Annotated in this window: 205 protein-coding genes, 7 tRNA genes, 1 other RNA gene and 1 riboswitch (2 of these 214 only partly in view); of the genes, 97 read left to right on the top strand and 116 right to left on the bottom strand. The window is 54.2% G+C overall.

Going from position 1 to position 230,686, the window contains the following annotated elements; genetic code table 11:
- From serS to lrp, 5 genes are all read right to left on the bottom strand, one after another.
- On the bottom strand, nucleotides 1–511 hold the start of the coding sequence (gene serS / locus ABOC97_RS05300; protein ID WP_349594862.1) for a serine--tRNA ligase. Its footprint begins 782 nt before the window's first position; the window shows 511 of its 1,293 coding nt (coding positions 1–511); its start codon is at nucleotides 509–511; its stop codon lies beyond the left edge, outside the window.
- Between the two features lie 92 nt (nucleotides 512–603).
- Nucleotides 604–1,947: a replication-associated recombination protein RarA gene (gene rarA, locus ABOC97_RS05295; protein WP_349594860.1), complete on the bottom strand. Its 1,344-nt coding sequence runs from the start codon at nucleotides 1,945–1,947 to the stop codon at nucleotides 604–606.
- A 9-nt stretch (nucleotides 1,948–1,956) separates the two neighbouring features.
- Nucleotides 1,957–2,568 carry an outer membrane lipoprotein chaperone LolA gene (gene lolA / locus ABOC97_RS05290; RefSeq protein WP_234508314.1) on the bottom strand — a complete coding sequence of 204 codons (612 nt, stop codon included), beginning with the start codon at nucleotides 2,566–2,568 and terminating at the stop codon, nucleotides 1,957–1,959.
- Nucleotides 2,569–2,690: 122 nt separating this feature from the next.
- Entirely contained in the window at nucleotides 2,691–6,725 is a 4,035-nt protein-coding gene (locus tag ABOC97_RS05285; protein ID WP_349594856.1) for a DNA translocase FtsK 4TM domain-containing protein, read from the bottom strand.
- A gap of 121 nt (nucleotides 6,726–6,846) precedes the next feature.
- Nucleotides 6,847–7,341 (bottom strand): leucine-responsive transcriptional regulator Lrp, encoded by a 495-nt coding sequence (gene lrp / locus ABOC97_RS05280; protein ID WP_000228473.1) that lies wholly within the window; start codon nucleotides 7,339–7,341, stop codon nucleotides 6,847–6,849.
- 551 nt (nucleotides 7,342–7,892) lie between these two features.
- Between lrp and trxB the strand changes: the two genes are divergently transcribed.
- The 5 genes from trxB to infA all read left to right on the top strand — a co-directional run bounded on the left by trxB (nucleotide 7,893) and on the right by infA (nucleotide 13,714).
- Entirely contained in the window at nucleotides 7,893–8,861 is a 969-nt protein-coding gene (trxB, locus tag ABOC97_RS05275) for a thioredoxin-disulfide reductase (RefSeq protein ID WP_349594853.1), read from the top strand.
- Between the two features lie 116 nt (nucleotides 8,862–8,977).
- The gene (cydD, locus tag ABOC97_RS05270; RefSeq protein ID WP_349594850.1) at nucleotides 8,978–10,744 is read left to right on the top strand and encodes a heme ABC transporter permease/ATP-binding protein CydD; all 1,767 of its coding nucleotides are present in this window, start codon (nucleotides 8,978–8,980) and stop codon (nucleotides 10,742–10,744) included.
- Complete coding sequence (gene cydC / locus ABOC97_RS05265; RefSeq protein WP_349594848.1) at nucleotides 10,745–12,466, top strand: heme ABC transporter ATP-binding protein/permease CydC; 1,722 nt, start codon at nucleotides 10,745–10,747, stop codon at nucleotides 12,464–12,466.
- A 40-nt stretch (nucleotides 12,467–12,506) separates the two neighbouring features.
- On the top strand, nucleotides 12,507–13,211 hold the full coding sequence (gene aat, locus ABOC97_RS05260; protein ID WP_349594844.1) for a leucyl/phenylalanyl-tRNA--protein transferase: 705 nt from the start codon (nucleotides 12,507–12,509) through the stop codon (nucleotides 13,209–13,211).
- Nucleotides 13,212–13,495: 284 nt separating this feature from the next.
- Entirely contained in the window at nucleotides 13,496–13,714 is a 219-nt protein-coding gene (infA, locus tag ABOC97_RS05255) for a translation initiation factor IF-1 (RefSeq protein ID WP_002211347.1), read from the top strand.
- Nucleotides 13,715–13,873: 159 nt separating this feature from the next.
- On the opposite strand, the gene clpA is transcribed toward infA, so the two are convergent.
- The gene (gene clpA, locus ABOC97_RS05250) at nucleotides 13,874–16,150 is read right to left on the bottom strand and encodes an ATP-dependent Clp protease ATP-binding subunit ClpA (protein ID WP_234503735.1); all 2,277 of its coding nucleotides are present in this window, start codon (nucleotides 16,148–16,150) and stop codon (nucleotides 13,874–13,876) included.
- 29 nt (nucleotides 16,151–16,179) lie between these two features.
- Nucleotides 16,180–16,500, bottom strand: a complete 321-nt coding sequence (clpS, locus tag ABOC97_RS05245; RefSeq protein ID WP_052284335.1) for an ATP-dependent Clp protease adapter ClpS — start codon at nucleotides 16,498–16,500, stop codon at nucleotides 16,180–16,182.
- 396 nt (nucleotides 16,501–16,896) lie between these two features.
- Here clpS and cspD point away from each other — a divergent pair, with 396 nt between their 5' ends.
- Nucleotides 16,897–17,124, top strand: coding sequence for a cold shock-like protein CspD (cspD, locus tag ABOC97_RS05240; RefSeq protein ID WP_052284334.1), 228 nt, complete (start codon nucleotides 16,897–16,899; stop codon nucleotides 17,122–17,124).
- A 79-nt stretch (nucleotides 17,125–17,203) separates the two neighbouring features.
- Here the strand turns inward: cspD and macB are convergent, their stop codons facing one another.
- A complete protein-coding gene (gene macB, locus ABOC97_RS05235) occupies nucleotides 17,204–19,144 on the bottom strand; it encodes a macrolide ABC transporter ATP-binding protein/permease MacB (RefSeq protein ID WP_349594831.1) in 1,941 nt (646 codons plus the stop codon).
- Complete coding sequence (gene macA, locus ABOC97_RS05230) at nucleotides 19,141–20,256, bottom strand: macrolide transporter subunit MacA (RefSeq protein WP_349594828.1); 1,116 nt, start codon at nucleotides 20,254–20,256, stop codon at nucleotides 19,141–19,143. The genes macB and macA overlap by 4 nt, the downstream gene beginning before the upstream one ends.
- A gap of 161 nt (nucleotides 20,257–20,417) precedes the next feature.
- Here macA and ABOC97_RS05225 point away from each other — a divergent pair, with 161 nt between their 5' ends.
- Nucleotides 20,418–21,371: a VirK/YbjX family protein gene (locus tag ABOC97_RS05225; RefSeq protein ID WP_349594825.1), complete on the top strand. Its 954-nt coding sequence runs from the start codon at nucleotides 20,418–20,420 to the stop codon at nucleotides 21,369–21,371.
- Between the two features lie 185 nt (nucleotides 21,372–21,556).
- Nucleotides 21,557–22,513, top strand: a complete 957-nt coding sequence (locus ABOC97_RS05220) for a VirK/YbjX family protein (protein WP_349594822.1) — start codon at nucleotides 21,557–21,559, stop codon at nucleotides 22,511–22,513.
- On the opposite strand, the gene ABOC97_RS05215 is transcribed toward ABOC97_RS05220, so the two are convergent.
- Nucleotides 22,510–24,168, bottom strand: coding sequence for an ATP-dependent endonuclease (locus ABOC97_RS05215; protein ID WP_349594819.1), 1,659 nt, complete (start codon nucleotides 24,166–24,168; stop codon nucleotides 22,510–22,512). The genes ABOC97_RS05220 and ABOC97_RS05215 overlap by 4 nt on opposite strands.
- Nucleotides 24,169–24,541: 373 nt before the next feature.
- Between ABOC97_RS05215 and aqpZ the strand changes: the two genes are divergently transcribed.
- The 4 genes from aqpZ (at nucleotide 24,542) to hcr (ending at nucleotide 29,082) form a co-directional block, all read left to right on the top strand.
- Nucleotides 24,542–25,234, top strand: a complete 693-nt coding sequence (gene aqpZ, locus ABOC97_RS05210; RefSeq protein ID WP_234503727.1) for an aquaporin Z — start codon at nucleotides 24,542–24,544, stop codon at nucleotides 25,232–25,234.
- Between the two features lie 170 nt (nucleotides 25,235–25,404).
- Nucleotides 25,405–26,304, top strand: coding sequence for a LysO family transporter (locus tag ABOC97_RS05205; RefSeq protein ID WP_349594816.1), 900 nt, complete (start codon nucleotides 25,405–25,407; stop codon nucleotides 26,302–26,304).
- Nucleotides 26,305–26,450: 146 nt separating this feature from the next.
- Nucleotides 26,451–28,103, top strand: coding sequence for a hydroxylamine reductase (gene hcp / locus ABOC97_RS05200; protein WP_234503722.1), 1,653 nt, complete (start codon nucleotides 26,451–26,453; stop codon nucleotides 28,101–28,103).
- A 10-nt stretch (nucleotides 28,104–28,113) separates the two neighbouring features.
- The gene (hcr, locus tag ABOC97_RS05195) at nucleotides 28,114–29,082 is read left to right on the top strand and encodes an NADH oxidoreductase (RefSeq protein ID WP_349594813.1); all 969 of its coding nucleotides are present in this window, start codon (nucleotides 28,114–28,116) and stop codon (nucleotides 29,080–29,082) included.
- 111 nt (nucleotides 29,083–29,193) lie between these two features.
- On the opposite strand, the gene ABOC97_RS05190 is transcribed toward hcr, so the two are convergent.
- On the bottom strand, nucleotides 29,194–30,081 hold the full coding sequence (locus ABOC97_RS05190) for a LysR family transcriptional regulator (RefSeq protein WP_349594810.1): 888 nt from the start codon (nucleotides 30,079–30,081) through the stop codon (nucleotides 29,194–29,196).
- Nucleotides 30,082–30,180: 99 nt separating this feature from the next.
- On the opposite strand from ABOC97_RS05190, the gene ABOC97_RS05185 reads away from it, so the two are divergent.
- Entirely contained in the window at nucleotides 30,181–31,161 is a 981-nt protein-coding gene (locus ABOC97_RS05185) for a saccharopine dehydrogenase family protein (RefSeq protein WP_349594807.1), read from the top strand.
- Between the two features lie 47 nt (nucleotides 31,162–31,208).
- Here ABOC97_RS05185 and ABOC97_RS05180 read toward each other — a convergent pair whose 3' ends face one another.
- On the bottom strand, nucleotides 31,209–32,123 hold the full coding sequence (locus ABOC97_RS05180) for a DMT family transporter (RefSeq protein WP_349594957.1): 915 nt from the start codon (nucleotides 32,121–32,123) through the stop codon (nucleotides 31,209–31,211).
- A 102-nt stretch (nucleotides 32,124–32,225) separates the two neighbouring features.
- Here ABOC97_RS05180 and ABOC97_RS05175 point away from each other — a divergent pair, with 102 nt between their 5' ends.
- A complete protein-coding gene (locus tag ABOC97_RS05175) occupies nucleotides 32,226–33,140 on the top strand; it encodes a LysR family transcriptional regulator (RefSeq protein ID WP_349594805.1) in 915 nt (304 codons plus the stop codon).
- Between the two features lie 60 nt (nucleotides 33,141–33,200).
- Here the strand turns inward: ABOC97_RS05175 and ABOC97_RS05170 are convergent, their stop codons facing one another.
- The gene (locus tag ABOC97_RS05170) at nucleotides 33,201–34,052 is read right to left on the bottom strand and encodes a Vmh family MBL fold metallo-hydrolase (RefSeq protein ID WP_349594803.1); all 852 of its coding nucleotides are present in this window, start codon (nucleotides 34,050–34,052) and stop codon (nucleotides 33,201–33,203) included.
- An 8-nt stretch (nucleotides 34,053–34,060) separates the two neighbouring features.
- On the bottom strand, nucleotides 34,061–34,711 hold the full coding sequence (locus ABOC97_RS05165; protein ID WP_349594800.1) for a DsbA family protein: 651 nt from the start codon (nucleotides 34,709–34,711) through the stop codon (nucleotides 34,061–34,063).
- Nucleotides 34,712–34,821: 110 nt separating this feature from the next.
- On the opposite strand from ABOC97_RS05165, the gene ABOC97_RS05160 reads away from it, so the two are divergent.
- Together ABOC97_RS05160 and ABOC97_RS05155 are read left to right on the top strand one after the other, a co-directional pair.
- The gene (locus ABOC97_RS05160; protein ID WP_349594798.1) at nucleotides 34,822–35,703 is read left to right on the top strand and encodes a LysR family transcriptional regulator; all 882 of its coding nucleotides are present in this window, start codon (nucleotides 34,822–34,824) and stop codon (nucleotides 35,701–35,703) included.
- A 115-nt stretch (nucleotides 35,704–35,818) separates the two neighbouring features.
- Entirely contained in the window at nucleotides 35,819–36,361 is a 543-nt protein-coding gene (locus tag ABOC97_RS05155; RefSeq protein ID WP_349594795.1) for a hypothetical protein, read from the top strand.
- Between the two features lie 81 nt (nucleotides 36,362–36,442).
- Here ABOC97_RS05155 and ABOC97_RS05150 read toward each other — a convergent pair whose 3' ends face one another.
- Nucleotides 36,443–36,877, bottom strand: a complete 435-nt coding sequence (locus ABOC97_RS05150; protein ID WP_349594793.1) for a DoxX family protein — start codon at nucleotides 36,875–36,877, stop codon at nucleotides 36,443–36,445.
- A 152-nt stretch (nucleotides 36,878–37,029) separates the two neighbouring features.
- Between ABOC97_RS05150 and poxB the strand changes: the two genes are divergently transcribed.
- The 4 genes from poxB to ABOC97_RS05130 all read left to right on the top strand — a co-directional run bounded on the left by poxB (nucleotide 37,030) and on the right by ABOC97_RS05130 (nucleotide 42,342).
- Nucleotides 37,030–38,748 (top strand): ubiquinone-dependent pyruvate dehydrogenase, encoded by a 1,719-nt coding sequence (gene poxB / locus ABOC97_RS05145; RefSeq protein WP_349594791.1) that lies wholly within the window; start codon nucleotides 37,030–37,032, stop codon nucleotides 38,746–38,748.
- Nucleotides 38,749–38,786: 38 nt separating this feature from the next.
- Nucleotides 38,787–39,788, top strand: a complete 1,002-nt coding sequence (ltaE, locus tag ABOC97_RS05140; protein ID WP_349594788.1) for a low-specificity L-threonine aldolase — start codon at nucleotides 38,787–38,789, stop codon at nucleotides 39,786–39,788.
- A gap of 10 nt (nucleotides 39,789–39,798) precedes the next feature.
- Nucleotides 39,799–41,241 carry an SDR family oxidoreductase gene (locus ABOC97_RS05135; protein ID WP_349594785.1) on the top strand — a complete coding sequence of 481 codons (1,443 nt, stop codon included), beginning with the start codon at nucleotides 39,799–39,801 and terminating at the stop codon, nucleotides 41,239–41,241.
- 87 nt (nucleotides 41,242–41,328) lie between these two features.
- On the top strand, nucleotides 41,329–42,342 hold the full coding sequence (locus ABOC97_RS05130) for an NAD-dependent epimerase/dehydratase family protein (RefSeq protein WP_349594783.1): 1,014 nt from the start codon (nucleotides 41,329–41,331) through the stop codon (nucleotides 42,340–42,342).
- Nucleotides 42,343–42,344: 2 nt separating this feature from the next.
- Here the strand turns inward: ABOC97_RS05130 and ABOC97_RS05125 are convergent, their stop codons facing one another.
- Together ABOC97_RS05125 and ABOC97_RS05120 are read right to left on the bottom strand one after the other, a co-directional pair.
- The gene (locus tag ABOC97_RS05125) at nucleotides 42,345–43,184 is read right to left on the bottom strand and encodes an N-acetylmuramoyl-L-alanine amidase (RefSeq protein ID WP_349594781.1); all 840 of its coding nucleotides are present in this window, start codon (nucleotides 43,182–43,184) and stop codon (nucleotides 42,345–42,347) included.
- Nucleotides 43,184–43,504, bottom strand: coding sequence for a heavy metal-binding domain-containing protein (locus ABOC97_RS05120; RefSeq protein WP_234508439.1), 321 nt, complete (start codon nucleotides 43,502–43,504; stop codon nucleotides 43,184–43,186). Before ABOC97_RS05120 ends, ABOC97_RS05125 begins: the two co-directional genes overlap by 1 nt.
- 170 nt (nucleotides 43,505–43,674) lie before the next feature.
- Between ABOC97_RS05120 and ABOC97_RS05115 the strand changes: the two genes are divergently transcribed.
- From ABOC97_RS05115 to artJ, 6 genes are all read left to right on the top strand, one after another.
- Nucleotides 43,675–44,190, top strand: coding sequence for a lipoprotein (locus tag ABOC97_RS05115; protein ID WP_349594778.1), 516 nt, complete (start codon nucleotides 43,675–43,677; stop codon nucleotides 44,188–44,190).
- A gap of 310 nt (nucleotides 44,191–44,500) precedes the next feature.
- A complete protein-coding gene (gene artP / locus ABOC97_RS05110) occupies nucleotides 44,501–45,229 on the top strand; it encodes an arginine ABC transporter ATP-binding protein ArtP (protein ID WP_234508435.1) in 729 nt (242 codons plus the stop codon).
- A 17-nt stretch (nucleotides 45,230–45,246) separates the two neighbouring features.
- Nucleotides 45,247–45,978 carry an arginine ABC transporter substrate-binding protein ArtI gene (gene artI / locus ABOC97_RS05105; RefSeq protein WP_349594775.1) on the top strand — a complete coding sequence of 244 codons (732 nt, stop codon included), beginning with the start codon at nucleotides 45,247–45,249 and terminating at the stop codon, nucleotides 45,976–45,978.
- Nucleotides 45,979–45,984: 6 nt separating this feature from the next.
- Nucleotides 45,985–46,701, top strand: coding sequence for an arginine ABC transporter permease ArtQ (gene artQ, locus ABOC97_RS05100; protein ID WP_349594774.1), 717 nt, complete (start codon nucleotides 45,985–45,987; stop codon nucleotides 46,699–46,701).
- Nucleotides 46,701–47,369: an arginine ABC transporter permease ArtM gene (artM, locus tag ABOC97_RS05095; RefSeq protein WP_349594772.1), complete on the top strand. Its 669-nt coding sequence runs from the start codon at nucleotides 46,701–46,703 to the stop codon at nucleotides 47,367–47,369. The genes artQ and artM overlap by 1 nt, the downstream gene beginning before the upstream one ends.
- A 174-nt stretch (nucleotides 47,370–47,543) precedes the next feature.
- Nucleotides 47,544–48,275 carry an arginine ABC transporter substrate-binding protein ArtJ gene (gene artJ / locus ABOC97_RS05090; RefSeq protein ID WP_349594770.1) on the top strand — a complete coding sequence of 244 codons (732 nt, stop codon included), beginning with the start codon at nucleotides 47,544–47,546 and terminating at the stop codon, nucleotides 48,273–48,275.
- A gap of 55 nt (nucleotides 48,276–48,330) precedes the next feature.
- Here artJ and ABOC97_RS05085 read toward each other — a convergent pair whose 3' ends face one another.
- A complete protein-coding gene (locus ABOC97_RS05085) occupies nucleotides 48,331–49,803 on the bottom strand; it encodes a sensor histidine kinase (RefSeq protein WP_349594768.1) in 1,473 nt (490 codons plus the stop codon).
- A complete protein-coding gene (locus ABOC97_RS05080) occupies nucleotides 49,800–50,522 on the bottom strand; it encodes a response regulator transcription factor (RefSeq protein ID WP_349594765.1) in 723 nt (240 codons plus the stop codon). The genes ABOC97_RS05085 and ABOC97_RS05080 overlap by 4 nt, the downstream gene beginning before the upstream one ends.
- A gap of 138 nt (nucleotides 50,523–50,660) precedes the next feature.
- Between ABOC97_RS05080 and ABOC97_RS05075 the strand changes: the two genes are divergently transcribed.
- Genes ABOC97_RS05075 through ABOC97_RS05065 form a run of 3 tightly spaced genes read left to right on the top strand, consistent with a single transcriptional unit; the run spans nucleotide 50,661 to nucleotide 52,364 of the window.
- Nucleotides 50,661–51,260: a cytochrome b/b6 domain-containing protein gene (locus ABOC97_RS05075; RefSeq protein ID WP_349594762.1), complete on the top strand. Its 600-nt coding sequence runs from the start codon at nucleotides 50,661–50,663 to the stop codon at nucleotides 51,258–51,260.
- A 10-nt stretch (nucleotides 51,261–51,270) separates the two neighbouring features.
- On the top strand, nucleotides 51,271–52,041 hold the full coding sequence (locus ABOC97_RS05070) for a molybdopterin-dependent oxidoreductase (RefSeq protein WP_349594759.1): 771 nt from the start codon (nucleotides 51,271–51,273) through the stop codon (nucleotides 52,039–52,041).
- A gap of 29 nt (nucleotides 52,042–52,070) precedes the next feature.
- Nucleotides 52,071–52,364 (top strand): hypothetical protein, encoded by a 294-nt coding sequence (locus tag ABOC97_RS05065; RefSeq protein ID WP_349594756.1) that lies wholly within the window; start codon nucleotides 52,071–52,073, stop codon nucleotides 52,362–52,364.
- Nucleotides 52,365–52,417: 53 nt separating this feature from the next.
- Here the strand turns inward: ABOC97_RS05065 and rlmC are convergent, their stop codons facing one another.
- The 10 genes from rlmC to ABOC97_RS05015 all read right to left on the bottom strand — a co-directional run bounded on the left by rlmC (nucleotide 52,418) and on the right by ABOC97_RS05015 (nucleotide 61,345).
- Entirely contained in the window at nucleotides 52,418–53,545 is a 1,128-nt protein-coding gene (gene rlmC, locus ABOC97_RS05060; RefSeq protein WP_349594754.1) for a 23S rRNA (uracil(747)-C(5))-methyltransferase RlmC, read from the bottom strand.
- A 42-nt stretch (nucleotides 53,546–53,587) separates the two neighbouring features.
- Nucleotides 53,588–54,076 (bottom strand): YbjO family protein, encoded by a 489-nt coding sequence (locus tag ABOC97_RS05055; protein WP_234504813.1) that lies wholly within the window; start codon nucleotides 54,074–54,076, stop codon nucleotides 53,588–53,590.
- 60 nt (nucleotides 54,077–54,136) lie between these two features.
- Nucleotides 54,137–54,982, bottom strand: a complete 846-nt coding sequence (gene potI / locus ABOC97_RS05050; RefSeq protein WP_349594750.1) for a putrescine ABC transporter permease PotI — start codon at nucleotides 54,980–54,982, stop codon at nucleotides 54,137–54,139.
- Complete coding sequence (potH, locus tag ABOC97_RS05045) at nucleotides 54,979–55,932, bottom strand: putrescine ABC transporter permease PotH (RefSeq protein WP_234504817.1); 954 nt, start codon at nucleotides 55,930–55,932, stop codon at nucleotides 54,979–54,981. Before potH ends, potI begins: the two co-directional genes overlap by 4 nt.
- A gap of 9 nt (nucleotides 55,933–55,941) precedes the next feature.
- Nucleotides 55,942–57,075 carry a putrescine ABC transporter ATP-binding subunit PotG gene (potG, locus tag ABOC97_RS05040; RefSeq protein WP_234504819.1) on the bottom strand — a complete coding sequence of 378 codons (1,134 nt, stop codon included), beginning with the start codon at nucleotides 57,073–57,075 and terminating at the stop codon, nucleotides 55,942–55,944.
- A 141-nt stretch (nucleotides 57,076–57,216) separates the two neighbouring features.
- Complete coding sequence (gene potF, locus ABOC97_RS05035) at nucleotides 57,217–58,329, bottom strand: spermidine/putrescine ABC transporter substrate-binding protein PotF (RefSeq protein WP_052284296.1); 1,113 nt, start codon at nucleotides 58,327–58,329, stop codon at nucleotides 57,217–57,219.
- A gap of 405 nt (nucleotides 58,330–58,734) precedes the next feature.
- The gene (locus ABOC97_RS05030) at nucleotides 58,735–59,214 is read right to left on the bottom strand and encodes a type III secretion system chaperone family protein (RefSeq protein ID WP_234504823.1); all 480 of its coding nucleotides are present in this window, start codon (nucleotides 59,212–59,214) and stop codon (nucleotides 58,735–58,737) included.
- 127 nt (nucleotides 59,215–59,341) lie between these two features.
- A complete protein-coding gene (gene rimK, locus ABOC97_RS05025; protein WP_349594745.1) occupies nucleotides 59,342–60,244 on the bottom strand; it encodes a 30S ribosomal protein S6--L-glutamate ligase in 903 nt (300 codons plus the stop codon).
- A gap of 116 nt (nucleotides 60,245–60,360) precedes the next feature.
- Nucleotides 60,361–61,083, bottom strand: coding sequence for an oxygen-insensitive NADPH nitroreductase (gene nfsA / locus ABOC97_RS05020; RefSeq protein ID WP_349594742.1), 723 nt, complete (start codon nucleotides 61,081–61,083; stop codon nucleotides 60,361–60,363).
- The gene (locus ABOC97_RS05015) at nucleotides 61,067–61,345 is read right to left on the bottom strand and encodes a YbjC family protein (protein WP_349594739.1); all 279 of its coding nucleotides are present in this window, start codon (nucleotides 61,343–61,345) and stop codon (nucleotides 61,067–61,069) included. Before ABOC97_RS05015 ends, nfsA begins: the two co-directional genes overlap by 17 nt.
- A gap of 323 nt (nucleotides 61,346–61,668) precedes the next feature.
- Between ABOC97_RS05015 and ABOC97_RS05010 the strand changes: the two genes are divergently transcribed.
- On the top strand, nucleotides 61,669–61,932 hold the full coding sequence (locus ABOC97_RS05010) for a GrxA family glutaredoxin (protein WP_052284291.1): 264 nt from the start codon (nucleotides 61,669–61,671) through the stop codon (nucleotides 61,930–61,932).
- 21 nt (nucleotides 61,933–61,953) lie between these two features.
- On the opposite strand, the gene ABOC97_RS05005 is transcribed toward ABOC97_RS05010, so the two are convergent.
- Nucleotides 61,954–62,340 (bottom strand): inner membrane protein YbjM, encoded by a 387-nt coding sequence (locus ABOC97_RS05005; protein ID WP_234504828.1) that lies wholly within the window; start codon nucleotides 62,338–62,340, stop codon nucleotides 61,954–61,956.
- A 275-nt stretch (nucleotides 62,341–62,615) separates the two neighbouring features.
- On the opposite strand from ABOC97_RS05005, the gene ABOC97_RS05000 reads away from it, so the two are divergent.
- A complete protein-coding gene (locus ABOC97_RS05000) occupies nucleotides 62,616–64,304 on the top strand; it encodes an aspartate:alanine antiporter (RefSeq protein ID WP_234504829.1) in 1,689 nt (562 codons plus the stop codon).
- A gap of 195 nt (nucleotides 64,305–64,499) precedes the next feature.
- Here ABOC97_RS05000 and ABOC97_RS04995 read toward each other — a convergent pair whose 3' ends face one another.
- Complete coding sequence (locus ABOC97_RS04995; RefSeq protein WP_349594735.1) at nucleotides 64,500–64,886, bottom strand: GFA family protein; 387 nt, start codon at nucleotides 64,884–64,886, stop codon at nucleotides 64,500–64,502.
- 42 nt (nucleotides 64,887–64,928) lie between these two features.
- Nucleotides 64,929–65,477 carry a TetR/AcrR family transcriptional regulator gene (locus ABOC97_RS04990; protein WP_349594732.1) on the bottom strand — a complete coding sequence of 183 codons (549 nt, stop codon included), beginning with the start codon at nucleotides 65,475–65,477 and terminating at the stop codon, nucleotides 64,929–64,931.
- Nucleotides 65,478–65,558: 81 nt separating this feature from the next.
- On the opposite strand from ABOC97_RS04990, the gene ABOC97_RS04985 reads away from it, so the two are divergent.
- Both ABOC97_RS04985 and ABOC97_RS04980 read left to right on the top strand, forming a co-directional pair.
- Nucleotides 65,559–66,761 (top strand): MFS transporter, encoded by a 1,203-nt coding sequence (locus ABOC97_RS04985; RefSeq protein ID WP_349594729.1) that lies wholly within the window; start codon nucleotides 65,559–65,561, stop codon nucleotides 66,759–66,761.
- Complete coding sequence (locus ABOC97_RS04980; RefSeq protein WP_349594727.1) at nucleotides 66,761–67,573, top strand: Cof-type HAD-IIB family hydrolase; 813 nt, start codon at nucleotides 66,761–66,763, stop codon at nucleotides 67,571–67,573. The genes ABOC97_RS04985 and ABOC97_RS04980 overlap by 1 nt, the downstream gene beginning before the upstream one ends.
- Nucleotides 67,574–67,627: 54 nt before the next feature.
- On the opposite strand, the gene ABOC97_RS04975 is transcribed toward ABOC97_RS04980, so the two are convergent.
- Entirely contained in the window at nucleotides 67,628–68,863 is a 1,236-nt protein-coding gene (locus ABOC97_RS04975; RefSeq protein WP_349594725.1) for an MFS transporter, read from the bottom strand.
- 273 nt (nucleotides 68,864–69,136) lie between these two features.
- Between ABOC97_RS04975 and ybjG the strand changes: the two genes are divergently transcribed.
- Together ybjG and deoR are read left to right on the top strand one after the other, a co-directional pair.
- On the top strand, nucleotides 69,137–69,745 hold the full coding sequence (ybjG, locus tag ABOC97_RS04970) for an undecaprenyl-diphosphate phosphatase (RefSeq protein WP_349594723.1): 609 nt from the start codon (nucleotides 69,137–69,139) through the stop codon (nucleotides 69,743–69,745).
- Nucleotides 69,746–69,815: 70 nt separating this feature from the next.
- Nucleotides 69,816–70,574, top strand: coding sequence for a DNA-binding transcriptional repressor DeoR (gene deoR / locus ABOC97_RS04965; protein ID WP_234504841.1), 759 nt, complete (start codon nucleotides 69,816–69,818; stop codon nucleotides 70,572–70,574).
- A 7-nt stretch (nucleotides 70,575–70,581) separates the two neighbouring features.
- Here the strand turns inward: deoR and dacC are convergent, their stop codons facing one another.
- The gene (gene dacC / locus ABOC97_RS04960) at nucleotides 70,582–71,784 is read right to left on the bottom strand and encodes a serine-type D-Ala-D-Ala carboxypeptidase (protein ID WP_349594721.1); all 1,203 of its coding nucleotides are present in this window, start codon (nucleotides 71,782–71,784) and stop codon (nucleotides 70,582–70,584) included.
- Nucleotides 71,785–72,017: 233 nt separating this feature from the next.
- Between dacC and ABOC97_RS04955 the strand changes: the two genes are divergently transcribed.
- The gene (locus ABOC97_RS04955; protein ID WP_349594719.1) at nucleotides 72,018–72,638 is read left to right on the top strand and encodes a glutathione S-transferase family protein; all 621 of its coding nucleotides are present in this window, start codon (nucleotides 72,018–72,020) and stop codon (nucleotides 72,636–72,638) included.
- 5 nt (nucleotides 72,639–72,643) lie between these two features.
- On the opposite strand, the gene ABOC97_RS04950 is transcribed toward ABOC97_RS04955, so the two are convergent.
- On the bottom strand, nucleotides 72,644–73,654 hold the full coding sequence (locus tag ABOC97_RS04950) for a LacI family DNA-binding transcriptional regulator (RefSeq protein ID WP_349594717.1): 1,011 nt from the start codon (nucleotides 73,652–73,654) through the stop codon (nucleotides 72,644–72,646).
- Between the two features lie 143 nt (nucleotides 73,655–73,797).
- Here ABOC97_RS04950 and ABOC97_RS04945 point away from each other — a divergent pair, with 143 nt between their 5' ends.
- Together ABOC97_RS04945 and ABOC97_RS04940 are read left to right on the top strand one after the other, a co-directional pair.
- Nucleotides 73,798–74,877 carry a cellulase family glycosylhydrolase gene (locus ABOC97_RS04945; RefSeq protein WP_349594715.1) on the top strand — a complete coding sequence of 360 codons (1,080 nt, stop codon included), beginning with the start codon at nucleotides 73,798–73,800 and terminating at the stop codon, nucleotides 74,875–74,877.
- 25 nt (nucleotides 74,878–74,902) lie between these two features.
- Nucleotides 74,903–76,189 carry an ABC transporter substrate-binding protein gene (locus ABOC97_RS04940; RefSeq protein ID WP_349594713.1) on the top strand — a complete coding sequence of 429 codons (1,287 nt, stop codon included), beginning with the start codon at nucleotides 74,903–74,905 and terminating at the stop codon, nucleotides 76,187–76,189.
- A gap of 91 nt (nucleotides 76,190–76,280) precedes the next feature.
- Here the strand turns inward: ABOC97_RS04940 and ABOC97_RS04935 are convergent, their stop codons facing one another.
- Complete coding sequence (locus ABOC97_RS04935; protein WP_349594711.1) at nucleotides 76,281–78,329, bottom strand: beta-galactosidase; 2,049 nt, start codon at nucleotides 78,327–78,329, stop codon at nucleotides 76,281–76,283.
- A gap of 232 nt (nucleotides 78,330–78,561) precedes the next feature.
- Between ABOC97_RS04935 and ABOC97_RS04930 the strand changes: the two genes are divergently transcribed.
- Nucleotides 78,562–79,644, top strand: coding sequence for a LacI family DNA-binding transcriptional regulator (locus ABOC97_RS04930; RefSeq protein ID WP_349594709.1), 1,083 nt, complete (start codon nucleotides 78,562–78,564; stop codon nucleotides 79,642–79,644).
- Nucleotides 79,645–79,898: 254 nt separating this feature from the next.
- A complete protein-coding gene (locus tag ABOC97_RS04925; RefSeq protein WP_349594954.1) occupies nucleotides 79,899–81,140 on the top strand; it encodes an oligosaccharide MFS transporter in 1,242 nt (413 codons plus the stop codon).
- 31 nt (nucleotides 81,141–81,171) lie between these two features.
- Here the strand turns inward: ABOC97_RS04925 and ABOC97_RS04920 are convergent, their stop codons facing one another.
- Nucleotides 81,172–81,555, bottom strand: a complete 384-nt coding sequence (locus ABOC97_RS04920) for a biofilm formation regulator BssR (protein ID WP_349594708.1) — start codon at nucleotides 81,553–81,555, stop codon at nucleotides 81,172–81,174.
- A gap of 230 nt (nucleotides 81,556–81,785) precedes the next feature.
- Here ABOC97_RS04920 and rimO point away from each other — a divergent pair, with 230 nt between their 5' ends.
- The gene (gene rimO, locus ABOC97_RS04915) at nucleotides 81,786–83,099 is read left to right on the top strand and encodes a 30S ribosomal protein S12 methylthiotransferase RimO (RefSeq protein ID WP_349594706.1); all 1,314 of its coding nucleotides are present in this window, start codon (nucleotides 81,786–81,788) and stop codon (nucleotides 83,097–83,099) included.
- Nucleotides 83,100–83,182: 83 nt separating this feature from the next.
- On the opposite strand, the gene gsiD is transcribed toward rimO, so the two are convergent.
- The 5 genes from gsiD to iaaA form a co-directional block, all read right to left on the bottom strand.
- Nucleotides 83,183–84,094, bottom strand: coding sequence for a glutathione ABC transporter permease GsiD (gene gsiD / locus ABOC97_RS04910; protein ID WP_349594704.1), 912 nt, complete (start codon nucleotides 84,092–84,094; stop codon nucleotides 83,183–83,185).
- 1 nt (nucleotide 84,095) lies between these two features.
- Nucleotides 84,096–85,016 carry a glutathione ABC transporter permease GsiC gene (gene gsiC / locus ABOC97_RS04905; RefSeq protein WP_349594702.1) on the bottom strand — a complete coding sequence of 307 codons (921 nt, stop codon included), beginning with the start codon at nucleotides 85,014–85,016 and terminating at the stop codon, nucleotides 84,096–84,098.
- A gap of 51 nt (nucleotides 85,017–85,067) precedes the next feature.
- Nucleotides 85,068–86,606 carry a glutathione ABC transporter substrate-binding protein GsiB gene (gene gsiB, locus ABOC97_RS04900; protein WP_349594700.1) on the bottom strand — a complete coding sequence of 513 codons (1,539 nt, stop codon included), beginning with the start codon at nucleotides 86,604–86,606 and terminating at the stop codon, nucleotides 85,068–85,070.
- Between the two features lie 91 nt (nucleotides 86,607–86,697).
- Complete coding sequence (gene gsiA / locus ABOC97_RS04895) at nucleotides 86,698–88,560, bottom strand: glutathione ABC transporter ATP-binding protein GsiA (protein ID WP_349594698.1); 1,863 nt, start codon at nucleotides 88,558–88,560, stop codon at nucleotides 86,698–86,700.
- A gap of 11 nt (nucleotides 88,561–88,571) precedes the next feature.
- Nucleotides 88,572–89,510 (bottom strand): beta-aspartyl-peptidase, encoded by a 939-nt coding sequence (gene iaaA / locus ABOC97_RS04890; RefSeq protein WP_349594696.1) that lies wholly within the window; start codon nucleotides 89,508–89,510, stop codon nucleotides 88,572–88,574.
- 201 nt (nucleotides 89,511–89,711) lie between these two features.
- Between iaaA and moeA the strand changes: the two genes are divergently transcribed.
- Complete coding sequence (gene moeA / locus ABOC97_RS04885) at nucleotides 89,712–90,947, top strand: molybdopterin molybdotransferase MoeA (RefSeq protein WP_349594694.1); 1,236 nt, start codon at nucleotides 89,712–89,714, stop codon at nucleotides 90,945–90,947.
- Nucleotides 90,947–91,696 (top strand): molybdopterin-synthase adenylyltransferase MoeB, encoded by a 750-nt coding sequence (gene moeB, locus ABOC97_RS04880; RefSeq protein ID WP_349594692.1) that lies wholly within the window; start codon nucleotides 90,947–90,949, stop codon nucleotides 91,694–91,696. The genes moeA and moeB overlap by 1 nt, the downstream gene beginning before the upstream one ends.
- A 57-nt stretch (nucleotides 91,697–91,753) precedes the next feature.
- On the opposite strand, the gene fsa is transcribed toward moeB, so the two are convergent.
- Nucleotides 91,754–92,416, bottom strand: coding sequence for a fructose-6-phosphate aldolase (fsa, locus tag ABOC97_RS04875; protein WP_349594690.1), 663 nt, complete (start codon nucleotides 92,414–92,416; stop codon nucleotides 91,754–91,756).
- A gap of 133 nt (nucleotides 92,417–92,549) precedes the next feature.
- Between fsa and ABOC97_RS04870 the strand changes: the two genes are divergently transcribed.
- From ABOC97_RS04870 to ABOC97_RS04860, 3 genes are all read left to right on the top strand, one after another.
- The gene (locus tag ABOC97_RS04870; protein ID WP_349594688.1) at nucleotides 92,550–93,452 is read left to right on the top strand and encodes a glycyl-radical enzyme activating protein; all 903 of its coding nucleotides are present in this window, start codon (nucleotides 92,550–92,552) and stop codon (nucleotides 93,450–93,452) included.
- 5 nt (nucleotides 93,453–93,457) lie between these two features.
- Nucleotides 93,458–95,890: a formate C-acetyltransferase/glycerol dehydratase family glycyl radical enzyme gene (locus tag ABOC97_RS04865; RefSeq protein WP_349594686.1), complete on the top strand. Its 2,433-nt coding sequence runs from the start codon at nucleotides 93,458–93,460 to the stop codon at nucleotides 95,888–95,890.
- Between the two features lie 142 nt (nucleotides 95,891–96,032).
- Nucleotides 96,033–96,842, top strand: coding sequence for a Cof-type HAD-IIB family hydrolase (locus ABOC97_RS04860; RefSeq protein WP_349594684.1), 810 nt, complete (start codon nucleotides 96,033–96,035; stop codon nucleotides 96,840–96,842).
- A gap of 194 nt (nucleotides 96,843–97,036) precedes the next feature.
- Here ABOC97_RS04860 and ABOC97_RS04855 read toward each other — a convergent pair whose 3' ends face one another.
- The gene (locus ABOC97_RS04855; RefSeq protein ID WP_349594682.1) at nucleotides 97,037–97,168 is read right to left on the bottom strand and encodes a hypothetical protein; all 132 of its coding nucleotides are present in this window, start codon (nucleotides 97,166–97,168) and stop codon (nucleotides 97,037–97,039) included.
- Between the two features lie 313 nt (nucleotides 97,169–97,481).
- Here ABOC97_RS04855 and ABOC97_RS04850 point away from each other — a divergent pair, with 313 nt between their 5' ends.
- Nucleotides 97,482–98,747 carry a DUF1479 domain-containing protein gene (locus ABOC97_RS04850; RefSeq protein ID WP_349594680.1) on the top strand — a complete coding sequence of 422 codons (1,266 nt, stop codon included), beginning with the start codon at nucleotides 97,482–97,484 and terminating at the stop codon, nucleotides 98,745–98,747.
- Here ABOC97_RS04850 and ABOC97_RS04845 read toward each other — a convergent pair.
- Nucleotides 98,714–99,817 carry a LacI family DNA-binding transcriptional regulator gene (locus ABOC97_RS04845; protein WP_349594678.1) on the bottom strand — a complete coding sequence of 368 codons (1,104 nt, stop codon included), beginning with the start codon at nucleotides 99,815–99,817 and terminating at the stop codon, nucleotides 98,714–98,716. The two genes, ABOC97_RS04850 and ABOC97_RS04845, sit on opposite strands and share 34 nt — an antisense overlap.
- A gap of 299 nt (nucleotides 99,818–100,116) precedes the next feature.
- Here ABOC97_RS04845 and ABOC97_RS04840 point away from each other — a divergent pair, with 299 nt between their 5' ends.
- Nucleotides 100,117–101,418 (top strand): MFS transporter, encoded by a 1,302-nt coding sequence (locus tag ABOC97_RS04840; RefSeq protein ID WP_349594676.1) that lies wholly within the window; start codon nucleotides 100,117–100,119, stop codon nucleotides 101,416–101,418.
- Between the two features lie 14 nt (nucleotides 101,419–101,432).
- The gene (locus ABOC97_RS04835) at nucleotides 101,433–103,799 is read left to right on the top strand and encodes a glycoside hydrolase family 31 protein (protein WP_349594673.1); all 2,367 of its coding nucleotides are present in this window, start codon (nucleotides 101,433–101,435) and stop codon (nucleotides 103,797–103,799) included.
- A 47-nt stretch (nucleotides 103,800–103,846) separates the two neighbouring features.
- Here ABOC97_RS04835 and ABOC97_RS04830 read toward each other — a convergent pair whose 3' ends face one another.
- On the bottom strand, nucleotides 103,847–105,439 hold the full coding sequence (locus ABOC97_RS04830) for an ABC-F family ATPase (RefSeq protein ID WP_349594670.1): 1,593 nt from the start codon (nucleotides 105,437–105,439) through the stop codon (nucleotides 103,847–103,849).
- A 216-nt stretch (nucleotides 105,440–105,655) separates the two neighbouring features.
- Between ABOC97_RS04830 and ldtB the strand changes: the two genes are divergently transcribed.
- Nucleotides 105,656–106,576, top strand: a complete 921-nt coding sequence (gene ldtB, locus ABOC97_RS04825) for a L,D-transpeptidase (RefSeq protein ID WP_349594667.1) — start codon at nucleotides 105,656–105,658, stop codon at nucleotides 106,574–106,576.
- Between the two features lie 47 nt (nucleotides 106,577–106,623).
- Here the strand turns inward: ldtB and ABOC97_RS04820 are convergent, their stop codons facing one another.
- The 4 genes from ABOC97_RS04820 to mntR form a co-directional block, all read right to left on the bottom strand.
- Nucleotides 106,624–107,340: a GntR family transcriptional regulator gene (locus ABOC97_RS04820; RefSeq protein WP_349594664.1), complete on the bottom strand. Its 717-nt coding sequence runs from the start codon at nucleotides 107,338–107,340 to the stop codon at nucleotides 106,624–106,626.
- Nucleotides 107,341–107,363: 23 nt separating this feature from the next.
- Nucleotides 107,364–108,740 carry a glycoside hydrolase family 1 protein gene (locus ABOC97_RS04815; protein WP_349594661.1) on the bottom strand — a complete coding sequence of 459 codons (1,377 nt, stop codon included), beginning with the start codon at nucleotides 108,738–108,740 and terminating at the stop codon, nucleotides 107,364–107,366.
- Nucleotides 108,741–108,881: 141 nt separating this feature from the next.
- Nucleotides 108,882–109,994, bottom strand: a complete 1,113-nt coding sequence (locus ABOC97_RS04810) for an anion transporter (protein WP_349594658.1) — start codon at nucleotides 109,992–109,994, stop codon at nucleotides 108,882–108,884.
- Complete coding sequence (mntR, locus tag ABOC97_RS04805) at nucleotides 109,991–110,464, bottom strand: manganese-binding transcriptional regulator MntR (RefSeq protein WP_234504913.1); 474 nt, start codon at nucleotides 110,462–110,464, stop codon at nucleotides 109,991–109,993. The genes ABOC97_RS04810 and mntR overlap by 4 nt, the downstream gene beginning before the upstream one ends.
- Before the next feature lie 181 nt (nucleotides 110,465–110,645).
- Here mntR and mntS point away from each other — a divergent pair, with 181 nt between their 5' ends.
- Nucleotides 110,646–110,771, top strand: coding sequence for a manganase accumulation protein MntS (gene mntS / locus ABOC97_RS04800; RefSeq protein ID WP_234504915.1), 126 nt, complete (start codon nucleotides 110,646–110,648; stop codon nucleotides 110,769–110,771).
- 256 nt (nucleotides 110,772–111,027) lie between these two features.
- Nucleotides 111,028–112,608, top strand: coding sequence for a phosphoethanolamine transferase (locus ABOC97_RS04795; protein WP_349594655.1), 1,581 nt, complete (start codon nucleotides 111,028–111,030; stop codon nucleotides 112,606–112,608).
- Between the two features lie 237 nt (nucleotides 112,609–112,845).
- Here ABOC97_RS04795 and ompX read toward each other — a convergent pair whose 3' ends face one another.
- Nucleotides 112,846–113,355 (bottom strand): outer membrane protein OmpX, encoded by a 510-nt coding sequence (ompX, locus tag ABOC97_RS04790; RefSeq protein WP_234504918.1) that lies wholly within the window; start codon nucleotides 113,353–113,355, stop codon nucleotides 112,846–112,848.
- Nucleotides 113,356–113,708: 353 nt separating this feature from the next.
- On the opposite strand from ompX, the gene rhtA reads away from it, so the two are divergent.
- From rhtA to glnQ, 5 genes are all read left to right on the top strand, one after another.
- A complete protein-coding gene (rhtA, locus tag ABOC97_RS04785; protein ID WP_234504930.1) occupies nucleotides 113,709–114,596 on the top strand; it encodes a threonine/homoserine exporter RhtA in 888 nt (295 codons plus the stop codon).
- Nucleotides 114,597–114,887: 291 nt separating this feature from the next.
- Nucleotides 114,888–115,391: a DNA starvation/stationary phase protection protein Dps gene (gene dps, locus ABOC97_RS04780; protein WP_349594651.1), complete on the top strand. Its 504-nt coding sequence runs from the start codon at nucleotides 114,888–114,890 to the stop codon at nucleotides 115,389–115,391.
- A 363-nt stretch (nucleotides 115,392–115,754) separates the two neighbouring features.
- Nucleotides 115,755–116,501: a glutamine ABC transporter substrate-binding protein GlnH gene (glnH, locus tag ABOC97_RS04775; protein ID WP_234504936.1), complete on the top strand. Its 747-nt coding sequence runs from the start codon at nucleotides 115,755–115,757 to the stop codon at nucleotides 116,499–116,501.
- An 85-nt stretch (nucleotides 116,502–116,586) separates the two neighbouring features.
- Nucleotides 116,587–117,246: a glutamine ABC transporter permease GlnP gene (gene glnP / locus ABOC97_RS04770; RefSeq protein WP_349594649.1), complete on the top strand. Its 660-nt coding sequence runs from the start codon at nucleotides 116,587–116,589 to the stop codon at nucleotides 117,244–117,246.
- Entirely contained in the window at nucleotides 117,243–117,965 is a 723-nt protein-coding gene (gene glnQ / locus ABOC97_RS04765) for a glutamine ABC transporter ATP-binding protein GlnQ (protein ID WP_349594646.1), read from the top strand. The genes glnP and glnQ overlap by 4 nt, the downstream gene beginning before the upstream one ends.
- 41 nt (nucleotides 117,966–118,006) lie before the next feature.
- On the opposite strand, the gene rlmF is transcribed toward glnQ, so the two are convergent.
- Nucleotides 118,007–118,933: a 23S rRNA (adenine(1618)-N(6))-methyltransferase RlmF gene (gene rlmF / locus ABOC97_RS04760; protein WP_349594643.1), complete on the bottom strand. Its 927-nt coding sequence runs from the start codon at nucleotides 118,931–118,933 to the stop codon at nucleotides 118,007–118,009.
- Nucleotides 118,934–119,029: 96 nt separating this feature from the next.
- Here rlmF and ABOC97_RS04755 point away from each other — a divergent pair, with 96 nt between their 5' ends.
- The 5 genes from ABOC97_RS04755 to ybiJ all read left to right on the top strand — a co-directional run bounded on the left by ABOC97_RS04755 (nucleotide 119,030) and on the right by ybiJ (nucleotide 124,033).
- Nucleotides 119,030–119,650 (top strand): flavin reductase family protein, encoded by a 621-nt coding sequence (locus tag ABOC97_RS04755; protein WP_349594640.1) that lies wholly within the window; start codon nucleotides 119,030–119,032, stop codon nucleotides 119,648–119,650.
- Nucleotides 119,651–119,745: 95 nt separating this feature from the next.
- On the top strand, nucleotides 119,746–120,006 hold the full coding sequence (locus ABOC97_RS04750; protein WP_349594637.1) for a YdgH/BhsA/McbA-like domain containing protein: 261 nt from the start codon (nucleotides 119,746–119,748) through the stop codon (nucleotides 120,004–120,006).
- Nucleotides 120,007–120,307: 301 nt separating this feature from the next.
- Nucleotides 120,308–122,590, top strand: a complete 2,283-nt coding sequence (locus ABOC97_RS04745; RefSeq protein ID WP_349594635.1) for a catecholate siderophore receptor Fiu — start codon at nucleotides 120,308–120,310, stop codon at nucleotides 122,588–122,590.
- Between the two features lie 48 nt (nucleotides 122,591–122,638).
- Nucleotides 122,639–123,316, top strand: coding sequence for a PKHD-type hydroxylase YbiX (gene ybiX / locus ABOC97_RS04740; RefSeq protein ID WP_234504942.1), 678 nt, complete (start codon nucleotides 122,639–122,641; stop codon nucleotides 123,314–123,316).
- A gap of 456 nt (nucleotides 123,317–123,772) precedes the next feature.
- Entirely contained in the window at nucleotides 123,773–124,033 is a 261-nt protein-coding gene (ybiJ, locus tag ABOC97_RS04735) for a DUF1471 family protein YbiJ (protein ID WP_234504943.1), read from the top strand.
- A gap of 165 nt (nucleotides 124,034–124,198) precedes the next feature.
- Here the strand turns inward: ybiJ and ybiB are convergent, their stop codons facing one another.
- The 3 genes from ybiB to rhlE form a co-directional block, all read right to left on the bottom strand.
- Nucleotides 124,199–125,167: a DNA-binding protein YbiB gene (ybiB, locus tag ABOC97_RS04730; RefSeq protein WP_349594631.1), complete on the bottom strand. Its 969-nt coding sequence runs from the start codon at nucleotides 125,165–125,167 to the stop codon at nucleotides 124,199–124,201.
- A gap of 39 nt (nucleotides 125,168–125,206) precedes the next feature.
- Nucleotides 125,207–127,369, bottom strand: a complete 2,163-nt coding sequence (dinG, locus tag ABOC97_RS04725) for an ATP-dependent DNA helicase DinG (protein WP_349594628.1) — start codon at nucleotides 127,367–127,369, stop codon at nucleotides 125,207–125,209.
- A 96-nt stretch (nucleotides 127,370–127,465) separates the two neighbouring features.
- Nucleotides 127,466–128,833, bottom strand: a complete 1,368-nt coding sequence (rhlE, locus tag ABOC97_RS04720; RefSeq protein WP_349594625.1) for an ATP-dependent RNA helicase RhlE — start codon at nucleotides 128,831–128,833, stop codon at nucleotides 127,466–127,468.
- A gap of 230 nt (nucleotides 128,834–129,063) precedes the next feature.
- Here rhlE and cecR point away from each other — a divergent pair, with 230 nt between their 5' ends.
- The 5 genes from cecR (at nucleotide 129,064) to ABOC97_RS04695 (ending at nucleotide 134,774) form a co-directional block, all read left to right on the top strand.
- Nucleotides 129,064–129,738: a transcriptional regulator CecR gene (gene cecR, locus ABOC97_RS04715; RefSeq protein ID WP_349594623.1), complete on the top strand. Its 675-nt coding sequence runs from the start codon at nucleotides 129,064–129,066 to the stop codon at nucleotides 129,736–129,738.
- Nucleotides 129,738–130,733, top strand: a complete 996-nt coding sequence (gene hlyD, locus ABOC97_RS04710) for a secretion protein HlyD (protein ID WP_349594951.1) — start codon at nucleotides 129,738–129,740, stop codon at nucleotides 130,731–130,733. Before cecR ends, hlyD begins: the two co-directional genes overlap by 1 nt.
- A complete protein-coding gene (locus tag ABOC97_RS04705) occupies nucleotides 130,726–132,465 on the top strand; it encodes an ATP-binding cassette domain-containing protein (RefSeq protein ID WP_349594620.1) in 1,740 nt (579 codons plus the stop codon). The genes hlyD and ABOC97_RS04705 overlap by 8 nt, the downstream gene beginning before the upstream one ends.
- The gene (locus ABOC97_RS04700) at nucleotides 132,455–133,588 is read left to right on the top strand and encodes an ABC transporter permease (RefSeq protein ID WP_234504956.1); all 1,134 of its coding nucleotides are present in this window, start codon (nucleotides 132,455–132,457) and stop codon (nucleotides 133,586–133,588) included. Before ABOC97_RS04705 ends, ABOC97_RS04700 begins: the two co-directional genes overlap by 11 nt.
- Before the next feature lie 79 nt (nucleotides 133,589–133,667).
- The gene (locus ABOC97_RS04695) at nucleotides 133,668–134,774 is read left to right on the top strand and encodes an ABC transporter permease (RefSeq protein WP_234504958.1); all 1,107 of its coding nucleotides are present in this window, start codon (nucleotides 133,668–133,670) and stop codon (nucleotides 134,772–134,774) included.
- Here the strand turns inward: ABOC97_RS04695 and ABOC97_RS04690 are convergent.
- From ABOC97_RS04690 to moaA, 11 genes are all read right to left on the bottom strand, one after another.
- The gene (locus ABOC97_RS04690) at nucleotides 134,736–135,146 is read right to left on the bottom strand and encodes a YbhQ family protein (RefSeq protein WP_349594616.1); all 411 of its coding nucleotides are present in this window, start codon (nucleotides 135,144–135,146) and stop codon (nucleotides 134,736–134,738) included. The two genes, ABOC97_RS04695 and ABOC97_RS04690, sit on opposite strands and share 39 nt — an antisense overlap.
- 544 nt (nucleotides 135,147–135,690) lie before the next feature.
- On the bottom strand, nucleotides 135,691–135,885 hold the full coding sequence (locus ABOC97_RS04685) for a DUF596 domain-containing protein (protein WP_349594613.1): 195 nt from the start codon (nucleotides 135,883–135,885) through the stop codon (nucleotides 135,691–135,693).
- Nucleotides 135,886–136,183: 298 nt separating this feature from the next.
- The gene (locus tag ABOC97_RS04680) at nucleotides 136,184–136,558 is read right to left on the bottom strand and encodes a hypothetical protein (RefSeq protein ID WP_349594611.1); all 375 of its coding nucleotides are present in this window, start codon (nucleotides 136,556–136,558) and stop codon (nucleotides 136,184–136,186) included.
- A 426-nt stretch (nucleotides 136,559–136,984) separates the two neighbouring features.
- A complete protein-coding gene (locus tag ABOC97_RS04675) occupies nucleotides 136,985–142,111 on the bottom strand; it encodes a two-partner secretion domain-containing protein (RefSeq protein WP_349594608.1) in 5,127 nt (1,708 codons plus the stop codon).
- Between the two features lie 57 nt (nucleotides 142,112–142,168).
- Nucleotides 142,169–143,842, bottom strand: a complete 1,674-nt coding sequence (locus ABOC97_RS04670) for a ShlB/FhaC/HecB family hemolysin secretion/activation protein (protein WP_349594606.1) — start codon at nucleotides 143,840–143,842, stop codon at nucleotides 142,169–142,171.
- A 178-nt stretch (nucleotides 143,843–144,020) separates the two neighbouring features.
- Nucleotides 144,021–144,725, bottom strand: a complete 705-nt coding sequence (locus ABOC97_RS04665) for a Bax inhibitor-1/YccA family protein (protein ID WP_234503460.1) — start codon at nucleotides 144,723–144,725, stop codon at nucleotides 144,021–144,023.
- Between the two features lie 98 nt (nucleotides 144,726–144,823).
- Entirely contained in the window at nucleotides 144,824–145,276 is a 453-nt protein-coding gene (gene moaE / locus ABOC97_RS04660; RefSeq protein ID WP_061282707.1) for a molybdopterin synthase catalytic subunit MoaE, read from the bottom strand.
- A gap of 1 nt (nucleotide 145,277) precedes the next feature.
- The gene (gene moaD / locus ABOC97_RS04655; RefSeq protein ID WP_349594602.1) at nucleotides 145,278–145,523 is read right to left on the bottom strand and encodes a molybdopterin synthase sulfur carrier subunit; all 246 of its coding nucleotides are present in this window, start codon (nucleotides 145,521–145,523) and stop codon (nucleotides 145,278–145,280) included.
- Nucleotides 145,516–146,001: a cyclic pyranopterin monophosphate synthase MoaC gene (moaC, locus tag ABOC97_RS04650; protein ID WP_052284730.1), complete on the bottom strand. Its 486-nt coding sequence runs from the start codon at nucleotides 145,999–146,001 to the stop codon at nucleotides 145,516–145,518. Before moaC ends, moaD begins: the two co-directional genes overlap by 8 nt.
- Nucleotides 146,002–146,004: 3 nt before the next feature.
- Nucleotides 146,005–146,517 carry a molybdenum cofactor biosynthesis protein B gene (gene moaB, locus ABOC97_RS04645; RefSeq protein ID WP_349594599.1) on the bottom strand — a complete coding sequence of 171 codons (513 nt, stop codon included), beginning with the start codon at nucleotides 146,515–146,517 and terminating at the stop codon, nucleotides 146,005–146,007.
- 22 nt (nucleotides 146,518–146,539) lie between these two features.
- Entirely contained in the window at nucleotides 146,540–147,529 is a 990-nt protein-coding gene (moaA, locus tag ABOC97_RS04640) for a GTP 3',8-cyclase MoaA (protein WP_349594596.1), read from the bottom strand.
- Nucleotides 147,517–147,654: riboswitch (molybdenum cofactor riboswitch) on the bottom strand. (Overlaps the previous gene by 13 nt.)
- Before the next feature lie 238 nt (nucleotides 147,655–147,892).
- Between moaA and yvcK the strand changes: the two genes are divergently transcribed.
- The 4 genes from yvcK to pmrB all read left to right on the top strand — a co-directional run bounded on the left by yvcK (nucleotide 147,893) and on the right by pmrB (nucleotide 152,272).
- Entirely contained in the window at nucleotides 147,893–148,798 is a 906-nt protein-coding gene (gene yvcK / locus ABOC97_RS04635; protein WP_349594593.1) for a uridine diphosphate-N-acetylglucosamine-binding protein YvcK, read from the top strand.
- 77 nt (nucleotides 148,799–148,875) lie between these two features.
- A complete protein-coding gene (gene eptA, locus ABOC97_RS04630) occupies nucleotides 148,876–150,507 on the top strand; it encodes a phosphoethanolamine transferase EptA (RefSeq protein ID WP_349594590.1) in 1,632 nt (543 codons plus the stop codon).
- A gap of 10 nt (nucleotides 150,508–150,517) precedes the next feature.
- On the top strand, nucleotides 150,518–151,189 hold the full coding sequence (gene pmrA, locus ABOC97_RS04625; protein WP_349594587.1) for a two-component system response regulator PmrA: 672 nt from the start codon (nucleotides 150,518–150,520) through the stop codon (nucleotides 151,187–151,189).
- Nucleotides 151,190–151,192: 3 nt separating this feature from the next.
- Nucleotides 151,193–152,272 (top strand): two-component system sensor histidine kinase PmrB, encoded by a 1,080-nt coding sequence (gene pmrB, locus ABOC97_RS04620; protein ID WP_349594584.1) that lies wholly within the window; start codon nucleotides 151,193–151,195, stop codon nucleotides 152,270–152,272.
- Nucleotides 152,273–152,530: 258 nt separating this feature from the next.
- Here the strand turns inward: pmrB and uvrB are convergent, their stop codons facing one another.
- The 5 genes from uvrB to bioB form a co-directional block, all read right to left on the bottom strand.
- The gene (gene uvrB, locus ABOC97_RS04615; RefSeq protein WP_349594581.1) at nucleotides 152,531–154,555 is read right to left on the bottom strand and encodes an excinuclease ABC subunit UvrB; all 2,025 of its coding nucleotides are present in this window, start codon (nucleotides 154,553–154,555) and stop codon (nucleotides 152,531–152,533) included.
- Between the two features lie 615 nt (nucleotides 154,556–155,170).
- The gene (bioD, locus tag ABOC97_RS04610; protein ID WP_349594578.1) at nucleotides 155,171–155,848 is read right to left on the bottom strand and encodes a dethiobiotin synthase; all 678 of its coding nucleotides are present in this window, start codon (nucleotides 155,846–155,848) and stop codon (nucleotides 155,171–155,173) included.
- Nucleotides 155,841–156,596 carry a malonyl-ACP O-methyltransferase BioC gene (gene bioC, locus ABOC97_RS04605; protein WP_349594575.1) on the bottom strand — a complete coding sequence of 252 codons (756 nt, stop codon included), beginning with the start codon at nucleotides 156,594–156,596 and terminating at the stop codon, nucleotides 155,841–155,843. Before bioC ends, bioD begins: the two co-directional genes overlap by 8 nt.
- Nucleotides 156,580–157,737, bottom strand: coding sequence for an 8-amino-7-oxononanoate synthase (gene bioF / locus ABOC97_RS04600; RefSeq protein WP_349594572.1), 1,158 nt, complete (start codon nucleotides 157,735–157,737; stop codon nucleotides 156,580–156,582). Before bioF ends, bioC begins: the two co-directional genes overlap by 17 nt.
- Nucleotides 157,734–158,774, bottom strand: a complete 1,041-nt coding sequence (bioB, locus tag ABOC97_RS04595; protein WP_349594570.1) for a biotin synthase BioB — start codon at nucleotides 158,772–158,774, stop codon at nucleotides 157,734–157,736. Before bioB ends, bioF begins: the two co-directional genes overlap by 4 nt.
- Before the next feature lie 84 nt (nucleotides 158,775–158,858).
- Between bioB and bioA the strand changes: the two genes are divergently transcribed.
- The 6 genes from bioA (at nucleotide 158,859) to ABOC97_RS04565 (ending at nucleotide 166,561) form a co-directional block, all read left to right on the top strand.
- Nucleotides 158,859–160,148 (top strand): adenosylmethionine--8-amino-7-oxononanoate transaminase, encoded by a 1,290-nt coding sequence (bioA, locus tag ABOC97_RS04590; protein ID WP_349594567.1) that lies wholly within the window; start codon nucleotides 158,859–158,861, stop codon nucleotides 160,146–160,148.
- 69 nt (nucleotides 160,149–160,217) lie between these two features.
- A complete protein-coding gene (locus ABOC97_RS04585) occupies nucleotides 160,218–160,694 on the top strand; it encodes a kinase inhibitor (RefSeq protein ID WP_349594566.1) in 477 nt (158 codons plus the stop codon).
- Nucleotides 160,695–161,149: 455 nt separating this feature from the next.
- The gene (locus ABOC97_RS04580) at nucleotides 161,150–163,126 is read left to right on the top strand and encodes a PTS mannitol transporter subunit IICBA (protein ID WP_349594564.1); all 1,977 of its coding nucleotides are present in this window, start codon (nucleotides 161,150–161,152) and stop codon (nucleotides 163,124–163,126) included.
- Nucleotides 163,127–163,181: 55 nt separating this feature from the next.
- The gene (locus tag ABOC97_RS04575; protein ID WP_349594561.1) at nucleotides 163,182–164,339 is read left to right on the top strand and encodes a mannitol-1-phosphate 5-dehydrogenase; all 1,158 of its coding nucleotides are present in this window, start codon (nucleotides 163,182–163,184) and stop codon (nucleotides 164,337–164,339) included.
- A gap of 163 nt (nucleotides 164,340–164,502) precedes the next feature.
- Nucleotides 164,503–165,060, top strand: coding sequence for an MltR family transcriptional regulator (locus ABOC97_RS04570; RefSeq protein WP_349594949.1), 558 nt, complete (start codon nucleotides 164,503–164,505; stop codon nucleotides 165,058–165,060).
- Between the two features lie 217 nt (nucleotides 165,061–165,277).
- On the top strand, nucleotides 165,278–166,561 hold the full coding sequence (locus ABOC97_RS04565; RefSeq protein ID WP_349594558.1) for a putative acyl-CoA thioester hydrolase: 1,284 nt from the start codon (nucleotides 165,278–165,280) through the stop codon (nucleotides 166,559–166,561).
- Nucleotides 166,562–166,668: 107 nt separating this feature from the next.
- Here the strand turns inward: ABOC97_RS04565 and pgl are convergent, their stop codons facing one another.
- Nucleotides 166,669–167,664 carry a 6-phosphogluconolactonase gene (gene pgl / locus ABOC97_RS04560; protein WP_349594555.1) on the bottom strand — a complete coding sequence of 332 codons (996 nt, stop codon included), beginning with the start codon at nucleotides 167,662–167,664 and terminating at the stop codon, nucleotides 166,669–166,671.
- 130 nt (nucleotides 167,665–167,794) lie between these two features.
- Here pgl and ABOC97_RS04555 point away from each other — a divergent pair, with 130 nt between their 5' ends.
- Complete coding sequence (locus ABOC97_RS04555) at nucleotides 167,795–168,613, top strand: pyridoxal phosphatase (protein WP_349594552.1); 819 nt, start codon at nucleotides 167,795–167,797, stop codon at nucleotides 168,611–168,613.
- On the opposite strand, the gene modC is transcribed toward ABOC97_RS04555, so the two are convergent.
- The 4 genes from modC to ABOC97_RS04535 all read right to left on the bottom strand — a co-directional run bounded on the left by modC (nucleotide 168,614) and on the right by ABOC97_RS04535 (nucleotide 171,464).
- The gene (gene modC, locus ABOC97_RS04550; RefSeq protein WP_349594549.1) at nucleotides 168,614–169,672 is read right to left on the bottom strand and encodes a molybdenum ABC transporter ATP-binding protein ModC; all 1,059 of its coding nucleotides are present in this window, start codon (nucleotides 169,670–169,672) and stop codon (nucleotides 168,614–168,616) included.
- A 3-nt stretch (nucleotides 169,673–169,675) separates the two neighbouring features.
- Nucleotides 169,676–170,365, bottom strand: coding sequence for a molybdate ABC transporter permease subunit (gene modB, locus ABOC97_RS04545; RefSeq protein WP_349594546.1), 690 nt, complete (start codon nucleotides 170,363–170,365; stop codon nucleotides 169,676–169,678).
- Nucleotides 170,365–171,138, bottom strand: a complete 774-nt coding sequence (gene modA / locus ABOC97_RS04540; RefSeq protein WP_234503504.1) for a molybdate ABC transporter substrate-binding protein — start codon at nucleotides 171,136–171,138, stop codon at nucleotides 170,365–170,367. Before modA ends, modB begins: the two co-directional genes overlap by 1 nt.
- Before the next feature lie 176 nt (nucleotides 171,139–171,314).
- Nucleotides 171,315–171,464, bottom strand: a complete 150-nt coding sequence (locus tag ABOC97_RS04535) for an AcrZ family multidrug efflux pump-associated protein (protein WP_234503506.1) — start codon at nucleotides 171,462–171,464, stop codon at nucleotides 171,315–171,317.
- 130 nt (nucleotides 171,465–171,594) lie between these two features.
- Between ABOC97_RS04535 and modE the strand changes: the two genes are divergently transcribed.
- From modE to gpmA, 7 genes are all read left to right on the top strand, one after another.
- The gene (modE, locus tag ABOC97_RS04530; RefSeq protein WP_349594542.1) at nucleotides 171,595–172,383 is read left to right on the top strand and encodes a molybdenum-dependent transcriptional regulator; all 789 of its coding nucleotides are present in this window, start codon (nucleotides 171,595–171,597) and stop codon (nucleotides 172,381–172,383) included.
- 67 nt (nucleotides 172,384–172,450) lie between these two features.
- Nucleotides 172,451–173,920, top strand: a complete 1,470-nt coding sequence (gene modF, locus ABOC97_RS04525) for a molybdate ABC transporter ATP-binding protein ModF (RefSeq protein WP_349594539.1) — start codon at nucleotides 172,451–172,453, stop codon at nucleotides 173,918–173,920.
- 278 nt (nucleotides 173,921–174,198) lie between these two features.
- Complete coding sequence (gene galE, locus ABOC97_RS04520) at nucleotides 174,199–175,215, top strand: UDP-glucose 4-epimerase GalE (RefSeq protein ID WP_349594536.1); 1,017 nt, start codon at nucleotides 174,199–174,201, stop codon at nucleotides 175,213–175,215.
- A 10-nt stretch (nucleotides 175,216–175,225) separates the two neighbouring features.
- Nucleotides 175,226–176,272 carry a galactose-1-phosphate uridylyltransferase gene (galT, locus tag ABOC97_RS04515; RefSeq protein ID WP_349594533.1) on the top strand — a complete coding sequence of 349 codons (1,047 nt, stop codon included), beginning with the start codon at nucleotides 175,226–175,228 and terminating at the stop codon, nucleotides 176,270–176,272.
- Nucleotides 176,273–176,274: 2 nt separating this feature from the next.
- Nucleotides 176,275–177,423, top strand: coding sequence for a galactokinase (galK, locus tag ABOC97_RS04510; protein ID WP_349594532.1), 1,149 nt, complete (start codon nucleotides 176,275–176,277; stop codon nucleotides 177,421–177,423).
- The gene (galM, locus tag ABOC97_RS04505) at nucleotides 177,417–178,457 is read left to right on the top strand and encodes a galactose-1-epimerase (RefSeq protein ID WP_349594529.1); all 1,041 of its coding nucleotides are present in this window, start codon (nucleotides 177,417–177,419) and stop codon (nucleotides 178,455–178,457) included. The genes galK and galM overlap by 7 nt, the downstream gene beginning before the upstream one ends.
- A 298-nt stretch (nucleotides 178,458–178,755) precedes the next feature.
- Entirely contained in the window at nucleotides 178,756–179,508 is a 753-nt protein-coding gene (gene gpmA, locus ABOC97_RS04500) for a 2,3-diphosphoglycerate-dependent phosphoglycerate mutase (RefSeq protein WP_234503519.1), read from the top strand.
- Between the two features lie 99 nt (nucleotides 179,509–179,607).
- Here gpmA and aroG read toward each other — a convergent pair whose 3' ends face one another.
- Nucleotides 179,608–180,660 carry a 3-deoxy-7-phosphoheptulonate synthase AroG gene (aroG, locus tag ABOC97_RS04495; protein ID WP_349594526.1) on the bottom strand — a complete coding sequence of 351 codons (1,053 nt, stop codon included), beginning with the start codon at nucleotides 180,658–180,660 and terminating at the stop codon, nucleotides 179,608–179,610.
- A 333-nt stretch (nucleotides 180,661–180,993) separates the two neighbouring features.
- Here aroG and zitB point away from each other — a divergent pair, with 333 nt between their 5' ends.
- Nucleotides 180,994–181,938, top strand: a complete 945-nt coding sequence (gene zitB / locus ABOC97_RS04490; RefSeq protein ID WP_349594523.1) for a CDF family zinc transporter ZitB — start codon at nucleotides 180,994–180,996, stop codon at nucleotides 181,936–181,938.
- Here the strand turns inward: zitB and pnuC are convergent.
- From pnuC to mngA, 23 genes are all read right to left on the bottom strand, one after another.
- On the bottom strand, nucleotides 181,935–182,654 hold the full coding sequence (pnuC, locus tag ABOC97_RS04485) for a nicotinamide riboside transporter PnuC (protein WP_349594520.1): 720 nt from the start codon (nucleotides 182,652–182,654) through the stop codon (nucleotides 181,935–181,937). The two genes, zitB and pnuC, sit on opposite strands and share 4 nt — an antisense overlap.
- A gap of 23 nt (nucleotides 182,655–182,677) precedes the next feature.
- A complete protein-coding gene (gene nadA, locus ABOC97_RS04480) occupies nucleotides 182,678–183,721 on the bottom strand; it encodes a quinolinate synthase NadA (RefSeq protein ID WP_349594946.1) in 1,044 nt (347 codons plus the stop codon).
- A gap of 257 nt (nucleotides 183,722–183,978) precedes the next feature.
- Nucleotides 183,979–184,103, bottom strand: a non-coding RNA gene (locus tag ABOC97_RS04475) — RtT sRNA.
- Nucleotides 184,104–184,134: 31 nt separating this feature from the next.
- Nucleotides 184,135–184,210, bottom strand: a tRNA-Lys gene (locus tag ABOC97_RS04470).
- Nucleotides 184,211–184,242: 32 nt separating this feature from the next.
- Nucleotides 184,243–184,318: transfer RNA gene (locus ABOC97_RS04465), tRNA-Lys, on the bottom strand.
- A 146-nt stretch (nucleotides 184,319–184,464) separates the two neighbouring features.
- Nucleotides 184,465–184,540: transfer RNA gene (locus ABOC97_RS04460), tRNA-Lys, on the bottom strand.
- 3 nt (nucleotides 184,541–184,543) lie between these two features.
- Nucleotides 184,544–184,619, bottom strand: a tRNA-Val gene (locus ABOC97_RS04455).
- Between the two features lie 52 nt (nucleotides 184,620–184,671).
- A tRNA-Lys gene (locus tag ABOC97_RS04450) sits at nucleotides 184,672–184,747 on the bottom strand.
- A 2-nt stretch (nucleotides 184,748–184,749) separates the two neighbouring features.
- A tRNA-Val gene (locus tag ABOC97_RS04445) sits at nucleotides 184,750–184,825 on the bottom strand.
- A gap of 25 nt (nucleotides 184,826–184,850) precedes the next feature.
- A tRNA-Lys gene (locus ABOC97_RS04440) sits at nucleotides 184,851–184,926 on the bottom strand.
- Nucleotides 184,927–185,091: 165 nt separating this feature from the next.
- Nucleotides 185,092–185,886, bottom strand: coding sequence for a cell division protein CpoB (gene cpoB, locus ABOC97_RS04435; RefSeq protein ID WP_349594518.1), 795 nt, complete (start codon nucleotides 185,884–185,886; stop codon nucleotides 185,092–185,094).
- Between the two features lie 9 nt (nucleotides 185,887–185,895).
- Complete coding sequence (pal, locus tag ABOC97_RS04430) at nucleotides 185,896–186,417, bottom strand: peptidoglycan-associated lipoprotein Pal (RefSeq protein WP_061283404.1); 522 nt, start codon at nucleotides 186,415–186,417, stop codon at nucleotides 185,896–185,898.
- A 38-nt stretch (nucleotides 186,418–186,455) separates the two neighbouring features.
- On the bottom strand, nucleotides 186,456–187,748 hold the full coding sequence (tolB, locus tag ABOC97_RS04425; RefSeq protein WP_234503528.1) for a Tol-Pal system beta propeller repeat protein TolB: 1,293 nt from the start codon (nucleotides 187,746–187,748) through the stop codon (nucleotides 186,456–186,458).
- Between the two features lie 132 nt (nucleotides 187,749–187,880).
- Entirely contained in the window at nucleotides 187,881–189,152 is a 1,272-nt protein-coding gene (gene tolA, locus ABOC97_RS04420) for a cell envelope integrity protein TolA (RefSeq protein WP_349594514.1), read from the bottom strand.
- Nucleotides 189,153–189,245: 93 nt separating this feature from the next.
- Nucleotides 189,246–189,674, bottom strand: a complete 429-nt coding sequence (gene tolR, locus ABOC97_RS04415; protein WP_234503530.1) for a colicin uptake protein TolR — start codon at nucleotides 189,672–189,674, stop codon at nucleotides 189,246–189,248.
- A gap of 3 nt (nucleotides 189,675–189,677) precedes the next feature.
- Nucleotides 189,678–190,370 carry a Tol-Pal system protein TolQ gene (tolQ, locus tag ABOC97_RS04410; protein ID WP_003022976.1) on the bottom strand — a complete coding sequence of 231 codons (693 nt, stop codon included), beginning with the start codon at nucleotides 190,368–190,370 and terminating at the stop codon, nucleotides 189,678–189,680.
- Nucleotides 190,367–190,771: a tol-pal system-associated acyl-CoA thioesterase gene (ybgC, locus tag ABOC97_RS04405; RefSeq protein ID WP_035892730.1), complete on the bottom strand. Its 405-nt coding sequence runs from the start codon at nucleotides 190,769–190,771 to the stop codon at nucleotides 190,367–190,369. The genes tolQ and ybgC overlap by 4 nt, the downstream gene beginning before the upstream one ends.
- A gap of 146 nt (nucleotides 190,772–190,917) precedes the next feature.
- A complete protein-coding gene (gene ybgE, locus ABOC97_RS04400; protein WP_234503532.1) occupies nucleotides 190,918–191,214 on the bottom strand; it encodes a cyd operon protein YbgE in 297 nt (98 codons plus the stop codon).
- Nucleotides 191,214–191,327 carry a cytochrome bd-I oxidase subunit CydX gene (gene cydX / locus ABOC97_RS04395; protein WP_003858598.1) on the bottom strand — a complete coding sequence of 38 codons (114 nt, stop codon included), beginning with the start codon at nucleotides 191,325–191,327 and terminating at the stop codon, nucleotides 191,214–191,216. Before cydX ends, ybgE begins: the two co-directional genes overlap by 1 nt.
- Nucleotides 191,328–191,341: 14 nt before the next feature.
- A complete protein-coding gene (gene cydB / locus ABOC97_RS04390; RefSeq protein WP_349594505.1) occupies nucleotides 191,342–192,481 on the bottom strand; it encodes a cytochrome d ubiquinol oxidase subunit II in 1,140 nt (379 codons plus the stop codon).
- 15 nt (nucleotides 192,482–192,496) lie between these two features.
- Nucleotides 192,497–194,065 carry a cytochrome ubiquinol oxidase subunit I gene (gene cydA, locus ABOC97_RS04385; RefSeq protein ID WP_349594943.1) on the bottom strand — a complete coding sequence of 523 codons (1,569 nt, stop codon included), beginning with the start codon at nucleotides 194,063–194,065 and terminating at the stop codon, nucleotides 192,497–192,499.
- Between the two features lie 799 nt (nucleotides 194,066–194,864).
- Nucleotides 194,865–197,498, bottom strand: a complete 2,634-nt coding sequence (mngB, locus tag ABOC97_RS04380; protein ID WP_349594502.1) for a mannosylglycerate hydrolase — start codon at nucleotides 197,496–197,498, stop codon at nucleotides 194,865–194,867.
- A 24-nt stretch (nucleotides 197,499–197,522) separates the two neighbouring features.
- Nucleotides 197,523–199,439 (bottom strand): PTS 2-O-a-mannosyl-D-glycerate transporter subunit IIABC, encoded by a 1,917-nt coding sequence (gene mngA, locus ABOC97_RS04375; RefSeq protein WP_349594940.1) that lies wholly within the window; start codon nucleotides 199,437–199,439, stop codon nucleotides 197,523–197,525.
- A 183-nt stretch (nucleotides 199,440–199,622) separates the two neighbouring features.
- On the opposite strand from mngA, the gene ABOC97_RS04370 reads away from it, so the two are divergent.
- On the top strand, nucleotides 199,623–200,339 hold the full coding sequence (locus ABOC97_RS04370) for a GntR family transcriptional regulator (RefSeq protein ID WP_349594499.1): 717 nt from the start codon (nucleotides 199,623–199,625) through the stop codon (nucleotides 200,337–200,339).
- Nucleotides 200,340–200,437: 98 nt separating this feature from the next.
- Here the strand turns inward: ABOC97_RS04370 and sucD are convergent, their stop codons facing one another.
- The 8 genes from sucD to sdhC all read right to left on the bottom strand — a co-directional run bounded on the left by sucD (nucleotide 200,438) and on the right by sdhC (nucleotide 210,189).
- Nucleotides 200,438–201,307 carry a succinate--CoA ligase subunit alpha gene (sucD, locus tag ABOC97_RS04365; RefSeq protein ID WP_234503550.1) on the bottom strand — a complete coding sequence of 290 codons (870 nt, stop codon included), beginning with the start codon at nucleotides 201,305–201,307 and terminating at the stop codon, nucleotides 200,438–200,440.
- A complete protein-coding gene (gene sucC, locus ABOC97_RS04360; RefSeq protein ID WP_234503553.1) occupies nucleotides 201,307–202,473 on the bottom strand; it encodes an ADP-forming succinate--CoA ligase subunit beta in 1,167 nt (388 codons plus the stop codon). Before sucC ends, sucD begins: the two co-directional genes overlap by 1 nt.
- Nucleotides 202,474–202,612: 139 nt before the next feature.
- Nucleotides 202,613–203,833, bottom strand: a complete 1,221-nt coding sequence (gene odhB, locus ABOC97_RS04355) for a 2-oxoglutarate dehydrogenase complex dihydrolipoyllysine-residue succinyltransferase (RefSeq protein WP_234503555.1) — start codon at nucleotides 203,831–203,833, stop codon at nucleotides 202,613–202,615.
- Between the two features lie 13 nt (nucleotides 203,834–203,846).
- Nucleotides 203,847–206,648, bottom strand: a complete 2,802-nt coding sequence (sucA, locus tag ABOC97_RS04350; RefSeq protein ID WP_349594495.1) for a 2-oxoglutarate dehydrogenase E1 component — start codon at nucleotides 206,646–206,648, stop codon at nucleotides 203,847–203,849.
- Between the two features lie 297 nt (nucleotides 206,649–206,945).
- On the bottom strand, nucleotides 206,946–207,662 hold the full coding sequence (gene sdhB, locus ABOC97_RS04345) for a succinate dehydrogenase iron-sulfur subunit SdhB (RefSeq protein WP_234503560.1): 717 nt from the start codon (nucleotides 207,660–207,662) through the stop codon (nucleotides 206,946–206,948).
- A gap of 15 nt (nucleotides 207,663–207,677) precedes the next feature.
- Nucleotides 207,678–209,444 (bottom strand): succinate dehydrogenase flavoprotein subunit, encoded by a 1,767-nt coding sequence (gene sdhA / locus ABOC97_RS04340; protein WP_234503561.1) that lies wholly within the window; start codon nucleotides 209,442–209,444, stop codon nucleotides 207,678–207,680.
- A complete protein-coding gene (gene sdhD / locus ABOC97_RS04335; RefSeq protein ID WP_153743392.1) occupies nucleotides 209,444–209,791 on the bottom strand; it encodes a succinate dehydrogenase membrane anchor subunit in 348 nt (115 codons plus the stop codon). Before sdhD ends, sdhA begins: the two co-directional genes overlap by 1 nt.
- A complete protein-coding gene (sdhC, locus tag ABOC97_RS04330) occupies nucleotides 209,785–210,189 on the bottom strand; it encodes a succinate dehydrogenase cytochrome b556 subunit (protein WP_052284856.1) in 405 nt (134 codons plus the stop codon). Before sdhC ends, sdhD begins: the two co-directional genes overlap by 7 nt.
- A 637-nt stretch (nucleotides 210,190–210,826) precedes the next feature.
- Between sdhC and ABOC97_RS04325 the strand changes: the two genes are divergently transcribed.
- Nucleotides 210,827–212,110, top strand: coding sequence for a citrate synthase (locus ABOC97_RS04325; RefSeq protein ID WP_234503564.1), 1,284 nt, complete (start codon nucleotides 210,827–210,829; stop codon nucleotides 212,108–212,110).
- 88 nt (nucleotides 212,111–212,198) lie between these two features.
- Here the strand turns inward: ABOC97_RS04325 and nei are convergent, their stop codons facing one another.
- The 6 genes from nei to ABOC97_RS04295 form a co-directional block, all read right to left on the bottom strand.
- Nucleotides 212,199–212,990, bottom strand: a complete 792-nt coding sequence (nei, locus tag ABOC97_RS04320) for an endonuclease VIII (protein WP_349594488.1) — start codon at nucleotides 212,988–212,990, stop codon at nucleotides 212,199–212,201.
- Between the two features lie 78 nt (nucleotides 212,991–213,068).
- Complete coding sequence (locus ABOC97_RS04315; protein ID WP_349594485.1) at nucleotides 213,069–213,938, bottom strand: DUF1266 domain-containing protein; 870 nt, start codon at nucleotides 213,936–213,938, stop codon at nucleotides 213,069–213,071.
- A gap of 223 nt (nucleotides 213,939–214,161) precedes the next feature.
- A complete protein-coding gene (gene pxpA, locus ABOC97_RS04310; protein ID WP_349594482.1) occupies nucleotides 214,162–214,896 on the bottom strand; it encodes a 5-oxoprolinase subunit PxpA in 735 nt (244 codons plus the stop codon).
- Complete coding sequence (pxpC, locus tag ABOC97_RS04305; RefSeq protein ID WP_349594479.1) at nucleotides 214,886–215,818, bottom strand: 5-oxoprolinase subunit PxpC; 933 nt, start codon at nucleotides 215,816–215,818, stop codon at nucleotides 214,886–214,888. Before pxpC ends, pxpA begins: the two co-directional genes overlap by 11 nt.
- Nucleotides 215,812–216,468 (bottom strand): 5-oxoprolinase subunit PxpB, encoded by a 657-nt coding sequence (gene pxpB, locus ABOC97_RS04300; protein WP_349594476.1) that lies wholly within the window; start codon nucleotides 216,466–216,468, stop codon nucleotides 215,812–215,814. The genes pxpC and pxpB overlap by 7 nt, the downstream gene beginning before the upstream one ends.
- Nucleotides 216,469–216,483: 15 nt before the next feature.
- Nucleotides 216,484–217,227: a type 2 GTP cyclohydrolase I gene (locus ABOC97_RS04295; protein ID WP_052284848.1), complete on the bottom strand. Its 744-nt coding sequence runs from the start codon at nucleotides 217,225–217,227 to the stop codon at nucleotides 216,484–216,486.
- Between the two features lie 281 nt (nucleotides 217,228–217,508).
- Here ABOC97_RS04295 and dtpD point away from each other — a divergent pair, with 281 nt between their 5' ends.
- The gene (gene dtpD, locus ABOC97_RS04290; protein ID WP_349594473.1) at nucleotides 217,509–218,990 is read left to right on the top strand and encodes a dipeptide permease DtpD; all 1,482 of its coding nucleotides are present in this window, start codon (nucleotides 217,509–217,511) and stop codon (nucleotides 218,988–218,990) included.
- 246 nt (nucleotides 218,991–219,236) lie between these two features.
- Here the strand turns inward: dtpD and phrB are convergent, their stop codons facing one another.
- Together phrB and ABOC97_RS04280 are read right to left on the bottom strand one after the other, a co-directional pair.
- A complete protein-coding gene (gene phrB, locus ABOC97_RS04285; RefSeq protein WP_349594471.1) occupies nucleotides 219,237–220,658 on the bottom strand; it encodes a deoxyribodipyrimidine photo-lyase in 1,422 nt (473 codons plus the stop codon).
- Between the two features lie 170 nt (nucleotides 220,659–220,828).
- Nucleotides 220,829–221,035 (bottom strand): YbfA family protein, encoded by a 207-nt coding sequence (locus tag ABOC97_RS04280; RefSeq protein WP_234503584.1) that lies wholly within the window; start codon nucleotides 221,033–221,035, stop codon nucleotides 220,829–220,831.
- A gap of 306 nt (nucleotides 221,036–221,341) precedes the next feature.
- Between ABOC97_RS04280 and kdpF the strand changes: the two genes are divergently transcribed.
- The 8 genes from kdpF to speF form a co-directional block, all read left to right on the top strand.
- Nucleotides 221,342–221,431: a K(+)-transporting ATPase subunit F gene (kdpF, locus tag ABOC97_RS04275; RefSeq protein WP_349594468.1), complete on the top strand. Its 90-nt coding sequence runs from the start codon at nucleotides 221,342–221,344 to the stop codon at nucleotides 221,429–221,431.
- Nucleotides 221,431–223,110, top strand: a complete 1,680-nt coding sequence (gene kdpA / locus ABOC97_RS04270) for a potassium-transporting ATPase subunit KdpA (protein ID WP_349594465.1) — start codon at nucleotides 221,431–221,433, stop codon at nucleotides 223,108–223,110. The genes kdpF and kdpA overlap by 1 nt, the downstream gene beginning before the upstream one ends.
- Nucleotides 223,111–223,130: 20 nt before the next feature.
- Nucleotides 223,131–225,179 (top strand): potassium-transporting ATPase subunit KdpB, encoded by a 2,049-nt coding sequence (gene kdpB, locus ABOC97_RS04265; protein ID WP_349594463.1) that lies wholly within the window; start codon nucleotides 223,131–223,133, stop codon nucleotides 225,177–225,179.
- Between the two features lie 9 nt (nucleotides 225,180–225,188).
- Complete coding sequence (kdpC, locus tag ABOC97_RS04260) at nucleotides 225,189–225,764, top strand: potassium-transporting ATPase subunit KdpC (RefSeq protein WP_349594460.1); 576 nt, start codon at nucleotides 225,189–225,191, stop codon at nucleotides 225,762–225,764.
- Nucleotides 225,765–225,766: 2 nt separating this feature from the next.
- Entirely contained in the window at nucleotides 225,767–228,454 is a 2,688-nt protein-coding gene (kdpD, locus tag ABOC97_RS04255) for a two-component system sensor histidine kinase KdpD (RefSeq protein ID WP_349594936.1), read from the top strand.
- A complete protein-coding gene (kdpE, locus tag ABOC97_RS04250) occupies nucleotides 228,451–229,128 on the top strand; it encodes a two-component system response regulator KdpE (RefSeq protein ID WP_349594457.1) in 678 nt (225 codons plus the stop codon). Before kdpD ends, kdpE begins: the two co-directional genes overlap by 4 nt.
- 278 nt (nucleotides 229,129–229,406) lie before the next feature.
- Nucleotides 229,407–229,511: a leader peptide SpeFL gene (gene speFL / locus ABOC97_RS04245; protein ID WP_006819052.1), complete on the top strand. Its 105-nt coding sequence runs from the start codon at nucleotides 229,407–229,409 to the stop codon at nucleotides 229,509–229,511.
- A 366-nt stretch (nucleotides 229,512–229,877) separates the two neighbouring features.
- Nucleotides 229,878–230,686, top strand: the start of a protein-coding gene (gene speF / locus ABOC97_RS04240) for an ornithine decarboxylase SpeF (RefSeq protein WP_349594453.1). 1,387 nt of this gene lie beyond the right edge of the window; only the first 809 of its 2,196 coding nucleotides appear in the window; the start codon lies at nucleotides 229,878–229,880; its stop codon lies beyond the right edge, outside the window.

Genomic DNA, 230,686 nt, shown 5'->3' with positions numbered 1-230,686 from the left:
GGGCGATTTGGCCTTTCATCACCACAAAGCGTGAACCGGTCAGCTTAACGGCCGCGGCAAAATCCAGACCGCTGTGCATTTCGCCCAGCGTTACGTGGTCGCGAACTTCAAAATCAAACTCACGCGGCGTACCCCAGCGGCTGACTTCAACGTTGTCGTTTTCGTCTCTGCCAACGGGTGCATCGTCATGAGGAACGTTCGGGATCGCCAGGCCGATATCGCGAATCTCTGCCAGCAGAACATCCAGTTCAGTTTTTGCGGCATCAAGTTGTTCGCCAAGCTTGTTCACTTCCAGGCGTAAAGGCTCAATGTCTTCCCCGCGTGCTTTCGCCTGGCCGATGGATTTCGATCGCGAGTTACGCTCTGCCTGCAGATTTTCAGTTTCTACCTGCAGTACTTTACGACGCTCTTCAAGAGCGCGAAGTTTATCTACATCCAGCTTATAGCCCCGGCGTGCCAGTTTTTCTGCGACTGCGTCTGGCTCTGTGCGCAGCAGATTGGGATCGAGCATGCTTATCCTATGCTTATCGAATTGAAAGTGGAGTATGCGACCGCAGCCTGCGGTCGCAGAGGTACATTGACAACATTACCGCAACGACTGCGCTAGCGGTAGCGTTTTGTGCGGCTATTTTGATCCTGTTCAGCAAGCCAGGCGAGCTTTTCGCCAATCTTGCCTTCAAGACCCCGATTCGTTGGACGATAGTAGCGAGTTTGCGCCATTTCGCTGGGGAAATACTCTTCACCCGCTGCATAGGCATTAGGTTCATCATGGGCATAGCGATACTCCTGCCCGTAACCCATCTCTTTCATCAATTTGGTCGGCGCATTGCGAAGATGCTCCGGCACGTCATAATCCGGACGCTCGCGGGCATCGGCCATCGCCGCTTTAAATGCGGTATAGACGGCGTTACTTTTTGGCGCACAGGCCAGATAGACAATCGCCTGGGCTATCGCTCGTTCCCCTTCAGCGGGCCCGACGCGAGTAAAACAATCCCAGGCCGAAAGAGCCACCTGCATCGCACGTGGATCGGCGTTACCCACATCTTCAGAAGCAATGGCCAGGCAGCGTCGCGCTACATACAGAGGGTCGCCACCGGCGCTGATGATGCGGGCATACCAATATAGCGCCGCATCAGGCGCACTGCCGCGTACCGACTTGTGCAGCGCAGAAATCAGGTCGTAAAAACGGTCGCCTTTATTATCAAAACGAGCGCTGCGTTCACCGGCAATTTCCGTCAATAACTGCGGCTGTAGTACACGCTTACCAGAGGCATCGAGCTCGGCCATATCGGCCATCATTTCCAGCGTATTGAGCGCTCGTCTGGCATCACCATTCACCAGTTCAGCAATGGCACGCCGGGTTTCGTCGGGCAGAACGATATCCTGACCGCCGTAACCGCGCGTTTTATCTTCCATCGCCTGAGTAAGGACATGTTCAATATCGTCGGTTGTCAGTGACTTCAGTAGATATACGCGGGCTCGGGAGAGTAAAGCCGAGTTTAGTTCAAACGAAGGATTTTCGGTGGTCGCGCCGATAAAGGTAATGGTGCCGTCTTCAATATGCGGCAGAAAGGCGTCCTGCTGGCTTTTATTGAAACGATGGACTTCGTCGACGAACAAAATGGTACGGCGTCCGGCATTGCGATTTTGCCGCGCCCGTTCAATGGCTTCGCGGATCTCTTTCACCCCGGAGGTCACTGCGGAGATCCGCTCGACGTCGGCGTTGGCGTAGCGGCCAATTACTTCTGCCAGCGTCGTTTTCCCAGTGCCCGGAGGCCCCCACAGAATCATCGAGTGCAGATGCCCGGCCTCGATGGCTCGCGGCAACGGTTTACCGGCAGCCAGCAGATGCTGTTGGCCGATGTACTGCGCTAAATTTTCTGGCCGCATACGCGCGGCCAGAGGTTGAAATGTGTTATCGGAAAAATCGAGCGACAAATTGCCCACGCCTGCCTCTTACTTACGCTGGTCGTCCACCGTCACGCCCTGCGGCGGTGTAAAGGTGAATTTAGATGCATCTACCACGCCGTTCTGCTGGGTTTTCAGCTGATAGCTACTACGCTGATCGTCCTGCTCAATGGCGCTGAACTGATGAATCGTGCCATCACGGCCAACGTTAATGGTGAATTTCTTCAGATTACCGTTATTGCCACGCGGCGTCAGAACAAAGTCATCACCGGTCTGTTGGATGTTGTACTGCTGCCAATCGCTGGCCTGGTTGCGGGCTATCAGCATAAATGGCGTGTTACCGGTCGCGTCTTTAAGCCAGGTGGCGGTCGCCTGTTCAACAAACGGGTTGTAGAACCACAGGGTTTTACCGTCTGATACCAGAACGCTTTCATCCGGCTGAGTCATGTGCCAGTTAAACAGATTTGGGCGTTTAACCCACAAATCGCCCTGGCCATCCTGCACCGCATTACCGCTGCCATCGGTCACTTTCTGGGTAAAACTCGCGTGGAAGCTGCTGACCTTATCCAGACGAGATTTCAGGTCACTGGCGGCGTCAGCCCAGACGCTGCTAACAACAAAGCTGGAAAGTAATGCACAGGTGATCGCGAACTTTTTCATTGTTATTCCTTAAATAGCCTCATGCTCCCGCCTGGAGAGCCTCTGTCACCCACTCTATGATGCCATTTCGTGAGGTGACAGAAGAAAATGCTTAATTTTGACTTATTTACCCATCTTTGCAATTAGTCGAACGGCGGCGGTGCCAGCACCTCTCGGTTGCCGTTATGCCCCTGTTCACTAACAATTCCCTGCGCTTCCATCTGCTCGATGATACGCGCCGCGCGGTTGTAGCCGATACGGAACTGACGCTGAACGCCGGAGATCGACGCTTTGCGCTTCTGAGTCACAAAGTTCACCGCTTGATCGAATAATGGATCCAGCTCTTCGCCGCCGTCGAAGCCACCACCGTTGCCGCCTTCGCTTTCGCTGTCGGAGGTGATGCCATCAACATACTGCGGACGGCCACGTGCCTTCCAGTCCTGAACCACGGCGTGGACTTCCTGGTCGCGGACAAACGCGCCGTGAACACGTACCGGGTTATTGGAGTTCGGAGCGGCATACAGCATATCCCCCATACCGAGTAACGACTCTGCGCCGCCCTGATCGAGGATAGTACGGGAGTCAATTTTACTGGAAACCGTAAAGGCAATACGCGTCGGGATGTTGGCCTTAATAAGACCGGTAATCACATCCACCGACGGACGCTGAGTTGCCAGCACCAGGTGGATCCCCGCAGCACGGGCTTTCTGCGCCAGTCGCGCAATAAGCTCTTCCACTTTTTTGCCGACGGTCATCATTAGGTCGGCAAATTCATCAACCAGCACGACGATATACGGCAGTTTTTCCAGCACCGGATGGGTAACATCCATGCTGTCGCCCGGCTTCCAGTATGGGTCCGGAATCGGACGTCCCATGCGGGCCGCTTCGGCAATTTTTTCGTTATAACCGGCAAGATTTCGCACGCCTAACGCGGACATCAGCTTATAGCGACGTTCCATCTCGTTGACGCTCCAGCGCAGAGCGTTGGCGGCATCCTTCATGTCGGTGACAACTTCAGTCAGCAGATGTGGAATGCCTTCATAGACCGACAGTTCCAGCATTTTCGGGTCAATCATGATGAAACGCACGTCTTCAGGCTGCGCTTTATACAGCATGCTGAGGATCATGGCGTTCACGCCAACCGACTTACCGGAACCGGTAGTACCCGCCACCAGCAGGTGCGGCATCTTCGCCAAATCGGCAACCACCGGCTCACCGGCGATGTCTTTACCCAGCACCACGGTCAGCGGCGATGGGTTATCGCGGAATTTGTCACAATCCAGCACTTCACGCAGATAAACGGTCTGGCGTTTTTTGTTCGGGAGTTCCAGGCCAACGTAAGGTTTGCCAGGGATCACTTCCACCACGCGAACTGCGACAGTTGAAAGCGAACGCGCCAGGTCGCGCGAAAGGTTAGAGATACGCGCAGCCTTCACACCCGGAGCCAGGTTCAGCTCGAAGCGAGTAATAACCGGACCCGGGGAATAGTTCACCACATCGGCCTTGATACGGTAATCGGCCAGGCGCGTTTCAACCAGACGCGCCATTTGCTCCAGCGCGAAGGTATCAACCGGTTCAATTTCCGTCGGCGGTGGCGTCAGGAGATCGAGTGACGGCAGCGGCGTCGTCGGCTTCTGCAGCGGGCGATCGTCACCGTTACGCATCAGCAGCGGGTGAATCAAACTTTCCTGCGGCGGCGTAGCGGGCTGCGGCTGATGGTAGCTTTGAGCATGCTGCGGCGGCTGTTGATATTGTTGCTGAGGCTGCGCGGGTTCCGGCATTACACTCGGCGTAAAGAGCGGCGCTTTCGGCGTATCATCAACCAACGTTTTCATTGGCGAGAATTCATAATCCTCAGCCGAGAATGGACGTGCGCCTTGCGGCTGCTCGCTGGAATAACGGGTCTGCTGTGATGCGGCAAACTGACGTGCAAGTTCGGCTTCTTCTGCGGTATCCGCATCGTCTTCAACGGTATAATCGTTGTCATCTGCGTCAGTTTCGCCGTAACGGCTGTGCTGAGAAGCGGCAAACTGACGTGCCAGCGCATCCTGATGCATAGCCTCAGCTTCATCATCCGTTAAATTCTCGACGCCGTCATGCTGATCGTTCCCGGCTTCACGCGCAGCACGCTCTTCAGCCATGCGCTGCGACGGCAATTTAATGCCATAAGAAGCCAGTTCGCGGCGCGTTGGTACACGGACGCGGTTCGGCGGTGGCAGTTTCGGGCCAATGCCCTCTTTCACCTGCGGACGCGGCCCTTCTGCAGGGCTAAATAACGGTGCAGAAGCCGCTACGGCAGCGGCAGCACCTGCGGCCACTGAGGCGTTACGGACACCAGCAGCAACTGGCGCAACCGCAGCAGTTGGTTCAGGTACCGGAACCGTAGCAGCTGCGGATGGGAATATGCCGTGTTGTTCAACTGGCGCTAAGGGTTCAGGGATAGGCTGATACCATGCTTCCAGCTGTTCACGCTCGCGTGCACGCTTCTCTTCCACTTCTTCAAAATAGTAGAGCGGTGGACGCTGGGTTGGTTTAACTTCTTCTTCCACTACAGGTTCAGGCTCAACCACCGGCGCGATCTGCTCGTGAGCCGCGTACGGCTGCTCATATGCTGGCGGCTCAGGCTGAGCATATTGCGGTTGCTCGTAAACCGGTTGCTGCGGCTGAGCATACTGAGGCTGCTCGTAAACAGGTTGCTGCGGCTGAGCATACTGCGGCTGTTCGTAAGCCGGTTGCTGCGGTTGAGCATATTGCGGCTGTTCGTAAGCCGGTTGCTGCGGTTGAGCATACTGCGGCTGTTCGTAAGCTGGTTGCTGCGGCTGAGCATATTGCGGTTGCTCGTAAGCCGGTTGCTGCGGTTGAGCATACTGCGGCTGCTCGTAAGCCGGTTGCTGCGGTTGAGCATACTGCGGCTGCTCGTAAGCCGGTTGCTGCGGTTGAGCATACTGCGGCTGTTCGTAAGCCGGTTGCTGCGGTTGAGCATATTGCGGCTGTTCGTAAGCCGGTTGCTGCGGTTGAGCATATTGAGGCTGTTCGTAAGCCGGTTGCTGCGGTTGAGCATATTGCGGCTGTTCGTAAGCCAGTTGCTGCTCCAGCGCCCCATTTTCTGCTGTTGGAGATTGTTGCCATGCAACATCAGGGGTATTGCCAGGCTGAACGCCATCGGCCGCCCAGGCGGGTGCTGTGGCGACTGCCGCCGCGGTGGCGATAGTTTCCGTCACCGTGTGGCCACTCAGCAGCGGATCAAATTCATCGTAATCCGCTGCACGCGTCGCGCTGGCGCCGGAGAACAGGACATCATCCGGATCGGCTTTAGCCGCATAGCGCTCGGCTTCTTGCGGATCGTCCATACGTCGACCGGAGAACAATGCCTCATCGGTCATGCGACCCATCGGATTCGCAAATTTTTCGGCGATACGTTTACGACGCGCCAGAGCACCGCGCAGGATACGTGCGCGACGGGACTCATGCGACACTTTCGACTTCGGCGCTGTATCCCCTTCTTCCTCTTCGTACTCGTCTTCTTCGTAGTCGTCTTCTTCAACCCACGAATCATCGCGACGCGTACGGTTGCTGGCAAAGGTCAGAATATTGAGGATCCAACTGCCCATCTTCTCGGCAATGCTGACCCAGGACCAGCCGGTAAACAGCGTCAACCCCGCAGCCCAAATGCACAAAAGCGCAATGGTGCCGCCGCTGCTGTGCAGCATCGGTTGCAGTGCGGTACTCAGTAGGCTGCCTATCACGCCGCCGGATGCAAAATACCAGATATCATCGGCGTTGATCGCCGCCAGACCACAGGAGGTCAGGATGATAGCCAGCACGCCAATTAAACGCAGCGAGACGGCAAAATAATCGATGTAATCTTCGCTTGCCCGGCGTTTCCAGGCAAACCAGCAGGCACCCACGATAATCACCGGAATGGTATAAGCCATTACACCAAAGATGAAAAACAGGGTATCAGCAAGCCATGCGCCCGAGGCGCCACACAAATTATGGATAGGTTCATGCCAGGCCGTTTGTGACCAGCTGGGATCGGAAGGATTGAAGCTCAGTAGTGCTGCCATTAGCCAAACGGCAAAAATGGCGCATAAAAGGAGTAACGCCTCAAGGAGTCGGCGTCCGCTGCTGAGTTTTGTCAGTTTGACTTCTTTGTCTTCTGTATATTCCTGGCTCAAGAAAGGCTCTCCAGGTGCCAAATGCTAAAAACGGACAACAGTGTCAGATTGCCCCGACACTGTTGCTGTATGGATTAACAGGAGTGTAATCAAACTGCGCTGATTTTGCACCTGTTCCGTTTTAGCGGGTCTTAATTACCAGACGATTACTCTGTTTGACTTCTTCCATAACCACATAAGTACGGGTGTCGTTGACGCCCGGCAGGCGCAGCAAAGTCTCGCCGAGAAGCTTACGGTAAGCCGACATATCCGGCACACGCGTTTTCAACAGGTAGTCGAAATCACCAGAAACCAGATGACACTCTTGAATTTCTTCAAGTTTTTGCACAGCGGTGTTAAATTGCTCAAACACGTCCGGTGCACCACGATTCAGAGTAATCTCAACAAATACCAGCAGTGATGCATCCAGGTAATGCGGGTTTAGCAGCGCGGTATAGCCCTGAATAAAACCCTGTCGTTCCAGGCGACGTACGCGCTCGAGGCACGGGGTCGGAGAAAGTCCTACTCTTTTGGAAAGCTCGACGTTCGAAATACGCCCATCTTTTTGCAGCTCATTCAGAATGTTGCGATCGATGCGGTCGAGATCTTTGCCAGGGCGTTTTTTACTATCTACCATTATTATTGTCTCTCTGTATTCCTTCCCTACTCCTGTCTTGACTCTGTGTCACTTCACTGTTCAGAGCCTTATCCCGATTTCAATACGCCGTTGTTGCTGCAACGACGCATATCCCAGGGTATGCGTATGAGAAGCCCCGGCGCCTCGCGGTCACTCTCCGACATCACGTATGGTATCTGTCCACACCATACGTAGATTTCAGTAAACCGGGTAAAAATGGCATTTGCGTGCATGAAAATTCACCACACGCGAAACACTGCTTTTCTTCTTCCTTGAATGTTGTCGCAAAAGCACAGGGGATTGTCAAAGCAAAACATCTTTTTTTAGTACAACATGCCAGATATTCATTAACACCCCGGCTTGATTGACATGTAATCGTCTTATAATTCCGCAGCGTGCAGTAGAAATTGTTATATTTATTGATGTTAAAACAAGCAATCAATCGGCCTGTTCTATTACACATATCGTTAACAAAATCGCGATGCTCTTTTTTTACGTCTACAAATTCCCTACAATCCAGACCAATGACTGCCAACAATTATGGGGATCTCATGGGCACGGCCAAACACAGTAAGCTGCTAATCCTTGGTTCTGGACCTGCGGGATACACCGCTGCGGTCTATGCTGCACGCGCAAACCTGCAACCGGTACTGATTACCGGGCTGGAAAAAGGCGGTCAGTTGACCACCACAACCGAAGTGGAAAACTGGCCTGGCGATCCAAACGACCTGACCGGTCCGCTGCTGATGGAACGTATGCACGAGCATGCAACTAAATTTGAGACCGAAATTATTTTCGATCACATCCACAGCGTCGATCTGCAAAATCGTCCGTTCCGCCTGACCGGCGACAGCGGCGAATACACCTGTGATGCCTTAATCATCGCTACCGGTGCCTCTGCCCGCTACCTGGGTCTGCCGTCCGAAGAAGCCTTTAAAGGTCGCGGCGTTTCTGCCTGCGCAACCTGTGACGGTTTCTTCTATCGCAACCAGAAAGTCGCGGTTATCGGCGGCGGTAACACGGCCGTTGAAGAAGCGCTGTATCTGTCTAACATCGCCTCAGAAGTGCACCTGATTCACCGTCGTGACTCATTCCGTGCGGAAAAAATTCTGATCAAGCGTCTGATGGATAAAGTGGAAAGCGGCAATATCGTGCTGCATACCAACCGTACGCTGGACGAAGTCACCGGCGACCAGATGGGTGTCAGCGGTCTGCGCCTGCGCGATACGCACAATACCGATGCCGTTGAGTCTCTGGATGTGGCGGGTCTGTTTGTGGCTATCGGCCACAGTCCGAATACCGCCATTTTCCAGGGTCAGCTGGAACTGGAAAACGGCTACATCAAAGTGCAGTCCGGTATTCACGGTAATGCGACACAAACCAGCATCCCGGGCGTCTTCGCCGCTGGCGATGTAATGGACCACATTTATCGTCAGGCAATTACCTCTGCGGGCACCGGCTGTATGGCGGCGCTGGATGCAGAACGTTACCTCGACGGTCTGGCCGACGCTTGCAAATAATCTTTACAAGTCAGTAACAAAAGTAAAAAAGGCGACGATAAGTCGCCTTTATTTTTTCTGCGATGTAACATTGCCGCGCCCGTAACTAAAACCATAAGCCACCTGCTAAGCGCCCAATGAATAAAAGTCGCCAACAAGAACTCACACGCTGGCTCAAACAGCAAAGCGTACTTTCACGCCGCTGGTTGATGATCTCCCGACTGCTCGGCTTCGTCAGCGGCGTCCTGATTATCGGTCAGGCCTGGATTCTGGCCCGTATTCTTCAACATATGATTATGGAGAATATCCCACGTGAAGCACTGCTGATGCCGTTTATCCAGCTGGTGCTGGTTTTTATCCTCCGTGCCTGGGTGGTGTGGTTACGCGAGCGCGTGGGCTTTCATGCTGGGCAACAAATCCGCTTTGAAATTCGCCGTCAGGTGCTGGACCGACTTCAGCAGGCGGGCCCGGCCTGGATTCAGGGTAAGCCTGCCGGGAGCTGGGCGACGCTTATCCTCGAACAAATTGACGACATGCACGATTACTACGCCCGCTATCTACCGCAGATGGCGCTGGCAGCATGTGTACCGCTATTAATCGTGGTCGCTATTTTCCCATCAAACTGGGTAGCTGCGCTTATCCTGCTGGCAACTGCGCCGCTGATCCCACTGTTTATGGCACTGGTCGGTATGGGCGCCGCTGATGCCAACCGACGTAACTTCCTCGCACTGGCGCGATTGAGCGGCCATTTCCTTGACCGTCTGCGCGGGATGGATACTCTGCGTATTTTTGGTCGCGGCGAAGCTGAAACAGAAAGCATACGTGAAGCGTCTCAGGATTTCCGTCAGCGGACCATGGAAGTGCTGCGTCTCGCCTTCCTCTCTTCCGGCGTGCTCGAATTCTTTACCTCACTCTCCATTGCGCTAGTCGCGGTTTACTTTGGTTTCTCCTATCTGGGTGAGCTGAATTTCGGCAGCTATGGTATGACGGTAACGCTCTTCTCCGGTTTCCTGGCGCTGATTCTGGCCCCTGAATTCTTCCAGCCGCTGCGTGATTTAGGCACCTTCTATCACGCCAAGGCGCAGGCCGTGGGCGCAGCCGACAGTCTGAAAACCTTCCTCGAAGCGCCGCTGGCGCAGCCGGAGCAAGGTGAACAGATTCTGGATACCAGCGAACCGGTGACGCTGCACGCTAAAGATCTGTTTATCACCTCGCCAGAAGGCAAAATGCTCGTCGGCCCGCTGAACTTTACCCTCAATGCCGGACAACGTGCGGTGCTGGTCGGGCAAAGCGGCTCGGGCAAAAGCTCATTGCTCAACGCGCTGGCCGGCTTTTTGCCCTACAGCGGTTCGTTGCAAGTGAACGGCGTCGAACTTCGCCATCTCCAGCCGGAAGGCTGGCATCGCATGATGAGCTGGGTGGGACAAAACCCGCAGCTTCCGGCCACTACGCTGCGCGAGAACGTGCTGCTGGGGAATCCGGATGCGAGTGAGGATCAACTCTTTAGCGCGTTGGAAAGAGCGTGGGTGAATGAGTTCCTACCACAGCTTCCTGACGGGGTCGACACCGCGGTTGGTGAACAGGCCGCTCGCTTATCCGTCGGCCAGGCACAACGTGTGGCGGTTGCACGTGCGCTGATCGCGCCGTGCCGTTTGCTGTTGCTTGATGAACCCGCCGCCAGTCTTGATGCCCATAGCGAGCAGCGTGTAATGCAGGCGCTGAGCGAAGCGTCCACCCAGCAAACCACGCTGATGGTAACTCACCAGCTTGAAGGGTTAATGGACTGGGACGTTATCTGGGTGATGGAGAACGGCCAGATTATTGAGCAGGGAACGTATCAACAGCTGGTTGATGCCAACGGCGTGTTCACCAGTCTGCTGGCTAATCGTCAGGAGGAGATTTAAATGCGCGCACTGTTACCTTATCTGGCGCTCTACAAACGTCATAAATGGCTGCTAAGCCTCGGCGTGATTCTGGCGATTGTCACCCTGTTAGCAAGCATTGGCTTACTGACGCTCTCCGGCTGGTTCCTGTCAGCCTCGGCGGTTGTTGGGTTTGCGGGTGCTTACAGTTTTAACTATATGCTGCCAGCGGCAGGCGTGCGTGGCGCGGCAATTATTCGTACCGCGGGCCGTTATTTTGAACGTCTGGTGAGTCATGATGCCACTTTCCGGGTGCTCGAGCATCTGCGCGTATTTACCTTCAGCAAACTGCTACCACTCTCCCCGGCCGGGCTCGCCCGTTTCCGTCAGGGCGAGCTGCTTAACCGCATGGTGGCAGACGTCGATACCCTCGATCACCTCTACCTGCGGGTGATTTCGCCGCTGATTGGTGCCCTGGTAGTGATTCTGGTGGTCACCGTCGGGCTGAGCGTACTGGACGTTACGTTAGCCCTCACGCTGGGCGGCATTATGCTGGCAACGTTGCTGATACTGCCGCCGTTGTTTTACCACGCCGGTAAACCGGCCGGTGAGCAACTCACCACGCTCCGCGGGCAATATCGCCAACAGTTAACCGGCTGGTTACAGGGCCAGGCTGAGCTGACGATTTTCAATGCCAGTCAGCGCTATCGTAAACAGCTAGAGCAGACCGAAGTAAACTGGCATGACGCCCAGCGTCGCCAGTCTGAACTCACCGCACTGTCTCAGGCAGTGATGTTGCTTATCGGCGGAGCTGCGGTGGTCGCCATGCTGTGGCTGGCCGCCGGCGGCGTTGGCGATAACATGCAGCCGGGCGCGCTGATTGCCCTGTTTGTCTTCTGTGCGCTAGCGGCCTTTGAGGCACTCGCCCCGGTGACCGGCGCATTCCAGCATTTGGGCCAGGTTATCGCTTCGGCGCTACGCGTTAGCCAGATTACGGAACAGCAGCCGGAAGTGACTTTCCCCACGCAAACAACCGTTCTGTCGCAGCAGGTGGCGCTAACGCTGGATCGGGTGTCATTCACCTATCCTGAACAGTCGCAACCCGCGCTGGATAATCTCTCGCTGAGCATTAACGCGGGCGAACATATTGCAATCCTCGGGCGCACCGGCTGCGGTAAATCGACGCTTTTACAGCTACTGACCCGCGCCTGGGATCCTCAGCAGGGCAGCATTAAGCTCAACGATATGCCGCTAAACAGCATTGACGAGCCAACCCTGCGCCGCACCATGAGCCTGGTCCCCCAGCGTGTACACCTGTTTAGTGCCACGTTGCGCGACAACTTGCTGTTGGCCAAGCCGGATGCCCGCGATGAGGTACTGAACGAAGTGCTGCGCCGCACGGGTCTCGAAAAACTGCTTGATGACGCAGGACTGAATGCCTGGCTGGGTGAAGGCGGTCGTCAGCTATCCGGTGGTGAATTACGCCGTCTGGGTATTGCTCGCGCATTACTGCACGATGCTCCGCTGATGATGCTGGATGAACCTACCGAAGGTTTGGACGCCACAACTGAGAGTCAAATCCTTGAATTATTGGCAGACGTGATGCGTGATAAAACCCTGCTGATGGTGACGCATCGCCTGCGCGGATTGGCGCGATTTAATCAGATTATTGTCATGGACAACGGGCAAATTATTGAGCAAGGTAATCATACAGAACTGCTGGCAAAACAAGGTCGTTACTACCAGTTTAAACAGCGTCTGTAGACTATGATTAGTTAACATTGTTTCGTGAGGTCATCGCGGCATGCGCCTTGTCCAGCTTTCCCGACACTCGATAGCATTTCCCTCCCCGGAGGGCGCATTACGCGAACCAAATGGACTTCTGGCCTTAGGGGGCGATCTCGCGCCTGCGCGCCTGCTGATGGCCTACCAGCGTGGGATTTTTCCGTGGTTTTCTCCGGGCGATCCCATTTTGTGGTGGTCGCCGGATCCGCGCGCCGTATTGTGGCCTGAACAGTTCCATCTCAGCCGCAGCATGAAACGGTTCCATAAAACCTCCCCTTACCGCGTCACGCTTAACTATGCCTTTAGCCAGGTCATTGACGGGTGCGCGCAGGATCGTCACGAAGGCACGTGGATTACCACCAGCATCAGCCAGGCGTACCATCGTTTACATGAACTCGGCCACGCGCACTCTATCGAAGTGTGGCAAGGCGATATCCTCGTAGGCGGCATGTACGGCGTTGCCATGGGCGAGCTGTTTTGCGGTGAGTCGATGTTCAGCCGCGCAGAGAACGCCTCTAAGACTGCGCTGTACGTCTTCTGTGAGGCATTTAGACAAGCTGGCGGTAAATTAATTGATTGCCAGGTGCTTAATAGCCATACCGCATCGCTGGGCGCCGTGGAAATTCCCCGCCGTGACTACCTGGAATACCTGGATAATCTGCGAATCGGGTCGCTTTCTGATAAATTCTGGGTGCCGCGCTGCCTGTTTTCAGCTGAAACGTAAATGTTTTCAGCACAATTTCCATCAGGATGATATAATTGCCGACGAGAGTCGCTTCTGCCTTTTGCCCCGCCGCCGTTTGGGAATCATTCGAGTCAGATAACGCCCACGTTTATCCTGCTGTTTCCGGCCTGGTTTGCGCCCATCACATGAGCATCTTGTGTGGTGAAAGGGTGATGCGCAAAAACGACTTTCGCCGATTAAGACGGACAATTCTTTACTTACTTGATGAACTTCGGCATTATCTTGCCGGTTCAAATTACGGTAGTGATACCCCAGAGGATTAGATGGCCAAAGAAGACAATATTGAAATGCAGGGTACCGTACTTGATACGTTACCTAATACCATGTTCCGCGTAGAACTGGAAAACGGACACGTGGTGACTGCACATATCTCCGGTAAAATGCGCAAAAACTATATCCGCATCCTGACGGGCGACAAAGTGACTGTTGAGCTGACCCCGTACGACCTGAGCAAAGGCCGCATTGTCTTCCGTAGTCGCTAATAACCGCAGATAATGAGCGTCTGGCGCAACGTATGCCGAGCGCTTTTTGCTGAATAATGCCTCGCTCAATGCGGGGCATTTTTTTGCCTGAATTCTAAGAATAAAAAAACCGGGCTTTTATTCGCCCGGTTTTTTATTTACATCACCAACATTGGCCGTTTAATGCGCCGCTTCCGGCTTGTGCTTCTGCGCACTCTGGAAGTCATAGGTCAGCTCGTTTTTCTCTTTATCGAGCGCCACCGTCACCTGGCCGCCGTCAACCAGCGAGCCGAACAGCAGTTCGTTGGCCAGCGGTTTCTTCAGGTTATCCTGAATCACGCGCGCCATTGGACGTGCGCCCATGGCCCGGTCGTAACCTTTCTCGGCCAGCCAATCGCGTGCTTCCTGGCTAACTTCCAGCGACACCCCTTTCTGATCCAGCTGTACCTGCAGCTCAACGATAAATTTATCCACCACCTGATGGATAACGTCGGTCGACAGATGATCGAACCAGATAATGTTGTCCAGACGGTTACGGAACTCTGGCGTGAAGATCTTTTTGATCTCTTCCATCGCGTCAGTGCTGTTGTCCTGATGGATAAGACCAATTGATTTACGCTCGGTTTCGCGCACGCCAGCGTTGGTGGTCATCACCAGCACCACGTTACGGAAATCAGCCTTACGCCCGTTGTTATCGGTCAGCGTGCCGTTGTCCATCACCTGCAGCAGCAGGTTGAAGACGTCCGGGTGCGCTTTCTCGATTTCGTCCAGCAGCAGCACTGCATGCGGATGCTTGATAACCGCATCGGTCAGCAAGCCGCCCTGATCAAAACCAACGTATCCCGGAGGCGCACCAATCAGGCGGCTCACCGTATGACGTTCCATATACTCGGACATATCGAAACGCAGCAGCTCAATGCCCATTGCTTTCGCCAGCTGAACGGTCACTTCCGTTTTACCTACCCCGGTTGGGCCAGCAAACAGGAATGAACCTACTGGACGATGATCATGGCCAAGACCGGCGCGGCTCATTTTGATGGCTTCAGTCAGCGCATCAATAGCTTTATCCTGCCCGAATACCAGCATTTTCAGACGGTTGCCGAGGTTTTTCAGCGTATCACGATCGCTCTGGGAGACGCTTTTCTCCGGAATACGCGCAATACGCGCGACCACGGATTCAATATCCGCCACGTTGATCGTTTTCTTACGCTTGCTCACCGGCATCAGACGCGCACGCGCACCTGCTTCATCGATCACGTCAATCGCTTTATCCGGCAGATGACGATCGTTGATGTATTTCACCGCCAGCTCAACCGCTGCACGCACCGCTTTTGCGGTATAGCGAACGTCATGGTGTGCTTCATACTTCGGTTTCAGGCCGTTCAGGATCTGCACGGTCTCTTCTACCGACGGCTCGGTGATATCAATTTTCTGGAAACGACGCGCCAGCGCCCTGTCCTTCTCAAAGATATTGCTGAATTCCTGATAAGTGGTCGAACCCATAACCCGAATTTTGCCGCTGGAAAGCAGCGGTTTAATCAGGTTAGCCGCATCAACCTGGCCACCGGACGCCGCACCCGCACCGATAATGGTGTGGATCTCGTCGATAAACAGAATACTGTTGGTATCCTGCTCCAGTTGTTTAAGCAGTGCTTTAAAGCGTTTTTCAAAATCACCGCGATATTTGGTTCCCGCCAGCAGCGAGCCAATATCCAGCGAGTAGATGGTGCAATCGGCCATGATCTCCGGCACGTCGCCACGAACGATACGCCATGCCAGACCTTCGGCAATCGCCGTTTTACCGACGCCGGACTCACCGACCAGCAGCGGGTTATTTTTGCGGCGACGGCACAGAACCTGAATAGTGCGCTCCAGCTCTTTGTCGCGGCCAATCAGTGGGTCAATTCCCCCGACGCGAGCAAGCTGATTAAGGTTGGTGGTGAAGTTTTCCATACGATCCTCCCCGCCTGCTTGCTCTTCGTTAGACTGCTGGGTTCCTGAATCGGAAGGCTGACTTGGCTCGTCTTTGCGCGTGCCATGAGAGATAAAGTTCACCACATCAAGGCGGCTCACTTCGTGTTTACGCAGAAGATACGCAGCCTGCGACTCCTGCTCGCTGAAAATCGCCACAAGGACGTTCGCACCGGTCACTTCACTACGCCCGGATGATTGGACGTGGAAGACCGCGCGTTGCAAAACACGCTGGAAGCTGAGCGTTGGCTGTGTTTCACGCTCTTCTTCACTGACCGGCAGTACCGGCGTGGTTTGTTCAATGAAGGCTTCGAGTTCCTGCCGCAGCGCCACCAAATCGACCGAACACGCTTCCAGCGCTTCGCGGGCGGATGGGTTGCTCAGCAGAGCCAGCAACAGATGCTCGACGGTCATAAACTCGTGACGGTGCTCGCGCGCTCTGGCGAAAGCCATGTTTAAACTGAGTTCCAGTTCTTGATTGAGCATTGGCACCTCCCCCAATTTTCATGCCTGTATCAGGCTTGTTCCAGCGTACACAACAATGGATGCTCGTTGTCCTTCGCGTACTGATTCACCATAGCCACTTTGGTCTCGGCGACTTCTGCCGTAAATACACCACAAATCGCTTTACCTTGATAGTGAACCGTTAGCATCAGTTGCGTTGCGCGTTCTACATCATAAGAAAAGAATTTTTGTAACACGTCAATAACAAACTCCATCGGAGTGTAATCATCATTGACCAATATCACTTTATACATCGACGGGGGTTTAAGCCCATCCTGAAGTTTGTCTGCCGTAAGCTGGTCGAAATCCAGCCAGTCTCTGGTCTTACTCATTGTCAGTCATCATCGTCGGTGTCATCTATTGCTGCTGACGAGCCTGATTACACGCTGGGATTGCGGATGATTAGCGGGACTTGTAAAACATTTCCCACCCGCCACGTTGCTCCCCATTACTGCGTATACAGGTCCTGAATTTACTGTAGATCATAGATAGCTATCACCTATAGTTGCCATTCGCGAACTCTGTCACATTCCCGTCAATAGCGTTAACTGCTTCAAATTTTGATGCATTTTCCGCCTATCGCCCCCCTCAAACGCTTGACGCACTGTGCGAAATATCTAAATTGTACAGGCGAGAGTTGGTGAGGTTTTATACAAGTCCTGACTCCACCACCGGTTCATTCCATCTACTTATTAAACGTATAATAGAATTACGAAGGATGTCGAAGTATGGAAATGGGTACTGTTAAGTGGTTCAACAATGCTAAAGGGTTCGGTTTTATTTGCCCGGAAGGCGGTGGCGAGGACATCTTCGCCCATTACTCCACCATCCAGATGGATGGGTACAGAACATTAAAAGCCGGGCAGTCCGTCCACTTTGATGTCCACGAGGGGCCGAAAGGCAATCACGCAAGCGTCATTATTCCCGTGGAAGCACAAGCAGAAACGGTCGCCTAGTTTACTGCCCCATTGTGTACATCCCGCTATCAAAATGCCAGCCCTTCTGACTGGCATTTTTTCATTTCTTTTGATGCGATTACTCTCGCGCCAGCGCATCCACCGGATCAAGCCGCGCCGCGTTCCGCGCCGGCAGCCAACCAAATAACACGCCCGTTAACGTTGAACAAATAAACGCCGTCAACAGTGCCAGCGGCGAGAAACCAATCTCCCAGCCCGGCAGCACCAGTTGCAACAGTAGCGCAATCATTAACGACAGCGTCACGCCTATCGCACCGCCCACCAGACAGACGAGGACAGCCTCGATCAAAAACTGTTGCAGTACATTGCTTGCCCGCGCGCCAACCGCCATGCGGATACCAATTTCTCGCGTCCGCTCGGTGACAGATACCAGCATAATATTCATTACGCCAATTCCGCCAACCACCAACGAGATCACCGCCACCAGCGTTAAGAACAGCTGTAATGTATGTGTGGTGCGTTCCGCCGTTTTCAAGACGCTGTCCATGTTCCAGACAAAGAAATCTTTTTTGCCGTGACGCAGGCTCAGGAGCCGGGTCAGCTGCTGCTCGGCAACGTCGCTGTCGTAGCCCTCTTTGACCCTGACGGTAATTGAGTTCAGCCACGACTGGCCCATCACGCGCCCGGACATGGTGGAGTATGGCAACCAGACGCGAAGCACTTTACTGCTGCCAAACATCGACTGTTTCTCATCCGCCACGCCAATCACGGTCGCTGGCGTATTGCCCACCAGGATGACTTCCCCTATCACGCTGGCTTTGTTGGGGAACAGCTGGCGACGGGTGTTGCTATCAAGCACCACCACCTGCGAGCGTTCCGCCGCCTGCACGTCATTGAAGGTGTTCCCCTCGCTGAAGGTCATGCCGTAGACGTTAAAATATTGCTGACCAATGCCCTGTACGCTGGCAGCGACGTCAATATTGCCCGCGCGTATCCGCAGATTTTTCGATACCGATGGTGTTACCGAACTGACCCATGACTGCTTTTCAATCGCCAGAAGGTCATCATATTTCAGCGACTGCTGATATTGGGGATCGTCATCACCAAAATCTTTGCCGGGATAAACATCAATAGTATTGGTGCCTATAGCGCGAATATCCGCCAGCACCATCTGTTTAGCCGCATCGCCCACCACCACAATCGAGACCACGGAAGCGATACCGATGATAATCCCGAGCATGGTGAGCAGCGTGCGCATCTTGTTTGCCACCATCGCCCGCCAAGCCATCGACAGCGCTTCACGGAAACTGTTACTGAACTGCCGCCAGCCGGACACGTTATGGAACACCGGGGTTCGCGCCGCCACGCGATTTTCCCGCGCTGGGGGATTACGAATAATTTCGCCATCACGAATTTCAATCACCCGCTCAGCCTGAGCGGCCACCAGCGGATCGTGGGTGACGATGATAATGGTATGGCCCTGCTCTTTAAGCTGATGGAGAATTGCCATCACCTCTTCGCCGGAATGGCTGTCCAGCGCACCGGTCGGTTCATCCGCCAGAATCACCTGACCGCCGTTCATCAGCGCACGCGCAATACTGACTCGCTGCTGCTGGCCGCCGGAAAGCTGAGACGGAGCGTAGTCAACTCGGTCCTGCATCCCCAGACGCTGTAACAACTGCTTCGCCCTTTCCAGCCGGGCTTTGCGTTCCATGCCAGCATACACCGCCGGAACTTCAACGTTTTGCGCCGCTGTCAGGTGCGACAGCAGGTGGTAACGCTGGAAGATAAAACCAAAATGCTCGCGCCGCAGTTCAGCCAATGCGTCGCCATCAAGCGTCGCCACATCCGTTCCTGCCACCCGATAGGTGCCACTGGTGGGTTTATCCAGACAGCCCAGGATGTTCATCAGAGTTGATTTTCCCGAACCTGATGCCCCGACAATCGCCACCATCTCCCCGGCGTTTATCTGCAGCGAGATCCCCTTAAGCACCTCTACGCTGCCATCGCCAGAGGGGTAGCTGCGCCGAATATCCGTCAGTTCAAGCAATGCGGTCATTTTGCCGCCCCGGCTTTACCCTCACCGGTAATGACCTCATCGCCCTCTTCCAGCCCTTTGGCGATTTCCACATCGGTATCGTTACGCGCGCCAATGACCACTTCACGCGTCTTCACCTCACCGTTTCGCAACAGCCGCACGTTATAGCGATTGTCGCCAACGCTATCGCCAAGCGCCGACAGCGGGATGGTCAACACATCGCTCACGCCGTTAAGCTGAATATGGACCTGCGCCGTCATCTCCAGTCGCAGTACGCCTTGCGGGTTTGGGACTTCAAAACGTGCATAGTAGAAGATGGCGTCGTTAACTTTCTCCGGCGTCGGCAGAATATCCTTCAGCGTGCCTTCATAGCGGGTTAGCGGATCGCCCAATACGGTAAACCAGGCCTTTTGCCCAGGTTTGAGGAGAATGACATCGGCTTCCGAAACCTGCGCTTTCACCAGCATGGTACTGAGATCCGCAAGGGTCAGAATATTTGGTGCCTGCTGGGCGGCGATAACCGTTTGCCCTTGCAGGGTAGTAATTTGCGTCACTTCGCCACGCATCGGCGCCACAATACGGGTGTAATCGAGGTTGGTTTTAGCCGTATCAAGAGATGCCTGATTGCGCTTTATCTGTGCGTCAATAGTGCCAATCTGCGCCTTTTTAACCGCCATTTCGGTCGCAGCGGTATCCAAATCCTGGCGCGAAACCGCCTGCGTTTTCGCTAACTGCTGCTGACGGGAGTAAGTGACGGTGGCCAATTTCCATTCGGCATCGGCCTGCTGACGCTGCGCGTTCAGCTCCATTAACGTGGCTTCAACTTCTTTAATTTGGTTTTGTGCCTGTTCGGGATCGATAACCCCCAGCAGCTGATCTTTTACGACTTTATCGCCGATATTCACCGACAGCGTTTTGAGCTGGCCGCTCACCTGCGCCCCCACATCGACTTTACGCAATGCATCAAGCTTACCGGTGGCTAGTACGCTCTGTTCAAGGGAGCCTTTGCGCACAATTAACGTCTGATAATTAGGCAACGGCGCATTCAGCGTTTTCCAGAGCGCAATCGCCGCAACAATGAGAACGATAATGGCGACAGCGTACCGTTTTTTAAATTTTCCCTTGAGGTTCATAAAAATCCTAAATTTCTGAGTCACTCGACAGAATGTAAACGCAAACTTCAACGTGAGTTAAACAAACTGCGAAAAGTGGTAGCCAACGGCGGCGTAGTGTTAATTGATTCATTTCGTCAATGCTAAAATCAGCGCCAAAACGTACTTCTGGATAGTAAACCATGTCTCAGCTCAGCGAAAATTCATTCGAATCCTCCCAGCCACCTTCCGCATTTGGCCTCTTTTTTAGCCTGTTTAGCGGCCAATGGCGACCAGGTGAATTCTGGAATCAACGTAGTTTCCGTCGCAAATTTATGCTGCGTTCCTTGCTGATGCCACGTTTAAGCCGTGAGTGGATGGGCGAACTGTCTCAATGGTCAAATTTGAATATTCTGCTGGCACGACAGCCTCGCCTGCCGGTTCGCCTTCATCGCCCGTATCTGGCGGTGAATTTTAACCGTCATCAGGTGCTGGAAGCGCTGCGTTATCACTATACGCTGTTGTCTGAGGTCATGTCCTCAGAAGAGTCGGCGACCTACCTGAATACACAGGCTTTACCGCTAGCGAACGTTGAAGGTAAAAATGGCGACATGTTTACCTTTGAACTGACTATGCAGGTCAATCTGGATAAAGAAGGCGATAGTACGATCCTGATGCGTAATAGCGATGGCGATGTGTTAGCAGAGATGACCTTTAGCATTATTGCCTATGAAAATAAGCGCACGCTGTTTATCGGTGGGCTGCAGGGCGGTAAACGCGACCTGCCGCATGAGGCCATTCAAAACGCCACTAAATCCTGCCACGGCCTATTCCCAAAACGTCTGGTGATGGAAGCCGTATGCCGATTTGCTGAACGTCTACAGGTTGAACAAATTCTCGCCGTCAGCAACGAAGTCCATATTTTCCGCGGTGAACGTTACCAGGATAAGAATAAAAAAATACTGTCTGATTACGATACATTCTGGGCGGCCGTTGGCGGCGAATGCGACAAGCAGGGTTATTTCCATATCCCTATCCAAATCGCGCGTAAGGATGAGTCAGAAATTGCCAGTAAAAAACGCGCCGAGTACCGCCGCCGTTATCTGCTGCTGGATGAAATTCAGACGCAAATGTCGGGTCTGTTCGGGGCGCGATAAATCTGTTTATGCGCCGGGCAATCGGCGCATAAAAAACAGACAAAAAAGTTAATGATAAAACCTAAACCATTCATCAACAAAATAAATTCTCCACACTTTCTCCATAATCTTTGCATTTGTTGAAATATCGTTGAACATTCCGTTGATTAAATAGGCAAAACCTTCATTGTAATGAGATTTTTCCTATGTCTAGCGTTGCCGAGCTTCCACTTTCTTCCTCACCACAACCTGAGTCGAGCTGGCAGCTTTTTAGACTGCTGACAACCGGCGCGTTAACGCCAGGACGGGCCTGGAAGAATCCTGCATATCGCCGCAAGTTCCTGCTGCGTACGCTTGGCGCCCCGCGCATGACCGGCAAACTGCTGGAAAGCCTGACCAAACAGCCGCAGCTGATGCAAATTCTCAATGTTCAGCCCGGTCTACCTTGCCGACTGCACCGCCCATGGCTATCAACGCACATGAGTCCTCAGCAAACTATCGATGCTTTGTGCTGCCACTATCAGCAGATGCTCGACAAGCTTCCAGATAGCATTGCCAGTAGCTATCTGTCAGCCAATGGCGCGCTGCTAACAACTATCGAAGGAAAAGAAGGCCAGCGCTATAGCATTTACTTAGGCGCCGACGCCATGCTGGATAAAGAAGGTGAAGCCACGCTGACGTTCCGCGATGAAGACAATACCGTCCTGGCCGAGCTGACTTTCACGCTGTGCCAGTACAATGGCGTGAGCACTTTCTTTATTGGTGGATTGCAGGGTGCGAAAGCCGATGTTCCCCATCAGTTGATACAGGTAGCAACCAAAGCGTGCCACGGCCTGTTTCCAAAGCGTCTGGTGGTGGATGCGTTGCTTACGCTGGGCACACAGCTTTCGGTGGAACATGTCCGTGCCGTGAGTAACGAAACCCATATCTATCGCAGCCTGCGCTATCGCCGCAAAAAACGCGACAAGCTGCATGCGGATTACAATAGTTTCTGGGAATCGTTGAGTGCGACGGTCGATGCCGAAGGGGATTACGTGCTGCCATTAGCGCTGCCGCGTAAAACAATGGAAGAAATTGCCAGTAAGAAACGCGCGGAGTATCGCCGTCGCTATGAGCTGCTGGATAGCCTCCAGCAGCAGATTGCCTTAACCGTCCAGCGTTAATCCGCCTTCCCGCGTGCCAGCCAGACCACGCGGGAAAACATCTTCTTCAGCAGCGGCGGCACGGCCTCAATACCGCGCCGCCCCGCTTCCATCGCCACTTCAATCGCTAAATCCGGCTTCGATGACCGATGTATCGCTTTGGTGATCACCCGACGCATGTTCATCGGTATATTTTCCGGCAGCTGTGCAACGCGATGATAAACATTTGAAAAACCCTGCTTATACATGAAGTGTTCCATGTCCAGAGCAGGCAGCGTGGTCAAATGATGGCGCTCCAGTTCCCGGTCGTTATTGAGCACCCCGCGTACGGTCGCGGCATATTTTTTCCCCGCTTCATCGCCGTCAACCAGTACGTGCCATTCAATCCCCATACGGCGAGCAAACTTGATAAGCGGCTTCAGGCCTGATTGAGCGAACTCAATAACCTTAATCCCCTCGGCATCAAAATGGTGGCCGCATTGACGAGCCAGTTCGTTGATAACCCAGGTTTCCGTCTCGCCCTCAACCAGCAGCCAGCAGCGGGCAAACAGCGAAGAGGCGCGATTAAAGCGAATATGAAAAGAAATACGTCGACTGTCCTCGGCACTCATCCCTTCCGGACCCAGTCGCCAGGCCGCCACGCGGGATGACTCACGCACCAGGCGGCAGACATTTTGCATCGGCGTCAACGACAGCAGCTCGCCGGAATTGGTGGTGGCAATGCGCTGTAGCGGCATCAGATTGAGCAGGCTCCACGCCACCGACAGCATAATCGGATGCAGACGTGTTTCCGGGTCCTCCACCAGCAGCAGCGGACGGGCATCTTTATCCAGCCTGACCGTCCCTTTCGCCTGCAAAAGCGTCGAGAACATCCCCAACAGGATCACCCGATGAGTGCGAGCTCCGGGTTTATCAATCATGCGATTGATCAGATCCAGATAGCGCCAGCTGCGCTGTTCATCATGCGAGCGACGACGCATTAAACGCTGGATCGCCGGGCCGGAACCTTGTTCGGAAAAGTAGTGTTCCAGCAGTTGTCCCATCGCCGCCAGCCCTTGACGAATTTGCCCGTCGCTGAGATTTTGCGGGCTAGTCACCAATTCACGGGAGAGAAAATCGAGCTGGCGGGCGGTGATTTCAACATCCGGCACATTAGGCACCGTCCCGTTGCGAATTCGCCGCATAAAACGGGCGTCACGCAGGCGCAGCACCGGCATCAGCCGAATCAGCTCCCGCACTTTGGCATCAATATCATCAAGCTCCAGCGCCTGGCCATCGCTATCGATAAAGCTGCGCAGGGTTAGCACGCTGCCGTCGGCGGCTAGCTCGCCTTCGAGACGATAAAAAATGCGTTGATAGCCATCATTGCAAAGCGTCCAGCAGTCAGATAGACCGCGATAGCGACGCCCGCGGTAGCGACCGGGTTCATTTTCACGGAAGGTCAGAATGATATGAAGATGGTGCTCCCGCCCTTCAATATCACCAGGCGGAAACCAGAAATCGGAATGTACAAAATGGTACAGCCCCTCGTGTGGAGAGAGCAGCAGCGTTAACGCGTCCAGCAGGCTTGATTTACCCCATGCGTTCTCGCCGATTAAGACGTTATTCTCTTCCAGCATTAACGATAAACGGTTAATGCCGCGAAACCCGGCAATCTCGGTGCGCTCAAGAAGCATAAATCCTCCGTAACACGATAGCGGTCATCCTGCTTTATCGGCAGTATAGCGGCATGCGCTGTGGTTGACATCCGCCCTCTAGCCCGGATCCGGACCGTATGTTGATTTATTAACCATTAAGTGTAATAAAGTGCGCTCCTTGTCACCCTGACCCGATTATTCCGAAAATATTGCACTACACTCTAATTCGAAGAATAAATTGTTTAAGGAATGACACCGCATTGTTTTGCATCAAAGTTCACGTATTTATTTAACTGGTTAAGGGATGACGTTAGTTTTTAAAATAACGCGGACTATGCCTACCCCCATTTTCGGTAGGTATAATTTCTGTCGTCATCCTTTGTGACGATAATATTTTTGATTCGAGGTGGTTATGTTTAGAAAATTGGCTGCAGAATGCTTCGGCACCTTCTGGCTGGTATTTGGTGGTTGCGGTAGCGCCGTTTTGGCTGCAGCATTCCCGGAATTAGGGATTGGCTTTGCGGGCGTCGCGCTGGCGTTCGGTTTAACCGTTCTCACCATGGCTTATGCTGTGGGACACATTTCTGGCGGTCATTTTAACCCTGCTGTCACTCTGGGCCTGTGGGCCGGCGGTCGTTTCCCGGCTAAAGAAGTCATTGGCTATATTATTGCCCAGGTTGTCGGCGGTATTATTGCAGCGGCTATTTTGTACCTCGTTGCCAGCGGTAAAGCAGGCTTTGACGCGGCGGCTAGCGGTTTTGCGTCTAACGGCTATGGCGAACACTCACCGGGCGGCTTCTCTATGCTTTCCGCTATCGTGATTGAAATCGTCCTGACCTGTGGCTTCCTGATTGTTATTCATGGTGCGACCGATAAAAACGCACCGGCTGGTTTCGCCCCGATTGCTATCGGCCTGGCGCTGACCCTGATTCACCTGATCAGCATTCCAGTCACTAACACCTCCGTTAACCCAGCGCGTAGTACTGCGGTAGCTATCTTCCAGGGCGGTTGGGCACTGGATCAACTTTGGCTGTTCTGGGTCATGCCAATTATCGGCGGTATCCTGGGTGGTCTGATTTATCGCACCCTGCTGGAAAAGAAATAACGAACATCTGATTCATGTCGCCCTGACCTGCCATCGCAAGGCCAGGGCGGACAACACAGACGTTAAAGACTCGGGATTCCCGGGTCTTTCTTTTTTCATGGCTTTACTCATAATGTGGTTTTCGGTAGTGTCTCTGCGCTATTAAAATACTGCAAGGAACAGTCTCAGCCATGTTATCCGGATTGCTCATTATTCTGGTGCCGCTCATTATCGGCTACCTTATCCCTCTTCGCCATCGCGGCGCTCTTCAGCTCATTAATCAACTGCTGAGCTGGATTGTGTACCTTATTCTCTTTTTTATGGGGATAAGTCTGGCATTTCTGGATAATTTGACCGCCAATCTCCTCTCCATTCTTTACTATTCCTCTATTAGTGTTGTGGTTATTCTGGCCTGTAATACCGCAGCCCTGCTATGGCTGGAAAAAGTACGTCCGTGGGGACATCCACACCATCAGGAAAAATTACCTTCCCGTTTAGCCATGGCGCTGGAATCATTAAAGCTGTGCTTTGTGGTTATTGCCGGTTTTGTCGTTGGGCTGAGCGGCCTTGCATTTTTACAGCACGCTACCGATGCTAGCGAATACACGCTTATTTTCCTGCTGTTCCTCGTCGGTATTCAGCTGCGTAATAGCGGTATGACGCTGCGGCAAATTATTCTCAATCGCCGTGGGATGCTAATAGCGCTGGTGGTCGTCGTCAGTTCGATGGTCGCAGGCGTCATTAATGCTTTCCTGCTCGGTCTGCCGATTAAAACCGGTCTGGCAATGGCCTCTGGCTTTGGCTGGTATTCGCTGTCAGGTATTCTGCTGACCGATGCCTATGGCCCGGTTATTGGTAGCGCCACCTTCTTTAATGACCTCGCACGTGAACTGATCGCGATTATGCTGATCCCCGGGCTGGTGCGCCGCAGCCGCTCCACGGCGCTCGGCCTGTGTGGTGCCACGTCGATGGACTTTACCCTGCCCGTTCTGCAACGCTCCGGCGGCGTGGAAATGGTGCCTCCGGCTATCGTCCATGGTTTTATTCTCAGCCTGCTGGTTCCCCTGATGATGGCCTTCTTCAGCGCCTGATACTCCAAAGGCGGTAGCGCCTGCTGCCGCCAAAATTGCGCTAAATCAACCTCCCTTTAAGTTGCACCAAAAATGGCTTTTCAAGGCTGTGGTACAGGCTTACCCTTAAACATGTATATTAAATATAACTTTAAAAAGGTGTGACCATGTTTTGTGTGCAATGTGAACAAACCATCCGTACTCCGGCAGGGAACGGTTGCTCTTACGCACAGGGTATGTGCGGCAAGACCGCTGAAACTTCCGATCTCCAGGATCTGTTGATTGCCTCCCTGCAAGGTCTGTCCGCATGGGCTGTGAAAGCACGTGAATACGGCATCATCAGCCACGATGTTGATAACTTTGCCCCGCGCGCGTTCTTCTCTACCTTGACCAACGTTAACTTCGACTCCCCACGTATTGTCGGTTACGCGCGTGAAGCTATCGCCATGCGTGAAGCGCTGAAAGCACAATGCCTGGCCGTCGATGCCAATGCCTCCGTCAGCAACCCAATGGCCGATTTGCAGCTGGCGAGCGACGATCTGGGTGCCCTGCAGCAGCAGGCCGCCGAATTTACCCCAAACAAAGACAAAGCCACCATCGGCGAGAACATTCTCGGCCTGCGTCTGCTTTGCCTGTACGGTCTGAAAGGCGCGGCGGCTTACATGGAGCACGCCCACGTTCTGGATCAGTACGACAACGAAATTTACGCTCAGTACCACAAAATCATGGCGTGGCTGGGTACCTGGCCTTCCGATATGAACGCTCTGCTGGAGTGCTCGATGGAAATCGGCCAGATGAACTTCAAAGTGATGAGCATTCTGGATGCCGGTGAAACCACCAAATACGGCCACCCAACGCCAACTCAGGTCAACGTCAAAGCGACCGAAGGCAAATGCATTCTGATTTCCGGTCACGACCTTAAAGATCTGTACAACCTGCTGGAACAAACCGAAGGTACCGGCGTTAACGTCTACACTCACGGTGAAATGCTGCCAGCACACGGTTATCCGGAACTGCGCAAGTTCAAACACCTGATCGGTAACTACGGCAGCGGCTGGCAGAACCAGCAGGTTGAGTTCGCCCGCTTCCCTGGCCCAATCGTGATGACCTCCAACTGCATCATCGACCCAACCATTGGTGCTTACGACGACCGTATCTGGACCCGTAGCATCGTCGGCTGGCCGAACGTGAGCCACCTGGAAGGCGACGACTTCGCTCCGGTTATCGCTCAGGCACAGCAGATGGCAGGCTTCCCATACAGCGAAATTCCACACCTGATCACCGTCGGCTTCGGTCGCCAGACTCTGCTGGGTGCGGCTGATTCCCTGATTGATCTGGTGAGCCGCGAAAAACTGCGTCACATCTTCCTCGTCGGCGGCTGCGACGGCGCACGCGGTGAACGTAACTACTTCACCGATTTCGCCACCAGCGTACCGGACGACTGCCTAATTCTGACCCTGGCCTGCGGTAAATACCGTTTCAACAAGCTGGAGTTTGGTGATATCGAAGGCCTGCCGCGTCTTATCGACGCCGGTCAGTGTAACGATGCTTACTCTGCCATTATCCTGGCCGTTACCCTGGCTGAGAAACTGGGCTGTGGCGTGAACGACCTGCCGCTGTCGCTGGTGCTTTCCTGGTTCGAACAAAAAGCGATTGTTATTCTGCTGACCCTGCTATCCCTGGGCGTGAAAAACATCGTCACTGGCCCAACCGCACCAGGCTTCTTCACGCCGGATCTGCTGGCTGTGCTCAACGAGAAATTTGGTCTGCGTTCTGTGACCACCGTTGAAGAAGATATGAAGCAGCTGCTGAGCGCGTAAGGAGTAGAGAATGACAATGCCAACTCATCAGTGCCCATGGCGGATGCAGGTTCATCACATCCACCAGGAAACGCCGGACGTATGGACGATTTCGTTGCTGTGCCACGATGCTTATCCCTATCGTGCCGGGCAGTATGCACTGGTTAGCGTACGTAACTCAGCGGAAACCCTGCGTGCTTACACCATTTCGTCAACGCCGGGCGTCAGCGAGTACATCACGCTAACCGTCCGCCGGATTGACGACGGTGCCGGTTCACAGTGGCTGACCCGTGACGTGAAGCGCGGCGATTACATCTGGCTGTCCGACGCAATGGGTGATTTCACCTGTGATGATAAAGCGGAAGACAAGTTCCTGATGCTGGCCGCAGGCTGTGGCGTTACGCCAATCATGTCGATGCGCCGCTGGTTGGCAAAATACCGCCCGCAGGCCGATGTGCAGGTTATTTTCAACGTCCGTTCGCCGGAAGATGTGATTTTTGCCGACGAATGGCGTCAATATCCGGTGACGCTGGTGGCTGAAAACAATGCGACCCATGGCTTTGTTTCCGGTCGCCTGAGCACCGCGCTGCTGCAAAGCGTGCCGGATTTGGCTTCTCGCACCGTGATGACCTGTGGCCCAGCGCCGTATATGGATCTGGTGGAAAAAGAGGTGAAAGCGCTGGGCGTAACTCGCTTCTTTAAAGAGAAGTTCTTCACTCCTGTTGCCGAAGCCGCAGCCGGTGGGTTGAAGTTCACCAAGCTGCAACCGGCGAAAGAGTTCTACGCGCCTGTTGACACCACCCTGCTCGACGCGCTGGAAAGCAATAAAGTTCCGGTCGTCGCCGCCTGTCGCGCAGGCGTGTGCGGTTGCTGCAAAACCAAAGTAGTTTCCGGCGAGTATACGGTCAACAGCACCATGACGCTGACCGACGCGGAAATTGCTGAAGGCTATGTGCTGGCGTGTTCCTGTCATCCGCAGGGTGATTTAGTGCTGGCCTGATTCAGTGCAAATGATAAAAGGCCACCGGGTTATGCCCGGTGGCCTTTTTTTGACTCATGCAAAACTGAAGCGGCTTGATATCACCTGTAGGCCCGACCGCCAGGAACAAAATTAGCGCTGGGCTTTTATATATTCGACAAAAGCCTGGAATGCTGCGGAAGAATATTTCCGGTTTGAATAATAGAGATAGAGTCCGGGCAGTTCCGGCAGCCACTCGTCAAGTAACGAGATAAGCTCGCCGCCGTGCAAATGAGGCTCGGCCATTTCATAAAGCACATAGCTCACTCCCGCCCCCTCAAGCGCCAGACGCAACGCGATGTCGAGATCGTTTACCTCAAACATCCCCTGCACATTTATCTCGAGGCGTTCCTTATCCCCACCGAATTGCCATTGGTAGCTGCGCCCACCGGGATAACGAAACTGGATGCACGAATGCTCCAGCAGATCCTGTGGCCGCTGAGGTCTGGTGCGCGTTTTAAGATACTCTGGGCTGGCGACCACGGCGTAGCGAATAGGTTTGCCCAACGGAATAGAAATCATATCTTTTTCAATGCGTTCACTGAGCCTGACGCCGGCATCATATTCGCTGCTTACAATATCAACCAGATTATCGTCCTGGATGATTTCGACCCTGACATCCGGATACTGTTGGCTAAACCCGGCGACTAATGGCGCAAGCCGGTAACGCCCCCCCAGCCTGACGGCATTAATCCGCAGGGTACCGATGGGCGTGGTCCGATAATCATTTATCGCTTCAACGGCCTCCCTCGCACTGCTGAATAACGGTGAAAGTGATTCAAATAGCTTATGCCCGGCATCCGTCAGTGAAACGCTGCGGGTGGTGCGATTAAATAAGCGGATCTTTAACCGTTCCTCAAGCTGGCGAATAGAGTGACTCATTGCCGAAGAAGTCACTCCCGCCGCTTCCGCGGCGAGCCGGAAACTGCGAAAGGTTGCAACCGCGATGAAAGGTTCAAAATCGGAAATTTTAGTGTTCATTGCTGATTAAAACTCATTAACCCATCAACTTTAATGAGCTTAATTAAAGCGTATTTATGCTCTAAAGTCTCGCCATCAGCAACGTTTCGATGAGGAAAGATGATGACTATCAAAATGGCACAGCAAATTTTTATCGCCGGCGGCTACGGAATGATTGGCGGCAATCTGGCGACACAACTGCGGGCTCGTTTCCCGGAATCGACGCTAATTCTGGCTGGCCGCACGCCGCAAAAAGGCGAAGCGCTGGCCGCAAAATTAGGTAATGCCCTGACCGTTTCTCTTGATTTGCTCAGCGGGGAGATCCCGCAGCTTGCGGCAACATCCCAGCTAATTATCAGCGCGGTCCCCGACCCTAAACATGCGCTCGGTGAATTCGCTATTCGCCATAATATTGCTTTTATCGATATTACCGTCGGTACCGCCGATGGCTATGCTCCGCTGCTCAATATGGCGATGCAATATCAGGCCACCTCGCCGGTCGTACCATTAGGCTATTACGAAGCCGGAATGTTTTTACCGCTGGTTGATAAGCTTAGCCGCCAGTTTAGTTCCATCGATAGCGTACGCCTGACGGCATTACACGACCCGGAGGATCCTATCGGCGCAGTCACCGAGCAGGAACTGACCCAGGAACTTGCTCCAGCATTTGTTCGGGAAGAGGGAATCTGGCGCTATACCTCTGCGCAGGATGAGATTGACCTTATCAGCGGAGAACGTGCGGAAACGACCCCGTTTGGTATTCTGGATGTCAGCGCGGTTGCCGCCATGACGAGTGCAGAAAATATCAGGCTGGATGTCGCCATGGGAATTTCAGAAGGTCAGCGAAAATCGGCTAAGGCATCAGTAGAACTGTATGTTGATATGCAGGGTATTAATGATTCCGGCATTCCGGAAGCAAAACGGATTATCGCCTCCGATCCCCAAGGGCAGGCGCATTTTACGGCGTTAGGTGTTGTCACCGTGATTGAAGCCATGTTTGAAAGCTCATTCACCGGCTTTGTGTTACCAGAACAGCTACTCAAACCCGAGGTGGCACTCGCGGCGATGCAGCGGGCCGGTGTGGAACTGATTGAAGACTAATCGCTGCCACAAGGAGGCCGCAGTCTTATCTGCGGCCTCCTTGTGGCTTAGGGTTGGCTGGCGCTAAGCGTTTTTTCTGCCCGCTTGCCGGAGCAAAGCGCAATACCGCAAACAATCAGCAACGCGCTGACCAGATGAAACGAATGTAGCGGCACGCTCAGAAACAGCACGCTAAATAACCCGCCACTCAGCGGAATGATATGAGAAAAGACTTCCCCCCGCGTCGCACCGATGGCCTGAATCCCTTTGTTCCATAACAAATACGACAGCCACGAAGGAAAAATAACCAGATACAGCAGACCCATCGTCACGTCGCTATGGCTGAATTCTGCGACCGCTGGAATGCCGTTTCTTGCCATCGAGAAAATCAATATGGGAACAAGGACCCCTGCTCCTATCGTTGCGCTCACCGCCACGAACGCATTTCCTCTGACTTCCTGAGGTTTAATGCGTAAAAAGGCGCAATAAACGGCCCAACTCGCGGCGGACCCCATCGTCCACATATCTCCGCGGTTGAGATTGTTGAGCGTATCCAGATGCAATAAATCCCCCTGCATCACCAGCCATATTACCCCAAGCGAGCTGATAATCACGCCGATAATATTCCGAGCTGATATTTTCTCTTTAAAAACCATCTTATTAATTAATAGTACTAACGCTGGGGTGGTAGATAAATAAATAGCCGCATTGAGTGAAGATGTATATTGCAGCCCGATGTATAAAGTCAGCGGGAAAAATACCTGACCGAATAATGCCAGGAAAGTGATGATGTGGAAGGAGCGCCGCATTGCGGCCCACTGCTCGCCAATCTGCCGATGGTAGAGCGCCACCAGCAGTATCGCGGTCAATATCCAGCGTGCCGAAGATAATAAAATAGGATCGACCTGGCTAACCAACAAATGACCAACAACATAATTCCCGCCCCAAAAACAAGCGGCCAGGGTGAGTAATAAATAAGGTATAATGATTCTGCTTAATAATATGAATTTGTTACTCAGAAGATTACTGCGAAGGGTATAGAGATGCTAATATAAAGTTTTGCTCTGTAGGTATCGTTTTAAACTATGATGTTTACGCTCAGGCAACTTGAATTTTACATTGCATTAGCAGAAACGCTGCAGGTTTCGAAAGCCGCCAGCCGCTGCCACGTTTCGCAATCGTCGATGACCGTTGCGCTACGTAATCTCGAAGAGGCGCTTGATGCCCAGCTATTTCTGCGTCAGCCAAAAGGGATCCAGCTGACTTTAGCCGGTGAGCGCTTTCTGACCCATGCCCGGACCATCATCAACAGCAGCCATATCGCCCTGGACGATTTACATCGTCAACCGGAGACCACGGCTGGTAAAGTGCGAATCGGCATCGCCCAGACGCTCTCAGCGTACCTGTTACCGGAGATGCTCAGCGATATTGCAAACCGTTTTCCATTGCTGGAAATAGACTATTTCGAGGCTACGGCGCCCGATCTGCTGACCGCCCTACGCCAGCAGCAGGTTGATTTTTGTCTGTTGCTTACATCAAACATTCAGCACGATGGCGACCTTGAGGTCGAAACTATTATTCGTTCGCTGCGACAATTGTGGATAGCCCCGGGGCATGCTTTGTTGAGCCAGTCGGTTATTCGGCTGCGGGATATCGAAAAACTGCCCTTTTTGATGCTTGAAACCGATCAATATCCCACGGTAATCACCGATGTCTGGCAACGCGACGGCTATCAGCCCAACATTCACTTCCGCAGTAACTCCTTTGAGGCCGTTCGTAGCCTCGTTGCCCAAGGTAACGGGATAACCATTTTATCGGACCTGGTTTACCGCCCCTGGTCGCTGAACGGTCAGCGCATTATTCGCCGGACAATTGAAGACTGTATCACCTATATGGACGTCGGCGTGGTCACTACCGCTGGGCAGACGTTGTCCGCCCCTGCGCAGCGGCTAAGGGATTTTCTGCGTTCATTGATTGTGAGACTCGAAGGCAAGAACTGACTGGGTGCTACCAAGAAAAAACCACAGGGACAGCTCCCTGTGGTAAGTATCGTTAATTTGTTACCACTTCATCTCGCCGGTATTGACCTTGGCGCTCAGCTCAAGCGAACTCTCATCAGCCAGCCCCGGATACGCCGCTTTCATTGCCTCGATAACGGCTTTTGACCCTTTTTTCTGGCTCAGCGCCTGCTCAAACGTCTGCAGATAACGGTGGGTGAAAGTAATCGCCGCATCATTTGCCGGGCGCTCGCCCAGATAGTGCCCCGGAATCACCTGCTGCGGTTTCAACGACTGCATTTCGCTCAGAACGTTCATCCAGCCCTGACGAATCGCCGGGGTTTGCGTATCGGCGGTCCAGACATGAATACCGGATGCAACCCCAGTTCCGCCCAGAATCGCTTTGTTCGCGGGGATCCAGACATAGGCGGCATAATCCCCAGAGTGTTTTAGCTCAAGCGGCTCGCCATCTACGGTAAATCGTGTGCTGTTGGTCGCCTGCGGTACGATTATTTTTGTCGGCGCGCCATCTTTCATCTGTGGGCCCCAGAAGGCCAGCTTGGCGTCCTTAGTAGCCTTGATATGATCCACCACGGCCTGAGAAGCCACCACTTTCGCCTGCGGGAATGCCTTCACTAGCGGTTCAAGCCCGAAATAGAAATCCGGGTCGCCCGAGGTAATCACAATCTCTTTGAGCGTTTTGCCGCTGGCTTTAATCATTTGCACCAGCTTCTCGCCATCTTTCACGCTGAACTGAGCATCAAACAGCACCGCTTCTTTCGGGCCAGAGACCAGGGTGGACGATACCGGGAAAATACCTTTTTCCTGTGGATTGTAGACATCAAGCTGTAATGGAGCCGCCAACGCTGGTGCGGCGGCCAGTGACAAGACCAGCGACAGAGATTTTATGTTCATGGGGATCCTTAGTTGCTTATTCGGGTGAGTTGAGGTTCAACCAACGCGGAAAATGCATCCGGTTGACCATAATAATTTCCAACAGGCAGCAGCGTACTGTGCCCTTCGCTATCGATAATTGCCGCAGTTGGGAAGCCCTGACCGCCGACCACCGCCATTAACATACGAGCATGCTGAATACTCCCCAGCGCCTCCTGTTCCTGGATTTGCCCGAGCTTGATACCGGGCTCGACGCTCTGCTCCAGTATCCTTTCCACCATCGCCGGCAGGGTGATGTTTTGCCCATCGTGATACCAGGCGCGCTGAATGGCGTTGAGAAAATTCAAACCGGCATCGGGACCGGAAAAACGCTGCGCCGCCAGCAACCCGCGCGTTGCCGGCAGAGAGTCAAGAATCAGCGAGTTGTCCGCCAGCAGTTTCTGCTGATAGTCAGCGCCGAAAGTCATGCCGGTTAGAGCGGCAATACGGGCGTCATGTTGCTTAACATGCGTAAGCCAGTCGGCGTTCAGCTGCCGACGGTTAGCTCCTATAAATAATCCACCGGGCAAAATATGCTGCTGGGGAAAATAGGAAGCGATGTGGTTAATGAGCGGCAGAGCACCATAGCTCCAGCCGCATAGGGGATCGATAATCCAGTAAAGTCCGGCCTGGAATGCCATAACGATGTTCTCCGGTTTTGGGATAAACACCATTCTACGGATTTATACTTCTGCTAGAATTCCTGAAACAATACATGCAGAGTTTCACAAAACGATCAGATGAGGTTGTGATGGACAGGATCATGGCGGCAATTACCTACAACCGCATTTGTGAACTCGGAAGTCTGAGTGCGGCGGCCCGTTCGCTGGGCATCTCCCGTCCGATGGTCAGCCGCTATCTTGATGAGATGGAAAAGTGGGCGGGTGCGCGGCTAATCCACCGTTCAACCCGGCGGCTCACCATCACTCCTGCCGGGGAGAAAACGCTGGAGAAGACCCGTCAGCTAGCCTTGCTATCGCTGGGAATTGAAGGCGACGCGACCCGAATCACGCCGTCTGGGACATTACGTATTGCCTGCGCCCATTTTACGGCCACTCACCTGCTTGGGCCGGTAATCCCCGCTTTCCTGGCTCGCTATCCCGCCTTGCGCATTGAAGTCGATATCAATAACCATCCGGTGAGCCTGGTGGGAGAGCGAATCGATCTGGCGATTCGCATCACCAACGAACCGGAACCGGGGGCAATCGCCCGTCATTTGGGAACATGCCGATCGGTGCTGTGCGCCTCGCCGGGCTACCTTGCTCGTGCGGGCACGCCGACAACGCTGGAAGATCTCACGCAGCATAATTGTCTGCACTACAGCCGTTTTTCCGGGCAATCCTGGTCTTTCCGCGATCAAGACCGAGGGATGATGTCGGTAGCCGTGAGCGGTAACTTCAGCGCGGGGATATCTTCACTGCTATGTGATATGGCCGAAGCCGATGTTGGCCTGGCGATGGTGCCCGAAATCGAAGCGCGTGCCGGTCTGGAAAACGGCAGACTGGTTACGGTATTGCCGCAGTTAGAACCGCAGCCGCTGGGTATTTATGGGCTGTATCAGTCCCGCGACCATCAGCATGCGGCACTGAGTCTGTTCCTTGATACCCTCAAACAGCATTTAGCGGCATCGTGATTTTTCGTTGATGCCCAAAACGTTGTTATCAGCCTGATAGCTCCGGGGTAACAAAAATAGCGTATTGCTGGCATTTGCAGCGTCAAAGCCTGCAACAATACTCATAGGGGTGAACATGGCGATAGTTGAGAATATGAAAATCTATACGGCTGACCAAAATGGTGACTTAGCCTGGCAAAAAGGCGGCAGTATAGTGGTTAAGTTTGAGAGTGGGAAAACGCTTGAGCTGGCCAGTAGCCCCCAGCCATTACCGCCAGGAATCCCTGTAGGTCTGTATATTTGGGGCGGAAGAATGCCCTCACCAACATCAACGGATGTGCTCTCTTCGCCACTGGATATCACGCCTGTAGCAGCAAATGGCATCGTCGTTTCCCCACACGATGAAAAAACGGCCACGACGACGGCAATAACGATGTATATCGCAGATGATGATGGCAGCCTGACACCAATAAAAAATAAAACCGCAGTTCTTGAGTTTTGTAACGGCAAAACCCTCGAAGTTATGGAGGATTACGCCCAAAAAGGTCTGCTCATTTGGGGAGGACGCGAGCCGAACCCAGACCTTCCTTTCGAAGAGATTAAGGCAAGAACCGAGAGCCTTGGCCTGTATCCGGTGGCAGGCAATGTGGTGCATATTTTTCCCTATAAGCTGGGATAGCTGTCGGCCAGATTTTTATGCTCAGGCCCATAAACAAAAACCCAGCCGCTGGCTGGGTTCTGGCTTACGTTGTCAAACAGACTACCGCCAGGCCGAATTGCCGCCCAACGAATACTTCCCAGCGCCGATAAAAGCAATGGACAGCGCTGCGACAAAGAAATAAACCAGGCTCTCAATGGCCCACGCCCCGGTTTTTTCCAGCGCAACGGTTTCACCCAGCCCGACCATCAGCCAGGCCACAACCATTGTAAACGCTAACACCAACGCCGCCGGGCGGGTCAATACGCCGAGAATCAACAAAATTGGCGCAACCACTTCACCCACCAGCACACCGTAAGCAATAAACCCTGGCAGCCCTTTGGCAACCAGCATGGCGCTGATGCCGTCTACGCCGCCAATCAGCTTGTGCAGCCCGTGAAACAGCATCAAACCGCCAACAACCAGACGCAATAGCAGCTTGCCAAAATCCTCATGCGATAGCGTACGATTTACTGCATTTAATAATGTTGTAATCATTTGAATAGTTTCCCAGTTTATCCCTGTAGAACCCCACGTTACTTGTTCTAATAACGTAAATATACCTGCTGAAAATAAGGGGATTCTCCCGGCGAAACGACGAGATTAATCTAAACTTGTAACCGGTATCACATTTAAGGAGACGGAAAACCATGAAACAGACAGTAGCTAACTATATCGCCAAAACTCTGGAACAGGCTGGTGTTAAACGAATCTGGGGCGTGACGGGTGACTCACTCAATGGGCTGAGTGACAGCCTGAACCGGATGGGCACCATTGCGTGGATGCCAACGCGCCACGAAGAGGTTGCCGCATTTGCCGCCGGAGCCGAAGCGCAGCTCACGGGCGAGCTGGCGGTGTGCGCCGGGTCATGTGGGCCAGGGAACCTACATTTGATAAACGGCCTATTTGACTGCAATCGCAACCACGTTCCCGTCCTGGCGATTGCTGCGCATATCCCGTCGAGCGAAATCGGTAGCGGCTATTTTCAGGAGACCCATCCGCAGGAGCTGTTCCGCGAATGCAGCCACTATTGCGAGCTGGTTTCATCCCCGGAGCAGATCCCACAGGTGCTGGCCATCGCCATGCGCAAAGCGGTGCTTAACCGTGGCGTATCGGTAGTGGTGCTACCGGGTGACGTCGCGCTGAAAGCCGCGCCGGAAAGCGCGAGCACAAATTGGTATCCTGCACCACAACCTGTCGTCACGCCCGCGCAGAGCGAGCTGGAAAAACTGGCCGAAAAACTCAAATCATCCAGCAATATCACCCTGATGTGCGGCAGCGGCTGTGCGGGTGCGCACGCGGAGCTCACTGCTTTTGCTGAGAAGTTAAAATCCCCTATCGTTCACGCCCTGCGCGGCAAAGAGCATGTCGAGTACGATAACCCGTACGACGTCGGCATGACCGGGCTTATTGGTTTCTCTTCTGGCTTCCACGCGATGATGAACGCCGACACGCTGATTCTGCTCGGAACCCAGTTCCCCTATCGCCCGTTCTATCCAACGGAAAGTACCATTATTCAAATAGACATTAACCCTGCCAGCATCGGTGCGCACAGTAAGGTCGATATGGCGCTGATTGGCGATGTCAAAGCCACGCTCGCTGCTCTCCTGCCGATGCTGGAAGAGAAAAGCGATCGCCGCTTCCTCGATAAAGCGCTGGAGCACTATCACAGCGCACGCAAAGGGCTGGATGATTTGGCCACCGCCAGCGACAAAGTGATTCACCCGCAGTATCTGGCGCAGCAAATCAGTCGCTTCGCCGCCGATGACGCGATCTTTACCTGCGATGTGGGTACGCCGACGGTGTGGGCCGCGCGCTATTTGCAGATGAACGGCAAACGCCGCCTGCTCGGTTCGTTCAACCACGGCTCGATGGCTAACGCCATGCCGCAGGCGCTGGGCGCTCAGGCCACTCACCCGGATCGCCAGGTGGTAGCAATGTGCGGGGACGGCGGATTCAGTATGCTGATGGGCGATTTTTTGTCGGTAGCGCAGATGAAGCTGCCGGTTAAAATCGTGGTCTTCAACAATAGCGTGCTGGGCTTTGTCGCCATGGAGATGAAAGCCGGCGGTTATCTGACCGATGGTACCGAACTGCACGACACCAACTTTGCCCGTATCGCCGAGGCCTGTGGTATTCCAGGTGTCCGGGTGGAAAAATCGGCCGACGTGGATGAAGCGCTGCAGCGTGCCTTTAGCATCGATGGCCCGGTACTGATCGACGTGGTGGTGGCAAAAGAAGAGTTAGCCATGCCGCCACAGCTCAAGCTGGAGCAGGCCAAGGGTTTCAGCCTCTATATGCTGCGCGCCATTATCAACGGACGCGGTGATGAGGTTATCGAGCTGGCGAAAACCAACTGGCTCAGGTAAAAATGGTGGCATTGTTCTGAGTTTAAAAAGGAAATGCCGTGATTGATTTACGTAGTGATACCGTAACCCGCCCAACGCGCGCCATGCTCGATGAGATGGTTGCCGCGCCGGTCGGCGATGACGTCTATGGCGATGACCCAACCGTTAACGCCCTGCAACAATACGCCGCCGAGCTGGCGGGCAAAGAGGCAGCGTTGTTCCTGCCAACGGGAACCCAGGCCAACCTAGTGGCGCTCTTAAGCCACTGCGAGCGTGGCGAAGAATATATCGTCGGACAAGGCGCGCATAACTACCTGTACGAAGCGGGCGGCGCGGCGGTACTGGGCAGTATTCAGCCGCAGCCGATCGATGCCGCCGCAGATGGCACCCTGCCGCTGGATAAAGTAGCGGCTAAAATCAAAGCTGACGATATCCACTTTGCCCGCACCAAACTGCTGAGCATTGAAAATACCCATAATGGCAAAGTACTGCCGCAGGCCTATCTGAAAGAGGCATGGGAATTCACCCGCGAGCGCGGGCTGGCGCTTCACGTTGACGGCGCTCGTATTTTTAACGCCCTGGTGAGCTACGGCTGTGAGCTAAAAGAGATTGCCCAGTACTGCGACTCTTTCACTATCTGTCTCTCTAAAGGTCTGGGGACGCCGGTCGGCTCTCTGCTGGTTGGCAATCGTGATTACATCAAACGCGCCAACCGCTGGCGTAAAATGACCGGCGGCGGTATGCGTCAGGCAGGATTCCTCGCGGCAGCCGGGCTGTATGCGCTAAAAAATAACGTCGCTCGCCTGCAAGACGATCACGATAACGCCGCCTGGCTTGCCGAACAGCTGCGCGAGATTGGCGCAGATGTGATGCGCCATGATACCAACATGCTGTTTGTTCGCGTCGGTGACGCTGACGCCAGCGCGCTGGGTGCATTTATGCAAGAGCGCGGCGTGCTAATTAACGCCTCGCCAATTGTCCGCCTGGTGACGCATCTGGACGTCAATCGCCAGCAGTTGGCAGAGGTTGTCGGCCACTGGAAAGCATTTTTAGCCCGCTAAGGAGCCTGACGTGTCACAGTCTATTCTGGTTTTTGGTGCCAGCGGCTATATCGGCCAACATCTGGTCACTGAATTAAGTCAGCGCGGGTATACCGTGCGGGCGGTGGCACGTCGTATTGAGCGACTGCAAAAATTACAGCTACCGGGAGTGACCTGCCATGCGGTTGACCTGGAAAAAAACAGCGATTTTTCCGCACTGCTGAGCGGCGTGGATACGGTCTACTATCTGGTTCACGGTATGGGTGAAAGCGCAGATTTTATTGCCCATGAGCGCCGGGTGGCGGAGAACGTGCGCGACGCACTGCGAAAAATTCCGGTGAGTCAGCTGATTTTTCTCAGCTCGCTTCAGGCGCCAGCCCACGAGCAGTCTGCGCATTTACGTGCCCGCCAGCTCACCGCCGATATTCTGCGCGATGCCGGTGTACCTGTGAGCGAGCTACGCGCAGGCATTATCGTCGGCGCCGGTTCTGCGGCGTTTGAGGTGATGCGCGACATGGTTTATAACCTGCCGGTGTTAACCCCCCCGCGCTGGGTTCGCTCGCGCACCACGCCTATTGCGCTGGAAAACCTGCTGGTATATCTGGTTGAATTGCTCAATCACCCGGCATCAGAGCATCGCATTTTTGAAGCGGCCGGGCCGGAAGAGCTAACTTATCAGCAGCAGTTTGAACACTTTATGCGGGTCAGCGGCCGCCATCGTCTGCTGATCCCGATTCCCTTCCCCACCAGTTGGATTTCGGTGTGGTTCCTGAACGTCATTACTTCGGTGCCGCCGACGATCGCCAAGGCGCTGATCCAGGGATTAAAGCACGATCTGCTGGCGGACGATCGCGAGCTACGTGCGCTGATCCCGCAAACCTTGATCCCCTTTGACGAAGCGGTACGCCGCACGCTGGAAGAAGAGAAGAAACTGGCTAACTCCAGCGACTGGGGCTATGACGCGCAGGCCTTTGCCCGCTGGCGTCCGGAGTACGGTTTTTTTGCCAAGCAGGCGGGATTTACCGTCCAGACTCCCGCCAGCCTGGCATCGCTGTGGGAAGTGGTTAACCGCCTCGGCGGCAAAGAGGGTTACTTCTTCGGCAATATGCTGTGGAAGACGCGCGCGGCGATGGATCTGCTGGTCGGCCATCGGCTGGCCAAAGGCCGCCCCGCCCGTGAAATGTTGCAAACCGGCGATATGGTTGATAGCTGGAAGGTGATTATCGTCGAACCGGAAAAAGCACTGACCTTATTGTTCGGCATGAAAGCGCCGGGGCTTGGCCGTCTGAGTTTTACCATGGTCGATAAAGGTAGCCGTCGAGAACTTGACGTTCGCGCCTGGTGGCATCCGCACGGTATGCCAGGATTAATATACTGGCTGTTGATGATCCCGGCGCACCTATTCATTTTTCGCGGGATGGCGCGGCGAATTATTCGCCTCGCAGAAGAAGACACAGGAAAAAACGTGCATTAACCCTTTTTCGTCTTAGTTTCCCATTGCATACGAGTGAAATAAACGGAAGAATGCGCACGAAACTCTTTTTTAACACTGTGGATGATTATGAAGGTACTGGTCACCGGCGCCACCAGCGGTTTAGGCAGAAATGCAGTTGAATATCTGCGCAGCAGGGGCATTAGCGTCAGAGCGAGCGGTCGCAATGAAGCGATGGGCAAACTGCTGGAAAAAATGGGCGCCGAGTTCGTCCATGCTGACCTGACCGAACTGGTCTCTTCTCAGGCTAAAGTGATGCTGGCGGGGGTAGATACTCTGTGGCACTGTTCGAGCTTTACCTCCCCGTGGGGGACGCAGGCCGCTTTTGATTTGGCCAACGTGCGAGCCACCCGTCGTCTGGGTGAATGGGCCGTAGCCTGGGGCGTGCGTAACTTTATCCATATCTCTTCGCCATCCCTGTACTTCGACTATCACCATCATCGGGATATTAAAGAAGACTTTCGTCCACACCGTTTTGCCAACGAATTTGCCCGCAGCAAGGCCGCCAGCGAAGAAGTTATTCAGCTGCTCGCCCAGGCGAACCCCAATACCCGATTCACCATTCTGCGTCCGCAGAGCGTATTTGGTCCGCATGACAAAGTGTTTATCCCGCGCCTGGCGCAGATGATGCACCATTACGGCAGCGTGCTGCTGCCGCGCGGTGGCCATGCGATGGTAGACATGACCTACTACGAGAACGCAGTACATGCGATGTGGCTTGCCAGCCAGCCGCGCTGCGACGATCTACCATCTGGCCGCGCTTACAACATCACCAACGGTGAACCGCGCACGCTGCGCAGCATCGTTGAGCGATTAATTGACGAGTTGAATATTGCCTGCCGGATCCGCTCCGTCCCCTATCCGATGCTGGATATGATTGCTCGCAGCATGGAACGCTTTGGTGATAAAACCGCGAAAGAACCTTCGCTCACCCACTACGGCGTGTCTAAGCTGAACTTCGACTTTACGCTGGATATCAGCCGCGCGCGTGAGGAGCTAGGCTACGAGCCTATCGTATCGCTCGACGACGGTATTATTCGTACCGCCGCCTGGCTTGAAGATCACGGTAAACTGCCGCGCTAGATTTACCCTTGCCCGTATTTTTCCAACAGCGCTTCAGCTATCGCCTGGCTTTGGGCATCGGCAACGCCGTCCCAACGCGCCGGGCGGAAGTGCATCTGGAAGGCGGCAATGACGCGAATCTGCTGCATTCTGGTCATCCCCGGTTTCACCTCGTAGCCGTAGCGCCCCAGTAAGTCGAGCAGATTTGCCGTCGACGCCGGGGCATTTGGTGCCCGTCCATTCAGATAAAATGCCACCCGGTTTTCATCCGGCCAGGCGCCAATACCCTGCTGCGCCAGCGACTGCCACGGGAACAAAGGGCCTGGATCGTCTTTACGCTGCGGCGCGATATCCGAATGCGCCACCACGTTCTGCGGCTCGATGTTGTAGCGTTTGATAATGTCTTTTGCCAGCGGCAGCAACGCCTGGATTTGCGCCGGTTCAAACGGCGTAAAGAAACGAGTACCTTCCGATTTCTTCCAGCCGGCATTTTCCAGCTCAATGCCAATAGAGGTGTCGTTAATTCTCGTCGCACCGCGCCAGAAGCTAATCCCGGCATGCCACGCCAGCTCAGACTCCGGCACCAGTTGCCAGATGCGTGGCTTGCCACGCATCAGCGGCGGTACGGAAGGGATCAGGTAATGGACGCTGACCTGACTGCCGGTAAGCGTGGTCAACGAGCCATCAAAATCATCGGCCGTATAGTGCAATACCAGCACTTTTACACGCGGGTAGGCCGCCGGTGCTGAACGACTCCGGTCGAGAACGTAGCCCGGCTTCTCGACCACCGCTTTTGTCTCTTCTTTACTGGCACACCCTGCCAGCAAAACCGCCAGCATAAAAACCATCAGAAAACGTTTCATCAGCGTGTTTTAACCGCCGTTCCGCTGACGCTCACCATCAGCATGCTGCTGTCTTTACCCACGGTTTCATAATCAATATCAATGCCAACCACCGCGTCGGCACCTAGCGCTTTCGCCTGCTCGCCAAGCTCTTTAAAGGCAATCTCGCGCGCTTTACGCAGCTCCTTCTCATAGGCTCCGGAACGGCCGCCGACGATATCGCGGATACCGGCAAAAAAGTCGCGAAAGATATTCGCCCCTAGGATGGCTTCCCCGGTCACTACGCCGCAGTACTCGACGATTGGTTGCCCTTCAAGGGTGGGGGTCGTTGAAAATTGCATTACCTGCTCCTTCTTTAACGTTCAATACCTTAGCTCTCAGCGCTAAACGCATTATCGAACCGATACGCTATGCTTGAAAAGGGATTACTCCATTATCGTATACATAAATCGCGCCCGCTGCCTGGCGGCGCCGAGGCGATGAATGCCGAGACTGCTAACAAGGAACCACTATGCGTTACACCAATCTTGCCTTTATTCTTCCAGCCGCGCTGCTGCTGAGCGCCTGTACAACCGTAACACCGGCCTATAAAGATATCGGTACCCGCAGCGGGCCCTGCGTGGAAGGCGGCCCGGATACCGTGGCACAGAAATTTTACGACTTCCAGATCCAGCAGCGGACTGCCGATTACACCGCATTGCGCCCGTACCTCAGCGATAACCTGGCAAAACTGCTCAGCGACAGTAGCCAGGACCCAAGCAAGCGTACGCTTCTGCAATCCGGCATGTTCTCCAGCAGCGCAACGCCACCAAATAGCGCCAGCGTCGACAGCGCCTCCACTATCCCGAATACCGACGCACGCAACATTCCGCTGCGCGTCGAGTTAAAACAGGGAAGCCAAAGCTGGAAGGATGAAGTGTTGATGGTTCGTGAAGGTCAATGTTGGGCGGTAGATGATGTGCGCTATCTTGGCAGCAATACCCACGCACCGGCGGGCTCTTTGCGTCAATCTCTTGAAAAACGTTAATAACGTGTTAACAAATTCTGCGTAGCCGCTTATTCCGGCAAAATGTCTGGCATTCTCTCTGGAATGCCGACATTTATTCCCCGCCCCCACCCCGACCGTTATTTTGTGCTAACTTTATAACTAAAGTTGGTTTATATTTAAGTTTTAACGCACAAATATTGCATAACTATTCTGTCAAAGGTACTATTTGCGGCCTCAATTGCTGATAATTCCTCTATGGCTGATACCTTCAGCGGGGATGAGAAATGCGGCAGCAGAGTAAGCACCTGGCGTTTCCAGGGCGAGGACAACAATTTCGTGACGGGTATCAATGAGCATTAAATTAGACGGCATTAACTGCTTTTATGGCGCACATCAGGCGCTGTTCGACATCACGCTTCAGTGCCCAGAGGGCGAAACGCTGGTGCTGCTTGGTCCAAGCGGTGCGGGCAAGAGCTCACTGCTGCGCGTGCTGAATCTGCTGGAGATGCCAAAATCTGGCACCCTGGCGATTGCGGGTAATCATTTCGATTTTGCTAAAGCCCCGTCTGACAAAGCGATTCGCGAACTGCGTCAAAACGTGGGTATGGTCTTCCAGCAGTACAACCTCTGGCCACATCTGACGGTAGTACAGAACCTGATTGAAGCGCCCTGCCGCGTGCTGGGTTTAAGTAAAGATCAGGCGATGGCCCGCGCGGAAAAACTGCTGGAGCGTTTACGCCTCAAACCGTTTAGCGACCGCTTCCCTCTGCATCTTTCCGGTGGTCAACAGCAGCGCGTAGCCATTGCTCGTGCGCTGATGATGGAGCCGCAGGTTCTGCTGTTTGATGAACCTACCGCCGCCCTTGACCCGGAAATCACCGCCCAGATCGTCAGCATTATTCACGAACTGGCGGAAACCAACATTACCCAGGTTATCGTCACCCACGAAGTCGAAGTGGCGCGTAAAACGGCCAGCCGCGTGGTGTACATGGAAAACGGTTATATCGTCGAACAGGGCGATGCAAGCTGCTTTACCAGTCCACAGACGGAAGCCTTTAGAAGTTATCTTTCTCACTGAGATTCAGGACAATGACTATGAAAAAAATACTGATTGCCGCGCTGCTTGCCAGCGTCAGCCTCTCCGCTGCCGCTGCACAAACCATTCGTTTCGCCACGGAAGCCTCCTACCCTCCGTTTGAGTCTATGGATGCCAACAACCAGATCGTCGGCTTTGACGTGGATCTGGCCAACGCCCTGTGTAAAGAGATTGCTGCTACCTGTACTTTCAGCAACCAGTCTTTCGATAGCCTGATCCCAAGCCTGAAATTCCGTCGTATCGACGCGGTGATGGCCGGTATGGATATCACGCCAGAGCGTGAAAAACAGGTTCTGTTCACCACCCCGTACTACGACAATTCTGCGCTGTTTGTCGGTGTGAAAGGTAAATTCACCGGCGTTGACCAGCTGAAAGGCAAAAAAGTCGGCGTGCAGAACGGCACCACGCACCAGAAATTCATCATGGATAAACATCCGGAAATCACCACCGTGCCTTACGACAGCTATCAGAACGCCAAGCTGGATCTGCAAAACGGCCGTATTGACGCCGTATTTGGTGATACCGCTGTCGTCACCGAATGGCTGAAAGCGAACGATAAGCTGGCCGCGGTTGGCGATAAAGTGACCGACAAAGGCTACTTCGGTACCGGCCTGGGCATTGCTATCCGTCAGGGCAACACCGAGCTGCAGCAGAAATTCAATGCTGCGTTGGAAAAAGTGAAGAAAGATGGGACGTACGCCACCATCTACGCTAAATGGTTCCAGAAGTAAGACTTGATGAACGAAATGTTTCCTTTAGCAAGCGCCGCCGGTATGACCGTCGGCCTTGCCGTTTGTGCACTGGTCATCGGGCTGGCGCTGGCGATGTTCTTTGCGGTATGGGAGTCAGTGAAATGGCGTCCGGTCGCATGGGCGGGTTCGGCGCTGGTTACCGTGCTGCGCGGTCTGCCAGAAATTCTGGTGGTGCTGTTTATCTACTTTGGCTCCTCTCAGCTGCTACTGACGCTGTCCGACGGTTTCACGATTAACCTTGGTGTCGTGCAGATCCCGGTGCAGATGCAAATCGAAAACTTCGATGTCAGCCCGTTCCTGTGTGGCGTTATCGCTCTCTCCTTGCTCTACGCAGCCTATGCCTCGCAAACGCTGCGCGGTGCGCTGAAAGCCGTACCGGTAGGTCAGTGGGAATCCGGTCAGGCGCTCGGTCTGTCGAAGAGTGCGATTTTCTTCCGGCTGGTGATGCCGCAGATGTGGCGTCATGCGCTGCCGGGGCTGGGTAATCAGTGGCTGGTTCTGCTCAAGGATACCGCGCTGGTGTCACTGATTAGCGTGAACGATTTGATGCTGCAAACCAAAAGTATCGCCACGCGTACTCAGGAACCGTTTACCTGGTACATCGTCGCAGCGGCCATTTATCTGGTGATCACGTTGTTAAGCCAGTACATCCTCAAACGCATTGACCTGCGTACCACTCGCTTTGAACGGAGACCAGGCTGATGCTCGAGTATTTACCGGAGCTGATGAAAGGGCTGCACACCAGCCTGACGCTGACCGTGGCCTCCATCGTGGTGGCGCTGGCACTGTCGCTGATTTTCACCATCATTCTGACGCTGAAAACGCCGGTGCTGGTGTGGCTGGTTCGCGCCTACATCACCCTGTTCACCGGCACTCCGCTGCTGGTGCAGATCTTCCTCATTTACTACGGCCCGGGCCAGTTCCCGTCACTGCAAAACTACCCGGTAGTGTGGCACCTGCTGTCCGAGCCGTGGCTGTGTGCGCTGATTGCGTTGTCGCTCAATAGCGCGGCGTATACGACGCAACTATTCTTCGGCGCTATCCGGGCGATTCCGGAAGGCCAATGGCAGTCCTGTAGTTCGCTGGGGATGAGCAAGAAAGACACGCTGGCGATTCTGCTGCCGTACGCGCTCAAACGCGCGCTCTCTTCTTACTCCAACGAAGTGGTACTGGTGTTCAAAAGTACCTCACTGGCCTACACCATTACGCTGATGGAAGTCATGGGCCACGGACAGCTGCTTTACGGGCGTACCTACGACGTAATGGTCTTTGGCGCCGCCGGGCTGGTCTATCTGGTGGTCAACGGACTGTTGACGCTGCTGATGCGTTTAATTGAGCGTAAAGCGCTGGCCTTCGAACGCCGCAATTAGTTTTTGCATAAACACAAATAACAAAAACGGATAAGTTACTGGCTTATCCGTTTTTTTTTGCAATATATAAAATATTTAATCAACTATATTGCATATAAATTCACACAATGGCATTGTAACTCCATGCCACACGCAGGGCAGCATCCAACAAGTCAGACAGACAGGAGCACATCCATGAAAAAATTAGTATTGGCCGCCTTACTCGCCACCGTTGCCGCAGGCGCTCATGCCGCAGATAAAATCAGCTTTGGCGTTTCCGCGACCTATCCTCCATTTGAATCAATGGATGCAAACAACCAGATTGTTGGCTTTGATATCGATCTGGCTAACGCGCTGTGCAAACAGATGCAGGCCGAATGTACCTTCACCAACCACGCATTCGACAGCCTGATCCCAGCGCTGAAATTCAAGAAGTATGACGCGGTGATATCCGGTATGGATATCACCCCGGAACGTAGCAAACAGGTCTCCTTTACCGACGCCTACTACGCTAACTCCGCGCTGGTTATCGCCAAAAAAGGCGAGTTCAAAAGCTTTGAAGATCTGAAAGGCAAACGTATCGGGATGGAAAACGGTACTACCCACCAGAAATACCTGATGGACAAGCACCCGGAAGTGAAAACCGTGGCCTACGATAGCTACCAGAACGCGATTATTGACCTGAAAAATGGCCGTATCGATGGCGTGTTTGGCGATACCGCGGTGGTGAACGAGTGGCTGAAAACTAACCCACAGCTGGGTGCAGCCACGCCGAAAGTGACCGATGCGCAGTACTTCGGCACCGGCCTTGGCATTGCGGTTCGCCCGGACAACAAAGCCCTGTTGGAAAAACTCAACGGCGCGCTGAAAGCCATTAAAGCCGATGGCACCTACCAGAAAATCAGCGACCAGTGGTTCCCGCAGTAACAAACAACGCCCCGCTGAGCATCGCGCTCAACGGGGCTTTTTTATAGCGGAACCTTTATAGTGGAACAAAGAAGCGGAAACAGGCCCCCGTGGATGCTTCCATTAACCGAATCCCACCGCCGTGCAGCTCCAGCATTCTTCGTACAATCAGTAAACCCAGGCCACCGCGATTTTCCCGCACGCTCTTCGGATTCAGCGCAGACGGCCGCTGGAATAACTGATCGCGCAGTTCCTGCTCCACGCCCGGCCCACTGTCTGCAACTTCTACCTGTAGCTGTGCCCCTTCCTGCCAGACGCGTAGTGCGATGGTTCCACCAACCGGCGTATGGCGCACGGCATTATCCAATAGGTTGGTGACCACCCGCTCTATCATCGATACATCGGCCAGTACCTGCGGCAAGCCGCGCGGCATGTCCACTTTCAGCTTCAGCTGCCGCGTTTCAATCGCCAGATCGAATTTCTGCGCCACATCCTGAATCAACTCGCCAATGGCGAAGCGCTCCAGCTGCGGCTTGATGCCGCCGTGCTCGAGCTTTGCCAGCTCAAACAGCTGCTGCGACAGGTGCCGTACCTTATGCCCCTGCCGCAGCGCAATCGCCAGGTACTGACGGTTATCGGCCGGCGACAGCGTATCGGCCTTTATCGAGAGCGTTTCCAGATACCCCAGCAGAGAGGTCAGCGGCGTGCGTAAATCATGGGAAATATTGGCGATAAATTCGCGGCGCTGTCGGTCGCTGTCGGAGAGCTGATCCCATTGGTTGGCAATTTTGCGCGCCAGCTCGATAAAGGTATTGCGTAAAATCGCCACTTCATTGGCCGGATGGCTTTCTAGCTCCTGCTGCGCCAGCTGCTTAATGGCGCTGATGCTGTCCTGATCCAGCCCGCGCACATCCGAGGTCAGCTTTTTCACCGGGCGCGTCACCCAATACCAGACGGTCATCCCGGCCAGCAAGCCAAACAGCGCCACCAGCAGTAAAGACCACGAGAGCGTGCTCCACAGCGCGTCACGCCATGCAGTATCGGCGAGAGCATTGAGATCCTCTCCCTGAAGAATAATGTACAGATAGCAGTGCAGCTCGCCGTTCAGGCGCACCGGCGCGACGCTGAAAACTTTTTGCTTATCAACGCTGCGTGGGTCATCGCCGTAGACCGGCCAGACGGCACCCGCGAGAAATTTTTGCAACGGCGCAACGGCGATGGACTGCCGCTTTAAATGCCCCGCCGGTGCGGCATCGGCCAGCAGTTGGCCTTCCGGTGAAACCAGATACAGCTCGACGCTGGGATTGAGCGTCATCAGGCGGTCGAACAGGGTTTTGAGCGTCTGCCGGTTCACATTACCCTGCGCATCCAACAGCGGTTCACTTTTGACAATTTGCTGCGCCAGCCCTGCCGACAGCCGCTGCACCATCGCATTCCCGTACTGGCTGCTGCTGTAAAGCTGCACGCTGCACACCGCCACGGCGCAGAGTAGCAAAATAGTGGTGAACACCAGGGTTAGGCGCTGGCTGAGGCTCAATCGACGGATCATGGCGCAGGCTCCGTTTTTTCCGTGGCGAATTTATAGCCTTTTCCCCAGACGGTCAGAATGATTTCAGGCTCGGCGGGGTCGCGCTCAATCTTAATCCGCAGGCGGTTGATATGGGTGTTCACCGTGTGTTCATAGCCTTCATGCTGATAACCCCACACCCGGTCGAGCAGCGATAAGCGGGAAAAAACCTCGCCGGGATGACGCGCAAACCAGTACAGCAGGTCGAATTCACGCGGCGTCAATTCCACCGGCTCGCCGCGCAGGCGCACTTCGCGCGATAAAGGTTCGATGTCGAGGCCGTGGCAGGATATCGAGCCACTTTCCAGGCGGATGTTTTGCCCCATCGCCTCCTGACGGCGGAACAGCGCTTTAACCCTGGCAATCAGCTCTAGCACGGAAAAGGGTTTCGGCAGATAGTCGTCCGCTCCCATCTCCAGCCCCAGAACCCGATGGGTTTCGCTGGTGCGGGCGCTGATAATAATGACCGGCAGATAGCGCGTCATCTGACGGATACGTCGACAAATCTCCAGCCCATCAACGCCCGGCAGCATCAAATCAAGGATCACCGCGTCCCAACTCTGTTTTTCAAGCTGTATTAGCGCCTGATTGCCATCGGCTTCATGCACTATCTGATAGCCCTCATCCTGCAAGTTAAGCCGCAGTAAGGTGGCGATGTCCTGATCGTCTTCGACCAGCAGTATTTTCTTTGCGCTATTCATGAGTCTTCACCGACAGTCTTTTTTCAAGCTTACCGCAGGCGGGCGCGGCAAGTTATCACATTTTATTTAAACTTCCGTGAGGATCTGGTGATAAGAAACCGCGCATGCTGTGAACATGTCATTCACGGAGAGCCGGCCATGTCCTCATCGCGTCCTGCAAACATTCACCCATTGTGGCTGCGCTGCTGCCACTGGGTTAACGCTATCGCCATCGCCGGTATGCTGTTTAGCGGCTGGCGCATCTACAACGCTTCCCCGCTGTTTGATTTTACGTTTCCGGCCAGCCTCACGCTCGGCGGCTGGCTTGGCGGCGCGCTTCAGTGGCATTTCGCCATGATGTGGGTGCTCGGCATCAATGCCGTGGTGTATTTGACGCTCGGCATTACCACCGGGCGTTTCCGGCGTAAATTCTTACCGCTTTCCCCTCGCGAACTTATCGGTGACCTACGCCAGGCGCTGCGCGGCAAGCTCCAGCATGCCGACCTTAGCCACTACAACGCAGTGCAGAAACTTGCCTATCTGGGCGTCATTTTACTGGGTATCGGTCTGGTGCTGTCGGGCCTGGTGCTGTGGAAATCGGTGCAGTTTCCGCTGCTGCGTGACCTGCTCGGCGGTTATGAAACCGCCCGCTATATCCATTTCTTCTGTATGAGCGCGATGGCCCTGTTCGTCGTCATTCACCTGCTGATGGTGCTATTGGTGCCGAGAACTTTACTCGCCATGCTGCGTGGACGCTAAGGATAACAAGATGAAAAAACCGACCTTCCTTTCCGCCAGCGATAAACAGTATCTGCTCAAGGATGCCGAAAAGTTATTAAGTCCGAGCCGCCGTCGCCTGCTGCGCCAGGGCCTGACGCTCGGCGGCGTCATGATGCTGACCGGGTGCGACATTAGCGATAACGAAAGCGTAGAGACGGCGCTGTCCCGCATGTCCCGCTTTAACGACCGCGTACAGGGATTCCTGTTTAGCGACCGCGATCTGGCACCGGAATACAGCGAGTCACAAATCACGCGGCCCTTCCCGTTTAACGCCTTTTATGGCCCGGAGGATATCCCCAAAGTGGATGGTCGTGATTACCAACTGGAGATTCGCGGCCTGGTACAGACGACAAAAAGCTGGAGCCTAACCGAGCTTTATCACATGCAGCAGGTCAGCCAAATCACCCGCCATATCTGCGTCGAGGGCTGGAGCGCCATCGGCAAATGGGGCGGCGTGCCTTTCCGCCAATTTCTGGGGCTGATTGGCGCCGATAAGCGCGCCAAATATGTCAGCTTCCGCTGCGCGGATGATTACTACACCAGCATCGATATGGCCACCGCGCTTCATCCCCAGACGCTGCTGGCCTTAACCTGGGATAACCGCATTCTGCCCCCCGAGTACGGTTATCCGATGAAAATCCGTATTCCGACCAAGCTCGGATACAAAAACCCGAAGCATGTTTTATCCATTGAAATCACCAATCGTTTCCCAGGCGGTTACTGGGAAGACCAGGGATACAACTGGTTTGGTGGAAGTTAATCCCTAACGCAAAATGATGAGGAAATACCATGAAAAAGATGATGATTGCCGCTGCTGCTCTTTCCGCCCTGTTTATGATGAACGTCCAGGCCGCCGACAGCATGAGCAAAGATGCGATGAAGAAAGACGGTATGGCCATGTCTCATGATGGCATGGCGAAAGACGGCATGGCGAAACCGCACGACAAAATGTGTAAAGACGGCATGTGTAAGGATGGGATGGCAAAAGACGGTATGCACAAAGACAGCATGAAAAAGGACAAGATGGGGAAAATGGATAACATGGCGAAAGATGGCATGAAAAAAGACGCAATGAGTCAGTAAACCCTACGGTGATAACCCGGCGGCCTGCGGCTTGCCGGGCTGTCATCACCGCGTTAGATACGCACTAACAGCGTCAACACTTCATAATGCGCCGTATGCGGGAACATATCGAACAGCTGCACTCGTTCAACACGGTAGCCTGCAAGATGGGCAAAATCCTTCGCCATGGTCTGCGCATTACAGCTGGAGTAAACGATATACTCCGGCGCCATCTCGCTAAGATAATCACACAGCGCTTTGCCAATCCCACGACGCGGTGGGTTAACCAGCACCAACTGCGGGACTTCGCCCTGGGCGGTGGCAAACTGCGTGGAGTCGAGCGCCTGGAAATGCAGCTTATCCAGCCCCAACTGAGCCGCCGATTGTTTAGCGCAGGCAATGGCCTCCGGCGCAATTTCAATCCCGGTAAGGGTCATCTCCGGCGTTGCACAGTGCAAACCAAAACCGCCGACGCCGCAGAACAGATCCCACATATGATTGACCGGCAACACCCTCACCCAATCACGTGCCGTGGCATACAACTCGCTAGCGACCGTTGGATTAGTCTGGAAGAAACTTTGTGGGCGGATCCACAGCGGTACGCCGTTGAAAGTCTCCGCCAGCGCTTGCTGTTCAGTGAAGAAGATCTCCTGCTCGCCTTCCATAATCGCCATATGCACCGGCTGAATATTCGCAGTGATGACTTTTAGCTGTGGCAGTTGCGCCTGCAGCCACGGCAACGCTGCACGCAGTTGCCCCAGCTTGTCCTGCGAGCGCAGCACGAAGCGCAGCATCATGCCGCCATCCTGCTGGCTTTCGGTTAACAGCAGATATTTCAGCTCGCCGCGCTTGCGCGCCACGTTATACGGCGTCAGCCCGGCGCGGGCGATAAACGGCTTCAGGACGGCAAATACCGGCGCGAAGCTGGCGGGATAGAGCGGGCAGTCGGTAAGGTCTTCCGGCGTGCCGTCGCGGTGTAGCATGCCAAGCAGCGGTTTTTCTACGCTACCGCTAACCACCATTTTGGCTTTATTGCGAAAGCCCTGTTCCGGGCCGCAGACGGGTGCGCACCAGTCGCCAACGGCAAAGTCCGCCAGCAGCGTCTGGAGATCGGCCGTTTTGGCCGCAAGTTGCTCGGTTATCGGCCGCTCAATCCACTGACATGAACGACAACGATCGGCATCATAAAGTGCGCACTGCATACAAAGACCTTCACAAAAACGGGGGCGTGGATTGTATCACCGTTATTGTAAGCGGAAAAATCGCCGCGAGGCAGCGGGGACGAAAAGCAGGAGTAAAACGAGCAGATCCGGCATTTTCTGCATTACCAGTGAACGGAAAATCTCTCGTTTAGTCTCTCCGGCAATACTGAACAGCTCCGGATAACCATAGCCGAGCGAGGCGGCCCATAAATAGCTGGCGGCAATCACCTGGGTAAGTAAATAGACCCAGCGCGCCCAATTGCGCCCTTTCACCAGCGAAAATGCGCAGCCAATCTCAACGAAAACCAGCAGCAGACTGCTCAGAAATACCAGCGTCAGCGTCCAGGTTTGTACGCTGCGATGAATAAAATCGCCAATTCCGGCAAGCCCCAGCAGGTTTAAGATCATCAATAGATCGAGGCAGCGGATTAAAATAATCGCGAGCGCGGCCACCTGCACCAAAGCAGGCACATTCAGACGGGCGTGCGACCGACGAGTTCGAGTAAACAATTCCAATGTATCGCCTTCCATGAAAACGATGCCGCGAACGTTCGCGGCATCGACTGCATATCCGTATCGATTTTAAGTGGATTATCCGCGTCTTGCACGTTGGATATCGCGTACCCGCTGTTTTTCTGCGCGAGACATCAGATACCAGGCAATTAATCCGACAATTCCTACTACGCCTAAAATCAGCGATGCCAGGGCGTTGATCTCCGGGTTCACCCCCATACGCACGCTGGAGAAGACCAGCATTGGTAAGGTGGTTGCTCCGGGGCCGGAGACAAAGCTGGCAATCACCAGATCGTCCAGCGACAGGGTAAACGCCAGCAGCCAGCCGGAGATTACCGCCGGCATGATCATCGGCAGCGTGATGATGAAAAAGACCTTCAGCGGCGTCGCGCCCAGATCCATCGCCGCCTCTTCAATCGAATGATCGAGTTCACGCAGCCGCGAGGAGATAACCACTGCGACATAGGCGGTACAGAAAGTCACGTGGGCCAGCCAAATAGTGAGCATACCGCGATCTGCCGGCCAGCCTATCGCATGCGCCAGCGCGACAAACAGCAGCAACAGCGAAAGTCCGGTAATCACATCCGGCATCACCAGCGGCGCAGTAATCATAAAGGCAAACCCGTTCGAGCCACGGAAGCGGCCAAAACGCACCATCACCATCGCCGCGATAGTGCCAAGAATCGCCGCCATCGTTGCCGCCGCAGCGGCAATGGTCAGACTCAGCCCCACCGCGCTCATCATCGCATCATCGCGAAACAGCTCGCCGTACCAACGCGTCGACCAGCCCGCCCATACGGTCACTAGCTTCGAACTGTTAAACGAGTAGATGACCAGCATCAACATTGGGGCATACAGGAAGGTAAACCCAATCACCAGAATCAGGATCCGCCACGGCGAGCGTACGACCGGTAAGTTGTTCATCCGTGATCCCCCATCTGTTTTTGCTGATATTTATGGAACCACATGATCGGCACGATCAGCAGCAACAGCATGACGATCGCCACTGCCGATGCCACCGGCCAGTCGCGGTTATTGAAGAACTCCTGCCACAGTACGCGACCAATCATGATGCTATCCGGGCCACCGAGCAGTTCCGGGATAACAAACTCGCCGACCGCCGGAATAAACACCAGCATCGAACCGGCAATAATTCCGCCTTTAGTGAGCGGCACAATCACACTGAAGAAGGTCTTCAGCGGACGCGCGCCCAGATCCAGCGACGCCTCAACCAGCGAATAATCAATGCGGGTCAGCGCGGTATAGATAGGCAGCACCATAAACGGCAGATAGGCATACACGATACCGATATATACCGCGAGGTTGGTGTGCAGAATAGTCAGCGGCTGGTCGATAACCCCCAGCCACATCAGGAAGTTATTCAGCACGCCGTTATTTTTTAGAATGCCCATCCACGCGTAGACGCGAATCAAAAACGAGGTCCACGACGGCAGGATAACCAGCAGCAGCAGAATATTACGGGTCGATGGTTTACTGTGCGCCACCGCCCACGCCAGCGGATAGCCGAGCAGCAGACAGCAAATCGTTGAGATACCCGCCACCTGAAGCGACTGAAGATAGGCTTCAAAATAGAGCGGATCGTCGGTCAACTGTAGGAAGTTACCGAAGTTCAGCGTCAGACTCAGTTGACCATCCGCCCATTCCATCAAATCGGTATACGGCGGAATGGCGCGCGCCATCTCGGCGAGACTGATTTTAAAGACAATCAGGAACGGCAGTAAAAACAGCAGAATAAGCCAGATATACGGCATCGCAATGACCAGCTTGCGGCCATGTTTCATATTGATGCGCGCCAGCCACAGGGCCAGGCCGCCCGGCTTATGCGGGCGGGCCGGTGGTTCATAAATACTCATCGCCCCTCCTTAAACCGTCAGTACCACACAGCTGTCGGCGTGCCAGCACAGACGCACTTCATCGCCCCAGGTGGGTAACCCTTTCTGGTAGCGATTTTCATTCTGTAACTGGGCGCTGATCATCTGGCCGCTCTGCAGCCGCACGTGGTAGATAGAGAGATCGCCCAGATAGGCGATGTGCACCACTTCGCCGACGGCAAAGTTATAGCCATCGGCAGGCGGTTCGTCACAGAGCATGATTTTTTCCGGGCGTAACGCCACGTACACCGGCACGTTGTCGACCACCGAGGCATCGGGATCCACCTTCAGCGGATGCACCAGCCCCGGAGATTCAATCACCAGGCCGTCTTCCTGGCGCTCTTTTAGCAGCCCTTCAAAGACGTTCACCGAGCCGATAAATTCGGCGCTATAACGGGTGGTTGGGTGTTCATAAATCTCTTCTGGCTCACCAATCTGCACAAATTTGCCACGGTTCATAATGGCAATACGCCCGGCCATAGTCATGGCCTCTTCCTGGTCGTGAGTCACCATGACGCAGGTCACGCCCACTCGCTCCAGAATATCCACCACTTCCAGCTGCATCCGGTCGCGCAGCTTTTTGTCCAGCGCCCCCATGGGTTCATCCAGCAGTAAAAGTTTTGGCCGCTTGGCCAGGCTGCGCGCCAACGCGACGCGCTGACGCTGCCCGCCGGAGAGCTGATGCGGCTTACGTTTGGCGAACTCCTGCATGTGCACCAGCGCCAGCATTTCGCTCACGCGGGCGGTAATTTCCGCTTTCGGCAGTTTGTCCTGCTTGAGGCCAAAGGCAATATTCTGCTCTACGGTCATATGCGGGAAAAGCGCGTACGACTGGAACATCATATTAATCGGACGTAGATAAGGTGGAACCTGCGCCAGGTCGACGCCGTCGAGAACAATTTGCCCGGCAGTCGGCTGCTCGAATCCCGCCAGCATACGCAGCAGGGTCGACTTACCGCAGCCAGATGCGCCCAGCAGGGCAAAGATTTCGCCTTTATAAATCGTGAGGTTAACGTCATCAACCGCATGCTGACCGTCGAAGGATTTGGTCAGGTTACGGATTTCCAGCAGCGGGGTTAGCGCTTTGCGAGTTTTCGCCTGTGGGCGGGGAGTTGCGTCGTTCAATCTGGTGCTCTCCGGCAAAAAACAAATATCGATATGACCCGGTTGTCACATCAACCCCTGGCAACCGGCCGGGCGGCCGGTGTCCAGATTGGGGCAGTTGCACTGCCCCGGTGCATAATCATCACTTTTCAGGTGATTGATTTATTTCCCGCTCTTCACTTTGGTCCATGCGCGCGTTCTGACGCGGTCAATTTTTGGATCCTGGACTTTCAGCGTAAACAGTTTCGCGAACACATCGGCCGGTGGATAAATCGCCGGGTTGTCACGAACTTCGGCACTCACCAGCGGCGTTGAGGCCTTATTCCCGTTAGCGTAGAACACGTGATCGCTGATATGGGCAATCACATCCGGGCGCATCAGGTAATTGAGGAACTGATAGGCTTCATCTTTGTTTTTGGCATCAGCCGGCATCGCGAAGACATCGAAGAACGCCAGCGCGCCCTCTTTTGGAATGAAGTAAGAAACGTTCACGCCGTTCTTCGCCTCTTTCGCGCGGTTAGCCGCCTGCCAGACGTCGCCCGCCCAGCCGATAGCCACGCAGATATCGCCGTTGGCGAGATCGTTAATGTATTGCGAAGAGTGGAAGTAGCGAATATTTGGTCGCAGCTTCAGTAACAGATCGGTCGCCGGGCCGGTGTAATCATCGGCTTTGGTACTATTCGGATCTTTGCCTAAGTAGTTAAGTACGGTGGCGAAAATCTCTTCCGGTGCATCGAGGAATGAGACGCCGCAGCTTTTCAGCTTCTCAAGATTTTCTGGTTTCATCACCAGATCCCAGCTGTTCAGCGGCACGTCTTTGCCCAGCACGGCTTTCACTTTATCGACGTTATAACCAATACCGGTGGTCGCCCACAGATAAGGCAGCGCGTATTTGTTGTCCGGGTCGTGGCGAGCCACCAGCTTTAGCACATCCGGGTCGAGGTTCTTCCAGTTTGGCAGTTTGCTCTTATCCAGCGGCTGGAACACGCCCGCGGTCAGCTGACGCTCAAGGAAACTGGCGGAAGGCACCACTAGATCAAAACCGGTGCTGCCGGCCATCAGTTTGCCTTCCAGCACTTCATTGGAGTCGAATACGTCGTACACGACTTTAATCCCGGTCTCTTTTTCAAAGTTCGCTACGGTGTCCGGCGCGATATAGTCAGACCAGTTATAGACATGCAGCGTTTTTTGTTCTGCAGCGAGCACGCTTGCCGAGGCGGCCATCAGTGCACCCGTCACCAGACCTGTTAACCATTTTTTATTCAAGGCGGCCATATCTCTTATCCTTCTCGTCGCCCGTTAACAAACGGACTGAATATACGCAATATAGAGTATGCAGAAACCATGCATATTATTTCGGACTTAATGAGAGAGAAGAGACCGAGCTCCCCTACAATCATTGCTCGCGATACCGATGCAAAAATCTCGCCAACAATGATTATCGCTAGCAATAGAGAGGGGGGCATCGATATGTCGCAAGAATAACTGTAGCCCGAGTCAGAGGCTATAGGGCAGCCGAAAAAACGCCTTTTATCAATTTTTTATGCAGGATCACTCTATCTGATAAGCCAAAAGCGGCAATCAGGTAGTGAAAGAATCTTTAAAAATAGGTTAAAGATAGAATAAAACAATGTGATACGCAGCCACTATGGCAGTGACTGCGCTATTTCGCGGGCGGGATTAGTGAAGAAAATGGTATTGAATATCTTCCGGCGGCTGTTCGCCCTCTTCCGCCTTATAGAGCAGGTCGTGCGCGGAGGCCTCGAGGATCACCATCGATACCTGCTCCTCACTCTGCTGCACAAACGACGCGAACTGTTCGAACGTGACCCCGACAGCTGCGGATAAAGACTGGCAAACCACCAGCTTTGGCAGATTATCATCCTGCATATCGAGGAACGCTTTCACCGTCAGCGAACTGGCGTTAATCGCCGAAAGATCGGCCCCCAGAGCCAGCAGTGCGGAAGGTTTGACCTCGGCCAACGCGGAGAACAGCACGACGTTATCCATGAGATCAATTTTGGCATCAAAGACGCCGTCAAAATTTTGCATATGCGGTAGGTGCAGCGCCTGACAGGTGTCGCACTCAAAAAAGCTCATGCCCATTTCGTCGAGCCACTGACGTAACGTATCCAGACTCGGGACGACGAGAGAATCCATATTGCCTATGACCTCATGCAGTAAATTAACAACCCAGAAAAACAAACTACCGGGCGCAGGCCCGGTATAAGTACGATTTTAGCGCACAGTCTACGCAAAAACGCCTGCGCATACCACGATAGACGAACTATCCACCAATCTTCAGGCAAAAGCCGGGGTGCGCCTGGCGTTCGATCCATTCGATCATTTTGCCCGCAATATCGATTCCGGTGGTGGTTTCCACTCCTTCAAGCCCGGGCGACGCATTTACTTCCATCACCAGCGGGCCGCGGTTGGCACGCAAAATATCGACACCGGCAACATCAAGACCCAGCGTTTGCGCAGCTTTTAGCGCAATCTCACGCTCGGCGGGGGTGATATCGGCCACCGTGGCGACGCCACCACGGTGCAGATTCGAGCGAAAATCACCCTCTTTCGCCCGCCGCTCAATTGCCGCAACGACTTCATTGCCCACCACCAGGCAACGGATATCGCAGCCTTTGGCTTCCTGGATATATTCCTGCACCAGGATATGCGCATTCAGGCCACGAAAGGCGTCAACGACGCTCTCTGCCGCCTGCCGCGTTTCGGCCAGCACCACACCAATCCCCTGGGTACCTTCTACCAGCTTTACCACCAGCGGCGCGCCGCCAACCATGTCGATGAGATCGCTGGTATCATCCGGCGAATGCGCAATACCGGTGATCGGTAAATCAATGCCCTGGCGCGCCAGCAGCTGTAAAGAACGCAGTTTATCGCGAGCACGGGTGATGGCCACAGACTCGTTTAATGGGTAGCTGCCCAGCATCTCAAACTGGCGCAATGCGGCCAGACCATAGTAGGTAATTGCCGAGCCAATGCGCGGGATCACCGCATCGTAGTGCGGCAACTGCTGGCCTTTATAGTGAACTGACGACTCCGCTGGATTAATGTTCATGTAGCAAGAAAGCGGGTCGAGTACTTCAACAATATGCCCCCGGCGCTTAGCGGCTTCACGCAGACGCTTGCACGAATAGAGCGTTCCATCCCGGGACAAAATGGCAATTTTCACCCTTTACCTCTCCAGAAGACCTCAAAAAAACCGACGTATGATACAGCGCCCACCTGACCAGGGGTATGCGCGCGAACACAGTTTCAGGCTTTAGCCGCCAGGTTATTCGTCATTAATCAGCGTGTTGCCCATCCCTGCTGATGCAGGTAGTCGAGAATAAACGGCCGATTTTCTTTAATCAGCGTCCGGCGGATATGGTCGCTCCAGGTATCGCGGCGCGCGTTGGTACTACGTGACAGATAATACTGCGCCAGCTGTTCATCGTAGCGCTCGAGTTCCACCTTATCGAGAGGCTGATAGTGGTTTTCATGTACCAGCAGCGTGGCAGGCAGGCGCGGTTTGAGATCCGGTTGGCTAGCAGGCCAGCCGAGGCACAGCCCAAACAGCGGCAGCACGTGTTTTGGCAGCCCAAGGAGATCCGTAACCGACTGAATATTGTTACGCAGTCCGCCAATATAAACCCCGCCAAGGCCCAATGACTCGGCGGCAGTTAGGGCGTTTTGGGCCATTAAAGAAGTATCAACCACGCCTAACAACAGCTGTTCGGCCAACCCCAGCTGCGCATCCGGGCAGATAGCCAGGTGGCGGTTAAAATCGGCGCAGAACACCCAGAACTCTGCCGCTTGAGCTACGTGGGCCTGGCCACCTGTTAATTCCACCAGCTGCGCGCGCATGGCAGTATCCGTGATACGAATGATTGAGGTGCACTGCAAAAAGCTCGAGCTTGACGTGGCCTGCGCGCTGGCGATTATCGCGTTGCGCTGCTCGTCGGTGATAGGCTCGCCGGTAAACTGGCGAATAGAGCGGTGGTTAAGCAGAACCTCAATGGTCGGAGTCATCTTTTTTTTCCTTATCTTGCGGCAGGTTGGAATTCATCAACTGCGGGGCGACGGCGCGGGCAATGCCCCAGAAAAGCACCGCCGCTGCGGGCAGCATCAGTGCAATACCGACGAAAATCATCACCACCGCCGCCAGTTGGCTGGCAAAGGGATCGGGCAGCGTGACGTACTGATTCAGCGACAACCATGCCGCCGCCAGCACCACCATGCCAATCGCTTCGAGTATCAACACGCTTTTCGGGAGTGCTCCGAGCGAACGCATACTTCTTCTCCTGTAAACCGGTACCATCTGACACATCCGCACACGGTTGTCGGATGGCGGCTTCGCCTTATCCGACCTACAAAGACAGCCATACCGCGACATACGCCCCGTAGGTCAGATACGCGCAGCGCCATCTGACACATACACGCACGCTATTGACCACGAGTATAACGGCAAGCCCGCAAAAAATATTTAGCCAAACATAGCCTGGATGAATCGTAACAACAGGCAGAACCTTCTTTCCCGTTTATCGATAGCGGGGCATGATAAGCGCCATTCGCCGACAGGCACATTGATTAGTCCGCTCGTTTAAGGAGAGACATATGTTTACCGTAATTTTTGGTCGTCCTGGCTGCCCGTACTGTGTTCGTGCAAAAGAGCTGGCGGAAAAACTGACTCAGGAACGCGACGATTTTAACTACCGCTACGTCGATATTCATGCAGAAGGTATCACCAAAGCCGATCTGGAAAAAACGGTGGGTAAACCGGTTGAGACCGTGCCACAGATTTTTGTCGATCAGCAGCACATCGGCGGGTGTACAGATTTTGAAGCCTGGGCAAAAGAAAACCTCGGCCTGTTTGCTTAATATTGATTTTAACGCCCGCTTCTATAGCGGGCGTTTTCCTTCCCGGCGCTTGTCACCCAGCAACGAGCTAACGAACAAAAAGCACAGCGCACCCAGCGCGCACCAAAAGATAGCGCTGAATAGCCAGGCCAGTTCCTGCCACATTGAACGGTCGCTAACGAAGAAAATACGCGTCAACATAAGACACAGCGGTGCGGCGAGAATCGCCCCCAGCAGCGGACGCAGTACTCGACGGCGCGAAGAGATAAAACTGGAAACCACCCCAGGGATCAGAAAAAACAGCAGACCCAGTTCAGGCGTACCTGACGAGCGAAAAGCGCCCTTCATGTGCAGAACCAGGGAACAAAAGACCACTATAAATAAAATGAAGCAGCAAATTACGCCAACCCAACCGCGTTCAGTTTTCACACGCATCTCCTGAAAAATCTCTCTATCGAAATCCAGACTTCGTCTTTTCAGACGCCCAGTCAGATAAAGTCACTGGCTTTCCATGCCAAAACACTTCTGTGCTAAAAGCGATTGTTGCTAGCCGTAGCTGTCAGGAACGATTAAACTATCGTCCGCTATTTTCTGGTTATTCTTCGGGTACAGGATAGCAGCACATAAGCCATAACCCTTGGTCAACAGTAGACCAAATAGCCATTCCTTTCAACACGTTACTGGTAAACAATAAGTTAGACTCCGTGAATATAAACGTCGCAGATTTGTTAAACGGGAATTACATCCTGTTATTATTCGTGGTATTAGCGCTAGGGCTTTGTCTTGGCAAATTACGTTTGGGCTCAATCCAACTAGGTAATTCCATTGGCGTTTTGGTGGTTTCTCTCTTATTAGGACAGCAACACTTCAGTATTAACACTGAAGCGCTCAACCTGGGCTTTATGCTGTTTATTTTTTGCGTGGGCGTAGAAGCCGGACCAAACTTTTTTTCTATTTTCTTCCGCGACGGCAAGAATTATCTGATGCTCGGTTTGGTGATGGTTGGCAGCGCGCTGCTGATTGCCCTCGGGCTCGGGAAGTTGTTTGGCTGGGACATCGGCCTGACGGCCGGTCTGCTGGCAGGCTCCATGACCTCAACGCCGGTACTGGTTGGCGCTGGCGATACGCTACGCCACTCCGGTATGGAAGCGGGCCTGCTGGCGCAAGCGCAGGATCATCTGAGCCTCGGCTACGCGTTAACCTACCTGATTGGTCTGGTTAGCCTGATTGTTGCCGCTCGCTATATGCCAAAATTCCAGCATCAGGATCTGCAGACCAGCGCCCAGCAAATCGCTCGCGAGCGCGGTCTGGATACCGATACCAATCGTAAAGTCTATCTACCGGTTATCCGCGCCTACCGCGTGGGGCCGGAACTGGTCGCCTGGGCCGACGGTAAAAACCTGCGCGAGCTGGGCATCTATCGCCAGACCGGTTGCTATATCGAACGTATCCGTCGTAACGGCATTCTCGCTAACCCAGACGGCGATGCGGTGCTGCAAATGGGCGATGAGATTTCGCTGGTTGGCTACCCGGACGCTCATGCGCGTCTCGACCCGAGCTTCCGTAACGGTAAAGAAGTCTTCGACCGCGATCTGCTGGATATGCGCATCGTCACCGAAGAGATTGTGGTCAAAAACCACAATGTCGTTGGTCGTCGCCTGGCGCAGCTCAAGCTGACCGACCACGGCTGCTTCCTGAACCGAGTGATCCGCAGCCAGATTGAGATGCCGATTGACGACAATATCGTGCTCAACAAAGGCGATGTACTGCAGGTAAGCGGCGATGCGCGCCGTGTGAAAACCGTCGCCGACCGTATCGGCTTCGTCTCCATTCACAGCCAGGTCACTGACCTGCTGGCCTTCTGTTCCTTCTTTATCGTTGGCCTGATGATCGGCATGATCACCTTCCAGTTCAGCAACTTTAATTTCGGCGTCGGCAACGCAGCGGGCCTGCTGTTCGCCGGTATCATGCTGGGCTTCCTGCGTGCCAACCACCCAACCTTCGGCTACATCCCACAGGGTGCGCTGAATATGGTGAAAGAGTTTGGCCTGATGGTGTTTATGGCTGGCGTCGGCTTAAGCGCCGGTAGCGGAATTGGCAATGGCCTTGGTGTAGTCGGTGGACAGATGCTGGTCGCCGGGCTATTCGTCAGCCTGATCCCGGTTGTCATCTGTTTCCTGTTTGGTGCCTACATCCTGCGCATGAACCGCGCGCTGCTGTTCGGGGCCATTATGGGCGCCCGTACCTGCGCACCAGCCATGGAAATTATCAGCGACACCGCACGCAGTAACATTCCTGCGCTCGGCTACGCGGGTACTTACGCCATCGCTAACGTATTGTTAACGCTCGCAGGTACGCTGATTATCATCATCTGGCCTGGGCTCGGCGGCTAGCCCGAGCCGAAGGGAAACAAAGAAAAGAAAATTATTTTTGCGCAACGCAGAACTTTTTGACCAGGCGCAAGTCTTAATTAGTGCCACTGCTTTTCTTTGATGTCCCCATTTTGTGGAGCCCATCAACCCCGCCATCTTTGGTTCAAGGTTGATGGGTTTTTTGTTGCCTGAAATCCGGTAATACTCGATTAGCCCTCACTCCCCATCCGGCAAAACCTCGCGCCACCACTGCGGTTTCATATCCTCGAAGGCATGAAAATCAGGAGCAAATGCGGCGCTCTGATTTTGGTCAAACACGCCGCTCAGCAACGCGATCACCGGGCCGTCATCAATCGCCCCCAGCGAGCTGCCGCATTGCGGGCAGAAGGCGCGGCTGGAAACGTCAGATGAACGCCAGGTGGCAGGCCGCCCGCCCTCTCCCGTCCACTGGACATCGTCGGCGGCGAACTCGAGCCACACCACGGTCTGGCCGCCGGTATGTTTTTGGCAGATATCGCAAGAGCAGCTGTGGGCGTTGGTGGGATTCATGGCAGTGAAGGTGATGCGGCCGCACAGGCAGCCGCCGGATAATGCTGTCGTCATCGCAAGGCCTCGGCAAAAGAGTTTGCCTAAGCGTATACGCTTTTAGCCACTCTCTCCCGCAATCCGCCCTACCATTTTTCGGATCTCCTCACGCGCGAGCGGCTGGCGGTCGGTGACAAAATGCAGCGTCATCCCCTCGATAAAGGCGTCGAGCGCGCGGGCGGTGGCGGGGTCGAACCACTGTTCCAGCGTCTGCTGGCTGCGGTGCATCCAGTTTTGCATCACTGCTTTCAGCGTTGGCGTGCTGCTGGCGAGCGCATAGAGCTGATACATCAGCGTCATGTTTTTCGGGGTGGTGACCTGGCTACTGAAAATAAGCTCAGCCACCGCATCGCAGGCACTATCAACGGTGGTGACGCCAGCAAAAAATGCCGTGTACTCTTCCGACATGCGCGCGGTAAAGGTGCCGAAAGCTTCGCCTAATAGTGCCTCGATACCCGTAAAATAGTAGGTCATTGAGCCCAGCGGGACATCGGCACAGCTGGCGATTTTTCGGTGCGTCACCGCGCTAATCCCATGGATAGCGATAGTTTCAAGGGTCGCATCAATAATACGTGCGCGGCGCAGTGGGTCATTCGGTCGACGAGCCATAACTCTCCTCACTCAAGTTATGTACAAATGTACACAACCTTGTTAGTGTTGTCTGCACACTTTCCGACCCGACTCGAATGGATGACAACGTTAACCTCCCGTAAAGCCCTGCAACTGCGCATGTGGGCACTCTTTATGTTCTTCTTTTTACCCGGTTTATTAATGGCCTCCTGGGCTACTCGTACCCCGGCTATCCGCGATATTTTGTCGGTCTCCACCGCAGAAATGGGTATCGTGCTGTTTGGCCTGTCGATTGGTTCAATGAGCGGCATCCTCTGTTCGTCCTTCTTAGTGAAACGATTCGGTACCCGCGCCGTCATCCGCACCACCATGTCATGCGCCTTAGTGGGCATGATGATCCTAAGCCTGGCGCTGTACCTAAGCTCCGCGTGGGTCTTTGCCATTGGTCTGGCGATATTCGGCGCTAGCTTCGGCTCAGCGGAAGTCGCGATTAACGTCGAGGGCGCGGCGGTTGAGCGTGAAATGAAAAAAACCGTGCTGCCGATGATGCATGGCTTTTACAGCTTAGGTACGCTGGTCGGCGCGGGCGTCGGCATGGCGGTAACGGCTTTTGGCCTGCCGGCAATGTGGCATATTCTGGTCGCGGCGCTGGTGGGTATTGCCCCCATTGCTATCGCTATCAAAGCCATTCCGGACGGTACCGGGCGCAACGAGGCTGAGAATGCACAGCACCAGGAAAAAGGCCTGCCTTTCTGGCGCGATGGGCAACTGATGCTGATTGGCGTGGTGGTGCTGGCGATGGCCTTTGCCGAAGGCTCCGCTAATGACTGGCTGCCGCTGCTGATGGTCGATGGCCACGGCTTTAGCCCCACCTCCGGCTCACTGATTTATACTGGCTTCACGCTAGGCATGACGGTTGGTCGCTTTACCGGCGGCTGGTTTATTGACCGCTACAGTCGCGTCACCGTGGTCCGCGCCAGTGCGCTGATGGGCGCATTGGGCATTGCCCTGATAATCTTTGTCGACAGCCCCTGGGTTGCGGGGGTGTCGGTAATTCTGTGGGGTCTGGGCGCATCGCTTGGTTTCCCGCTGACCATTTCCGCCGCCAGCGATACCGGCCCGGATGCCCCTACCCGCGTGAGCGTTGTTGCCACCACCGGGTATCTGGCGTTCCTGGTTGGGCCGCCGCTGCTCGGCTTCCTCGGCGAACATTACGGTCTGCGTAGCGCAATGCTGGCCGTACTGGCGCTGGTTCTGATTGCCGCGATAGTCGCGAAAGCGGTGGCTAAACCCGAGCCCCGCGTTGTAATGGAGAGTCAATAATGAGCGTTAAACTGATCGCTGTAGACATGGATGGCACCTTCCTGAACGATAAGAAAACCTACAACCGCGAGCGTTTTCGCCAGCAGTATCAGCAGATGAAAGAGCAGCAGATCCGTTTCGTGGTCGCCAGCGGTAATCAGTATTACCAGCTTGCCTCCTTCTTCCCGGAAATTGTCGAGGAGATTGCCTTCGTGGCCGAAAACGGGGGCTGGGTTCGCGACGAGGGTAAAGATGTCTATAACTGTTCCATGCCGCGCGACCACTTCCAACAGATTGTCGATTTCCTGCTGACCCGCCCGGAGATTGAGATTATTGTCTGCGGTAAAGCCAGCGCCTATACGCTAAAAAGCTATGACCCGGGCTTTCATAATATTGCGGTGCATTACTATCACCGTATTGAGTTGGTGGATAGCTTCGACAATATCGATGACACCATTTTGAAATTCGCCCTGAATATTCCGGATGATAAAGTCCCGCAAATGCAGGCGATGTTGGATGAGAAGCTCGGCCATCTGCTGACGGCGGTGACCACCGGTCACGGCAGTATTGACCTGATTATCCCTGGCGTGCACAAAGCTCACGGCCTGCGTTTACTGCAGGATCGCTGGGGCATTGCCGATGATGAAGTGGTCGCTTTCGGCGACAGCGGAAATGACATTGAAATGGTGAAACAGGCCGGATACGGCTTTGCGATGGCTAACGCCGCCGAGGCGGTAAAAGCGGTCGCCGGTTATCATGCGCCGCACAATAATGAAGAAGGCGTACTCGCGATAATTGACAAGGCGTTGAAGGGCGAAGCGCCATTTGCCTGAATGAACATCGGGCTACATTCTCAGTAGCCCGATTATGCGCAGCGCCTGCCGGAATTACTCCGGCTGTAAGCCGCTGCCCACCGTTTTGTCGCGCAGGAACATCACCACCAGCCCCAGCCACAGCACGCCGCCCGCCAGATTAAACAGGCTGAACATACCAATGCCACCCAGCTGATAGCTGTGCTTGCTCAGCTCAATGCCCACCGTGAAGATAAGCATTTGCAGCATCCCCATCGCCGCCGAGACCGTGCCTTTACTCATGTCGCTCGCAAACAGCGTCAGGCGCACCAGCCCCGCGTTCGCAAGGCCAATCCCAAAAGCGTAGAAACTTAATCCCGCCGTCATCCACAGATAGGCGTGAGAAGAGACTACCGTCGCTGCCGCCGCCAATACCAGACCGAACATAATCGGGTAGCCACCGGCAATAATCAGCGCGCGCACCGTACGGCGTGAGGTCAGCCGCGCCAGTACCAGATTACCGAGGATCAACGCGCCAAAAATCGGCACCTGCAGCAAACCATATTCATAGCTGCTGGCTTTCTCGCCGCTAATAATGATTACCGGCGACTGGGCAATCCACGCCAGCAACGGCAAGCTAACAAAACCCGTCGCCAGCGCACCGGCCACAAAGCGGCCATTTTTCAGCACTTCGCGATAATCGCGGCCCAGCGCTTTTAGCGACAGAGACTCACCCATACGGGTCGCCGTTTCGGGCATCGATTTAAATAGACCGACATAAGAGATGGCTGCCAGCAGGGCAAACAGCACAAACATGCTCTCCCAGCGTGCGAGGTGGATCCACGCGGCTCCCACCAGCGGCCCTAACAGTGGCGCAATCAGCGCAACGTTGGCCATCAGCGCCGTTATCTTGATACAGGTTGCTTCATCAAACGACTCCTGAATCGCCGCGTAGCCTACCGCGCCGATAAAGCACAGGCTCACCCCCTGTAAAAAACGCAGGAAGGTAAACTGTTCGATGTTTTGTACCAGCAGCGTCGCCAGACAGGTGACGATAAACCAGATAACCCCGGTGAGCATCACTGGACGACGACCAATACGGTCCGACAGCGGCCCCAGCAGCCATTGCAGGAACATGCCGCCCGCCAGATACGCGGTCATGGAGGTTGGAACCCACTCGTCGCCCGCGTTAAATTCTTTCACGACCGCCAGCATACCCGGCTGAATCATATCGTTGGCTATATAGGTGGAAAACTCATAGAGCACGAGGCAAAGCGGGAACAGAATCGCCTTACGCCCCAAGCGTTTCCGGGAAGAGGTGGAAGTATCCATTTGACTCGCATCCATAATAAAAACGCGCAAGTTTAATCAATGCACGGTAGGGGTGATAGTTAATTATCACGCAGCTTAACGATTTCGCACAAATTGATGTCGTTAAGAATTGCTTAAGGTTGTGCGCGTTATACTCTACGCCGCTTATTGCGCCGCCTTAATTTCCAGATACTTGTACGCCGGAAGCCGGATTCAGACAATGCCGCTTTACCGTTCAGGATTGGTTTTTTAAGCTGGCTGTCATAAAACCGTCATCTACGAAGCCGGAACGTTATGCTGGAAAATCTTAATAACACGCTGTTTTTAATGATCAACGCCACCCCTGCCTCAGCGCAATGGGAGATTTCGCTGGCGACATTTTTAGCAAAGGACCTGATTCTTATCGTTCCCCTGCTGGCCGCCGCCATGTGGTTATGGGGAGAACGTCGACAGGTTCACGCGCAGCGTCATCTGGTGGTCAAGGTGGCGCTGGCCATTGCCGTCAGCCTGACTCTCTCCTGGACGATGGGCCAGCTGTTCCCGCATGAACGGCCGTTTGTCGCCAATATCGGCTATAACTTCCTGCACCACTCTGCGGATAACTCTTTCCCAAGCGATCACGGCACGGTGATTTTCACCTTCGCACTGGCGTTCTTGTTCTGGCACCGCCTATGGTCCGGCTTGGTATTAATGGCCATCGGGGTTGCGATTGCCTGGTCACGCGTTTATCTCGGTGTGCACTGGCCGATGGATATGCTCGGCGGCTTCCTGTGTGGCGTTGTTGGCTGCATGGTGGCGCAAATCCTGTGGCTGTTCGTGGGTGCCAGCGTCTTCCCACGACTTCAGCAGGCTTATCGTCTAATTTTCTCGCTACCGATTCGTAAAGGCTGGGTGCGTGACTAGCCCTTCACTCGCAGGTAAAATAACGCGTTGACCCCGGAATCCTTGCCGGGGCATTTCCGCTAGAGGATCTATGGAAACACGACGCGACGAACGAATTGGCCAACTGATTCAGGCCCTCAAACGCAGCGATAAGCTGCATTTAAAAGAAGCGGCCGCGCTGCTTGGCGTTTCCGAAATGACGATTCGTCGCGACCTCAACAGCGAAAGTGGCCCGGTTGTGCTGCTTGGCGGCTATGTAGTGCTGGAGCCGCGCAGCGTGCCTCACTATCTGTTAAGCGATCAGAAAACCCGTTTGGTCGATGAAAAGAAGCTGGCCGCTCGTCACGCAGCGAAGCTGCTCAAAGCACATCAGATGGCCTTTTTCGATTGCGGCACCACCACGCCGTGGATTATTGACGCCATTGATAACGACCTGCCGTTTACCGCCGTCTGCTATTCGCTCAATACCTTCCTCGCACTTCAGGACAAACCCAATTGTCGCCCGATTCTGTGCGGCGGCGAGTTTCACGCCAGCAATGCCATATTTAAGCCCATTAGCGAGCAGGATACGCTGTCGCACCTGTGCCCGGATATCGCGTTTTATTCCGCAGCGGGGATCGATATTGAGATGGGGGCAACCTGTTTTAATCTCGAAGAGCTGCCGTTGAAGCATTGGGCGATGCGCCAGGCGCGCTATCATGTGCTGGTGGCGGACCATAGCAAGTTTGGCAAAGTGCGCCCGGCCCGCATGGGCGATTTAACGCGCTTTGATGTGATTGCCAGCGACACCTGCCCGGATGACGAACTGGTGGCACTGGCAAAACAGCAGCAAATCTCGCTGCTGTATTAAGACGTTATCAGGAGAACCAGCCGCCGAACCACTCGTGGAACTTCATCAGCACGAAGTCCATCATGCGGCTAAAGAATCCGCCCTCTTCGACCGCTTCCATGACGATCAGCGGACGCTGTTCGATGGTTTTATCGTTGAGTTTGAAATCGATGGTGCCCACCACCTGCCCTTTGGTCAACGGCGCGGTCAGCTGCGGCTGCGTTAAGGTATAGCTGGCTTTCAGGTTCTTCAGTTGCCCACGAGGGATAGTCACCGACCCGGCTTCCCCGGCACCCAGCTTCGCTTCGCTGGAATCACCGTACCAGACGCGCTGGCTGATAAAGGTGGCATCCGGTTTAATTGGGGTCACGGTTTCATAGAAACGGAAGCCCCAGGTCAGCAGCTTTTCCGACTCGTTAAAACGCACGCGGTCGCTTTTGGTTCCCAGCACCACCGCAATCAGGCGCATATCGCCCTGGGTTGCGGATGACACCAGGTTGTAACCTGCCCCCGCCGTGGTCCCGGTTTTCACGCCGTCAACGTTCAGATTAGAGCTCCACAGCAGACGGTTGCGGTTAGGCTGGCGAATGTTGTTGAAGGTGAACTCTTTCTCTTTGTGTACCGCGTACTCTTCGGGCACATCGTGAATCATCGCTCGCGTCAGCAGCGCCATATCGCGCGCGGTACTGAACTGCCCTGGCGCATCCAGGCCATGAACGGTTTTGAAGGTGGTATTGGTCAGGCCGATTTTTTGCGCGTAGCCATTCATCAGGCTCACGAATGAATCCTGGCTGCCGGCAACGTAGTCGGCAATGGCGATGCTGGCATCGTTGCCCGACTGAATGATCACCCCTTTGTTGAGGTTCTCTACCGAAACCTGCTCGCCCGGCTTCAGGAACATCACCGAAGAACCGCGCAGCGCCGGGTTACCGGTGGCCCAGGCATCACGACCAATCGTGACCATATCCGGGAGCTTAATTTTTCCTGCTTTAAGCGCCTGGCCGACCACATAGCTGGTCATAATTTTCGTCAGACTCGCCGGATCGAGCTTCTCGTCCGCATTGCCCTCGGTCAGCACTTTACCGCTGGCATAATCCATCAAAATAAAGGCACGAGCATCAATCGATGGCGCATCAGGGAGCTGATCCGCCGCCTGCACCGCCGGTGCGACTACCAGTAAAAGCGCAGAGCCTGCCAACAGGCTCCGAAAGGCGTTAGTGTTACACATCATAAAAGCCACCCAAGTATCCATTCCCAAAAACACGCCGCAACAGCAACCGTACTGCATCAGGCGGTGAGTAATAACGTAGAAACTCTCTTAAAGAAACAGTGAGTTGGTAAAGTTTTTTAAGTTTACGCAAGATCCCCGCGTTGTGCTTAAAACCTGACATTTTTTTTGATCGTGATTGCGTAACCGTTAACTTTCGCTCACAGTTAATTTCCGCTAAACAATCAGGAGTGGTTATGGTTACGCTGTGGGGACGCAATAATTCAACGAACGTGAAGAAAGTACGCTGGACGCTGGCCGAGCTGGCAGTGCCGTATGAGCAGATTATGGCAGGTCAGGGATTCGGGGTGAACCACGACGCGGCCTATCTGGCGCTAAACCCAAACGGTCTGGTACCGATGCTCAAAGACGGCGATGACGTGCTGTGGGAATCAAACTCCATCGTCCGCTATCTGGCGGCGCAGTACGGTGCCGAGACGTTATGGCAGGCCGTCCCTATCCAGCGGGCGAAAAGTGAGAAATGGATGGATTGGGCCAATGAAACCCTGTCGCCAGTGCATCGCAAAATTCTGATAGGGCTAGTCAGAACGCCGGTAGAAAAACGTAATATGGCAGAAATTGAAGCGGCCATGGTCGCCTGCGAACCATTGTTCGAAATTCTGGATAATACGCTGGCGACGCAAACCTGGCTTTCCGGCGACAGCTTCGGCGTCGGTGATATTGCCGTGGCACCGTTTGTCTATAACCTGCTGGAAACGGTGAAAACCTGGCAGCCACGGCCGAATCTGGCACGCTGGTATCAGCAGCTTGCCGACCGCCCTGCCTTCCGCGAAGTGGTGATGATCCCAGTTTCTTGATCCCTTCAGGTGCGCAGGCTGCTGCCGCGCACCTGCAGTTTCCCTACCAGCCGAATGTGCGCCGATGTATCGTCGCCATCACATAAATAACTCACCGCCATCCTCCCCAACTCATTATAAGCCAGCTGCACGCTGGTTAGCGCAGGCGTCAACTGATGCGCAATCCGCTGATCATCATAGCCGCACACCAGCACATCGTCGGGAATCGAAATATTCAGCGTAGCCAGCGCCTGATAGCAGCCGAGGGTCATCCAGTCGCTGGCGCAGAAAATGGCCTGCGGTGGCTGCGGTAAACGCATCAGTTCCAGCGTGGCGTTGAAAGTGGCATTCAGCGACCAGTCGGTCTGCTTGATAAGCGTTTCATCGATTTCGATACCGGCCTGCTGGAGCGTTTGTCGATAGCCTTCCAGGCGCAGCACGCTGGCGTCCATCCATTCGTCGCCCATGATATGCGCGATACGAGTGACTCCCTGCGAAAGCAGATGACTAACAATCTGGCAGGCGTTGGCGCGATCGTCCGGGAGGAAGGTCGGCAACAGCGGCCTGTTGGGGTCGTACTGATTGAGCAGCACCACCGGTTTTTTCAACAAAGATTCAAACGGAGAAAAGTCAAACGCGCGGGTTACCGGGCTTGCCAAAATCACCCCTGCGCAGTTGCGGCTATCGAGCTGACGCAGAATTTGCTCGGCCATCTGCATATCGTCGCCGTAGTCGTAGACGGTCAGCAGCATATCCCGCTGCCAGGCGGTGCTGCTGGCTTCGCTGATGGCATCGATAAACGGGTCATAGTTCGGCACGCCACACAGCAGCAGAGCAATTTCCTCCTGCCCGTCCGGGCGATGAGGCACGATAATCTTCTGATATCCCAGCGCCGAGGCGGCGGCGTAGACCCGCTCGCGCGTCGCGTCGCTCAGGCGAATGGCCCGGCTATTATTGAGTACCAGCGAGACCGTGGCCTGAGAAACACCGGCTTCCCTGGCGATATCACTCATCGTTATCTTATTTTTTTTCGGCATGTTTGCTCCTTGTCGCAGCGACTATAGCACAGATATCCGGGGCTTTTTTTGTGAACAACCCGGCATATTGACCGCGTGGTGATTGCGTATTGCTCAATGGATAATAAATATTAGCTAATAATTATTAGCAATGGAGACCCCTTATGCACTCGCAATGGAGCGAATCACAGGCTCAGGCCTGGTACCAACAACACGGCTGGGCTTGCGGTTTTAACTATCTTCCGCGCAGCGCGGTGAACTGGACCGAGATGTGGCAGGCCGACACCTTTGACGTCGCCACCATCGACCAGGAATTGGCGTGGGCGCATGACTACGGCTACAACGCCCTACGCACCAATCTGCCGTTTATCGTCTGGGAGGCCGACCGCGATGGGCTGCTCAGCCGTATTAATACCTTCCTGGCGCTGGCAGAAAAACACCAGATTCAGGTGATGTTGACGCTGATGGACGACTGCGGTTTCTCCGGCGATGAGCCGTACCTGGGGCCGCAAAAACCGCCGCGCGATGGCGTGCATAACAGCCAGGCCGCCGCCAGCCCCGGTCGTGCGATAGTGATGGACACGAGCCAATGGCCACGTATTGAAAGCTACGTTCGTGACGTGCTGACACAGTTCAAAAACGATCCGCGAATTACCATCTGGGATCTCTATAACGAGCCAGGCAACCGCGGGATCAACCTCTCCCCGACGGAATCCATGGAGTATGACGAAGCGCTGGAGATCTTCGCGCTGGAGTTGATGATTGCCACCTTCGGCTGGGCGCGTGACGTCGGCCCGAGTCAGCCGCTGACCGTCGGTGCCTGGCATATCGACCATCAACAATACGGCACGCTGGAGCACCCTATCGATGTCGCAGCGCTCAACCTTTCCGACATTATTAGTTACCACAACTACAACAACGCTGCTCGCCAGCTCGGTGTGCTGGAAAACCTGGCCCAGCGTAATCGTCCGGTACTGTGCACCGAGTGGCTGGCTCGCCATATGGGCTGCGGGTTTAGCGAGCAGCTTCCGTTGTTTTGCGCCTTTGATACCGGCTGCTACCAATGGGGGCTGGTACAGGGCAAAACCCAGACCTGGATCCCGTGGACCAGCGTCAATAAAGACCATCCCTCTCCACAGTCGCTCTGGTTCCATGATGTTCTGACGCCAGAGGGCAAGCCGTGGTGCGAGCAGGAAATGCAGCTGGTGAACAGTCTGACCCACTACCGTCAGCATCACCGCTAGTCGTTGTTACACGGAGGATTCATCCATGAAAAAGTCGATTTTGTTCCTGCTTGCCTGTTGCAGTTTCGGTGCGATGCCTATCGCGCACAGCGCCGATCAGGTGGAACTCCGTTTTGCCTGGTGGGGCGGCAAAGCCCGTAACCAGGCAACCTTAAAGGCGCTGGAAGCCTTTGAAGCCCAATATCCCAACATTAAGGTGAAAGCCGAATACACCGGTTGGGATGGTTTTTACTCGCGCCTGACCACGCAGATCAACAGCAATACCGAAGCCGATGTAATACAAACTAACTGGAACTGGCTCACCCTGCTGTCAAAAACCGGCGACGGCTTTTACGATCTCAATAAGCTCAGCCAGCCGATTGGCCTTGATCAGTACACTCCGGAAGCACTGGCCAGCACGACGGTCAATGGCAAGGTCAACGCCATCCCTATTTCCGCCAACGTAATGCTGTTCTATTACAATGCGGCGACGTGGAAAAAAGCGGGGGTTGAACTGCCGAAAACCTGGGATGAGCTGTTAAAAGCCGGCCCGGTGTTTAAAGAAAAGCTTGGCGATAACTATTTCCCGCTGATCCTCACCGAGCAAGATTCGCTGCTGTTGCTCAACTCCTACATCTATCAGGGCAACCAAAAGCCCATGGTCGATGAGAAAGCCCGTAAGCTTGGCTGGAATCATAGCGATCTGGTTGAAGCATTTACCTTCTACCGCAAGATGGTCGACGCCCACGCGGTACCGGATGCCAGAACCCTGGCGTCATTTGGTAAGGGCGTGGCCTATGAGATGAAGCCGTGGATCAACGGCGAATGGGGCGGCGTGTATAACTGGAACGTGCTGTACACCGCCGAATCGCAGAATCTAGCCCATCCATCGGACCTGGTCATGGGGCCGTATCCAATGCGCGAAGGGGCTAAAGACGCCGGGCAGTTCCACAAAACGGCGCTGATGTACTCAGTGAGCAAAAATACCCGCCATCCGCAGGAAGCCGCCATGTTGATTAATTTCCTGACCAGTGTGCAAGAAGGCGTGGTGCCGGTTGCGCTGGAACGCGGCGTGCCATTGAGCAAATCAGGGGAGAAAATCCTGCGCGACGCGGGCCTGCTGACCGATAGCGATCCGGTTATTTCTGGGCTGCTTCAGTCCGCATCGCTACCGAATAAATCGAAGGCGCAGCCATATCTCGAGGATCCGCAGTTTGGCGCCCTGTTTACCGCCGCGTTGCAGAGTATTGATTACGGTAAGGCAACGATTGATCAGGCCGCTACCGAATTTGAGGAACAGGCCAACCGTATTTTGCGGCGCATTATGCGTTAGCCGGCAGCTTCTCCCGGCGGCGCTTCGCTTGGCCGGGCTACGGTTCGATTGTAGCCCGGCCAAGCGAAGCGCCGCCGGGAATACACCAAACCTACAATGCTCTGACCAACACTTCACATCCCCAAGGTGCCAGCGCCAGCTGTTTCTCTACCTTCTCGCCGGACACCGCATTGTGGAAAATCTCCGCCAGCCCTATCGACTGCTCGCTATCGGTATAGTTTTGCACAAACACCCACTCCCATTCCCCGTCGGTACGCCGTGTCGCGATGACCCCGGTCGGCAGCTCAGCCTCCAGAGCGCGCGGCAGTTTTAAGGCTTTCGTCAGCATACCGGCAAAGGCCTGATGGAAGGCATCATCATTGCGCGAGGCAATATAAAACGCTTTACCCTGGCCCACGCGATGCTGGGTCAGCGCCGGATAACCGGCGTAAAAGTCTTCGCTGTAGCACGCCAACACCTCAGCCCCTTCCGGATGAATCACTTCGCACAGTTCGCGGGCGCGCCAACTGCCTTGCAGGCCGCTATCCGGCAGCGCCTCGACGCCATTGCTTTGCTCATCGGTCAGGCTATCAATCTCCTCGGCCCATACGCCAAGCAGCGGACGTAATGGCCCGGGGAAACCGCCGAGATGGCAAAGATCGCTCTCGTTGACGATCCCGGTCCAGTAGGTTGCGACAAAATAGCCGCCAGCGCGCACAAATGCTTCCGCCCGCTCGGCAAAGCCCTCGCGCACCATATAAAGCATTGGCGCAATCACCAGCTCATAACCGCTGAGATCGCTATCGGCGTTAATCATATCGACCGCAATCCCCTGCTCCCAGAACGGACGGTAGTGATCGACCACCGTTTGTTCATAGTGCATGCCGCAGTTGCGCGGTCCCGCGGCATCATTCACCGCCCAGCGGTTTTCCCAATCGAAGATAATCGCCACCTTCGCCTGCGTTTTGCTGCCCACCAGCGGGTTTAACGCCGCGAGCATTTCCCCCAGTCGTGAGACTTCACGTCCGGTACGGGTATTGAGATGACCGACATGATCGATAACCGAGCCGTGGAATTTTTCAATCGCCCCACGGCTTTTACGCCACTGGAAATACTGCACCGCGTCGGCACCGTGGGCAACGGCCTGTAATGACGAGAGAATATGCATTCCCGGCTTTTTAAGCTTACTGGTCGGCTGCCAGCAGGTTTGACCCGGAGAGGACTCCATCAGCACAAACGGTTTGCCCTTTAGCGTGCGCATCAGGTCATGGTACATCGCCGTTTTACAGGCCACCGCGCGTTCGTCTTCCTGCTTGTGCCACATCGGATAGCTGTCCCAGCTGACAAAATCGACCACATCTTTTAGCTGCCAGTAGTCGTAATCATTGAAATACCACATGAAATTAGTGGTCGCCGGCAGTTCCGGGCGCTCCTCTTTCAACGGCGCGACTTCGGTCTGGTAAAATGCTTTCACCTGCGAGGTAACAAAACGCCGCCAGTCGAGATTAAGCCCGTGATTTGACGTCTCCCCCTGCGGGGCGGGTGACTCGATTTGTGACCAGTCGCTGTAGGTGTGGCTCCAGAATCCGGTCCACCAGGCATGGTTGAGCGCATCCAGCGTTTGATATCGCGCCTGTAACCAAAGACGGAAATCCTGCTGGCAGCGATCGCAATGACACTCGCCGCCGTATTCATTGCTGATATGCCAGCCCAATACCGCGGGATGATGGGCATAGCGTTGCGCCAGTTTCTGGTTTATCAACGTCACTTTTTGCTGGTAAACCGGTGATGAGAGACAGTGATTATGCCGACCTCCGTGCAACGCTTTAACGCGCGCCGCGCTAACGCGTAGGGTTTCCGGATATCGCGCTGCCAGCCACGCCGGTTTGCCGCCGCTGGGGGTTGCCAGAAAAACGGAAATCCCGCCTTCATGGAGTTTATCCAGCACGCTATCCATCCAGCCGAAGGTAAACTCGCCCTCGGTAGGCTCCAGCGCCGACCAGCTAAAAATCCCCACCGACATGATGTTACAGCCCGCCTGCTGCATCATGGCGATATCCTGCTCCAGGATCCCCGGCACGTGTAACCATTGCTCCGGATTGTAGTCCGCACCGTGCAGAAGCCAGGGGGCGGCGGGATTTATTGGCAAATGCTTGTCCATGTCGGTTCCCTTATGTCACATAAAGACAAAAAATGTTATTCGTTCACAATAACGCTTTTTCTACGCGCCTTCCCCCTATAGCCGCAACCCATGGCGGCTGAAAATGTGATCACCCACGCGTTTTAGGCGATTTATCGGACAAATTGTCCACCACCGCCCGCCTGGCGCGTGCTTAAGTGACACGTCCAACAATCGCTCGGGTATACTGGAACAAATTTTTGATGGGGCGAGTATGAAAACCAAAGCAGCAACTCTCGCGGATGTGGCGCGTCACGCCAATGTGTCGTACCAAACGGTCTCCCGCGTTCTCAACAATTCCGCCAACGTATCGGCGAAAACGCGTAAGAAAATCGAACTGGCCATTGCCGAACTAAAGTACGTGCCGAACCGCGTCGCCCAGCAGCTGGTGGGCAAAGAGAGTAAAACGCTGGGGTTAGTCACCACCTCGCTGGCGCTACATGCGCCGTCGCAAATTGCCGCGGCGGTCAAGAAATACGCCGGTGAACAAGGCTATCAGGTGCTGATTTCAATGATTGATGACGGCAGCGATAGCAGCATCCAATATGCTATCAACGAGCTGAAGTCCCAGCGGGTGGAGCGTGTCATCATCAACGCCCCGCTGGAGACGCCGGTGGCGGAAAGCCTGGTCGATGAGAACCCGGACGTGCAGTGTTTGTTTCTCGACGTCGATCCCTACAGTTCCGTTTTTAACGTTACCTTTAACCCAGCCGAAGGCGCGCGAGCCAGCGTAAAATACCTCTACGACCTCGGTCATCGTCAGTTCTGCCTGCTCTCCGGCCCGGAAAATTCAGTGCCCGCCCGCCTGCGTTTAAACACCTGGCGGGATACGCTTGCCTCCTACCAGCTCAACCCGTTGGCGGTACACCATGGCCAGTGGGACGCGCAAAGCGGCTATCTGGCTACGTTGCAAATGCTACGAGAAACCCCGCAGGCCACCGCTCTGCTGATTGCCAATGACCAAATGGCGCTTGGAGCGCTAAGCGCGCTGCATCAGCAAAAACGCAAAATCCCGCAGGATATTTCGCTAATTGGCTATGACGATACCTACGAGAGCGCATTCTTCGAACCGGCGTTGACCACCGTAGCGATCGATTTTGATTTACAAGGAAAAATGGCGGTACAGCAACTGCTCCAGTCGATGGAGTCACCGCTAGCATCACGCGCTTCGACGATCCTGCCGAGCCGTCTGGTGGTACGAAACTCAGCGGGACCGCTGCATAACCATGAGACCGATCTGCTGAGTATTGCCGATCAACTCCGATCGCTGGCGGATAAACTGACGCCAAAGATATAAAAAAGTCATACGCTCTCAAAAATCAATAAGTGATCGTTATCGCTAATCTCAGCTAAACACCAGACACATTTGTGAAACAAATCACAATTAGTCGCCATGAGCATTGCTTGCTCATGGCGTTCAGATGTCAGATTAAAACAGAAATTGTTAACGTATGACATTTTTACAACGAGACATACCAAAACAATATTCAGTGGGCACGGGCAATTGCCATGTGCCAGGGGGATGGCCTGATATTTGATGAGGATGTGGCGATGCTACTACCCGGCAAACGTAATTATATTCTGCTCAGCATATTCGATTTTCTGTACCTTTTCGCCTGGTCAGCAACCATGGCGTTCTTTGTTATCTGGACCACGCAGCATCTAGGGATCAGCGCGACGCAAACCGGGCTTCTCTACGCTACCAACGCCTTTATCGCCCTGCTGATGCAGCCATTCTTTGGCTTTATTTCCGATAAGTTCGGCCTGAAAAAGCAGCTTATCTGGATTATCCTCGCCCTCCTGCTACCGGTTGGCCCGTTCTTTATCTACGTTTATGCCCCGTTGCTGGTGCACAGTTTCTGGCTCGGCGCGATCCTCGGCGGGATTTACCTCGGCATCATCTTTAACTCCGGCTGCGGCGTTATTGATTCGTACATCGATAAAATCTCCCGTCGCTATAGCTTTGAATATGGCCGGGTGCGCATGTGGGGTTCACTGGGTTGGGCGGCAGCGGCGTGGATCGTCGGTAAATATATCGACACCCTGCCTAACCTCTCTTTCTGGCTGGCGAGCTGCGCGATTATCGTAGCGGCACTGTGTTTTATGATGACCAAAATCGAGCTGACCGATGCGGAAATCCAGAAGACCAGTTCGCTGAAAGCCATCCATGCGCTGGAACTGGCGAAGAACGGCCAGTTCTGGATGCTGCTGATCTTCACTCTGTTCGTGACGCAAATTTACGACACCTACGATCAACAGTTCGCCCAGTATTTCTCGATGCAGTTCCCAACCAAAGAAGAAGGCAACCATTGGTACGGAATTCTGGCCTCTATCCAGGTGTGCGGCGAGACGCTGTTCCTGTGTCTGATGCCGTGGTTCGTTAACCGTACCGGGGCCAAATGGGCGCTGGTGATTGCCGGGACGATTATGTCCGTGCGTATCGCCGGTTCCGCCATCCAACTTGGGCCGGTATGGATTGCGGCTGTCAAAATGCTGCACGCCATCGAAAAACCGCTGATTCTGGTGTCGGTGTTTAAATTCATCTCCGCCAATTTCGACAACAAACTGCTGTCAACGGTCTACCTGCTGGTGCTGTTCGTGGCCTCTATCGCCACCGCCATCTATTCACCGGTTGCCGGTTATCTGTATGACACCATTGGTTTTGCCGACACCTACCTGATTCTGGGTGCGATTGCCGGATTCTTTACCCTCGTGTCAGCCTTTACGCTGCGAGATGCACGGGTAGATAAACCCGCCGCGCCCCAGCCACAGGGGTCAACGATCGCGGGATAAAAATGACAGGGGGACGAATGTCCCCCTGATTTCAGGCGTGAGTCACGGACGACTCAGCATCCAGCTTCTGAATACTTTTGGTCAACGCCGCCAGGCAGCGATCCAGAGTCACTACGTTAACCGCAATATAAGACGGGCAGTCGTAGCGCCCGCTCATCAGGCAGACTGCCGCTGAAGCAATAGCCTCGCCCGCCTGCCGAAAAATTTCCAGTTCCGTCGGTGAACTACAGAATTTTAGCGGTATGGCGCTATCCCGTAATTCACTACACAAATCGAGCAGGTTAGTACGCAGATGATCGTTTTCACCGACTGACATATATCCCTTGGCCTTTCTCAGCTGCAAATAAGCATTAAGATCCTTTCGCGCGTTGATGAGCTGACCCAGCCGTTGGCGTTTCAGTTTGCTTTCCGTCATGCATTTACCTCCCTTGCCACCCATTGGCATTCTCATTATGCGGTTACTAAACGAGCAACGTGCTGCGTGACATCAATAAATCATCATCATTAGTAACAACCGTAACAACATAACAACATAACAACCTCACCGGATGGCGGCGGACGGGCAAAGTAGCAGTAGAGAGTCGACGTAAAGCCGTGTAGAATCGCCCGGTTTTTATTTTCTGTTTACTTTGTGAGCGTACTAGAATGCAACAACCGCGAATTGGATTCGTCTCCCTCGGCTGCCCAAAAAACCTGGTGGATTCCGAACGTATCCTGACCGAACTGCGCACTGAAGGTTATGATGTAGTGCCAAGTTACGATGATGCCGATATGGTTATCGTCAATACCTGTGGTTTTATCGACAGCGCAGTCCAGGAGTCACTGGAAGCCATCGGTGAAGCGCTGAAAGAAAACGGCAAGGTGATTGTGACCGGTTGCCTGGGTGCTAAAGAAGATCAAATTCGCGAAGTGCACCCAAAGGTTCTGGAAATCACCGGCCCACACAGCTACGAGCAGGTGCTGGAACATGTTCACCACTACGCGCCGAAACCACAGCACAACCCGTTCCTGAGCCTGGTGCCGGAACAGGGCGTTAAGTTGACGCCGCGCCACTACGCCTATCTGAAAATTTCCGAAGGCTGTAACCACCGCTGCGCGTTCTGCATCATTCCATCCATGCGTGGCGATCTGGTTAGCCGTCCAATTGGCGAAGTGCTGGCGGAAGCCAAACGTCTGGTCGATGCGGGTGTAAAAGAGATTCTGGTGATCTCCCAGGACACCTCCGCCTACGGCGTTGACGTCAAGCACCGCACCGGTTTCCACAACGGCGAGCCGGTCAAAACCAGCATGGAAAGCCTGTGCGAGCAGCTGTCTAAGCTCGGCGTTTGGGTGCGTCTGCACTACGTTTACCCGTATCCACACGTGGATAACGTCATCCCGCTGATGGCCGAAGGCAAAATCCTGCCATACCTGGATATTCCGCTGCAGCACGCCAGCCCGCGTATCCTCAAGCTGATGAAACGCCCAGGCTCCGTTGACCGCCAGCTGGCCCGTATCAAACAGTGGCGCGAAATCTGCCCTGAACTGACGCTGCGCTCCACCTTTATCGTCGGCTTCCCGGGCGAAACGGAAGAAGACTTCCAGATGCTGCTCGACTTCCTGAAAGAAGCCCGCCTCGACCGCGTAGGCTGCTTCCAGTACAGCCCGGTTGATGGCGCATCGGCCAACGATCTGCCGGATCAGGTACCAGACGACGTGAAAGAAGATCGCTGGAACCGCTTCATGCAGCTGCAGCAGCAGATTTCCGCCGAGCGCCTGCAGGAAAAAGTGGGCCGCGAAATTCTGGTGATGATTGACGAAGTTGATGAAGAAGGCGCGATTGGCCGCAGCATGGCCGATGCCCCGGAAATCGACGGTGCGGTGTATCTGAATGGCGAAACCAAGATGAAACCGGGTGATGTCGTTCGCGTGAAAGTTGAAAACGCGGACGAATATGACCTGTGGGGTAGCCTGGTTTAAGACGACGCCTCATAACGGTAGGTCAGCTTCTCTGGCCTACCGCTCTACCCGGTAGCGTTATACGTAACCGGGTATTTTCCTCCCTACCCCTTCAGCTTCGGATCCAGCGCATCGCGCAGCCCATCGCCCAGCAGATTAAACGCCAGTACCGTCAGGAAAATCGCCAACGCCGGGAATATCGCGACGTGAGGTGCAATCACCATATCCGCGCGTGCTTCGTTGAGCATCGCACCCCACTCAGGCGTCGGCGGCTGTGCGCCGAGACCGAGAAACGACAGGCTGGCGGCCGAGATTATCGATACGCCAATTCGCATGGTGAAATAGACCACAATCGATGACACCGTACCGGGCAGAATATGCTGGAACAAAATCACCCTATCGCTGGCGCCAATGCTGCGGGCCGATTCGATAAAAGTCTGTTGCTTGAGTACCAGGGTGTTGCCACGTACCAGGCGCGCGAAGGCCGGGACGGAGAAGATTGCCACGGCGATAATCACGTTGGTCATGCCGCTGCCCATAATCGCAACTACCGCAATCGCCAGCAGGATGCCGGGAAAAGCGAACAGGACATCGCAGATACGCATGATGATGCGGTCCCACCAACCTTCGTAGTAGCCCGCTAACAGGCCCAATACCGTACCGATAATCGAACCAATCAAGACGGCAAATACGCCAGCGGTTAGCGAGATTTGCGCCCCGACCAGCACCCGGCTGAAGATATCGCGGCCCAGCGAATCAACGCCAAACCAGTGCATCAGCGACGGGCCTTCGTTCAGGCGGTCGTAGTCAAAATAGTTTTCTGCATCAAACGGCGCAATCCACGGCGCCACCACTGCCACAACAATCAGCAGCAGCACGAAAATACCCGATGCCATAGCAATCGGCTGCTGGCGAAACCGTCGCCAGAACTCGCGCCACGGCGTGCGTTGCTTGCCCGCTTGCATCACCGGCATGGCATTGAGTACCGCCTGTCGACGCCAATTAAATAATCGCACGTTATTTATACCTGATAGCCGGGTTAATGGCGGCGTACAGCACATCCACCACTAAATTGATAAGAATGAACTCCAGCGAAAACAGCAGAACTTCAGCCTGAATGACCGGATAGTCGCGCATCTCCACGGAATCGACCAGCAGGCGTCCAAGCCCCGGCCAGTTGAAGACTTTTTCGACCACAATCGAGCCGCCGAGCAGAAAGCCGAACTGTAGCCCCATCATGGTGACCACCGGGATCATCGCGTTGCGAAGCCCATGCTTGAGCACCACACTTTTCTCACTCACCCCTTTGGCGCGAGCGGTGCGCATATAATCCTCGTTCAGCACGTCAACAAACGAGGCACGGGTAAAGCGCGCCATCACCGAGGCTACGGCAGCCCCCAGCGTTATCGACGGCAGAATGTAGTGCTGCCAGCTGTCGGCACCCACGGTGGGCAACCATCCCAACTCGACGGAAAAAATCTGCATCAGCAGCATCCCAAGCGCGAACGCCGGGAAAGAGATACCGGTGACGGCCAGAGCCATGCCCAGACGATCGGGCCAGCGGTTACGCCAGACGGCAGCGGCGATACCCGCAGCCATCCCAAACAACACCGCCCAGGCCATGCTGGCGAGGGTTAACAGTAAGGTGGGGAGAAAGCGGCTAGCTATCTCTTCTGATACCGGACGACGCGAAACCATTGAGGTGCCAAAATCACCCTGCACGGCGTGGCTGATATAGTGCCAGAACTGCACGTACAGCGGCTGATCCAGCCCCAGTTGCTGACGCACCATCGCAATCACCTGCGCGTCAGCCTCCGGTCCGGCAATCAATCGTGCCGGGTCACCGGGCAGCATATGAACAAATAAAAACACCAGCACGGCCACGATAAACAGCGTGGGAATGAGGCCGAGCAGGCGTTTAATGACATAGTTAAGCATGACTCTCCTTGCCGTGGGCCCCTGCTTCATGGCGAAGCAGGGAAACCGCGCTTACTTCAAATCTGCATCATCAAAGCTAAAACCGGTATCCGGCATAATATAGAATCCGGACAAAGACTTGCTATGTGCCGAGACCAATTTTTCCACCACCAATGGCACCCACGGTGACTCTTTCCAGATAATATCCTGGGCTTCTTTGTACAGCCGCGCTTTTTCTTTACCGTCGGTGGTTTGCAGCGCCGCCGTCAGATCATTATCGACCTGCGGATTGCCGTAAAACGCGGTGTTGAACTGGGTTGGCGGCCAGTTAGCGGAGGCAAACAGTGGCGAAAGCGCCCAGTCGGCCTCGCCGGTCGATGCCGACCAGCCGGTGTAGAACATCCGCACACCGCTCTCTTTCTGCCCCTTGCCTTCCACTTCCGCCGCGCGCTGCCCGGCATCCATCGCCGTCACCTGCGCCTTAATACCGATTTGCGCCAGCTGCTGCTGGGTAAACTGCAGGACTTTTTGCGCAGTGCTGTGGTTGTGTGATGACCACAGGGTGGTGCTAAAGCCGTTCGGGTAGCCCGCCTCTTTTAGCAGCTCGCGCGCTTTAGCCGGATCATACGGCCATGGCTGATACTGCTGCGCGTAGGCGATAGACGGCGGAACCACGCCAGTGGCTGGCGTCGCGTAGCCAGCAAAGGCCACCTTCACCAACGCCTGGCGGTTAATAGCGTAATTGATAGCTTCGCGGACTTTTGGATTATCGAACGGTTTTTGCGTCACGTTCATGCTGATATAGCGCTGCATGATGGACGGGCTGGCCACCAGCTCAAGCTGGCTGTTTTTCGCCAGCAGCGCGGCCTGCTCATAAGGGATCGGGAAAGCAAACTGCGCTTCACCGGTTTGCAGCATCGCCGCACGGGTATTGTTATCGACCACCGGACGCCAGGTAATGGAGTCCAGCTTCGGCAGCCCTTTTTGCCAGTAGTTGGCAAATTTGCTGACCTTCACAAAGTCGGTCTGGTTCCAGGTCTCCAGCTGATACGGCCCGGTTCCCACCGGATGGAAGCCAATTTCATTACCGTATTTTTTCAGCGCTGCGGGCGAAATCATCGCCGTCGCCGGGTGGGCAAGAATATTGATAAACGCCGAGAACGGTTGTTTTAAGGTGATTCTCACCGTGCTGGCGTCCACCGCTTCGGTCTTATCGATATTTTTGTACAGGTTGTAGCGCTTAAGGTGGCTTTCCGGGTTGCTGGCGCGGTCGAGGTTAATCTTCACCGCTTCGGCGTTGAAGTCGGTGCCGTCCTGGAATTTCACCCCCTGACGCAGCTTAACGGTATAGACTTTGCCATCTTCAGAGACGGTGTAGCTTTCCGCCAGCACGTTTTGCAGTTTCATCTCTTTATCCAGGCCAAACAGCCCCTGATAGAAGGATTTAGCCACCGCCTGCGACAGCGTGTCGTTAGCATCATACGGATCCAGGGTGGTGAAGTTGGAACCCACCGCCACCACCACATCTTTTGCCGCGAACGCGGGAGAGGCGGCAAGCGCGGACGCTACCCCCAGTGCAACCAGCCATTTACGTGAAACGCGTTGTGTCATGTTGTCCCCTGCCTGTCGTTTTATTATCAATTGCGACCCGTTATCCATCACGTTAGCGGCGCACAGCCGCCGTGCCTTCCCGTCACTCAAATTATCTCGGGCCTCTCAGCGCACTGCTTGCTGGCTCCCGAGCCACATAATGCCCCGGTGAAACCTGCTGTAAACTCACGGGCTCGACTGCTTCGCCCCGTTTATAGATATTCCCCGGCAGTTCATCGGACAGCAGCACGCGCTGCGGGCGACGATGCGCCGGGTCAGCAACCGGCACGGCGGCCAGCAGCTTGCGGGTATACGGATGCTGCGGGTTTTCAAAGACCGCCCGACGCGGCCCGATTTCAACGATGCGTCCACGGTACATCACCGCCACCCGATGGCTAATGCGTTCGACCACCGCCATGTCATGGGAGATAAACAAAAAGGCGATACCCATTTCCCGCTGCAAGGAGAGCAGCAGGTTGATGACCTGCGCGCGAATTGAAACATCCAGCGCGGAGACGGACTCATCGGCAATCACCACCTTCGGCTCCAGCGCCAACGCACGGGCGATACAGATACGCTGGCGCTGTCCGCCGGAGAACTCATGCGGATAGCGCCACGCATGTTCCGGCAGCAGACCCACGCGTTGCAAAAGCCACTCAACACGCTGTTGGAGCGCCTCACCTTCCAGCACACCGTGAATACGCAGCGGCTCCATAATCGAAAAACCGACCGTATGGCGCGGGTCAAGCGAGGCGTAAGGATCCTGGAAGATAAACTGAATATCACGGCGCAGCGGCTGAAGCTGGTTGGCGGAGAGCGTATCGATGCGCTCACCGTTAAAAGTGATGGTGCCGCTCTGCGACTCCACCAGCCGCAGCAGCGCGCGCCCGGTGGTTGATTTGCCGCAGCCCGACTCGCCGACCAGCGACAACGTCTCCCCCGGCCAGAGATCAAAGCTGACGTTTTCAACCGCATGCACTTCACGGGTCACGCGATTGAGCAGCCCGCCGCGCAGGGGAAAACGCGTCACCAGGTCGCGAACCTGGAGAATCGGTTTACCTTCCACCACCGTATTTTGTCGCTGCGGTTCAATATTTGGCGCATTGAGTTCAGGGAAACTTTTCGGATAATCGCTGCCGCGCATCGCGCCCAGCCGAGGCACCGCCGCCAACAGGCGTTGAGTATAGGCGTGCTGCGGCGCATTAAAGATCTCCTCGACGCTGCCGGTTTCCACCGCTTTGCCCTGATGCATCACCAGCACCCGGTCGGCAATCTCCGCCACTACGCCCATGTCGTGAGTAATAAAAATCACCCCCATCGACATCTCTTTTTGCAGTACGTCGATAAGCTGGAGGATTTGCGCCTGGATGGTGACATCCAGCGCTGTGGTCGGTTCATCGGCAATCAGCACCGCCGGGCGGCACGACAGCGCCATGGCGATCATCACCCGCTGGCGCATCCCGCCGGAGAGCTGATGCGGATAGCGCGAAAGCATGGTCTGCGCTTCGGGAATGCGCACTTTATCGAGCGTTTTTTTCGCCTCAGCCAGCGCCTCTTCGCGCCCAAGCCCCTGGTGCAACCGAATAGACTCGGCAATCTGCTCACCGATGGTAAATACCGGGTTCAGCGAGGTCATCGGCTCCTGGAAAATCATCGCCACATCGGCCCCGCGTATATCGCGCATTTGCGCTGGCGTCTGCTCCTGCAAATCGACAACCTTATGATTGCGACGTCGCAGCAGCATCTGCTCGCAGGACACTTGTCCGCTCGCCTGATCTAACAGACGCATCAGCGCCAATGCCGTCACCGATTTACCCGAACCCGATTCGCCGACAATCGCCAGCGTTTCACCACGGTTAAGATGGAATGAGAGCTGGTGTACGACGCCAACGGACTGCTTATCCTGGCGAAACGCGACGTTCAGATTCTCAATGCTCAGCACCTGCGAATCATCAAGCTCGGCGGAATGCGGCACGGTAACTCCTTTTATTCCTTGTAAATGCCAATAGTCGGGGTATCCCCGGCGTAGGCCCAGGCGCGGTACATACCTTCGCTGTTAAACGGCAGTACCACGTTGCCTTCGCGGTCAATGGCGATAAGCCCGCCGCTGCCACCGAGTGCCGGGAGTTTTTCCATCACCACGCGCTCGCAGGCTTCGAGCAGGCTAAGATTTCCGTAGTCCATTAACGCGGCGATATCATAGGCCGCCAGCGTACGGATAAATACTTCACCGGTACCGGTACAGGAGACGGCGACGCTGGCGTTATTGGCGTAGCATCCCGCCCCCACCAGCGGGCTATCACCGACTCGGCCGGGCAGTTTATTGGTCATGCCACCGGTAGACGTGGCGGCCGCCAGGTTGCCGTTAAAATCCAACGCCACGGCGCCGACGGTGCCCATTTTTTGGCGTTCGTCGAGCGGCGCATCGTGGTCGAGAATAAACTCGCCTTGGCTACGCGCCTCCAGCAGTTGCTGGAAACGCATATCGGTAGAGAACAGGGAATTATTCACCAGTTCCATACCTTCAGCCCCGGCAAAGGCTTCCGCGCCTTCGCCAATCAGCATGACGTGCGGGCTCTTGTCCAACACCAGCCGGGCTGCCAACACCGGGTTACGCAGGTGTTTCACTCCGGCAACGGCCCCCGCTTGCAGCGAATTGCCGTCCATCACGCAGGCGTCGAGTTCGTGGGTTTCCGCCGCGGTGAAAACAGAACCGATGCCGGCGTTAAACAGCGGGCACTCTTCCAGCAGGCGCACCGCCTCGGTGACCGCATCCAGCGCACTGGCGCCGGCTTCCAGCATTTTCTGCCCGCTTTCGACGATGTCCGACAGCGCCGTCACGTATTCGTGCTCTTTTTGCGCTGACATCTGCTGGCGACTTATCGCCCCGGCTCCGCCGTGAATCGCAATGACTGCCTTGCCCATTAGTTATCCCTTACGTCATTTTATTTATAAATATCATTATAGTGGCTCTGCTCCTATATCAATTTTGAATATAGAAAGAGCATCTGGAAATCAGGACGTCCAGATTTCTGGCATAACAAGGTACACCACAGGTGGCATACAGTCTGCGGGGCTTTTCTGCCATAATGTGCGCATTCGAACGTTCCCCCCAGGAGTTTAGCCATGGATTTTACCGCCGGATTGATACCGCTTGATACCGCGCTGACGCAGATGCTTAACCAGATAACCCCGCTGCATGACAGCGAATCGGTGCCGCTGCTGCAAGCGTTTGGCCGCATTACCGCCAGCGATATCTCCTCTCCACTGGACGTACCGGGTTTTGATAACTCGGCGATGGATGGCTATGCGGTACGTCTGGCCGATATCGCGGCGCAAACGCCGCTGGCGGTCGCCGGAAAAGCCTTCGCCGGGCAGCCGTTCCACGGTGAATGGCCAGCGGGTACCTGTATTCGTATTATGACCGGTGCGCCGGTTCCGGCAGGCTGCGACGCGGTGGTGATGCAGGAAGAGACCGAGCAAACCGATGCCGGTATCCGTTTTATTGCCAACGTGAAAGCGGGGCAAAATATTCGCCTCCGTGGGGAAGACATTGCCAACGGTGCGGTGGTGTTCCCTGCCGGAACGCGCCTGACGGTGGCCGAATTACCGGTGCTGGCTTCGCTGGGCATCGCGGAAGTTAGCGTAGTGCGCAAAATCCGCGTCGCGCTGTTCTCTACCGGCGATGAGCTCCAGCTCCCTGGCCAGCCGCTGGGCGATGGGCAAATCTACGATACCAACCGTCTGGCGGTGCATCTGATGCTCGAGCAGCTCGGTTGTGAAGTCATTAACCTCGGCATTATTCGCGATGACCCGGAACAGCTGCGCCAGACCTTTATCGAGGCCGACCAGCAGGCCGACGTGGTGATAAGCTCCGGCGGTGTTTCCGTTGGCGAAGCGGACTACACCAAAACTATCCTCGATGAACTGGGCGAAATCAGCTTCTGGAAGCTGGCGATTAAACCGGGTAAACCGTTCGCCTTCGGCAAGCTGAGTAAAAGCTGGTTCTGCGGTCTGCCGGGCAACCCGGTCTCTGCCGCATTAACCTTCTATCAGCTGGTGCAGCCGCTGCTGGCAAAACTAAGCGCCGGTAGCGCCGCCACTCAGGCACCGCGCCTACGCGTGCGTACCACCGATGTGCTGAAGAAATCCCCAGGGCGTCTCGACTTCCAGCGCGGTCTGTTGACCCGCAATGAAAACGGTGAACTCACCGTCGCCACCACCGGCCATCAGGGCTCGCACATTTTCAGCTCCTTTAGCCAGGGCAACTGTTTTATCGTGCTGGAGCGCGAACGCGGTCGCGTGGAAGCGGGTGAATGGGTTGAAGTTGAGCCGTTCAACCATCTGCTGGGTGGCCTGTAATGGCCGTAGAACTCAGCGATAGCGAGATGCTGCGCTACAACCGGCAAATCATCCTGCGCGACTTTGATTTCGACGGCCAGGAAGCGCTGAAAGCCTCGCGCGTGCTGGTTGTCGGGCTTGGCGGTTTAGGCTGCGCGGCGACGCAGTATCTGGCTGCGGCAGGCGTGGGCAAGATGACGCTGCTGGATTTCGACACCGTCGCGCTCTCCAACCTACAGCGGCAGACCCTGCACAGCAATGCCACTATTGGTCAGCCGAAGGTGGACTCGGCCCGTGAGGCGCTGGCGCGGATTAACCCGCACGTTGAGCTGGTTCCCCTCAACGCACTGCTCGAGGAAGAGGCGCTGTCGGCGCTGATTGCTGAGCATGATTTAGTGCTCGACTGTACCGATAACGTCACCATCCGCAACCAGCTTAATAGCGGCTGTTTCCAGCATAAGACGCCATTGGTCTCCGGGGCGGCGATTCGTATGGAAGGACAGATTTCGGTCTTTACCTATCAGCCCGGCGAACCTTGCTATCGCTGCCTGAGCCGTCTGTTCGGTGAGAATGCATTAACCTGCGTCGAAGCGGGCGTGATGTCGCCGTTGGTCGGGGTGATTGGCGCGATGCAGGCGATGGAAGCGATTAAAGTGCTGACTCATTACGGCACGCCAGCGGCGGGGAAACTGGTGATGTATGACGCAATGCGCTGCCAGTTTCGCGAGATGAAGTTAATGCGTAATCCCACCTGCGAAGTGTGCGGCTAGCCTTCGGCCTAACAACACTCTTTCCCTCTCCTTTACGGAGAGGGAAACCGAATTCGCTTACAGCGACGTACGGCCAAACGCCGTTTGCCAATCCTGTTCAAACTTCGCCACCGCCGCGTCTACCGCCGGGCTGCTGATTAACTGCTGCGCGACATCCAGCGGCAGCGTAATCGACTGACAGCCCGCCAACAGGCAATCCAGCGCCTGACGTGGGGTTTTAAAGCTCGCGGCCAGCACTTTTGCCTGCGGCGCATGCAGAGTCAGCAGATCCTGCAATTCACAAACGGTCTGAATACCGTTGCCGCCCTGCGCATCGACGCGATTGACATACGGCGCCACATATTCTGCCCCCGCCAGCGCGGAGAGTAGCCCCTGCGACGCGCCGTACACCGCGGTGCCCAGGGTCGGAATCCCTTCGGCGGTAAGCAATTTAATCGCCGCCAGCCCTTCAGCCGTTACCGGAATTTTCACCACCAGATCGGGAATAATCGCCCGCAGCTTGTGCGCATCGGCCACCATGCCGTCGGCGGTGGTCGCCATCACCTGGGCAAATAAACGCCCTTTGCCGCCCATGGCATCGAGTAACTCCGGCAGCAACGCATCCAGCGGTTTTTTACCCGCCGCAACAATACTCGGGTTTGTCGTTACGCCCGCCAGCGGAAATACGCGCGCCAGCTTCTTTACCGCCGCGACGTCTGAAGTGTCGAGATAGAGTTCCATGATGTGTCCTTAAACCGTGATATTGAGCATGGAATAACACTACCACAGCAAAACCTCGGCTTAAGTTGACGCACGTCAAAATAACTTTCATTCGAAAGTAATTTAATCTTTATACGAAAGAAGAGGGCTATCTATGATTTTCAACATTCAGCGCTATTCCACCCACGATGGTCCAGGCATCCGCACCGTTGTCTTCCTGAAAGGCTGCTCGCTCGGCTGCCGCTGGTGCCAGAATCCGGAAAGCCGCGCCCGGGAACAGGATCTCCTGTTCGACCCGCGCCTGTGTCTTGACGGCTGCGACCTGTGCCAAAAAGCTGCCCCGGCGGTGATTGAACGGGTCATTAGCGGGCTGGTTATCCATCGGGAAAAGCTGAATGACGATTCGCTCCGTGCCCTCAACGATTGTTGCCCAACCCAGGCGTTAACCGTCTGCGGTGAGGAAAAATCTGCCGACGAGATTATAGCTACCGTACTGCGCGACAAGCCGTTCTACGAACGCAGCGGCGGCGGTATGACGTTGTCCGGCGGCGAACCGTTTATGAATCCGGAACTGGCGCTGCAACTGCTTAAAAGCGCGCATGAAAACGGTATCCACACGGCGGTGGAAACCTGTCTGCACGTGCCGTGGCGTTATCTGGAACCAGCGCTGCCGTATATCGACCTGTTTCTCGCCGACTTAAAACACGTGGATGACGCGCGCTTTAAAGAGTGGACCGATGGGTCTGCCAAACGCGTGCTCGATAATCTCAAGCGCCTGTCCGCCGCCGGGAAACAGATAACCCTGCGCGTCCCGCTGATTCAGGGCTTTAACGCCGACGAAGCGTCGATTAAAGCGATTACCGATTTTGCCGCCGGGCAGCTTACTGGCGTGCGCGATATTCATTTTCTGCCGTACCACACGCTGGGCATCAATAAGTATGCGCTGCTCGGCCAACCCTACTTTGCACCCGATAAGCCGCTCAACGACCCAGCGCTGTTGGATTTCGCCCAACGGTACGCTCATGAACATGGGTTAACGGCGACACTACGAGGATAAAACTGATGACCACGCTGACTCTCGATAAATTAACCGCCCGCATTCAGGCCCACAAAAACGCGCTGGTGCATATCGTTAAGCCGCCGGTGTGTACCGAACGCGCGCGCCACTATACCGAAGCCTACCAGCAGCACATGGATAAACCGATCCCGGTGCGTCGCGCGCTGGCGCTGGCCCATCACCTGGCAGAACGCACCATCTGGATAAAACACGACGAGCTGATTATCGGTAACCAGGCCAGCGAAGTTCGCGCAGCGCCGATCTTCCCGGAATATACCGTTAGCTGGATTGAGAAAGAGATCGATGATTTAGCCGATCGTCCCGGTGCAGGCTTTGCAGTCAGCGAAGAGAACAAGCGTGTGCTGCATGAAGTGTGCCCGTGGTGGCGCGGCCAGACCGTGCAGGACCGCTGCTACGGGATGTTTACCGACGAACAAAAAGCGCTGCTGGCCACCGGGATCATCAAAGCCGAAGGCAATATGACCTCCGGCGATGCCCACCTGGCGGTTAACTTCCCGCTGCTGCTGGAGAAAGGTCTCGACGGCATGCGCGCTAAAGTTGCCGAACGCCGCACCCGCATTAACCTGACGGTGCTGGACGACCTGCACGGCGACCAGTTCCTGAAAGCGATTGATATCGTGCTCGATGCGGTCAGCCTGCACATCCTGCGCTTCGCCGAGCTGGCGCGCCAAATGGCCGCCGAAGAGATCCGTGAAAGCCGCCGTGACGAACTGCTGGCGATGGCGGACAACTGCGATGTGATTGCCCATCAGCCGCCAAAAACCTTCTGGCAGGCGCTACAGCTGTGCTATTTCATCCAGTTGATTCTGCAAATTGAGTCCAACGGCCACTCGGTATCGTTCGCCCGTATGGACCAGTATCTGTACCCGTTCTACCGCCGAGACGTTGAGCTTGAGCAGTCGCTGGGCCGTGAACAGGCCATTGAGCTGCTGCACAGCTGCTGGCTGAAGTTACTGGAAGTGAACAAAATTCGCTCCGGTTCACACTCAAAAGCCTCTGCCGGCAGCCCGCTGTATCAAAACGTCACCATCGGTGGACAGAAACTGGTTAACGGCGAAGCGCAGGACGCGGTTAACCCACTCTCCTACGCAATTCTCGAATCCTGCGGCCGTCTGCGCTCCACCCAACCAAACCTGAGCGTGCGCTACCATGCAGGGATGAGCAATGACTTCCTCGACGCCTGCGTGCAGGTGATCCGCTGCGGCTTCGGGATGCCGGCCTTTAACAACGATGAAATCGTCATTCCTGAATTCATCAAGCTGGGCGTTGAACCTGACGACGCTTACGACTATGCGGCAATTGGCTGCATCGAAACCGCCGTCGGCGGTAAGTGGGGCTACCGCTGCACCGGTATGAGCTTTATCAACTTTGCCCGCGTGATGCTGGCGGCAATGGAAGGCGGTCGCGACGCCACCAGCGGACAAGTATTCCTGCCGCAGGAACATGCGCTGTCGAAGGGCAACTTTACCCACTTCGATCAGATGCTCGCCGATTGGGATACCCAGATTCGCTACTACACCCGTAAATCGATTGAGATTGAATACGTCGTCGACACCATGCTGGAAGAAAACGTACACGATATTCTCTGTTCAGCGCTGGTGGATGACTGCATTGAGCGGGCAAAAAGCATCAAGCAAGGTGGCGCGAAGTACGACTGGGTTTCCGGCCTGCAGGTAGGTATAGCCAACCTCGGCAACAGCCTGGCGGCGGTGAAAAAGCTGGTCTTCGACCAGGGAATTATTGGTCAGCAGGAACTGGCGAAAGCGCTGGCGGAAGATTATGACGGCCTGACTCACGAGCAGCTGCGTCAGCGCTTAATTAACGGCGCGCCGAAATACGGTAACGATGATGACAGCGTCGATACTCTGCTGGCTCGCGCTTACCAGACCTATATCGACGAGCTGAAGCAGTATCACAACCCGCGCTACGGCCGAGGCCCGATTGGCGGCAACTACTACGCCGGTACTTCGTCCATTTCGGCCAACGTGCCGTTTGGCGCGCAGACCATGGCGACGCCGGACGGACGCAAAGCGAAAACCCCGCTGGCGGAAGGCGCAAGCCCGGCCTCTGGCACCGATCACCTCGGCCCAACGGCGGTGATAAGCTCCGTCGGTAAGCTGCCCACTTCAGCGATTCTCGGCGGCGTGCTGTTAAACCAGAAGCTGAACCCGGCAACGCTGGAAAACGAAAGCGATAAGCAGAAGCTGATGGCGCTGCTGCGCACCTTCTTCGAGGTACACAAAGGCTGGCACATTCAGTACAACATCGTGTCGCGCGAAACGCTGCTTGAGGCGAAGAAGCATCCGGACCAGTACCGCGATCTGGTGGTCCGCGTCGCCGGGTATTCCGCCTTCTTTACCGCACTGTCACCGGATGCCCAGGACGATATCATCGCCCGTACCGAGCATACGTTGTAATTCTTAACGCCCTATTGCCCTCTCCTTTCCCGGGAGAGGGTTCTATGCGCCCCGCCTGTCTTTCGAATGAAATTAAATTTGTGCTTTAGCTCACATTGTAATTAAATTGCTGCTGGCCGGATTTACCCCAGGAGCATCCCGTATGACCGTTAAAGTTATCGTCACAGACATGGACGGAACTTTTCTTAATGACGCTAAGACCTACGACCGTTCACGGTTTCTGGCGCAGTTTGAACAGCTTCAACAACGTGGCATTGAATTCGTCGTCGCCAGCGGCAACCAGTATTATCAGCTCATTACCTTCTTCCCTGAGATCCGCGATCGCATCTCCTTTGTCGCTGAAAATGGCGCGCTGGTCTACGAACACGGCCAGGAACTGTTCCACGGCGAGCTGACCCGCCACGAGTCACAAACGGTGTTCACCGAATTACTCAAAGATCCTCAGCTGAAATTTGTCGCCTGCGGGCTGGAAAGCGCCTACATCAGCGACAGCGCGCCGGACGACCTCGTGGCGCTGATGTCGAAGCACTACTACCGTTTAAAACGCGTAGCTAACTACCACGATATTGACGACAAAATTTTTAAATTCTCGCTGAATCTGCCGGACAGTGAGATCCCTGAGCTGGTTGATAAACTGCACGTCTCGCTCAACGGCATCATGAAACCAGTGACCAGCGGTTTTGGCTTTGTTGACCTGATAATTCCCGGCCTGCATAAAGCCAACGGTATCAGCCGCCTGCTTAAACGCTGGCAGGTCTCGCCACAGGAATGCGTGGCGATTGGCGACAGCGGCAACGACGCGGAAATGCTTAAGCTGGTGAAATATGCCTTCGCCATGGACAACGCCGCCGAGAATATTAAAGCCATTGCCGGGTATCGGACCGACGACAACAACCACGATGGCGCGCTGAACGTCATTCAGGCCGTGCTGGACGGCACCACGCCCTTCTGATTTTCTCCCTCTGTAGGTCTGATAAGCGCCGCGTCACCTGACGCATCGGCGCACCGCTGTCGGATGGCGGCTTTGCCTTATCCGACAGACATTTGCCATACCGCGACATAAACCGTAGATCTGATAAGCGTAGGTCTGATAAGCGCAGCGCCATCTGACGCATCGGCGCACCGCTGTCGGATGGCGGCTTTGCCTTATCCGACCGACAGACATTTGCCGTAGCGCGACAATAACCATAGGTCTGATAAGCGTAGCGCCATCAGACGCATCGGCTCACCGCTGTCGGATGGCGGCTTTGCCTTATCCGGCCGACAGACATTTGCCATACCGCGACATTAACCGTAGGTCTGATAAGCGCAGCGCCATCTGACGCATCGGCGCACCGCTGCCGGATGGCGGCTTTGCCTTATCCGACCTACAGACATTTGCCATACCGCGACATAAACCGTAGGTCTGATAAGCACAGCGCCATCTGACGCACCGCCGCACCGCTGTCGGATGGCGGCTTTGCCTTATCCGACCTACATCAGAAAAATCGGCGCAGAACCGTCAAAAATTTAAACTTGCATTAACTTTATTTTAACTTAAAGTATCATCTGTAATTCATTTTACTTTCGAACGAAAGATTATGAGGTTGATATGACGATTTCCTTTACCCACGAAACGCTGCCCGCCGACCCAAAAGCGGCCATTCGTCAAATGAAGCAGGCGCTGCGCGCGCAGATTGGTGATGTGCAGGCGGCATTCGACCGCCTGAGCACCATCATTGAAGCGCGGGTGGCGGAAATTAACGCCCTCAAGGCGCAAGGGCAGCCGGTCTGGCCGGTGATTCCATTTGCCGATATCGCGGCGGGCAACCTCAGTGACGCCACCCGCGCTGAGGTCAAACGTCGGGGCTGCGCGGTGATTAAAGGCCACTTCCCGCGCGAGCAGGCGCTGGCGTGGGATCGTTCAATGCTCGACTACCTCGACCTCAACCGTTTCGACGATGTCTATAAAGGCCCTGGCGACACGTTCTTTGGTTCACTCGACGCCTCGCGTCCGGAAATCTACCCAATCTACTGGTCCCAGGCGCAGATGCAGGCGCGGCAAAGTGCGGAAATGGCGCAAGCGCAGTCATTTTTGAATCGCCTGTGGCAGGTAGAAAGCGAAGGTCAGCAGTGGTTTAACCCGGATATCAGCGTGATTTATCCGGACCGCATTCGCCGCCGCCCGCCGGGCACCACCTCTAAAGGACTCGGCGCCCATACCGACTCGGGTGCGCTGGAGCGCTGGCTGCTGCCGGCCTATCAGAAGGTATTTGCTAGCGTATTTAACGGCAACATTGAACAGTACGATCCATGGAACGCAGCACATCGCACCGAAGTGGAAGAGTATACGGTGGATAACACTACCAAATGCTCGGTATTCCGCACCTTCCAGGGCTGGACGGCGCTGTCAGACATGATCCCAGACCAGGGACTGCTGCACGTGGTGCCAATTCCGGAAGCCATGGCCTATGTGCTGCTGCGCCCGCTGCTCGACGACGTTCCAGATGATGAACTATGCGGCGTAGCGCCTGGCAAAGTGCTGCCGATTTCCGAGAAATGGCACCCGCTGTTGATAAGCGCCCTCACCTCGATTCCCGCGCTGGAGGCCGGTGATTCCGTCTGGTGGCACTGCGATGTTATCCATTCGGTCGCCCCGGTGGAAAATCAGCAGGGCTGGGGGAATGTGATGTACATTCCCGCCGCCCCGATGTGCGCGAAAAATCTCGCTTACGCGCATAAAGTCAAAACGGCGCTGGAGCGCGGCGCATCGCCGGGTGATTTCCCGCGGGAAGACTATGAGGCCGACTGGCAGGGACGTTTCACCCTTGCCGACCTCAATATTCACGGTAAGCGCGCGCTGGGTATCGACGTCTGATTGCCATATAGGCCTTCTTGTTCCACGGCGGAGTGCCCTTTCCCCGGGCGCACCCGCCGCACCGATTCCCGCACCGCCAGACGACCGTGCAGCAGCAATGATCCTACCGGCGCGTCCGGGCGAATCAAGCGCTGCTGGAGCATCTGCACCGCTTCTACGCCCAGTTCATCACGCGGCACGTGCACTGCGGTCAGTGGGACATCTTCGATGGCTGCAAGATTAAACCCGTCGATACTCATCACCGACACATCCTGCGGCACACGCAGGCCGCGCTGGTTCAGAGCATTGATGGTGCCTGCAGCCATAAAGTCACCGCCCACCAGAAACGCCGTCGGCATCACCCGACCATTCCGTTCATCCAGCCACTGGCCCACTTTTTCTTCCGCTTCTTTGGCGCTAAAGCTGCTGATGTTCAGCAGATCGCGTTCATGTTCAAAGACCATGTTGTGCTGCCGCCACGACTCCTTCACTCCCGCTAAACGCTGCTCCATGGTGTATCGCCGCAGGCACATGACGTTCATCACTTCACGGTGCCCCATCTCAAACAGATAGCGGGCCGCAAAAGCACCAATCAGCCGATGATCCGGAGCAATCGCCGGAAGGCGCATGCGTTCATCGCGGCAGTTGATCAGCACGCAGGGTTTACCGAGATCGGCCGCCAGATCGTGAATGTGCGGATCGTCGATTCCCAGCAGGATCGCCGCCTGAGTTTCCGCTTCATTCATCCGCGACAGGAATAGCGCCGGGTCGCTGTCATTTTCCTCCAGCGGGCAGTAGCGCAGGCGTACCTCGTGCGCGGAAAGCGCTTTGCTGATGCTCTGGATCACGCGGTAGTAGAAGATATCCGAACGCTCATCGAATGCCCGCGGCGGCGCAAAGATAATCAGGCTGTTCAGCAGCATGCGTCCCGCAGCCAAACCGTCCATCACCCCAAGTTCACGGGCGCAGGCCAGTACCTGTTCACGCGCCCGAACGCTAGTGTTGGCTTTCCCGGCCAGTACCCGCGATACCGTGCTGGCGGAAAGCCCCGTGCGCCCGGCAATTTCCGCAATTTTCAGCTTCTTTTCCATTTTGTGATCCGCATCTAATTCAGAAATGAAAGAATTTTCATGACCTAAAAACCGCATTTTCTATGGCCTTAAGTAGGTATGCGTAATGTATATCAGCCATTCATGAAAAAACGTGCATAAAACCCACTTTCCTCGAATTTTGTTGTCGCCTACTGTGAATTGGTAGAACAACTTCCATACAAGAATGATGGAAGGTCGTAGAAATAAAACAAATAAATATCAACCAATTATAAAAAGTGGTGTGACAACTCTCCACGGAGTTGCCCCTCCGTTCCCTACATCTTCCTGTGGAGATCCCGATGAGTCAGGGTATCAATAACGATATGGCCGTGAGTAAACCGCGCCGAATAGTCAAGAACTTACGCTGGTGGGTACTGGTCCTGTTTTTACTGGGCGTAACCGTCAACTACATCACCCGTAACTCGCTGGGGATCCTCGCCCCGGAACTGAAAACCAGCCTCGGGATCACCACCGAGCAGTACTCATGGATCGTCGGTGCATTCCAGCTGGCCTATACCTTATTCCAGCCGCTGTGCGGTTGGCTGATTGACGTTATCGGCCTGAAGCTCGGCTTTATGATTTGCGCGGGGCTGTGGGCACTGACCTGCCTGCTGCACGCCGGAGCGGGCAACTGGCTACATCTGGCAATTCTGCGCTTCTTTATGGGCGGCGCGGAAGCTGCTGCCACGCCGGCTAACGCCAAAACCATCGGCGAGTGGTTCCCGAAATCCGAGCGTCCGGTGGCTGCGGGTTGGGCAGGCGTCGGCTTCTCTATTGGTGCGATGCTGGCACCGCCGATTATCTACTTCGCGCATGCTTCGTTCGGCTGGCAGGGTGCGTTTATGTTCACCGGCGTGCTGGCGGCGGCGTGGGTGGTGCTGTGGTGGGCGTTCTACCATAACCCAGATAAACACCCGAACCTGAGCAAAGAAGAGCTGGAATTCATCCGTCAGGATAATGAACCACCGGCGGTAAAATTGCCGTTCCTCACCGCGCTGAAAACAGTCGGCAAGAACAAGCGTTTTTACGGTATCGCGATCCCAGCCTTTATGGCTGAACCAGCCTGGGCGGTGATGAGCTTCTGGGTACCGCTGTATCTGTCCAAAGCCTACGGAATGGACCTCAAGCAGATTGCCCTCTTCGCCTGGCTGCCGTTCCTGGCCGCCGACCTCGGCAGCATCGCCAGTGGCTATCTGACCAAACTGTACGTTCGCCTGTTCGGCTGCTCCCGGGTGAATTCCATCGTGGCTTCTTCGGTCAGCGGCGCGTTCCTGATGATCTCCCTGGCAGCCATGGCCTTCACCAATAATCCGTATGTCGCGATTGCGCTGATCTCTGTTGGCGGTTTTGGCCACCAGATTATCTCCTGCATGCTCAGCGCCCTGGTGGTGGAGTCCTTTGATAAAGGCCAAATGGCCACCGTTAACGGTATGCGTGGTTCCGCCGCGTGGATCGCCAGCTTCGCCTTCTCCCTGATTATCGGGGTTACCGCCGACAAAATCGGCTTTAACCCATTATTTATCGCCATGGGTTTCTTTGACCTGATTGGCGCTTTCTTCCTGGTCACCTTTATTGCTGAACGTCGCGCAAAACGCGCCTGAGAGTGGATGTAAACATGAAAACGCTGAAAAACTGGACCCTGCAAAAACAGTCAACCCATCACGTCGAACTGAGCGTTGATGGCCAGCACACGCTGTGTCTGTACGTACTGGAAGAGAATCTGTTTCGCGTGCTGTTAAAACGCAAAGGCGAACTGGCGCTTAATCGCACCTGGAGTATTGCCCCGGCGCAGGATGTTCCCTGGGAAGGTCGCGATCGCGAGGATCTCAGCGGCTTTACCCTGCCCGGCTGGACGCTCAGCCAGCAGGACGACACGATAGTAGTAGCCACCGAATCCCTGCGGGCTACCGTCCACCAGCCGCTGTGGATTGAATGGCACTACCGCAATGCAGAAGGTGAATGGCAGACGCTGGTCAACGACCGTCCGACCAGCGCCTACCTGGTCAACGCCCATGGCGATGGCGTGGCGCACTATCAGAGCCGTCGTAAGGACGAACGTTTCTACGGCCTGGGTGATAAAGCGGGCGACCTGCAGCGCGGCGGTAAACGCTACGAGATGCGTAACCTTGACGCCATGGGTTATAACGCCGTCAGCACCGACCCGCTGTACAAGCACATTCCGTTCACCATCACCCGCCGTGACGACATCAGCTTCGGGCTGTTTTACGATAACCTCAGCAGCTGCTGGCTGGATCTGGGGAATGAAATTGATAACTACCACACCGCCTATCGCCGCTGGCAGGCCGAGGCCGGTGATATCGATTACTACCTGTTTACCGGCGAGCGCGTGCTGGACGTCACCAAATCATTTGTTCGTCTGACCGGGAAAACCCTGTTCGGGCCGAAATGGAGCCTCGGCTACAGCGGCTCGACGATGCACTACACCGATGCGCCGGACGCGCAAAACCAGCTGATGAACTTTATTCGCCTGTGCGACGAGCACGCGATTCCATGCGATTCATTCCAGCTATCGTCCGGCTACACCTCGATCAACGGCAAGCGCTACGTGTTCAACTGGAACTACGACAAAGTGCCGCAGCCGAAAGTCATGAGCCAGGCGTTTCACGATGCGGGGCTGCATCTGGCGGCCAACATCAAACCGTGTCTGCTGCAGGATCACCCGCGCTACGGGGAAGTGGCGGAAAGCGGGTTATTTATCCGTGATTCAGAAAGCAACGGACCGGAGCGTTCCAGCTTCTGGGATGATGAAGGTTCGCACCTCGACTTCACCAACCCGAAAACCGTGACCTGGTGGCAGGAAGGCGTCACCCAGCAGTTGCTGGAGCAAGGCATCGACTCCACCTGGAACGACAATAACGAGTTTGAAGTGTGGGATGGCGAAGCCCGCTGCTATGGCTTTGGCAACGAAATTGCCATCAAACATATTCGCCCGGTGATGCCGCTGTTGATGATTCGCGCCTCGCTGGAAGCGCAGCAGCGTTTTGCCCCTAACAAGCGCCCTTACCTGATTTCCCGTTCCGGCTGCGCCGGGATGCAGCGCTACGTGCAAACCTGGAGCGGCGATAACCGCACTAACTGGGATACCCTGCGCTACAACATCCGTATGGGCCTGGGTATGAGCTTGTCCGGGCTGTACAACCTTGGCCACGACGTGGGCGGTTTCTCTGGCGATAAGCCAGATCCGGAACTGTTTGTCCGCTGGGTACAAAACGGGGTGATGCACCCGCGATTTACCATCCACTCATGGAACGACGACCATACGGTCAACGAACCGTGGATGTACCCAGGCATTACGCCATGCATTCGTGAAGCGATTGAGCTGCGCTATCGCCTGATGCCGTACCTCTACACCTTGCTGTGGCAGGCGCACGTCGATGATGAACCGATGCTACGTCCTACTTTCCTTGACCACGAACATGACGAAGAGACCTTTGCCGAGTGCGATGACTTCCTGCTGGGTCGCGATCTGCTGGTGGCAAGCGTAGTGGAACAGGGTCAGCGCCAACGTCCCGTGTGGCTACCGGACAATGAGACCGGCTGGTACGATTTCTATACCGGCGAATGGTTCTCCGGCGGTCAACATATCGTCATTGATGCGCCGCTGGAGAAACTGCCGCTGCTGGTCCGCGCGGGCGCGGGTCTGCCGCTCAGCGAACGTATCGCCTTTGTTAACGTCAACGAAGATACCAGCCGCGAACTCAAGTTGTTCCCGGTTAAAGGCGTGGGTTCAACCAGCGGTCAGCTGTTCGAAGATGACGGTGAATCCTGGGGCTATAAAGAAGGCAATGCGCTGTGGCTGGATTGGGAGATGGTTTGCACCGGCAGTACAATTGACCTGAAGGTGAAAGCGCGCGGTGATTATCGCCCAGCCTGGAAAGCGCTGAAGGTAACACTGCCTGCGGGTGAGAAACGTCAGCTGTTGATTAACGGCGAAGAAAACGGTGAATGGGTGCGAGGATAACCTTGTACCGCAGCCCTCTCCTTCGGGAGAGGGCACGGCAATCAATATTACTCGACGCCTTTAGTACGCAGGTAATCTTCGTAGTTACCGGTGAAGTCCACCACGCGCTCAGGCGTAATTTCAATCACGCGGGTCGCCAGCGAGCTGACGAACTCACGGTCGTGAGAAACGAAGATCAGGGTGCCCTGATACATTTCCAGCGCCATGTTCAGTGATTCGATGGATTCCATATCCAGGTGGTTGGTAGGTTCATCCATCACCAGGATGTTCGGTTTTTGCATCATCAGCTTACCGAACAGCATACGACCCTTCTCACCACCGGACAGTACTTTCGCCGGTTTTTTGATATCGTCCTGGCTGAATAACAGACGCCCCAGGAAGCCACGGACCACCTGCTCGTCATCACCTTCCTGTTTCCACTGGCTCATCCAGTCGAATACGCTCAGGTCGTTATCGAAATCTTCTGCGTGATCCTGCGCATAGTAACCAATCTGCGCGTTCTCGGACCATTTCACGGTGCCATGATCCGGGGTCAGTTCGCCAACCAGCGTCTTCAGCATGGTGGATTTACCCACGCCGTTGGCACCCAGGATGGCAATCTTCTCGCCAACTTCCAGCAGCAGATTGAAATCTTTAAACAGCGGGCCGTTATCAAAACCTTTGCTGAGCTCTTCCACCGCCAGCGCGTTACGGAACAGTTTCTTATCCTGCTCGAAGCGGATGAACGGGTTCTGGCGGCTGGAGGCTTTCACTTCGTCCAGCTTGATTTTATCAATCTGACGAGCACGGGAGGTGGCCTGACGAGATTTAGAGGCGTTGGCGCTAAAGCGGCTAACGAAGGATTGCAGGTCAGCAATCTGCGCCTTTTTCTTAGCGTTATCAGCCAGCAGACGTTCACGCGCCTGGGTCGCCGCGGTCATGTATTCGTCGTAGTTACCCGGGTACACGCGCAGTTCGCCGTAGTCCAGATCCGCCATGTGGGTACACACCATGTTCAGGAAGTGACGGTCGTGCGAGATGATAATCATGGTGCTATCGCGATCGTTGAGCGTCTGCTCCAGCCAGCGAATGGTATCGATGTCCAGGTTGTTCGTTGGTTCATCGAGCAGCAGGATATCTGGGTTAGAGAACAGCGCCTGCGCCAACAGCACACGCAGTTTCCAGCCCGGTGCGACTTCGCTCATCAGACCGTAATGCTGCTCAACCGGAATCCCCACGCCCAGCAGCAGTTCACCTGCACGGGATTCCGCGGAGTAACCGTCCATCTCGCCGTAAAGCACTTCGAGGTCGGCCACTTTGTAGCCATCTTCTTCGCTCATTTCAGCCAGACCATAAATACGGTCGCGCTCTTGCTTCACTTCCCACAGCTCGCCGTGGCCCATGATCACCGTATCGAGCACGGTGAAGGTTTCGAAGGCGAACTGATCCTGGCGCAGCTTACCGATGCGTTCGTTCGGATCGAGGGAAACGTTGCCCAGCGTCGGTTCTAAGTCGCCGCCAAGGATTTTCATAAAGGTGGATTTGCCGCTCCCGTTAGCGCCAATCAGGCCGTAACGGTTGCCGCCGCCAAATTTGACGGAGATATTTTCGAACAGCGGCTTACTGCCAAACTGCATGGTGACGTTGCTGGTAACTAACACGGGAGTATCCTGAAGAATGTGACAAACCGCCTATTGTGCCACAATTCCGAATAAAAAGCGCCCGCCATCGCAAGACGCTAAACTGTAACTGAAGTGAAAAAAATGTGATTTAGTACACATCCGAATTCCATGCGGCACAGAATGCACATATAATGCGCTCCTACTAACAGGGTAAATTCCTAAACAACCGCCGTAAGGCACTGATACCTCGCACACATGAACATGAAATTAAAAACGATTTTCGCTGCGGCGCTTGCTGTCGTGGGCTTCTGTAATTCGGCATCTGCGGTAACGTATCCGCTGCCGACCAACGGCAGCCGCATTGTCGGTCAGAACCAGGTCATCACCATTCCTGACAACAATAAGCAACCGCTGGAATACTTCGCGGCCCAGTATCAGATGGGTTTGTCCAACATGCTGGAAGCAAACCCTGGCGTGGATACCTACCTGCCAAAAGGCGGCACCGTGCTGAATATTCCTCAGCAGCTGATCCTGCCGGATACCGTGCATGAAGGTATTGTCATTAACAGCGCAGAAATGCGTCTGTACTACTACCCGAAAGGCACTAACACCGTTATCTTGCTGCCAATCGGTATCGGCCAGTTGGGCAAAGATACGCCAATCAACTGGACGACCAAGGTAGAACGTAAGAAAGCCGGTCCAACCTGGACGCCAACGGCGAAAATGCACGCGGAATATATCGCCGCAGGCAACCCGCTGCCAGCCGTTGTTCCCGCCGGCCCGGATAACCCTATGGGGCTGTACGCGCTGTATATCGGCCGTCTGTACGCTATCCACGGCACCAACGCCAACTTCGGTATCGGCCTGCGTGTAAGCCACGGCTGTGTGCGTCTGCGTAACGAAGACATCAAGTTCCTGTTCCAGAACGTGCCGGTTGGCACCCGCGTCCAGTTTATTGATGAGCCAGTGAAAGCGACCACCGAGCCAGATGGCAGCCGCTTCATTGAAGTTCACAACCCGCTGTCTACCACGGAAGCGCAGTTCGAAGGTGGTGAAATTGTGCCAATCGCACTGACCCAGGCGGTACAGAAAGTGACTGGCCAGTCTGACGTTGACCAGAGCATCGTTGACCAGGCGGTTAAAAACCGTTCCGGGATGCCGGTTCGTCTGAACTAAGTCGGCTTCAAAATAGAAAATGGCGGGTTAATCACCCGCCATTTTTTTTAGCTGTTATTCACAATCACAATGCCGCCATGATCGTAACGATAGTGGCAGTGCGCGTACTCCAGCGGCGTCCCGTCGTCCAGATAGATAACCTGCTCCACTTCCAGAATTGGATCGCTCGGCTCGCAGCTCAGATGCTGCTGGTCCAGTTCATCCGGCTTTATCGCCCGAACGACGCGGTAGGAGCCCATCATTTTAAGCCCGAGATTGTCCTGCACGTAGCGAAACACCGAGCTTTCCAGATGCGCCTTACTCAGCCCTGGCACCAGCGATACCGGCATCACCGTGATATCCAACGACAGAGGTTCGCCGTTAAGCAAACGCAGGCGGACAAAATCGTAGACCGGCGCATCGGCGTTAATCAGCAATGAAGCCTGCTCTTTCTCGGTTGGAAAACGTAGCTCAAAGCGCACCACCTGGCTTTCAACCGTTCCCAGGTACCCCCAGGTTTCCGTGGCGCCAGAATAATCACTGCCTGGCACATCCCACTGCGAAAGCTGGAGGAAATTTTTGCGCACAAAAGTGCCCTGCCCCTGGCGGGTATAGACCAGCCCTTCGACTATCAGCTGGCGCATGGCCTGCTGGATAGTCATACGGCTGGTGCCAAATTCTGCCGCCAGCGCAAACTGGTCCGGCAGAGGGTCAGAAGCAGGATACTGCCGACTTATGATCCGCTTTTTAATTTCCCGCGCTATCGCGATGTACTTCGCTGCCATCACCCGCCTCTGTTTTTCTGTAATTACATCTCTTCGCCGTTGCTGTGAATGGCCTTTTTCAACCATGCATAACTTTTCTTCGGCACGCGGCTTAAATCTTTTAAGTCGTGGTTTTCACGGTTGACGTACACCACGCCGTAACGTTTACGCATATCGCCCTGCGAGCTAAGAATATCAATCAGCCCCCAGCCGAGGTAGCCAATCACCTGCGCGCCATCTTCAAAAATCGCCTCTTTCATGGCGTTGATATGGTCGCGATGGTAGGCAATACGGTAATCGTCAGCAATCTGGTTCTCACCGTCCCACGACTCAATGACCCCAATACCGTTTTCAATCGGGAACACCGGCAAGCGCCAGTCGTTGTAGTAACGGGTAATGATACTGCGAAAACCGAGCGGATCGATCTGCCAGTTCCATTCGGTGGCTTTCAGATGCGGATTCGGCTTATCGCCGAACAGCATGTAGTTGTTGACCGGCGTGTCTTTTGGAATCGGATCGCTGTCGAGCGTGCGGCTGGCATAGTAGCTGAACGCCATATAGTCGTTTTTCATGGTTGCCAGCACTGCCAGATCTTCATCGAGATAGATATCGCGCAGACCCGCTTTATCGACAAAATGCATCACTTCCGGGCTGTAGCCTTCACCGGCAAAGGCGCGCAGCAGGTTCTGGTTGAAGAATTCATCCAGCTGCTGAGCACAGAAAACATCGCGCGGTTTGCAGGTTGCCGGATAAACCTGAGCGTGTGCCAGCATGCCGCCCATCAGTTTGCCCGGTTTGGTCTGGTGCAGGTAATTGGTCAGATGCGCATGCGCCATCATCACGTGATGCTGAATCTGATAGAGCTCGCGCAGGGTTTTATCGCCGCGCATATAGCCGGAAATCAGGAAGGCTTCCGGCATGTGATACAGGTTCTGTTCGTTAAAGGTCAGCCACCAGGTGACGCGGTCGCCGAAGCAATCAATCATTTTCTTGCCGTAGCGGATAAAGGCTTCCAGCACGCGACGGTCGGTGAAACCGTTGTATTTTTCCGCCAGCGCCAGCGGCATATCGAAGTGGTAAAGGCAGATCATCGGCTCGATGCCACGCTCAATCAGCCCGGTGATGAAGCGCTCGTAGAAGGCGATACCCTCTTCATTAAATTCACCGTCGCCGGTTGGGCAGACGCGGCTCCAGGCAATCTGGAAGCGATAGCAGTTCATGCCCAGATCTTTCATTAAATCAAAATCTTCTTCAAAGCGATGGTAGGAATCCGTCGCCACCTTCCAGTCGGAGGCAAACTCTTTCGGCTCGCGAATATCGTAAACCGACATCCCTTTGCCGCCCTCATTCCACGCCCCTTCAGTCTGCATGCTGGACACCGAGTTGCCCCACAGGAAGTTGGCGGGCAGTGATGATTTCATTGTTTGGCTCCTATATGACTAGTCATTTAAAGTTCATGACTAGTCATATAACCGGAAGACGAAATAATCCGCAACCGAGAGGATCGATTTTTGTGAGATCAAAGTGGATTTCCCGGGCGGTTAACGCTCGCCCGGGAGGGATCAGTGGAGGATCAACAGCAGTCCGTAGCCGGTCGCCGCCGCCCACAGCAGCATGGGAATTGAGTAGAGATGGAAGCGCCACCAGATGCGCCGGTCTGCGGCCATACGCAGAGCAATCAGGTTGGCCAGCGATCCCGGCAGCAGGCCGAATCCACCGACGTTTACCGCCCAGGCCAGCAGCAGCGACGGCGGCACGTAGTTCAGCAGCAAAATGGTGGATGGCACATTGCTTATCACCTGCGATAAGCCAATCGCCGTCAGCCATAGCTGGCCGTCGGAGAGCGCACCGACACCGCTGAGCGATTGATTGAGCGCCGGAAGCTGGGTCAGCAGGTGCACATCAATAAACATCGCCATAAACACCAGCAGCAGCGTCCAGTCGACGCTAAACACCACGCGACGCGCCAGCAGCAGGAAACCTACGGCAACAATAACCAGCCCCCACAGCTCCTGCTTCATCTCCAGCGCGGCGAGGAAAATCAGATAGAACGCCAGACAGCTCCACACCAGCAGCGGCTGCCAGCTCGGCGTGCGATCGCTACTCTGAAAATCGAGTTTTTTCGCCGGGAAGCAGAACCAGCACAGCACCAGCAGCGTCACCATCATCGCCAGCGCAAGCGGCAGCATCTGCAAGGTAAAGGCCGGGAACGATAAACCCGAACGGCCCCACAGCAGAATATTTTGCGGGTTGCCGATAGGCGTTAATAACGACCCGGCGTTGACCGCCAGCGCCTCAAAAATAATCAGCCGGTTGACGGGCAACGCGCACCATTTTTTCAAGGTCAGGGTCAGCGGCACCACGATAAACAGCGCCACATCGTTGGTCAGAAAAGTCGACAGCAGCGCCGCAGCCAGTACCATAAACAGCGCCAGCTGGCGTTCGGTGACAAAGCGACGCGCCATTTTGCGCCCCAGGACATCAAAATAGCCGCTCTGCTCCACGCCTTTGGTCAGCAGCATCAGGCCGCTTAAGGTAATAATAGTGTGCCAGTCAATCGCCGCTGGCCAGCTGGCGGGCTGAAAGGGAACGAAAAAGCTCAGCCCAACGCCGATGATAATCAGCAGATGTAAAAAACGGTCGCCCATCAGCGACCGTATAAAAGGGAGGTTCATTCAGCCGATTGCCCGTGCTTTTGGGTAAACTGACGGAACATGTCCAGCGTCTCTTCGCTGACATGATGTTCAATGCCTTCCGCATCGCGGCGGGCCGTATCGGCGCTGACGCCCAGCACCAGCAGGAAGTTCTCCACCACCTGATGACGTTCGCGACTCTCCTGCGCCAGCTTCTCACCTTCTGGAGTCAGAAATACGCCGCGCCATGGGATCTGTTCAATCAGCCCTACGCCCGCCAGACGTTTAAGCATTTTGGCGACGGTCGGTTGAGACACGCCCAGACGGGCCGCCATATCAACCTGTCGCGCTTCACCGACTTCGTTGATCAAATCAGAAATCAGCTCAACGTAATCGTCAATCAGCTCCCGACGGTGCGCTTCACGCACCTGACGAAAGCCTTCAACGTGTTCTTCGACATTCACTAGCTGCGTCACTTTTTTTGTTATTGGCGTACCTGCGCGACGACCCATAGAACTTCCTCATCATGTGTGACGCCTGAACGCGTCATATCAAGTGAGCCCATTGTAATGGATTGTGACTCGAGCACAAAAATTTAACGTTTTAGCCATAGCTATAAAATATAGCCTATGCTATATCTGTATGTAATACGAACGCTCATCAAGGATTGACGAGCTGAATGCAGGAGGAACCATGAACGAATTCAAGAGGTGTATCAGCGTGTTTAGCCACTCTCCTTTTAAAGTACGCTTGATGTTAATCGGTATGCTGTGCGACCTGTTCAATAGCAAGCCACCACAGGACACTCCGTCCCGCTAAGCGGCGTCGCGACGCCGCTTCATCATCCTGTCACAATCCGCTGGCAAGCTACCCGTTTGCGCCCTAAATCCCCGCTTATTTTCTGGTTTTGTAATCACCATCCCAAAACATTTCGTTATCAGCAGTTGACCCAATAATAAGCTGGCTTTATCTTCTTGCAGCCCTGTACTTTGCATCCCCCTCTTCACGCATTGTCTGGTCAATAAAGAACCCTTGACGCCAGGGGACGCACATGGCGTTTTTATAGTTGCGATTTATGAATCTAACCCTGAAAGACACCCTTGCCGCACGTGGGCTTGCTATTAGCCCGTGGACGGGATTTTATTTTTTACAATCTATTCTGATTAACCTGGCGCTGGGCTATCCATTTAGTCTGCTGTATGCGGTGGCGTTTACCTGCGTGCTACATTTGCTGTGGCGCACGCTACCCAAAGTGCAAAAGGTGATTCTGGGGATTTATTCACTCGTCGCCGCGCTCTATTTCCCGTTCAGTACGGCCTACGGCGCACCAAACTTCAACACCCTGTTGGCGCTGCATTCCACCAACATGGAAGAGTCGACGGAAATTTTCACTATTTTCCCGTGGTACAGCTACCTGGTCGGCCTGTTCATTTTTGTACTTGGGGTGATTGCCGTTCGACGCAAACCTGCGGCAAAAACGCGCTGGAATCTGATGAATACGCTGTGCCTGCTGTTCAGTATTGGCGTCTTTTTTGTGCAGCCGATTCAAAATCAGCTCTACGGCGGCGTGTTTAAACTTAAAGACAGCGGCTACCCGGCGTTTCGCTTTGTAAAAGACATTATCGTCAACAATAACGAAGTGCTGGATGAGCAAAAGCGCATGGCCGAGCTTTCCGGAGTCAAAGACACCTGGAACGTGGTTGCGGTGAAGCCGAAGTATCACACTTATGTCGTGGTGATCGGCGAGAGCGCGCGCCGCGATGCCCTCGGCGCATTTGGCGGCCATTGGGATAACACCCCGTTTGCCAGCACGGTTAACGGCAATCTGTTTACTGACTACATCGCTGCCAGCGGCTCAACGCAAAAATCGCTGGGCCTGACGCTCAATCGGGTCGTCGATGGTAAACCTCTGTACCAGGATAACTTTGTAACGCTGGCAAACCGCGCGGGTTTTCAGACCTGGTGGTTCTCCAATCAGGGGCAGATTGGCGAATATGACACGGCAATCGCCAGCATTGCGAAACGCGCGGATGAAGCCCATTTCCTGAAAAACGGTGATTTTGAAGCCGACAAAAACACCCGCGACGAAGCGCTGCTGAAAATGACCGAGCAGGTGCTTTCTACCCAGCGCAGCCAGCCGCAGCTGATCGTTCTGCACCTGATGGGGTCACACCCGCAGGCCTGCGACCGTACTCAAGGCAAGTATGCGCAGTTTGTGCAGTCAAAAGAGACCTCATGCTATCTCTACACCATGACGCAAACCGACAACCTGCTCAGTCAGCTGTACACGCAGCTACGCAGTAGCACCGACAGCTTCTCGCTGGTCTATTTCTCCGACCACGGTCTGGCATTTAAAGAGCGCGGTAAAGCGGTGCAGTACCTGGCGCATGACGATAAATATCAGCAGAACTTCCAGGTGCCATTCATGGTGCTTTCAAGCGACGACAAAACGCACAACGTGATTAAAGCGCGCCGCTCGGCCAACGATTTCCTGAGCTTCTTCTCGCAGTGGACCGGCATTCAGACCAAAGAGATCGCGCCGAAGTATCGTTTTATCTCGAAGCAAAAAGCTGGAAAAGTGTTCATTACCAACTTCCAGTTACAAAAAGTGGACTACGATACGCTCAAGACCGATCTCTTTGATCCTAAAAGCTAATCCTTCCACCGACTCTTTCGCTATTCGTTGGCCTGGCATTCAGGTTGACGGATAGCGCCTAACCTAAGACTATACTGTCTTCATCACCGGGTTGGTCATTTCGTTGGCATACGGTCGTGCAGCGACGCTGATGTTGGGAAAGCTAATCTGGGGGATGGTTGAATCTGGCGGGAAACTGGTTTAGAAAGGACATTAAAAAAGGGGTCATAATGACCCCTTTTATTATCACCGAAGTGATTAGAAGCGGTAACCTGCACCAACAATCCAGGTACCAACGTCAACGCTACGAATGCGAGACTGCTCGTAAGAGAAGTCCAGAGCAACGTTTTCGATTGGGTTGAACTGCAGGCCAGCGCCGTAAGAGAAACCGTAGTCGCTGGTGCTGTCGTTGATTGGGAACTGGTTGCCCTGTGCTTTACCGTAGCCCAGACCAATTACACCGTAGATGCTTGCCCAGTCGTTCAGACGGTAAGCTGGACCAGCGGTGATGCCGTAGTACTGGCCTTTAGTGTACACGCCGTTCTGGGTGTCACTTTTTTCGGTGTAGGTGAAGGAGCTGATCACACCCAGTGGGCTGTTGTCAGCTTCGTAGCGATATTTCAGGTTGAAGCCGCCAGCTTTGTTAGCGACGCCCTGCATATCACTCTGAGCGTAACCACCGGTAACGGTGGAAGTTGCAGCTACGGCAGTACCTGCGGAAACAGCCAGAACTGCGGCCAGTGCTGAAAGACATGCAATTTTTTTCATAACCACCTCAAATGTGCTTCTAATAAGTCCTAAGTTTTAAATATATCAAAAATTGTTAAGAAACTCTTTCGGCCTGATGATGTCTAAGGGCATCTTTGATGTAACAATTTTTTTCCATCTATCGATATCCCTTTCATTAATAACGTATTTTTACGTTAAATCCCATCATGGCTGTGGTAAAAACATCACGCCACTTTCCAGACAATTCCTAATTTGACAGACGAAATAATCATCGACTAAGCAAATTCTACTCGTTCCATGTCGTTTTTTTTTCAACAAATCCTCAACCGCCGCGCACTATTTCCATTACACTGCCGGTTTTACCTCGTTTGACAAAAATTGACAGGAATAAGATGTCCGGCACGTCTCGCAAGCTACCATCATGGTTACCTATACTGGTCATCTTAATCTCGATGATCTCCATCCAAAGCGGCGCATCTCTCGCTAAATCATTGTTTCCATTGATTGGTGCTCCCGGCGTTACCGCCCTGCGCCTGGCGCTGGGCACGCTTATCCTGGTCGTTGTCTTTAAACCGTGGCGACTGCGTTTTGCGAAAGAGCAGCGTCTGCCGCTGCTGTTCTACGGTTTGTCCCTCGGGGCAATGAACTATCTGTTCTATCTTTCCCTGCAGCGCATTCCGTTAGGCATTGCGGTGGCGCTCGAATTCACCGGTCCACTGGCCGTGGCGTTGTTCTCCTCACGCCGACCGGTCGATTTTATCTGGGTGATTCTGGCGGTTGCCGGCCTGTGGTTCCTGCTGCCTTTGGGCCAGGACGTTGAACACGTTGATTTAACCGGTGCCCTGCTGGCGCTGGGGGCTGGCGCAGGTTGGGCCGTCTATATTCTGGCCGGACGCCGTGCGGGCGAGGAACATGGGCCTGCAACGGTCGCAATGGGGTCGCTGATTGCCGCCATCGTGTTTGTCCCGCTCGGTGCGTTTCAGGCCACCGAGGCGCTGTGGCACTGGTCGCTGCTGCCGATCGGTTTGGCGATTGCCGTTCTTTCTACCGCCCTGCCCTATACGCTTGAGATGATCGCCTTAACGCGTCTGCCTACCCGCACATTCGGTACATTGATGAGTATGGAACCGGCGATCGCCACGCTGTCCGGCCTGGTCTTCCTTGGCGAAACCCTAACGTTTAGCCAGACGCTGGCATTGGGCGCCATTATTATGGCATCGATGGGGTCAACGCTGACGATGCGTCAGGAAACAAAGATAGAAAAAGTAGATATCGGATAATGCTATTTATTATGCATAGTGTGTACCACTATGCATAATATCCAACAAAAACAGCGCGGTTATTTGCCTGAGATCAACAAGCATATTTAAAAAATAGACACAAATCAAAACACCAACAGCAAGCAACTGTTTAATAAGAATTTTACCCCATCACAATGCGCTCACTATCAAACCTATAGGCACAACCAAAAATACACCCCCGTTAACGGTGCTATACTTATTTTCGTTAATTCATAAGGACGCAAATACACCCGTATTTATCGGTGTATCAGCTTAAGAGGATATATGATTATGAGTACTGCAAAACTGGTCAAAACTAAAAACGCCCAACTTCTCTATACGCGTAACGATGTTCCGGAAAGCGAAAAACAGGCTACCGTTGCGTTACTCAACCGTCAGGTTCTACAATTTATCGATCTGTCGCTGATTACCAAACAGGCACACTGGAATATGCGTGGCGCCAACTTCATCGCCGTCCATGAGATGCTGGACGGCTTCCGCACCGCGCTAACCGACCATCTGGACACCATGGCTGAACGTGCCGTGCAGCTTGGCGGTATTGCGCTCGGTACCACCCAGGTTATCAACGCGCAAACCCCGCTGAAAAGCTATCCATTGGATATCACCAGCGTACAGGATCACCTGAAAGAGCTGGCCGAACGTTACGCGATTGTCGCCAACGATGTGCGTAAAGCCATTACCGAAGCGAAAGACGAAGATACCGCCGATATTCTCACCGCCGCCTCGCGCGATTTGGATAAATTCCTGTGGTTCATCGAAGCGAATATTGAATAACCATAAGTAAACGCAATGACCTCCCGGCCTCACCGGCCGGGAGTTAATGCACTAAAAAAGTGCAGCCAAATGGTCAAAAACCTCGCCAAAGTAAACAACTTGTAATAGTCACCTCACACAATCGTTAATAAAAGATTGTTTTCCCCCCTGCGTTTGCGCTAAAAAACACCGTACTTAACAATGCGCCTTTCATGCACCATTTTGGTGCCCTGACATGGTGCGTATGGACATTTATCCTGCCAAGTTTGTGCAGTGAGAAAAACATTATCTGTTAAGAAACAATGCATTGTGAAGTTGGCACGATTTTTTCATAAGCCGATTGTTCTCGCAGGGGATCGCCCCGTGGATATAAAAGGAAATGCTATGAAGTCAATGTTTAAAGTTTCACTGGCTGCACTCACCCTGGCTTTTGCGGTTTCTTCTCAAGCAGCTGAGAAACAACTGGTTGTGGCAACGGACACCGCGTTCGTTCCGTTTGAATTCAAACAGGGTGACAAATACGTCGGTTTCGACGTGGATCTGTGGGCCGCTATCGCCAAAGAGCTGAAGCTGAACTACACCCTGAAGCCAATGGACTTCAGCGGCATCATTCCTGCACTGCAGACCAAAAATATCGATCTGGCGCTGGCCGGTATCACGATTACTGACGAACGTAAAAAAGCGATCGATTTCTCCGACGGCTACTACAAAAGCGGCCTGCTGGTCATGGTGAAAACCAATAACAACGACATCAAGAGCGTAAAAGATCTGGATGGCAAAGTGGTCGCGGTGAAGAGCGGTACTGGTTCCGTTGATTACGCGAAAGCGAATATCAAAACTAAAGATCTGCGCCAGTTCCCGAACATCGACAACGCGTATATGGAATTAGGCACTAACCGCGCTGACGCCGTTCTGCACGACACGCCAAACATTCTGTACTTCATCAAAACCGCCGGTAACGGTCAGTTCAAAGCGGTCGGTGAGTCACTGGAAGCACAGCAGTACGGTATCGCGTTCCCGAAAGGCAGCGACGATCTGCGTGAGAAAGTGAACGGCGCGCTGAAAACACTGCGCGAGAATGGCACCTACAACGAAATTTACAAAAAATGGTTCGGTACTGAGCCAAAATAATTATTCTTAAGAATGACTGATTAGTTCAGGGGCGACCTTTCGCCCCTGTTGTTTTTGAAAAACCACGGTAACAGGAATACTTACTATGCAGTTTGACTGGAGCGTCATCTGGCCTGCCATTCCAATTTTATTGGACGGCGCCAAAATGACTCTGTGGATCTCGATCCTCGGGTTGGCAGGCGGTATTATTATCGGCCTGCTGGCAGGCTTAGCCCGCACCTACGGTGGCTGGATAGCCAACCACGTAGCCCTCGTGTTTATCGAAGTGATCCGCGGCACGCCTATCGTTGTGCAGGTGATGTACATCTACTTTGCCCTGCCAATGGCTTTCCCCGATATCCGCATCGATACCTTCACCGCGGCGGTGATCACTATCATGATCAACTCCGGGGCGTACATCGCGGAAATCACCCGCGGTTCGGTACTATCGATTCATAAAGGCTTCAGCGAAGCAGGACTGGCGCTAGGCCTCTCACGTCGCGAAACCATTCGTCATGTAATTATGCCGCTGGCGCTGCGTCGTATGCTGCCGGCACTCGGCAACCAGCTGATTATCAGTATCAAAGATACGTCGCTGTTTATCGTGATCGGTGCCGCCGAGCTGACCCGTAGCGGTCAGGAAATCATTGCTGGCAACTTCCGCGCGCTGGAAATCTGGACCGCCGTTGGCGTCATCTACCTGATCATCACTCAGGTACTGAATATCGTGCTCCGCATTCTTGAAAGAAGGATGAAAATCCTGTGATTGAATTTAAAAACGTCTCTAAGCACTTTGGTCAAACCCAGGTGCTGCACAATATCGACCTCGATATCAAACAAGGGGAAGTGGTAGTTATTATCGGGCCATCGGGCTCCGGTAAATCGACCCTGCTACGCTGCATCAACAAACTGGAAGAAATCACCAGCGGCGATCTGTTCGTTGATGGTCTGAAGGTCAATGACCCGAAAGTTGATGAGCGCCTGATTCGTCAGGAAGCCGGGATGGTGTTCCAGCAGTTCTATCTGTTCCCACACCTGACGGCGCTGGAAAACGTGATGTTTGGCCCAACCCGCGTTCGCGGCCTGAAAAAGGACGCCGCGGAAACATTAGCTAAAGATCTGTTAGCCAAAGTCGGTCTGGCCGAGCGCGCTCATCACTATCCGTCTGAACTTTCCGGCGGCCAACAGCAGCGCGTGGCTATTGCCCGTGCGCTGGCGGTGAAACCGAAAATGATGCTGTTTGATGAGCCAACCTCTGCGCTGGACCCGGAACTGCGCCATGAAGTGCTGAAGGTAATGCAGGATCTGGCGGAAGAAGGCATGACGATGGTTATCGTGACCCACGAAATCGGCTTTGCTGAGAAAGTGGCTTCTCGCCTGATCTTTATTGATAAAGGGCGTATCGCCGAAGATGGCAACCCGCAGGAGCTGGTGAAGAACCCACCAAGCCAGCGTCTGCAAGAGTTCCTGCAGCACGTATCCTGATACAACGCCGTTTATCCCGCCCGGGATAAACGGCGCTTTTCTTAGCGTTTACGCGCCAGGAAACGACGGCGCTGATCGTCATCCATAAACGACCAGGCAATGAAGCGGCTCTGTTTCTGCCCTTGCGCCATCTCTTTTTTCACCACTTTCACGGCACCCACGTCGGTTAACGCACGGTACAACGGCGGCAGATTTTCGCCTTTCGACACCAGCGAGGTGAACCACATCACCTGACGGCCAAACTCCTTACTCTCAGCAATCATCTGCTTGATAAAGGCCACTTCGCCGCCTTCACACCACAGCTCCTGCTGCTGACCGCCGAAGTTCAGCGCAGCGTCACGATCCTGCCCCAGGTTACGACGCTTACGCTCGCCGCCTGCACGCGCGGCGGCGGCAGAGTCATGGAACGGAGGGTTACACAACGTGGCATCAAACTGCTCGTTTTTATGAATAATGCCGTTAAACATCGCGGTGAGATCTTTCTGACGACGCAGACGAATCATGCGATTCAGCGACGGGTTAGCGCTGAGGATCGCCTGAGCGCTGGCAAACGCCTGAGGATGCGTCTCGCTGCCGGTAAAACGCCAGCCGTACTCATGTGCGCCAATCAGCGGGTAAATGCAGTTTGCGCCAACGCCGACATCCAGAATGCTCGCACCTTTCACCACTTCGCCACGCTCGTCGCTGAGCAAATCGCCAAGATGGTGGATATAGTCAGCACGTCCCGGTACCGGTGGGCAGAGGAATCCTTCCGGGATATCCCACTCTTTGACCGCGTAAAAATGGGCCAGTAGAGCCTTATTCAGCGTTTTAACCGCCTGTGGGTCGGCGAAATTAATAGTTTGCTCCCCAACCGGGTTGAGGGTAATAAAATCGCTCAGCGCGGGGCAAGCGTCACACAACGCGGCCAGATCGTAGCGATCATGATGACGGTTGCGCGGATGCAACCCCGGTTTTTGGGTAGTCATGACTTTCTCCTGTCTTAATGCCGCGTAAGATACCCGTTGACGGCGGTGCGGTAAATAAGGGAGTCTGGATTCCTGCGATTAAATGACAGGTGTGCCATGTATTTTTATCAGCCTTCTCAGGGACACGGACTGCCGCACGATCCACTGAACGCCATCGTCGGGCCACGACCCATTGGCTGGATTGCCTCCGTTGACGCGCAAGGCCGCCCTAACCTTGCACCCTATAGTTTTTTTAACTGCTTTAACTATCGCCCACCGATCATTGGTTTCGCCAGTAGCGGCTGGAAAGATAGCGTGCAGAATATCGTCGACACCAAAGAGTTTGTCTGGAACCTGACCACCCGCGATTTGGCGGTGGCAATGAATGAAAGTTCCGCCAGTTTGCCGCACGGTGAGAACGAGTTTATCCGTGCCGGGCTGACTGCGGCCCCAAGCCGCCTGGTAAAAGCACCGCGCGTTGCGGAAAGCCCGGTCAACTTTGAATGCCGGCTATCGCAGTGTATTCAACTCACCGGCGCGGACGGCACCGCCGTGGACACCTGGCTGGTTCTCGGCGAAGTAGTGGGTATTCATATTGCGCAATCGTTGCTGGAAAATGGTATCTACCAGACGGCACGTGCGCAGCCGGTACTGCGTGCCGGTGGCCCATCGGCCTACTACACCATCGATGAAAATCACCGTTTCGATTTGATTCGTCCAGACGCCCGCCAGGGCTGATTCCACCAGCCGTTTCGGCGGCTGATTTTTCCCCTTCCCTTTCTGCGAACAACCTACAATTAAAGTATTCCCTGTTGCTATCAGGAGGGGATGCCATGAACACACATCATCTGCTTTATACCGCCACGATCCTCGCGACGCTCTCTTTCTCGGCCTACGCCAGCCCAGTACCTCGCGACGTCCCCAGCGGGCCATTCCGCCCGGTTGGCACCGTCACGGTAAGCGGCGCCAGCAGCCTGGATGATTTACAACGACAGCTTGCCGATAAGGCGCATCAAGCAGGGGCGAAAGCCTTTGTGGTAGATGTTGCCGGTGGCAAGAACAAGCTGTTTGGTTCGGCAACGCTATACGATTAACCGCCAGGCCCGCGCACTATCCGGAGACCTCACGCCGACCGGCGAGCGGCGAGCGGCACGACTGCGGGTAATCCCCCTCAACTATGTAAGTTTCATGTGCGAAAAATTAAGAAAATGTAAATCAATGTATTTATTTTTAGCTCAATGAGTGATAAAAAGTCACGCGTTTTGATAATGCTTCTCACAATCATTATCAAATTCATTTAATAAAAATTAAGCAACCTGCAGTGGCAAAGGGACAAGACGTGCCCGGCTGTCATCATTTACATCGTAAATTAAAAATTATAAGACGCTCATTGATATGGAAAAAAATCGCACAACCCCGTTCAGTAGCTTTAGTTCGCTCACCATTTTCACCGGATTATGCCTTGGCTTAACGCCTGCTGCCCAGGCTGAAGAAAGTAAAGAGAAGAGCGCTGGTGATACGCTGGTCGTTGAAGCACAGGCACCTTCCCTGTATGCCCCAACTAAATCGGCAGACCCGAAATTCAGCCGTCCAATTGCGGATACCACCCGTACCGTCACCGTGATTTCCGAGCAGGTGCTTAAAGATCAGGGCGCAACCAACCTGACCGACGCGCTGAAAAACGTGCCGGGCGTAGGGGCATTCTTTGCCGGTGAAAACGGCAACTCATCCACCGGCGATACCATCTACATGCGCGGCGCGGATACCTCAAACAGCATCTACGTTGATGGCGTTCGTGATATCGGCAGCGTCACCCGCGATACGTTCAACACTGAACAGGTAGAAGTGATTAAGGGGCCGTCCGGTTCGGACTATGGCCGCAGCGCACCGACCGGTTCTATCAACATGATCAGCAAACAGCCGCGTCTGGACTCAGGTATCGATGCCTCAGCAAGCATTGGCAGCGCGTGGTATCGCCGCGGTACGCTGGATCTTAACGAAGCGATTGGCGAAACCACCGCCGTGCGTTTAAACCTGATGGGCGAGAAAACCCACGACGCTGGCCGCGATAATGTTAAAAATGAGCGCTACGGCATTGCGCCATCTATCGCCTTTGGTCTGGGTACACAAAACCGCCTGTACCTCAACTATCTGCACGTGAAGCAGAATAATACGCCGGATGGCGGCGTACCGACCGTCGGCCTGCCGGGCTACTCCGCGCCTAACGCCAAAACGTCAGCGCTTAACTCTTCCGGTAAAGTCGATACCCATAACTTCTATGGCACCAACTCGGATTACGACGACTCGACGACCAATACGGCGACGATGCGTTTCGAGCACGATTTCAACGACACCACCACCATCCGCAATACCACCCGCTGGTCGCAGATCAAGCAAGATTACATGATGACGGCGATGATGGGCGGGGCCAGCAATATCGGCATGCCTGACCCGAACAACGTCAATACCTGGACCTGGACGCGCAACATCAACACCAAAGATGTCAGCAACAAGATCCTGACCAACCAGACCAACCTGACGTCGAAGTTCTATACCGGTTCCGTCGGGCACGATATCAGCACCGGCGTGGAATTTACCCACGAGCAGCAGACCAACTACGGCGTGTATCCGTTTACCGCACCGCCGGTAAATCTGTACAACCCAAACAGCAATATCTCGCTGGGCGGCCTGCAGCGTAGCGGGGCAAACTCGAATGGACAGACCGACACTTTCGGTATCTACGCCTTTGATACCCTGCAAATTACCCAGGATTTCGAGCTTAACGGCGGCATTCGTCTTGATAGCTACCACACCGAGTACGACAGCGCCTCTCTGTGCGGCGGTACCGGTCGCGGCGCAGTTGCCTGTCCGGCTGGCGTGGCGAAAAACTCCCCTGTCACCACCGTGGACGCCACCAAGTCAGGTAATCTGGTTAACTGGAAAGCTGGCGCGCTGTATCACCTGACACAAAACGGCAATGTTTACGTTAACTACGGCATCTCGCAGCAGCCTCCGGGCGGCAGCAACTTCGCGCTGGCAGCAGGCGGCACCGGTAGCAGCGCTAACCGTACCGACTTCAAACCGCAGAAAGCCAAAACCAGCGAAGTGGGCACCAAATGGGAGGTGCTGGATAAGCGTCTGCTGTTGTCTGCCGCGGTCTTCCGCACGGATATTGAGAACGACGTTGAAGCCAACGACGATGGCACCTACTCCCAGTACGGTACCAAACGCGTAGAGGGTTACGAACTGTCCGTTGCTGGTAACATCACGCCAGCATGGCAGGTGATTGGTGGCTTCACCCAGCAGCGTGCTTCCGTACGTGAAGGCGCAGAAGTTGCTCAGGACGGCACCACTTCGCTGCCATACACACCGGAACATGCCTTCACTCTGTGGAGCCAGTACCAGGCCACTGACGCTATCTCTGTAGGCGCAGGCGCACGTTATATTGGCAGCATGCACCGTGGTAAAGATGGCGCCGTCGGAACGCCGTCCTATACCGAAAGCTATTGGGTTGCCGATGCTAAGCTTGGCTATCGCGTCAACAGCACGCTTGACCTGCAGCTGAACGTTTACAACCTGTTTGATACCAATTATGTTTCTTCCATCAACAAAAGTGGCTATCGCTACCACCCGGGCGAACCGAGAACCTTCGCGTTAACGGCTAACGTTCACTTCTAAGTTATACCGTGGGGCGCAAGCCCCACTTTCTTTTTCAGGAGAGACCTCATGATGTACCGTATTCCCGGCGTGCTGAGCGAACAGGAAGTCCGTTATCTTGTTGATGAGCTTAACCAAGCCGAGTGGGTAGATGGCCGGGCAACCGTCGGCGCACAGGGGGCTCAGGTCAAGAATAACCAGCAGGTGGATACCCGCAGCGAGCGTTATACCCAACTACAGGCGAAAGTTCTGGAGGCGGTCAACCGCCATTCGCTGTTCTTCGCCGCCGCGCTGCCAAAAACCATCTCCAGCCCGTTGTTTAATCGCTATCAGCAGCAAGAGACCTACGGTTTCCACGTAGACGGCGCTGTACGCCAGCATCCGCACAGCGGCTGGATGCGTACCGACCTCTCGGCCACGCTGTTTTTATCTGATCCGGCGAGCTACGACGGCGGCGAGCTGACTATCAACGATACCTATGGCCAGCATTCGGTAAAACTACCGGCGGGCGATCTGGTTCTCTATCCGTCAAGCAGCCTGCACTGCGTTACGCCGGTAACACGCGGCGTGCGGGTGGCGTCGTTTATGTGGATCCAGTCAATGATCCGCGATGATAAACGGCGTGCGATGCTGTTTGAACTCGACGGGAATATCCAGTCGCTGAAAAGCCGCCACGGTGAATCCGCAGAGGCGCTCTCCCTGCTGAATCTGTACCACAACCTGCTGCGGGAATGGTCTGAGATCTAAAACGCCCAATATCACTCAAAATAGATGAAAAAGATGGGCCGTTAAATCAAAGCGCGGCGCGGGCTAAAGCTCGGCCGCCAGGGATGATAAAAAGAGCGAGACAAAAACTTACTAACAGCACACAAATAAGCATATAATCTGGAATCCACGCGGCAAAACCAGTTTCAATAACGAATCTATACCGTAATATACAGAGCAATCGATTATCTTTACGAGCACGCTTTTTGGCAAATAAAGTGGCAAATCGTGCCTTCGATAGCGCAAAAACCATCCAGACCTTCACAAACACATTCACGTCGCAAATATTTTATTAATAATCAATAAATTAATAATCATTCAATTTTTTTGATTATCGACATCAATTCTCTTCGATTTATTCCGTCAAACAAAAACGTGATACTTATCACATCGACAGAACATCGTCCCCTGAACGGAATAACCTGCGAGAGATTAATTATGAAAAACATTAAATATGCTGTTGCTGCAATCGCCCTGTCTGCCCTGTCATTTGGTGCCTTCGCTGCACAACCTGTCACCCAGACCCAGGCACAGAAAATGAATGAAATGGGTACTGTGTCCGTAGACGGCGCAAGCACTCTGGATGGAATGGAAGCTCAGCTGGCACAGAAAGCTGCCGCAGCGGGTGCTTCCGGCTACGCCATCACTTCTGCTAACACCAACAACAAAGTTAGCGGTACTGCAGTTATCTACAAATAATTGCCAACCCTGTTATACCCCGTGAGTCGACCGCTCGCGGGTGCTCCAACCCTCATTGAACTTGTTGATACCCTTTTTTGCCCGGCTGCCACGCCGGGCTTTTTTTTGCGTAAAATTCAGCAAATAGGATGAGATGACGTGATGCTCCCGGGGAAACTACGGGGGTTAGTAAGCCTGCGCGACGCGTGCTAAACCGTCTTCAAGTGAGTTCACTTCACCGGCTGCCAGCAGACAGCAGGCGAGCTGTATTTTCAGCGACTGAGGTACTGGCTCGACGCCAGCAACGCAGCGTTCAATCCAACGAGCGGTGGTTTCCGGATCTTTTGCTGACGGGAGCGCTACCGGATCTTCCGGCTGCTCGCTTTGCCGCTCGGCAACCACCCGCGCGCCTTGCCCATCAATCAGCGTAATCTGCGGGCAACGCTGAGGATTGGCATAAACCTCCCCTTCCGTGCCGTGCATCAGCAGGCTACGCCCGCCAATATCGCTAAAGAATTTGGCAACTTTGGTCACGTATTCCGGGTGCGATACGCTCGACAAGCGCAGCGCCGCGTCTTCCGCAAACGGTGTAATCAACTTAGCCAGCGAGTGCGCGCTATTGCGCACCCCGAGCTGCCAGCGCATGGCCAGCTGTTTTTCTATTGGCGGGCAGATTGCGCCCACGGGAATAAAGACCGGCTGATGACCGTCAAGTTTCGCCTGCGCCTGCCCGGCATGATGGGTTGGTGCAATCCCCATCAGCTCAAAAATCGTCTCCGTCAGCACGCGCGTTGGATCTTCGCTCACGCCGTGCACCACCACCGGGAACCCCAGTTTGTGCAGCAGCATCGCCAACAGCGGCGTGAGGTTCGCCTGCTTACGCGCGCCGTTGTAGCTTGGGATAACAATCGGCATCGGTTTGCCCACCGGCGGCGTCAGACGAATAGTCTGCTGCTGCATGGCCTCGTAAAAGCCGAGCATCTCCGCTTCACCCTCGCCCTTAATGCGCATAGAGAGCAGAATGGCACCCATTTCCAGACTCGGAACCTCACCCGCAAGCATTCGGGTGTATAAGCTACGCGCGGTATCTTTATCCAAATCACGCGCGTGATTTTTGCCTCGGCCGATCTCTTTGATGATTATGCGGTAATCCATTGCGACTCCTGTTGAATGCTCATACGACGCTCAGACGGGCTAGCGTTTTCTACGCCGCGGCGATTTCGCTTTCGTCTTCTGCTTCACTTCCGATACTTCCGATACTTCCGGCACTTCCGGTCTTTCAATGGGAAAAACCGGTAACGCATTCAGTAAACGCTGACCGTAGTTTTTGGTCAACAACCGCTTATCGTAGATAATGACTTCACCCCAGCAGCCGTGGCTACGGATTAAACGCCCGACCTGCTGTATCAGGTTAAACGATGCGCTGGGCAGGCTCTGTACCTCAAAAGGATAGCGATTGAGGCTTTTCAGCCATTCGCCCTCGGTAATCACCACCGGGCTGTCGATAGGCGGGAAAGCGATTTTGTGAATATGCACCTGGCTTAGCAGTTCACCTTTCAGATCGAGCCCTTCAGCAAAAGATTGCAGCCCCACCAGCACGCTATATTCGCCGCTCTCTACCCGTTTACGGTGCAGCTCTACCAGCCGGTAGCGCGGCTGATCGCCCTGTACCAACAGCATCAGACGTAGATCGGTCACATGCTCAAGGAAGCGCTGCATCGCCCGTCCGCTGGCGAACAGCACCAGCATTCCGTGGTGCTTTTTACTCTCAACCTGCTGGCGGAAATAGGCCGCCATCTCAGCAATGTGCTGCTCTTCATGGTCGATAAGCGGTTCATACTTCATCTGCGGGATGATGATTTTGCCCTGCTCAACGTGGTTGAACGGCGAATCCAGCGCCACAAAGCGGTCGCCGGCCTTCTCTTTCAGCCCGCTCATCTCTTGCAGGCGTGAGAAACTATTGAGCGAGCGCAGCGTCGCGGAAGTCACCACAATATGCGGCACGCTGCGCCACAGCAGGCGTTCAAGCTGGTCGCTCACGCGGATCCCTACACAGTGGAACCAGGCGTGCATCTGCCCGTCACGGGTATCTCGGGTGGCCCATTTAGTGACCGGTGCCCCCGAAGCCTGCGACAAAGACGCCAACCGCCACAGCTTGCTTTGTGATTCGAACATCCCCAGCGCGCGGTTCATCTGCAAAATCACCCGATGCAGCCTGACAATATCGTGGCTGCCGGTTTTTTCGCTGAGATCGTTTAAAAACAGCTCCGCTAATCCGCGCAGCATTTCAGTCAGTTTCGCCAACCGCTGACAGATTTCCATCACCTCATCCGGCAGCTCGCCCATTGGGAAGCGGTGTTCCGCCTCCTGGGTAGCGGGAAGATACAGGTTAAGAATGTTGTTCAGGGAAGCGATCAGTTCGTAGAGCTCTTCGCAATGCGCGGTGAGCCGCTCAGGTAGCGCCAACGGCGGCGTAGTTTTCGGACGGAACTGCTCCATGCAGGTCGCCACCAGTTTGCCAAAGAGGTCGAGCTGCAGGCGATACCACGGCGCGGTTATCTCGGCGCTCATCTCCAGCGCATCGCGGGCGACGTCCGGCAGGTGGTGCCCTTCATCGAGCACCAGCAGCAGGTTTTTCGGCTCCGGCAGCACCGCCTCGCTCTCCATCGCCGCCATCACCAGCGCATGGTTGGCGACCACAACTTCCGCTTCCTGAATTTCCCGACGGGCGACAAAGAACGGACATTCGCGATAGTAATGACAGTTACGGTTCAGGCAGCTGGCTTTATCGGTGCTCAGGCGCCGCCACAGGTCGTCATCAATCGCCACATCGGTGTGATCGCGCAGGCCGTCCCACTTGTAGCTATCAAGATCCCCTTTCAGCTTCGCGCAGCGCTTCTGCTCTTCCTGATTGTTCGGCGTCAGTTCATCTTCCAGAAAGGCGAGCAGATCTTGCTGAGTGGGGTCGGTACTGGCGAGCGCCGACAGATTCCGCGTGCAGACATAACGCCCGCGGCCAAAAGCGGCGGTAAAACGTAAATCGGGGATGATTTTGCGCAGCAGCGGCAGGTCTTTACTGTAGATTTGATCCTGCAGCGCGACGTTGGCGGTACTCACCACCAGCGTTTTTTGTTCTTCGCGGGCAATCGCAATGCCGGGGATCAGATAGGACAGGGTTTTCCCGACGCCGGTCGGCGCTTCAATCGCCAGATGTCGCCCTTCTTCCCCTGCCAGCGTTTTGGCGACGTCGGCAATCATCTGCCGCTGCGGCGCACGGGGGATAAAGTCGGGGATCTGTTCCTGGAGCGCCTTGTACCAGGCGGCAATTTGCGCTTTTAGCGCAGCGGTCAAAGCCATGAGAAAACCTGAGATACTGTATAAACAGCCACTATTGTGACATTTTCTGCTCGCTGCCGCAAAAAAGAAAGCCCGGCTTTCGGCCGGGCTCGCAATTTACTGCGCCGCTGCAGGTTTACGCGGGCGACGCGGTGGACGTGGCTTATCGCCTGCCGGTTTGCCTTCCGCACTACGCGGTTTGGCTTTCGGCGCCCCACCGTCGGTACGACGTGGCTGCTGCTGGCTGCGACCAGCGCCCTGGCTCTGGCCCTGACGACCACGGCCGCCGCCGTTACCACCGCCGCGCTGCTGACGGCCATTCTGGATAGGCTCAGCCTTGATAGACGGATCCGGCTCGTAGCCCGCCAGCGCAATACGCGGGATCTCTTTTTTCAGCAGACGCTCAATATCGCGCAGCAGTTTAATTTCATCCACGCACACCAGTGACAGTGCTTCACCGGTTGCCGCCGCACGGCCAGTACGGCCAATACGGTGGACATAATCCTCCGGTACGTTTGGCAGTTCGAAGTTCACCACGTGCGGCAGTTCTTCGATATCCAGGCCACGCGCGGCGATATCGGTCGCCACCAGCACACGAATATCGCCAGATTTAAAATCAGCCAGCGCGCGGGTACGCGCACCCTGTGATTTGTTGCCGTGGATTGCGGCGCTGCGGATGCCGTCTTTATTCAGCTGTTCCGCCAGGTGGTTGGCCCCGTGTTTGGTACGGGTGAAGACCAGCACCTGTTGCCAGTTGCCTTCGCCAATCATCTGCGACAGCAGTTCGCGTTTACGCTTTTTATCCACCATGTGGACATGCTGCGTCACCTGTTCAGAGGCAGTGTTGCGGCGCGCGACTTCAATTTCCAGCGGATTGGTCAGCAGTTTTTCAGCCAGCGCTTTGATGTCGTCAGAGAAGGTCGCGGAGAACAGCAGGTTCTGACGCTTAGCCGGCAGCTTAGTCAGCACGCGACGGATGTCATGGATGAAGCCCATATCCAGCATGCGGTCGGCTTCATCAAGCACCAGAATCTCAACCTGATCGAGTTTCACGGCGTTTTGATGTTCCAGATCCAGCAGGCGGCCTGGGGTTGCCACCAGCACGTCCACGCCGCTACGCAGTTTCATCATCTGTGGGTTAATACTCACACCACCGAAAACCACCAGCGAACGAATGTTCAGGTAGCGGCTGTATTCGCGAACGTTTTCGCCAATCTGCGCGGCCAGCTCACGGGTTGGGGTCAGGATCAGCGCACGCACCGGGCGACGGCCCTTCACGTGCGGCTCACGAGAAACCAGCGTCTGCAGCAGCGGCAGGGTAAAACCTGCGGTTTTGCCGGTACCGGTTTGCGCGCTCGCCATCAGATCTCGGCCCTGCAGTACAGCAGGAATCGCCTGCTGCTGAATGGGGGTGGGTTCCTGGTAGCCTTGCTCAGCAACGGCACGCAGAATTTCGGGGTTCAATCCGAGGGAATCAAAAGACATAAATACTCCACACCCACCCCGACCGCACGCGGTGTAGTTTTCGAGGGGATAAAAAACGAGGGAATGACAAAAACCACAATGTCATGAAGGGGCGGAGTGTAGCAGTTTTTGTGATACACCGCATAAATTATCCCCTTAACGATGGAAAACAAGATTATTCACCAGACTGGACAAGATTAAAAACTCAGCATAAAGTTAATCAATCGATTGATTAACTTTTGGTGGCAATAATGAATGTGACGCCGATAACCAGCAAAGGTGAGCAGGCCAAAAGCCAACTCATCGCCGCAGCCCTCGCCCAGTTCGGCGAGTATGGCCTACATGCCACCACTCGTGATATTGCGGCGCAAGCCGGGCAGAACATCGCCGCCATCACCTACTATTTTGGCTCAAAAGAAGATTTATACCAGGCCTGCGCGCAGTGGATTGCCGATTTCATCGGTGAGAACTTCCGCCCGCACACTGAGGCGGCGGAACGCCTCTTTGCCCAGCCGCAGCCCGATCGGGAGGCTATCCGTACGCTTATCCTGCAAGCCTGTGAAAACATGATTTTGCTGCTGACTCATGACGATACTCTGAGCCTCAGTAAATTTATCTCCCGTGAGCAGCTGTCGCCGACCGCCGCCTACCAACGTATTCACGACCAGGTCATTGCCCCGCTGCACGCGCACCTTACCCGGCTGATCGCCGCCTACACCGGCTGCGACGCCACCAGTACGCAGATGATCTTGCATACCCACGCCTTGATTGGTGAAGTGCTGGCCTTCCGGCTGGGGCGGGAAACCATTCTGATGCGCACCGGCTGGTCGCAGTTTGATGCCGATAAGACCGCGCAGATATACCAGGTCGTGACCTGTCATATCGATCTTATTTTGCAAGGATTAACTCAAAGGAGCCTGAAGTGATGAAAAAACCGGTCGCCCTTATTCTGGCCGTTGCCGTCCTCGTCGCCTTGATTGGCGGCGGGGCGTGGTGGTATCAAAGCCTGCAAAATATCGGACTCACTCTGTACGGTAATGTCGATATTCGTACCGTCAATATGAGTTTCCGCGTCGGCGGGCGTCTGCAATCCTTGAGCGTTGACGAAGGGGATGCGATTAAACAAGGACAAACGCTCGGGCAACTGGATAAAGCGCCGTATGAGAACGCGTTGATGCAGGCCAAAGCCAACGTCGCTACCGCGCAGGCGCAGTACGACCTGATGATGGCCGGTTATCGGGCGGAAGAAATAGCCCAGGCCGCCGCCGCGGTCAAACAGGCACAGGCCGCCTATGACTATGCGCAAAGCTACTTACAGCGCCAGCAGGGGCTGTGGAATAGCCGCCTGTTGTCCGCCAACGATCTGGCTAACGCCCGTTCGTCCCGCGACCAGGCGTTCGCTTCACTGAAAGCGGCACAGGATAAATTAAGCCAGTATCGCGCGGGTAATCGTCCACAGGAAATTGCCCAGGCTAAGGCCAGCCTTGAACAAGCGCAGGCGCAACTGGCCCAATCGACGCTAGACCTGCAGGACACCGTATTAACCGCCCCGTCCGACGGCACCTTATTAACTCGTGCGGTTGAGCCGGGCAGCATGCTCACTGCGGGCAGCACCGTGCTAACGCTGTCGTTAACCCATCCGGTCTGGGTTCGCGCCTACATCGATGAGAAGAACCTCAACCAGGCGCAGCCGGGCCGTGAAATTCTGCTGTATACCGATGGTCGCCCGGATAAGCCTTATCACGGCAAAATTGGTTTTGTTTCGCCAACCGCTGAATTCACGCCAAAAACGGTAGAAACGCCGGACCTGCGTACCGACCTCGTCTACCGCCTGCGTATTATCGTCACCGATGCCGACGATAGTCTGCGTCAGGGAATGCCGGTGACGCTGAAATTTAGCGACGAGCCGCGCCATGAGTAAACATCAGATCCAGCTACACGGGCTGGTTAAACAGTTCGCTGGCATGAACAAACCGGCGGTCGCCCGGCTGGACTGCACCATTCAATCGGGCTACGTCACTGGGCTTGTCGGGCCAGACGGCGCGGGGAAAACCACCCTGATGCGGATGCTCGCCGGGCTATTGAAACCAGATGCTGGCAGCGCGACGGTGCTGGGGCTTGACCCAATCGCCGACGATAGTGCCCTGCACGCGGTACTCGGCTATATGCCACAAAAATTTGGTCTGTATGAAGACCTGACGGTCATGGAGAACCTCAATCTCTACGCTGACCTGCGCAGCGTTACCGGCGAAATCCGCGAGAAAATCTTCGCCAGGCTGCTGGAGTTTACCTCGCTCGGGCCCTTTACCTCGCGGCTGGCGGGTAAGCTTTCCGGCGGCATGAAACAAAAACTCGGGCTGGCCTGTACGTTGGTCGGTGAGCCGAAAGTGCTGCTGCTTGATGAACCCGGCGTTGGCGTCGACCCGATTTCCCGCCGTGAGCTGTGGCAGATGGTGCACGAGCTGGCGGGTGACGGGATGTTGATTCTCTGGAGTACCTCCTATCTCGACGAGGCCGAGCAGTGCCAGGACGTACTGCTGCTGAACGAAGGCGAGCTGCTGTATCAGGGCGAGCCGACCGCCCTCACCCGCACCATGGCCGGGCGCAGCTTTCTGATGCACAGTCCAGTTGAGAATAACCGCAAGCTGTTACAGCGGACGCTGAAACAAGAGATGGTCAGTGACGGCATGATTCAGGGTCGCTCGGTGCGGGCGATTCTTAAAAAATCTGCCACTGCCGACGATTTGAGACAGGCGCCGGGAATGCCGGAACTAGAGATAGAAGAAACGACACCGCGCTTTGAAGATGCGTTTATCGATCTGCTGGGCGGTGCGGGCACGTCGGAGTCCCCACTCGGCGCGATCCTGCATACCGTTGAAGGCTCAGCGGACGAAACGGTGATTGAAGCGAAACAGCTCACTAAAAAGTTTGGTGATTTTGCCGCCACCGACCACGTCAATTTTGCCGTTAAACGTGGGGAGATTTTCGGCCTGCTGGGGCCCAACGGTGCGGGAAAATCGACAACCTTCAAGATGATGTGCGGTTTGTTAGTCCCCACTTCCGGCAACGCGCTGGTGCTGAATATGGACCTCAAAACCGGCTCCGGCAAAGCGCGTCAGCATTTGGGTTATATGGCGCAGAAATTCTCCCTCTACGGCAACCTGACCGTAGAGCAGAATCTGCGTTTTTTCTCCGGCGTCTACGGTCTGCGTGGTAAAGCGCAAAACGACAAAATCCGCAGTATGAGCGAGGCCTTTGGCCTCGACAATATTGCGCGGCATACCACCGATTCGCTGCCGCTCGGCTTTAAGCAGCGCCTAGCGCTGGCCTGTTCGCTGATGCACGAGCCGGACATTCTGTTTCTTGATGAACCAACGTCGGGCGTTGACCCAATAACTCGCCGCGAATTCTGGCTGCACATCAACAGCATGGTGGAGAAAGGCGTCACCGTGATGGTGACCACCCACTTTATGGATGAAGCGGAGTACTGCGACCGCATCGGGCTGGTCTATCGCGGTAAGCTGATTGCCAGCGGTACGCCGGACGATTTAAAGGCCCAGGCCGCCGATGAACAGCAGCCTGACCCGACGATGGAGCAGGCGTTTATCACCCTGATTAATGATTGGGATAAGGAGCATGCCGATGAGCGTTAAGGCCCTGTCCTGGCGGCGCGTGCGCGCACTGTGCGTGAAAGAGACGCGGCAAATTATTCGCGATCCCAGCAGTTGGCTGATTGCGGTGGTGATCCCGCTGCTTTTACTGTTTATCTTTGGCTACGGTATTAACCTCGACTCCAGCAAGCTGCGGGTCGGCGTACTGCTGGAGCAGCAGAGTAAAGAAGCGCTGGACTTCACCCATACGCTGACCGGCTCCCCCTATATTGATGCCACCATCAGCGATAATCGCGGCCAGCTGGTTGAGATGATGCAGGCCGGGCGCATTCGCGGATTAGTCGTTGTGCCCGTTGATTTTGATAAAAAGATGACGCGCGTTGGCGACGATGCGCCTATCCAGGTCATTACCGACGGCAGCGAACCCAATACCGCCAACTTCGTGCAGGGCTACGTCGAAGGTATCTGGCAAATCTGGCAAAAACAGCGCGCCGAAGATAACGGTCAGAACTTCGAGCCGCTTATCGATGTGCAGACCCGCTACTGGTTTAACCCGGCGGCCATCAGCCAGCACTTTATTATCCCAGGGGCGATAACCATCATCATGACGGTAATCGGGGCGATCCTGACCTCGCTAGTCATCGCCCGCGAGTGGGAGCGCGGCACCATGGAGGCGCTGCTCTCCACCGAAGTCACCCGCGTCGAGCTACTGCTCTGCAAGCTTATCCCTTACTATTTCCTCGGCATGCTGGCGATGCTGCTGTGTATGCTGGTATCGGTATTTATTCTCGGCGTACCGTATCGCGGGTCGCTCATTATCCTGTTTTTCATCACCAGCCTGTTTTTGCTCAGCACCCTGGGGATGGGTCTATTGATTTCGACCATCACTCGCAACCAGTTTAACGCCGCCCAGGTAGCGCTGAACGCCGCCTTTTTGCCATCGATTATGCTGTCCGGGTTTATTTTCCAGATAGACAGCATGCCCGCGGCGATTCGCATCGTGACCTACATTATTCCGGCGCGCTATTTCGTCAGCACTCTGCAAAGTCTGTTCCTGGCGGGCAATATTCCGGTGGTGCTGATTGTAAACACGCTATTTTTAATCGCTTCGGCGGTGATGTTTATTGGCCTGACGTGGATGAAAACCAAACGTCGATTGGATTAACTCTGGCGCTCATATTTTGCCCGGCGTTTTGCCCTGTAGGCCGGGCAAAGAAAGCGCCACCCGACATAAGGACGGCACAATGTTTTACCGCTTATGGACCCTAATCCGCAAAGAGCTGCAATCGCTGCTGCGCGAGCCGCAGACCCGCGCCATTTTGATAGCGCCAGTGCTGATTCAGGTTCTGTTGTTCCCGTTTGCCGCCACGCTGGAAGTGACCAACGCCACCATTGCCGTCTATAACGAAGACAACGGCAAGCACGCCGTCGAGCTGACCCAGCGCTTTGCGCGGGCCAAAGCCTTTACCCACGTTCTACTGCTGAAAAGCCCGCAGGAGATCCAGCCGACCATCGACACGCAAAAAGCGCTGCTGTTGGTGCGCTTCCCGGCCGATTTCTCGCGTAACCTCGATACCTTCCAGACCGCGCCGATGCAGCTTCTGCTTGATGGGCGTAACTCAAACAGCGCGCAGATTGCCGCCAATTACCTGCAACAAATCGTCAAAAACTACCAGCAGGAATTGCTGGAGGGGAAAGCAAAACCGAATAACAGCGAGCTGGTGGTGCGTAACTGGTATAACCCGAATCTCGACTACAAATGGTTTGTGGTCCCGTCGCTTATCGCCATGATAACCACCATCGGCGTGATGATTGTCACCTCGCTGTCGGTAGCCCGTGAACGCGAACAGGGTACGCTCGATCAGCTATTGGTCTCGCCGCTCGCCACCTGGCAAATCTTCGTCGGCAAAGCGATTCCGGCGCTGATTGTCGCCACCGCGCAGGCCAGCATCGTGCTGGCGGTCGGCATCTGGGCGTATCAAATCCCCTTTGCCGGTTCGCTGGCACTGTTCTACTTCACCATGGTGATTTACGGTTTGTCACTGGTAGGGTTTGGTTTGCTGATTTCATCGCTGTGCTCTACGCAGCAGCAGGCGTTTATCGGCGTGTTTGTCTTTATGATGCCGGCGATTTTGCTATCGGGGTACGTATCCCCGGTGGAAAACATGCCGGTATGGCTGCAGCATCTGACGTGGATAAACCCTATCCGCCATTTCACGGATATCACTAAACAGATTTATTTGAAGGATGCGAGTCTGTCGATTATCTGGGGGAGTTTGTGGCCGCTACTGTTCATAGCGGCCACGACGGGATCAGTGGCGTACGCGATGTTTCGCCGCAAGATCGCCTGAGGATTTATCTTTCACCAGCAGCGAGAATACGGCTGGCCCCGCAAGGATCGCCAGCCCAGCCAGCGCCAGCAGAAAGTGATTTTGCAGAACGCGCGAAAGCAGCCAGACGGCAATCATCGCGGCGCCAAAATACCAGGTGGTCGTCAGCTCTTCAAACACATCGGCGACATCTCGCCAGCGTTTATCATGGTGACGCTGCAGTGCCAGCATCAACACGACGCTTACGGCATACAGCACGCACAGGCCTAATCCAACGCGCACTAACGCGCCGCTCATCCAGCCCATAACCAACACGGCGACGACCAGTAAATGCAACATAATCTGCCAGCAACCTAGCCCGGTTGCGACACGAATTCGTTGTTGCCACTTCATGGCTTCTCTCCTGAAGAATTTTATTTGCTTATTCAGAGTACTCAAGTTTACGGAAAATTCCGTAAAGGTGCTTCTTTTTGTGACAGTGGTGTCACAATTTGCTCAGGAAGAGAGCGATCTGGGTGTTTTTTCAGCAGTCGTTGCTGTCAGTGGCCAAAGATAATATTCAACATACCTATCATTACCTCACGGAGAGAGGCAACGACACGGCGGTTATCTAGTGGGATGTTTACCTCAATCGTGGTGATCATACCGCAAACAGTCATGATGATATCGGACAAACACGGCCTGGATTCATATCAACACACCAGCATGAGCTAGCGCTGGCGACAAACATAGCGCCAGTTTCCCCCACGCTCAATAGCAGCAAAATACCGGTAATTGCAGCAGGATGCCGCTCAAGTACCAAAGCTTCATATTAGATAACTATCGTTCATACCCCGACAGCAGTGAGCAGCCAAACGTTAGCAGAGTCGTTTAACTGAACATATACTCGTGATACCTCAAGTTTATTGTGTATATACACAAAAAAATCAAGTCCAGTTTATAACACTATCCTCCGCAGCCAAACAATGCCAACAGGACAGTTATTAGGTAAAAACAATAATCCCTCAAAAGCATTATCATCCATATTTTTCTCACTATCAGGAAAGGCTAATGAGAAAATCTCGATTTGCTTGTCAATACTTCCGTCCAGACCTGTTCCATGACAGGCTAATTTTAATTCTTCATCTTCCATCAATCGTTTGGCAGCCCATATACAAGCCTCGTTCTCTTACTCATAAAAAAATAAGTCAGTGCTATCTGGATAAATTTCTTCCCATAGCATAGTCGTCGATACACCTCGAAGATTTTTTCCTTTCCTGGTACTGTGCCTCGGCTAAATATCAGTGTTTCACACGCTCTCTAAACAGAGTAAAAATACATATAATATCGAATTTTTCTTCATAATATCGCCAGATAACCTACCATCATGGAGTTTCCGATAACAATTATCATAATTAGTAATTTTTTTAAATGATGATTCATCCGCCTAATCATTCAGTGGCCATAGATAAACCTGGACCATTCCACTCAAGTTTGTGTCTCATTTCTTCAGGAACCAATGAGAACAACATTGAAAATCGGTTCAGTTGTTCATTGTACAAACAGCTCTTTTTGATATCACAGCATTCATAATAGGATCTGGCACCCCAATTTAAAAAATCAATATCGGCATCATCGAAATGTTCATATTTAAGGAGCAAGCCGAATTTATGAATGAGCTGCGCCTCATAGAAAACAGATCTATCAAAGCACTTAGTTAATAGTCCTCCTGTTGAAACACTCCTTATTTGTTGCATCGAACTGTGGTAAATATCCAGATATATTCCTTTTTTACTCACACTATCTTTAGTACATTCATTATTCATTACCTCCCTCCATAATCTACGCTCACTCAATAAACAAAACATACTCTTAACGTTCAAAGAGGGCCTTTCCATTCAAGCCTATCCTTTATTCCCTCTGGAACCAATACAAACAACGACTTAATCCTTTCTAATTGAGAGGGGTAAAGGATGCTTTTTGTTTTATCGCAATTTTCATAATACCACCTTGCTTGGTTATTCAGAAATAATACATCCTGGTCATTGAACTCATCACTCACAAGCAACGAATGAAACTGACAAACAAGCATTGATTCATAATAGACAGACTTGTCCTTATATCTATAAAAAGGACTGTGAGTATACATATTCCTTATATGTGGTAGAACCCAGAATAGCATATCCAAATACACTTCATTTTTACACATACTTCCCCCTTAAATCTATAACATCTAAATATATATAATTAATTTATTTTCTCATTGGGATACGGAACTTACTACCAGTATAATTATCGGTATATGTCCAGCGCCCATTCATTATTAAATCTTCGATGTACTTTGCACTCCCTGTTTCGTTATATATTTCAATTGCTGCAACTACTCGATGATTTCCTTCAGATATATAATATATCCCTTTCGCGTCTTTAAAACCAGCAATGATAAACTCATCACTATCAAAATTCACTTTATTACTGACCATCAAACTTTTGTAATAATCAACTTTTGCAGAATCACCTAAGCCAACCTGTGTACTTTTTATGTACGCAGGAACACCTTTCTGTGAAAGGATGCCAATCTCAGTAAAATATTTCCCAATAGCAGGAGCGATGTACTTTCCCGCTCCCCACCCGGTGGCCCACATTGCAGCATCAGCCAGAGCCTCTTTTCCCCATAATTTTAATCCGCAGCCAGTACCAGCAGCCCATCCACAGGTCTCAAATCGGTCAAATGCATTTTCACCCATTTGCTGATATTGTCCGGCGATATCAAACCCAATCTGAATCCCCAGCTCTCTGTAACCTCTTGCACCTGATATCCCAGCCAGCATTTCATTAATACAGTCTCCATTACCTGTAACCCTGCAGCTTTCAAACCTTTTCTCATTTTGGGCTGATAACAGAGCTATTTCCTTATTTACACCATTTTCACAACCACTTTCCCCCTTACAGTCCGCCAATTTTTTCGCCATTCTAACTGGCTCATCATGCATCAGAAAATTATATCGCAGGACACTTTCTGCAGAATTAGCACCACTGTTCGCACCACTTGATGAATTTGTTACCGCAGCTCCAGTTATCGCTCCGATAATCCTCCCTGCAGACTGAATCTGATTATCCCGCGTAGCTGGTTCAACGAACATTTCACCGAGAGTGATCGCTGCCAGCTCCGCAGCTAATGCACCAGCAGCAGCACCTTTCCCATTTCCTTTTCCGATTTCAGCGCTGACACCCGCGACCACTGCATGACTAAGTGCTCTACCAGGCAAATCAAGAATTTTGCCATTGTCACCAATTAACCCTGCCCCCTCAGCATTAATCTGGTTACCAATGTTCGCCAGCAGGGCATTTGTCAGGTTATCGTTAAAACGATCACCATTGATGGTTGTGTTCAGACTGGAGCTGATAACAGACTGCCCGGCCACCCGCTGGACGACTTTCCCCCAATCACCGTCTTTTACAAGCACCGGTAGACGCGCTTTTTCTGGCGATGCGACAACCGTCATCACATCATCAAAACCGGCCAACGCACCGCCAATCGTCATTGCGGTTACCAGTGATTTCACTGAGCTACTGCTACCCAATGACGTCAAGGTTCTGGATACGTTGCCTTTGTTCTCCACCAGCGCTACCGCGGCCTGTGATACCAGCGAGGTCATTCCGGCATATGCCGAACCATAGACAGCTGCCGTCGCAGTACTACCCGTCACGCCCGTTGCCGTGATGGCGGCATTACCAGCCATGGCAGCCAACCCGGTTCCGGCCGTAACCGAAGCTGCCGCAATCGCAATCACTGCCGCCACAACAGGATTCAGGCTCTGGCTTTTGTAGTTCCAGCTGTCATAGGCATCTTTCACCGTGTTCCACTGTACATCGCTGCGGGTATTGAGGTTTTTCAACCACGCCATACCCGGCAGTGCGCCCATTGCACTGATTGCTCCCTGTAACGCCTTACTGTTCTGCGCTTTAACGTCCGCACAGATCCCTTTCGCCGCGTCAATCGTCAATTTACTGCCCGCATAAACTGAAGGCAGAACCCAGGTCCCCGCGCTATAACCTTTATTCACTTGCTTAATATAAAAGCCTTTGGAGGTACTGACGGTCTGTTCGAAAGAGGTGTTTTTCACTGCGCGGAAGTTGATTTTACCGTTCGTGCTGGTTAACAGAGCGTTTTTACCTGCGGAGATCTTACTCGCCTCATAGGTGCTATCATCGCGACTCAACAAGTTAATATTGCCGTCAGCAGTAAACTCAGTGACCCTATTAGTCGTCGTGTGCTTTGTCTTTTTAATAGTGGTTTTCTTACCCCACCATTTGCGAGTTGTTGTTTTTTTCTCATAGTGACTGGATTCCTCCATCGCCTGGGCATAAAGCCAGCCACCATTTGCTGCTACATCAAGCGCTTGTTTAGCGAGTAGACGGGTCGCCTGAAAGAGAATACTGCCACCAGCAAGCACCGTCAGAGCACCGCCAGAGTTGATGGTGACTCCCGTCTGGCTGACCGTTTCACTCCAGGTTTTTCCTTGTTCCCGGTGGATAAAGCCTTCCGCCGCTTCAAAGCGCATATTTCCGCTGGAAGTTAGCGTTATATCGCCGTTAGATGTTAACGAACTGCCATTTGCCTGAATTAAACCGTTTGCCGCCAGCGTGAGCGCTTTTGTGCCACGTAAGCTTGTAACGACATTACGTACGTCATGATTATTATCGTTATTACTATCAATCACGTCATAGGCGTATGCACCTAACAACAAGTTCTTTCCTGCCTGAAGCGTCGCACTGCCTCCTGCAGTAATACTCGAGACTGAGAGATCAACATCTGAGGCAGCATTGATCAGGATATTTTTTCCCGCTTTTAACGTGCTGCGCAGTTCTGGTGTACGTTGGATTAAAAAAAGAGGGCTGAATCGCTCATCCAGAATTCTCATTCCCAGATTTGCCACACCACCGGCAGTCAGGCTGATACTGCCGCCCGCATCGATATTAACCCCTTTGGCATTGAGATTTTTACCACTACTCAGCGTGATATCGCCTGAAGCCCATAAAGGGTCGCCTGGCAGCATCTGATTAAAAAACTGCTGTGCTTGTTCTGTTGAAGGTATAAAGCCGGGACGCTCATGGTTAAGCATGGCATCATTTTTATCTAACGTGAGGTTGCCGTTAGCCACCAGTGAGATATTTTTACTTTTTACCGGCTGGCGAAGATCCCTCAGTAAAATATCGCCACCGGCAGTCACCAGTAAATCACCCGTAGCGGCGAGGCTACCTAATGCTCGTGAGCCATCGGCATTAAAATAGTTTACTGCTTCACTACTCTGTAATTTCACGTTACCGCTACGGCTGACCAGTGTGATATTCCTTCCCTGAAGGTCGCTCTGCATAACGTCAAGGTTCCCGCCCGTAAAAATGGAGATGTCGTTACCCGCGGTCAGCGATGTTGTCGTAACACGTGTAGACTGTTCGGACTGAAGAACAATATCCTCAGTGGCATTCATCACATCAGCGGTGTTAATTTTCCCCGCATGTAGAAGAATATTTTTAGCCGTTATAGTCTCAGGGTGAGCTGTAACATCAATATATTTTGCATCCGTGTTATAGGGTGAACTACTGTCAATTCGTTCCGAGAAATCTGCGACCAGACTCCCTCCCGCCTTGAGCGTGGCTGGTGTGAACGTTATATTTTTCCAGGAGATAATCTCTCCTGTTTTCGGCAATGAGTATGTACTCGTTTTACCACCCGAAACGGTGGTGTATCGAGGGATATCCTTAACTTTATCTGCAGGCCTATAACTAGTGTCATAAACATTCCAGATATTCTGAACTCCAGTTATCCCACTAATATTATTCAGGGTTTTCCCTGTCATAATCAGATCATGATTGGCTCGAATCTGGCTTTCATTATTAACAAGCGTAGTCACATTCAGATAACTACTCGCTCCTGCTAAGATTGAAGAAGCTGAGGAATTAGATGTTTTTCGGTACTCTTTTCTGGCTATATTTACCAGATCTGAACGATTAAAATCAGCAACACCGAACCATTTACCGCCTAATACCGCATCCCAATAGCTGACATTAATAATCGGCGCTTCCCTTGACGGAATCGTCAGAGAATCAATAGTCCTGTGACGAGGTAGTTTCACAAACGCTGTTGAATCTGGTGTAATATTGGCCCAATTATAAACCTGTGTATCTCGTACGTTATTCAGTTTTTCCGCTCGAATAATTAAATCGCCGCTATTAGTCTGTATACGTGCAGAACGGTTCTCCACCAACGTGGATTTATTTCCCTGAGCATCCTTTTGGATCCACATGTTTTTACCACTGTGCAGCGCAGCGCCATTGCTGTTACGCACGGTATTGGCAAAAACCCGGATATCACCGCTAGCCGTTGTATTACTATGATTATCTATACTGGTTGCGGCGAGCGTCATATCACGCTCCGCCCTCACACTAGCTCCCGCAGTAGTGGTCAGCGAATTGGCGCTGATATTCAGGTCGGTCTGCGCTTTAACATTACTGAGGGTTATTTTCCCTGCAGTGGTCAGCGAAATATCGCGCTGTGTTGAGGTTACGTTATTCAGGTTAATACCAACACCCGACTCAGTAGCTACCAGACGAATTTTACCGGCATACATCCCGCCCAGCGCTTTGGTATCGACTGCCAAAAGCGGCTTTGCCCCCACTCCAGCAATCGTTTTTACGGTTCCATCCTGATAACTGACCCGGTTAGCTCCCTGGGTTAAGTTCAAAGTTTTTGCTTTAATTTTCCCATTAAGCTCTGTCGCTCGGCTGATTACATCAACATAGTTGGCACTGTTACCATCCAGCCCCTGCTCGCCAACAATCACACTGCCTTTTGTCACATCAAGACGGTCAAGTGCCCCCTGTTTATCCAACGTCGGTTTTCCAGTTGTCAGCACCACGCCAGGTGCATTAACAAATCCGCATCCATCACAAGAAATACCGTTCGGGTTAGCAATCATGACATTAGCTTTTGCCCCTGCCACTTCCAGCTTCCCCTTCAACTCAGAGCGGCTACTCCCGGTCACTTCATTAATAATGAGCTCTGCTGCCTTGCCTTTTAGCTGGCTATTCGCCGCAATTTGCCCTGCCAGCTGTGATTGTGTCGTGGAAGTCGCGTTGTTCAACACCGTGCCCGGCGCGTTGACATTGAAGTCTTTGTAGGTGTTATGCGAAACACCGGCTTTATTCGGTGTGGCGATATTCACCACCGGTACATTGCCCGGTTTCATCGTCACGTTAGTATTACCGTTAGCAGCGGTGATACCGGCAGCAATAGCCGGATGCATCGGCTGTACGGCAGTCAGGTAGATCAGCAGCCAACTAGCCCCACGGGCGAGTGAATGCTCCATTATTTTCATATCTGAACATCCTTATTTTGGCGGGAGAAGCAGCGTTATCCCGCAGTAAGCTGACAGTTACAGAGCCAGAGTGGCCTGCCAGTAAACCACTGTGTTATCCGGATTCAACGAGTGCGGCCAGGCGAGTGGCGTGCCAATCGTTATCGTCTGAGATCCCCAACCACTACTTAACGTCAGCCCTAGCGCTGCGCCAGTTACGGTTCCACCATCTATTTTCCCTTTTTGCTTCGCCACATAACCGGTATCCAGAGCGCCGGTGACCGACAAGGTTCCCATGTTCGTAATACTGTCCCCCAGCCAGGTCAGCTCATTGCGCCAATAGCCACCACGGTTACCGCTCAAATACTGTTCCTTAAATCCTCGAACCGAATACAGCCCCCCAACGGAAAGCTGCTCGCTGGCATAAAGTGTGTCTGGCGTTGCCTGGCCGTAAACGGTTGTCAGCCAGGAAAGTGAAGAAGTGATGGGATAAAACCAACTGCCATTCAGGGTGAAACGGCGAAAATCAGAGGCAGGAAGCCCGCGATAAGCATCATTATTGGTAGCGCCAGCGATCTCCAGTCCTTGGGAAAATGCAGGCCCTAGTGTCAGGTAACTTTTGCCTAGCGTGCGGCTATAAGAAAATCCGGAGGTCAGGCTGGTTATTGTTGGGCTACTCACATTAAGACGGACATCGCCGAGACAGTTTTCTGTTTTACGTCGTGTTAAGTCCGTCTCGAATACCAGACGTTGATTCCCATCACGCCATAGCGTACGGTTAACGGTTAATCGCTGGGTCTGTACGCTTCCTTCATATCGCCAGTTACTGGAAGTGACAGGTTGCCAGGAGTCGGACCAGCCATACTGAGCACTAAACAACCAGTAGCCATAAGGAACGGATAAGCTCGTTTGTACACTACGGCTGCGACGGTCAGTATGAAACTCAGCATCGCGCGCAACGGTAAACGCCCACTGGTCAGCCATATGCAATATGTTATCCGCCACCACAGAAGTGCTTATTTGTTGATCGCCTGTACTTTTTTGTCCGTTATTATCAATGCCAACATTCAGCGTAAGTGGAAAATGTTGGTGTGCAGGGATGAGTTGAAGACGGGAATAACCGGGTACATCTCCCGGTAAAATATCAACGGTAAGAGGACGAGATGAAAGTCGATTAAGTTGTTCGATCCCTTGTTCTATATCACGCAGATTTAGCAACTGCCCGGAGACCCCAGGAAAAGCCATTTGCAGATCGAGGGCTTTTTTACCCTCTATCGTAATGTCCTCAACCCGTCCTTCTGTCACATTGATGTGTAAGACCGTACTGGAAATATCCTGCTCAGGTAACCAAGCCCTCGACGTAATGTAACCCATAGAAATATAAGTCTGAGTTATATTATTGACCCGCTGTTGTATATCAGTGAGGCGAAGACACCCTTCGTCAGGAATACGAGTGAGTTTTTTCAAAGTCGACGAAGTTAAAACGGTTGCTCCGCTGAGTTCAATGCGTTTAATAACAAAACAAGGCGCATTTTTATCTAACTGGGGAACGTCCGGTATAGATGTAGATAAAGGTCCTACACTTTGCAATGCCTCACGCTGTTGTTGCGTCTGTTCAAGACGCATTTTTTGTTGCTGTTCAATCGTCTCGTGAATAACCGGGCTTAGAGGAATCGCCAGCAAGGGCATCGGCAGCGCGAGCACCGTCAGGGCAATAATTAGACATCCTATCCAATACACTGGTGCAGACATTGAAAATTCCATTAAGCAATGTTGTGCAATGCATTTTCATTATTTGAAATATTTAATCCGTGACCTCCTCATGATTTACGAGTACGACTAATTCTTTCAGAAAAGTGCCCAAGGGCTGCTTTTGGACAAAAAAAATCCCGGAACCAGTCCGGGATTTTTTCAATATCAATTCGCTGAGTTAGCGGCGGTTGCCGAAGATACGCAGCAGCATCAGGAACAGGTTAATAAAGTCGAGATACAGGGTCAGCGCACCGAGAATGGCGTATTTGCGCAGATTAGATGAATCACGCACATCAATCTGTTCGCCAATGTTTTTCAGCTTCTGAGTGTCATAGGCGGTAAGGCCGACGAACACGATCACCCCGATATAGGTCACTGCCCACATCAGCGCTTCGCTTTTCAGCCAGAAGTTCACCAGCGACGCCAGCACGATACCAATCAGCGCCATAAACAGCATGTTGCCTAAACCGCTCAGGTCACGCTTGGTGGTGTACCCATACAGGCTCATGATACCGAACATGCCGCCGGTCACCACGAAGGTGCTGGCAATTGATGAATAGGTATAGACGATAAAAATGCTGGAGAGCGTCAACCCGGTAAGTGCCGAGTAGAGCATAAATAGCGTCGTCGCCATGCCCGAACTCAGGCGCTGCACCATGCCGGAGAGGACAAACACCAGCGCCAGCTGGGCGATAATCAGCCCGAAGAAGGTGATTTTACTGGAGAAAACGAACTCCATCACCGCCGGCGTATTGGCCGCATACCACGCAATAAACGCGGTCAGCAGCAGACCACAGGTCATCCAGCCATACACCTGAGCCATATAGGTTTGCAGGCCGCTACGCGCCTGCACGATAGAATCTGAGCGCGGGAATCGTTCCATGACGTTCTCCTGAAGTTAGTATGAACCTAAAATATTCGCCGTTATTCAGGCTGCCAGCGCATCAGCGACAACCTGAACTCCATGAATTTAAGTGTACTCTACCAGCGCTCGGCTGCCTGTTTATCGCTGTCGCGCGCTTCGACCCAACGCTCCCCTTCCGGGGTCGCTTCACGCTTCCAGAACGGCGCACGGGTCTTTAGATAGTCCATGATAAACTCGCCCGCGTCAAAGGCGCTGCTGCGATGAGCGCTGGTCACACCGACAAAGACGATCTCTTCGCCCGGCCACAGTTCGCCAATACGGTGAATCACCGTGACGCGGCCCAGCGGCCAGCGTTCGCGCGCGGCATCGACGATCTCCGCCAGAGCTTTTTCGGTCATACCGGGATAATGCTCAAGGCTCAGGGCTTTGACGCTGTCGCCCAGGTTATGATTGCGCACTTTACCGGTGAAGGTCACGACCGCGCCGTCTTCATCGCGGGCAGCCAGCCAGGGATATTCATCACCGACGCTGAACGGCTCATGGCCGACACGAATACGGGTTTCACTCATATCAACCTCCCGTAACCGGTGGGAAAAACGCTACCTCGTCGCCATCGGCCACCGGATGATCGAAGCTCACCAGCGTTTGATTTACCGCCGCCAGCAGTTTGCCCTCTTCCAGCGCCAGCGCCCAGCGCCCTTCCTGCGCCACCAGATGCTGGCGCACGGCTTCCACCGTCGAAAACTCAGATGCCAGCGCCAGCGAGTCGGTGCCGACTAGCTCGCGGACCTGAGCAAAAAACAGCACGTTAATCATGAGCATCCACCTTAAAGTCTCCCGACTTGCCGCCGCTTTTCGCCAGCAGACGCACCGGGCCAATGACCATGTCTTTTTGCACCGCTTTGCACATGTCATAAATGGTGAGTGCTGCAACCGATGCGGCAGTGAGCGCTTCCATCTCGACGCCGGTCTTGCCGGTTAAGCGACACAGCGACTCAATCCGCACGCGGTTATGCTCCGGCTGGGCCTGCAAATTCACTTCCACTTTGCTCAGCATCAGCGGATGGCACAGTGGAATAAGATCCCAGGTGCGTTTTGCTGCCTGAATACCGGCGATACGGGCGGTGGCGAACACGTCGCCCTTATGATGGCTGCCGTCGATAATCATCGACAGAGTTTCCGGCAGCATAGTAACAAACGCTTCAGCGCGCGCTTCGCGAACGGTTTCCGCCTTGGCGGAGACATCCACCATATGGGCTTCACCGGCCGCGTTGATATGGGTCAGTTGCGACATCGTTTATTTCTTCAAATGAGGGTGGAAGTTGCACGGACGCGTACGGGCATCAAGCTGTGGGGCAATGATGTTATCCCACGCGGTGCGGCACGCTTTGGTTGAACCCGGCATGGCGAAAATCAGCGTACGGTTTGCCATTCCGGCGACGGCACGCGATTGCAGCGTGGCGGTGCCAATTTCTTCGAAAGAGAGCATGCGGAACACTTCGCCAAAACCCTCAACTTCCCGGTCAAACAGCGGCAGCAGGGCTTCAGGGGCCTGATCGCCGTCGGTTAAACCGGTACCACCGGTGATCAACACCACCTGCACATCGTCGCGGGCAATCCATGCGGAAACCTGGGCGCGGATCTGGTAGCGGTTCTCTTTGACAATGGCCTTATCGACGACCTGATGGCCCGCTTCCTGCGCCGAGTCACGCAGGAAATGGCCAGAGGTATCGTCCTCTTCGCCACGGCGATTGGAAATAGTAAGAATAGCAACGCGTGCTGGGATAAATTCAGCGCTCACCTGACTCATTTGATAGCTCCTTGATGACGAATTATCCACCAATATAGGATAAGTTCTGGGTAATTCCGGTATTGCCCTGATGCAGGAAATGGGTCTGCTTTTTATGCGTTAAGGCTTCAGCAATGCGCTCTTCCAGCGCCTGCTGCTGGGCGTCTTCGGCCAGCAGTTCGCGCAGGTCAACGCCACCGTCGCCAAACAGGCACAGATGCAATTTCCCAACGGACGATACGCGCAGACGGTTACAGCTGGCGCAGAAGTCTTTTTCATACGGCATAATTAAGCCGATTTCCCCTTCGTAGTCGGGATGGCAAAAGACCTGCGCCGGGCCGTCGCTACGCTGACGGATTTGATGGATCCAGCCACGCTGGAGCAGTTGGTCACGCAGTACCATGCCTGAGATATGGTGTTTGCGGAACAGTTCGCTACCGTCGCCGGTTTCCATCAGTTCAATAAAGCGGAGTTGAATGCGGCGCGGTTTGATCCACGCCAGAAAGGTGTCGAGCTGGTGATGATTCACATCGCGCATCAGCACGGTGTTGACCTTCACTTTATCAAAGCCCGCGGTAAAGGCGGCATCGATGCCGTCCATGACCTGGCGGAACTTATCCTGACCGGTAATCGCGTGAAACTGCCGCGCGTCGAGACTGTCAACGCTGACGTTTAACGCGGTAAGTCCGGCTTCGCGCCAGGCGGCAACATCGCGCGCCATGCGATAACCATTGGTGGTCACGGCAATCTGGCGAATTGAAGCGTTCTCTTTCACCGCCGCGATAACGTCGGTGAAGTCGCGACGTAACGACGGCTCCCCGCCGGTCAAACGGACTTTTTCCGTACCCAATGCCGAGAAGGCACGCGTCACCCGGCGAATTTCGTCCAGCGACAAAAATCCTTTGTTGGTGACCCCATTGGGCTGGTAGCCGTTTGGCAGACAGTAGGTGCAGCGAAAGTTGCAGACGTCGGTAATCGACAGGCGCAGATAAAAGAATCTGCGCGCAAACGCATCAGTGAGTTGTGAAGCCATAGACACCTTTCCAAATACGGGAGGCGAGATCATTTCTTCCTTCGCCCTGGCGACAGATTATCTGTCGCGGCCAAAGCGCCATATTTTTCAACTTAGGCACAGAGGCTAGAGTGTGTTGTTCAGACTAAAGTAGACAGAGTACTGAACCTGGTTATGCCGAATAGTAGCGCGAGAATAACAGTTTCGCCATTCTCGCAATCGCTATATAAAGCCATACATAACGACCTGATCGTGCACTTTCCCTACAGAATACGTAAAAATACCGTTTTTGCATTGATATACGTCATTTTGACCGGTACAGAGCATCGTCTTTTAGAGGTAGTTAGGCTAATGTAAGCACGTTTTTCACTATAAGGAAGTTGTATGCGCAATCGCACTTTTGCCGATCTTGACCGCGTTGTCGCACTAGGCGGCGGACATGGCCTTGGACGCGTGATGTCATCCCTCTCATCGCTCGGCTCTCGCCTGACCGGTATCGTCACAACCACCGACAACGGCGGCTCCACGGGACGTATTCGGCGCTCTGAAGGGGGAATCGCCTGGGGCGATATGCGCAACTGCCTTAACCAATTAATTACCGAACCCAGCGTCGCCTCAACGATGTTTGAGTACCGTTTTACGGGTAATGGCGAACTTTCAGGACATAACCTCGGAAATTTAATGTTAAAGGCGCTGGACAACCTGAGTATCCGGCCTTTAGAAGCCATCAATTTAATAAAAAACCTGCTGAAAGTTGAAGCTTCACTGATTCCAATGTCCGAACAGCCGGTTGATTTAATGGCAATCGACAGTGAGGGCCATGAAATTTACGGTGAAGTGAATATTGACCAACTCAAGCTGCCGCCGCGCGAATTAATGTTAACCCCTTTAGTCTCGGCGACTCGCGAAGCAGTAGAAGCAATTGCCGATGCAGACCTGATTCTTATTGGGCCCGGCAGTTTCTACACCAGCCTGTTACCGATTATTCTGCTGCCGGATATTGCCCAGGCGCTACGCCGCACCCCGGCGCCGATGGTCTATATCGATAATCTCGGCCGCGAGCACAGCCCGGCGGGCGACCTCGGCATTGATGAACGGATCGCGCTGCTGGAGTACTATATCGGCAAAGCGGTTATCGATGCGGTCGTTGTCGGCCCGAAAGTCGACGCCAGCCGCGTTCAGTGCAAAGTGGTTATTCAGCAACCGCTGGAAGCCGGTGATATCCCCTATCGTCACGACCGCGTTCTATTGCGCGCCGCATTAGAAGAGGCATTACAGGCCTTTAGTTGAGTTTCCTTAACTTCTTAAGGTTGTCTTAAAAAACGTCAGGCAGCATAGCGAATACTATCCTTGCTGAGTCTATCGTTATGCTTCGCCTGTTACGCTATCGTCCTACCGTGAGTCGGCTGACCTATATTCTTCTGTTCGCGCTGTACATTGCGCTGGCGCTGAATATTAATTTTTATCATCAGACTTTTACCCTGCTGCCCGTTGATAGTTTGCACAACGCGCTGGTCTTTATGACCACGCCGATGGTGGCATTCTCGGTGATGGCGATATTACTGACTCTGGCCTCAATCATCCGTCTTGAGAAACTGGCTGCTACGCTGTTTATTCTCCTCAGCGCCTGTGCCCAGTATTTCATGATGAACTTCGGTATTGTGGTTGACCGTTCCATGGTCACCAATATTCTCGATACCACACCTGCCGAAAGCTACGCCCTGCTCTCCGGGCAAATGATCGTCACACTCGCCTTTACCGCATTACTGTTCATCGCCCTGGCGTGGTGGATTAAAATAAAACCTGCGGCAAGTCTGTGGCGCGGCACCCTGATACGCGTAGGTACGCTGGTGGTTTCAACGGTATTAATTCTGCTGGTCGCATCCTTGTTCTATAAGGATTACGCCTCATTGTTTCGTAATAATAAAGAGCTGGTAAAAACGCTGAATCCGTCCAACAGTATCGTGGCAATTAACTCGTGGTATTTTCACCACGAGATGGACAATTTACCGCTGGTAAAAATTGGTGAAGATGCGAAGCAAAAAGCGACGATGACAAATGGCCCACGTAAAAATCTGACCATTTTAATTGTTGGCGAAACGTCCCGCGCCGCCAATTTCTCGCTGGGTGGTTATGATAGAGAAACAAACCCATTGCTGGCGAAAGATAACGTTGTCTATTTCCCGAAAACGGCTTCCTGCGGAACCGCCACCGCCGTCTCGGTTCCCTGCATGTTCTCAAATATGCCGCGCACCAGCTACAACGAGTCGCTGGCTCATCATCAGGAAGGTTTGCTGGACATTATTCAGCGCGCCGGAATTCAGGTGCTGTGGAACGATAACGACGGCGGCTGTAAAGGTGCCTGCGACCGTGTACCGCATCAGGACGTCACGGCGCTGAATCTGCCAGGCCAATGTATTAACGGCGAGTGCTACGATGAAGTGCTGTTCCATGACCTGGAAAAAACCATTGATAATATGCAGGGCAACGGCGTGATTGTTCTGCACACCATCGGCAGTCACGGCCCAACTTATTACAATCGCTATCCAGCGGAATTCCGTCGCTATACGCCAACCTGCGATACCAGCGAAATTCAATCCTGTACCCAAGAGCAGCTCAAGAATAGCTACGACAACACCATTTTGTATGTCGACTATATCGTCGATAAGGCGATTAAATTGCTGCAATCGAAGCAGGATAAATTCACCACCAGCCTGGTCTATCTTTCCGATCACGGTGAATCATTGGGCGAGAATGGCGTTTATCTGCACGGGTTGCCCTATTCCATCGCGCCAGAAACACAAAAACATGTGCCAATGCTGTTATGGTTATCGGATGATTATCAAAAGCGCTATGGCGTTAATTACGACTGTCTGCAAAAGCAGGCCAAAGAAAATAACTACTCGCAGGATAACCTGTTCTCTACAATGCTAGGTCTGACCGGCGTAGAGACGCAGGAATATCGCGCAGCGGATGATATCTTAGCCACGTGTAAATAGAGGCCAGTAGATGAAAATTTTAGTCGTTGAAGATGACACCTTGCTATTACAGGGGCTGATTCTGGCCATGCAAAGTGAGGGCTACGCCTGTGATGGCGTGGCAACCGCCCAGCAAGCAGCGCTTAGCCTCGCCAACGGGCATTACAGCCTTGTCGTGCTGGATTTAGGTCTGCCGGATGAGGATGGGCTGCATTTCCTCAACCGGATGCGCCAGGAAAAACTCAGCGTTCCGGTGTTGATCCTCACTGCGCGCGATACGTTAGAGGATCGCGTGAGCGGTCTGGATACCGGTGCCGACGATTATCTGGTGAAACCGTTCGCGCTGGAAGAACTTAACGCCCGCATTCGAGCTCTGCTGCGACGCAATCTGAATCAGGGTGATAACGAAGTCACCGTTGAGAATCTGCGCCTCAACGTCACCCGCCGCCAGGTGTGGCTGGACGGTGAACTGCTGGAACTCACCCCCAAAGAATACGCTTTACTGTCGCGCCTGATGCTCAAAGCCGGTAGCCCGGTACACCGCGAAATTCTCTACAACGATATCTATAACTGGGATAACGAGCCGGCTACCAATACGCTGGAAGTACATATCCATAACCTGCGCGACAAAGTCGGGAAAAGCCGTATACGCACCGTACGCGGTTTCGGCTATCAGCTGGTTAATTGCGCAAAGGCAGAATAACGCATGGCGCTTTTTTCTATTCGTAAATGGCCGATGCGCCATCAGCTGTTGCTCGCCATCGGCCTCATTCTGATCGTTTTCCAGCTTATCAGCGTGTTCTGGCTCTGGCATGAGAGCAAAGAACAGATCGAGCTAGAAGTGGCGATGCTGATTCACAACCATAATAACGCGAAGCATATTCGTCACGAGGTACGCGAAGCAATTGCCAGTCTGTTGCTGCCAAGCCTGGTGATTATCGGCCTCGCGCTGTATCTGTGCCTGCAGGCGGTCAAGCGCATCACTCGCCCACTGGCCGACCTGCAAAAAGAGCTCGACGCGCGGACGCCGGGGAATTTGCAGCCCATCTACCTGCAACAGACCACGGTTGAAGTCGATGCGGTAACTAATGCAATCAATCAGTTAGTAGAAAATTTAACCCAAACGCTGGATCGGGAACGGCTGTTCACCGCCGACGTGGCCCACGAACTTCGCACGCCGCTGGCGGGGTTGAAGCTGCATCTGGAACTGCTGGAAAAGACCCAGAACCTGAATCTCTCACCGCTGGTGCAACGTCTGGATCAAATGACCGAAAGCGTTGCGCAACTGCTGCTGCTCGCACGAGTTGGCCAGTCGTTCTCCGCAGGAAGCTACCAGCAGGTTGACCTGCTAGCTGATGTGGTGGAGCCGATAAAAGGCGAGCTAGAGACCATGCTGAGCGCGCGTGGGCAAACGTTGGCGATTGAGGAGCCAGCCTCAGCGATTATCGTTTCCGGCGATGCCACCCTACTGCGGCTATTGGTGCGTAATCTGGTGGAAAACGCGCACCGTTATAGCCCGCAAGCGTCAACCATTACGCTCTCACTGGAGTCTGCATCGTATCCGATGCTGGTCGTTGAAGATGAGGGGTCGGGGATTGATGAGTCGAAAGTGGGCGAGTTGAGCCAGGCGTTTGTTCGTATGGACAGCCGCTATGGCGGGATTGGTCTGGGGTTAAGCATCGTGACGCGTATCGCCCAGCTCCATGAAGCGGCATTCTTTTTACAAAACCGCGATACCGGTACCGGCACGCGGGCGTGGATAGAATTTCAGGCGACGAAGCGCTGAGGGCTTTAGTAGGTCAACATCCAGTGGCAGGCAAAGCCCGCGACGATGACCACAGAGACGAGCATGGTAAACAGCTGTTGGAAATTTAAATTAGACATGACGCTACCCTCATAGATTTTAAGGATAGTATCAGTAGAATTTATTAAGTGAACATTAAGGATTCAGCCCGCCGCGTGACCACAGCCACATTTCTCGGATATATCACGCCCGGGCTAACGTTTTGCCCGGCGAGTCTTGCACCACCGGGCGAATGTCCTATCAGGACGTCGCAATAAACAGTTCGCGCAGCTTGTGCAAACGGTCACGCGCCTGCGCCGCCTCTTCGAATTCGAGGTTCTGCGCATGTTTCATCATCTGCGCCTCCAGCGTCTGGATTTGCTGCTGTAGCGCCTTCGGCGTCAACGCCTGCACATCTGGCTCGACGACAGAAGATGCGCCGCGAGACTTGCCGCGGCCTTTGGCTTTGGTCTTCGCCAGCCCCTCGCCCATCGACAGAATGTCGACCACATCTTTCACCAGCCCCTGAGGCACAATCCCGTGCTCTTCGTTATAGAGCTGCTGCTTCTCACGGCGGCGTTCGGTCTCGCCTATTGCTTTGGCCATTGAGGCGGTAATTCTGTCACCATACAGAATCGCCTTACCGTTGATGTTACGCGCGGCGCGGCCAATGGTCTGGATAAGCGAACGCTCGGAACGCAGGAAACCTTCTTTGTCGGCATCGAGGATCGCCACCAGCGAGACTTCCGGCATGTCCAGCCCTTCACGCAGCAGGTTGATGCCCACCAGCACATCGAACTCCCCCAGACGCAGGTCGCGAATAATTTCCATACGCTCAACGGTATCGATATCAGAGTGCAGATAACGCACCCTCTCGCCGTGCTCTTCCAGATAGTCGGTGAGATCTTCCGCCATACGTTTGGTCAGCGTTGTCACCAGCACGCGCTCGTTAATGACCGAACGTTTACGGATTTCCGATAGCAGATCATCAACCTGCGTACCGACCGGACGCACTTCAATAATAGGATCGAGCAGCCCGGTAGGGCGCACAACCTGATCAATCACGTCGCCACCGGATTTCTCCAGTTCGTAGTTACCCGGCGTCGCCGATACGTAGATAGTCTGCGGTGCCAGCGCTTCAAACTCTTCAAATTTTAGCGGGCGGTTATCCAGCGCTGACGGCAGGCGGAACCCGTACTCTACCAGCGTCTCTTTACGTGCCCTGTCGCCGCGATACATACCGCCAATTTGCGGAATAGTGACGTGCGATTCGTCAATAACCAGCAGACCATCGGCCGGCAGATAGTCGAACAGCGTCGGCGGCGGCTCGCCTGGTCCACGGCCAGAAAGGAAGCGTGAATAGTTTTCAATGCCCGAGCAGTAACCAAGCTCATTCATCATTTCAAGGTCAAACTGGGTACGCTGACTGAGACGCTGCTCTTCCAGTAGCTTGTTGTTGTCCAGCAGCACTTTGCGTCGTTCCGCTAGCTCAACCTTAATCTCTTCCATCGCCTGCACGATACGTTCGCGTGGCGTCACGTAGTGGCTTTTCGGATAGACCGTATAGCGCTGCAGGGTAGATTCGATATGCCCAGTCAGCGGGTCGAACAGCGACAGCCGCTCGACCTCTTCGTCAAACAGCTCCACGCGCAGCGCGATGTCGTCTGATTCCGCCGGGAAGATATCGATAACCTCGCCGCGCACGCGGAAGGTGCCGCGTTGGAACGCCTGGTCATTACGGGTGTACTGCAGATCCGCCAGGCGGCGCAAAATGGCCCGCTGATCGATAATGGTGCCCACCGTCAGATGCAGCATCATTTTCAAATACAGGTCTGGATCGCCCAGACCGTAAATAGCCGATACCGACGCCACCACGATGACATCACGGCGCTCAAGCAGCGCTTTGGTCGCCGACAGACGCATCTGATCGATATGTTCGTTAACGGCGGAATCTTTTTCGATAAAGGTATCGGAGCTCGGAACGTAGGCTTCCGGCTGGTAGTAATCGTAGTAAGAGACGAAATACTCGACCGCATTCTCCGGGAAGAAGGCTTTCATTTCGCCGTACAGCTGCGCCGCCAGCGTTTTATTCGGTGCCAGCACCATCGTTGGCCGCTGGAGATCGGCAATGACGTTAGCCACGGTAAAGGTTTTACCCGACCCGGTTACGCCCAGCAGAGTCTGGTGCGCCAGGCCGTCTTCCAGCCCCTCTTTCAGACGTGCAATGGCAACAGGCTGGTCGCCTGAAGGACTAAACGCAGAATGTAACTTAAAGGGTTTACTCATGGACAACGCTACCTGATGACTGATGGCCGGGCTGGAGATTAATTCTACTCGCCGCTTGCGGAATTGCCAATAAAAAATACTGGATATAAAACCAGTGATGCATTATCGTATTTCGTGTACTCATGGCGATAACAGGCAAGAGCGGCTGAAATTTATCCTCTGACCAGATAAAAAACCAGCCATAAAGGGTTATCCCCAGAACATTTTCTCTTTTAACATTTGTCAATATAGGTCATGAAAGTTTTATGGCAATTCACAGCACTTTTTGTGACGCCATTGCTTTTATTTATCTTATTGATAATAAATGAAAACATGCAAAAGATGCGTTTCGCGTCAATTCAGGCGAAAGCCGCATGCTCTCTCGTTTACCGCAAGTTTTCTAACCCTAATACACAGGGTTATCCACAGGAATAGTGGATAACTACCTCCAGCCCCTATCCCCCGCCACCCGGCGATTTGCGCAACATGGACGAAAAGCCACGGCAAATATTTTTTTTCCTGCTGATTTTGATATTTATCAGCGAAAAGACGTAGCTGTATTAGGGAAATTTTGCTCGATTCTTTTACGTTTTCTGCGGGTTAGCGCTTACGAATGAAGATAACCCGCAAACAACGTCAGAGGGCGGTCAGTGAAAGATAGTGCCCCAGCGGTTGAGTCTCTACTGCGTCGCCCAGCCATGGAATTTCACCGAGCATAGGGGCTGGTAGCATTCGCTGGAGCGTACTGAGGTATTCGGCATGGCGACGCCCAGGCGGCGTCACATCATTAGCAATCCAGCCCGCCAGGCGCAGCCCAGCCTGTTGTACCGCCTGTGCGGTCAGCACCGCATGATTAATACATCCCAGCTTGATGCCAACCACCAGAATGACCGGCAGTTGTTCCATTTTGACCCAGTCGGCCAACGTCAGCGTCGGTGACAGCGGCGTAAACCAGCCGCCCGCCCCTTCCACCAGCACCCAGTCCGCCTGCGCTTCCAATGTACGTAATCCTGCCGAGAGCACGCTAGCTTCAATGGGACGCCGCTCATCGGCACTGACGATATGCGGGGAAGTTGGCTCTGCGAAGGTGTATGGGTTGACCGCATCATAATCAAGCGGCACCACGCTGTTACGCTGGAGCGCCAGCGCATCGCTGTTGCGCAATCCCTCTGGCGTCATTTCGCTGCCGGAGGCCACCGGTTTATAGCCCGCGGTGCGCCGTCCAAGCAAACGGGCTGCCTGCAACAGTGCGGTGCTGGCGACGGTTTTCCCCACTTCGGTGTCGGTTCCGGTTACATAGTAGCGCTCAATCACGCGTAATCACTCCTGTAAAAAGATGGTAAGTCAGCGGACATTCGCCCGCCTGCGACGGCCATGCCAGCTGAAGTTGCTGCAACCTGCCGCGCGTTAATGGCTGACTGCTGCGCCCCTGATGGAGGTGCGTCGCGCCAATTCCCTTCAGCGAGCGCATGGCGCTTAGCGCATCGGGGAACGGCAGTGTGATAGAGGTTGATGTTTCCTGATAGCGATAGCCTGCCAGCGCATCGCGTAGCGCCTCTTCCGGCAGAAAGCGGTTAGCATGCGGATGGCTGTCGATTGCGCGCCAGGCCTGATTGAGCTCCGGCAGAGAGCCTGCCGTCAGGGTGGTAAATGCCAGCGTTCCGCCGGGGCTCAGCTGACGGTAAAGCCCAGCCAGCGCCACGCGGATATCGCTGCACCACTGCACTGCCAGATTGCTCCACACCAGCTCAAAACCACCTTCCGGCAGCGGAATATCTTCGATATCGGCCTGCAAATAGCGATCTGCCGCCTGATGATGTCGCGCTTGTTGCAGCATGTCGTCAGAAAGATCCAGCGCGGTGACATAGCTCCCTCGCTCACGCCAGTAGCGACTGTAGCTGCCGGGCCCGCATCCGGCGTCCAGCACTCGCGCGAACGACGGCGATGGAAGCTGGGCCAGCAGATGCGCCGCGCTCAAACGCTGCAGCTCATCATGCTGGTGGTAATGGGCCGCCGCACGGCCAAACGCCGCGGCCACCGCCTGTTTATCCACGCTCGCCATGCAGCACCTCCAGCAGATGCGCAATATCCTGCGGCTCATGCGCGGCGGTGAGCGTCAAACGCAAACGCGCGGTGCCAGATGGAACCGTCGGTGGACGGATCGCCGTCACCCAACAGCCCTGTTCGCGCAGTCGGTCAGCCAGCTGCAGCGTACGCTGATTATCGCCGACGATAAGCGGCTGAATGGCGCTGCGTGAATCAGTCAGTGGGTAAGCGAGCCCGCTGGCCCCGTGACGAAAATCCGCCACGTGCTGCGCCAGCGTTTCACGACGCTGTTGGCCTTCATCACTTTGGATAACCGCCAGCGCCGCCTGCAGCGCCACCGCCTGAGCGGGTGGCATGGCGGTGCTGTAAATCAAATGACGAGCAAACTGCAGGAAGTAGTCCGCCACCGCGTGGCTGCACAATACCGCCGCGCCGCTGAGGCCGAAGGCCTTGCCGAAGGTAACAATCAGCAGTTCCGGGTGAACGCCCTGCTGCTGACAGCTGCCGCGCCCCGTGTCCCCGTCAACGCCAATACCGTGCGCATCATCAACCATCAGCCAGCCGTTGGCCGCTCGCGTGGCGCTGGCAATATCGGCCAGCGGCGCACGGTCGCCGTCCATGCTGAACACCCCTTCAGTCACTACCAGTTGCTGCCCGGTGAGCGGAGCGGCAAGCAGGCGAGCGAGATGCTGGCTGTCATTGTGCTGAAAACGTCGCAGCTGCGCCGGGCTCTGCGCTGCAGCTTCCAACAGCGAAGCGTGGCTGAGACGGTCGGCAACAATGCGATCTTCGCGTCCGGCCAGTGCGGCAATCACCGCCTGGTTGGCGGCGAATCCGGAGATAAACAGCAGCGCACGGTCATAGCCTAGCCAGTCGGCCAGCTCTTCTTCCAGCCGCTGGTGCGCCTGGTGATAGCCGGTAACGTGGCCGGAGCCGCCTGACCCGACGCCATAGCGCTCGGCACCCTGTTGCCAGGCCTGAATCACCCGGGGATGCTGACTTAGTCCGAGATAATCATTACTGGAAAAATTCAGATAACGACGATCGTCACGGACCAGCCAACGCCCCGCTCCCTGCGTCAGCGGCTGGCGCTGACGAAATGCCTGGGCTTCCCGCCGCTCGGCGACCGCTTGTTCAATTCGCAGCTGCCAACTCATACCGCCGCCGCGTTGTAATATTCCTCGGTATCCGGCGTTTTCAGCGCCTGCTCCAGACGCTGCTGCTGCTCGTTATCGCCAGCGGTGACCATGGTCTGCTGCGGGTTGAGACCCAGCTTGCGGAACAGTTGCAGATCTTTGTCTTCTTCCGGGTTCGGCGTGGTCAACAGCTTGCAGCCGTAGAACACCGAGTTGGCACCGGCCATAAAGCACATCGCTTGGGTCTGCTCGTTCATCTGCTCGCGACCGGCGGAGAGGCGCACGTGCGAGGTCGGCATCATGATGCGCGCCACGGCAATCGTGCGAATAAAATCAAAGGCATCAACGTCTTCGTTATCGGCCAGCGGGGTCCCTTTTACTTTCACCAGCATGTTGATCGGCACGCTCTCCGGCGGCGTCGGCAGATTGGCTAATTGCAGCAACAGACCGGCACGGTCAGTCACCGTTTCGCCCAGGCCCACGATGCCGCCGGAGCACACTTTGATCCCGGCGTCACGCACCTTGTCGAGCGTGTCGAGGCGCTCCTGATAGCTGCGGGTGGTGATGATATTGCCGTAAAATTCCGGCGAGGTGTCGAGGTTGTGGTTGTAGTAATCGAGGCCCGCCGACGCCAAACGTCCCGCCTGGCTATCGGACAGCGTGCCCAGCGTCATACAGGCTTCCAGCCCCATCTCTTTCACGCCCTGCACCATCTGCTCGAGGTACGGCATATCGCGCTCGTGCGGGTTTTTCCACGCAGCGCCCATGCAGAAACGGGTAGAGCCCGCCAGCTTCGCTTTGCGAGCGGATTCCAGCACCTGCTCCACTTCCATCAGACGCTCGCTTTCCAGCCCGGTTTTGTAGCGCGAACTTTGCGGGCAGTATTTACAGTCTTCCGGACAGGCACCGGTTTTAATCGATAGCAGCGTGCTCACCTGCACCTGCTGAGGGTCAAAATGTTGACGGTGAACCTGCTGCGCTTCAAACAGTAAATCCAGCAGCGGTTTTTCGAAAAGAGCGGTGACCTGCGACATTGTCCAGCGTAAAGGGTGAGCCATTGGCTTCTCCGGGGGTTTTGTTAATTTTCGGATCGGTTTATACTCGTAAACCTAAAACTTTTCAAAATGGTTTACAAGTCGATTATGACAATGGACGATCTCGCCTTCGATCAGCGCCACATCTGGCATCCCTATACCTCAATGACCGCGCCGTTGCCGGTTTACCCAATTGTCTCCGCCGAAGGTTGCGAGCTGCAGCTCGCCAGCGGCGAGCGTCTGGTTGACGGTATGTCATCCTGGTGGGCGACCATTCATGGCTACAATCACCCGCGTCTGAACGCGGCGATGAAGGCGCAGATTGACCAGATGTCGCACGTGATGTTTGGCGGGATAACCCATCCTCCTGCCGTTGCCCTGTGTCGCAAGCTGGTGGCAATGACGCCGGAACCACTGGAGTGCGTATTCCTTGCGGATTCAGGTTCGGTCGCGGTGGAAGTGGCGATGAAGATGGCCTTGCAGTACTGGCAGGCCAAAGGCGAGTCGCGCCAGCGTTTTCTCACCTTCCGTAATGGTTATCACGGCGATACCTTTGGTGCGATGTCGGTGTGCGATCCCGACAATTCGATGCACAGCCTGTGGAAAGGCTATCTGCCGGAAAACCTGTTTGCTCCGGCACCGCACAGCCGCTTTGACGGCGAGTTTGATGAGTACGATATGGTGGCGTTTGCGCGCCTGATGGCGGCGCATCGCACAGAGATTGCGGCGGTGATCCTCGAGCCTGTCGTGCAGGGCGCGGGCGGGATGCGGATGTATCATCCGGAGTGGCTCAAGCGGATCCGCAAGATGTGCGACCGGGAAGGCATTCTGCTGATTGCCGATGAGATTGCCACCGGTTTTGGCCGCACCGGCAAGCTGTTCGCCTGCGAACACGCGGACATCAGCGCCGATATTCTGTGTTTGGGGAAAGCCTTGACCGGCGGCACCATGACCCTATCGGCAGCCATCACCACGCGTGACGTTGCAGAGACCATCAGCAACGGAGAAGCCGGTTGCTTCATGCACGGCCCGACGTTTATGGGCAACCCGCTGGCCTGCGCCGTGGCGGCGGAAAGTCTGGCTATCCTTGAGAGCGGTGAATGGCAAACGCAGGTCGCCGCCATTGAGCAACAGCTCAAGTGTGAACTGGCTCCAGCAGGCGATTCGCCGCAGGTCGCCGACGTACGCGTGCTGGGCGCGATTGGCGTTATAGAAACACGCTATCCGGTAAACATGGCGCAGTTGCAGCGCTTCTTCGTCGAGCAAGGCGTGTGGATCCGCCCATTTGGCCGCCTGATTTACTTGATGCCGCCATATATCATCAGCCCGCAACAGCTCACACGCTTGACGCGCGCGGTCTGTTTGGCCGTCGAGCAGGAAACATTTTTTATCCAATAGCAGCAGCAACACCGCGTAATAAGCATTAAACTCCTTCGTTAATCAGCAGATTAACGAAGGAGTCAGTCAATGAAATTAGTCAGCCACGAACTACGCGACGGCGAAAAACTTCCCCAGCGCCAGGTTTTCAATGGGATGGGCTATGATGGCGAAAATATCTCCCCGCATCTGGCATGGGACGATGTACCGGTCGGTACCAAAAGCTTTGTCGTCACCTGCTATGACCCCGACGCACCAACCGGATCCGGCTGGTGGCATTGGATAGTAGCTAATATTCCCGCCGATACCCGTGAACTGCCCGCAGGTGCTGGCTCTGACTTAGTCGCCTTACCGGCGGGTGCCCTGCAAACCCGTACCGATTTCGGCAAAGCAGGTTACGGTGGCGCGGCACCGCCAAAAGGCGAAACCCACCGCTATATCTTTACCGTACACGCACTCGATGTGGACAAAATCGATGTCGATGAAGGTGCTAGCGGCGCTATGGTCGGGTTTAACGTCCACTTCCACAGTCTGGCGAGCGCCTCGCTGACCGCGCTTTTTAGCTAATACGCGCTCGACCTTCTCAGCCCTGCATGGCAAACCGTGCGGGGCTTTTTTATATCCGTGATCTGGGGTTTGTAATTTTATGACGTAAATTGACCGGCCGAAGCCGAAAAGCGGGAGAAGAGAGTGGTCATGAAAAACATCTTGTGAATGTTGTCACAATTTAAAAACAAAGACGCCAAAAACAAAGGTGATTAACATCACAAAAAATTGCCGATAAGGCCTCTATTTTTAACATTGTAGCGAAATTACAGAATTTAATGTGATGAACATCACTTAAAACGCAGGTGGATGGGGGTGTTGTTAGTGATTTAGATCACGAATCCCCCTCGAGTACGCGAGATGAATACGGCGTGATAGAGTCGGTTTTGCATACAGAACGACTGGATGGTTTTTGGCGAAACCACCACAACTATTACGACGCGTAACATCTTTACGCGCACCACGAGGGGTGTTTTATGTTATCACCAGATATCAAGGTCAAGGTACAGAATTTTGGCCGCTTTCTCAGCAATATGGTGATGCCCAATATTGGCGCATTCATTGCCTGGGGTTTGATTACCGCTTTATTTATTCCGACGGGCTGGCTGCCTAACGAAACGTTAGCCAAGCTGGTTGGCCCGATGATCACCTATCTGCTGCCGCTGCTCATCGGCTACACCGGTGGTCGCCTGATTGGCGGCGAGCGCGGTGGCGTAGTCGGCGCTATCACCACCATGGGCGTTATCGTCGGTGCCGATATGCCAATGTTTATGGGCGCCATGATTGCCGGCCCGCTCGGCGGCTGGGCAATTAAACGCTTTGACCGCTGGATTGACGGTAAAATCAAAAGCGGTTTTGAGATGCTGGTGAACAACTTCTCGGCCGGTATTATCGGCATGCTGCTGGCTATGCTCGCCTTTATGGCGATTGGCCCAATGGTTGAAGTGCTGTCGAAAGTGCTGGCATCGGGCGTGAACGTCATGGTGCAGAACAACCTGCTGCCGCTGACTTCCGTGTTCGTCGAGCCGGCAAAAATCCTGTTCCTCAATAACGCCATTAACCACGGCATCTTCTCGCCGCTGGGCATTCAGCAGGCGACTGAAACCGGCAAATCAATCTTCTTCCTGATTGAAGCTAACCCAGGCCCGGGCCTCGGTATCCTGTTAGCGTATATGTTTGTGGGTAAAGGTAGCGCGAAGCAGTCCGCTGGCGGCGCGGCAATTATTCACTTCTTCGGCGGCATCCACGAGATCTATTTCCCGTATGTGCTGATGAACCCACGCCTTATTCTGGCGGTAATTCTCGGCGGCATGACCGGCGTGTTTACGCTGACGTTGTTCAACGCGGGCCTGGTTTCTCCGGCCTCTCCAGGCTCTATCTTCGCGGTCCTGCTGATGACGCCGAAGGCATCTCTGATTGGCGTCGCACTGTCGATTATTGCCTCCACGCTGGTATCGTTCCTCACCGCGTCCATGCTGCTTAAGCGCGTTCGCGTTGGCGATGAAGAGAGCAACGGTTTGTCAGAAGCGACTCGCCGCATGCAGGCGTTGAAGCAGCAATCTAAATCCGGCGGCAAAACGTCCGGCGAGCAGCCACTTCCAGCTCCGGCTCTCGATTTGTCGAAAGACCTGCAGCACGTCCGCAAAATTATCGTGGCCTGCGATGCCGGTATGGGCTCAAGCGCTCTGGGTGCTGGCGTCCTGCGTAAGAAGGTCAAAGATGCCGGCCTGACCCACATTTCCGTCAGCAACTGCGCCATCAACAGCCTGCCCGATGACGTGGATCTGGTGATTACCCATCAGGATTTAACCGAGCGAGCCATGCGCCATGCGCCGCAGGCGATGCATATTTCGCTGAGCAACTTCCTCGATAGTGGGTTGTACACCGATCTCACGACCCGCCTGCTTGCTGCAAAAATGCCTCCAGCAGCCAACGATAACCGTCTGATTAACCAGACAATAATCGCTGCCAACGACGAAACATTCGCCGGTACTGAGCGTGATGAGAATCTGTTTAAGCTCAGCGCTGACAACATCTTCCTGAACCTCACCGCCGACAATAAAGCCCAAGCCATCCGCTTTGCCGGTGAAATGCTGGTCTCCGGCGGCTACGTAGAACCGGACTACATCGACGCCATGCTGGCGCGGGAAGCGTTAACCACCACCTATCTGGGAGAGTCCATCGCCGTTCCACACGGTACCGTAGAAGCCAAAGACCGCGTGCTGCGCACCGGGATCGTCATTTGCCAGTATCCACAGGGTGTTCAATTCGGCGATGAGCCGGACGACGTAGCCCGCCTGGTTATCGGTATTGCCGCCCGCAATAACGAACACGTGCAGGTTATCGCCCGCTTAGCCAACGCGCTGGATGATAAAGACGTTATCGAACGTCTGACGCAGACCAGCAGCGTACAGGAAATCTTGCAGATCCTGTCCGGCGAGCAAGCAGCGTAAGGTTTCGGGGGCCATTCGCCCCCTGATACGGATAGACTTTTTCGGAGTAACATTTATGAAAGCAATTCATTTTGGCGCAGGGAATATTGGCCGTGGCTTTATTGGCAAACTGCTGGCCGATGCGCAGGCAGAATTAACCTTTGCCGACGTCAACCAACCGTTAATCGATCAGTTGGCCCACCAGCAGCACTATCAGGTCAACGTCGTGGGTGAACAGGCGCGCGTGGAACAGGTCAGCCATATCCGCGCGATTAATAGCAACAGCCCGGATGCCATTCAACAGATTGCGCAAGCCGATATGATTACCACCGCCGTTGGCCCGCAGGTGCTCAGTAAAATCGCCAACACGCTGGCACAGGGGCTGATAGCCCGCCACGCCAGCGGCAACCAGCAGCCGATGAACATCATCGCCTGTGAAAACATGGTGCGCGGCACCAGTCAGCTCAAAAATCATGTGCTCAAGGCGCTTCCCGCCGAGATTCATGCATGGGTTGAAGAGCATGTCGGTTTTGTCGATTCCGCCGTGGACCGTATTGTCCCACCAAGCGCGGCGGCGAACGACGATCCGCTGGACGTGACGGTGGAAACCTTTAGCGAATGGATTGTCGATAGCACTCAGTTCAAAGGGCAATTGCCGAATATTGCTGGAATGGAACCAACCAGCAATTTGATGGCCTACATTGAGCGTAAACTGTTTACCCTTAACACCGGCCATGCCATCACCGCCTATCTCGGCCAGTTGGCAGGGCATCAGACTATCCGTGACGCTATTCTCGACCCGGCAATCCGTCAGGTGGTGAAAAGTGCTATGGCAGAAAGTGGTGACGTGCTGATTAAACGCTACGGCTTCGATCCGGCGCAACATGCGGCCTATATCGACAAGATTTTAGCCCGCTTTGAAAACCCTTATTTGCATGACGATGTTGAACGCGTAGGCCGCCAACCGTTGCGCAAATTGAGCGAGAACGATCGTCTCATCAAGCCGCTGCGAGGGACTTTGGAGTATGGTCTTCCCAACGAAAACCTGGTGATGGGCATTGCCGCTGCGCTGAGCTATCGCAGCCTTAATGACCCGCAGGCACAAGAAATGGCGACGTTATTACGCGAAAATGGCGTGGTTGACACCATTATTCAGCTTTGCGGTCTTAACGATCAGCCAAAACTTGTCGCCCAGATAGCGAATGTGTATAACGCCATGCAACGCAAGGCATGATGCCACCTTAGAGGTTGGCGCTGCCGTACACCGGCAGCGCCAGAATAAGAAGGATAAGATGAAACACAATCGCCTGCGCTTAGCTGCGCAACCCGAAGAAAACACACATCGTCCGGCGACACCGGCGCCAGAGAAGCCGCGCGCTACGGAATATGACACCACGATGATGACCACAATGGATGACTCCGATCTTTATAAAAATCAGGCGGTCGAAAACCGCGTTTTGGAACGGCTTAATGCACGCCAGACGCTCACCGGCTTTATTCAGACCGCCGTTGGACTATTGGCCGAAGCCGTAGACCTGCTGATTCTTCAGGCCTTTCGCAAAGATGACTACGCCGTCAAATACGCGGTGGAACCGTTGCTGGAAGGCAGCGGCCCGTTGGCAAACCTCTCGGTACGTCTCAAGCTCATCTACGCGATGGGCGTTATTAGCCGCGATGAATACGAAGACATCGAACTGCTGGTTGCGCTCAACAACGAATTGCTGACCGAGAATAAGATTTACGGCTTTACCGATGATGAAATCCTTGGGCCTATCAACATGCTGCACTGCATGACGGCGCTACCACCGCAGCCTACGTTGCATTTGCCAGAGGATGTGGTTGATGAATCACTGATTACCATGCAGGAACAACGCTATCAGCAAATGGTTCGCTCGACGCTAGTGCTCAGCATCACCGATTTAATTACCAGCCTGACGCATAAAAAAGCCTTTTAGGTGGCCATGAGAAAATGCAGGGCCACCTCGCTACGGCTTTATGAGGCCGTTGATTTACCGCTATTGTTTGCCCGAAATCTCCTCCTTTTCTTCTCCATACCTGAGTTGCCAAAAAAACAGGTGATTTTTTTGCCAGTTTATCTTCCCGTTTCGTTCAACTTAGTATAAAAAGTCTTTTTTTACAGGATTCACATTCACTTAACTAGCCTGGAGCAACATGAACACTTTATCGGTTTCTCGTCTGGCGCTGGCATTGGCTTTTGGCGTGACACTGACGGCTTGCAGCTCAACGCCTGCGGATCAGCGTCCGTCTGACCAGGCCGCACCTGGAACGTCTTCCCGTCCGGTATTGTCAGCAGATGAAGCGCAGAACTTTACCGCCGCGCATTATTTCTCATCGCTCGATCCTAAGGCCGCAGCCTGGACACCGTCATCTATCGCTATTCCGGCGAAAGCTGACTTCGTGGTTGGGCCTGCCGGTACTCAGGGCGTAACGCATACGACGGTTCAGGCCGCGGTTGATGCCGCCATTACCCGCCACAGCAGCGCACGTCAGTACATTGCGGTTATGCCGGGCGAGTATCAGGGCACCGTATATATTCCTGCGGCACCGGGTAGCGTAACGATTTACGGTACCGGCGATAAAGCAGTCGACGTGAAAATCGGTCTGGCAGTTGACTCCGAGATGAGCCCAGCAGACTGGCGTCGTCTGGTGAACCCAGGCGGTAAATACATGCCAGGCAAACCGGCGTGGTACATGTTTGATAACTGCCAGAGCAAGCGTAGCGCGACTATCGGCGTAATGTGTTCTGCAGTGGTGTGGTCACAAAATAGCGGTCTGCAATTGCAGAACCTGACCATCGAAAACAATCTGGGCGACAGCGTTGATGCTGGAACGCACCAGGCGGTAGCACTGCGTACCGATGGCGACAAAACCCAGCTGAATAACGTCAACATTCTGGGTCGTCAGAATACCTTCTTCGTTACCAACAGTGGCGTTGATAACCGTCTGCAAAACAATCGTCAGACCCGCACGCTGGTGAGCAACAGCTACCTCGAAGGCGATGTAGATATCGTCTCCGGTCGCGGCGCCGTGGTCTTTGACAACACCGACTTCCGCGTGGTGAACTCCCGCACCCAGCAGGAAGGCTACGTGTTTGCCCCGGCTACCCAGTCCAACATTTTCTACGGTTTCCTGGCGACCAACAGCCGCTTCACCGCAGCCGGTGAAGGCGTGGCGCAGCTCGGTCGTTCTCTGGACGTAGACAGCAATACCAACGGCCAGGTTGTTATCCGTGACAGCGTGATTAACGAAGGCTTTAACGTGGCGAAACCATGGGCTGATGCCGCGGTATCAAAACGTCCGTTCAGCGGCAATACCGGCGCGCAGGATGAGAAAGGCCAGCTGAAACGCGATCTGAATGACCGCAACTTCAACCGCATGTGGGAATACAACAACCGCGGTGTTGGCAGTCACATCGTGGCTGAACCGAAGAAGTAATCTCGCTGTAAAGCTAAAAGGCCCATGAAATCATGGGCCTTTTTTATTAGCACTGTGCAAAACGGGGAAAGCCAATAGGCTTTGTCAACTCCGTATCAATCGGCAAATCAATGCGCGTTAACCACCACCCACATTGGCCCCTGTCCTACCGCATAACGCCCTTTCTCCTGCAGCAGCCCCTGCTCACCGGCAATTTCATACACCGCGATATGGTGAGATTTCTGACCGGAGGCCACCAGATATTTACCGCTGTGATCGATGTTAAAGCCACGCGGCTGGGTTTCGGTCGGCTGGAAGCCCTCCAGCGACAGAACGCTGCCGTCTTCCGAAACGCTGAATACCGTGATCAGGCTGGAAGTTCGGTCGCAGGCATACAGATGACGGCCATCCGGCGTAATGTGAATATCTGCCGCCCAGCGGGTGTCGGAGAAATCGGCCGGCATCATATCCAGCGTCTGTACGCACTCAATTTCACCGTGTGGATTTTTAAGCTCCCAGACGTTTACGGTGCCGTTGAGCTCATTGACGCAGTAGGCGTACTGTTCGTTCGGATGGAACACCAGATGGCGCGGGCCAGCCCCTTCTACGGTGGTAACTTCCGCCGGGCACTGCTCGGCCAGGAATCCATCGTCGCTCAGGGTGAATAAACAAATACGGTCCTGCTTCAGCGCCGGAACCCACAGAGTGCGGTTATCCGGAGAAATGTTGGCCGAGTGGCAACCATCCAGACCTTCCACCACGGTGACGGTATCGCGCGGTAAACCATCTTCCAGACGGATAACGCTCACGTTCGCTTGGTTATAAGAGGCGCTGAATACGAAGTTGCCTTTACGGTCGGTAGAGATATGGGTTGGGCTGCCCGGCAGCGGCGCTTCGGCGGCAAAGGTCAGCGCACCGTCATCCGGAGCGATACGGTAGGCCAGCACGCGGAATTCCGGGCGCACGCCTACATACAGAAAGCGTTTATCGGGGCTGACAACCATTGGCTGTACCTGGCCGGGAACATCCACCACCTGCACCAGCGTCAGGCTGCCGTCGTGGTTCAGCGTCCAGACGTGGATCTGCTGGCTTTCCGGGCTGGCGGTATAAACGGTCTGTTTCATGAATACTCCTTTTACGAAAACGTAGAATTTGCGGCGGCTTTTCGTCGCCGGCTTCACACCATTTTGCCGCACAGGTATCTGGGTGTACCATCCTGCACAGCGAATTTTCTCTTAAACTCGAGACCTGACTATGACTGCACGTGTAATTGCCCTGGATCTGGACGGAACGCTCCTGACGCCAAAGAAAACTCTGCTCCCCTCTTCTCTGGAAGCGCTGAATCGAGCCCGGGCCGCGGGGTACCAATTAATGATTGTGACCGGTCGTCACCACGTTGCCATTCATCCTTTTTATCAGGCACTGGCGTTAGATACACCTGCAATTTGTTGTAATGGCACCTATTTGTATGATTATCAAGCAAAAAAAATACTGAACGCCGATCCAATGCCGGTAGAAAAAGCCCAGCAGTTAATCAGTTTGCTTGATGAGCATCAGATTCACGGACTGATGTACGTCGACGATACCATGATGTACCAGCATCCCACCGGGCACGTCACCCGTACCAGCAACTGGGCGCTGACTCTGCCGGAAGACCAACGCCCATCCTTTACCCAGGTCGATTCCCTGGCTCAGGCCGCGCGTGACGTCAAAAACGTGTGGAAATTCGCCCTCACCGATGAAGATGGCCAGAGACTGCAGGATTTCGCCAAACACGTTGAGCAGACGCTGCAGCTGGAGTGCGAATGGTCCTGGCACGATCAGGTAGATATCGCCCGTCAGGGTAACAGCAAGGGTAAGCGTCTGACGCAGTTTGTCACCGCCCAGGGCTGGTCGATGCAGGATGTGATTGCCTTCGGCGACAACTTTAACGATATCAGTATGCTGGAAGCTGCCGGAACCGGCGTGGCGATGGGCAATGCCGATGACGCAGTAAAAGCCCGCGCTAATGTCGTCATCGGCGATAACACCACCGATGCCATCGCCGACTATATCAACCAGCACCTGCTGTAATCAGGCGGTTATCGAGACGCTCTTTATCTGCGCATAGAGCCATTGACCTGGTTTCACCGCCAGGTCATCTCTTGCCCATGGGCTGATTCGCGCCCACAGCGTACGTCCGCTGACGTCTAGCTGCACTTCAACCTGGCCGTTATCGTCATAACACTGCAGGACTTTGGCGTGCAGGACGTTACGGATACTGGTGTGCTGCGAGGGCTGGAGCACCAGCGACACGTCGGTTGCCTGAATACGCACCCGCACCGCGCTTTGCAGCGGTTTATCGAGTTTATTCACCCAGATATGCTGATCACCTAGAGCCAGCGCGGTCATCGCATAGTGCGGGTGATGTTCCAGCACCGTCACGCGCAGAATGCTGCTTTGCTGATCCTGTGGCAGCCACGGATGCATCACGCTGCTGCCCCACACTTCTTCCAGATTACCAAAGGCTTTGACCTGTCCGCCTTCCAGCACCAGTACTTTGTCCGCCAGATGCAGGATCTCATCCAACGAGTGGCTGACGTAAAGCATTGGAATGTTTATTTCGCGCGCCAGCCGTTGCAGGTATGGCAGCAGCTCACGTTTACGCGGAATATCAAGTGACGCCAGCGGCTCGTCTAATAACAACAGTTCCGGGGCAGTAAGCAGCGCCCGGCCAATGGCAACGCGCTGTTTTTCGCCGCCGGAAAGACTGCCGGGTAGACGATCGAGCAGCGCTTCAATACCGAGCAGCGACACTAGCTTATCAAACTGATCGGCCATGCTTTTCGCCATACCGTAGCGCAGATTCCCGCGTACTTTATAGTGCGGAAAGAGTCGAGCATCCTGGAAAACATAGCCAATACGCCGCTTCTCCGGCGCCAGACTCACGCCCTGCTCCGTATCGTTCAGCACCCGACCATTGAGGACAATACGCCCATGCTGCGGTTGCGTCAGGCCGCTAATCGCGTTGATGAGCGAGGTTTTACCCGCACCCGAGACGCCAAACACGGCGGTGATCCCGGAGGCTGGCAGGGATTCATTAATTTGCAGACAGTGTGCGCCCAGCGTCTGGCTAAAGTTCAGCTCCAGCATCGGTTACGCTCCTATCCGCTGGCGGCTAATGCGGGCCAGCCATTCAGAAATCATCAAGGAAATCAGCGCAAGGACGATAGAAATCAGGCACAGACGCGCCGCTGCGCTTTCACCGCCAGGAGTCTGAATCAAGGTGTACATGGCAGATGGGATCGTGCGGGTCTCGCCGGGAATATTAGAGACAAACGTAATGGTCGCGCCGAATTCGCCTAGTGAACGGGCAAAAGCCAGCACCGTTCCGACGATAATACCGGGCAGCATCAGCGGGAGCGTAATGGTGCAAAACACCCGCCAGCGCCCCGCGCCGAGCGTACGAGCGGCCTGCTCGAGCTTAACGTCAACGCCTTCCAGCGCCAGGCGAATGGCCCTGACCATCAACGGGAAAGACATCACCGCCGCAGCCATCACCGCACCGCGCCAGCTAAAGGCAAAGGTCAGGCCAAACCAGTCATACAGCCAGCTGCCAATAAAACCACGACGCCCCATTGCGACCAGCAACAAATAACCGACCACCACCGGCGGTAACACCAGCGGCAGATGGATAAGGCCGTCGAGCAGCGCCTTACCGGGGAAGTTGCGGCGTACCAGCAACCAGGCAAAGAAGATCCCAAACGGCAGGCTGAACACCACGGCCAGGGATGACACTTTAAGGCTCAGCAGAACCGCTTGCCATTCGGGATCGGACAATATCATTAGCGAGTCGTGAATCCGTAACGTTTAAAGATTTCAGACGCCTGCGGCCCTTTCAGGTAGTCATAAAACGCCGAGACGGTTGCATTTTTATGGCCATCGGTGATGGCTATCGGGTATTCCACTTTCTTGTGCGAGTCTTCCGGGAAAGTCCCGACAACTTTAACACCTTTGCTGGCGACGGCGTCAGAGCCGTAAACAATGCCCAGCGGCGCTTCATTACGTTCGACCAGCGCCAGTGCGCCGCGAACATCTTCCGCCGGTGCCAGTTTTGGTGACAGCGTTTCCCAGGCACCGAGTTTCTGCAGCGCTTCTTTGGCGTAAATACCCGCAGGAACGTGTTCCGGGTCGCCAACGGCCAAACGGCCGCCTTTCAGCAGGCTGGTCCAGTTGGTTTTCGCATCAATGGTGATATCACCCTGTGCGCTGGCTTTTGGTGCTACGACGACCAGACTGTTGCCCAGCAGCGTTTCGCGGGTTGCGGTATCGATAGCTTTTTTATCAACCGCGTAGTCCATCCATTTTTGATCCGCGGAGATAAACAGATCGGCTGGTGCACCCGCTTCAATCTGGCGAGCCAGCGTAGAAGAAGAAGCAAAAGAGGAGACAACCTCAACGTTCTTCTCTTTTTTGTACTCTTTGGCAATATCCTGCATCGCGTTGGTCAGCGACGCGGCGGCAAATACGGTAATTTTGGCTTCATCCGCCAGCGCGTGACCTGCGACGGAAAGCGTTAATGTCGCCCCTGCAAATAAACGTAACCATGAACCTGTCATTTAAAACTCCTGTGAGTGCCGTTGTATACTGAAAAATACAGCGCTGAGTATAGGGGTTTTCTGGCATTAATGCATTACAGATACATGAATGATTGTGGGTATTACAGGGAGTTATCGGCAGAAGTGTGAAATGCTTAATAGCAAAACGCCCGACAGAAGCGGGCGTTTTGGGGAAATCAGTGGTTTTGCTGGCCGCGATCTTTGTGACCGACGCCGGAGAAGATGTTAAACACTTCACCCAGACCGTAAATCAACCCCAGGATGATAGCCATCACTACGGGTACCATGATTACGGCAAATACCAGACTTTTCAACAGCTCTAACATGGTTTACTCCAGACATTGTGATGCGGCTATTGTAACCGGATAGCGCAGAAATACACTCCCTTTTGTGCTGTGCGCTTTGCGGAATCCGCCATTTGGGTCAAAATACCCTTTTTCTTGCCAGGATACTCTTATGCAGGCCGAAATCCTTCTTACCCTCAAGCTTCAGCAGCGCCTGTTTGCCGATCCGCGCCGCATTTCACTCCTCAAACAAATAGCACAGACTGGCTCTATCAGCCAGGGAGCGAAAAATGCGGGCATCAGCTATAAGAGCGCCTGGGACGCCATTAATGAAATGAATCAGCTCAGCGAGCAGTCGCTGGTTGACCGCGCTACCGGCGGTAAAGGCGGCGGCGGCGCGGTGTTGACCCGCTACGGCCAGCGCCTGATTCAGCTCTACGATCTGCTGGCACAAATCCAGCAAAAAGCCTTTGACGTGCTGAGCGATGACGATGCGCTGCCGCTGGATAGCCTGCTGGCCGCTATCTCACGCTTCTCGCTGCAAACCAGCGCCCGTAACCAGTGGTTTGGTACAGTCACCCAGCGCGACCACCAGCAGGTACAGCAGCACGTCGATATTCTACTGGCCGACGGTACCACGCGTCTGAAAGTGGCGATTACCGCCCAGAGCGGCGAGCGCCTTGCTCTGGATGAAGGCAAAGAAGTGCTGGTGCTGTTAAAAGCGCCGTGGGTTAACGTCACGTGCGACCCATCCGTCGCTGCCGAAGCCGACAACCAGCTCGCCTGTCGCATCAGCCATATCCAGCGCGGCGATGAGCAGTGTGAAGTGCTGATGGCGCTGCCGGACGGGCAAACCCTATGCGCCACCCTGCCGCTCACCGATGCCGAAACGCTAGAGGAAGGTGCTGACGTCATAGCATTCTTTAATGCCGACAGAATCATTGTCGCCACGTTGTGCTGATGGCATTGACATTACGCGCCTGAAGACGTATCCCTGATGCATATCGCTGCAAAAAATGGGATACATCATGTCATCATTGCAAATATCGCAAGGCACGTTTCGTCTTAGCGACACAAAAACGTTAAAAATTGAGCAATTGACCCTCCGCGCCGGGGAGAGCTGGGCATTTGTCGGCAGCAACGGCAGCGGTAAATCTGCACTCGCACGCGCGCTTTCGGGCGAACTGACGCTACTTTCCGGCAACCGCAAAGGCGATTTCACGCGCGTCACTCGCCTCTCCTTCGAACAGCTACAAAAGCTGGTTAGCGATGAGTGGCAGCGCAACAATACGGATATGTTAAGCCCTGGCGAGGAAGATACCGGCCGTACCGCCGCGCAAATTATCCAGGATGAAGTCAAAGATCCGGCGCTGTGCGCGACGCTTGCTGAGCAGTTTGGCATCGGTCATCTGCTCGAACGCCGATTCAAATACCTTTCCACCGGCGAAACCCGCAAAACCTTACTCTGTCAGGCGCTGATGGCGCAGCCCGACCTGTTGATTCTCGATGAGCCTTTTGATGGCCTCGATATCGCCTCGCGCCGCCAGTTGGCGGATCATCTGGCGACCCTCCATGAAGCGGGCTATACCCTGGTTTTGGTGCTCAACCGCTTTGACGACATTCCTGACTTTGTGCCTTTTGCCGGCGTGCTGGCGGACTGTACGTTAGCAGAAATCGGCGAAACCCAAGCGCTGCTGGCGCAAACGCTGATAGCGCAGCTGGCACACAGCGAAAAGCTCGACCACATGACGCTACCCGATCCGGATGCGCCGTCGGCACGCCTCTCTCTGCCCGACGACCAACCGCGTATTGTGCTCAACGATGGCGTGGTGTCCTATAACGATCGTCCGATAATCAATCACCTTAGCTGGACGGTCGCGCCCGATGAACACTGGCAGATTGTCGGCCCGAACGGTGCGGGGAAATCGACGCTGTTAAGCCTCGTCACCGGCGATCATCCGCAGGGATATAGCAACGATCTGACCCTGTTTGGCCGCCGTCGCGGCAGCGGGGAAACCATCTGGGATATCAAAAAACACATTGGCTACGTCAGCAGCAGCCTGCATTTGGATTACCGGGTGAGCACCAATGTGCGCAACGTTATCCTCTCAGGCTACTTCGACTCCATCGGGATTTATCAGGCGGTTTCTGATAAACAGCGCAAATTGGTCGATGAGTGGCTGCACATTCTCGGCATGGATGCGCGCACTGCCGATGCTCCGTTCCACGGTCTGTCGTGGGGGCAGCAGCGTTTGGCGCTGATTGTTCGTGCGCTGGTGAAACACCCGACGCTGCTGATTCTTGACGAGCCGTTACAGGGGCTGGACCCGCTGAATCGTCAGGTAGTACGCCGTTTCATTGATGTGCTGATTAGCGAAGGCAAGACACAGCTGCTGTTTGTTTCCCATCATGCCGAAGATGCGCCGGAGTGCATTACCCACCGGCTGGAGTTTGTGGCAGAGGGCGAGGGATATCGCTACGAGATTGGTCCGAGATAACCGGTTTTCTCCGGGGCGTACTATGCGCCCCGGTTCTTGATAATGCGCATCAATGTAACCCAGCAAACATAACGCTTTTGGCAATCCCCTCGTCCCTACCGATTTTCGGATTATGTACACAATACAGCGATAGCGCCTTTGATTTACAATGCAAATTCTGCGGCAGGTTACACTTATATTGCCAGTGTAAACGATTCCACTAATATAGCCCATGTCACACTTTTGGCTTCTCTGTTATGCTAAGGTTATTCCATACCATAAGCTGAACGGAGCTAAAAATGAAAGTATTGGTTACAGGTGGTAGCGGTTACATTGGAAGTCACACATGTGTACAACTGCTGCAACAAGGTCATGACGTCTTCATCCTCGACAACCTGTGCAACAGTAAACGCAGCGTCCTGCCGGTTATTGCGCGTTTAAGCGGTAAGCAGGCGACCTTCGTCGAAGGCGATATCCGTAACGAAGCGCTACTCACCGAGATCCTGCGTGAAAATGCCATTGAAGCGGTGATCCACTTTGCTGGCCTAAAAGCCGTTGGCGAGTCGGTACAAAAACCGCTGGAGTACTATGACAACAACGTCAACGGTACCCTGCGTCTGATTGCCGCCATGCGCGCAGCCAACGTCAAAAACTTCATTTTCAGCTCTTCTGCAACGGTCTATGGCGACCAGCCGAAAATCCCTTACGTCGAAAGCTTCCCTACCGGTACACCGCAAAGCCCATACGGCAAAAGCAAACTGATGGTGGAGCAAATCCTGACTGACCTGCAAAAAGCACAGCCAGACTGGAGCATCGCGCTGCTGCGCTACTTCAACCCGGTTGGCGCACATCAGTCCGGCGATATGGGCGAAGATCCACAGGGCATCCCGAATAACCTAATGCCTTATATCGCACAGGTGGCGGTGGGCCGTCGTGAATCGCTGGCAATTTTTGGTAACGACTACCCAACTCCAGATGGCACCGGCGTGCGCGACTATATCCACGTGATGGATTTGGCCGATGGCCACGTTGCGGCGATGGAGAAACTGGCGAATAAAGCGGGTGTCCACATTTACAACCTCGGCGCAGGCGTCGGCAGCAGCGTGCTTGATGTGGTCAATGCGTTCAGCAAAGCCTGTGGCAAACCGGTTAACTACCACTTCGCACCGCGTCGCGATGGCGATCTCCCGGCCTACTGGGCCGATGCCAGCAAAGCCGATAAAGAGCTCAACTGGCACGTAACCCGTAATCTTGATGAGATGGCGCAGGACACCTGGAACTGGCAGTCCCGTCACCCTCAGGGCTATCCAGACTAAGGATTTTGTGATGACACAATTTAACCCCGTCGACCATCCACATCGCCGTTTTAATCCATTAACCGGCCAGTGGATCCTCGTTTCACCGCATCGTGCAAAGCGCCCATGGCAAGGGGCGCAAGAGACACCAGCAAAACAAACGCTGCCCAAGCACGATCCGGATTGCTTTTTATGCCCGGGTAATACTCGGGTGACGGGCGATAAAAATCCCGACTACACCAGCACTTACGTCTTTACCAACGATTTTGCCGCACTGATGACCGACACGCCGGATGCACCGGAAAGCGACGATCCGCTGATGCGCTGCCAGAGCGCACGCGGCACCAGTCGGGTTATCTGCTTCTCGCCGGATCACAGCAAAACGCTGCCGGAGTTGAGCCTTAGCGCATTGCAATCGGTGGTTCAAACCTGGCAACAGCAGACCGCTGAACTGGGCCAAAAATACCCATGGGTACAGGTCTTTGAAAACAAGGGCGCGGCGATGGGTTGCTCTAACCCGCATCCGCACGGCCAGGTTTGGGCCAACAGCTTCCTGCCCAATGAAATTGAGCGTGAAGACCGCCTGATGCGCGAGTACTACGTCGAACACCGTACACCAATGCTGATGGACTACGTCAACCGCGAGCTTGCCGATGGCAGCCGTACCGTGGTGGAAACCGAGCATTGGTTAGCCGTGGTGCCTTACTGGGCGGCCTGGCCGTTTGAAACTCTGCTGCTGCCGAAGACTCACGTGCTGCGCATCACCGACTTAACCGATGCTCAGCGCGACGATTTGGCGCTGGCATTGAAGAAATTAACCAGCCGTTACGACAACCTGTTCCAGTGCTCATTCCCTTATTCCATGGGCTGGCACGGCGCACCGTTCAACGGCGAAGAGAACGCACATTGGCAGTTGCATGCGCACTTCTATCCGCCGCTGCTGCGATCCGCTACCGTGCGTAAATTTATGGTTGGGTACGAAATGCTGGCAGAGACCCAGCGTGACCTGACGGCAGAACAAGCGGCTGAGCGCCTGCGCGCGGTCAGCGACGTCCATTTTCGCGAATCCGGAGAATAACAATGAGTCTGAAAGATAAAACACAAACCCTGTTTGCTGAAAAATTTGGCTACCCTGCCACCCACGTGATTCAGGCTCCGGGCCGCGTCAACCTGATCGGCGAGCACACCGACTACAACGATGGCTTTGTACTGCCGTGCGCTATCGATTACCAGACCGTAATCAGCTGTTCTCCGCGCAGTGACCGCCAGGTTCGCGTCATCGCCGCTGATTACGACAACCAGATTGACGAATTTTCGCTCGATGCCCCTATCGTCGCTCATGACACCCAGCAGTGGTCCAATTACGTGCGCGGTGTGGTGAAACATCTGCAAAAACGCAATAGCGCGTTTGGCGGTGCAGACCTGGTTATCAGCGGTAACGTACCGCAGGGCGCGGGATTAAGTTCCTCGGCGTCGCTGGAAGTGGCTGTCGGTACCGTCTTCCAGCAGCTGTATCAGCTGCCACTTGACGGTGCGCAGATTGCCCTGAACGGCCAGGAAGCGGAAAACCAGTTTGTCGGCTGTAACTGCGGCATCATGGATCAGCTGATTTCAGCATTGGGTAAAAAAGACCATGCGCTGCTGATCGACTGCCGTTCTTTAGATACCAAAGCCGTTTCCATGCCGGAAGGCGTGGCGGTGGTGATTATCAACAGTAACTTTAAACGTACCCTGGTCGGCAGCGAGTACAACACCCGCCGCGAACAGTGTGAAACCGGTGCGCGTTTCTTCCAGCAACCTGCGCTGCGCGACGTCACTATTGAGCAGTTTAACGCCGTCGCCCATCAGTTGGATCCTATCGTCGCCAAACGCGTCCGCCACGTGCTGACTGAAAACACCCGTACCGTCGAAGCAGCGTCAGCACTGGAGAAAGGCGATTTACTGCGTATGGGCCAACTGATGGCGGAATCACACGCTTCTATGCGTGATGACTTCGAAATTACCGTCCCGCAAATTGACACCCTGGTGGAGATTGTGAAAGCGACCATTGGCGATAAAGGCGGCGTGCGTATGACCGGCGGCGGTTTCGGTGGTTGTATTGTCGCGCTGATCCCTGAAGCGCTGGTTCCAGCGGTGCAGCAAGCGGTGGCCGAGCAGTACGAAGCGAAAACAGGTATTAAAGAGACGTTCTACGTGTGCAAAGCATCACAAGGAGCCGGCCAGTGCTAACTCAATCCTCTGCGCTGGCTTCAGATGGCCAGCCATATCAACTGATTACGTTACGCAACGCCCATAACGTGGTCGTCACCTTAATGGACTGGGGTGCCACGCTGCTGTCGACACGTATCCCGCTGCCAGATGGTAGCGTTCGTGAGGCATTACTGGGCTGCGCATCGCCTGAGCAATACACCGAGCAAGCCGCATTCCTTGGCGCATCGATTGGTCGTTATGCTAACCGTATCGCCAACAGCCGTTTTACGCTGGACGGTAAAACGGTCAACGTAGCGCCAAGCCAGGGTGAGCACCAACTGCACGGCGGCCCGAATGGGTTTGATAAACGCCGCTGGGCGATTGCCTCGCAGAATCCGACCGAGGTCGTGTTTACCCTTACCTCAGAAGATGGCGATCAGGGCTTCCCTGGCACGTTGCAGGCCACGGCAACCTATCGTTTGACCGACGATAACCGTATTTCAATTGAGTACCGTGCGACAGTTGATAAAGCGTGCCCGGTGAACCTGACCAACCACGTCTACTTCAACCTCGACGGGGCGCAGACCGACGTGCGTCACCATACGTTGCAGTTGCTGGCAGATGCTTACTTGCCGGTTGACTCCAGCGGCATTCCGCATGAAGGCTTGAAAGACGTAGCCAACACCAGCTTCGATTTCCGTGAACCTAAAACCGTGGCCCAGGATTTCTTAAGCGACGCCGATCAGCAGAAGGTGAAAGGTTACGATCATGCATTTCTGCTCCAGGCCCAGGGCGATGCAACCCAGGTGGTTGCCAACGTCTGGTCGCAGGATAAGAAACTGCAGATGGCGGTTTATACTTCGGCCCCGGCTATCCAGTTCTATTCAGGCAACTATCTCGACGGTACCTTATCCAGGACAAACCAGCCGTATGCGGCCTGGCAGGGCCTGGCGCTGGAGAGTGAGTTCCTGCCGGATAGCCCTAATCATCCGGAATGGCCGCAGCCTGACTGCGTGCTGCGCCCGGGTGAAGAGTACGTGAGCCTGACTGAATATCAGTTTATCGCGCGGTAAAATACAAAATCTCCCGGCTGAGCAACGCGACGCCGGGGGTCTTTATTCCGCCCTATTCCAGGACCAATCTCTGTCCCTTGTCTGAACGTTAGCGCCATTGCCTTCTCTCCCTCGCCGATCTTTTCGCCATATCGCTGAAATTAACGCCACGCAAAGACAAAATAATAACGCTGAGTTCACATGCGCCTTACACTGGGGCACTATTTTCGCTATGGTTATGCATAAGCGTTGCTGCTGAGACGATCACAGCAATATAATGAGAATTGTTATCATTCAATAAAGCTTGAGGAGTGAGAGTATGGCTGTAACTAAGCTGGTACTGGTTCGTCACGGTGAAAGTCAGTGGAACAACGAAAACCGTTTCACCGGTTGGTACGACGTTGATCTGTCTGAGAAAGGCGTTAGCGAAGCAAAAGCGGCAGGCAAACTGCTGAAGGCTGAAGGCTTCAGCTTCGATTTTGCTTATACCTCCGTGCTGAAACGTGCCATCCACACTTTGTGGAACGTGCTGGATGAACTGGATCAGGCCTGGCTGCCGGTTGAGAAATCCTGGAAACTGAACGAACGTCACTACGGCGCGCTGCAGGGTCTGAACAAAGCAGAAACCGCTGAGAAATACGGTGACGAGCAGGTTAAACAATGGCGTCGCGGCTTCGCAGTGACTCCACCAGAGCTGACCAAAGACGACGAGCGTTTCCCAGGTCATGACCCGCGTTATGCAAAACTGACTGATAAAGAGCTGCCAACGACCGAGAGCCTGGCACTGACCATCGACCGCGTGGTGCCTTACTGGAATGAAACCATTCTGCCACGCCTGAAAAGCGGTGAGCGCGTGATCATCGCGGCTCACGGTAACTCCCTGCGTGCGCTGGTGAAATACCTGGACAACATGGGTGAAGATGAAATCCTCGAACTGAACATCCCGACCGGCGTACCGCTGGTTTATGAGTTCGACGAGAACTTCAAACCTATCAAACACTACTATCTGGGCAACGCTGACGAAATCGCAGCGAAAGCAGCAGCGGTAGCTAACCAAGGTAAAGCGAAGTAATTTTACCCCCGGTTAAAACAGAAAAAGCGTGGATTCCTCCACGCTTTTTTTTATTGCGGACTACCCGGCGGCGCGACGCCTGTCCGGATAGCTATGGCATTAGCCGCGACGCGCTTTTACCGCATTCGCCAGCTGACGCAAAATCGTATCAGTATCATCCCAGTTAATGCAGGCATCGGTGATGCTTTTGCCATAAACCAGCGGCTCGCCGCTGTCCGGGTTCTGGTTGCCTTCGACCAGGTGACTTTCGATCATCACGCCCATAATCGCTTTTTCGCCGCTTGCCACCTGCTGGCATACGTCAGCGCCGACTTCCATCTGCTTTTTGAACTGCTTGCTGGAGTTGGCGTGGCTGAAATCAATCATGATTTGCGCAGGCAGGCCAGCTTTCGACAGCCCTTCTTTCACTGCTGCCACATGGGATGCGCTATAGTTCGGCTCTTTACCGCCACGCAGAATGATATGGCAATCGCCGTTACCGCTAGTGTTCACAATTGCGGAATGACCCCATTTGGTCACCGACAGGAAACAGTGAGGCGCGCCCGCGGCGTTGATAGCATCAATGGCGACTTTAATCGTGCCATCGGTACCGTTTTTAAAACCTACCGGACAAGAAAGACCGGAAGCCAGTTCACGGTGAACCTGCGATTCGGTGGTACGCGCGCCAATGGCGCCCCAGCTCATCAGATCGGCCAGATACTGCGGGGTGATCATATCAAGGAACTCACCCGCAGCCGGTAGGCCGGTATCGTTGATGTCCAGCAGCAGCTTGCGGGCAATACGCAGGCCATCGTTAATCTGGAAGCTGTTATCCATGTGCGGATCGTTGATAAGCCCTTTCCAGCCAACGGTAGTGCGCGGTTTTTCAAAATAGACGCGCATAACAATTTCCAGCTCACCGTTGAGCTCTTGACGAATTTTCAGCAGGCGCTGGGCGTATTCTTTCGCCGCAACCGGATCGTGGATGGAGCACGGGCCGATAACAACCAGCAGGCGATCGTCATCCCCTCTTAGGATCTGATGAATAGCTTTGCGCGCATGAGAAACGGTGTTTGCAGCGTTTTCAGTGGCGGGAAATTTTTCAAGGAGTGCTACAGGAGGTAATAACTCATTGATCTCTTTAATACGTAAATCGTCGTTCTGATAATTCATGACTGTCCCAGTGTTGCCATACTTATACAATTGAGTGCAATCCCTTAAATCTATATCGTCAGCAAAAAAGTGTAAACTGGCTTTTACACTTTAGCCTGTTTATTACTAAAAAAACCCTACTATTTAGAATTTAATAGTACTTAAAGGCGTTTTAACTTCCAATAGCCAGTTTCTATAACTACAAACAATATAAAAAACAATATATATCAACTTAACAAACCGAAGCAGGCGCTATTTTCCCCCTGTGAACTCCTGCATCTATTTCTGTGCGCAAAAAGCAAAGATCTGCAATGATGTCAGATAGTCACACTTAATTAACGAAGGACGACGCTCATGCCGCACCAGCATGGTTCACATTCCCATTCCGCCCCTGATGATGGTAACGGCCGCCGATTACTGCTGGCTTTCGGGGTTACGGCTGGCTTTATGGTCATTGAGGCCATTGGCGGGGTAATCTCCGGCTCGCTGGCGCTGCTGGCCGATGCCGGGCATATGCTGACGGATTCTGCCGCCCTGCTGTTTGCGCTCCTGGCGGTGCACTTTGCCCGACGCCCTCCGAGTACACGACACACTTTTGGTTGGCTGCGTCTGACTACTCTTGCGGCTTTCGTTAACGCCATTGCCCTGCTATTTATTATTGTTTTAATTGTCTGGGAAGCGGTGAAGCGTTTCTATACTCCGCAGCCGGTGGCTGGCACCACCATGATGGTGATTGCCGTTGCCGGACTGCTGGCGAATATTCTGGCCTTCTGGATATTGCATCACGGTAGTGAAGAGAAAAATCTCAACGTGCGCGCGGCGGCGCTGCACGTGATGGGCGATCTATTAGGATCCGTGGGCGCAATTATTGCGGCGATAGTGATAATGACCACCGGCTGGACGCCGATTGACCCGATCCTGTCGGTGCTGGTTTCCTGCCTGGTGTTGCGCAGCGCGTGGTCGTTGCTAAAAGAGAGTCTCAATGAGCTGCTAGAGGGCGCGCCGCAAACAATTGACGTTACCGCGTTAAAACGCAATATGCGCCGATCCTTGCCGGAAGTGCGCGATGTCCATCATGTTCATGTCTGGCTAGTCGGTGAGAAGCCGCTGATGACGCTACACGTACAGGTAGTGCCCCCACACGATCACGATGCCCTCCTGGACAGAATTCATCATTTTCTTGAAGAGCAGTATCAGATTGACCACGCAACCGTGCAGATGGAATATCAACCCTGTAACGGCCCGGAATGCCACCTTAACGAGGTGCATTCCGGACACGAGCATCATCATCACCATTAATGGGATAGCGCGCGAGAACCGCGCTCACGCGCGCTATTCATCCACATCCGGCTGCCGTTCAGAGCAATAAAGGTCAGGATCAAATATTCCAGCGCCATGGCATACACGCCCTGCAGTGCGAAAATGGCCACGCTAATCACGTTAATCACCACCCACAGCAGCCAGTTCTCAACATATTTTCGCGTCATCAATACCATCGCCGCAATCGACAGCACCATCATGCAGGAATCCCAGAACGGGAAGGCATCAGGCTGCAACTCCGGCATGGTCACGTTCATCCCCAGCGTTTGCATCACGCCCACCGCAATACGGGTCAGCACGGCAAAGACCGGGTCGATATAAACCGTCATCAGCCCAATAGCAATAACGCAGGCCGCAAGCCAGGCCAATGCCTTTGGCAGCGGTAGCCAGCGAATTTGCAGCTCCGCTTGATGATGACTGGTTTGCCGCGACCACGCGTACCAGCCATAAATATTGGCAGCAAAAAAGAAGAGCTGTAGCAGCAGGCTAGCGTAGAGCTGAATCTGGAAAAAGATAATCGCAAACAGCGTGACGTTAATCAGCCCAAACAGGTAGTTAACGATCTTCTCCAGACTCGCCAGCCAGATACACAGCAGGCCCGCGATGGTGCCTATTGCTTCAATCCACGACAGGTCATAACCGCCCGCGCCTATCGGGATGTGCACCAGAATGTTTTGCGTACTTAAAAAATCCATTTTAACTCCAGCGTGTTAGACAATTACCCTCGAAGTGTAGCCGCAAAATCCAGCATGCGGTTAAGCGGAATTAACGCCCCTTCCCGCAGCGCTGCATCCACGTGAATTTCATGCGCAGCACCACCGTTTTCCAGGCTTTCGGCAATCGCCTTCAGGCCATTCATCGCCATCCACGGACAGTGTGCGCAGGTTCGACAGGTTGCCCCTTCTCCGGCCGTCGGTGCTTCAAAGAGCTCTTTATCGGGTACGGCCTGCTGCATCTTGTAGAAGATACCGCGATCGGTGGCCACAATCAGTTGCTGATGCGGCAGCATTTTAGCCGCGTTAATCAACTGGCTGGTCGACCCCACAGCATCGGCCATATCAACAATCGCCTGCGGGGATTCTGGATGAACCAGTACCGCAGCCTGCGGGTAGAGCGACTTCATCCGGCTTAATGCCTGCGTTTTGAATTCGTCATGAACGATACAGGCTCCCTGCCAGCACAAGACGTCAGCTCCGGTTTGTTTTTGGACATAGCGACCCAGATGACGATCTGGCGCCCAGATAATTTTCTCACCAAGACTATCGAGATGTTCAATTAGCTCAACGGCGATGCTCGAGGTCACCACCCAATCCGCCCGCGCTTTTACCGCCGCTGAGGTGTTGGCGTAGACCACGACGGTACGATCGGGGTGCGCATCGCAAAAATCATTGAACGCATCAATAGGACAGCCAAGGTCCAGCGAACACTCTGCGTTCAGCGTAGGCATCAGAATGGTTTTTTCCGGGCTAAGGATTTTAGCGGTCTCTCCCATAAAGCGCACCCCCGCCACCAGCAGCGTTGAAGCTTCATGCTTTGCGCCAAAGCGCGCCATCTCTAGCGAGTCGGAGATACAGCCACCGGTTTCTTCTGCCAGTTGCTGGATCTCCGGGTCGGTATAGTAGTGCGCGACCATGACGGCGTTACGCTCTTTGAGTAACCGCTTTATTTTTTCGCGATAAAACTGCTTCTCATCGTGACTTAACGGCGTTGGCTTCGGCGGAAACGGGTAAATCGCTGCTTCTGGATCAAACATCACGCTCATCATGCTTCTCGTTTTACTAGCTTAACGAAATAAGCGGCTATCAGGCAAAGAATCGCCTATACCGCGGCAATATGTTTTATATGCTAAACAAGATAGCGGATTGTAGAAAAAAAGTCGTGATGAATTTTGGGCATTTAAGAGCGTTGGTATAAACAGCCAAACAGGATCAGAAATGCGTTGGGGCTCGGACCCGCATGGGAAAAGAAATCTCTAAATCGCAGATAGCAAAAAGGCGCCTTTAGGGCGCCTTTTTACACTGGTGGGGCATGCAGGATGACTCGCTGCGCTCGCCCTTCGGGCCGTCGTCGTAAACGACTTCGTTGTCTCACTACGTTCGACCCGAACCTGCGGCAGGTTCGAATCTTCAAATACTGCAGATAGCAAAAAGGCGCCTTTAGGGCGCCTTTTTACACTGGTGGGGCGTGCAGGATTCGAACCTGCGACCAATTGATTAAAAGTCAACTGCTCTACCAACTGAGCTAACGCCCCCTTATGGGGTTTACTGCATAATCTTTTCAGGATGGTGGGGCGTGCAGGATTCGAACCTGCGACCAATTGATTAAAAGTCAACTGCTCTACCAACTGAGCTAACGCCCCATTCGGGTGTTGCCTGAAAGATTTTACTCGGGACCATCTGATAAGATGGTGGGTCGTGCAGGATGACTCGACTTCGTCTCGCCCTACGGGCCATTGCTAAAGCAATGTTATCCTTCACGGTTAACATCTGAGCGTGATGTTAAGATTGGTGGGTCGTGCAGGATTCGAACCTGCGACCAATTGATTAAAAGTCAACTGCTCTACCAACTGAGCTAACGACCCGAGTGGTGGGTGATGACGGGATCGAACCGCCGACCCCCTCCTTGTAAGGGAGGTGCTCTCCCAGCTGAGCTAATCACCCGAAACTGCGCTGGATACTGCCGGTACTGCTTTCACCGTGCCCACCGTTAAGATGGTGGGGCGTGCAGGATTCGAACCTGCGACCAATTGATTAAAAGTCAACTGCTCTACCAACTGAGCTAACGCCCCGGTGGTGGGTGATGACGGGATCGAACCGCCGACCCCCTCCTTGTAAGGGAGGTGCTCTCCCAGCTGAGCTAATCACCCGTACTACGCTGGATACTGCTTTAAGTGGTGGGGCGTGCAGGATTCGAACCTGCGACCAATTGATTAAAAGTCAACTGCTCTACCAACTGAGCTAACGCCCCACTTTTTTTGTCACTTTCGGGCTGTTTGATATCCCTTGGCAACGGCGGCATATATTACTGAATTCAGAATTCTGCGCAACAAAAATTTCGACAAAGATCACTTAACTGCTTATGTTTCATGCGGCAAGACCAGAAATAACGCGATTTCTGGTCTTACTTTATGCATTACAGTCCGCTAAGACGTTTTTGCGCCTGTTTCGCACCGTCGGTACCTGGGTACTTGCTGACAACCTGCTGGTAGACCGCTTTCGCTTTTGCGGTGTCCCCTTTGTCCTGCATGATAACCCCAACCTTAAACATCGCGTCCGCCGCCTTAGGCGACTTCGGGTAGTTTTTCACCACCGATGCAAAATAAAAGGCCGCATCATCTTTTTTACCCTTGTTGTAATTCAACTGACCCAGCCAATAGTTAGCATTTGGCTGATAGGTTGAATCAGGGTACTTTTTGATGAAGTTCTGAAACGCCGCAATCGCGTCATCCTGACGAGCGCTATCTTTTACTAACGCAATCGCTGCGTTGTAATCGGTATTCGCATCGCCCGTCTGCGCAGGCACGCCGGAAGCCGCCGTATCGCCGCCTGCAGGCGCTGCTGTCGCCGCCGCATTGCTTTGGTCACCCGAAGCTTGCTGCGTCTGCGCACTGCCGCTACCGCCGTTTAGGCTGTCAATTTGCAGCATGATCTGTTTTTGACGATCCACAATCTGATTCAGCTGGTACTGACTTTCCTGGATTTGGCCTCGCAGGGCGTCAATATCGGTCTGATTATCGGAGAGTTGTTGCTGGAGTTGGGTCAAAAGCTGACTGTGAGCATTAGAAATACGCTCGAGTTGAGTGACACGGTCTTCGACCGAGCCTGAGCCGACACTACTGATTGGCGCCTGAGCAAAAGCGGCCCAAGGGGCCGCTATGCCAACCAGTAACGACAGACTCAACATGTGATGTCTGAAGTTACTGCTCATGCAATTCTCTTAGTAAACCAGTACGGCACGACGGTTTTTGGAGTAAGCCGCTTCGTCATGACCCAGTACTGCAGGTTTTTCTTTACCGTAAGAAACGATGGAGATCTGGTCAGCAGAAACGCCTTTACCCTGCAGGTACATCTTAACGGCGTTAGCACGACGCTCACCCAGGGAGATGTTGTACTCAGGAGTACCACGTTCGTCCGCGTGACCTTCTACGGTGACTTTGTAAGACGGGTTGCTACGCAGGAAGTTTGCGTGCGCATCCAGCATTGCAGCGAAGTCAGAACGGATATCGTATTTGTCCAGATCGAAGTAAACGATGTTGTTCTGCTGCAGCTGCTGCATCTGAAGACGCGCTTGCTCTTCAGAAGACATGTTGCCGTTACCGTTCGCATCCATACCAGTGCCGGCACCCAGCATGCCTTCGCCGCTCTGGTCATTGCTTGCGTTCTTGTTAGAAGAACACGCTGCGATTGCCATTACAGGCAGAGCGATCATCAGCCCTTTCAGCACTTTGTTCAGTTGCATTTCTATGATTCCTTTAGTAATCAATTAATTAATTATTATTACAGATACGGCGACCAGGCAGGGAATTTGACCTGTCCATCAGTTGCCGGAAGACGCGCTTTGAAACGCCCATCTGTAGAAACCAGATTCAGCACGGATCCCATCCCCTGAGAAGAGCTGTAGATTACCATCGTGCCGTTAGGTGCCAGACTTGGCGTTTCGTCCAGGAACGTTGACGACAATACTTGTACGCCACCCGCTACCAGATCCTGCTTAGCAATGTGCTGCTGGCCGTTAGCCGAGCTTACCATTACCATAAATTTACCGTCGCTGCTGACATCTGCGTCCTGGTTCTGCGAACCTTCCCAGGTAATACGCTGCGGAGCACCGCCGCCAACATTAACTTTGTACACCTGTGGACGACCGGCCTGGTCAGAAGTAAAGGCCAGGTTCTGGCTGTCCGGGAACCAGGTTGGTTCGGTGTTGTTACTACGACCATCAGTGACCTGACGAATCTGGCCGGAGCCGATATCCATCACGTACAGGTTCAGGCTACCGGTTTTAGACAGGGCAAACGCCAGTTTGCTGCCATCCGGAGAGAACGCTGGTGCACCGTTGTGACGAGGGAACGAAGCCACCTGACGTACCGCACCGTTAGCCAATGTCTGGATAACCAGCGCTGAACGGCCGCTTTCGAAGGTCACGTAAGCCAGTTTAGAACCGTCTGGAGACCACGCCGGAGACATCAGCGGCTGTGGAGAACGGTGAACCACGAACTGGTTGTAACCATCGTAATCGGATACGCGCAGCTCATACGGGAACTGACCGCCGTTGGTCTGAACCACGTAGGCGATACGGGTACGGAATGCACCTTTAATACTGGTCAGCTTCTCGAACACTTCGTCACTGGCAGTATGGCCAGCATAACGCAGCCACTGCTTGTTAACTTTATAGGTGTTCTGTGCCAACACGGTACCTGGTGCCGCACCGGTATCAACCAGCTGATAAGACACATTATAGCTACCGTCAGCGTTAGGCGTTACCTGACCGACAACAACGGTATCAATACCCAGTGCAGACCATGCTGCCGGCTGAACTTCCTGAGCGGTACCCGGCTGCTGCGGCAGACGAGAGCGATCTAATGGGTTAAATTTCCCGCTGTTACGCAGGTCGGCACCAACGATGCCGCCAATATCTTCAGGTGCAGCACCCGGTCCGGCCCACTGGAACGGAACGACGCCAATCGGACGTGCAGAGTCCACCCCTTGGGTGATCTCGATACGTACTTCTGCGTGCAGCACGGCTGCCCACAGCATCAGAAAACCAAACGCTACTCGTAATGCCTGCTTCATCATTTCTCCCTTATCCAGGCGGAAAGCCCACGATAATTTAGCAGAATGTTAACAAACTAAAATACACAAAACTACCAAAACCCTGCGACGATCTCGCCTTTATTTTTCACGTACTGCCGCGAAAAATAATCTTTATGGCTTGAAGTCCAGTGGCGCATTTTTAAAGGTCTGCCAAACCGATTGTGAAGGCGGTTTCGGGAACTTGGTCATCCGGTTTGTTGCCGCCAGCATCTGCTGACAAAACGCCGGATCGCCACCTTCCTGAGTCACTTTCAGTACGGTACCATCTTCGCCAATATTAACGCGCAGAGTACAGGTTTTCCCTTGGTAGGTATCCCAGTCATACAGATGACCTTTGATCGCTGCCTGAACCTGTGCAATGTACGAAGCAATTTCAGCCTGTGATGCCCCACCCTGTCCTTGTTTACTACCTTTAGCAGGAGACGAGCCCCCAGCGCTACCGCTGGTATTTCCTTTCGGCGCATTCTTACCTGAACTGAGATCGCCCAGCAGGTCATCAACACCGGAAGCCGCAGCCGCTTTTTCAGCTGCAGCCGCTTTCTTCGCAGCAGCAGCTTTCTTATCGGCAGCCGCTTTATCAGCAGCCGCTTTTTTATCGGCGGCGGCCTTTTCAGCTGCGGCAGCAGCTTTCTCTGCGGCGGCTTTTTCTGCAGCAGCCGCTTTATCCGCTGCCGCTTTGTCAGCCGCGGCCTTCTTCGCTGCTTCTGCTGCTGCTTTTTTCTCAGCGGCAGCGGCAGCTTTCTTCTCTGCATCGGCAGCCGCTTTTGCAGCAGCCGCTTCAGCGACTTTTTTCGCATCCGCAGCAGCTTTCGCCGCTTCAGCTTCCGCCTTTTTCTGAGCATCTGCGGCAGCTTTTTTCGCGGCTTCCGCTGCGACTTTAGCCTGTGCATCTGCTTTTACTTTGGCATCAGCAGCCGCTTTAACAGCAGCTTCCGCGGCCTCTTTGGCTTGGGCATCAGCTTTTGCTTTCGCATCTGCTGCCGCTTTCGCCGCCGCTTCTTCAGCCTGTTTCTGCTGCTCCTGCGCCTGCTTCGCTGCATCCTGAGCCTGTAAACGCTCTTTTTCCAGCGCTTTTAAACGTTCCTGTTCAGCAGCCTGTTTTTCGCGTAGCTCTTCAGCCTGCTGCTGGGCCTGTTTTTCACGCTGCTCTTGCGCACGTTTTGAACTAGCCTGCTGCTGCTGCGTACGATTATAGTTCTCGACGACCGCACCGGGATCGACCATAACTGCATCGATGGACGAACCGCCGCCACCGCCGGCTGCAGCGTCTATATGCTCATCGAACGAACTCCAGATCAGTGCTGCAAAAAGAATGACGTGCAGCACAGCTGAAATAATTATCGCTCGTTTAAGCTTGTCGTTTTGTTCGGTTGCCTTTGACACTCTCGGTTCCCAAAAACTGTTCACCCATTACCCTGCAGCAAACAACATAGGCTGTCGCCAACCTACGTCTGCTGCTGTGCGGCATGTCGGCGATTAAATTGGCTGGGTCATTAACCCGACCGATTTCACCCCGGCGCTGTGTAACAGGTTAAGCGCTTTAATTATTTCATCATAAGGCACGTCTTTCGCGCCCCCAATTAAGAAGACCGTCTTCGGATTCGCCTCTAAACGGCGCTGCGCTTCTGCAACAACCTGTTCAGGTGGCAGTTGCGGCATCTTCTCCTGGCCAACGTTCACGCTGTACTGCCCTACGCCGGACACTTCAACAATGACCGGGGGTTCATCATTACTGCTGACAGCCTGTGATTCGGTTGCATCAGGGAGATCCACTTCCACGCTCTGCGTAATGATCGGCGCTGTCGCCATAAAGATCAGCAGCAGCACCAACAACACATCCAGCAGCGGAACGATGTTAATTTCGGACTTCAGTTCGCGACGCCCGCGTCCACGTGCTCTGGCCATGGCTTACCCCTTGTTGCTCTCGCTGACGGTAAAAGCCTGACGGTGCAGAATGGCGGTGAACTCTTCCATAAAGTTGTCGTAGTTCAGCTCCAGTTTGTTCACGCGCTGGTTCAGACGGTTGTACGCCATAACCGCAGGAATTGCCGCAAACAGACCGATTGCCGTGGCGATCAGCGCTTCGGCGATCCCTGGCGCAACCATCTGCAGCGTAGCCTGTTTCACCGCACCCAGTGCGATAAAGGCATGCATGATCCCCCATACGGTACCGAACAGACCAATGTATGGGCTGATAGAACCGACGGTGCCGAGGAACGGAATGTGCGTTTCCAGAGTCTCCAGCTCACGATTCATGGAGATACGCATCGCACGCGATGCCCCTTCCACAACCGCTTCCGGCGCATGGCTGTTAGCCCGATGCAAGCGAGCAAACTCTTTGAATCCACTGTAGAAGATCTGCTCAGAGCCCGCCAGATTATCACGGCGCCCCTGGCTTTCCTGGTACAGACGAGACAGCTCGATGCCGGACCAGAATTTATCTTCAAACGCTTCAGCCTCACGGCTAGCCGCATTAAGGATGCGCGTTCTCTGGATGATGATGGCCCAGGATGCGATTGAAAAACCAATCAAAATCAACATGATAAGTTTAACCAGAAGGCTAGCCTTCAGGAACAAATCAAGGATGTTCATGTCAGTCACTGCTTAAACTCCGCGACAATAGACTTGGGAAGCGCACGAGGCTTCATGATGAGTGGATCAACACAGACAATCAGGACTTCTGCTTCGTTCAGAACCTTATTCTCAGCGTTGACTATTCTCTGCGTAAATACCATTGACGTACCACGCATTGATGTAATTTCTGTTTGGACTTCGAGCATATCGTCGAGTCTGGCAGCTGCAAAATACTCCAGCGTCATTTTGCGCACGACAAAGGCCACGCGTTCAGCCAGCAAAACCTGTTGGCTGAAGTGATGGTGACGCAGCATCTCAGTACGTGCTCTTTCATAGAAAGCCACATAGCTGGCGTGGTAAACCACACCCCCGGCATCGGTATCTTCGTAGTAGACCCTAACCGGCCATCGAAACAGCGTTGTATTCACTTTACGTCCCAGTAATGCAAAAAATTTTTTGGGTTTTTGAACTTCGCTACTATACGCGCGGGAAAGATGGTTTGGAATGGGAAGAAGTAAACGGAGAGTAAATTTTTATGGGCTTCTGCAAGCCCATCATTATCAGGCGGGAGTTTTCAGCGGTAGAAGAAAAATATCAGACCTGCGAATAATACAAGATCGGCGATAAGCGGACAAAAAATCCCCTGCCAGTGAATCGACCGAGGGCGGAAACCGACCCCGTGAATCACGCCAGCGCACACAGACCACATCAGCAGAAAACCGTGCCAGATTTCCAGCTCGCTGGTCTTCGCCGCAAAACGCGTCGGATCCCAGAAAATGCAGCCAGCTAACGCCAGGGCCATAACAAGGGAAAGCGCCCGCAAGGGGCGCTTATCCATTATCGCGTACAGCGTTGCGATAATATTTTTCATCAATGCTTTTCTTCACCCGCTTTGGTCGCTTCAACGTGCTCAAGCGCCAGGGCGGTGATCACGCCGAATGCACAGGCAAGAAGCGTTCCCAAAATCCATGCGAAATACCACATATTCAGCTCCTTACTTAGTACAGAGAGTGGGTGTTACGTTCGATATCTTCTTTAGTGATACGACCGAACATTTTCCAGTAACACCAGCTGGTGTAGGCCAGAATAATCGGTACGAAGATAATCGCTACATAGGTCATCAGGTTCAGCGTCAGCTGGCTGGATGTCGCATCCCACATGGTCAGGCTTGCGTTCATCATCGTGCTGGAAGGCATAATGAACGGGAACATTGCAATACCAGCAGTCAGGATGATGCATGCCAGAGTCAGTGAAGAGAACAGGAACGCCCATGCTCCTTTATCTGCTTTGGTGGTCACAATAGTCAGCAACGGCAGCACCACGCCCAGAGCAGGAATCGCCCACAGCGCTGGCATGTTGTTGAAGTTCACCATCCATGCACCGGCTTCACGCGCCACTTCTTTGGTCAGTGGGTTAGACGGACCGGTGTGATCCAGAACCGATTTCACCACATAGCCATCAATGCCGTAGTAGACCCAAACGCCTGCCAGTGCAAAGCACACCAGCGTAACCAGCGCCGCAACCATAGAAACGTTACGAGTACGCAGGTGCAGTTCGCCCACGGTACGCATTTGCAGGTAGGTTGCACCCTGAGTCAGGATCATCGCGGCACTGACAATACCGGCCAGCAGACCGAACGGGTTCAGCAGCTGGAAGAAGTTACCGGTGTAGTACAGACGCATATATTCATCAACGTGGAACGGTACGCCCTGCAGCAGGTTACCGAACGCAACGCCGATAACCAGCGGCGGCACGAAGCTACCGATGAAGATGCCCCAGTCCCACATATTGCGCCAGCGGGTGTCTTCAATCTTCGAGCGGTAGTCAAAACCGACCGGACGGAAGAACAAGGAAGCCAGCACCAGAATCATCGCCACATAGAAGCCGGAGAACGCGGCAGCATAGACCATCGGCCATGCGGCGAACAGCGCGCCGCCTGCAGTGATGAGCCATACCTGGTTACCGTCCCAGTGCGGAGCGATGGAGTTAATCATGATTCGACGCTCGGTGTCGTTACGACCGAGGAAACGGGTGAGCATGCCCACCCCCATGTCGAAGCCATCGGCGACGGCAAAACCAATCAGCAAGATACCGATCAGCAGCCACCAGATAAAACGCAATACTTCATAATCGATCATTTGACGACTCCTGTCTTAGCGTGCCGGCTGAGTAGTCGCGGTAGACTGCTCATAGTGGTAACGACCGGTTTTCAGGCTGCTTGGGCCACGGCGGGCAAATTTGAACATCAGGTACAGCTCCGCCACGAGGAACAGGGTGTACAGACCACAAATCAGCAGCATCGAGAAGATCAGATCGCCCGGGGTCAGGCTAGAGTTGGCCACTGCCGTTGGCAGCACCTCACCAATCGCCCACGGTTGACGGCCATATTCAGCAACGAACCAGCCAGACTCGATAGCAATCCACGGCAGCGGAATCGCATACAGCGCGGTGCGCAGCAGCCATTTCTTCTCGCCGATCTTGTTACGAATTACGGTCCAGAAGGAAACCGCAATAATCGCCAGCATCAGGATGCCGCACGCCACCATGATACGGAAGGCGAAGTACAGCGGCGCAACGCGTGGGATTGAGTCTTTGGTTGCCTGGCTAATCTGCGCTTCGGTTGCATCAGCAACGTTGTCGGTATAGCGTTTCAGCAGCAGACCGTAGCCCAGGTCTTTCTTGACGTTATTGAACTCATCGCGAACGGACTGGTCAGTCGAGCCACCGCGCAGCTGTTCCAGCAGCGAGTAGGCTTTCATGCCGTTACGAATACGCTCTTCGTGTTGCACCATCAGATCTTTCAGACCCGTCACCTGCTTATCAACAGAGCGGGTGGCGATGATGCCCAGGGCGTAAGGAATTTGAATGGCGAAGTGGTTCTCTTGCGCATCCTGGTCCGGAATACCAAACAGGGTGAAGGCTGCCGGGGCCGGCTGCGTTTCCCACTCGGCTTCGATAGCAGCCAGTTTGGTTTTCTGTACGTCACCCATTTCGTAACCAGATTCATCACCCAGAACGATAACAGAGAGGATAGCCGCCATACCGAAGCTTGCAGCGATAGCGAACGAGCGTTTCGCAAAGGCGAAGTCGCGGCCACGCAGCATATAGTAGGAGCTGATACCGAGAATGAACATCGCGCCACAGACGTAGCCGGATGCCACGGTGTGGACAAATTTAACCTGTGCAACTGGGTTCAGGACCAGCTCAGAGAAGCTGACCATTTCCATACGCATGGTTTCGAAGTTGAAGTCGGAAGCGATTGGGTTCTGCATCCAACCGTTCGCGACCAGAATCCACAGTGCGGAGAGGTTGGAGCCAAGCGCCACCAGCCAGGTGACAGCCATGTGCTGGACTTTACCCAGACGATCCCAACCGAAGAAGAACAGACCTACAAAGGTAGATTCGAGGAAGAAGGCCATCAGACCTTCGATGGCCAGCGGCGCACCGAAGATATCGCCCACATAGTGGGAATAGTAAGACCAGTTAGTCCCGAACTGGAACTCCATGGTCAGACCGGTAGCCACACCCAGCGCAAAGTTGATACCAAACAACTTGCCCCAAAACTTGGTCATATCTTTATAAATCTGTTTGCCGGAAAGGACGTAAACCGTTTCCATGATTGCCAGCAAGAACGCCATACCCAGCGTCAGCGGAACAAACAGGAAGTGGTACATCGCGGTCAAGGCAAACTGTAAGCGCGACAGTTCGACTATATCTAACATCATGACTCCTTGCTCATCGCATGAAGACTCCGAGATTGAATCTGTTAACGAGATTCAAACACATGCCCCAATACAAATTTATTTGTCCCCTTCCCTACTGCCGCCCCTTGCGGAAGGCAGGAAACAGCAATAAGTGAAAGTTACAAACGTGTTAATAAAAAACTCAATTGATCCCTAAAATATATTACGCTGTAAAACCCTTACAATAAACAGGTTTTTATTGGATTAGTTTTACGTTTTTCGACGGTGATCAATTTATAGCGAATCAGATAGGTTTCAGCCAATTTGATCCACGACAATTTAACGGTTTTAGTAAGTTATATCCAGTCATTACATATTGATTTAAATCAATTTACCTTGATTTTGTTAATTATGTTTTTAATTGGGTGTCTTGATGAATTTAATGTTAATGATGTGTGTAATATTTGACACGCACGGTTATCAATTGAGCGTTAAATTGGCATTAAGGTAATTGAATTTAACCGTTAGCAGGGCGATTCTCGGGAGAACCCCCATCTGACTGACAATAGACCGTCCGTCATTTTTTTCCACCCGCCATTAATCCCGCCGCCATAATTAACATTTAATTAACCAATTGAATTATTAAATCAACATTTGCATCGATTGGCACAAAAACTGTCCGCGACGCGAGTAAGTTTAGCTATTGATTGATCGCACAAAAAACAGACGCGTTAGATATCAGCTTGCCGTATGTTACTGAGCGACATGTGCGTAATGACACACCGGGAAGGGGACGCGAACAACGCCAACGAAGCAGACTGGCGTTGTTCGGTGGCTGTCAGCCTAGCTTAAGGCTAAACGTTCTCGATTGTCCTGGATGGAATACACCGGTGATACTCTGTGCACTCACCTGCTCAGGATACGGGATTTCGTCCATTCCCGTTTCCCGGCACTGCATAACGTCGCGGCTAAACGACACCGCCGCTTCGCTGCACTGACTGTCTGACGGATTAAACAAACGCAGAATGATCTCATCGCGGTCTTCCGCTTTCTTCAATGCACTTAACTGGCAACCTACCGGCGACATACTCAGCAAACTGTAGCTGTCTGGAGTGGTCAACTCAGCTTTATTCAGTTTCATCGCATCCCATGGGATTTTGTTATAGCACTGGACCGGCGTTAGCCAGGCACGAGCCTGTTGGGCAAGGCCAACATTAAGCGGCTTACCGCTGTAGCTAAACAGGCTGAATCGGCCATGCAGCGAACCACGCATCTGGGAATCTGGTACCGGCAATTTAATACCAGAAGGCCGACCGGGGCGTAATAAGAGATCTTCTTTACCCAGCAAACCGATGCCGCGAAGCAGCGTCAACGCGAAGGTTTTCTTCTCTTCCCCGACAACTTCAAACTCACGCAGCCCTTCGCTAAAGACCGCCAACCCGTTGCGCCCTTCCTGTAAAGCGGCATAGTTCAGCAGATTCCATACCGGAACCGGCGCTTCTTTCCACCCCTCTTCCTGCCAGCGGTCCATTGCTTCATCGCGTACCGGGCGCACGATAGTGCCAAACTGTGTATCGGCCAACACCTCCTGCGTGCTAAACGGGGTAGGAATCAGCACGCGTACGCGGTGGTCATCCGCCTGATTGTCCAGCCGGACATCCACGTCGATACGGCGACTGTTATGGCTGAGCGTTACCTCGATTTCCACACCAAGTTCAGCGTTGCGAAGACGTGCCGAGCGCGCATTTAAATTGGCCGGAACCGCCATCCGATAACGGATATATGCCCGACTTTGCCAGGCTTCATGGACGACCTCATATTCAAATGGCGTATCAGCCGAAGTAAGCAGCCACTCTTCGCGCGACGGCGAGTAGTCGTACTCATCGCCATCGTCGGCACCTTCTTCTATTTCCAGCACCCGCTGATACACAACACCAGAATCCTTATCACGCAGCCGTAAGGTCCCATCGCGGTTGATATCAATCTGCCAGAACGCATTTTCCAGCAGCGCCTGTGTAGGCTCCGGGCGCTTCATCTGGCTTCCGGCAACGTTTGGCTCAATATACAACGTGCGATATCCCATAGACGGCAGGATCTGGTTCAGTTGGATATCGAACTCCATGAACGGCTCGTAGTTGCCATAATGCACAATTTGTCGGTCGATAAGCCCAGGATCGATTTCTCGCGCCTGACGGATAAAATAGGGAATTTCATGGCCTTTGCTGTCCACCAGCCGGAACTGGCTAGCCCGCAGGCGGATGGTGGTGTTGAGAACCTCCTCACGCGGCCACGGCATCAGGTTAAACATCACCAGTTTGTCTTCTTCGCTCTGCGCCATATTGTCGGTAATTTTACGCAGATAGAAGCGAATCAGATTATCCGCCATATCTTCAGCCAGCAGAAAACGTGAGACTATTTCCCGGTGTACCTTATCGCTGCAACAGCAGCCAATGCTGTCATGTGCGTGGTTTTTCAGGATCTCTTTCCACATTTTCTCCAGCAGGCCGTGGTGATATTCAAAGCCTAAGCTCCAGGCCAGCGTGGCGAGCGGTTCCAGCAGATTGACGATTTTGTTCTCAATTCGGGCATGCGCTATCTTAATATCCATTCGCGTAGAGCCAATCGTCCGGTGAACACGCATGTATTTACCATCAATAAACTCACCTTGCAGGGTCGCCAGCTCATCACGGTGCGCTTCAATCAGTGCAAATACCTCCTCGAAGCGACTCATCACAAACTGCCGCTGCGGGTAGATTTCCCGTAGCTTGTCCATAACGGCGAAGATATTTTGTTGCAGTGGCATCTGGTCATGGCCGTTAGGCAGCAAAATCTCTTTAGTCACCGAGGCTTTTTCCAGCACTTCAAAATAGCTATCAAGCCGTTTACGCAGGCCGGCTTCATCCTCAGGTAAGTACTTACCAATCGCATAGCCCAGAGGCAGTACCTGAGTTGTCACCTCACTACCGTCCTGACTATGCCATAAGAACTCGGTTTTATCGGTGCCATGACGTTCTGAGCAACCACGCCAGAACAATGCTCGGGTAATACCAAATCCGTGATAAATATGCGGTAACTGCCCGGACATGCCGAATGAGTCCGGGAGATAGCCAATCTTCATTGGCTCACCAAATGCCATGCAGTCACGGATGCCGTACATCAGGTTGCGAACAATGGACTCGCCAGAAACGAGCGTCGTATCCGTTTGCGTATACCATGGCCCAATAATGAGTTTTCCCGCCTGAACCAGCGCCTTAACGCGCTCCCGGTTCTCTGGTTTAACGGCGAAATAGTCTTCGAGTATCGCCGTTTGCCCATCGAGGACGTAGTACTTATAGTTTTCGTCCTGCTCGAGACGAGCGAGGATCTCTTCCATATTGTTGACCAGTAAAATGCGCGACTCTTCGGTGGTGAAATACCACTCTCGATCCCAGTGCATATGCGGCGTAATGTGAACGCGAGATACAGCTTTCATCTTCGTTTCCTGTTTCATCAGTGCTTACGGCATCACGCTATCGGTGACGTATTTCCCCTGCTTTACCGCCTGGCGTCGCCAGACAAGAAGCACCGCGGTGGAAATCAATGTCCCCACCAGCGCGGCACCAAACCAGCCTGCCGCCGCAATAAAGGCGCTCATCCCGGTATGCTGGAGTAAAAATAGGGAGAAAATCCCGGCGCCTGGCGTAGAGAGCCCAATCCCCATAGCCCCTACGATGGCCCCTGTCGCCATTGACCCAAGGACAAAAGAGCCAATCACCCGAAGCGGATCTTCTATCGCCATCGGAATCGCTCCTTCGGTAATTCCTGCAAGCCCAAGCAGCCAGGTTGATTTACCGGTCTCAATTTCGAACTGTTTAAACAGATGTGGTGCCAGCATGGTGGAGGCCGTAACGGTAAAGGCGGAGACCATTTTTACCGACGCGAAGATGGCGTAAGGGCCATATACGCCGTTAGCCATCGCTCCGAGGCAGAAAGCATAGGCGGCCTTGTTAACCGGGCCACCTAAGTCAAAGGAACACATAAAACCGAGAATCACACCGAGCAACAGTGCGTTAGCCCCCGAAAGCCCGTTCAGCCAGGCCGTGAGGCCGTTATTAATCCACGCCACTGGCTCGCCGACCACGAACAGCATCAGACTACCGGCAGCCAACGTCCCGATAACCGGATAAAGATAAAAGGTCAGAAAACCGTTAAACCGGCTGCTCAGGCGAATGTGATTTTTCACCCAGCGCATGAGATAGCCCGCAATCAAACCACCGGCGACCGCACCTAAAAAGCCAGCGCCAATCATGTTGGCTGCAAGCCCGGCGGCAAACCCAGGCGCTAGCGCCGGTTTATCCGCCAGTGAATACGCCGTATAGGCCGCCAGCACCGGCACCATCAGTGTCCCCAGCATGCCGCCACCGAGTTTGCGGTACATCCACAGCCATGAGTTTTCCTGGTCAAAGAGATGCTGCAGACCAAAAATCTGCGCCAGCAGCACAGCGACGGCCAGAACCGTACCGCCCGCGACAATCAGCGGCACAGCGTAGGAGATACCGCTCAGCAATGCCTGTTTCAGTTCAGCCTTAACGCCTTTTTTAATTTCTGTCTGCGGCTGCGCCACTCTGCGGCCATTGGTTGGTTCTAGCGCCAGCGCACGTTCAATCAGCGCTTTTGCATGGCGCAAGGGTTCGGCTACCGGCACAGAGATAGCCGGTATCCCGTTAAATCGTTCACTCTCTTTGATGGCAACTTCCGCCGCAAAAATGCAGGCCCGCGCGTCGTTAATCTGTTGCGGCGTTAAACGCCCCTCAATGCCGTTGGCCCCCTGCTTTTCAACGACGACGTTCACCCCCATCTGCCGCCCCGCTTTTTCCAGATACTCTGCGGCCATGTAGGTGTGCGCAATCCCCGCCGGGCACGCCGTCACGCAAACAACGGTCGGCGCATCCGGTTTAACAACCACGGTTTGCTCCTCCGGGGCCGTATCCAGCGCGGCCAATAGCGCCTCTGCGCTGGTAGCCGCCATTACACGCTCACGTAAACGGTCATCGGCCAGCCGTGTGGTCAGTTCGGTCAGAATTTGAATATGCGTTGAGCCCGCTTCATTAGGCGGAATGGCCAACAAAAAGATCAGCTCAACTGGCTCAGGACCATCGACCCCTTCCCATGCCAACGGTTCGCTTAGCGTCGCGACGGCAAAGGCCGCCTCTTTCACCGCTGCACTTTTACCGTGCGGAACCGCAAGCCCTTCGCCCAGCGCCGTTGGCCCCAGCGATTCACGGTGGAAAACTTCATTCAGAAAAGCTGGGGTATCGGCAATTTTCCCCTGCTCGGCAAGGCGCTGCGCAAGCTGGCGGATAGCATCATCACGATCGATAAATCGTGCATGCAAAAGGACCGCATGCGAATGGGACAGGGACGTCAGGTTCATCATGATCCTCACAGAGTTGTCATCGTTAAGTGCCGCGATTGTGACAGACAAAACAATACATTTATGTGATCACTTTCACTATGCAGTCATTATTTGTATCTAATTTGTATTATTTACTATTGTGCAGATGTCGGCATAATTTGTCTCAAAGGTATTAACCCATTCATACAAAAGCGAAATGACATGAGCAAAAAACCGATGTATCGCCAGATTGCTGATGAGCTACGCGAGCAAATTTCACGCGGCGATTTGAAGCCTGGCGATGCCCTCCCCACTGAATCCGCACTTCAGACCACTTTTCAGGTCAGCCGCGTTACCGTTCGACAGGCCCTGAAACTGCTCACTGAGCTGGAAATTATTGAAAGCATTCAGGGTAGTGGGTCCTATGTGAAGGAAGAGCGCGTTAACTACGACATCTATCAGCTCACGAGCTTCTATGAAAAGCTGGCTGACAGGCACGTTGACACGCATAGCGAAGTTAAAATATTTGAGGTTATTCCCGCTGGGGATATGTTGGCCGAGCAGCTACAGCTGGCCACGACAGATAAAATCTGGCACGTAAAAAGGGTTCGTTTTATTAAACAAAAAGCGGTCGCTCTGGAGGAGACGTGGATGCCGCTATCGCTCTTCCCCGACCTGACGTGGGAAGTGATGGAAAATTCCAAATATCACTTTATCGAGCAGATCAAAAAAATGGTTATCGATCGCAGCGAACAGGAGTTAATCCCGGTGATCCCCGATAACGAAACGGTATCGATGCTGGATATTACGGCGGGAAAACCCGTACTGGAAAAGGTATCACGCGGTTTTCTGCAGGATGGTCGTATATTTGAATATAGCCGCAACACCTTCAAAAGTGACGACTACAAATTTACGCTGGTGGCGAAACGTCGCCATTAAAAAAGGCCATCCGAAGATGGCCAACCATGTCGAAACTAGACATATAAGGCTCCCTCTTTCCCTGTATACGCGGGAATTCGATGAGGGAGCAGAGAGGATTACTTAATAACGGATTTCAGCGCTTCGCCGATGTCGGCCAGGCTGCGAACGGTTTTCACGCCAGCCGCTTCCAGTGCTGCAAACTTCTCGTCTGCTGTACCTTTACCGCCTGCAATGATGGCGCCCGCGTGGCCCATACGCTTGCCTTTCGGCGCGGTAACACCCGCGATGTAGCCAACAACCGGCTTAGTCACATGATCTTTAATGTAGGCAGCCGCTTCTTCTTCAGCACTACCGCCGATCTCACCGATCATCACGATAGCTTCAGTCTGCGGATCTTCCTGGAACAGCTTCAGGATATCGATGAAGTTAGAACCAGGGATCGGGTCACCGCCGATGCCGACACAGGTAGACTGGCCGAAACCGTAGTCGGTAGTCTGCTTAACCGCTTCATAGGTCAGGGTACCTGAACGGGAAACGATACCCACTTTACCCGGCTTATGAATGTGGCCCGGCATGATACCGATTTTGCATGCGCCTGGGGTGATAACGCCTGGGCAGTTAGGGCCGATCATGCGAACGCCCGCTTCGTCCAGTTTCACCTTCACGGTCAGCATATCCAGAGTTGGGATACCTTCGGTGATGGTGATAATCAGTTTGATGCCTGCATCGATAGCTTCCAGGATGGAGTCTTTGCAGAACGGAGCCGGAACGTAGATAACGGTCGCGGTTGCGCCGGTTGCTTCAACCGCTTCACGCACGGTGTTAAACACCGGCAGACCCAGATGCTCAGTACCGCCTTTACCTGGGGTTACGCCGCCAACCATCTGCGTACCATAAGCAATTGCCTGTTCGGAGTGGAAAGAACCCTGGCTACCGGTGAAACCCTGACAGATAACCTTGGTGTTTTTATCGATTAAAATGGACATTATTTTCCCTCCACTGCGGCAACAACCTGCTGTGCTGCGTCCGTCAGACTTTTCGCTGCAATAATATTCAGGCCGCTGTCAGCCAGTTTTTTCGCGCCGAGTTCGGCGTTGTTACCTTCCAGACGGACAACGACTGGGACGTTAACGCCCACTTCTGCTACCGCGCCGATGATACCGTCAGCGATCAGGTCGCAACGTACGATACCGCCGAAGATGTTCACCAGAACCGCTTTCACATTGTCATCAGACAGAATGATTTTGAATGCTTCGGTTACGCGCTCTTTGGTTGCGCCGCCGCCAACGTCTAAGAAGTTAGCCGGTTCGCCGCCGTGCAGTTTAACGATGTCCATGGTGCCCATTGCCAGGCCCGCACCGTTAACCATACAACCAATGTTGCCGTCCAGCGCAACGTAGTTCAGCTCCCACTGTGCCGCCTGCGCTTCACGTGGATCTTCCTGAGACTGGTCGCGCATTTCGCGCAGGTCAGCCTGGCGGAACAGTGCGTTGCCGTCAGCGCCCAGTTTGCCGTCGAGGCAGATAAGGTCGCCCTGCTTGGTCACAACCAGCGGGTTAATTTCGATAAGCGCCAGATCGCGCTCAAGGAAGATGGTCGCCAGACCCATGAAAATTTTGGTGAACTGCTGAACCTGTTTACCTTCCAGACCCAGTTTGAACGCCAGCTCACGCCCCTGGTAAGGCATTGGGCCTGCCAGTGGGTCCAGTGCAACTTTGTGGATCAGGTGTGGAGTTTCTTCCGCCACTTTTTCGATTTCCACGCCGCCTTCGGTAGACGCCATGAACACCACGCGACGGGAGCTACGGTCAACAACCGCACCCAGGTACAGTTCTTTACCGATATCGGTCGCGGCTTCAACCAGAATCTGGTTAACCGGCTGACCGTGTGCGTCCGTCTGATAAGTCACCAGACGTTTGCCCAGCCAATGCTCAGCGAACGCGCGGATGTCTTCTTTAGAATTAACAACCTTCACACCGCCAGCTTTACCGCGGCCACCAGCGTGAACCTGACATTTTACTACCCACGGGCCAGCGCCGATTTTTGAAGCGGCTTCTTCTGCTTCGCGTGGAGTTGAGCAGGCATAGCCTACTGGTGCAGGTAAACCGTAGCGGGCAAACAGCTGTTTGGCCTGGTATTCATGTAAATTCATGCGTTCTATCCATTTTTCAGGTAATCGTTATCTTTAAACCTGTAGGCCTGATAAGCGTAACGCCATCAGGCATGACACCATCGCCGGATGGCGGCGCAAACGCCCCATCCGGCCTACAGGGCAGGTGATACTCTGTTTACTACACGTCCAGCAGCAGACGAGTCGGATCTTCCAGCAGCTCTTTAATCGCTACCAGGAAGCCCACGGACTCGCGGCCATCGATCAGACGGTGATCGTAAGAAAGTGCCAGGTACATCATCGGCAGGATCTCAACTTTACCGTCAACCGCCATCGGACGATCTTTAATGGCATGCATACCCAGAATCGCGCTCTGAGGCGGGTTGATAATCGGGGTAGACATCAGCGAACCGAAAACACCGCCGTTGGTAATGGTGAAATTACCGCCGGTCAGATCTTCTACGGTCAGTTTGCCGTCGCGGCCTTTCAGCGCCAGCGTCTTGATGTTCTTCTCAATGTCAGCCATGCCGAGGGCATCGACGTCACGCAGAACTGGAGTTACCAGGCCACGCGGCGTAGAAACGGCCATGCTCACGTCGAAGTAGTTGTGATAAACCACATCGTCGCCATCGATAGAAGCGTTCACTTCCGGATAGCGTTTCAGCGCTTCAACCACCGCCTTCACGTAGAAGGACATGAAGCCCAGACGGATGCCGTGACGTTTTTCAAACGCATCGCCGTACTGCTTACGCAGATCCATGATTGGCTTCATGTTGACTTCGTTGAAAGTCGTCAGCATGGCGGTTGAGTTTTTCGCTTCCAGCAGACGTTCGGCAACGCGTTTGCGCAGACGAGTCATCGGAACGCGTTTCTCTGAGCGGCCAGCCAGCGGTGCAATTGGTGCAGCAGCGGCCGCAGCCGGAGCAGCAGCAGCTTTTGCCGGAGCTTTCGCCAGATGTTTTTCAACGTCTTCGCGAGTCAGACGGCCGCCAACGCCGGAGCCTTTAATGGCATTGGCATCAAGGTTATGCTCAGCCAGCAGGCGACGGATCGCCGGGCTCAGTGCATCGTTAGTCTGTTCTTCCAGGGAAGCCTGCTGGCGCTGAGCCGGGGTGGACTCTTTAGCATCAGCCTTCGCTTCGGTGGCTTTACCGGCGCTGTTGCCTTCACGCAGGCGACCCAGGATCTGACGTGAGGTCACGGTGGTGCCTTCATCTTCCAGAACGGCATCCAGAATGCCATCCGCCGACGCCGGTACTTCCAGTACCACTTTGTCAGTTTCGATTTCTACCAGCACTTCATCACGAACTACCGCATCGCCGGGTTTTTTATGCCAGGTTGCCACGGTCGCATCTGCTACGGATTCAGGCAGGTCGGGAACCAGAATATCTACGCTACTCATTTTGTATCCTTAATTAATCGACGTTCAGCGCGTCATTGACCAGATCTTGTTGTTGCTTCTGGTGAACGGACATATACCCTACCGCCGGCGAGGCGGAGGCTGGGCGACCTGCATAACGCAGAGCGGCCCCAAATGGAATCACATCACGGAAATGATGCTGGCTGCAGTACCAGGCACCCTGATTAAGGGGCTCTTCCTGACACCAGACGAAATCATGCACGTGAGCAAATGGTTTCAATGCTTCCTGTACTGCCTGGTGCGGGAACGGATACAGCTGTTCGATACGCACGATGGCAACATCTTTCTGGTTGTTTTTGCGACGCTGTTCCAGCAGGTCGTAGTAAACCTTACCTGAACACAGTACCACGCGTTTCACGCTCTGCGGATCCAGCTCATCAATCTCGCCAATGGCCGGCATAAAGGTGCCGTTTGCCAGTTCGTCGAGAGAGGAAACCGCCAGCGGATGACGCAGCAGCGATTTCGGTGACATCACCACCAGCGGACGACGCATCCCGCGCAGTGCCTGACGACGCAGCATGTGATAAACCTGAGCCGGAGTCGACGGTACGCAAACCTGCATGTTCTGCTGAGCGCAAAGCTGCAGATAACGCTCCAGACGCGCGGAGGAGTGCTCCGGCCCCTGCCCTTCGTAACCGTGCGGCAGCAGCATTACCAGACCGCACATACGGCCCCATTTCTGCTCGCCGGAAGAGATGAACTGGTCAATAACAACCTGAGCGCCGTTGGCGAAGTCACCGAACTGGGCTTCCCAGATGGTCAGCGTGCGCGGCTCAGCCGTCGCATAACCGTATTCAAATGCCAGCACCGCTTCTTCAGACAGTACGGAGTCCCAAACTTTAAAGTCGCCCTGGCCGTTGTGCACGTGCTGCAGCGGCGTGTAGGTTGAGCCGTTCGATTGGTTATGAATAACCGCGTGGCGGTGGAAGAAGGTGCCGCGACCGGCATCTTCGCCAGACAGACGAACCGGAACGCCCTCATCAACCAACGTGGCGTAAGCCAGGTTTTCCGCGCCGCCCCAATCGAACAGCTTCTCACCCGCAGCCATGGATTGACGGTCGCCGTAGATTTTCGCTACGCGGGACTGCATTTCAATCGCGTCAGGCACGGTGCTGATACGGTTAGCCAACTCCTGCAGGCGCTTCATGTCAACCTTGTTCGGGTAGCTTTCGTCCCATTCATGGTTGAGGTACGGAGACCAGGTGAAGGAGTGCATGTTCATTGGACGCCACTCTTTCACCACGCATTCGCCCGCATCCAGCGCGTCGCGATACAGGTTAACCATCTCAGTGGCATCTTCCAGCGTCGCAACTTTATCGGCTTCTAGCTTGTCAGCGTAGATTTTGCGCGGGGTTGGATGCTTTTTGATTTTTTGATACATCAGCGGCTGGGTTGCGCTTGGTTCGTCGGCTTCGTTGTGGCCATGACGACGGTAGCAAACCAGATCGATGAATACATCGCGTTTGAAGGTGTTACGGAAGTCCAGCGCCAGACGAGTGACGAAAGCAACGGCTTCCGGGTCATCCGCGTTAACGTGGAAAATCGGCGCCATCACCATCTTACCGATGTCGGTACAGTATGGCGTAGAGCGAGCATCCAGCGGGTTAGAGGTGGTAAAACCAACCTGGTTGTTGATAACGATACGTACGGTACCGCCCACTTCATAACCGCGAGCCTTGGACATGTTCAGGGTTTCCTGAACCACGCCCTGACCGGTCACTGCGGCATCACCGTGAATGGTGATTGGCAGAACCTGGTTGATGCTCGGTTCGTCCAGACGATCCAGACGCGCACGAACGGAACCAATAACCACTGGGCTAACGATTTCGAGGTGCGATGGGTTGAACGCCAGCGCCAGGTGCACCAGGCCGCCTTCGGTTTCGATATCGGAAGAGAAGCCCATGTGGTACTTCACGTCACCGGTGCCGAGGTGTTCTTTATGCTTACCGGAGAACTCGTCGAACAGCTCCTGGGACTGTTTGCCCAGCACGTTGATCAGTACGTTCAGACGACCACGGTGCGCCATACCCAGCACCACTTCACGCGTGCCGCTCTTGCCAGCGTGGCGGATCATCTCTTTAAGCATTGGCACCAGCGCATCGCCGCCTTCCAGCGAGAAGCGTTTCGCGCCAGGGAATTTAGCCCCCAGGTAACGCTCCAGACCTTCTGCTGCGGTCAGTTCGCTGAGGAAACGCGTTTTTTCTTCGGCGCTAAAGGTGGCATGCCCCGCTTCAAAACGCTGCTGAATCCAACGTTTTTCTTCGGTGTTAGTAATGTGCATGTATTCCGCGCCGATGTGACCACAGTAGGTCTGTTTCAGCGCGTCAATCAGTTCGCCGAGCTTCATCGTCTCTTTGCCGATAGCAAAAGAACCGACGTTAAAGCTCTCCTGGAAGTCAGCCTCGGTCAGATCGTGGAAAGCGGGATCTAAATCAGCCACTTTATCCTGCTGCCACAGCCCCAGCGGATCGAGGATCGCATGCTGGTGACCACGGAAGCGATATGCGTTGATAAGCTGCAGGACTTTAACCTGCTTCGCATTCGTATCAGGGTCGGAAACGGAAGAAGAGTAACGTGAGGCATCCTTCGCCAGACGACGGAAATATTCACGCGTTGTTGAATGGAGTTGATCCGGTTTGACTCCGGTACCAGGTAACTGCTGGAACGTCGAACGCCAGTTAGCGTCTACCGAGTCAGGATCGGTTAAGAAGTCTTCATAGAGCTGTTCTATCCAGCTCTGGTTTGAGCCAGAGAGGTAAGAAGAGTCCAACCAGGCTTTCAAAGCGCTGTTCTGCATCGTGATCCCTTAAGCATTTTTATGCTTACTTCGCCGTGGATACTACCACGCACACCGCTGTGCGTGCCGGGGTTCACCTGTTGCGGACTGTCGTGTCATCTGCGTCCGCTAAGGAACCTTTAAAAACTGTCTAATAATCGTCACTGTTCAGGCTATGACTGCGTTGCGGCCTTCACTCACTCTGAACATCTCGATTATTACCGCTCATATGGCAGTTTTTAGAGATTTCCTGCTATCTGTCCCCTCTCCCTAAGGGAGAGGGTTAGGGTGAGGGGAACAACGCTCCCCTCTTACTATTTATGCACTACGTTGCAGCAGCATCGACTTAATATGGCCGATGGCGCGCGTCGGGTTCAGCCCCTTAGGACATACACTGACGCAGTTCATGATGCTGTGGCAGCGGAATACGCTGAAAGCGTCACTTAACCCTTCAAGACGGCTGTCGGTTTCGGTATCGCGGCTGTCAATCAGGAAGCGATACGCGGCCAACAGGCCTGCCGGGCCTACGAACTTGTCCGGGTTCCACCAGAACGACGGGCAAGAAGTTGAACAACATGCGCAAAGAATACACTCGTACAAGCCATCGAGTTTCTCACGCTGCTCTGGCATCTGCAGATGCTCACGAGCCGGAGGATTTTGCCCATTATTCAATAAGTAAGGCTTAATCTTCTCATATTGTGCATAGAATTGCCCCATGTCTACCACCAAATCGCGGATAACCGGCAGACCAGGCAGCGGACGGATAACAATTTTCTTGCCCGGCTGATTCAGCGCAGAGATCGGCGTGATGCATGCCAGACCGTTTTTGCCATTCATGTTGAGGCCGTCAGAGCCACAAACCCCTTCACGGCAAGAACGACGGAACGACAGCGATGGATCTTTTTCTTTCAGCTGCATCAGTGCATCCAGCAGCATCATGTCGCGACCTTCTTCCGCTTCCAGGGTGTAATCCTGCATGCGCGGAGCATCGTCTACGTCCGGGTTATAACGATAAACTGAAAACTCGAGTTTCATTTTCCTGTCTCCGCATTAATAAGTACGAATCTTCGGCGGGAATGCCGGACGCAGTTTCGGTTCCATATTGACGCTACGACGCGTCATAGATTCCGACTCTGGCAGGTACAGGGAATGGCACAGCCAGTTTTCATCATCACGATCCGGGAAGTCGAAGCGGCTATGCGCGCCACGGCTTTCGGTACGGAAGTTCGCAGACACAGCGGTGGCGTAAGCGGTTTCCATCAGGTTATCCAGCTCCAGACACTCAACGCGCTGGGTGTTGAACTCGCTGGAAGTGTCATCCAGACGGGCATTTTTCAAACGCTCGCGGATGGCTTTCAGCTGCTCAAGCCCTTTCGCCATTGCATCGCCTTCGCGGAATACCGAGAAGTTGTGCTGCATACATTCTTGCAGCGCTTTGCGGATTTCGACCGGGTCTTCGCCGTCACGGTTGCCGTTCCAGCGGTTAAGACGTTCCAGAGAAGCATCAATCTCTTCTTCCGTCGCGTCACGCAGTACGCCCTGCTCAGCGATAGACTCTTGCAGATGCAGACCCACCGCGCGGCCAAAGACCACCAGGTCCAGCAGCGAGTTGCCGCCCAGACGGTTTGCACCGTGTACCGATACGCAGGCGATTTCGCCCACCGCGAACAGGCCCGGAATCACTACATCTTCGCCCTGCTCGTTCACGGTCAGTGCCTGGCCGCTCACTTTGGTCGGAATACCGCCCATCATGTAGTGACAGGTTGGAATAACCGGAATCGGCTCTTTAACCGGGTCGACGTGCGCAAAGGTACGCGACAGTTCCAGGATGCCCGGCAGACGGGATTCCAGAACTTCTTTACCCAGGTGGTCCAGTTTCAGCTTAGCGTGCGGACCCCATGGGCCATCGCAACCGCGGCCTTCACGGATTTCGATCATGATGGAACGCGCCACCACGTCACGACCCGCCAGGTCTTTCGCATTCGGGGCATAACGCTCCATAAAGCGTTCGCCGTGTTTGTTCAGCAGGTAGCCACCTTCACCACGACAGCCTTCTGTCACCAGAACACCCGCACCCGCGATACCGGTTGGGTGGAACTGCCACATTTCCATATCCTGTACCGGAACGCCGGCACGAATCGCCATGCCTACGCCGTCACCGGTATTAATGTGGGCGTTGGTGGTGGACTGATAAATACGACCTGCACCGCCGGTCGCCAGCACGGTTGCGCGGGCTTTAAAGTAGACCACTTCACCGGTTTCGATACACAGCGCGGTACAACCCACCACTGCGCCATCGGCGTTTTTCACCAGATCCAGCGCATACCACTCGGAGAAGATGGTGGTGTGGTTTTTCAGGTTTTGCTGATACAGCGTGTGCAGCAGTGCGTGACCGGTACGGTCCGCCGCCGCTGCGGTACGTGCCGCCTGCTCGCCGCCGAAGTTTTTCGACTGGCCACCAAACGGACGTTGATAGATGGTGCCATCATCCAGACGGGAGAATGGCAGCCCCATGTGATCCAGCTCCAGAATCGCTTCCGGACCGGTTTTGCACATATATTCGATAGCGTCCTGGTCACCGATGTAGTCCGACCCTTTAACGGTGTCGTACATGTGCCATTCCCAGTTATCTTCATGGGTATTACCGAGCGCCACGGTGATACCACCCTGCGCTGACACGGTATGGGAACGGGTCGGGAACACTTTGGACAGCAGCGCACAGGTCTGGCCGCTTTGGGAAATTTGCAGCGCCGCGCGCATACCTGCGCCACCGGCACCAATCACAACAGCATCAAATTCTCTGACTGGCAGTTTCATCACACACCCCACACCACAACAAATCCATAGATAACGTAAACCAGCAGCGCAACAACAATCAGCAGTTGCAGCGTCAGGCGCAGAGCCAGTGGTTTAACGTAGTCGGTTAACACCTGCCACATGCCAATCCAGGCATGAATCAAAATCGAGAACAGGGCCAGCAAGGTGAATACTTTGGTGAACGCAGAGGCAAAGAAACCACTCCAGACTTCCCACGTGACGTCACCCGTTACCGCGAAGAAGCCAACCATATAGATAATGTAGAGCGTCAAAACAATGGCGGTGGCGCGGACCAGGATGAAGTCATGTACGCCGTTGCGTCCTAATGCTGAGGCGTTGCTTACCATACGAGGACTCCTGCAAGAATTGAAAGCACGACAGTAATAACAAAAGAAATTTTCGCTGAGCGCTTACCGGCTTCGAGCGTTTCTTCCAGATAACCGAAATCCATTAACACGTGACGAATACCGACAACCGCGTGATACGCCAGCGCAGTCAGGATGCCCCACATAATGAATTTGGCGAAGAAACTGCCCATGATAGATGAAGCGGTTTGGAAGCCTTCCGGAGAAGAGAGACTGGTGCCCAGCAACCACAGCAGAATACCGACCGCCACAAACGTGATCACACCGGATACGCGATGGAGAATGGACGCTATCGCTGTTATAGGGAACCGGATTGTTGTCAAATCCAGATTGACAGGTCTTTGTTTTTTCACATTTCTTATCATGAATAACGCCCACATGCTGTTCTTATTATTTCCTTCCTCCGGTCCGCAGGCGGGTCAAGCAGCGTTTTTTTCTATAACTTCGCGTCATGTAAAAATCTGCTCACAGATGCTAAAACGACACGTTGCAACGCTGGGTGGCTCGGGATTGCAGGGTATTCCGGAGACCTGGCGGCAGTATAGGCCGTTCACAAAATCATTACAATTAACCTACATATAGTTTGTCCGGTTTTATGCAGAACAGTGATCATGCTCACGATTAAAACAATTTTTTAAAAATTAACCACGTGATTTGACAAATATTAAACATTATTGTTACAACCATTACCTGTAAAAGCATATAATGCTCAAAAGTTATGGGGTCACTCTTTAACCTGATAATAAGTTATGTAACAGTGTTCCGGAGTTGACCTGACCAATCAGGACAGTTATTAGTGTTGTACAGGTTTGAATCATCGGATTGCTAAGACCCTGATTTGCTGTTGTTTCACTGTAGATTAGACGTGCACCGTCAAGCGCCCTTGCTCTGTACCCTTGCTTTATTTATTCAACAGAGTCGTGAGCCAAATAACAAACAGGCAACGTCGAAATATGTTTTGAATTGCAAATCCGGCATCCAGCAGTCTTAAGCAAAAAGGCGCTAAGGAGACCGTAAATGGCTGATACTAAAGCAAAAATCACTGTAACCGGTGAAAATGCTATTGAACTTGATGTGCTAAAAGGTACGCTCGGTCAGGATGTTATTGATATCCGTAGTCTTGGTTCAAAAGGCATTTTTACTTTTGATCCTGGTTTTACCTCTACCGCATCTTGCGAATCTAAAATTACTTTTATTGATGGTGATGAAGGGATCTTGCTGCACCGCGGCTTCCCTATCGATCAGTTAGCCACCGAGTCTAACTATCTCGAAGTGTGCTACATCCTGCTGTACGGTGAAAAACCTTCGCAAGCTGAATTTGACGAGTTCACCACCACCGTCACTCGCCACACGATGATCCACGAGCAGATTACCCGTCTGTTCCACGCGTTCCGTCGCGATTCTCACCCAATGGCGGTGATGTGCGGGATCACCGGCGCGCTGGCTGCGTTCTATCACGACTCTCTGGATGTGAATAACCCACGCCACCGTGAAATCGCCGCATTCCGTCTGCTGTCGAAAATGCCAACCATGGCAGCGATGTGTTACAAATATTCTATCGGTCAGCCGTTCGTTTATCCGCGTAACGACCTCTCCTATGCCGGTAACTTCCTGCGCATGATGTTTGCCACCCCTTGCGAAGAGTATGTGGTGAACCCTGTGCTGGAACGCGCCATGGACCGTATTCTGATCCTGCACGCTGACCACGAACAGAACGCATCAACCTCGACCGTTCGTACCGCCGGTTCTTCCGGTGCTAACCCGTTCGCTTGTATCGCAGCCGGTATTGCTTCTCTGTGGGGGCCAGCACACGGTGGCGCCAACGAAGCGGCCCTGAAGATGCTCGAAGAGATCAGCTCCGTTAAGCACATTCCTGAGTTTGTTCGTCGCGCGAAAGACAAGAACGATTCTTTCCGCCTGATGGGCTTTGGCCACCGCGTCTACAAGAACTACGACCCGCGTGCCACCGTGATGCGTGAAACCTGCCACGAAGTTCTGCGCGAACTGGGCTCGAAAGATGATCTGCTGGAAGTCGCGATGGAGCTTGAGCACATCGCACTGAACGACCCGTACTTCATCGAGAAGAAACTGTACCCGAACGTCGACTTCTACTCCGGTATCATCCTGAAAGCGATGGGCATCCCGTCAACCATGTTTACCGTGATCTTCGCGATGGCGCGTACCATTGGCTGGATTGCACACTGGAACGAAATGCACACCGACGGCATGAAGATTGCGCGTCCACGTCAGCTGTACACCGGCTACGAACAGCGTGACTTCAAATCAGAACTCAAGAAATAAGTGAGAGTTTGATAGAAAAAAAGCGCCTGCGGGCGCTTTTTTTATCACCCACTATCGGTGGGAAAACTTCATCCACAGAACGACATTCTCAATGCTGGCAACCCGGGCACCAGTAAAATGGCCGTGAAGAAAGCATTGTTTTCTCAATCATCGTCCCACAGCGCTCACACGCCTCTCCGTCGCGGTGAAAGACTTTAAAACGAAACAGCGCGCCATGGTACTTGTTGTCATCCACCTGACCACGCGTGTTATAGGAAAGCCGCGGGATAGCCAGCAGCGCCTGCGCCAGCGAGTCAAGCTGCGCGTCGTTTAGCTGCGACGCTTTATGATTCCCGGTGAGCCCAACCTGCCAGAGTATCTCGACGCGCAAATAGTTGCCGAGCCCGGCCAGAAACGCCTGATCTAAAAACAGCCCGGAAAATTGGCGGTTGCGAAATTTCGGCAATAGCAGTCGATCTTTTACCTTTTGCGGCGTCAGCGTCATATCGAGCACATCCGGCCCCACGCGCAGTAAAAACGGATGCGTCTTCACCTGCTCCGGCGTCAACATTTCAATATCCGATGCGCTATACAACAAAATGGTCTTGTCCGCAGCCTGTAGCTTCACGCGCAGAACCCGCTTCGTATCCAGCGAGTCACCGGTGTTAACCACCCGCCAGACGCCATAAAGCTGGTTATGGCTATACAGAGTCAGACCGCCGGAAAAATGGGTAAGCAGCGCTTTGCCACGCGTTTCGACGTGGGTGACGTATTGGTCGACAAGGAGGGAGGCATAGGGTTTTAATTCAGGAAAAGCAAACCAGACGTCGGTCAGTGGCTTGCCTTTGATAGCCGCTTCCAGGCTATCCGCTGCGCGGCGGATTTCTGGGCCTTCAGGCATAGTGGAGTCCTTTTATCAATCAAAACGCCAACTATCCTGAGCGTCTCAGCCCTGGTTAGCAAGCGCAATGATGAAGAGTCAGGCATCACAAACGCGGAATGCTAAGGTCCGAAAAGGCGAGTCGTTATCCTCCAGCAGCAATTTTGCCCCCTGAAAACGATGACTAGCGACAAATCCCGTTCTCAGTACGCCCAGAGCCCCTTTCCAGGCACCGTTCCACTCTAAATACATGATTAGGTATGACGCGGTAAGTTGTTCCCACGATGAGAATTGCTGTTGAATAAGCTCTCCGATAGTATTGAGAAATGCTCTTGCTTCCTGTTCATCAATATAACCGATTGAAAAACCTATTCGGGTAAGCCAGGAGGCTCTGACCAAATCAAATCCGGTCATCGGACAGGCATCAACATTCTGAAAAGTCAGACCTTGCTGCTGTAAAAAATAAATATAGCGATCTTTGGCTGCAACGGCATCCAGAGAGGAGTGCGAAGAAGCAATGGAATTGTTAATTAACGTGCGGATAACCTTCCTTAATTTCCTATCGTTATCAATATCCCACGAAGTGCTCATTAAATAACGTGCTTCTTTAACATCTTCCAGATTATTCAAATCCAGCTGTTCAAGTGAGTTCACATAACTTATTGAAGTACTGTAACGTCCCGTTTCAGCAATCAAAAATAGCGACTCTGCGCACGCTGAACGCTGCTCGTTTGGCGATGTTAGCGGGTAACAAGGCTGGGTGTTGTACAACTGGCTGATAACAAACTCGGGTATATCTCTGTGATGGTAAGAAGCGCGAACATGAAGCAACAAAGAAAATACAATCCACGCCATTAATGCCCCGGTTATAATATGAAAGGCAAGATGATTACCGATTAAATTAAACTTACTCTGAGCAATTACACCTACAACTAATATGATAGTTGGTAACGCAATTTTACGTACCATAAAAACTCCATCCCTGGATACATGAACGGTAAAAGTCGGCAGGAAAACGACCATTTACACCTGGCAAGTGTAAGTATAATTTTCTCAACTATGCTAGCAAAAAATACAAACAGCAGAGAAAATCAGAATAAATTAACCAATTAAAAGATATAAGAAAGAACAAGATATAAAAATAATAAATGACTCAAGGTGCGCAATGGCCTGGGACGCACCTTAAAAAAATCTACGCCTGGACAACAATCCCCTGTGTCATGAACGCGTTACGCAGGCGTCGGGCAAATGCCAGCGCATGTTCTCCGTCACCGTGTAGACAAACCGTCTGCGCCTGTACCGACGTCCATTGTCCATCAACGCTGCACACCCGCCCGTTCTGCACCATCTCCAGCGTTTGCGCCAGTGCCTGCGCCTCATCCGTAATCAGCGCACCTGGCTGGCTACGCGGCACCAGTTGTCCATCCGCCTGATAGCCCCGGTCGGCAAATACCTCCTGACGGGTCGCTAACCCCAAACGCTCGCCGGCCCGAATCAGTTCGCTGCCCGCTAGCCCAACCAGAATCAAGGCCGGGCTAATCGCCAGCACCGCTTTAGCTATCGCCTCCGCCAGCACAGCATCTTTCGCCGCCTGGTTATACAACATACCGTGCGGCTTGACGTGACGCAGCGTCCCCCCCTCAGCCTGAACAATGGCCGCCAGCGCGCCTACCTGATACAGCGTCTGGGCGTAAACCGTTTCTGGCGGTAATTGCATTGCCGTGCGGCCGAAATTGTCCCGATCGGGAAAGCTCGGATGCGCCCCCACGGCCACGCCGTTTTTCAATGATTCGCGCACACAGTCAAGCATCGTCCGGGCATCGCCTGCGTGAAAACCGCAGGCAATATTGGCCGAGGAAACCAGCGTCAGCAATTGTGCGTCACTGGCACAGCCTTCGCCGACATCGGCATTAAGATCAATCATCATCGCCAAGCCGCCAGGATAATTGTTGCAGATAGCGCTGCTGGTCATGCCGCGCCTTCAGTGCCTCTTCAAGGCTGCAGCGAACAAAGTGAATGGGCTGCCCAAGTGGGATCTGTGCAAGCTGGAACATATCGGCCTCGATAATACAGGCGATACGCGGGTAGCCGCCGGTGGTCTGGGCATCGTTCATCAGCACAATAGGCTGACCATTGTGCGGCACCTGCACGACACCGGGAACCAAGCCATGAGACAGCAGTTCACGCCCGGCAGCGCGCGTCAACGGCTGTCCGTTCAGGCGATAGCCCATGCGGTTACTCTGCGGGCTTAAGTGCCATGGCGAACGCCAGAAACTCTCCTGCGACACCTCATCAAATTCGTGATATTCCGGACCTGGCAGCGCGCGAATATGGTTACTGGGCAGCAGCGGCTTCACCCCGCGCGGCGCTTTAAACGTCCGCAGCGGATTGCCCAATGGCAGCACATCGCCATCCTGGAGCCGCCGCCCTTCCAGCCCGCCGATACCCACGTTGAGATCGGTACTGCGCGATCCCATTACCGCCGGAACGTCAATGCCTCCCGCGACGGCCAGATAGCTGCGAATGCCGTACTGCGGGCGTTTTAAGGTCAACGTTTGTCCGGCTTTCGCCCAGTGCCGCCAGCCGCTCCACACCGCCTCATCATCAAGCGTCGCTTCGCTACCCGCCCCCGTTAAGGCAAACCAGCCGTCACGGGCAAAGTGAAACGATGCCATGCCGAGGGTAATTTCCAGCGCCGCAGCGTTAGCATCGTTACCCACCAGCAGGTTCGCGGTTATTAGCGCGGGCTTGTCCATCGCACCACCGCGGCTGACGCCGGACTGACGGAGCCCGTCACGCCCACAATCTTGTACCGTGGTGTACATCCCCGCTCGAATCACCTTCAGCATATCCCCTCCTTTTGCGGCACGAAACGCACCGTGTCACCCGGGCGTAGCAAGACAGGTTCTTCACGATTGGGCGAGAACAACGCCAGCGGCGTGCGGCCAATTAACTGCCAGCCGCCTGGCGTCGCCAGCGGATAAATCCCCGTTTGCACACCGCCAATCCCGACCGAACCGGCAGGCACCTGCAATCTGGGCTCCGCGCGGCGCGGCATGGCCAGCTGAGAGGGTAATCCGCCGAGATACGGGAAACCCGGCTGAAAGCCGAGGAACCACACCACATAATCAACCGAGGCATGCAGCTCAACCACCTGTTTAGGCGTCAGGCCGCTAATGCTCGCCACTTCCGGCAGATCCGGGCCGCTATCGCCACCGTACACCACCGGAATATCGATAAGCCGGGACTCGGGTTCCAGCGCTTCGCTCTCTTCCCACCAGCGCTGCAAACGCTCAATCGCATCCAGTGCCTGAGTCTGCGGGTCACGCAATGTGACCGTGATGTTATTCATCCCTGGAATGGCATCCACCACGCCGGGCATTTGCGCGACACGCTGCGCCAAACCCCAGATTCGCTTTTGGGTTGTGAGCGTGACCGGCGGCTCCAGCTCCAGCACCACCGCCGTCTCCCCTAATAGATAACAACGCGCTCGCTGCACTTTATTCCCTCATCATCAGGCCGGGTTGGCGATATCCACAAAGGTCACATCCAGATCGGTTGTCTCATTGAGCCATTCGCTCAGCGCGCGAATACCGCCGCGTTCGGTGGCATGATGGCCGGCTGCATAAAAGTGTAACCCCTGCTCGCGGGCAGAATGAATAGTCTGTTCAGATACTTCACCGGTAATAAACGCATCGACGCCAAAGCGCGCCGCGCTGTCGATAAAGCCCTGACCACCGCCAGTACACCAGGCCACACGCTGAACTTTATCTGGCCCGGTATCCCCACTCCACAGCGGTTTACGTCCCAGACGCGCTTCAATCCACGACGCCAGTTCAAGTCCGGAAACCGGCATAGATAGCTCACCCCAAGGTACCAACGCTTCTATTTCACCCTGGACGTTAATTCCCAGCAGCTGCGCCAACTGGGCGTTATTCCCCAGTTCAGGATGCGCATCCAGCGGCAGGTGCCAGCCATAAAGATTAATATCATTTGCCAGCAGCGCCTTCAGACGATTGCGCTTCATGCCGCGAATGACCGGTGATTCACCTTTCCAGAAATAACCGTGATGCACAATCACCGCATCCGCCTGCTGGCGAATAGCCTCGTCAATCAGTGCCTGACTAGCGGTGACACCGGTGACAATTTTTTGCACCGTCTCACGCCCTTCAACCTGCAGGCCGTTAGGCGCGTAATCGCTAAAGGCGGCGCTGTTGAGTTTTTCATTAATCAGTTGTTCTAGCTCAGTATTTTTCATCATCGCTCCCTTTGCCATTGATGCCGTACTACAGAATAAAATAGCGTCCTGCAGGCGCTACGTCGATACGCAATTCCTCACACTCTCTGCCACGCCGCGTAATTACGCGCAATAAGTGCTTAAACAACACAATTTGACTGTTTTTATGTGACGCAATTAATGTATATTTATGCAACCATACCGCATATTACAAAGATAATACGATTTTCATCGTATGATTACAGTATAGAAACAAAACCTTACGCAGCATGGCTGTGCAAGGTTTCGAGGTCAGATGTGTAATGAATAAATCACAATCTCAGCCGAAGGCGATTTACTACGTCGTCGCTCTGCAAATCTGGGAATACTTCAGCTTCTATGGCATGCGCGCGCTGCTGATCCTGTATCTCACTAATCAGCTGAAATATAACGATACCCACGCTTACGAACTGTTCAGCGCCTACTGCTCTCTGGTTTACGTGACGCCAATCCTCGGCGGCTTCCTGGCAGACAAAGTCCTTGGCAACCGCATGGCGGTGATGCTAGGCGCGCTGCTGATGGTGGTTGGCCATATGGTTCTGGGAGCCAGTGAAATCGCACCGATGTTCCTGTATTTGTCGCTCGCGATTATCGTCTGTGGTTATGGCCTGTTTAAATCTAACGTCAGTTGCCTGCTGGGCGAGCTGTATGAACCTACCGACCCACGTCGCGATGGCGGTTTCTCGCTGATGTACGCTGCGGGTAACGTTGGCTCTATCATTGCGCCTATCGCCTGCGGTTTTGCTCAGGAGCAGTACAGTTGGGCAATGGGCTTCACCCTCGCCGCCGTTGGTATGCTTGCCGGTCTGGTTATCTTCATTAGCGGTCGCCGCCACTTTGCCCACACCCGTGGGGTAAATAAAGAAGTACTGTGTGCAAAGAAATTCCTGATGCCGAACTGGGGCTGGCTGCTGGTGCTGCTGGTAGTTGCGCCGCTGTTTATCACCGTGCTGTTCTGGCAGGAGTGGTCGGTCTACGCGCTGATTGTCGCTTCGATTATCGGTCTGGTGGTATTGGCGAGAATTTATCGTCGCGCCGAAACCGCCGAGCAACGCAAAGATCTGCGTCTGATAATGGTGCTGACCTTCTTCAGCCTGCTGTTCTGGGCGTTCGCCCAGCAGGGTGGTAGCTCTATCAGTCTGTATATTGACCGTTTCGTCAACCGTAACGTGCTGGGCTATGAAGTGCCGACCGCGATGTTCCAGTCGGTTAATGCCTTTGCGGTAATGGCGTGCGGCGTGGTGCTGGCGTGGTTGATTAAAGAGCATGTTACCAGCCATCGCGATCTGCGTATCTGGGGCAAATATGCACTTGGCCTAGGCCTGATGAGCGCAGGGTTCTGCATCCTGACGCTGAGCGCCCGCTGGTCGGCAACCTACGGCCACTCGTCAATGCCGCTGATGCTTCTGGGGCTGTCGGTGATGGGCTTTGCCGAACTGTTTATCGACCCGGTAGCGATGTCGCAAATCACCCGTATTCAGATCCCGGGCGTGACTGGCGTGTTAACGGGTATTTATATGCTGCTCTCTGGTGCGGTGGCGAACTATGTCGCCGGTCTTATTGCCGACCAGACGTCACAGGCCTCTTTCGATGCTGCCGGTGCCGTCGACTACTCCATCAACGCCTACATTGACGTGTTTAGCCAAATCACCTGGGGCTCCGTGGCATGTGTCGCAGCCGTGTTGATTATCTGGCTTTACCACTCGCTCAAAGTCCGCAGCCGTCGCCTGGCCGCTGAGGCTTGATGCAACCACGAGGCCTGATTTTCAGGCCTCGCTTCGTTTTGTCCCTACACCATTGTCTGATGGCGCTGCGCTTATCAGACCTACAAGAGTTATGCCGCGCTATGCTGCGTTGTCGGTCGGATAAGGCAACGCCACCATCCGACAATGTACGCTGTGCCGTCTGATGGCGCTGCGCTTATCAGACCTACAGGATATCCACGATTGGAGGGCGGGCAAGCGTAGCGCCCCCGCCAAAAAAACATTGCGTCAGCAGACTGATTTTTTCGCTGCCTCATAGGCCGCCAACGTCGCGACCCGCGCCTTTGCATGCTCGACTATCGGCTGCGGATAATCGAGCGTCACGCCCTGTTTTTCTGCCCACGTCCACGGCTGGTGAATCGCTTTATCGGGCACCGATTTGAGCTCCGGCAGCCAGTGGCGAATAAATTCACCGCTTTTATCAAAGCGCTCGCCCTGAGTGGTCGGGTTAAAAATGCGGAAATACGGCGCGGCGTCGGTGCCGGTGGATGCGGCCCACTGCCAGCCGCCGTTATTAGCCGCCAGACAACCGTCCACCAGCTGTGACATAAAGTAACGCTCCCCCGCCCGCCAATCGATAAGTAAATCCTTCACCAGGAAGCTGGCGACAATCATCCGCAGGCGGTTGTGCATCCAACCGGTTGCGTTGAGCTGACGCATCGCGGCATCAACTATCGGATAGCCGGTTTTCCCCTCCTGCCAGGCCTTCAGTTCGTCCGGCGCCTCGCGCCAGCGGACGTTATCGGTCCAGTCAATAAACGGGCGATGCTTGCACAAGCGAGGGTAATAGGTCATCAGATGGCGGTAAAATTCGCGCCAGATCAGTTCATTGAGCCAAACGCTGCCCGCGCCGCCATCAAGCGCAGCGGGCTGTTCGGCCAGCAGGCGATGCAAACACTGACGCGGCGACAGCACGCCCACCGCAAGGCAGGCGGATAACCGGCTGGTGCCCTCAATGGCCGGGAAATCACGCTGAGCTTGATACTCCGCCGCCGACTGCTGGCAAAACTTGCGCAGCTGCGCAATCGCCGCGTTTTCATCGGCGGGAAACAGCACGCTATCAAACGGCTGCTGCGGATAATCGAGGGTGATGGCAGGCGTATTATCCACCGCCGGAGCGTTTCTCGGCGCAGGGGCGCGAACGCATTCCGGCAGATGCTCCCGCAAACGCCGCAGCCAGGCATTTTTATACGGCGTAAACACTTTGTACATCTCGTGGTTGCCGGTCATCACTGAACCCGGCGGCAGGATAACGCTGTCATCAAAACCCTGACAAACCGTGTCCGTAAGCGCCCGCTCCACCGCTACATCACGCTGGCGCTCATTGAATTCGTACTGATAGTTGTAAAATAGCTGCGTCACACTGTGCTGCTGACACACCTTTTTTATCGCTTCAACGCTGGCGGCAAAATCATCCACCTGTAGAAAAATCAGCGGGATGTTTTTTTCTGCCAGCGCCTGACGTAGCGCGTTCAACTGCGTGGCAATATAAGCCGCCTGGCGCGGAGCCATATGATGGGTCGCCCACTGTTGCGGAGTGGCAACGTACAGCGCCAGCACCTGGGCATTCGCATCGCGACAGGCGGCGGCAAGGGCAAGATTGTCATGCAGACGTAAATCAGCGCGGAACCAGACCAGATGAGTGGACATACATTTCCTGAATACATTAGTGAATGAATTCAATAGTACACCAAATATTTCATGACGCGCGCGCTCTGCCCGTCGGCGCAACGCGTCTGAGTTCCGGCGCAGAATGCCTATTCTACAGACGAAAAAAAACCGCACCTTCGCAGGCGCGGTTTTGATCGTTTATTTACAGATTAATAGAAGTCGCAGGCTGCTTCTTCGGCCTGCTCCATCCATACCGGCTTATCGCTGGTTTTAGACCAGACGCGGTGCAGATAGCTGTAAAAACGACCGCGATCTTTCCAGAACAACATCACCGGCAGCGCAACAATCCCCGCCACCACGGCGAAAGTGCGGCGCAGCAATACAATGTGTGCAGGATATTTTTTATACAGTTCCATTTTTCTCTCCCCTAAGTTGGCCGGCAATGTACGCCGGAAAATAAAGCTCAGTAATCTGGCTAAAAGAGTACCGCCTTTTGTGTAATTTTACTACTCATCCGACCACTTTTTTATGCTCGTTTCACCTTTATTTACTTTTCTAACGTAATTGAGTTACATGATTGTTAAATTAATACTAGCCATTAGTTAAATTGTGCCTTTTGCCATTTTTATACTTTTTTTACACCCCGCCTTTTTATTTTTGCGAAATCTTTGCACCCGAAATCCTACGCTTAGCGCAATAACTCAAGAGTCCGGAGGTGGATTGTGACTACAGGCGTAATAACCGGCGTGGTGCTGGTGTTCCTGTTACTGGCGTATCTGGTTTATGCCCTTTTAAAGGCGGAGGCCCTGTGATGGCTGCTCAAGGATTTTTACTGGTCGCCAGCTTCCTGCTGGTATTGTTCGTACTCGCCCGCCCGCTCGGCAAAATGCTGGCGGGGATGATCGCTAATACCCCGCTGCCGGGCGTGGCGCGCTGCGAAAATGTTCTGTGGCGTGCGCTGGGTATTTCTGGGCAGGAGATGAGCTGGGGACGCTATGCGGCGGCCATTTTACTGCTCAATCTGTGCGGGCTGCTGGCGCTCTTTGCCCTGCTCATGCTGCAAGGCGTTCTGCCATTTAACCCGCAGCAGTTGCCCGGGCTGTCGTGGCATCTGGCGCTCAATACCGCCGTGAGCTTTGTCAGCAATACCAACTGGCAATCTTACAGCGGTGAAACCACCCTGAGCTATTTGAGCCAGATGGCTGGGCTGACGGTGCAGAACTTCCTCTCCGCCGCCACCGGTATCGCCGTACTGTTTGCGCTGGTACGCGCCTTTGCCCGTCACAGCGTCAACACGCTGGGGAACGCCTGGGTCGACCTCACCCGTATTACGCTGTGGCTGCTGCTGCCGATTTCGCTGCTGCTGGCGCTGTTCTTTATTCAGCAGGGCGCGCTGCAAAACGTTCTGCCCTACCAGCCGTTCACCTCGCTTGAAGGGGTCCATCAGGTGCTGCCGATGGGGCCGGTCGCCTCGCAGGAAGCGATTAAGATGCTGGGGACCAACGGCGGCGGCTTCTTTAACGCTAACTCCTCACACCCGTTTGAAAACCCAACCGCACTGACCAGCTTCGTGCAAATGCTGGCGATCTTCCTGATCCCCGCCGCGCTGTGCTTTGCCTTTGGTGAGGCGGTCGGTGACAACCGCCAGGGCCGCGCCATTCTGTGGGCCATGACGCTGATTTTCATCGTCTGCGTGGCGGTAGTGATGTGGGCAGAGACCCAAGGCAACCCGCACCTGCTCCAGCTGGGTGCTGATAGCAGTATCAATATGGAAGGTAAAGAGAGTCGCTTCGGCATTCTCGCCAGCAGCCTGTACGCGGTAGTCACTACGGCAGCCTCCTGTGGGGCGGTCAACGCTATGCATGACTCGTTCACCGCACTGGGCGGCATGATCCCAATGTGGCTGATGCAGATTGGCGAGGTGGTGTTCGGCGGCGTGGGTTCTGGCCTGTACGGCATGCTGCTGTTTGTCCTGCTGGCGGTGTTTATCGCCGGGCTGATGATTGGCCGCACCCCGGAATACCTCGGTAAGAAAATCGATGTGCCGGAGATGAAGATGACCGCGCTAGCCATTCTGGTGACACCAACCTTGGTGCTGCTCGGCACGGCGCTGGCGATGATGACCGATGCCGGACGCAGCGCGATGGCCAACCCGGGTTCGCACGGATTTAGCGAAGTGCTCTATGCCGTGTCATCGGCGGCAAACAATAACGGCAGCGCCTTTGCCGGGCTGAGCGCCAACACGCCGTTCTGGAACTGCCTGCTGGCGGTGTGCATGTTTGTCGGTCGCTTTGGGGTCATCGTCCCGGTACTGGCGATTGCCGGTTCGCTGGTGACGAAAAAGATCCAGCCCGCCACCCCTGGCACGCTGGCAACGCACGATGCGCTGTTTATCGGCCTGCTGATTGGCACCGTGCTGCTGGTTGGCGCCCTGACCTTTATTCCCGCCCTGGCGATTGGCCCGGTGGCGGAACATCTTTCCCTGTTTTGAGTGATGCGGAGCTATTGGTTATGAGTCGCAAACAACTGGCCCTGTTTGAGCCCTCTTTGGTTCGCCAGGCGCTGATCGACGCCGTGAAGAAACTCAACCCCACCATCCAGTGGCGTAACCCGGTGATGTTTATCGTCTGGCTGGGAAGCGTGCTGACCAGTGGTCTGGTTATCGCCATGGCAATAGGCATCCTGCCCGGCAACGTCTGGTTTAGCGGGGCAATTGCCCTGTGGCTGTGGTTTACCGTGTTGTTCGCCAACTTTGCCGAAGCGATGGCCGAAGGCCGCAGCAAGGCGCAGGCCAACAGCCTGCGCGGGGTGAAGAAAACCGCGTTTGCCCGCAAGCTGCGTGAAGCGCACTACGGCGCGCAGATGGATCACGTTCCGGCAGATGAACTGCGTAAAGGTGATGTGGTGCTGGTGGAAGCCGGTGACATTATCCCCTGCGATGGCGAAGTGATTGAAGGCGGTGCCTCGGTTGATGAGAGCGCAATTACCGGTGAATCCGCGCCGGTTATCCGCGAGTCCGGCGGCGACTTCGCTTCAGTCACCGGCGGGACGCGCATTCTCTCCGACTGGCTGGTCGTACGCTGTAGCGTTAACCCGGGTGAAACCTTCCTTGACCGGATGATAGCCATGGTCGAGGGTGCCCAGCGTCGCAAAACGCCGAACGAAATCGCCCTGACCATTCTGCTGGTGGCCTTAACCATTGTGTTCCTGCTGGCCACCGCCACCATCTGGCCGTTTTCCGCCTGGAGCGGTACGCCAATTAGCGTCACCGTGCTGGTCGCGCTGCTGGTATGCCTGATCCCAACCACCATCGGTGGGCTGCTGTCGGCCATCGGCGTCGCCGGGATGAGCCGCATGCTGGGTGCCAACGTTATCGCCACCAGCGGTCGCGCAGTAGAAGCCGCCGGCGATGTCGACGTTCTGCTGCTCGACAAAACCGGCACCATCACTCTCGGCAACCGCCAGGCTTCGCAGTTCCTGCCCGCCCAGGGCGTGGACGAAAAAACGCTGGCCGACGCCGCGCAGCTCTCTTCGCTGGCGGATGAAACCCCGGAAGGCCGCAGTATTGTCGTGCTGGCGAAACAGCGCTTTAACCTGCGCGAACGCGACGTGCAGGCGCTGCACGCGACCTTCGTACCGTTTACCGCCCAAAGCCGAATGAGCGGGATCAATATCGACAACCGCATGATCCGCAAAGGCTCGGTGGATGCTATTCGTCGTCATATTGAAAGCAACGGCGGCAGCTTCCCGCTCGACGTGGAGCAAAAAGTGGAAAGCGTCGCCAGCCTTGGCGCGACGCCGCTGGTAGTCGCCGAAGGCGCCCGCGTGCTGGGCGTCATTGCCCTCAAAGATATCGTCAAAGGCGGCATTAAAGAACGCTTTGCCCAGTTGCGCAAGATGGGGATTAAGACGGTGATGATCACCGGCGATAACCGCTTAACGGCCGCTGCGATTGCCGCCGAAGCGGGCGTGGATGATTTCCTTGCCGAAGCGACGCCGGAAGCTAAGCTGGCGCTGATCCGTCAGTACCAGTCGGAAGGCCGAATGGTAGCGATGACCGGCGACGGCACCAACGACGCCCCGGCGCTGGCGCAGGCAGACGTCGCGGTAGCGATGAACTCCGGTACTCAGGCGGCGAAAGAAGCCGGCAACATGGTCGACCTCGACTCTAACCCGACCAAGCTGATTGAAGTGGTGCATATCGGTAAACAGATGCTGATGACCCGTGGCTCGTTGACCACCTTCAGTATCGCCAACGACGTGGCGAAGTATTTCGCCATTATTCCGGCGGCGTTTGCCGCCAGTTGGCCGCAGCTGGGCGTGCTAAACATTATGCATCTGCACTCGCCGAACTCGGCCATTCTCAGCGCCGTTATCTTCAATGCGCTGATTATCGTTTTCCTGCTGCCGCTGGCGCTCAAGGGCGTGAGCTATCGCCCGCTGTCGGCTTCGGCAATGCTGCGCCGCAACCTGTGGATTTATGGCGCAGGTGGCCTGGTGGTGCCGTTTATTGGCATTAAAATCATTGATGTGCTGTTAACCCTGTTGGGTTTGGTGTGAGGAAATAACATGTCTGCATTACGTCCTGCCATTGTGATTTTTCTGTTCCTGACGCTGATTACCGGCGGCCTGTATCCGCTGGTGACTACCGCTCTGGGACAATGGTTGTTCCCGACCCAGGCCAACGGTTCGCTGATTTTTGAAAACCACGAGCTACGCGGATCGCGACAGATCGGCCAGAACTATAGCGATCCCAGCTATTTCCAGGGCCGTCCTTCCGCGACCGCTGACATGCCGGATAATCCGATGGCTTCCGGCGGCAGCAATCTGGCCGCCAGCAACCCGGCGCTGGATAAACTGTTCAGCGACCGCATCGCCGCGCTGCACGCAGCTAACCCCGACGCCAGCCGCACGGTACCGGTTGAGCTGGTAACGGCTTCCGCCAGCGGGTTAGATCCGAACCTGACGCCCGCCGCCGCGTTATGGCAGGTGCCGCGCATCGCTAAAGTCCGTAATGTTTCCACCGCCTGGCTCAGAGAACAGGTTGAAGCCGCGACGCATACGCCGCTGCTCGGCTTTCTCGGCCAACCTGTGGTAAATATTAATGAGCTGAATATGGCGCTGGATGCCCACAAGGATAATTGATGATGACCGACGAACCGCTGCGTCCAAACCCGGATCGCCTGCTGGAACATACCGCCGAAGCGCACCGGGGAAAACTGAAAATTTTCTTCGGCGCCTGCGCCGGTGTGGGCAAAACCTGGGCCATGCTGGCGGAAGCGCAGCGTCTTCGTTCACAGGGTCTGGATGTGCTGGCGGGGGTAGTAGAAACCCACGGACGTAAGGAGACAGCGGCGATGCTCAAAGGACTGAGCACGCTACCGCCAAAGCGTACCGCCTACCGCGGGCGCTACGTGCAGGAGTTCGATCTCGATGCCGCCCTCGCCCGCCGCCCGGCTTTGGTGTTAATGGATGAGCTGGCGCACAGCAATGCCCCCGGCTCTCGCCATCCCAAGCGCTGGCAGGATATCGACGAACTGCTGGAAGCCGGGATCGACGTTTTTACCACCGTCAACGTTCAGCATCTGGAAAGCCTGAACGATGTGGTCAGCGGCGTCACCGGCATTCAGGTGCGCGAGACCGTACCCGATCCTTTTTTTGATGCCGCCGATGAAGTGATATTAGTTGACCTTCCCCCGGACGATCTGCGCCAGCGCCTGAACGAAGGCAAGGTGTATCTCGCCGGTCAGGCCGAGCGGGCGATTGAAAACTTCTTCCGCAAAGGCAACCTGATTGCCCTGCGTGAACTGGCGCTGCGCCGGACTGCCGAGCGTGTGGACGATCAAATGCGCGCCTGGCGCGATACCCAGGGCCAGGAAAAAGTCTGGCATACCCACGACGCGATTTTATTGTGTATTGGCCACCACACCGGCAGCGAAAAACTGGTGCGGACCGCCGCCCGTCTGGCTTCGCGGCTAGGCAGCACCTGGCACGCGGTGTACGTCGAAACGCCTACGCTGCACCGCCTGCCTGAACCGCAGCGACGAGCTATTCTCAACGCCCTACGGCTGGCGCAGGAGTTGGGAGCCGAAACGGCAACCCTCTCCGAGCCATCGGAAGAGGCGGCGGTCATCCGTTACGCCCGCGAGCATAATCTCGGCAAGATTGTTATTGGCCGCCAGAAGAAGCGTCACTGGTGGCGCGGCGAACGTTTTGGCGACCGTATTTCCCACCACGCCCCTGAGCTGGATCTGCTGGTGGTAGGCATTGATGAATCGCCGCTCCCGCTACCGGACAACACGCATGACCGGCGGCCCTTTATCGACAAATGGCGCGTGCAAATTCGCGGCTGTCTGGTGGCACTGGGGCTGTGTGCCGCCATTACCTTTATCGCCGCACAGTGGCTGGTGGCCTTCGAAGCGGCAAACCTGGTAATGCTTTATCTGCTGGGCGTGGTGATCGTTGCGCTGTTCTACGGCCGCTGGCCGTCGGTGCTGGCGACGGTGATTAACGTGGTTAGCTTCGACCTGGTATTTGTCGCCCCGCGCGGGACGCTGGCGGTTTCTGACGTCCAGTATCTGCTGACGTTTGGTGTGATGCTGACCGTCGGGCTAGTGATTGGTAATCTGACCGCCGGGGTGCGCTACCAGGCGCGGGTTGCGCGCTATCGCGAGCAGCGCACCCGCCATCTGTATGAAATGTCGAAAACTCTGGCGGTGGGCCGTAACGCCCTCGATATCGCCCACACCTGCGAGCAGTATATCCGCTCCACTTTCCACGCTCGCAGCCAGGTGCTGATGCCGGATGAACACGGCAAACTGACTGCGCTCACCCAGCAAGAAGGGATGACGCCGTGGGATGACGCGATTGCCCACTGGAGTTTTGATAAAGGACTCCCCGCCGGAGCCGGTACCGATACCCTACCCGGCGTGCCCTATCTTATCTTGCCGCTGCGCAGCGCCGACAGCACTCACGGACTTATCGTGGTCGAGCCGCAGAATCTGCGTCAGTTGATGATCCCGGAACAGCAGCGGCTGCTGGAGACCTTTACTCTGCTGGTTGCCAGCGCGCTGGAACGGCTGGCACTCACCGCCAGCGAAGAACAGTCGCGGCTTATCAGCGAGCGCGAAAGCCTGCGTAACTCACTGTTGGCGGCGCTTTCCCATGACCTGCGCACGCCGCTCACCGTGCTGTTTGGCCAGGCGGAAATTCTCACCCTCGATCTCGCCAGCAGCGGTTCCCCGTATGCCCCGCAGGCCAACGAGATTCGCCAGCACGTGCTTAATACCACCCGCCTGGTCAATAACCTGCTGGATATGGCGCGCATTCAGTCCGGTGGGTTTAACCTGAATAAAGAGTGGCTGACGCTGGAAGAAGTGGTCGGCAGCGCGCTGCGAATGCTTGAGCCGGGATTGAACGGCAGGCAGATTAAACTCGCCCTACCCGACCCGCTGATGCTGGTGTTCCTGGACGGCCCGCTGTTCGAACGGGTGCTGATTAATCTGCTGGAGAATGCGGTGAAATATGCGGGAAACGAGGCGGAGATTGGCATCACGGCAACCACCACCCACGACAGCCTGCAACTGGATGTTTGGGACAGCGGCCCGGGGATCCCGAGTGGGCAAGAACAGCAGATCTTCGCCAAGTTCTCCCGTGGTCATAAAGAGTCCGCAATCCCCGGCGTAGGGCTGGGGCTGGCCATCTGTCAGGCGATTGTTGATATTCACGGCGGTACCCTTTCCGCCAGCAACCGGCCGGAAGGCGGCGCCTGTTTTCGTGTTACACTTCCACGAGAGAAACCGCCTGAACTGGAAGAGGCTCCGGAAGATCTGTGACCAGCGTTCTGATTGTTGAAGATGAAGATGCCATCCGCCGTTTTCTGCGCACCGCGCTGGAAGCCGACGCGCTGCGCGTGTATGACGCAGCTACCCTTCAGCGTGGCCTGCTGGAGGCCGCAACGCGCAAACCGGATCTGATTATCCTCGACCTCGGATTGCCCGACGGCGACGGCCTCGATTTTATTCGCGACATTCGCCAGTGGAGCCCGGTGCCGATTATTGTGCTGTCGGCCCGCAGTGAGGAAAGCGATAAAATTGCCGCGCTGGATGCCGGTGCGGATGACTATCTCAGCAAACCGTTCGGTATTGGCGAGCTGCAGGCCCGCCTGCGCGTGGCGCTACGCCGTCATGCGGGCGCTCAACCAAATGAACCCGTCGTCGCCTTCTCCAACATTACCGTTGATCTCGCCGCCCGGCGTATCGTGCGCGGCAGCGAGGAAGTTCATCTCACCCCGATTGAGTTCCGCCTGCTGGCGGTACTGCTCAATAACGTGGGCAAAGTGCTCACCCAACGTCAGCTGCTAAACCAGGTGTGGGGGCCCAATGCGGTGGAACATAGTCACTATTTGCGCATTTATATGGGACATCTGCGACAGAAGCTGGAAATAGATCCCGCGCGCCCACAGCATTTATTAACCGAAACGGGGATTGGCTACCGCTTTATGTTGTGAATATTTATTCATAATAAGTAAAATCTTAATCCTATTATTATCACAACTCTGATAATGGGACCTTTTATATAAACACCTAACTCCCACCGTTTATTTAAATCAAATTCAAAACACTCCATTTACATAAAATACACAATTCAGAATTTCATACTAGATGAACCCCTACCAACAATTGATTATTTTATAAATGATCTCTTGGAGTTGATCGCCATCACAGTTTTAAGCCTGATTGGAGATAAAATGACTCCGCTTTAAGATATTTCTCGGAGGTATACGAAATGGAAAATAATAACCGAATGATGCCCCACATAAGGCGGACAACTCATATTATGATGTTTGCCCACCGTAATAGTTTCGACTTTCACTTCTTTAACGCCCGATAAGTCTGCCGACTTCGGGCGCCCCGCAGTTATTCCTTGCGATACGCAAAATCATTCAAGTTGCATCAAAGCGGCGAGTGAGTTAATCCCCAGGAGCTTACTTCAGTAAGTGACCTTGGTTAACGAACGTAGCCAACGCAGAAACGACTTGAAGGATGGTGTGTATATACAGGCTTTTGCCTGCTGCATGCGCTCGCCACAACAAACCTAAAGCTTCCGGCCACCGGACCGGTTGGGTTTGTGACATCCTGAAAAAACTTACGCCCTGATTTTATCATCAGCGAGATCGTATTGATTTTTTTCCGGCGATATCAATTTCTCATTCGAGAAATTGAGGGACTGCTATTACCAAAAATAAAGAGTCGAAAAATGTCTGAATTAAAAATTGCCGTCAGCCGTACTTGCCCGGATTGTTTTACTACCCAGCGTAATATTACCAATACCTGCGACACGAATTTCATTGATGTTGCCGCTGCCGTATTATCTATTGAAGACATTGAGTGCGGTAAACTCGATGAAATAGATGCTACGGGTTATAACCTGCCAGTTTTTATTGCTATTAATAAAGATCAAATCGTCCCATCAGAATATCTCTCACGAATTCAAGGGGTGTTTGAACACGACGAAACGCGTAACGACTTCTATGGCCGTCAGCTAGAAGCCGCAGCGCACAAGTATGAAGTACAACTGCGTCCACCATTCTTCAGCGCACTGGTCGATTACGTCGCGCAAGGTAACAGCGCGTTTGATTGCCCAGGGCATCAGGGCGGTGAATTCTTCCGCCGCCATCCTGCTGGCAACCAGTTCGTTGAATATTTTGGCGAAACGTTATTCCGCTCTGACTTATGTAACGCCGACGTCGCGATGGGCGACCTGTTAATCCACGAAGGCGCACCGTGCATTGCCCAGCAGCACGCAGCTAAAGTGTTTAACGCCGATAAAACCTATTTCGTTCTTAACGGAACCTCTTCTTCTAATAAAGTGGTGCTTAACGCGCTGCTGACCCCTGGGGATCTGGTGCTGTTTGACCGTAATAACCACAAATCCAACCACCACGGCGCGCTGCTGCAAGCAGGGGCAACGCCGGTGTATCTGGAAACCGCACGTAACCCGTACGGCTTTATCGGCGGTATCGACGCTCACTGTTTCGAAGAGAGCTATCTGCGTGAACTGGTCGC

The organism is Kluyvera huaxiensis (assembly GCF_040149365.1).
GTDB lineage: Bacteria > Pseudomonadota > Gammaproteobacteria > Enterobacterales > Enterobacteriaceae > Kluyvera > Kluyvera intermedia_A.
The sequence above is the reverse complement of the archived record's forward strand: the minus strand, read 5'-3'. Positions and strand labels throughout refer to the sequence as shown.

Bases quoted from the DNA above. Each gene is read 5' to 3' on its own strand.
- lolA (WP_234508314.1), bottom strand. From the start codon at position 2,568: ATGAAAAAGTTCGCGATCACCTGTGCATTACTTTCCAGCTTTGTTGTT.
- lrp (WP_000228473.1), bottom strand. From the start codon at position 7,341: ATGGTAGATAGTAAAAAACGCCCTGGCAAAGATCTCGACCGCATCGAT.
- trxB (WP_349594853.1), top strand. From the start codon at position 7,893: ATGGGCACGGCCAAACACAGTAAGCTGCTAATCCTTGGTTCTGGACCT.
- cydD (WP_349594850.1), top strand. From the start codon at position 8,978: ATGAATAAAAGTCGCCAACAAGAACTCACACGCTGGCTCAAACAGCAA.
- cydC (WP_349594848.1), top strand. From the start codon at position 10,745: ATGCGCGCACTGTTACCTTATCTGGCGCTCTACAAACGTCATAAATGG.
- aat (WP_349594844.1), top strand. From the start codon at position 12,507: ATGCGCCTTGTCCAGCTTTCCCGACACTCGATAGCATTTCCCTCCCCG.
- infA (WP_002211347.1), top strand. From the start codon at position 13,496: ATGGCCAAAGAAGACAATATTGAAATGCAGGGTACCGTACTTGATACG.
- clpA (WP_234503735.1), bottom strand. From the start codon at position 16,150: ATGCTCAATCAAGAACTGGAACTCAGTTTAAACATGGCTTTCGCCAGA.
- clpS (WP_052284335.1), bottom strand. From the start codon at position 16,500: ATGAGTAAGACCAGAGACTGGCTGGATTTCGACCAGCTTACGGCAGAC.
- cspD (WP_052284334.1), top strand. From the start codon at position 16,897: ATGGAAATGGGTACTGTTAAGTGGTTCAACAATGCTAAAGGGTTCGGT.
- macB (WP_349594831.1), bottom strand. From the start codon at position 19,144: ATGACCGCATTGCTTGAACTGACGGATATTCGGCGCAGCTACCCCTCT.
- macA (WP_349594828.1), bottom strand. From the start codon at position 20,256: ATGAACCTCAAGGGAAAATTTAAAAAACGGTACGCTGTCGCCATTATC.
- ABOC97_RS05225 (WP_349594825.1), top strand. From the start codon at position 20,418: ATGTCTCAGCTCAGCGAAAATTCATTCGAATCCTCCCAGCCACCTTCC.
- ABOC97_RS05220 (WP_349594822.1), top strand. From the start codon at position 21,557: ATGTCTAGCGTTGCCGAGCTTCCACTTTCTTCCTCACCACAACCTGAG.
- ABOC97_RS05215 (WP_349594819.1), bottom strand. From the start codon at position 24,168: ATGCTTCTTGAGCGCACCGAGATTGCCGGGTTTCGCGGCATTAACCGT.
- aqpZ (WP_234503727.1), top strand. From the start codon at position 24,542: ATGTTTAGAAAATTGGCTGCAGAATGCTTCGGCACCTTCTGGCTGGTA.
- ABOC97_RS05205 (WP_349594816.1), top strand. From the start codon at position 25,405: ATGTTATCCGGATTGCTCATTATTCTGGTGCCGCTCATTATCGGCTAC.
- hcp (WP_234503722.1), top strand. From the start codon at position 26,451: ATGTTTTGTGTGCAATGTGAACAAACCATCCGTACTCCGGCAGGGAAC.
- hcr (WP_349594813.1), top strand. From the start codon at position 28,114: ATGACAATGCCAACTCATCAGTGCCCATGGCGGATGCAGGTTCATCAC.
- ABOC97_RS05190 (WP_349594810.1), bottom strand. From the start codon at position 30,081: ATGAACACTAAAATTTCCGATTTTGAACCTTTCATCGCGGTTGCAACC.
- ABOC97_RS05185 (WP_349594807.1), top strand. From the start codon at position 30,181: ATGATGACTATCAAAATGGCACAGCAAATTTTTATCGCCGGCGGCTAC.
- ABOC97_RS05175 (WP_349594805.1), top strand. From the start codon at position 32,226: ATGATGTTTACGCTCAGGCAACTTGAATTTTACATTGCATTAGCAGAA.
- ABOC97_RS05170 (WP_349594803.1), bottom strand. From the start codon at position 34,052: ATGAACATAAAATCTCTGTCGCTGGTCTTGTCACTGGCCGCCGCACCA.
- ABOC97_RS05165 (WP_349594800.1), bottom strand. From the start codon at position 34,711: ATGGCATTCCAGGCCGGACTTTACTGGATTATCGATCCCCTATGCGGC.
- ABOC97_RS05160 (WP_349594798.1), top strand. From the start codon at position 34,822: ATGGACAGGATCATGGCGGCAATTACCTACAACCGCATTTGTGAACTC.
- ABOC97_RS05155 (WP_349594795.1), top strand. From the start codon at position 35,819: ATGGCGATAGTTGAGAATATGAAAATCTATACGGCTGACCAAAATGGT.
- ABOC97_RS05150 (WP_349594793.1), bottom strand. From the start codon at position 36,877: ATGATTACAACATTATTAAATGCAGTAAATCGTACGCTATCGCATGAG.
- poxB (WP_349594791.1), top strand. From the start codon at position 37,030: ATGAAACAGACAGTAGCTAACTATATCGCCAAAACTCTGGAACAGGCT.
- ABOC97_RS05130 (WP_349594783.1), top strand. From the start codon at position 41,329: ATGAAGGTACTGGTCACCGGCGCCACCAGCGGTTTAGGCAGAAATGCA.
- ABOC97_RS05125 (WP_349594781.1), bottom strand. From the start codon at position 43,184: ATGAAACGTTTTCTGATGGTTTTTATGCTGGCGGTTTTGCTGGCAGGG.
- ABOC97_RS05120 (WP_234508439.1), bottom strand. From the start codon at position 43,504: ATGCAATTTTCAACGACCCCCACCCTTGAAGGGCAACCAATCGTCGAG.
- ABOC97_RS05115 (WP_349594778.1), top strand. From the start codon at position 43,675: ATGCGTTACACCAATCTTGCCTTTATTCTTCCAGCCGCGCTGCTGCTG.
- artP (WP_234508435.1), top strand. From the start codon at position 44,501: ATGAGCATTAAATTAGACGGCATTAACTGCTTTTATGGCGCACATCAG.
- artI (WP_349594775.1), top strand. From the start codon at position 45,247: ATGAAAAAAATACTGATTGCCGCGCTGCTTGCCAGCGTCAGCCTCTCC.
- artQ (WP_349594774.1), top strand. From the start codon at position 45,985: ATGAACGAAATGTTTCCTTTAGCAAGCGCCGCCGGTATGACCGTCGGC.
- artM (WP_349594772.1), top strand. From the start codon at position 46,701: ATGCTCGAGTATTTACCGGAGCTGATGAAAGGGCTGCACACCAGCCTG.
- artJ (WP_349594770.1), top strand. From the start codon at position 47,544: ATGAAAAAATTAGTATTGGCCGCCTTACTCGCCACCGTTGCCGCAGGC.
- ABOC97_RS05085 (WP_349594768.1), bottom strand. From the start codon at position 49,803: ATGATCCGTCGATTGAGCCTCAGCCAGCGCCTAACCCTGGTGTTCACC.
- ABOC97_RS05080 (WP_349594765.1), bottom strand. From the start codon at position 50,522: ATGAATAGCGCAAAGAAAATACTGCTGGTCGAAGACGATCAGGACATC.
- ABOC97_RS05075 (WP_349594762.1), top strand. From the start codon at position 50,661: ATGTCCTCATCGCGTCCTGCAAACATTCACCCATTGTGGCTGCGCTGC.
- ABOC97_RS05070 (WP_349594759.1), top strand. From the start codon at position 51,271: ATGAAAAAACCGACCTTCCTTTCCGCCAGCGATAAACAGTATCTGCTC.
- ABOC97_RS05065 (WP_349594756.1), top strand. From the start codon at position 52,071: ATGAAAAAGATGATGATTGCCGCTGCTGCTCTTTCCGCCCTGTTTATG.
- rlmC (WP_349594754.1), bottom strand. From the start codon at position 53,545: ATGCAGTGCGCACTTTATGATGCCGATCGTTGTCGTTCATGTCAGTGG.
- ABOC97_RS05055 (WP_234504813.1), bottom strand. From the start codon at position 54,076: ATGGAAGGCGATACATTGGAATTGTTTACTCGAACTCGTCGGTCGCAC.
- potI (WP_349594750.1), bottom strand. From the start codon at position 54,982: ATGAACAACTTACCGGTCGTACGCTCGCCGTGGCGGATCCTGATTCTG.
- potH (WP_234504817.1), bottom strand. From the start codon at position 55,932: ATGAGTATTTATGAACCACCGGCCCGCCCGCATAAGCCGGGCGGCCTG.
- potF (WP_052284296.1), bottom strand. From the start codon at position 58,329: ATGGCCGCCTTGAATAAAAAATGGTTAACAGGTCTGGTGACGGGTGCA.
- ABOC97_RS05030 (WP_234504823.1), bottom strand. From the start codon at position 59,214: ATGGATTCTCTCGTCGTCCCGAGTCTGGATACGTTACGTCAGTGGCTC.
- nfsA (WP_349594742.1), bottom strand. From the start codon at position 61,083: ATGACTCCGACCATTGAGGTTCTGCTTAACCACCGCTCTATTCGCCAG.
- ABOC97_RS05015 (WP_349594739.1), bottom strand. From the start codon at position 61,345: ATGCGTTCGCTCGGAGCACTCCCGAAAAGCGTGTTGATACTCGAAGCG.
- ABOC97_RS05010 (WP_052284291.1), top strand. From the start codon at position 61,669: ATGTTTACCGTAATTTTTGGTCGTCCTGGCTGCCCGTACTGTGTTCGT.
- ABOC97_RS04995 (WP_349594735.1), bottom strand. From the start codon at position 64,886: ATGACGACAGCATTATCCGGCGGCTGCCTGTGCGGCCGCATCACCTTC.
- ABOC97_RS04990 (WP_349594732.1), bottom strand. From the start codon at position 65,477: ATGGCTCGTCGACCGAATGACCCACTGCGCCGCGCACGTATTATTGAT.
- ABOC97_RS04985 (WP_349594729.1), top strand. From the start codon at position 65,559: ATGACAACGTTAACCTCCCGTAAAGCCCTGCAACTGCGCATGTGGGCA.
- ABOC97_RS04980 (WP_349594727.1), top strand. From the start codon at position 66,761: ATGAGCGTTAAACTGATCGCTGTAGACATGGATGGCACCTTCCTGAAC.
- ABOC97_RS04975 (WP_349594725.1), bottom strand. From the start codon at position 68,863: ATGGATACTTCCACCTCTTCCCGGAAACGCTTGGGGCGTAAGGCGATT.
- ybjG (WP_349594723.1), top strand. From the start codon at position 69,137: ATGCTGGAAAATCTTAATAACACGCTGTTTTTAATGATCAACGCCACC.
- deoR (WP_234504841.1), top strand. From the start codon at position 69,816: ATGGAAACACGACGCGACGAACGAATTGGCCAACTGATTCAGGCCCTC.
- dacC (WP_349594721.1), bottom strand. From the start codon at position 71,784: ATGATGTGTAACACTAACGCCTTTCGGAGCCTGTTGGCAGGCTCTGCG.
- ABOC97_RS04955 (WP_349594719.1), top strand. From the start codon at position 72,018: ATGGTTACGCTGTGGGGACGCAATAATTCAACGAACGTGAAGAAAGTA.
- ABOC97_RS04950 (WP_349594717.1), bottom strand. From the start codon at position 73,654: ATGCCGAAAAAAAATAAGATAACGATGAGTGATATCGCCAGGGAAGCC.
- ABOC97_RS04945 (WP_349594715.1), top strand. From the start codon at position 73,798: ATGCACTCGCAATGGAGCGAATCACAGGCTCAGGCCTGGTACCAACAA.
- ABOC97_RS04940 (WP_349594713.1), top strand. From the start codon at position 74,903: ATGAAAAAGTCGATTTTGTTCCTGCTTGCCTGTTGCAGTTTCGGTGCG.
- ABOC97_RS04935 (WP_349594711.1), bottom strand. From the start codon at position 78,329: ATGGACAAGCATTTGCCAATAAATCCCGCCGCCCCCTGGCTTCTGCAC.
- ABOC97_RS04930 (WP_349594709.1), top strand. From the start codon at position 78,562: ATGAAAACCAAAGCAGCAACTCTCGCGGATGTGGCGCGTCACGCCAAT.
- ABOC97_RS04925 (WP_349594954.1), top strand. From the start codon at position 79,899: ATGCTACTACCCGGCAAACGTAATTATATTCTGCTCAGCATATTCGAT.
- ABOC97_RS04920 (WP_349594708.1), bottom strand. From the start codon at position 81,555: ATGACGGAAAGCAAACTGAAACGCCAACGGCTGGGTCAGCTCATCAAC.
- rimO (WP_349594706.1), top strand. From the start codon at position 81,786: ATGCAACAACCGCGAATTGGATTCGTCTCCCTCGGCTGCCCAAAAAAC.
- gsiC (WP_349594702.1), bottom strand. From the start codon at position 85,016: ATGCTTAACTATGTCATTAAACGCCTGCTCGGCCTCATTCCCACGCTG.
- gsiB (WP_349594700.1), bottom strand. From the start codon at position 86,606: ATGACACAACGCGTTTCACGTAAATGGCTGGTTGCACTGGGGGTAGCG.
- iaaA (WP_349594696.1), bottom strand. From the start codon at position 89,510: ATGGGCAAGGCAGTCATTGCGATTCACGGCGGAGCCGGGGCGATAAGT.
- moeA (WP_349594694.1), top strand. From the start codon at position 89,712: ATGGATTTTACCGCCGGATTGATACCGCTTGATACCGCGCTGACGCAG.
- moeB (WP_349594692.1), top strand. From the start codon at position 90,947: ATGGCCGTAGAACTCAGCGATAGCGAGATGCTGCGCTACAACCGGCAA.
- fsa (WP_349594690.1), bottom strand. From the start codon at position 92,416: ATGGAACTCTATCTCGACACTTCAGACGTCGCGGCGGTAAAGAAGCTG.
- ABOC97_RS04870 (WP_349594688.1), top strand. From the start codon at position 92,550: ATGATTTTCAACATTCAGCGCTATTCCACCCACGATGGTCCAGGCATC.
- ABOC97_RS04865 (WP_349594686.1), top strand. From the start codon at position 93,458: ATGACCACGCTGACTCTCGATAAATTAACCGCCCGCATTCAGGCCCAC.
- ABOC97_RS04860 (WP_349594684.1), top strand. From the start codon at position 96,033: ATGACCGTTAAAGTTATCGTCACAGACATGGACGGAACTTTTCTTAAT.
- ABOC97_RS04855 (WP_349594682.1), bottom strand. From the start codon at position 97,168: ATGGCAAATGTCTGTCGGCCGGATAAGGCAAAGCCGCCATCCGACAGC.
- ABOC97_RS04850 (WP_349594680.1), top strand. From the start codon at position 97,482: ATGACGATTTCCTTTACCCACGAAACGCTGCCCGCCGACCCAAAAGCG.
- ABOC97_RS04845 (WP_349594678.1), bottom strand. From the start codon at position 99,817: ATGGAAAAGAAGCTGAAAATTGCGGAAATTGCCGGGCGCACGGGGCTT.
- ABOC97_RS04840 (WP_349594676.1), top strand. From the start codon at position 100,117: ATGAGTCAGGGTATCAATAACGATATGGCCGTGAGTAAACCGCGCCGA.
- ABOC97_RS04835 (WP_349594673.1), top strand. From the start codon at position 101,433: ATGAAAACGCTGAAAAACTGGACCCTGCAAAAACAGTCAACCCATCAC.
- ldtB (WP_349594667.1), top strand. From the start codon at position 105,656: ATGAACATGAAATTAAAAACGATTTTCGCTGCGGCGCTTGCTGTCGTG.
- ABOC97_RS04820 (WP_349594664.1), bottom strand. From the start codon at position 107,340: ATGGCAGCGAAGTACATCGCGATAGCGCGGGAAATTAAAAAGCGGATC.
- ABOC97_RS04815 (WP_349594661.1), bottom strand. From the start codon at position 108,740: ATGAAATCATCACTGCCCGCCAACTTCCTGTGGGGCAACTCGGTGTCC.
- ABOC97_RS04810 (WP_349594658.1), bottom strand. From the start codon at position 109,994: ATGAACCTCCCTTTTATACGGTCGCTGATGGGCGACCGTTTTTTACAT.
- mntR (WP_234504913.1), bottom strand. From the start codon at position 110,464: ATGGGTCGTCGCGCAGGTACGCCAATAACAAAAAAAGTGACGCAGCTA.
- mntS (WP_234504915.1), top strand. From the start codon at position 110,646: ATGAACGAATTCAAGAGGTGTATCAGCGTGTTTAGCCACTCTCCTTTT.
- ABOC97_RS04795 (WP_349594655.1), top strand. From the start codon at position 111,028: ATGAATCTAACCCTGAAAGACACCCTTGCCGCACGTGGGCTTGCTATT.
- ompX (WP_234504918.1), bottom strand. From the start codon at position 113,355: ATGAAAAAAATTGCATGTCTTTCAGCACTGGCCGCAGTTCTGGCTGTT.
- rhtA (WP_234504930.1), top strand. From the start codon at position 113,709: ATGTCCGGCACGTCTCGCAAGCTACCATCATGGTTACCTATACTGGTC.
- dps (WP_349594651.1), top strand. From the start codon at position 114,888: ATGAGTACTGCAAAACTGGTCAAAACTAAAAACGCCCAACTTCTCTAT.
- glnH (WP_234504936.1), top strand. From the start codon at position 115,755: ATGAAGTCAATGTTTAAAGTTTCACTGGCTGCACTCACCCTGGCTTTT.
- glnP (WP_349594649.1), top strand. From the start codon at position 116,587: ATGCAGTTTGACTGGAGCGTCATCTGGCCTGCCATTCCAATTTTATTG.
- rlmF (WP_349594643.1), bottom strand. From the start codon at position 118,933: ATGACTACCCAAAAACCGGGGTTGCATCCGCGCAACCGTCATCATGAT.
- ABOC97_RS04755 (WP_349594640.1), top strand. From the start codon at position 119,030: ATGTATTTTTATCAGCCTTCTCAGGGACACGGACTGCCGCACGATCCA.
- ABOC97_RS04750 (WP_349594637.1), top strand. From the start codon at position 119,746: ATGAACACACATCATCTGCTTTATACCGCCACGATCCTCGCGACGCTC.
- ABOC97_RS04745 (WP_349594635.1), top strand. From the start codon at position 120,308: ATGGAAAAAAATCGCACAACCCCGTTCAGTAGCTTTAGTTCGCTCACC.
- ybiX (WP_234504942.1), top strand. From the start codon at position 122,639: ATGATGTACCGTATTCCCGGCGTGCTGAGCGAACAGGAAGTCCGTTAT.
- ybiJ (WP_234504943.1), top strand. From the start codon at position 123,773: ATGAAAAACATTAAATATGCTGTTGCTGCAATCGCCCTGTCTGCCCTG.
- ybiB (WP_349594631.1), bottom strand. From the start codon at position 125,167: ATGGATTACCGCATAATCATCAAAGAGATCGGCCGAGGCAAAAATCAC.
- dinG (WP_349594628.1), bottom strand. From the start codon at position 127,369: ATGGCTTTGACCGCTGCGCTAAAAGCGCAAATTGCCGCCTGGTACAAG.
- rhlE (WP_349594625.1), bottom strand. From the start codon at position 128,833: ATGTCTTTTGATTCCCTCGGATTGAACCCCGAAATTCTGCGTGCCGTT.
- cecR (WP_349594623.1), top strand. From the start codon at position 129,064: ATGAATGTGACGCCGATAACCAGCAAAGGTGAGCAGGCCAAAAGCCAA.
- hlyD (WP_349594951.1), top strand. From the start codon at position 129,738: ATGAAAAAACCGGTCGCCCTTATTCTGGCCGTTGCCGTCCTCGTCGCC.
- ABOC97_RS04705 (WP_349594620.1), top strand. From the start codon at position 130,726: ATGAGTAAACATCAGATCCAGCTACACGGGCTGGTTAAACAGTTCGCT.
- ABOC97_RS04700 (WP_234504956.1), top strand. From the start codon at position 132,455: ATGAGCGTTAAGGCCCTGTCCTGGCGGCGCGTGCGCGCACTGTGCGTG.
- ABOC97_RS04695 (WP_234504958.1), top strand. From the start codon at position 133,668: ATGTTTTACCGCTTATGGACCCTAATCCGCAAAGAGCTGCAATCGCTG.
- ABOC97_RS04690 (WP_349594616.1), bottom strand. From the start codon at position 135,146: ATGAAGTGGCAACAACGAATTCGTGTCGCAACCGGGCTAGGTTGCTGG.
- ABOC97_RS04685 (WP_349594613.1), bottom strand. From the start codon at position 135,885: ATGGAAGATGAAGAATTAAAATTAGCCTGTCATGGAACAGGTCTGGAC.
- ABOC97_RS04680 (WP_349594611.1), bottom strand. From the start codon at position 136,558: ATGAATAATGAATGTACTAAAGATAGTGTGAGTAAAAAAGGAATATAT.
- ABOC97_RS04675 (WP_349594608.1), bottom strand. From the start codon at position 142,111: ATGAAAATAATGGAGCATTCACTCGCCCGTGGGGCTAGTTGGCTGCTG.
- ABOC97_RS04670 (WP_349594606.1), bottom strand. From the start codon at position 143,842: ATGTCTGCACCAGTGTATTGGATAGGATGTCTAATTATTGCCCTGACG.
- ABOC97_RS04665 (WP_234503460.1), bottom strand. From the start codon at position 144,725: ATGGAACGATTCCCGCGCTCAGATTCTATCGTGCAGGCGCGTAGCGGC.
- moaE (WP_061282707.1), bottom strand. From the start codon at position 145,276: ATGAGTGAAACCCGTATTCGTGTCGGCCATGAGCCGTTCAGCGTCGGT.
- moaD (WP_349594602.1), bottom strand. From the start codon at position 145,523: ATGATTAACGTGCTGTTTTTTGCTCAGGTCCGCGAGCTAGTCGGCACC.
- moaC (WP_052284730.1), bottom strand. From the start codon at position 146,001: ATGTCGCAACTGACCCATATCAACGCGGCCGGTGAAGCCCATATGGTG.
- moaB (WP_349594599.1), bottom strand. From the start codon at position 146,517: ATGAGTCAGGTGAGCGCTGAATTTATCCCAGCACGCGTTGCTATTCTT.
- moaA (WP_349594596.1), bottom strand. From the start codon at position 147,529: ATGGCTTCACAACTCACTGATGCGTTTGCGCGCAGATTCTTTTATCTG.
- yvcK (WP_349594593.1), top strand. From the start codon at position 147,893: ATGCGCAATCGCACTTTTGCCGATCTTGACCGCGTTGTCGCACTAGGC.
- eptA (WP_349594590.1), top strand. From the start codon at position 148,876: ATGCTTCGCCTGTTACGCTATCGTCCTACCGTGAGTCGGCTGACCTAT.
- pmrA (WP_349594587.1), top strand. From the start codon at position 150,518: ATGAAAATTTTAGTCGTTGAAGATGACACCTTGCTATTACAGGGGCTG.
- pmrB (WP_349594584.1), top strand. From the start codon at position 151,193: ATGGCGCTTTTTTCTATTCGTAAATGGCCGATGCGCCATCAGCTGTTG.
- uvrB (WP_349594581.1), bottom strand. From the start codon at position 154,555: ATGAGTAAACCCTTTAAGTTACATTCTGCGTTTAGTCCTTCAGGCGAC.
- bioC (WP_349594575.1), bottom strand. From the start codon at position 156,596: ATGGCGAGCGTGGATAAACAGGCGGTGGCCGCGGCGTTTGGCCGTGCG.
- bioF (WP_349594572.1), bottom strand. From the start codon at position 157,737: ATGAGTTGGCAGCTGCGAATTGAACAAGCGGTCGCCGAGCGGCGGGAA.
- bioB (WP_349594570.1), bottom strand. From the start codon at position 158,774: ATGGCTCACCCTTTACGCTGGACAATGTCGCAGGTCACCGCTCTTTTC.
- bioA (WP_349594567.1), top strand. From the start codon at position 158,859: ATGACAATGGACGATCTCGCCTTCGATCAGCGCCACATCTGGCATCCC.
- ABOC97_RS04585 (WP_349594566.1), top strand. From the start codon at position 160,218: ATGAAATTAGTCAGCCACGAACTACGCGACGGCGAAAAACTTCCCCAG.
- ABOC97_RS04580 (WP_349594564.1), top strand. From the start codon at position 161,150: ATGTTATCACCAGATATCAAGGTCAAGGTACAGAATTTTGGCCGCTTT.
- ABOC97_RS04575 (WP_349594561.1), top strand. From the start codon at position 163,182: ATGAAAGCAATTCATTTTGGCGCAGGGAATATTGGCCGTGGCTTTATT.
- ABOC97_RS04570 (WP_349594949.1), top strand. From the start codon at position 164,503: ATGATGACCACAATGGATGACTCCGATCTTTATAAAAATCAGGCGGTC.
- ABOC97_RS04565 (WP_349594558.1), top strand. From the start codon at position 165,278: ATGAACACTTTATCGGTTTCTCGTCTGGCGCTGGCATTGGCTTTTGGC.
- pgl (WP_349594555.1), bottom strand. From the start codon at position 167,664: ATGAAACAGACCGTTTATACCGCCAGCCCGGAAAGCCAGCAGATCCAC.
- ABOC97_RS04555 (WP_349594552.1), top strand. From the start codon at position 167,795: ATGACTGCACGTGTAATTGCCCTGGATCTGGACGGAACGCTCCTGACG.
- modC (WP_349594549.1), bottom strand. From the start codon at position 169,672: ATGCTGGAGCTGAACTTTAGCCAGACGCTGGGCGCACACTGTCTGCAA.
- modB (WP_349594546.1), bottom strand. From the start codon at position 170,365: ATGATATTGTCCGATCCCGAATGGCAAGCGGTTCTGCTGAGCCTTAAA.
- modA (WP_234503504.1), bottom strand. From the start codon at position 171,138: ATGACAGGTTCATGGTTACGTTTATTTGCAGGGGCGACATTAACGCTT.
- ABOC97_RS04535 (WP_234503506.1), bottom strand. From the start codon at position 171,464: ATGTTAGAGCTGTTGAAAAGTCTGGTATTTGCCGTAATCATGGTACCC.
- modE (WP_349594542.1), top strand. From the start codon at position 171,595: ATGCAGGCCGAAATCCTTCTTACCCTCAAGCTTCAGCAGCGCCTGTTT.
- modF (WP_349594539.1), top strand. From the start codon at position 172,451: ATGTCATCATTGCAAATATCGCAAGGCACGTTTCGTCTTAGCGACACA.
- galE (WP_349594536.1), top strand. From the start codon at position 174,199: ATGAAAGTATTGGTTACAGGTGGTAGCGGTTACATTGGAAGTCACACA.
- galT (WP_349594533.1), top strand. From the start codon at position 175,226: ATGACACAATTTAACCCCGTCGACCATCCACATCGCCGTTTTAATCCA.
- galK (WP_349594532.1), top strand. From the start codon at position 176,275: ATGAGTCTGAAAGATAAAACACAAACCCTGTTTGCTGAAAAATTTGGC.
- gpmA (WP_234503519.1), top strand. From the start codon at position 178,756: ATGGCTGTAACTAAGCTGGTACTGGTTCGTCACGGTGAAAGTCAGTGG.
- aroG (WP_349594526.1), bottom strand. From the start codon at position 180,660: ATGAATTATCAGAACGACGATTTACGTATTAAAGAGATCAATGAGTTA.
- zitB (WP_349594523.1), top strand. From the start codon at position 180,994: ATGCCGCACCAGCATGGTTCACATTCCCATTCCGCCCCTGATGATGGT.
- pnuC (WP_349594520.1), bottom strand. From the start codon at position 182,654: ATGGATTTTTTAAGTACGCAAAACATTCTGGTGCACATCCCGATAGGC.
- nadA (WP_349594946.1), bottom strand. From the start codon at position 183,721: ATGAGCGTGATGTTTGATCCAGAAGCAGCGATTTACCCGTTTCCGCCG.
- cpoB (WP_349594518.1), bottom strand. From the start codon at position 185,886: ATGAGCAGTAACTTCAGACATCACATGTTGAGTCTGTCGTTACTGGTT.
- pal (WP_061283404.1), bottom strand. From the start codon at position 186,417: ATGCAACTGAACAAAGTGCTGAAAGGGCTGATGATCGCTCTGCCTGTA.
- tolB (WP_234503528.1), bottom strand. From the start codon at position 187,748: ATGAAGCAGGCATTACGAGTAGCGTTTGGTTTTCTGATGCTGTGGGCA.
- tolR (WP_234503530.1), bottom strand. From the start codon at position 189,674: ATGGCCAGAGCACGTGGACGCGGGCGTCGCGAACTGAAGTCCGAAATT.
- ybgE (WP_234503532.1), bottom strand. From the start codon at position 191,214: ATGAAAAATATTATCGCAACGCTGTACGCGATAATGGATAAGCGCCCC.
- cydX (WP_003858598.1), bottom strand. From the start codon at position 191,327: ATGTGGTATTTCGCATGGATTTTGGGAACGCTTCTTGCCTGTGCATTC.
- cydB (WP_349594505.1), bottom strand. From the start codon at position 192,481: ATGATCGATTATGAAGTATTGCGTTTTATCTGGTGGCTGCTGATCGGT.
- cydA (WP_349594943.1), bottom strand. From the start codon at position 194,065: ATGTTAGATATAGTCGAACTGTCGCGCTTACAGTTTGCCTTGACCGCG.
- mngB (WP_349594502.1), bottom strand. From the start codon at position 197,498: ATGAAAGCTGTATCTCGCGTTCACATTACGCCGCATATGCACTGGGAT.
- mngA (WP_349594940.1), bottom strand. From the start codon at position 199,439: ATGAACCTGACGTCCCTGTCCCATTCGCATGCGGTCCTTTTGCATGCA.
- ABOC97_RS04370 (WP_349594499.1), top strand. From the start codon at position 199,623: ATGAGCAAAAAACCGATGTATCGCCAGATTGCTGATGAGCTACGCGAG.
- sucD (WP_234503550.1), bottom strand. From the start codon at position 201,307: ATGTCCATTTTAATCGATAAAAACACCAAGGTTATCTGTCAGGGTTTC.
- sucC (WP_234503553.1), bottom strand. From the start codon at position 202,473: ATGAATTTACATGAATACCAGGCCAAACAGCTGTTTGCCCGCTACGGT.
- odhB (WP_234503555.1), bottom strand. From the start codon at position 203,833: ATGAGTAGCGTAGATATTCTGGTTCCCGACCTGCCTGAATCCGTAGCA.
- sucA (WP_349594495.1), bottom strand. From the start codon at position 206,648: ATGCAGAACAGCGCTTTGAAAGCCTGGTTGGACTCTTCTTACCTCTCT.
- sdhB (WP_234503560.1), bottom strand. From the start codon at position 207,662: ATGAAACTCGAGTTTTCAGTTTATCGTTATAACCCGGACGTAGACGAT.
- sdhA (WP_234503561.1), bottom strand. From the start codon at position 209,444: ATGAAACTGCCAGTCAGAGAATTTGATGCTGTTGTGATTGGTGCCGGT.
- sdhD (WP_153743392.1), bottom strand. From the start codon at position 209,791: ATGGTAAGCAACGCCTCAGCATTAGGACGCAACGGCGTACATGACTTC.
- sdhC (WP_052284856.1), bottom strand. From the start codon at position 210,189: ATGTGGGCGTTATTCATGATAAGAAATGTGAAAAAACAAAGACCTGTC.
- ABOC97_RS04325 (WP_234503564.1), top strand. From the start codon at position 210,827: ATGGCTGATACTAAAGCAAAAATCACTGTAACCGGTGAAAATGCTATT.
- nei (WP_349594488.1), bottom strand. From the start codon at position 212,990: ATGCCTGAAGGCCCAGAAATCCGCCGCGCAGCGGATAGCCTGGAAGCG.
- ABOC97_RS04315 (WP_349594485.1), bottom strand. From the start codon at position 213,938: ATGGTACGTAAAATTGCGTTACCAACTATCATATTAGTTGTAGGTGTA.
- pxpA (WP_349594482.1), bottom strand. From the start codon at position 214,896: ATGATGATTGATCTTAATGCCGATGTCGGCGAAGGCTGTGCCAGTGAC.
- pxpC (WP_349594479.1), bottom strand. From the start codon at position 215,818: ATGCTGAAGGTGATTCGAGCGGGGATGTACACCACGGTACAAGATTGT.
- ABOC97_RS04295 (WP_052284848.1), bottom strand. From the start codon at position 217,227: ATGAAAAATACTGAGCTAGAACAACTGATTAATGAAAAACTCAACAGC.
- dtpD (WP_349594473.1), top strand. From the start codon at position 217,509: ATGAATAAATCACAATCTCAGCCGAAGGCGATTTACTACGTCGTCGCT.
- phrB (WP_349594471.1), bottom strand. From the start codon at position 220,658: ATGTCCACTCATCTGGTCTGGTTCCGCGCTGATTTACGTCTGCATGAC.
- ABOC97_RS04280 (WP_234503584.1), bottom strand. From the start codon at position 221,035: ATGGAACTGTATAAAAAATATCCTGCACACATTGTATTGCTGCGCCGC.
- kdpA (WP_349594465.1), top strand. From the start codon at position 221,431: ATGGCTGCTCAAGGATTTTTACTGGTCGCCAGCTTCCTGCTGGTATTG.
- kdpB (WP_349594463.1), top strand. From the start codon at position 223,131: ATGAGTCGCAAACAACTGGCCCTGTTTGAGCCCTCTTTGGTTCGCCAG.
- kdpC (WP_349594460.1), top strand. From the start codon at position 225,189: ATGTCTGCATTACGTCCTGCCATTGTGATTTTTCTGTTCCTGACGCTG.
- kdpD (WP_349594936.1), top strand. From the start codon at position 225,767: ATGACCGACGAACCGCTGCGTCCAAACCCGGATCGCCTGCTGGAACAT.
- speFL (WP_006819052.1), top strand. From the start codon at position 229,407: ATGGAAAATAATAACCGAATGATGCCCCACATAAGGCGGACAACTCAT.